Source organism: Pseudomonas sp. SD17-1 (assembly GCF_029201585.1).
GTDB lineage: Bacteria > Pseudomonadota > Gammaproteobacteria > Pseudomonadales > Pseudomonadaceae > Aquipseudomonas > Aquipseudomonas palmensis.
Genome location: NZ_CP104044.1, coordinates 3667330 through 3898015 on the forward strand (window position 1 = coordinate 3667330; position 230686 = coordinate 3898015).

The window sequence follows — 230686 nt, forward strand, 5'->3', positions numbered from 1 at the left end:
GCCCTGCAGCAACGCCCGATGGTGTCGATGGACGTGATCAAGGACCGCGGCCTGTTCCGCGAGAACGCCCTGGGGCAGATCGAGAACATCTACACCCTCAAGGTCATCAACAAGACCCAGCAGCCGCAGACCTACCGCCTGCGCCTGGTGGACGCCGAGGGCTTCGAACTGCATGGCAAGACCGAGTTCACCCTGGCGGCCAGCGAGATGAGCGATATACCGGTCTCGGTGGCGATGCTGGCCGACCGTGCGCCCAGCAGCTCCCAGGAGATCAGCTTCGAACTCATCGACACCGACCAGCCGAACGTGCGCAGCCTTGCGCGCAGCCGTTTTGTCGCGCCTTTGAACCGCTGATCACATACACTCCGCTGAGTCAGACCGCCCAGAGCCATGATGAAACGCTACGAGAAATTCGCCGACGACATTGCCGAACTGATTCGCTCCGGGGTACTCGGCCCCGGCCAGCGCGTGCCGTCGGTGCGTTACGCCAGCCAGACCCACGGGGTCAGCCCGTCCACGGTGTTCCAGGCCTACTACCTGCTGGAGCGTCGCGGGCTGATCCGGGCCCGGCCGCGCTCGGGCTACTTCGTCAACACCCACGCCCCGCGCCAGTTCAACGAGCCGCAGATCATCGAGCAGGCCAGCGAATCGACCGAGGTGGACGTCAGCGAGCTGGTGTTCTCGATCCTCGACTCGATCAAGGACCCGCAGACGGTGGCCTTCGGTTCGGCGTTCCCCAGCCCCAACCTGTTCCCGCTGCCGCGCCTGGCGCGCTCGCTGGCCAGCGCCAGCCGCGAGATGGACCCGCGCATGGTGGTCACCGACCTGTCGCCGGGCAACCCGCAACTGCGCCGCCAGATCGCCCTGCGCTACATGGTCGGCGGCTTGATGCTGCCGATGGAAGAACTGCTGATCACCAACGGTGCGCTGGAGGCGTTGAACCTGTGCCTGCAGGCGGTAACCGAGCCGGGTGACCTGGTGGCCATCGAGGCACCGGCGTTCTATGCCTGCCTGCAGATTCTGGAGCGGCTCAAGCTCAAGGCGGTGGAGATTCCGGTGCACCCGCGCGAAGGCATCGACCTGGGGGTGCTGGCGCAGACGCTGGAGCGGCATCCGGTCAAGGCCGTGTGGTGCATGACCAACTTCCAGAACCCGGTGGGCGCGAGCATGCCGGAAGACAAGAAGAAGCAGCTGGTCGAGCTGCTGAGCGTGCACCAGGTGCCGCTGATCGAAGACGACGTGTATGCCGAGCTGTACTACGCGCAGCAGGCGCCCAAGCCGGCCAAGGCATTCGACACCGAAGGGCTGGTGATGCATTGCGGCTCGTTCTCCAAGAGCCTGGCGCCGGGCTACCGGATCGGCTGGGTGGCGGCCGGGCGCTATGCGCAGAAGATCGAGCGGCTCAAGCTGATGACCTCGCTGTGTGCATCGATGCCGGCGCAGGCGGCGATTGCCGACTACCTGCAGCACGGTGGCTACGACCGCCACCTGCGGCGCCTGCGCTATGCGCTGGAAGAGCAGCAGAACGCCATGCTGGCGGCGATTGCCCGGCACTTCCCGGCGCAGACGCGGGTCAGCCACCCCAGCGGCGGGTACTTCCTGTGGCTGGAGCTGCCGGAGCAGATGGACTCGCTGAAGCTGTTCCAGATGGCATTGGCCCAGGGCATCAGCATTGCGCCGGGGCCGATCTTTTCGCCGACGCGCCGGTTTCGCAACTGCATCCGCCTCAATTACGGCAGCCCCTGGACCGAGCAGTCGGAGCAGGCGATGGAGACGCTGGGGCGGATCGTGCGGTCGTTCTGAGGGGCTGGCATGACGGTCAACGCCCCATCGCGGGTCAAGCCCGCTCCCACATGACTGCGGTGATCCTGTGGGAGCGGGCCTGACCCGCGATTGGGTCGGTGCAGCCCCTTGCCCACACCCGCACAATCGCGCACCATCCCCTCCCGCACTTGCCCACGGATGGCCCCGGATGAAACCGCTGTACCTGCTACTGGCCCTGCCCCTGCTGCCCGCCTGCAGCCTGATCGGTTTCGTCGCCAAGGAAAGCGTCGTGGGCGCCACCAGCCACTACGGCTTGAGCAGCACCACGCTGATCGCCGAACTCCCGCCCAACCACGGCGTCACCTACAACGCCAGCTACGCCCCGCTCGACCCGTACCGCTGCACCGTGGCCTCCCCCGCCACCGGCGGCATGCGCTCGCGCCCCAACCAGTACCGCACCGACCAGGCCGATGCGCACCCCGACGCGCGCACCGTCACGTTCAGGATCCCGCTGACCTACACCATCGGCAGTTGCACCCAGCAACTGGACAACATCACAGTGAGCATCAAGTCCCCCAGCGGGCGGTACAGCCTGGCGGGGGTCAAGGTATTGCCGGCACTGCCCGACGGCACTGGGCCGGTGCGCGACGCAGACCCCGAGCTGGTTGTGCGCCGCCTGTGCGGCACGGCCTACCACATCGTGCCCGGGCATGAGCGCCACGTGCTGGCCAGGGACATCGACTGCCTCGCCGCCGACAGCCAGTGGCAACCGCTGGAGCGGACCTCCAGGCACCCCGGCCCGGTCGCCAACGTCGCCTACACCCAGCTGAACAAGACCGACCTGCGCTTCGTGTACCGCCTCATCGACAAGGAGTGGCCGCTTTACCCCGAGAACTGGTCACCGGTCGGCGATGGCATGAAGCCCTGCGCTTCACAATGGAAGTGGGTTGGCGAAGCCTCCTGCAGTTATCGTGACCCGACATTTTCGACTTTCGAGATGGACGGTCGTGAATGCACTCTTTATCCAGGCTGTACAGAGTAAGCCCGAATGGATATTTACCGAATTGCAAGGCCATTACTAAACTTAGCCAGAACCAAGTCGTATTCAAGATCTTTCTTTTCAGATGCCTGAATGTCTAAAGCAATACCAGTTAAAGCACGTCTAAGTGCATCCTTACTGGAGGCATAGTCCATCCTTTTTCTTATGGGGGCCGAGTCATCTGCGTATAGAGTAAACAAAATTGCATTTCGTCTCCCCTCAACGGTTTCAAACTCAAAGTCGACGACAGCATATCGCACTTCATTCGGGGTCAGCGCGCTCAGAAAATCCTCGTAGGTTGCGGACCTATCGCCTGTTGATTCAACAACAACCTCCTTGTAATCATCTGAGATCTTGAAAACAATATACCTAAACGCTTTACTTAATTTGAGCGAATTGTAAGCATTTCGACACTCATCCGTCACTAACACACCAGTGCTTGACATGGCCATCATCCTCTTCCGATTCAATCGCGTACCACGCCAACTAACCGCGAAGTCAGGCATCACCATACAACAGCGCCTAATCAACCGACACTGGCAAAGTTATCAGGTTACATACTGCTGAAAACAGGCTGCGCCCTGCTTACCTGCCAATCACCGCGCCTCCCCCGCACGCGGCTTGTAGAACAGGAACCTGGGAGTTTCGGCGGTCTTCAAGTACGTCCTGGCCCACGCGGGATGCACATGGCGGTCATGAAAGTACATCGCGCCATCGGTGCTGTCGGTCAGTTGCTGATTCAGCGCCTTGCGCGCGATTTCCTTGGCCACGGTGTACTGCACCGGCTCTTCCACATCGTCCGAGCGCCCGTCGCACCACCACGAGAACTGGCATGTACGCTCCTTGATGCCCTGCTTGACCACCTCGCACACGGTGCCCGGAAACCCTTCGTGCCCCAGCCGGTTCATCACCACGCTGGCCACACCCTGCATGTCCGCCGCCTCACCGCCCTTGGCCTCCCAGTAGAGGGTGCGCGCCAGGCAGGTGATCGCGTCATCCAGCGCGGCCTCGCCCTTGGGGTCGACCGCCTGCACTTCGCTGCGGGTGATGGCCTGGTCGCTGGGTACGCTGGCCTCGCGCCCCTGTTCGGCAGCCTTCTGCTCCAGCACCTGGGCCTTGTCTTCGGCTACCGCCGCAGGCGGCGCCGCGGCGGCAGAGCCCGGCAGAACAGCGATCAACCACACGGCAAGACAGCAAACTGCAGCGAATGAGCGCATGACCGAGCCTTCTTGTGAGCCTCTGATAGATGCACAGTAGCTGCAACCGGCGATTTGCGCCGCCCTACCCCAGCAGCTCGCGCAGGCGGTACCACAACATGCCCAGCGCCAGCAGTGGCGAGCGCAGGGCCGGGCCGCCGGGGAAGGTCATGTGCGGCACCTTGCTGAAGATATCCAGGCCCTGGCTATGCCCGGCGTGGATCGCCTCGGCCAGCAACTTCGCCGTCCAGTGGGTGACGTTCACCCCGTGCCCCGAATAGCCCTGGGCGTAGAACACGTTGGGGTGCTGCTGCAGGCGTCCCACCTGCGGGAAGCGATTGGCGGTAATGCCGATCTTGCCGCCCCACTGAAAGTCGATGCGCACATCCGCCAGCTGCGGGAACACCTTGAGCAGCTTGGGCAGCATGTAGCCGGCGATATCCGCCGGGTCGCGCCCGGAATAATGGCAGGCCCCGCCGAACAGCAGGCGCCGGTCGGCAGTAAGGCGGTAGTAGTCCAGGCCGACCTTCTGGTCGCACAGCGCCAGGTTCTGCGGGATCAGCCCGGCGGCGCGCGGTGCCGACAGCGGCTCGGTGGTGATGATGTAGCTGCCGGCCGGCAGCACCTTGCCGCTCAGGCGTGGCTCCAGGTCGTCCAGGTGCGCATTGCACGCCAGCACCAGGCTGCCGGCCCGCACGCTGCCGCGCGCGCAGCGCACCTGCACGGTGGGGCCATGCACCAGTTCGAGCACCGTGCTGTGCTCGAACACCTGCACCCCCAGCGACGCCGCCAGGCGCGCCTCGCCCTGCACCAGGTCGAGCGGGTGCAGGTGGCCGGAGCCCATGTCCAGCAGCCCGCCGGCATACACCTTCGAGGCCACCACCTCGTGCATCTGCTGCGGCCCGTAGAGTCGGGTCTGGTGCCGATAGCCCAACGCCTCCAGGCTCTGCTGTTCAGCCTGGAACGCTGCGTACTGCGCCGGGGTATTGGCCAGCTCGCAGAAGCCCCAGCGCAGGTCGCAGTCGATGCCGTCCTCCTGCACCCGGCGGCCCACCACCTCCACCGACTCGATGCCGGCGCGTTGCAGGTAGGCCACCCCTTCCTGCCCCACGTAGCGGGCAAACCCCGACACCTCGTGGCCGATGCCGCGAATCAGTTGCCCGCCGTTGCGCCCGCTGGCACCCCAGCCGATGCGCCGCCCCTCCAGCAACACCACCGAAAGCCCGCGGCGAGCCAGTTCGATGGCGGTGTTGACCCCCGTGAAGCCACCGCCGATCACGCACACATCGGCGATCAGGTCCTGCTCCAGCGTCGGGTAGTCGGCCTGGCGTCTGGCCGTCGCTGCGTAGTACGAACGGGCGTGTTGCGCATTGCCATTCACGTTGTTCATTTGTTCGATTTCACTTTGCTCCACGAGCGGGTCATCAAACGCATGATGGCCGGCGTGGGGGTGCTTGAGATATACAGTTTGTCGAGCACCGCCTGGGGCGGATACACCTCGGGGTTGTCGACCAGGTCGGCGGCCATGTACTGGCGCGAAGCCGGCGTCGGGTTGGCGTAGCCCACCAGGGTGCTGACCTTGGCGATCACCTGCGGGTCCATCAGGTAGTTGATGAAGGCGTGCGCCTCCTTGGGGTTGGTGGCGTCGGCCGGGATCGCCAGCAGGTCGAACCACAGGTTGCTGCCCTCCTTGGGAATCGAATAGGCGATGTTCACGCCGTTATGGGCTTCCCTGGCGCGGTTGGCCGCCTGGAACACGTCGCCGGAGTAACCGAAGGCGATGCAGATGTCGCCGTTGGCCAGGTCCGTGACGTACTTGGAGGAATGGAAGTAGGTGATGTACGGGCGCAGCGCCAGCAGCTTGGCCTCGGCCTTCTTGTAGTCCTGCGGGTTTTCGCTGCGCGGGTCCAGGCCCATGTAGTTGAGCACTGCCGGGAACAGCTCGTCGGCAGAATCCATGAACGACACGCCGCACTGGCTGAGTTTTTTCAGGTTCTCGGGCTCGAACAGCACCGCCCACGAATCGATATGGTCGATGCCCAGCACCTGCTTGACCTTGTCGACGTTGTAACCGATGCCATTGGTGCCCCACAGGTAGGGCACCGAGTGGCGGTTGCCGGGGTCGTTGTCCTCCAGTTTCCTGAGCAGCACCGGGTCGAGGTTCTTCCAGTTGGGCAGTTGCGAGCGGTCCAGTTCCAGAAACGCCCCGGCCTTGATCTGGCGCGCCAGGAAGTGGTTGGACGGCACCACCACGTCGTAGCCGGTGCGCCCCGCCAGCAGCTTGCCCTCCAGGGTTTCGTTGGAGTCGAACACGTCGTAGATCACCTTGATCCCGGTCGCCCCCTGAAAGTCGGCCAGGGTGGTGGGGCCGATGTAATCGGTCCAGTTGTACACGCTGACGCTCGGCTGGGCCTGTGCGGCGGCCCCCCACAGCAACCCCAGGGCCACCGGCAACACGGATTTCAACAGACGCATATCGACACCTCTTCTGATTGTTTTATCGATGATCGGCAGGTCAGCGCATCACACGCTCAGCAGCAGGAACTCGCGCTCCCACGAACTGATCACGCGCTTGAAGTTCTCGTGCTCGGCGCGCTTGACCGCCACGTAGCCACGCACGAACTTGCTGCCCAGGTAGCGTTCGATGGTCGGGCAGTCTTCCATGTGCGCCAGCGCGTCCTCGATGGTGATCGGCAGGCGCAGGTTGCGCCGCTCATACGCACGCCCCTGCACCGGGGCGCTGGGCGCGATGCCCTCGACCATGCCCAGGTAGCCGCACAGCAGGCTGGCGGCAATCGCCAGGTACGGGTTGGCATCGGCGCCGGGCAGGCGGTTCTCAACGCGCATCGACTCGGGGCTAGAGGTGGGCACGCGCAGGCCCACGGTGCGGTTCTCTTCGCCCCACTCCACGTTCACCGGTGCCGAGGTGTCGGGCAGAAAGCGGCGGAACGAGTTGACGTTGGGCGCGAACATCGGCAACACCTTGGGGATGTACTTCTGCAGGCCGCCGATGTGCTGCAGGAACAGCTCGCTCATGCTGCCGTCGTCATTGACGAAGATCGGCTTGCCGGTGGCGCTGTCGACCACGCTCTGGTGCAGGTGCATGGCGCTGCCCGGCTCGTCGCCCACCGGCTTGGCCATGAAGGTGGCGGTGACGTTGTGCTTGAGTGCGGCCTCGCGCATGGTGCGTTTGAACACGGTGATCTGGTCGGCCAGGTCCAGGGCGTCGCCGTGGCGGAAGTTGATTTCCATCTGCGCCGGGCCGTCTTCGTGAATCAGCGTGTCCAGGTCCAGGCCCTGGGCCTCGCACCAGTCGTAGACGTCCTCGAACAGCGGGTCGAACTCGTTGGCGGCATCGATGGAGAACGACTGGCGGCCACTTTCGGCGCGGCCCGAACGGCCCAGTGGCGCCTGCAACGGCAGGTCTGGGTCTTCGCAGCGCTGGGTCAGGTAGAACTCCATCTCCGGTGCCACGATCGGTTGCCAGCCCTTGTCGGCGTACAGCTTGAGGACTTTCTTGAGCACGTTGCGCGGCGACAGCTCGATGGGGTTGCCCTGCTTGTCGAAGGTGTCGTGGATCACGATCGCGGTGGGCTCCAGCGCCCAGGGTACCGGGTAGATGGCCGTCGAGTCGGGGCGGCAGAGCATGTCGATGTCGGCCGGGTCGAGCAGGTCGTAGTAGATCTCGTCCTCGACGAAGTCGCCGGTCACGGTCTGCAGCAGCACACTTTCCGGCAGGCGCATGCCTCGCTCATGCAGGAACTTGTTGGTGGGGGCGATCTTGCCGCGGGCGATACCGGTCAGGTCGGTGACCACGCATTCCACTTCAGTGATCTTGTGTTCTTTCAGCCAGGTGGACAGCTGATCGAAGGGGGTATTCATGAGAACCTCGTTGTCGTGATGCAGGGCATGCGCAAGGGTGTGTGTGGCGCGGGCGGGCAAGGCCTGGCTTCCCCTGCGCCGCGTTGAGGTCTATCTTGGTGCCGCAGCTGCGGCTGCATCTATCCACTTTGAGCAGAAGAAAATGCACCAAAGCAGTGCATTCAGAGGTTCTCATGACAACCCCGTCGCCCTTGCGGGTACAGGCCTTCACCAGTGCCGATGTGGCCGAACAGGTACGCGCCACGCCAGGCTGGGCACAGCACTACCAGCAGATGTCACCCGGGCACTTTGCCGGGATGGTGCGCTGCCTCGACCTGCAGGGCGTGGAGGTGTACGAAGAGCGCATGAACACCCGGGTGGAGCAGAGCTTCAGCGCCCCCGGCGGTTCGCTGTCGTTCTGCTTCGACCGCAGTGACAACAGCCTGTACGTGCTCAATGGCGAAAGCCGCAACATCTGGATCACCCCCGAGAACTACCAGGAAGTGGCCGTCGTGTTCGGCCCTGCGTTCGTGCGTGAGCACGGCGTGGACGTTGCGGCGCTCGAAGGTCTGTTCATGGCACCGCTCAATTCCCAGCGCAATGCCTTGTTCAGCGGCTGGCTGAGCAGTACCCTGACGCGCCTCTCGCAGAGCGAGGACGCGCCGTGCCAGCAGGTGCTGGCCAGGCAGTTGCTGGACGATTGTCTGTACATTCTCGACACCGCCTCGGTGTGCCTGGACCGCGGCGAGCTGTGGCGGCGCACCGAGGAGCGCACCATCATGCGCAAGGTCAGCGAATGGGCGGCGGATTCGCCGGAGGAGTCATTGAACCTGCTGCAACTGGCGCAGGTGGCCGGCAGTTCGGTGCGTCAGTTGCAGCATGCGTTCAAGGCGTACACCGGCATCACGCCCAGCCACTGGCTGCGCCTGCGCCGCCTCAATGGCGCGCACCGCGAGCTGCTGACCGCGCGCGGCCACACCGTGGCGGAAGTGGCAATGCGCTGGTCGTTCTGGCACCTGGGGCGGTTTTCCAGCAGTTATCAGGCGCTGTTCAAGGAGTTGCCCAGTGAAACCCTCAAACGACGCAAGGAGACACGGTATGGCTTTTGACTGGCATGGCGGGGTGATTACCCGGGAGACACCGGTGGGCGAGGATTACCGCAACACGCAGAACGTGCGGCGGTTCATGCGTGAGCAGTGTGGCGAGGATTTCAGGTTCGACCGGCCGTTGATGGCATGGATAGTCGATGGTACGGCGCGGACGATGGGGGATGTGGTGGATGAGTGGGCCAGGCGTCGTAGTGCTTAGCTGAACCCGCGACATCCCTGCGCAAGTACCCACTGGCAGCCCAGGCTGGTATTGTGCCGCCCTGCAAACCCAACTGGATGACTGTGAGGAAATGACGTTGAACGCTGATGCGAACATGACCGGGGACCTGTTCGAAGTCGACAAGCGCCTGGGCCTCAAACCCGTGGTGGACTTCAACACCTACCTGCGCGCCGCATTCGCCGACGGCGCCTGCGCATGCAGCCGCTGCCTGGAAAACAAGGGCGACGAGAGCGGCTACGCCTTCGCCCATACCTTCGACTTCCAGGGCCAGGTCACCCATCGCCGCTTCGCCACCACCACCGCCAGCGATGTGCTGATGGTCCTGAAAAAAGCCTGGCTGTCCTACACCAAGGCCGAACTGGATGTCAGCGGCAACCTGGACCTGGACGCCATCAAGGCCTTCGTCGAGCCACAGCTGCACAAACGCCTGGTGCCACTGTTCGTCGCCAGCGGGCTGGTTGTCGAGGTCGACGGGCAACTGGTGCTGCAAGCCCAGGCAGCCGCCTGACGGCCATGCCTGGGGCGCGTCGCCGGCAGAGCCGGCAACGCGCCCTGGTGCAACCCGCGCGCGATTGCACCCCCGCCCAGGCTACACACAGGCATTGCGACACTGTAGTATTGAGAACTATTCACATTCACTGTCGAGTCGTTCCCGGTGCACACGCCTTCCTCCAAGCTCGGCTTCTTCTTCAGCGACCACCACCGCTGGCTGCTGCAACACATCCAGAAGCGCCTGCGCAACCGCGCCGACGCCGAAGACACGGCTGCCGAGGCGTTCTGCCAATTGCTGGTGGCGCGGGTTGATCCGGACAGCATCCAGCAACCGCGGGCCTTTCTGTCGACCATCGCGCGCCGGCTGATCTTCGACCGCCACCGCCGCCGCCAACTCGAAAATGCCTACCTGGAACGCCTGTCGAGCCTGCCCGAGCAGGTAGCGCCCTCCCCGGAGGAACAACTGCTGCTGGTCGAAGCGCTGGTGGCCATCGACCGAGCGCTCACCGGCCTGCCCGCGGTGGTCAAGGCAGCCTTCCTCTACAGCCAGCTCGATGGCCTGAGCTATGTGGAGATCGGGCGCAAGCTCGCGCTGTCGGAACGCACCGTCAGCCGCTACATGAAACAGGCCCTGCGCCAGTGCTACCTGGCCGAGATGGCACCATGAGCAAGGCCCGCCTCGACCCGGCCGCGGAGCAGGCCATCGACTGGATGGTGCGCCTGAGCGCCGACCGCAACGACACCCGCCTGCACGCCCGTTTCGATACCTGGCTCAACAGCGACCCGGCCCATGCCCAGGCCTGGGGCCGGCTGCAGGAGCGCCTGGGTGGCGCGTTCGGCACCGTGCGGGCGCTGGACCAGCGCCTGCCCGGCCAGGCCGGCGAAGCCCGGCGCGTGCTGATGCAGCCCGGCACCTCCCGGCGCGATGTGCTGCGCGCCATCGGCGGGCTGGGCCTGCTGGGCGGCGGGTTGTGGCTGGCGGCGCGCAGCGAGGTCGGCACCACGCTGATGGCCGACCTGCACACCGGTACCGGCGAGCGGCGCACCCTGGAACTGGAAGATGGCAGCCAGCTGAGCCTGAACGCTAGCACTGCCGTCGACCTTCAATTCGATGCCCACCAGCGCCTGGTGCTGCTGCGCCAGGGCGAACTGGTGATTGAAGTGGCACCCGACCCGCAGCGCCCCCTGCGCGTGCGCACCGCCCAGGGCGAAATCCGCGCGCTGGGCACGCGCTTTCTGGTCAGCCAGCAGCCCGACGCCACCCGCGTGGTGGTGCTGCAGCATGCGGTGCGCGCACGCCTGCACGATGGCAGCGAACTGGACCTGCAGGAAGGCCAGGCCGCCCTGCTGCACGCCCAGCGCATCGAGCGTCTGGGCCGTGACGAGCGTCACCGCGCCGACTGGCTGAACGGGCACCTGAATGTACTGGATGACCCGCTGGATGCAGTGGTCGACGCGCTGCGCCCCTACACCCGCGGCTTCGTGCGGGTCGCGCCGCAGGTGCGCAACCTGCGCGTGCAAGGGGTGTTCCCGCTCAACGATCCGCAGCGCAGCTTCGGTGCGCTGGCCGAAACACTGCCGATCGAGGTACGACACTACGGCCCGTGGTTGACCCTGATCGGCCCGAAAAGCTGAGCCCGAGAACCCTCTGAAAAGTTTTTATGAAAAACAATCGCATTTGTGTCCGGTTTTCATTTCTCATCCCACCTATCTCCTGACTGCACACACAATCAGGAGAATTCCGTGCTCAACCCTTGGTCCCGCGCCCTCCCCGTCGCCGTTGCCCTGGCCACCCTGAGCTGCGCCGTGTCTGCCCAGCAGCAGGCACTTGCGTTCAACCTGCCGGCCGGCCCGCTCGCCGCCACGCTCAATGCCATCGCCAGCCAGAGCGGCCAGATCATCTCCCTCGACCCGGCCCTGGTGCAGGGCAGACAGGCCCCGGCCGTCCGTGGGCAGATGAGCGCCGAGCAGGCCCTGCAGGCCGCACTGGCCGGCAGCGGGCTGCAACTGCTGGTGACCGGCAGCGGCCACTTCAGCGTGGTGCCGGGGGTAGACACCGCAGGCGCACTGGAGCTGGGCGCCACCAGCATCACCGAGGTGCGCAACCTGGCCACCACCGAAGGCTCGAACTCCTACGCAGCGCGGGTCACCACCATCGGCAAGGGCGAACACACGCTCAAGGAAATCCCCCAGTCGGTCAGCGTCATGACCCGCAAGCAGATGGACGACCAGGGCCTGACCAACCTCAAGGACGCCGCCAACCAGACCACCGGCCTGGTCGGCCAGCAAGGCGTGGGCAAGGGCATGATCCTGATGTCGCGCGGTTTTCAGATCGACGACTGGCAGTACGACGGCGTACCGATTCCGCGCAACACCTACTCGCTGGGCAACTGGGCGACCCAGGACCTGATCTTCTTCGACCGCATCGAGTTCCTGCGCGGTGCCTCGGGCCTGCTGCAGGGCACCGGCAGCCCGGGCGGCGCGATCAACCTGGTGCGCAAGCGCGGGCAGGACAAACCCACCGTGACCGTCACCGGCAAGGCCGGCTCCTGGGACCACTACGGCCTGCAACTGGACGCTGGCGGCCCGCTGAACCCGCAGGGCACGATCCGCGGGCGCTTCGTCGCCGACGAAGACCAGAGCCAGTCGTTCATCGACTACGAGTGGAGCAAGACCCACTCGCTGTACGGCGCGCTGGATTTCGACCTGAGCCCGGACACCACCGTGGGTGTGGGCGTGAGCTACTCGGACAACACCTCGCGGCCCATGCTGCGTGGCCTGCCGCGCTATGCCGACGGACGCCCTGTGGACGTGCCGCGCTCGACCTATACCGGCGCGCGCTGGAACCACTCCGAAATCGACGTGACCACGGTGTTTGCCGACCTCGACCACCGCTTCAACGACGACTGGAAGGTGCATGCCGCCGCCGTGTACATGAGCGAGAGCAACGACTCGCTGCACCAGCGGGTGCAAACCACCGGCCAAGGGCTGAATCCTGACGGCAGTGGTGTCCAGTATGCCAACTGGTACACCGACTTCGACTCGACCAAGGTGGGTCTGGACGCCTACGTCAACGGCCATTTCGAGACGCTGGGGCTGCAACAGGAACTCATCCTGGGTGGCAACTATTCCCAGCTCAAGACCGACGATGTGTTCGCGCGCACCTTCATCAACGGCGGCAATATCTTCGATATCGACCACGACCGCCCCAAACCCAGCTACGACAGCCTGATGCGTGACGGCGGCCGAGCCACCGCAAGCGAATATGACGTGCGCCAGAAAGGCCTGTACGGCAGTTGGCGGGTCAAGCTGGCCGAGCCGTTGACCGTAGTGCTTGGCTCGCGCGTGAGCTGGTACGACTTCCGCTACTCCTCAGTCATCACACAGGGCAACACGGTGACGGTCGCTGACCCAAGCGTCATGACCGAAACCGGTGTGGTTACCCCCTATGCCGGCATCATCTATGACCTGACCCAGGAATGGGCGGCCTACGCCAGCTACACCGACGTGTTCCAGCCGCAGAGCGAACTCGATGCCGCACAATCGGTGCTGAAGCCGATTGTCGGCAGCAACTACGAAGTGGGCCTCAAGGGCGAACTGATGGATGGCCGGGTCAACACCTCGTTCGCCGTGTTCCGCTACGACCAGAACAACCGAGCGATCACCGACGCTTCTGCGCAATGTGGCTCCGGCGATTGCTCGAAAGCGTCCGGCAAGGTGCGCAGCCAGGGTTTCGAAGCCGAAATCAGTGGCGAAGTGATGCCCGACCTGCAGCTGTTCGCCGGGTACACCTACACCACCACCACGTACATCAAAGACCCGGAGAACGAAGGCAAGGTCTTCAACCAGTGGACCCCCAAGCACATGCTGCGGGTATGGAGCGACTACCGTTTGCCGGGCGACTGGAGCCGCGTAAGCGCGGGCCTGGGCTTCAGCAGCCAGAGCCACACACTGGGTTACGAGAGTACGTTTGATGTGCCCGGTTACACGGTGTGGAATGCACGCCTGGCCTATCAGCTGACGCCTGAGGTGAGTGTGGCAGTCAACGCCAACAACCTGTTCGACAAACACTACATTGCCTCGGGCTACAACCAGCTCGGCGGCAACAACAACTACGGCGAGCCGCGCAACATGATGTTCAGCGTCAAGTACACGCCGCAGTTCTGAGGCGCCTGCTTCGCCGGCAAGGCCGGCTCCTGCACAGCCTGTAGGAGCCGGCCTTGCCGGCGAATGCCCCGACGCGGTGTCACCTGCCCAGCGCCCTGGCCATCACGATGGTGCGCTCTTCCCCCTCCACCACCTCGCGTACCACCGCATACCCCAACCGCGCATAGAACGCCTGCGCCGTCAGCGAGGACGGTACCCGCAGCGCCTGCACCCCCGACGCACCGGCCAGCTCTTCAACATGCAGCATCAAGGCCCGACCGATGCCCAGCCCCTGCCGGTCCGGCGCCACGAACACCGTGCGCACCACGTCCCCCTCCAGGCTCGCGGTACCCACCACCTGCCCGCCCAACTGCGCCACCACCACCTGCCGGCGCGCCATCAACCCCAGCAGCGCCTCGGGGGAAAAACTCTGCTCCACCCGCGCAATCACCGCCGGCGAATAATCCTGGCTGTTGCTCGTGCGCAAGGCCTCGACAATCACCCGGCTGATTGCCGGCGCATCCGTTTCCAGTGCTTGGCGCACCTGACATGTTTCGCTCATCACCGCCCCACTCCAGCCACCCTGCATTTGAGAATGAATGCTATTATCGCCTTCCTTTTTTCGACACCCGAGCCCTGTCTTGTCCGCGCCCACCCGCTACCTGCTGAGCGACTTCCATGCCCTGGGCCAGCGCTACGACGTGCACTATAGCCTGCCCGAAGGCGACGGCGGCGAGGACGATCCGTGCCTGATGCAGGGCCATATCAGCGAACATCGCCTGGCCCCCGGCTTCAGCCTGGTGAACTCCGACGTGCAGGCCTTCCACACCTACCGCGCCGATTCGCTGGACATGCCCGACCTGACCCTCGCGCTGGTACTTCAGGGTCAGGCCTCGATCACCTACACCCGCACCCAGCCCCTGCAACCAGGCGCCTGCATCACCGCGCTGTGCGGCGATGGCCGGCCGATGTCGGCACTGCACCGCGGTGGCGCGCACCTGCGCGGGCTCAACCTGTCGCTGCGCCGCCCGCAGGATGTGGGCGAAGAGGCCTTGGCCGAGCTGATCGAGGCTCGCCTGCGCGGCCACGGCTCGGCCCTGAGTTGCTGGGCCCTGCCGGCGCACCTGCTGGCGGGCATCGAAGACATGTTGTCCGGTCGCTGGCAAGGCACCCTGCAGCACCTGTTGTGCCAGGGCCTGAGCCTGCAACTGCTCAGCCACGGCCTGGCCAGTTTCGAAAGCCTGCCGGCCCCTTCGCCGGGCCTGTGCTCACGCGACCGGCTGATGCTCGAACGGGTGCGCGAGCACCTGCACCAACAGCCCGGCGACGAGCACGACCTCACCGAACTGGCGCGCCTGGCCTGCATGAGCAGCAGCTCGCTACGCAGCAAGTTCCGCGCGCTGTACGGCGAAACGGTGTTCGGCTACCTGCGCAACCGGCGCCTCGACCAGGCCCGCCAGTTGCTCGAACAGGGCTGGCAGATCCAGCAGGCCGCCCACCATGTCGGCTACCGCCACGCCAGCAATTTCGCCACCGCGTTTCGCCAGCGCTTTGGCCACGCCCCCCGCGAGACCGCCTGAAGTTCCCCACCCGACGCACGCTTTGGCAGCGCCCATAAGCAGTCTGGCATCTGCCAAACGTGGCCCCGCGAGCAACTGTGAATAATACGCAGACGATAACGATACTCTGCGGAGAACGATTCCCATGCAGCGCCGCCTTGCCCCCTCTACCCGACCGATCAGCAGCGTGCGTATCGCCCTGCTGGGCGGGGCCTTTGTCTCCCTGATGGCCAGTGCCGAGGAGTCCGCCGAAAAGCCGGTGCTGACACTGCAGGCCACCGACGTACAGGGCGAGGCGTACCGGCCGCAGACCACCGAAGGCAGCGCCAGCTACACCACCGGCGCGATGTCCACCGCCATCGGCTTGCCGATGTCGATCCGCGAAACCCCGCAGTCGGTCAGCGTGGTGACCCGCCAGCAGATCGAGGACGAGGGCCTGAGCAACACCGCGCAGATTCTCGACAGCGCGCCGGGCATTTCCCATGTGCGCAACGACAGCAATCGCCTGTCGTTCTCGGCGCGTGGTTTCACCATCGACAACTTCCAGTTCGACGGCCTGGCCTCGCCGATCAACGGCTTCTGGAACTTCGGCGCCACCGAGATGGACTCGGCCATCTATGATCGCGTCGAGATCGTGCGCGGTTCCACCGGCCTGCTGACCGGCGCCGGCAGCCCGTCGGCGGCGGTCAACTTCGTGCGCAAGCGCCCGCTGCCCGAGTTCGCCGCCAGCGGCTCGGCGGGCATCGGGCGCTGGGACGAGCGACGGGGTGATGTGGACGTGTCGGCCCCGCTGACCGAGGACGGGCGCATCGCCGCGCGGGTGGTGGCCGCCTATTCGCAGAAGGACAGCCACGTCAGCTACCTGGACTACGGCTCGCGCACCTTGTACGGCGTGGTCAGCAGCGAACTGGGCCCGCGCACCCGGCTGACCACCAGCCTGGAGTACCAGAAGAACGAAACCGACGGCATGGGCAGCGGCTTTCCGCTGTTCTACAAGGACGGCGGGCGTACCGATTTCGGCCGATCGGCGGCCAACAACACCAAGTGGGGCTACTTCGGCACCGAGTCCACCACCGCCTTCGTCGACCTCGAGCACCAGCTGGAAAACGACTGGAAGCTGCGCGCCGCCTACAGCCGCTTCGAAGGCAACTACCGCATGCGCTACCTGTACCGCGGCGGCTACCCGGACCGCGAAACCGGGCGCGGCATGTCGGCCAGCTTCCTCAAGTACGAGGGCGAACGCACCCGTGACGACTGGCACCTGACCGCCAGCGGGCCGTTCCAGCTGCTGGGCCGCAGCCACGAACTGGCGTTCGGTGCGATGAGCATCGACGACGACCTGACCATCGACCAGTTCAGGCCGCTGGGCACGGTGCCGGATACCGGCAACTTCATGGACTGGAACAGCAACCACATTGCCGAGCCCGCCTGGTCCAACGTGCGTGCCTCGGGCGATGCCACCCACACCCGGCAGAACGGCGGCTACGCGGTAACGCGCCTGTCGCTGGCCGACCCGCTGCACCTGATACTCGGCGCACGGGTCAGCAACTGGGAAATCGACCAGGACTACTACGGCAGCCTGCGCCAGTACCGCTACCGCAACGAAGTGACGCCCTACGCGGGGCTGGTGTATGACCTGAACTCGACCTACAGCCTGTACACCAGCTACACCAGCATCTTCAACCAGCAGAACGCGCGAGGGCCGGACGGCAGCATCCTCGACCCGGTGACCGGTGACAGCTACGAGGCCGGCATCAAGGCCGGCTACCTGGACGGTCGCCTGAACGCAGCGCTGGCGGTGTACCGCACCCAGCAGGAGGGTTTGGCCGAAGCGATCCCGGGGGTGAACGTGGAGGGGCGCCCCAATGAGCAGGCGTACAAGGCCGGCACCGGGGCGCGGGTCGACGGCTTCGACCTGGAGCTGGCCGGACAGCTCACCGAGCAGTGGAACCTGTCGGCCAGCTACACCCACTTCATTGCCCGCAATGCCGACGACAAGGCGATCAACACCAACCACCCGCGCACCCAGGCCAAGCTGTTCACCACCTACCGTCTGGGCGGTGTGCTGGACAAGCTGACCGTGGGCGGAGGCGCGACGTGGCGCAGTGGCGTGTCACGCAGCGACGTGGCGATGCCGGGCGGTTTCACCGACCTGGAGCAAGGCGGCTACACGCTGGTCAGCCTGATGAGCCGTTACGCCCTCAACGACCACCTGAGTGTCAGTGCGCATGTCGACAACCTGTTCGACAAGCGTTACTACGAGCAGATCGGCTTCTACAGCCAGGGCTGGTACGGCGAGCCGCGCAACCTGCGCCTGAGCGTGCGCGCCACCTTCTGACCGCATCGCGGGTCAAGCCCGCTCCCACAAGTACTGCGCCGGCCCCAGGAACATCGCAATACCTGTGGGAGCGGGCTTGACCCGCGATGGGCTGCAAGGCAGCCCCGCCTCAATCATCCCTCAACCCTGCGCTCGAATATCCAGGTGTCATGCACCCCATGCCACGGTGTATCGCGCACACCCTCCACCACCCGCACCACCTCGAACCCAAGCGCCCTGGCCAGCCCATGGCTGGCGCCGTTCACCGACGCCGCGGTCAGGCGCAGGGTGCCGAAATCCTGCGCCGCCAGCAGCGCGCCGATGCCTTCGCTCATCAACCCCTGCCCGCTGTACCCGACGTTGGCCCAGTACCCCAGCACATGCGCATGCTCGCCCGCAGGGTCCGGATACAGGCCGGCACAGCCAATCACCGCGGTCTGATCGGCCGTGAGAATGAAGTAACGTTTCTCGGCCGCCACCCGCGCGTGGTCCAGCAACGCCTGGCGCAGGTTGTTGCGCGTGTCCTGCAACGCCGGTGCGGCCTTGGCCCACGGCAAAAACGGCTGGTGCAGCACAAAGCTGTCGATCAACGCCTGGTTCACCCACGGCGCCAACGCCGCATCCGGCATCACCACCACCGTCCTGGGCGTACTCGCCACCACCTGCAACACCATGCCTGCACTCCCCTTGCTGTTCATCCTGATCCCGATGATTGTCACAAAAAATTTCACCGGTGCGACATTTTGTCTTTCATTGCCGCCTGAACAGGTTCAAAATAAAACTGTACCGTACAGTACTAAACATGAATCCACGCCCCCATGCCCGCGCAGCTGGGGTCGTGTCATGGACAAACAGGAATGAAAAACACAGATAACCCGGGGGCCCCTGCCCCTGCTTCAACTCGCCTTGCCTTTTACATCTTCGGTACCCTGCTCGGCCTCAGCGGCCTGGCCCTGGCGGTCGGCGGTGTGCGCCTGGCCACCCTCGGCGGCTCGTGGTACTACCTGCTGGCCGGCCTGGGCATGCTGCTGGCCGGTGTGCTCTATGCCCGGCGCAAGCCGCTGGGCGCCGGCCTGATGGCGCTGGTGTTCGGCGCCACCGTCATCTGGTCGCTGTGGGAAGTCGGCCTGCGCTTCTGGCCACTGGTGCCGCGCCTGGCGCCGTTCCTGGTGATCGGCCTGGTGGCGGCGGTGTTGCATCCGTACCTGGCCGGCGGCCGTCAGCGTGGCCTCAGCCATGCCTGCGCCGCCCTGTTCGGGCTGGCCCTGGTGGCCGGCGGCGCCTCGACCTTCGTGCCGCACGGGGTCATGCACGCCACCACGGAACCTGTGCTCGACACCCCGGCCACCACGGCCGGCGCCCCCCAGGACTGGCAGCACTACAGCAACGGCCCGCAGGGCACGCGCTTCACGCCGCTGGACCAGATCAACAAGGGCAACATCGACAAGCTCCAGGTGGCCTGGACCTACCGCACCGGCGAGATCGCCGAAGGCGCCTCCGAGTCGCAGAACACGCCGATCCAGATCGCCGACACGGTGTACACCTGCACCCCGTTGAGCAAGGTCATCGCGCTGGATGCCGACACCGGCAAGGAGCGCTGGACCTTCGACTCCAAGCCCGCCAACGACAAGACCTGGAACCGCTGCCGCGGCCTTGGCTACTACGAGCCGGCCAAGGTCCAGAAGCCGTTCCAGTTCGCTGACCTGGCACCCGCCCCACGCGCCACGGGTGGTGTGTGCGCCAAGCGCATCGTGCAGGTCACCATGGATGCACGGCTGATCGAGATCGACGCCGACACCGGCAAGCCGTGCGAAGACTTCGGCGACAAGGGCTCGGTCGACCTGACCCAGGGCCTGGGCCTGGTGGATGAAGGCGTGCCGTACTACGCCTACACCTCCGCGCCCACCGTGGCACGCAACCTGATCATCCTCGGCGGCTGGGTCTTCGATGGCCGCTCCACCGACGAACCGTCAGGCGTGGTGCGTGCCTTCAGCGCCGACACCGGCGAACTGGTGTGGGCGTGGGACCTGGGCAACCCGGCCATCACCAAGCTGCCACCGGAGGGCGAAACCTATACCCGCAGCACGCCGAACATGTGGTCTACCCCGGCGTTCGATGACGAACTGGGCCTGGTCTACCTGCCTACCGGCAACCAGCAGCCCGATTTCTGGGGTGGCGATCGCCCGGCGCTGACCGAGAAATACTCGTCTGCCGTGGTTGCCCTGGACATGGCCACCGGCCGCGAGCGCTGGACCTTCCAGACCGTGCACCACGACATCTGGGACTACGACGTGGCTGCCCAGCCGGCGCTGTACGACGTGCCGGACGGCAAGGGCGGCAAGATCCCCGCGCTGATCCAGCTGACCAAGCGCGGGCAGATCTTCCTGCTCGACCGTCGCACCGGCAAGCCGATTGCCGACGTGGTCGAAAAACCCGTGCCCCAGGCCCATGCCGAAGGCGACTGGGTAGCCAAGACCCAACCCTACTCGGTAGGCATGCCGGCGCTGGGCGCCGAACCGCTGACCGAACAGGACATGTGGGGCGCGACCTTCTTCGACCAGCTGATGTGCCGCATCAACTTCCGCGAACTCAACTACGAGGGTGAGTTCACCGCACCGAGCACCCGCGACACCCTGATCTACCCGGGCTACTACGGTGGCTTCAACTGGGGCGGCGCGGCCATCGACGAGCGCAACGGCTACCTGTTCCTCAACGACATCCGCATCCCGCAGGTGGTCAAGCTGGTCAAGCGTGAAAACGTCGACCTGTCGCACCTCAAGTCCGGGCACGGCGTGGGCAGTACCTACCCGATGGACGGCACGCCGTTCGTGATCGACCACAAGGCCTTCAACTCGCCACTGGGCATCCCCTGCCAGAGCCCGCCATGGGGCGTGTTCGCCGCCATCGACCTGAAAACCCGCAAGCAGGTCTGGGAACGTCCGGCCGGTACGGTGCAGGACGCGGTGATCAATGGCGTGCGTGCCAACCTGCCGATCCCGCTGGGCATGCCCACCCTGGGCGGCGGCGTGAGCACCGGTGCCGGGCTGGTGTTCTATGCCGGTACCCAGGACTACTACCTGCGGGCACTGGACATCGCCACGGGCGAGGAAGTGTGGAAGGGTCGCCTGCCGGTCGGCGGCCAGGCCACACCGATGAGCTACGTGTCGCCGCGCTCGGGCCGTCAGTACGTGGTGGTGGTGGCCGGCGGTGCGCGCCAGTCTCCAGATCGCGGGGATTACGTGATAGCGTACGCGCTCCCTGACAAAGAGTAGCGCCCATGACCCCGTTGCACCGTGCCCCGACTTCCCCTACGAGCCGAAGTGTGGAGCGCAGGCGCAACCTGCTGGTGACCGCCAGCGAGCTGTTTCTGGAGCACGGCTACGATGGCGTCAGCATGGACGCCATCGTAGCCGCGGCAGGCGGTTCCAAGGCCACCATCTACCGCTACTTCGGCAGCAAGAACGAGCTGCTGGTGGCGGTGGTGGAGTACCTGTGCGACGACTTCATCATCGACCTGCGCCAGCTGGACACCAGCACCGTGGGCCTGGCCGAGGGGCTGCGGCTGATCCTCGACCAGTTGGTGGCGGTGGTCACCAGCCCGCGGCACGTGGCGTTCTACCGCCTGGTGGTCAATGGCACGGCGCATGTGCCCGAAGTGGGCCAGACTTGGTACGAGCATGGCCCGCAGGTGTGGCATTCGCTGATTCTGCGCTTGCTCGAAGGCCAGCGCGGGCAAGGGGCAGTGGCCGCGGATGCATCGCTGTCGGAACTGCCGCACGTACTGTTCGATGCGCTGTTCTCGCACCTCACCACACGCACCGTGATGCTCGGGCAGCACTGCACGGCCGAAGCGTTCCGGCCGATGATCGATGAGCTGACCGGGTTGGTGCTCAGGCGTTTGCAGCAGGGCTGATCGTTTTGGCCCATTCGCCGGCAAGGCCGGCTCCTACAGGTCGTGCACCGTCTGTAGGAGCCGGCCTTGCCGGCGAAGCTTCAGCTCACCACGCGGTAGCACGGCTCATACGCCGCCCCACCCGGCAGCTTCATCCGATGCTGCTCCACGAACGCCTGCAACAGCTTGTCCAGTGGCTGCATGATCGCGGTATCGCCATGGATCTCGTACGGCCCATGCTCCTCGATCAGGCGAATGCCCTTGTCCTTCACGTTGCCCGCCACGATCCCGGAGAACGCACGGCGCAGGTTCGCCGCCAGCTCGTGCGCCGGCAAGTCGCGGCTCAGTTGCAGGCTGGCCATGTTGGCGTGGGTCGGGTCGAACGGGCGCTGGAAGCCCTCTTCGATCTTCAGCATCCAGTTGAAGTGGAACGCATCGTTGCGCTCGCGGCGGAACTGCTTGACCTGCCTGAGCCCCTCGGTCATCTGCCGCGCCACCTGGGCCGGGTCATCGATGATGATCTCGTACAGCGCATGGGCCGCCTCGCCCAGGGTGGCGCCGACAAAATCATGCAGCTGCTGCAGGTACGCCTCGGCGCTGCGCGGGCCGGTGAGGATCACCGGGAACGGCAGGTCGCGGTTTTCCGGGTGCATCAGGATGCCCAGCAGGTACAGGAACTCCTCGGCCGTGCCCGCGCCACCAGGGAAGATGATGATGCCGTGGCCCACGCGCACGAAGGCTTCCAGGCGCTTTTCGATGTCCGGCAGAATCACCAGCTCGTTGACGATCGGGTTCGGCGCCTCGGCGGCGATGATGCCCGGCTCGGTCAGTCCCAGGTAGCGACCGATGCTCATGCGCTGCTTGGCGTGGGCGATGGTGGCGCCCTTCATCGGCCCCTTCATCACGCCCGGCCCGCAGCCGGTGCAGATGTCCAGCTTGCGCAGGCCCAGCTCGTGGCCGACCTTCTTGGTGTACTGGTATTCCTCGGTGCTGATCGAGTGGCCGCCCCAGCACACCACCATCTTCGGCTCCACGCCCGGGCGCAGGGTGCGCGCGTTGCGCAGCAGCTGGAAGACATAGTCGGTGATGCCCTGGGAGCTTTCCAGGTCGATGCCCATGCGGTCCAGTTCGCTTTCGGTGTAGACGATGTCGCGCAGGGCGCTGAACAGCATTTCGCGGGTGCTGGCGATCATTTCGCCATCGACGAAGGCGTCGGCCGGCGCGTTCAGCAACTCAAGGCGCACGCCGCGGTCCTGCTGGTGGATACGGACTTCGAAGTCCTTGTAGGCGTCGAGAATGGTCTTGGCGTTGTCGACGTGGGCGCCGGTATTGAGGATGGCCAGGGCGCACTGGCGGAACAGGGTGTAGATGCTGCCGGAACCGGCTTCGCTCAGTTGCTGCACTTCACGTTGGGAGAGTGTCTCCAGGCTGCCTTTGGGGCTGACAGATGCGTTGATTACGTGTCTTGGGGTCATTCTGGATTCCATATGTACGACGCCAGCGAACGGCTGTGGCATCGGGGTATTAACGCCTGACGCAATGCTGCATACAGGTTTTATCAGGTGGCCGGTCGCAATGGCAAACGGTCTGCCTGAAAGAGTAGGCGCGATCCCCCGGCGATGCCTCAGATTCCGTGCGCCGCCCAGCACTGCGCCACCTGCTCGGGCTGCTGCGCCTCGACCCCGCGCAGATCCCTCGGGTAGGTGACCCCCGCCTGCTCCTCGAAGCGCGTGGCCACGAACTGCCCGTTGCTGGCGCGCAGCACCTGCCCCGTCACCTGGCACGCGTCCGACACCAGGTACACCACCCCCGGCACCACCCACTCGGGCTTGAGGTCATCCGGCTCGCCCTCCTCGCCCCACATGCGCGTGCGCGCCACCGGCGAAACCGCGTTGACCAGAATGCCGTGTGCGGCGCCCTCTTCGCTCAAGGCATTCATGATGCCCAGCTGCGCCATCTTGCCGGCCGCATAGGCCGCCAGCCCGGTTTGCGCGTAGCACGCATACATCGCCCGGTCGGAGGTCGTCAGCACCACACGCGGCGCGGCGCTGGCCTTCAGGTGCGGCCAGGCGTGCTTGCACAGCCACAAGGGCGCTTGCACGTTGATCGCCAGGGCGCGCTCGACAAAGCCTGCATCCACCTGCTCGATCGGCTGGTACCCCACCCAGCCGGCGTTGTGGATCACCCCGTCGAGGCCGCCGAACTGCTCCACAGTGCGTGCCACCAGCGCCTCACAGGCCGCTTCATCGGCCAGTTCGGCGCAGTGCCCGAGTACCTGGTGCCCCGCCGCCCGCAGGGCCTGGGCCGCCTGTTCGACCGGGCCGGGGTCGGTGCCGCAGCCGGCGCGGTCGGCGCCGCGGTCGGTAATGACCACCTGCGCGCCGCGCTCGGCCAGGGCCCTGGCGTAGGCAAGCCCCAGGCCGCGGGCGGCGCCGGTGACGAGAAAGGTGCGATGGGTGAAGTTCATGGGCGCTCTCCTGTAAAGTCGTCGAGCCTATCGAGCGCGCCGCGCAAAGTTGAATATTATCGAAGGCCGGTTCCGATACCCGTCAGATATCGCACCGCGCCAGGGACGCCGCCATGATCGAGACCCGCCTGTTACGCCAGTTCATCGTCGTTGCCGAAGAACTGCACATCCACCGCGCCGCCGAACGCCTGCACATGGCCCAGCCGCCGCTGAGCCAGGCGATTGCGCGGCTGGAACAGAAGCTCGGTTGCACGCTGCTGGTACGTCACTCGCGCGGGGTGTGCCTGACCGGCGCCGGCCAGGCCTTCGTCGAGACCGCGCGCGCCACCCTGAGCCTGCTGGACCAGGGCGCCGAACACGCCCGCGAGGTGGCCGACGGGGTCAGCGGGCACCTGCGCATCGGCAGCCTGGCACTGGCCGGCTACCCGCCGCTGCTCGAGGCCCTGCGCCGGTTTCGCACGCAGTGGCCCAAGGTGCGCCTGAGCCTGCAGCAGCAACCCTCGGCGCAACTGGCCGAGGGCGTGCTGGGTGGTGAACTGGACGTGGCCTTCATGCGCCAGTTGCCGGGGCTGAGCGAGCGCCTGCACAGCCGGCTGATCCTCGACGAGCCGCTGCTGCTGGCGGTGCCTGCCGGGCACCGACTGGCCCACGGTGGCCCGGTGCACCTGGGCGAGGCCGCAGACGAAGACTTCGTGTTCACCCCGCCGGCCCTGGGCAGCGGCTTTCACCAGCAGATGCTGAGCCTGTGCGAACGCGCCGGCTTCACCCCGCGCATCAGCCAGCAGGCGGCGCAGATGCAGACACTGGTCAGCCTGGTGGGCTGCGGGTTCGGCGTGGCCCTGGTGCCGCAGGCGGCGGCGCGGGCCAACCGCCAGGACGGCGTGCACTTCTGTGCCCTGCACGACACCCCGCCGCTGGGCCTGTACATGGTGTGCCCGGGGGAGCAGAGCACCCCGCAGGCACGCCACTTCATGGACCTGTTCGCACCCGCTACAGGGCAATCCCCAGTGCCTGGCGCAACTGCGCGGCACGCGGCTCTGCTGCCGGGCTGACCAGCGCGTAGTTGTAGGCGCCCTGCGACCAGTAGCGGGCCTGCAACTCGCCGTCCACCCGCTCGCCACTGGGCATGCGCGCATAGTGCTCGCCGGGCGAGCGCAGGAACAGGCTGACCCGCTCGCCGCTGGCATCCTGGAACAGCAGCAGCGCCGCCGGCCCCTGCTCGTTGCTGAGCAACCTCGCGCCCACCGGCGTGAAGCCATAGGCCGAGAGGTCCGGCAACTGCCCTGCCTGGGCAAAGTGCTCGCCCAGCCAGGCCTGCAATTGCCCCGGCCGCTGCACGTTCAGGTCCAATGTGCCCGACTGGGCAAACAGGCGGTGCGCCTGCACGGCATCGGCCATCGGTGCGAGGCCCGCCTGCAGGCTCGACTCGCGCGCCTGCCAGCCGCCCAGGCCACCGATGCCCAGTGCCACCAGCAGCATCGCCGCGCTGGCCCATTGGCGGCGATGGCGCTGGCGCACGGCGCGGCGCACGGCTGCCGGGTCGAGCCGCGGGTTCGCGGGCTGCTCGGCCAGCCCGGCCAGGGCGGTGCGCAGCAGGCGTGCATCGGCGCGCCAGCCCTCGACCCGCGCCGCCTGCTCGGGGTGGGCTGCCAGGTACAGTTCTACCTCGCGGCGGCGCGCCGTCTCGAGGCGTTCGTCGACATAGGCGTGCAACTCGTCTTCGGACGGGATCAGCCGGCTCATTTCAACCTCCGCAATGCCGGGGGCGGCGTATTGCCCTCGGCCAGTTCTCGCATTGCCGCACGCGCCCGCGACAGGCGCGACATCACCGTGCCGATGGGCACGTCCAGGGCCTGGGCGGCCTCCTTGTAGCTCAGACCCTCGACACTCACCAGCAGCAACAGCGCCCGTTGCTCGGTGGGCAGGCGCGCGAATGCGGCCAGGCCCGACTCGGCGAGCACGATATCCTCGGTGCTGCTGCCCACCGCCTCGTCGCGCCCGAACCACGCCAGCCAGCGGGCATGCCGGCGCTCGCGGCGCTTGGCGTCGATGAACAGCCGGTACAGGATCGCGAACAGCCAGGCGCGCAGGCTGTCATCGCCACGCTGCTGGCCGCGCCGGCTCAGGGCGCGCTCCACCGTGGCCTGCACCAGGTCGTCGGCGCTGCTGGCCTCGCGGGTCAGCCACAAGGCAAAGCGGCGCAGGCGCTGGAGCATGTCGCGCAACTGGTCGTCATCAAGATCGTTCATGGTCGGGGTTCTGGGCGGCTGGCAGTCAGTGTACGAGGCAGACGCTCGCCGCCGAAATTTATTCCCGCCGGCGTGGAATAAAACCTGGTGCGGTGCGTCGTACCGGCTCATTCACTGACCGGATCGCCGCCATGAGCACTCCGTTAAACGGTCGCGCCCGCACCCTGCGCCTGGCCGTCATCGGCCTGGGTATCGCCGCCCTGGGCGCAAGCTTTGCCTACGCTGCCGGCTGGATCGGCCCGCAGCGCCTGACCCCGCAACGCATCATCGACACCTTCGAGGCCCAGGCCGGGCACTACCCCGGCTATCGAAAGAATCACGCCAAGGGCCTGTGCGTGAGCGGCTATTTCGACAGCAGCGGCCAGGCGGCCAGCTGGTCGCGGGCCCGGGTGTTCAGCCAATCCAGAGTGCCGGTGATCGGACGTTTCGCCATCGGCGGCGCCAACCCGTTCAGCGCCGACGCCAGTGTCGCCACCCGCAGCCTGGCGCTGCAGTTCAGCAGCGACGACGGTCAGCGCTGGCGTACCGGCATGAACACCCCGCCAGTGCTGGCCGTCAGCGATGCCGCAGGGTTCTACGAACAGGTGCTGGCCTCGACGCCCGACCCGGCCACCGGCAAGCCGGACCCGGCGGCCCTGCAGGCGTTTTTCGCCAGGCATCCCGAAAGCGCCGCCTTCCGCCAGTGGGCCAGGGACTACAAGCCCTCCGACAGCTTTGCCAGCTCGGCCTTCAACAGCATCAACGCGTTTCGCCTGGTGGATGCGGCGGGCAAGGTGCAGTACGTGCGCTGGAGCCTGCAGCCGCACAGCGACTTCGCCCCGTTGCCAGCCCAGGTCGACGACAGGAACTTCCTTCAGCACGACCTGCAGCAACGCCTGGCCAAGGGCCCGCTGCGCTGGACCCTGCGCCTGACCCTGGCCGGCGCCGACGACCCGGTGGACGACCCCGCGCGCCCCTGGCCCGTCACCCGCCAGCAGGTCGATGCCGGCACCCTGGTGATCGACCACGTCAATGCGCCCGAGCAGGGCGAATGCCGTGACCTGAACTTCGACCCGCTGATACTGCCCGACGGCATCCAGGCCTCGGCCGACCCGATCCTGGCCGCCCGCTCGGCCGCCTATGCCGAATCCTTCAACCGGCGCAGCCGCGAAACCGCCCTGGGGGCCCACCCATGAACCTGCACCCGTCCACCCGCTTCCACCCGTTGGCGCGCCTGCTGCACTGGCTGATGGCCGTGTTGATCCTGGCGATGCTGTTTGTCGGCGTGAGCATGGTCGCCGACCTCTCGCCCCGCCACCCATGGCTGGTCAGCCTGCACAAGGCCATCGGCCTGGCCCTGCTGGTGCTGGTGGTGCTGCGCATCGCCACACGCCTGCGTTACGCCACCCCGCCCCTGCCCAGCGACCTGCCACGCCTGCAGCAGTGGGCCGCCAAGGCTTCGCACCTGCTGCTGTACGGGTTGATGCTGGGCATGCCGCTGATCGGCTGGGGCATGCAATCGGCCGGTGGCTACCCGCTGCCGTGGCAACTGCCGGCCATCGCGCCCCACGACCTGCGCCTGTACGCCCTGCTGCGCGCCCTGCACGGCTGGCTGGCGTACCTGCTGTTTGCCACCGTGCTGGTGCATATCGCCGCCGCACTGGTGCACGGTTTTGTCCGCCGCGATGGCGTGTTGCGCAGCATGTGGCCGGGGCGCTGAGCGCGCCGGCGCAGCAACAGGCAACCTACCTGGCAAAGGGCATAACGTTAACACGTTAACTTTTTTCGCTCGCAAGCCTGCAAAGGCTTTCGGGGCAAAAAGATAATATGTTAATTATATGCCCGCACCGCAGCAGCGGCTGCCGCCAGAACAACAACAAAAGGTAGATTGCATGTCGTTTTCCCGCCGTCCCCTGACGGCCAGCGCCGGCCTGTGCGCCGCGCTTGCGCCGTTGCTTGTGCAGGCCGATTTCATCCAGGACAGCAAGGCCAGCCTGGAGGCCCGCAACTTCTATTTCAGCCGCGACTTTCGCCAGCACGCCGCGCCCCAGAGCCAGGCGCGGGAGTGGGCCCAGGGCTTCATCCTGCGCATGGAATCGGGTTACACCGAAGGCACCCTGGGCGTTGGCCTGGATGCGCTGGGCGAGCTGGGCCTGAAGCTCGACTCCAGCAAGGCGCACCGGGGCACCGGCCTGCTGCCGTTCGGCGCCAGCCAGGAGCCGGCGCACGACTACAGCGAACTGGGCCTGACCGCCAAGCTGCGCCTGGGCAAGAGCGTGCTCAAGCTCGGCACCTTGCAGCCCACCTTGCCGGTTGCCTCGATCAACGACGTGCGCCTGCTGCCCTCGACCTACAACGGCAGCCTGCTGACCTCGCAGGACATCGACGGCCTGACCCTGAACGTGGGCCGTCTGGAAAAACAGAACCTGCGCGACTCCTCGAGCAACGACCAGATGAGCTATGCCGGTGTCCAGAGCAGCCACCTGGACCTGGCAGGCGGCACCTACGCGCTGCGCCCCAACCTGGCGCTGAGCTACTACTACGCACAGATGCACGACCTCTACCGCCAGCACTACGCCGGGCTGGTGCATGACCTGCCGCTGACCGAAGGCGTGAGCCTGCGCAGCGACCTGCGCTACTTCGACACCCGCGAACAAGGCAACGCCAACCTGCGTTCCGCTGCGCGGGTGGACGGCGGGCGCATCGACAACCGCTTCTTCAACGGCATGCTGACCCTGGGCGTGGGCGCGCACAAATTCGGCCTGGGCTACCAGAACCTCTCGGGGGACGGCGACTTCGCCTACCCGGGGCTGGACCCGTACTCGGTCAACCTGGTGACGGTGAATGTGTTCACCAAGGCCGAAACCGATGCGTGGCAGGCGCGCTACGACTACAACTTCGCCGCGCTGGGGCTGCCGGGGCTGAGCTTCATGACCCGCTATGTGAATGGCAACCATATCCAGACCGCGACGGTGAGCGGCGGCAAGGAATGGGAGCGCGATACCGACATCGCCTATGTGGTGCAGAGCGGGCCGCTGAAGAACGTGAGCGTACGATTGCGCAATGCGACGTTCCGTTCCAGTGGCGGGTTGACCAGCGATATCGACGAGAACCGCTTGATCGTGGGGTATACGCTGGCGTTGTGGTAATCGCCGAGGGGCCGCGTGGCGGCCCTTTCGCGGGGCAAGCCCGCTCCCACAGCCAAACCGCTGCCTTGCAGGACGGTGCAGACCCTGTGGGAGCAGGCTTGACCCGCGATGCGCCCAGCGCTATTTCACCTGCCCTCTTCCTAACATTCTTGGGAATGCTTATCATCTGCATCCTTTTTCCCCGGAAGTCGCCAGGATGAGCGCCCCCACCTCACCCGCCAACGCCGAAGTCGGCCAGCTCTACCAGCACCATCACCTGTGGTTGCAGCACTGGCTGCGCCGGCGCCTGAGCTGCCCGCAGCGCGCCGCCGACCTGATGCAGGACACCTTCGTGCGCATCCTCGCCTCGTCCGAGTCGCTGGAGCTGGTGCGCCTGCTGCGCGAGCCGCGCAGCTACCTGGCAACCGTGGCGCGGCGGGTGATGATCGACCATTTCCGGCGCCAGAAGCTTGAACAGGCCTACCTCCAAGCCCTGGCCGCCCAGCCGGTGTACGAGGAGATCTCGCTGGAAGAGCGCCTGCTGATTCTCGAGACCCTGCGCGAAGTTGACCGCCTGCTGGCCGGGTGCGGCGCCAAGGCGCGCCAGGCGTTCCTGATGGCCAACTGGCTGGGCATGACCTATGGCGAAATCGCCACGGCGCTGGGCGTTTCGCTCAGTTCGGTGAAGAAGTACATGTACAAGACCACCGAGCGCTGCCTGCTGCTCGCCTTCGACGAGCAGCCATGAGCAACGACCGCGAAGCGCAGCGCCAGGCGCTCAAGGAAGCCGCCCGCTGGCATGTGCAGCGCATGGCCGGCGATGCCAGCCCCGGCCTGGAACGGGCCTGGCGGGCATGGTTGGACAGTGCCCCGCAGAACGGCTGGGCCTGGGCCCGGGTCGAGCAGTTGCATGGGCAACTGGCCAGTGTGCCGGGTGGGCTGGCGTTCGATGCCTTCAAGCGTGCCGAAGCCCATGGCCTGACCCGCCGCGGCGTGGTCAAGGGGCTGCTGCTGGCGACCGGGCTGGGGCTGGGTGGCTGGGCCAGCTACCGCAGTACTCCGGCGCAGGCGTTGCTGGCGGACGTGCACAGTGGCACGGGTGAAATTCGCAGCGTCACCCTGGCCGACGGTAGCCAGTTGGTGCTCGATACGGCGTCGGCGGTGAACATCCGCTTCGACAGCCGGCAACGGCTGATTCAGCTGGTGCGCGGGCGCATCCTGCTTACCAGTGGCAAGGATGTGCAGCAGCGGCCGTTGCGGGTGCAGACCGCGCAGGGCGTGGTGCAGGCGTTGGGCACGCGCTTCAGCGTGGCGCAGCAGGCCGGGCGCAGCGAGGTCGAGGTGTTCGAGCATGCGGTGCGGGTCAGCCCCTTGCTGGGGGAGGCGCAGCGCCTGGAGAGCGGGCAGGCGTGCGGGTTCAGTGATCAGCGGGTGGATAGCCCGCAGCTGGCGTCGGCAGCCCAGGCGGCGTGGAGCCTGGGGCAACTGGTGGTGGAGAACTGGCGGCTGGGTGATCTGCTCGACGAGCTGGGGCGATACCGGCCGGGGTTGCTGACCTATGCGCCGCAGCTGGCAGAGCAGCGTGTGTCGGGCAACTTCTCGTTGACCGACAGTGATGCGGCGCTGTCGGCGCTGGCGCGCTCGTTCGATTTGCGAATCGAGCGGCATGGTCGGTACTGGGTGCGGGTGATGTAGGCGCCGGCCTTGTCTGGCCGGCTCTTGACCTGCACAGCGCAGTGTTTGATGCAGCAAAAAAAATTCCTCCCCCCGCGGTACCTTTTCTCATTCTCATCCGCCTTGTCTGAAACACCCCCTTTCGCGCATCCCTTCTGCATCCGACGAGGCCCCCATGTCACCCCGTTCCCCCCGCCTGCTCCCCGCCCACCTGCTGGCCGCCGCCATGGCCGCCAGCGTGCTGCCAGCCCCCTCGGCGATGGCCGATGAAGTCAGCAGCAGCCGCACGGCCTACAACATTCCCGCCGGTTCGCTGGCCAGCGTGCTCGGTGCCTTCGCCGCCGCCAGCAGCCTCAACCTGTCCTACGACGCCGCCCTCACCCGCGGCAAGCAGAGCCCCGGCCTGCAAGGCCAGTACGCCACCCTCGACGGCCTCAGCCGCATCCTGGCCGGCAGCGGGCTGCAAGCCTTCCCACAAGGCGACGGCAGCTACTCGCTGCGCCCGGCCCCCAGCAGCAACGGCGCCCTGGAACTGGGCGCCACCAACGTCGACGGCACCCGCACCAGCAGCACCGGCGACAGCACCGACAGCTACACCGTGCGCAGCGTCAGCATCGGCAAGGGTCAGCATTCGCTGCGCGAAACCCCGCAGTCGGTCACGGTCATCACGCGCAAGATGATGGACGAACAGAACCTCACCAGCCTCGAACAGGTGATGGAGAAAACCCCCGGCATCACCGTTCACGACTCGCCCATGGGCGGCAAGTACTTCTACTCGCGCGGCTTCATGATCGCCGGCCAGTACCAGTACGACGGCGTACCGCTGGATGTGGGCGGCAACTACGTGCAGGCCAACAGCTTCTCCAGCGACATGGCCTATTACGACCGCGTCGAGATCATGCGCGGCGCCGCCGGCATGATGAAAGGCGCCGGCAGCTCGGCCGGCGGGGTCAACTTCATTCGCAAGCGCGGCCAGGACAAGGCCGCCACCCACGTCACGCTGTCGGCCGGCACCTGGGACAACTACCGCGCCCAGGTCGACACCGGCGGCCCGCTCAACGACGCCGGCACCCTGCGCGGGCGCGCCGTGGTCGCCCAGCAGGACCGCAAGTACTTCTACGACATCGGCGAGCGCGAAGACCAGGTGGTGTACGGCGCACTGGACTACGACCTGAACGAGGACACCACCCTGGGCGTGGGCCTGGCCTACGAAAAGCTCGACGCCAAGCCCTGCTGGCAGGGCCTGCCGCGCTACAGCGACGGCAGCGACCTGAAGCTGTCGCGCTCCACCTGCCTGGGCGCGTCGTGGAACCACTGGGACAGCGAGCGAACCAGCCTGTTCGCCGACCTCACCCACCGTTTCAACGCAGACTGGGCGCTCAAGGTCGCCTCGATGTACACCCACAACGACCAGAACATGCAATACGCCATGGGCGAAGGCACCGTGCCGGTGGGCAGTACCCAGAGCGCCTCGAAGCTGTACTCCGGGCTGTTCGACTACGACCAGGACGACTACGGCTTCGACGCCAACCTGGACGGCCATTTCCAGGCCTGGGGCCTGGAGCACGAGATCATCGTCGGCGCCAACGCCAGCCGCTCCAAGGGCCGCGACCGCTACGAACTGATCAACCTGACCGAGCTGTACGGCGTTACCCAGAACCCGTTCAACCCCAACCCGCACATCCCCAAGCCGGGTGACTCGGTCTACGAGAAGGAGTCCTACCGCGGCGGGCCGATTCCGGTGACCTCCGACACCCGTCAGTTCGGCACCTACGCCACCCTGCGCCTGAAGCTGGCCGAGCCCCTCACCGCCGTACTCGGCAGCCGCGTCAGCTGGTACCGCAACAGCAGCGACAGCTACACCCGATACTGGAACTACTGGCAGCCCAACCGCAGCCAGGAAAACGGCCAGGTGACGCCGTTCGCCGCGTTGATCTACGACCTGGACGACACCTGGTCCGTTTACGCCAGCTACGCCGACATCTTCCAGCCGCAAAGCACCTACGCCAAGGCCGACGGCAGCTCGCTCAAGCCCAAGACCGGTGCCAGCTATGAGGTGGGGGTCAAGGCCGAGTGGTACCAGGGTCGCCTCAATGGCGCCTTCAACCTGTTCCGCAACACCGAGCAGGGTCGCGCCGAGGCTGACTACAGCACGGTATGCGATAGGTCGTCCGACGGTTACTGCTACACCGACAGCGGCAAGGTGCGCGCCCAGGGCTTCGAAGCCGAGCTGAGCGGTGAACTGATCGAGCGCCTGCAGGTGCTGGCCGGCTACACCTACACCCAGGTCGAATACCTCAAGCGCATCGACGACGAACGCCAGGACGCCACCTTCACCGCCAGCTACGTGCCCAGGCACATGGCGCGTGTATGGACCAACTACGACCTGGACGGCGCCCTGCAGCGCTGGAGCGTGGGCGGCGGGGTCAGCGCGCAGAGTGCCAACCACTTCGTGGACCGCAACACCAAGATGGTGCAGCCCGGCTACGCCCTGTGGAGCGCCCGCATCGGCTATCGCCTGGATGACAACTGGAGCCTGGCCCTCAACGGCAACAACCTGTTCGACAAGCACTACTACAGCAGCGTCGGCGCCGCTGGCTGGGGCAACTTCTATGGCGAGCCGCGCAACCTGATGGTGACCCTGCAAGGCGACTTCTAACCCACAGCAACAAGGCTGAAGTCAATTAAATGATTATTACTATCGTTTACAGGCTTTAGCCTTGGGGGCAGCTGCGGCACAATGGCCGCCCTGCTCCTCTGCCTTGGATAGCCATGAACACCGCCCAGCAACCCCCGCTGCTCAAAACCCCCGCCTTCGACCTGCGTCCGCTGATGGTGGTCAACATGGCCTGCACCATGGCGATGATGGCCTTCGTCGCCCTGATCGGCCCCATCGCCCGGGTGCTGGGCCTGGCAGCCTGGCAGGCGGGGGCGGCGGTCACGGTAGCCGGGGTGGTGTGGATGCTGCTGGCGCGCCCCTGGGGCCGGGCCAGCGACCGCTTCGGTCGCCGCCGGGTGCTGCTGGTGGGCACCGCGGGGTTCACCCTGGCCTATTGGGCCCTGTGCCTGTTCATCGATGGCGCGCTGCGCTACCTGCCGGCCACCTCCCTGGCCTTTGCCGCACTGGTGATCGGCCGCGGCCTGATCGGTGCGTTCTATGCCGCCCTGCCGGTCGGCTGCGCCGCGCTGATTGCCGACAACATGCAACCGCAACAGCGCGCCCGCGCCATGGCCTCGCTGGGTGCGGCGAACGCCGTGGGCCTGGTGATGGGCCCGGCACTGGCCGCGCTGCTGGCGCGCCACAGCCTGAGCCTGCCGTTCTATGCGATGTCGGTGCTGCCACTGCTGGCATTGCTGGTACTGCAGTTCAAGCTCAAGGGTCAGGAGCTGCACCTGAGGCAACCGCCCCGCCCCGTCAGCCTGACCGACCCGCGCCTGCTTCGCCCGCTCACGGTGGCCTTCGTGGCGATGCTGTGCGTGTCGCTGGCGCAGATCACCGTAGGCTTCTTTGCCCTTGACCGCCTGGGCCTGGCGCCTGCCGATGCCGCCCAAGCGGCGGGCATTGCCCTGACCATGGTGGGTGCGGCGCTGATCTTCTCGCAGGTGCTGGTGAGCAAGCTGCAATGGCCGCCGCTGCGCATGATCCGCGTGGGCGGCTGCATCAGTGCGCTGGGTTTTGCCAGCGGCGCCCTGGCCGACAGCGTGGGCATGCTGTGGGCGTGCTACTTCGTCGCTGCGGCCGGCATGGGCTGGGTGTTCCCGGCGTTCCAGGCGCTGGCGGCGAACGCGGTGGATGCCGGTGAACAGGGCGCGACCGCAGGCTCTGTGGGCGCGGCACAGGCGCTGGGCACGGTGATCGGGCCGCTGGCCGGCACCCTGATCTACGCCCTGGACCCGCGCCTGCCGTACCTGATGGCCGCCTTGCTGCTGCTGTTGATCGCCTTGTGGCCGGTGCCTGCACGCCAGTAGGCGGGTTCGGCGACGGAATGTGTTTTAATGCGTCGCCCATTATTTTTGACATCAAGGCGGCTATGGACACGGGGACACGACTCAAACTGGTACGTGAACGCACCAAGCTCTCGCAACGGGAGCTGGCCAGGCGCAGCGGCCTGACCAACTCGACGATTTCACAGATCGAGCAGAACCGCGTCAGCCCATCGGTGAGCTCGTTGAAAAAGCTGCTGGAAGGCATCCCGATGTCGTTGGCGGAGTTCTTCAGTTTCGACGAACCGCCGCGCGAAGAACGCTTCGTGTTCCGCGCCAACGAGCAGCCCGACCTGGGCAGTGGTGGCTTGCGCATGCTGCTGGTCGGCGCCAGTGTCGAAGGTCGGCAGATGCGCATGCTGCGCGAGCTGTATGCGCCGGGCGCCGACTCCGGCGAAGAGCCGATCGTGCACACCGAGGGCGAGGAATGCGGCCTGGTGACCCGTGGCACCATCGAGTTGCGGGTAGACGGCCAGGTCAGCGTGCTGAACTCCGGCGACGGCTACTACTTCCCCACCACCCTGCCCCACAGCTTCAAGAACATCGGCCAGGACGAAGCCGAGATCATCAGCGCCAACACCCCGGCGAACTTCTGATGAGCATCGCTGCAAGCGGCAAGCTGGCTCGGCCTCGCTTGCCGCTTGCCGCTTGCAACGGCCCTTCTACATCCAGCCCAGCCAGTGCCACCATGTTGCGGCGAACACCAGCATCAACCCGTACCCCACCAGCGTCACCACGATCCCGACCTTGGCAAACTGCCGCGCGTTGAAGGTTTCGGTACCCAGGCACACCATGTTCTGCGGTGCGTTGATCGGCAGGATGAACCCGTAGCTGACCACAAACCCCAGCACCATGGTCATGCCCAGGCGGCTGAAATCCCCCGGCAAGGTCTGCAGCACCGCGATCAGTATCGGCAGCAGCGCCGAGGTCAGCGCCGTGGCACTGGCAAAGCCCAGGTGGATCACGATCAGAAACGCCGCCAGAATCGAGAACACCCCCAGCGTGCCCAATTGATCCAGCCCGGTATTGGCCACCACCTGCCCGCCCAGCCATTGCCCGGCCTGGGTGGTCAACAGGGTGGTGCCCAGGCTGATGCCGACGCCGAACACGATCACCGTGCCCCACGGAATACGCGCCTGCACATCCTTCCAGGTCATCACCCCGAAGCGCGGCAGCAACAGCAGCACCAACCCGGCGTAGGTGGTCGAGGTGGTGTCGAAGTGATGCAGCTTGCCCTCGGTGGCCCAGGCCAGCAGCAACAGCAGCGACACCCCCAGCAGACGCTTCTGCGCCCCGCTCATCGGCCCCAGCGCCTGCAACTGCTCGGCTACCGCCGCCTTGCCGCCGGGAATGCTGTCGCTCTCGGGGGGCAGCATCCTGAGCACCAGCACGATCAGCACCACCGACATGATCAACGCCCACGGCGCCCCGGCGATCAGCCAGTCGATCCATGACACCCGTGCACCGAGCATCTTGTCCATGAAGCCGACCGTCAGCAGGTTCTGCGCAGCTGCGGTCTGGATGCCGATGTTCCAGATGCTGGTGCCCTGGGCCACGATGATCATGATGCCGGCGGCGATGTTGGAGCGCTTGTTCACGCCGAACGCGGCGATCACGCCCATCATGATCGGCACCACGCAGGCACTGCGCGCCGTGGCACTGGGCACCACCAGGCTGAGCAGGATGATCACCACCATCGCCCCCAGCAGAATGCGTCGGGTGCTCACGCCCACACGGTTGAGCGTGACCAGCGCGATGCGCCGGTCCAGCCCGGTGTGGGTCATCGCCGCTGCGATGAACAGGGCCCCCACCACCAGTGCCAATGCCGGGTTGGCAAAGCCCGTCAGGGCCATGCTCACGGCTGCCGACGAGCCGTAGATCACCGACGGGTCGGCAAGGGTCGGTGCGGTGCCCAGCAAAAATGCCAGCAGCGAGGTGATCATGATCGCACTGGCTTCGTACGACACCGCCTCGGTGATCCAGATCACCACCGCAAAGGCCAGGATCGCCAGCACACGGTGACCGGCCACCGGCAGGTCGGCCGGCAGCGGCAACAGCAGCACGCCGACCAGCGCGACGATGCCCAGCAGCAGGCCCACGGGCAACAGGGGTTGAGCGCCAGGCGCTGCGGGAGGATTGGCGGGGGTACTCATGGGCAGGACTTCTTTGGCAACAAAACAGGCCCCTATCATCCCCAGCGCCTGGCCGGTACGCGCTGACGCGGGTCAATACATGGCCAAGACGCCCTGACCAGAGCGCTTTGTAGGACATTCCAACAGCCTGTGGCGCGGCGACCCGTAAGCTCGAAAAAGACTGACCGGTCATTTGTAGTGAATAAAAAAAATCACTACAAAACCTATTGACGGCATTCGTTGCCCCTTGCATGATGAGGCCGTCTCCCTGATCGGGAGCGCTGGCAAAGGGTGTTCCAGACAGTTCGAGCGGTTTCGGACTGTCCGTGGAGAGGGACTGTCCAAAAGGCAGAGTGAAGAAAGCCCCTGTTGCGACGCTGCTGTAGCAGCCTTGGTAGATCGCTACATGAAGTAGCGCAGGTTTGAACTCACCAACGACGAATAGGTAATAGGGGGCTTTATGATCAACTTGAACAACCAACCCACCATCGACCAATTGGCTCAGCTGTTCGCTGCCCGCAAGGACAGCCTCGATGACCACCTGCTGTGGGTCAGTGCCACAGGTGACGTGCACATCGACAAGATGCCGCCGCACACTGTCGAAGAGGCGATCGATGCGAAGCGTGAAATGCGCGCCCGTTTCAGGATGTTCCGCCGTGGCAAGGGCTACGTCGGCAAGAAGGCAGCGGCAGACACCGCGTTTGTCGCCAAGGTGCTGGAGACCCTGCAACAGGAATGGCCCGCCATCCGCGAGCGCCAGGACGTGAAGGTGATCGACCGGCTGTGCTGAGCCAGACGAATTGAAAAAGGCGACCTTCGGGTCGCCTTTTTCATGCGTGCCTTATCGCCTCATCGCGGCTCTGGCTCGCCCCACCGTCTGCGCACATTCCCTGTGCGCCACGACAGGGCGTAACCGCAGGCATCAGGCCTGACGACGAAACCGCGGGTGCTCCATCGGCACGGCGTCGGTGGCCAACGCCCGGGCCCGGTCCACACCGCGCACCAGCGCACGGCTCATGGTTTCTCCCGGGCACGAGGGGTAGTACTCCTCGAACAGCGCCTTGCCCCGGCGCCCGTACACCCCCAGGAACATCTGCGTGGCCCCGGTGCGCGACAACCGCACCTGCACGTCGATGCTGGTGCCATCGCTGAGTTCTTCGTCATGGCTGCGGCTGTGCAGCTGAGAGTCGGCCCACGCCCAATAAGTCTCTTCCCTGATGCGCATCGCACTGCTCCTTGTTCGTTCGAACCGACAGTAAGGCATACAACCGCCAAGGGGGCTAGCGACAGCCGTCGCCCCATTGAGCGAGGTCAAGAAAGCCGCATAAAACGGCAGATTCAGCGTACCGGTCGTCTGTTTGCGAAATAGCCTACAACCCGCATGAAAAAGCCCCACACACCGCAGCACAGGCTGGATGGCGGGGCCTCTTCGGCGTCGTGGCTACTTCTTGCGCAGGCCCGGCAGAAACCGGCGGCGCTCGCTGCGCGGTGGCACCGTGGAGCGCACACGTACCGGCGCGTCTTCCAGGGTCATGTTGGCAAACCCCAGCTGGAACGCTGCTTGCCCGCAACGCACCTGGCTGTTGATGGGAAACTCGTCACCATCGTCTTCGAAATACGATTCCTTCATACCCGGCTCCCCTGCTGTGGATCACTACCGGCACGCAGATGAATGCCTAGGAAATAGTGACCTGTTGCTTTCAGAGACTAGCCGGACATTTGAAGACTGCCTGGTCACTTATTGTCGCACCCGACCAGTGGCCTATGGCTACCTGAGTTTGACCGCGGTGCCGGTAACGAACACCACCACCATGCCGCCACGGGCCGACGGCATGCTGATTTCGTAATCCAGGCCGATCACTGCATCGGCCTGCAGGCTGCGGGCGCGCTGGCGGATTTCGTCGGTGGCCTGGATGCGCGCCTCTTTCAGGGCGCTTTCCAGGGTTTGCGAACGGCCGCCGAAAAAGTCGCGAAAGCTGGTGAAGATGTCGCGTACCACGTTGATGCCCTGCACCGATTCGGCGCTGACTACATCCAGGTAGGCCGCGACTTCGCGCCCTTCGACAGTGCCAGTGGTGGTGAGGATCATTGCGTACTCCTGAGCGTTGTCGGGGCATGCCCCGACCCAAAAGAACACGATGGTAACAAACCCGCACTTTCGCCGCCCGTCACTTGCGGCCCGCCCAAGTGCGGCTATTTTCATTGGAACGTTGTTACAGCGTATTAATACTTCGGACGGAGTCGAAGCATGTCGATACCACGTTGCATGAGCGTTCTTGCATTGGGCCTGGTGCTGGCCGGGCTGGCGGGCTGCAGCAGCATCGATGCCCGCACCACACAATACGTCGGGGCGCCCCATCCTTCGCCCACCGCTGCGGCTACGGTCGAGGTACTGCGCAGCGAACCGACCCGCCCCCATGTCCGCCTGGGCGAGATCGTGGTCGATGCCAGCGTGTCCCCGCCGCCACCGATCACCGACGTGGAGCAGAAGCTGCGCGAACAGGCCGCCAGTATCGGCGGTGACGCCGTCGTGGTGGTCTACGACCGCATCCAGCCGGTTTCGGCCTATGTCAGTGGCCCGCTCTGGGACCGCGATATCCGCTCCATCGACGGACGCAAGCTCAAGGGCATCGTCATCAAGTATCAGTGACCCTGTGGTCGCCGGTGGTGCCGGCGCCAGCCTACGCGCCCATTCGCCCCCTGGGGCCCCTGCCTCGCTGGCAAGGCCGGCCCCTGCCCAGAAGCGCAACATTGAACAGGCACCACCGTCATGCAAAGGACCACCGCCACTTGTCTCGTACTGCCCTGCGCCCTGCTGTTCCTGCAGCACGCCCTGGCGGACAACGCCGAAACCGCCAACAAGAGCAACAACCCGCTCAACCTGGCACCGGGCCTGAACCTGCAGGACTACTACACCCCCTCGGTGTACGACAGCAACGTGCACACCAATGATTTTCTGGTGCGCGGCACCCTGCCGGTCGCCCCTGGCGAACTGCTGCCGGTACCGCAACTGCTGCGCGCCACCCTGCCCATCAGCACCCGACCCGACCCCCACGGCGGCTACAGCACCGGCATCGGCGACCTCAACCTGTTCGACATCTTCCTGCTCAAGACCGAAGGCGTGCAGCTGGGCATCGGCCCGCAGCTCACCGCCCCCACTGCCGAGCACGACGAGCTGGGCACCGGCAAGTGGCAGGCGGGGCTGGCGGCGGTGGCCATCGACGCCTCGCCACGCGGGCTGCTCGGTGCGCTGGTGCAGTACCAGAGCTCGTTTGCCGGCGACCATGACCGCGCCCACGTCGAAACCGCCACCCTGCAGCCCTTCATCATCCACAACCTGCCCAAGGGCTGGTACCTGCGCTCCACCGGCACCTGGACCTTCGACCTGAAGAACGACACCCACTACATCCCGCTGGGGCTGGGCGTGGGCAAGGCCTGGAAGGCCGGCAGCAACATCCTCAACGCCTTCATCGAGCCGCAGTGGACGGTGGAAAAGAAAGGTGACGGCCTGCCGCAGTTCACCGTGTTCGCCGGCCTCAACGTGACCTTCGGCAAGTAGCCAGCCCATGACCGGACCCTCCGGCAGCCAGCACCCTGTGCGTTCAATTGAAGGAGCACCACCATGCATACCCGACCTGTCCTGCGTTACCTGCCGGTGCTCGTGCTCAGTGGCGCGCCGCTGCTGGTGCAGGCCGACAACGCGCGTGACTGGCAGAACATCCCGATCGACCTGAACATGGTGTTCGGCTACTACAACCGCATCGACACCAACACCCCGATCGACACCGCCCTGCCCATCGACGGCCTGTCCCTGGATGCCGACCTCTACATCCTGCGCCTGGCGCGCTCGTTCAGCATCGACGGACGCAACAGCGCGATCCAGCTGGTGCAGCCGTACGCCGACGTGTCGGCCTCGTTCGACGATGCACGTTTCTTCAATGGCACCAAGCACAACGGCGGCATGGGCGACACCCAGATCGTGTTCGCCCACAACTTCTTCGGCGGCCCGGCGCTGACCGCCGAGGAGTTCGCCAGCTGGACCCCGGAAACCTTCATGACCGGCGCCGTATGGCTCACCGTGCCCAATGGCGACTACGCCAAGAACCGCGTCATCAACATCGGCGCCAACCGCTGGGTGGTCAAACCCGAAATCGGCTTCGGCCACCCCATCGGCCCCACCTGGCTGGAGGTCAACACCTGGGTTTCGCTGTTCGGCGACAACGACGACTACCTGGGCGACAACAAGCTGGAGCAGAAACCGCTGTATGCCGTCGAAGGCCACTACAGCTACACCATCAACCGCGGCCTGTGGGCTTCCCTCGACGCCACCTACAGCTTCGGCGGCGAAACCCGCATCAACGGCGAAAACCAGGACAACAAGCAGGCCAACACCCTGGTCGGTGCCAGCCTGGGCTTCATGCTCTCGCCGCAGTTCGGTGGCCTGATCGCCTACACCGACACCGTGTCCGAACGTACCGGCTCACCCGATGTGAACACCTGGACCTTGCGCCTGAACTACGCCTGGTAGCCATGGGAGGCCTGATGAAGCGTTCGCACCGACTCACCTGCCTGGCCCTGCTGGCCCTGTTGCCGGCCCTGGCAAAGGCTGCCGACCCGCTCGACCCCAGGGCCCTGGCCGCGCTGTCGAACATGGGCAGTTACCTGCACCGCCTGCAGGCCTTCAGCCTGAGCACCCGCAGCGAAACCGACCAGCAGCTCGACAGCGGCCCCACGGTGACCTTCACCCACCACACCCAGGTGCTCGCCCGCCAGCCCGACAAGCTGTTCGTCAGCGTCGACCAGGGCTCGGCGGCGCGCCAGTTCTTCTACGACGGCAAGCAGTTCACCCTGTATGACGGTCGTCACGGCTACTACAGCAAAGGCGCGGCGCCGGCGACCATCGAGCAACTGCTCGGACAACTGAGCGAGCGCTACGCCATCACCCTGCCGCTGGCCGACCTGTTCCGCTGGAACGCCCAGACCGCGAAACAGGTCGGCATCACCCAGGCCACGCTGATCGGCAGCGAATCCCTCGACGGCCAGGCCTGTACCCACTACGTGTTCCGCCAGCCCGACATCGACTGGCAACTGTGGCTACGCGAAGGCGCGCAGCCGTTGCCGTGCAAGCTGATGATCACCCGCCGCGACGACCCCGAGCGCCCGCGCCATAGCGTGACCTTCGACTGGGACCTGAGCACGCCCATCAACCCGGCAGCCTTCGACTTCACCCCGCCGGCCAAGGCCGTGGCGGTGCCGCTGCGCGAACCGAACGAGGGCCGCCAGCCATGACGCCACTGCGTACCTGCCTGCACCTGGGCCTGATCGCCTGCCTGCTGACACCGCTGATGGCCGACGCCTGGCAACTGCGCGGCGGCGGTGGCGGGCGTACCTTCGTGGTGCCCTATCACGCCGGGGGCGGCCACTTCGCCCCCCCGCCGCCGCATTACCAGCCGATGCCGCACCCGATGCCCCCGCATCCGCAGCCGATGCCGCCCCACCCGGCGCCGCCTCCGCATCCGCAGCCCGGCCCTGGGCCGCACCCACCGGGCCCGCCACCGCATCCACCGGGCCCGGGCCCTCACCCGCCCGGCCCCGGCCCGATGCCGCCACCACCGCCACCGCCACCGCCGCACCCGGACGACTGGTATCACCCCTGGGCCGCCGCTGCCGTGGTCGGTGCCACCACTGCCACGGCCATCGCCATCGGCACCCAGGTGGCCGAGGTACCGCCGGACTGCGTGTCGGTGGTCGCCAACGGCGTGGCCTACCAGCACTGCGGCGCCACCTGGTACCAGCCGCAATACGTCGGCAGCAACGTGCAGTTCATCGTGGTGCCTGCGCCATGGTGAACCCACCCGACCCAAAGGAATGCCCATGAGCGCCCTCACCGACATCAATGCCCTGCACGCCGCTATCGCCGCCTCGGTGCTGGGCCAGGACCAGGTGATCCGCCAGATCCTGGTGGGCCTGCTGGCCAACGGGCACGTGCTGCTCGAGAGCCTGCCGGGCCTGGCCAAGACCCGCACGGTCAAGGCCCTGGCCCGGCACCTGGATGCACGCATGAGCCGCATCCAGTTCACCCCCGACCTGCTGCCCTCCGACATCACCGGCGCCGAGGTGCTGCAACAGGTCGAGGGCCAGCACCAGGTGCGCTTCCAGCCCGGCCCGCTGTTCGGCAACCTGATCCTGGCCGACGAGATCAACCGCGCCCCGGCCAAGGTGCAGGCGGCGCTGCTCGAAGCCATGGAAGAGCGCCAGATCACCGTAGCCGGCACCAGTCACAGGCTGCCCGACCTGTTCATGGTGATCGCCACCCAGAACCCCATCGAGCAGGAAGGCACCTACCCGCTGCCCGAGGCGCAGATGGACCGCTTCCTGATGAAGGTGCTGCTGGATTACCCCGCGCCGGCCGATGAAAGCCAGGTGTTGCAACTGCTGCGCCAGGAGGAACAGCGGGCGGCGGCCAAGGCGGCCAGCGACAGCTTCAGCCTCGGCCAGGAGGTAATCTTCCAGGCCCGCCGGGAAGTGGCGGCCATTCACGTGGCCCCGGCCATCGACAGCTACCTGATCGCACTGGTCAACGCCACCCGCCACCCCGCCGACTACGACGCCGACCTGGCGCGCTGGCTGCAGCTGGGCGCCAGCCCACGCGGCGGCATCGGCCTGGACCGCTGCGCGCGCGCCGATGCCTGGTTGCAGGGCCAGGACTTCGTCTCGCCCGACAACGTGCGCGCCATGCTCCACCCGGTGCTGCGCCATCGCCTGCAACTGAGCTACGACGCGGTGGCTGACGGCGTGACCAGCAGCGAGGTACTCGACCGCCTGCTCGACAAGGTGGCCATCCCGGCCTGAGGACCGCATATGCCAGCACCGGCGCAGCAACCCGACGGGCACGTCTACGTATCGCTGGCGCAGCTGATGGCGCTGGCGTTCGATGCCCGCGGCCTGAGCTTTCTGGCGCGCCAGCCCAGGGCCAGCGTGCTGGCCGGCAGCCACGCCTCGCGCCTGCGCGGGCGCGGCCTGAACTTCGACGAGCTGCGCCGCTACCAGCCCGGCGACGACCTGCGCCATCTCGACTGCAGGGCCAGCCTGCGCACCGGCACGCCGGTGGTACGCACCTTCACCGAAGAACGCGACCGCCCGGTGCTGGTGGTGCTCGACCAGCGTATGTCGATGTTCTTCGGCTCGCAGGTCAGCTTCAAGTCGGCGCTGGCCGCGCAACTGGCCGCGCTGTGCGCGTGGATCGCGCTGGCGGCAGGCGACCGGGTCGGCGCCCTGCTGTTCGACGACACCCGCATCGAATACCTGGCGCCGCTGCGCAGCCGCAGCCGGGTCCAGGCGATCTGCGCCAGAGCCGCACAGTTCAACCAGGCGCTGTCGGCAGATGTTCCCGATGGCGATGCTGCGCACGGCCTCGACACAGTCCTGCAGCGCTGCCTGGCGCTGGCCGCGCACGACTGCCTGATCTGCTTCATCAGCGACTTCGCCGGTGCCGGCGAACGCACCCTGCATCAGTTGCGCCAGCTGCGTACCCACAACGACGTGATCGCGTTGCAGGTCTACGACCCGCTGGCCCTCGACCTGCCACGCCAGGGGCGCCTGCTGGTGACCCAGGGTCAGTTGCAGGTGGAGCTGGCGGTGGAGCGGCGTCAGGTGCACAAACCCTTGAGCGAGTTTCTCAGTGGCCGCCTGCACGACGTGGCGCAGATGCTGCGCCGCAGCCAGGTGCCGCTGCTGATGTTCAGCACCGCCCAGCCTGCCGCCGAACAGCTGCGCATGGAACTGGGCAAGCTGCGCAGGCCACCGGCATGAGCGCGCCAGTGCCCAGCGTCGACCAGCTCAAGGAGCTGGCGCTGCCGCCCGCCGTCAGCTACTGGCCACAAACCTGGGGCTGGGCGCTGCTGGCGGCATTGCTGCTGGCCGGGCTGGTGCTGTGGGCGGCGCTGCGCCTGCGCCGCTGGCAGCGCGACCGCTACCGCCGCCAAGCCCTGGCACGCCTGCGCCAGCTGGAACAGGCAATGGCAGATCAGACCCGGCGCGTGCAGGCCCTGCGCGAAGTGCCCGAGCTGCTCAAGCGCGTGGCCCTGTCGATGCCCGAGGCTCCGGCCGTGGCCCCGCTGCATGCCGCCGACTGGCAGGCATTTCTGGTGAGCCATTCAAGCACCCCGCTGCCCGCCGACTTCGCCTGGCAACTGGCGCAGCTGGCCTATGCCCCCGACAGCCGCCTGCACGAAATCGATGCGTCAGCGCTGTTGGGCTACAGCCGCGCCTGGGTGGAGCATCATCATGTGGCAGCTTGATTACCCCTGGCTGTTGCTGATGCTGGCGCTGCCCTTGCTCGGCTACCGCTACCTGCCGCCCTATCAGGAAGCCCGCAGCGCCTTGCGCGTACCGTTCTTCGAGGCCATCAGCCAGGCCACCGGGCAGCGTCCGCGCCTGCCCGGCACCCGGGCCAATCGCTGGCAGCTGCTGTTGCACTGGCTGGTGTGGGCACTGCTGTGCCTGGCCGTGGCACGCCCGGTGCTGGTCGAGCCCCCCATCGAGCACCAGGCACCGGTACGCGACCTGATGCTGGCCATCGACATCTCCCAGTCGATGCAGACCGTCGACCTCGAGAACGCCGACGGCAAACCGGTTTCGCGCATCAGCGCGGTCAAGGCGGTGGTCGCCGACTTCATCGCCAGGCGCCAGCAGGACCGTCTCGGCCTGGTAGTGTTCGGCAGCGGCGCCTACGCCCAGGCACCGCTGACCCTGGACCACGCCAGCCTGTCGATCCTGCTGCAGCAGACCGACGTCGGCATGGCCGGGCCCAACACCGCCATTGGCGACGCCATCGGCCTGAGCCTCAAGCTGCTGGAGCAGGCTCACGAGCCGCAGAAGGTGCTGATCCTGCTGACCGACGGCAACGACACCAGCAGCGCCATCACCCCCGCCCACGCCGCCCAGATCGCCGCGGCCCGCGGGGTGGTGATCCATACCATCGGCATCGGCGACCCGCAGGCCGAAGCCGAGGCCAAGGTCGACCTGCCGACCTTGCAGCAGATCGCCACCGTCACCGGCGGGCAGTTCTTCCGGGCCCAGGACCGCGATGCCCTGCAACAGGTGTACGCCACCCTCGACACGCTCACCCCGCACGCGGTGAAGACCTACAGCCACCAACCCAAGCGCGACCTGTTCTGGCTGCCGCTGGGCGCGGCCCTGTTGCTGCTGACGCTGTACCACCTGCTCGCCCTGGCGGCAGCGTGGTGGCGCAGGCGCCTGCCAGTGGAGGCGCCCGCGCATGGACATTGATCTGAACAACCTGCACTTTCTGCGCCCGCTGTGGCTGTGGCTCTGGCTGCCCGCCGTGCTGCTGGTGCTGGCCTGGCGCCGCCAGCGCGGCCAGGCGCTGAACGTGAGCATTGCCCCGCAACTGCTGGCGCACCTGCGCATGGACGGCCACGACCGGCACCGCATTCGCCCCATACACCTGCTGGCGGCCCTGCTCGCACTCGGCGCACTGGCCGCTGCCGGCCCCACCTGGGAGCAGGACCGCCCGCAGTTTCTCGACAACCGCGCGCCGTTGATCCTGGCCCTGGACCTGTCCGGCTCGATGGACGCCAGCGACCTCTCGCCCACCCGCCTGGAGGCCGCCAAGCACAAGCTGCACAGCCTGGTGCAACGCCGCCAGGGCGCAGCCACCGGGCTGATCGCCTATGCCGGCAGCGCACACCTGGTGCTGCCCCCCACCCGCGACCCGGCGCTGCTCGACAGCTTCATCCAGGCGCTGGGCAGCGACCTGATCGAACAGCCTGGCAAGAACGTTTTGGCCGTGGTGGGGCTGGCCCGCCAACTGATCGCCGCCGAGCCCGGCCCCGCCACCCTGGTGCTGCTCACCGACGGTGCCGACACCACGCAACTGGCCCCGCTGGGCAAGGCCCTGGACGCCAGCCTGCTGCAGGTACTGGTGCTGGCAGTAGGCCGCAGCGATGGCGGTCTGGTCAGGGGCGCCGACGGTCAGCCGCGCACCGACAGCAACGGCCGGCCGCAACTGGGCCGCTTCGACAAGGCCGGCCTCGAACAACTGGCCAGGGCGCTGGATGCACCACTGGGTAGCCTGACCCCCGACGATGACGACCTGGACTGGATCGAGGCCCATGCCCAGCAGCACTTCGCCAACGCCGACCCGGCCAGCCAGCAGCTGCGCTGGAAAGACGCCGGCTACTGGCTGTGCTGGCCGTTGCTGCTGATCGCCCTGTTGTGCATCCGCCGCGGCTGGAGCCTGAACTGGAGCGCGTGCCTGCTGCTGGGCCTGGTGCTGGCCCCGGACGGGGCGCGCGCCAATGCCCTGGTGGATGCATTCATGACCCCCGATCAGCAGGGTCGCTGGGCCTTCGAACACCACCACCTGCCCGCCGCGGCGGCGCACTTTCAGGACCCTTACTGGAAGGGCATTGCCGCCTACCAAGGGGCCGACTACGACCTGGCGCTGGCCAGTTTCGCGCGCCTGCACACCGCACCGGCCTATTTCTACCTGGGCAATATCTACACCCGCCGCTTCAAGTTCGACCAGGCCATCGCCGCCTATCGCCAGGCACTGGCCCTGCAACCTGGGTTTGCCGAGGCCCAGGCCAACCTCGCCCTGGCCATCGCCCTGCAGAAGGACACCGAGTCGGCGCAGCAGAACGCCCCAGAGGTGCAGGCCGACCAGGTGGCCTTCGACAAGCCGGCCGGCAAGGGCCCGAGCAAGCAGGTGCAGACCCCGCAGGCGACCTCGGACGCCCTGTGGCTGCAGAACCTCACCACCTCGCCCGCGCAGTTTCTCAAGCGCAAGTTCAGCCTGCAGGACCAGGCTGCCAGGGGGGCGCCATGAGGCTTGTCGGCCTGCTCCTGGCCTGGCTGCTGTGCAGCTGTGCGCTTGCCGCCGACCCGCAGTTGCGGGTGCAGGCGCAACTGCTGGGGGGCGACAGCGTGGTGGTGGGTGAAACCGTGCAGTTGCAGCTGGACGTGCTCACCGACACCTGGTTCACCGGCGCCCCGCAGTTGCCGACGCTGAGCGTGCCCGGCGCACTGGTCACCCCACCCGGCGACCAGGCCCAGCACCTGACCCTGAACCTGGACGGCAGCACCTGGTTCGGCATGCGCTACCTGTACCCGATCACCGTGCAGCAGGCCGGCACCCTGGACATTCCCGCACTGACCGTGACGGCCCGGCCGGGCAATGCCGCGGCCGCCCTGAGCGCCACCACGGCGGCGCTGCACCTGCGCGTGCAACTGCCGGCCGGGGTCGAGCCGGGCCAGGCGGTGCTGGTGGCCAGCGCCCTGAGCCTGACCCAGCAGGTGAACCCGGCAAGCAGAACACTCAAGGTGGGTGACAGCCTCACCCGCAGCGTGACCCTGCAGGCCCAGGGCGCGCCGAGCCTGATGCTGCCGGTGACGGCGCTGCAGGCCGTGCCGGGCCTGAGCCTCTACCTCAAGACGCCCCAGGTGCAGGCCCTCGACGATGGCCGTGGCCACGTCGTGGGCGGCCAGCGCATCGACACCGCCAGCTACCGCATCGAGCAGCCCGGCAGCTACCAGCTGCCCGCCGTGCAGGTGCACTGGTGGAGCACCACCGACCAGGCCCTGCGTATCACAACGCTGCCCGCCGTGCCCTTCACCGCCAGCGCCGGCCCTGCCTACACCCCGGTGTTCTCGGTGGCCGACGATCTGCAGCGCCTTGGCCAGCAGGGCCGCCTGCACCTGTCGCGGCACTGGCTCGGCGCCGCTTTGGTGCTCGCGGCACTGGGCCTGGCGTGGCGGGTGTGGCGTAGCCGCGGGCCGACCTGGCTGGCCCGCTGGCGGCACTGGCAGGCCCGACGCCAGGCCCGTCGCCTCGCCTCTGCCGAGCATGCATGGCAACAGGTGCCCGTTGATCTGGCCAGGCATCCGCCGCAGCTCACTGCGCTATACCTGTGGTTCAGGCGCAGCCAGGGCAGCGTGCGCCTGGCCACGGCCGACGACACCACCCTGCTGGCGCTGCTGCGACGCGGCTACGGCGCAGACGGCGCCCCCGATACGCTGCTCGCTGCGCTCAAGGCCGAACTTGCACAGCTTCATGCACGGCATTCACCGCGCCAGCCTGCCGCGCCCGCGCGCCACGGCCTGCGCCCGCTCAATCCAATGCAGAACAGGGAATCGCGATGAAATCCAGTCCGAGTGTTCGTGGGTGGCTGCTGCTGGTGTTGCTGCTGCACTGGCCATTGTCGGCCCAGGCCGATGCGCCGCTGCCCTCATGGCACCAGGGCGCCGCCAGGGCCGCCCTCGTGCAGTTCGTCGAAAGCGTCACCCGCGAGGGCGACCCGCAGTTCGTGACCCCCGCGCAACGCATCGCGGTGTTCGACAACGACGGCACCCTGTGGAGCGAACAGCCCGCCTACTTCCAGGTGCTGTTCGCCTTCGACGAGATCCGCCGCATGGCCCCCGAGCACCCCGAGTGGAAGACCACCCAGCCGTTCAAGGCGGTGCTGGAAAACGACCAGAAGGCCCTGGCCGCCGCCGGCATGGACGGCCTGCTGAAAATCATCGGCGTGACCCATACCGGGGTCAGCACCGAAGCCTTCATCGGCCATGCCCGGGCCTGGCTGGCCAAGGCCCGTCACCCCACCCACCAGCGCCCCTACACCGAGATGATCTACCAGCCCATGCACGAGCTGCTCGACTACCTGCGCAGCCAGAGCTTCAAGGTGTACATCGTTTCCGGGGGCGACACCGCGTTCATGCGCGCCTTCGCCGACGAGGTGTACGGCGTGCCGCCCGAGCAGGTGATCGGCTCCAGCTTCGTCACCGAATACCAGCTGGTCGACGGCGTGCCGGCCCTGCTGCGTACCGCCAGGATCGCGCACAACGATGACGGCCCGGGCAAGCCCGAAAGCATCGACGCGATCATCGGGCGCCGGCCGATCCTGGCCTTCGGCAACTCCGACGGCGACCTGCAGATGCTGCAATGGACCGCCGCCGGCAAGGGCCCGCGCTTCATGGGCCTGGTGCACCACACCGACGCGAAACGTGAATGGGCCTACGACCGCCAGTCGCAGGTCGGACGGCTGGACAAGGCGCTGGACGAAGCGCGCCGCCAGCAATGGACAATCGTGGACATGGCGGCCGACTGGGCCCGGGTATTCCCGTTCGAGCCTGCCTCCACCCCGCAATCGCAGTGACGCGGTAACGAGCAAAGCAGTGATGCAACCGACATGTCGCCTGCGGGCGGCTCGAATGGCGAAAGGGAGGCAAGTCAGATGACTCGCATACGCAGATGGGCACCGCAGCTCGCGCTGGTCGCGGCCACGGTGATGGGGCTCGCGACAGGGGCGGCAAGTGCCGCCGACAAGCCGAATATCCTGGTGATATTCGGCGACGACATCGGCCAGACCAATATCAGTGCCTACTCGATGGGGGTGGTCGGCTACCAGACCCCCAACATCGACCGCATTGCCAAGGAAGGCATGCTGTTCACCGACTACTACGCGGAAAACAGCTGCACCGCCGGCCGCTCCAGCTTCATCACCGGGCAGACGCCACTGCGCACCGGCCTGTCCAAGGTCGGCGCACCGGGGGCGCCGGTGGGCCTGCAGGACCGCGACATCACCATCGCCCAGGCACTCAAGTCGCTGGGCTACGCCACCGGGCAGTTCGGCAAGAACCACCTGGGCGACAAGGACGAGTACCTGCCGACCAAGCACGGCTTCGACGAGTTCTTCGGCAACCTCTATCACCTCAACGCCGAAGAAGAGCCCGAGCGCCCCTACTGGCCCAAGGATCCGAACGACCCCTACGTGAAGAACTTCAGCCCGCGCGGGGTGATCCACGCCTTCGCCGACGGCAAGATCGAGGACACCGGTTCGCTCAACAAGAAGCGCATGGAAACCATCGACGATGAAACCACCGGCGCGGCCGAGGAGTTCATCAAGAAGCAGGTGGCCGCCGACAAGCCGTTCTTCGTGTGGATGAACACCACGCGCATGCACGTGTACACCCATGTGCGCGACTCGATGAAGGGCCAGAGCGGCATGCCCGGCAACGAATACGCCGACGGCATGCTCGAGCACGATGGCGACGTGGGCAAGCTGCTCAAGACCCTCGACGACCTGAAGATCGCCGATAACACCATCGTGATCTACACCACCGACAACGGGCCCAACCAGTTCTCCTGGCCGGACGCGGCGACCACGCCGTTTCGCAGCGAGAAGGACTCCAACTGGGAAGGCGCCTTCCGCGTGCCGGCGATCATCCGCTGGCCGGGCAAGATCAAGGAAGGCACGGTGTCCAACGAGATGTTCTCGGGCCTGGACTGGTTCCCCACCCTGCTGGCGGCTGCCGGTGACACCGGCGTGAAGGACAAGCTGCTCAAGGGCTGGGCACCGACTGCCGGTGGCAAGAATTTCAAGGTGCACCTGGACGGCTACAACCAGTTGCCCTACCTCACCGGCCAGCAACCCAAGGGCGCACGTGACGAGTTCTACTACTTCAACGACGACGGCGACCTGGTGGCGATGCGCTTCGGCGACTGGAAGGCGGTGTTCTGCGAACAGCGTCGCCCCGGCGGCTTCGAAGTGTGGCAGGACCCGTTCGTGTGCCTGCGCGTGCCGAAGATCTTCAACCTGCGCATGGATCCGTATGAGCGCGCCGACGTGGTCTCTGACCAGTACAACGACTGGCTGGCAAAGAACGTCTACCTGACCGGCATCGCCACCATGAAGGCCTCGGTGTTTCTCGAAACCTTCATCGACTACCCACCCAGCCAGCACCCGGCCAGCTTCAGCGTCGACCAGGTGCGCAAGCAGGTGGACGCGAAGATCGAGGAGAAGATGAAGCAAGGCAAGCAATAGGCGGCAAGCTGCACACGGATGCCTCGTCCCTGACGGGGCATTTTGCCGACTGCGATACCCGCCAACCCGCCAATCTGCTGCTAGGCTCAAGCACTGGTTGTCCCTCCCGCGAGGGCGTATTCCCAGCACTCACCACAAGGCCCCTTGCCCTGATGCCGGTCGCCAGCCGCTCCTCCCGACACGCCAAAGCCCCCGCCGCCTGCGCTCCACCCCGCACACTGCCCCTGGCAGCGACCCTGCTGCTGGTCTCCGGCAGCGCGGCGCTGATCTATCAGGTGCTGTGGATCAAGCAGCTGTCACTGGTGGTGGGGGTGGAAGTGCATGCGATCACCACCGGCATCAGCGCATTCTTCGCCGGGCTGGCGCTGGGCGGCTGGTGGCTGGGGCGTCACGCCGATCGGCTGCGCCAGCCGCTGCGCCTGTATGCGCTGCTCGAACTGGCCGTGGCCGTGGTCGGCATCGCGGCCACCCTGGCCCTGGGCAGCAGCGCCGGGTTGTTCGCCCGCCTGCAGGGCAGCATCGGGCTGCTGGCCTGGGCGCTGCCGTTCAGCCTGGTTGCCCTGCCGGCGCTGCTGATGGGCGGCACCCTGCCGGTGCTGGTGCGTGCCGTGACCGCGCAGGGGGCAACGGCCGGACGCGCCGGCGGGCAGCTGTACGCGGCCAACACGGCCGGGGCGATTGTCGGCACCCTGCTCGCAGCCTTTGTGCTGATCCCGCTGCTGGGGGTACGCGGCAGTGCCTGTGCCGCCGCCGTGCTCAACCTGCTGGCCGGGGCCGGTGCACTGTGGCTGCTGCGCCTGACACCGGACGTCGAAGCCGACACCGTGGTAACCGCCAGCGCCCCGCGCAGCCGGGCGGCGCGCCTGGCCCTGGCCCTGTACGCGGTGGCCGGGGGCATTGCGCTGGGCTATGAGGTGATCTGGTCACAGGCCCTGGTGCAGTTCATGAGCACCCGCACCTTCGCCTTTGCGGTGATGCTGGCCACCTACCTGGCCGGGCTGATGCTGGGCAGCGCACTGATTGCCCGGCGCGTGGAGCGGCTGCGCGACCCGTGGGCCACCTTTGCCATGCTGATCGGTGCGGCGGGGCTGCTGGCGCTGCTGGAAATCGCCGGGCTGGGGCGCTGGCTGATCAGTGCGCAGACCCAGGCCGAAGCGCTGGTACTGGGCCTGGGCGGCAGCGCACTGGCGGGCATGAGTGCCCGCTTTGCGGTGGTGGCGGTGAGCGTAGTGCTGCTGCCCACCACGCTGCTGGGGGCGGCGTTCCCGGTGGCGCTGCGCCTGGCCTGCGCGCCGGGCCATGCGGGGCGCGACGTGGGCGCGGTGGTGGCGCTCAACACCCTGGGTGGGATTGCCGGGGTGATGCTGTGCGGGTTCGTGCTGGTGCCCGCGCTGGGGCTGGTGCGCAGCCTGGGGGTGCTGGCGGTGCTGGCGGCAGGGGTCGGGGTAATCGCGGTCGTGGCGGGGGCGGGCCTGGCCGCTTCGCCGGCAAGGCCGGCGCCTGCAGGTACAGGCTCAGGATCTGCTCGAACCCTGTGGGAGCGGGCTTGCCAGCGAACAGGCGCGCTCAGTCAACCCAGATTCATCGCCCTCTACGCCATTGCCCTGGCCAGCCTCCTGACCGCCCTGCTCACCCCACCCCAGCGCCTGGCCAACCTGCTGCCCGGCGCGCGCAGCGGCGAGCTGGTGTTCTATCAGGAAGGCCGTGGCGCCACGGTCGCCGTGGTCGAACAGCACAAGCCCCAGGGCAGCTTTCGTCGCCTGTACATCCAGGGCGTGTCCAACACCGGCGATGCCATGCCGTCGCTGCGCTACATGCGCCTGCAGGCCCTGCTGCCGCTGTTGATCCACAACGGCGAGCCGCGCTCGGCGCTGGTGATCGGGCTGGGCACCGGCATCACCGCCGGCGCCCTGCTGCGCTACCCGGGCCTGGAGCAACGCGTGGTGGCCGAACTGCTGCCGGCGGTGGTGCACGCCTCGACGCTGTTCCAGGGCAACTACCACGCCGCCGACGATGCGCGCCTGGACATCCGCCTGCGCGACGGGCGCCGTGAACTGCTGGCCAGCCCGCAGCCCTACGACCTGATCACCCTGGAGCCACCGCCCCCCTCGGCAGCCGGCGTGGTCAACCTGTACTCGCGTGACTTCTACCAGCTGGCCGCCAGCCGCCTCAACCCCCAGGGCCTGGTCGCCCAGTGGCTGCCGCTGCCCACCCAGAACATCGACGACAGCCGTGCCCTGGTGCGCAGCTTCATCGACGTGTTCCCGCATGCCTCGCTGTGGACCACCGAGTTCCATGAAATGCTGCTGGTCGGCTCGCTGCAGCCGGTGCGCCTGGACCTGCCGCGCATCAGCGCGCGCCTGGCGCCCCCCCCCGTGCAACGCACCCTGGCCGAGGTGGGCGTGGACTCGCCGGCCGCACTGCTGGCCACCTGGGTCACCGACCGCGCCGGCCTGGAGCGCTTTGCCGCACAGGCCCCGGCCGTCACCGACGACCAGCCACGCATCGAGTACGCCCCCTGGGTGCGCAGCGACGAGATCACCCGGGTGTTGCCGGCCCTGCTGGCGCTGGGCAGCCCGGTGCCGCTGGAAGGCGCCGATGCCCTGGCCAGCCTGCGCCTGAACGACCAGCGCCAGCGCCTGCAGCGCTTCTACCAGGTGGGCCTGAGCGCCTACCGCGGCCAGCGCGACACCTGGGCGCGACAGGTTCAGGGCGTGATGCGAGAAGATGGCAGCAACCCGTACTACCGTTGGTTCCTGGGCATGCCGTGAAGCGCGCCGCCTGATTGAAGCGCCCCTTACCCCAACAGCATGGACGTCTGCATGTCGAAAAAGCGCGCCGTTACGCCGCCCCAACAGCCCCCCGTGCGCGGCACCAGCCTGCTCTGGCCGGTGCTGGCCGGGGCGGTCCTGCTGGCCCTGCTGGGCACCTGGTTCGCCCTCGACCGTGCCCCGGCACACCTGCCGGTGGCCGCGCAGAGCACGCCACCAGCCCCGCCAGCGCCAAGCAGCCCCGCCCCGGCGCTGGTCGACGAAGCCACCTGCCAGGGTTGCCATGGCGAACAGGTTCGCCAGTGGCAAGGTTCCCATCACCAGTTGGCGATGCAGCCGGCCACCGCCCAGACCGTGCTGGGCAATTTCGCCGACGTGCAGTTCAAGAGCGACCGCGAGACCACGCGCTTCTTTCGCCAGGGCGACCGCTTCTGGGTCAACACCCCAGGCGCCGACGGCCGGCCCCAGGATTTCGAGGTGGCCTATGCCTTCGGCATCGAGCCTTTGCAGCAGTACCTGATCGACACCGGCGGCGGGCACCTGCAGGCGCTCGGGGTGGCCTGGGATACGCGCCAGCAGCAGTGGTTTCACCTGTACCCCGGCCAGGGCGTGGACTTCAAGAACCCGCTGCACTGGAGCAAGCCGCAGCAGAATGCCAACTTCATGTGCGTGGAGTGCCATACCACCGGCTTCAAGCGCAATTTCAACGCTGCCAGCGCCACCTTCGACAGCCACTGGAACAGCCTGGGCGTGGGGTGCCAGGCGTGCCACGGCCCGGCCTCCGGGCACCTGGCGTGGGCGGCGCAAAAGCCGGCCAGGCAGGTTGCCCATGCCGGCTTCCAGCAGAGCCTGGTGGAGGGTGGCAACCTGGCCGAAGTCGAAACCTGTGCCCGCTGCCATGCGCGCCGCGCGCCGCTGGGCGATGGCTTTCACAACGAGCGCCGCCTGATGGACGACTACCTGCCCAGCCGCCTGACCCGCGAGCTGTATGAGCTGGACGGCAAGATCAAGGACGAGGTGTTCGAGTACGGCGCCTTCACCCAGAGCAAGATGTTCGCCAAGGGCGTGCGCTGCAGCAATTGCCACGAGCCCCACAGCACCCAGCTCAAGGCACCGGGCGACGGGGTGTGCCTGCAGTGCCACAACCCTGCGGGCAAGACCGGCGTGGCCGGGGTCGACGGCGCCGGGCTCAAGGCCCGCGACTATACCGCCACCGAGCACCATCACCATGCCCCCGGCAGCCCCGCGGCGCAGTGCGTCAGCTGCCACATGCCCGGCAAGTTCTACATGGTCAATGACTATCGCCACGACCACGGCTTCAGCATTCCGGCACCGGCCCAGGCACTGGCGCTGGGCACGCCGGATGCCTGCCTGGGGTGTCACAAGGGCAGTGCCGGGCAGCGCGTCAGCGAGCAGTTCGCGCTGTGGTACGCCGACCGGCCCTCCGACACACCGGCCTACGCTGCCAGCCTGGACCTGCTGCGCAGCGGCAAACCCGGTGCCGCCCAGGCGCTGCTGACGCAACTGGCCAACAGCGAACTGCCGGCGATCCGCCGCGCCACCCTGCTCGCCGAACTGCCCAACTACCCGAGCGAACGTACCCTGCAGGCGGCGCGCAGCGCCCTGGGCGACAGCGCACCGCAGGTACGCGCCGCGGCGGTGGAAGCCCTGGCCGCGCTGCTGCCCCCGCAACAGCGAAGCATGCCGCTGGCCCCCTTGCTGCGTGACCCGGTGCTGGCCGTGCGCATCGCGGCCGCCTACGCCCTGCTGCCGGCACGGGCAGCCGGGCTGGGCGCGGCGCAGGCGGCGTTCGAGCAGGCGCTGGGCGAATACGAAAGCGTGCAGCTGAGCCTGCTCGAACGCGCCGAAGCCAACCTCAACCTGGCCCTGCTGTACCAGGCCAGCGGACGCACCGATGCGGTCGAGCCGTACCTGCGCAGCGCGGTGCTGCGCGACGCCGACTTCCTGCCGGCCCGTGTGGCCCTGGTGCAGTGGCTGGACAGCCATGGCCGCCAGGACGAAGCACGCACGCTGCTGGAAGACAGCCTGCGCCAGCACCCCGACTCGGCGCTGTTGCAGCAGGCCCACGGCCTGGCCCTGATTCGCCAGGGCCGTCGCGACCAAGCGCTGGTGGCGCTGCGCAAGGCCGTGCAGCTGGCCCCGCAGAACGCCGGCTACGGGTATGTGCTGGCGGTGGCCCTGCACGATCAGGGGCAGCGCGAGCCGGCAATGCAACAACTGTGGAGCAGCCTGCAACAACAACCGTTTAACCGTGATGTTCGGCTGGCCTTGATGCATTATCTGCAACAGGCCCGGCAGGTGGACACAGCCAATGCCCTGCTCGAGTCGCTGCGCCAGCTCAACCCCTACGACCCGATGCTGCAACCGCGCCCCGCCAGCGGGAGCTGAGGGCCTGCAAAAAATTTGATGAAGGCAATATCGAACTAGAATCAGGCCTGCACACTCAGATGCGCATGTGCCTTACCTACCCTGCTCAGGAGCTTGTCCAAATGGCTGCACTGCAACCTGTCACCCTCACCGCCATCCGCACCCACCAGGCCTCCCTGGTAGCCGAATGGCTGGCCGGGCTGGACGCGTCGGGTGCCACGCGCAACCTCAAGGCCGACGACCTCAAGCGCCAGACCGAAGAGTTTCTCGACCTGCTGCACGCCGGCCTGCAGAACGGCGATGCCAGCAACCTCAACGCCGGTGCCTGGGACGAGGTGCGCCTGTTCCTGGAAAAGCTCTCCCATAGCCGCGCCCTGCTCGGCCAGGACTCGCAGCAGACCGCCACCTTCATCTTCTCCCTCAAGGGCCCGCTGTTCGCCCTGCTGCAGCGCGAATACAGCGAGCAGCCGGCGCAACTGGCCAACCAGCTGCTGCAGGTGTCCGAACTGCTCGATGCCCTGGGCCTGCACACCATCCGCACCTTCCAGAAATCCCGCGAGGCGGTGATCAAGCGCCAGCAGGAAGAACTGCTGGAGCTGTCCACCCCGGTGGTCAAGCTGTGGGACGGCGTACTGGCACTGCCGATGATCGGCACCCTGGACTCGCAACGCACCCAGGTGGTGATGGAATCGCTGCTGCAGCGCATCGTCGACACCGGCTCTGAAATCGCCATCATCGACATCACCGGTGTGCCCACCGTCGATACCCTGGTGGCCCAGCACCTGCTCAAGACCGTGACCGCCATCCGCCTGATGGGCGCCGACTGCATCATCAGCGGTGTACGCCCGCAGATCGCCCAGACCATCGTGCACCTGGGCCTGGACCTGCAGGGCGTGGTGACCAAGGCCAACCTGGCCGACGCCCTGAAGCTGGCCCTGCATCGCCTGGGCCTGTCCGTCGCCAAGGCGGGCTGAAGCCATGGAGCGCATCCCGATTCTGCAAATCGGCGAATTCCTGCTGGTGACCATCCAGGTCGACATGCATGACCAGCTGGCCATGACCCTGCAGGACGACCTGTCCGAGCGCATCAGCGCGACCTCGGCCAAGGGCGTGCTGATCGACATCTCGGCGCTGGACATGGTCGACTCCTTCATCGGCCGCATGATCGGCACCATCTCCGGGGTGTCGCGCATCATGGACACGCAGACCGTGCTGGTGGGCATGCAGCCGGCCGTGGCGATCACCCTGGTCGAACTGGGCCTGACCCTGCCCGGCGTGCGTACCGCGCTCAACGCCGAGCGCGGCATGCGCCTGCTCAACAACTCGGCTGCACCGCAATGAGCGCCGAGCAAAGCGGCACCCAGCCCATCCTGCTGGAGCAGGATGTGGTACGTGCACGGCAACTGGCGCGCACCCTGGCCCAGGGCTGCGGCATGAGCCTGATCAACCTGACCAAGCTGGTCACGGCGGTCAGCGAGCTGGCCCGCAACGCCGTGGTGTATGGCGGCGGTGGCCACATGGACTGGCAGGTGGTCGAGAAGGACCATCGCAAGGGCCTGCGCCTGACCTTTCGCGACGAAGGGCCGGGCATCCCCGACATCAAGCTGGCCATGACCGATGGCTGGACCAGCGGCGGCGGCCTGGGCCTGGGCCTGACCGGGGCCAAGCGCCTGGTGGACGAGTTCGAACTGGATACCGCCCCCGGGGCCGGCACGCGCGTGACGATTCTGCGATGGGCCTGAGTATCCTGGGCAGCCTGACCCAGGTGCTGCCGATAGAAGACGAGAGCCAGGTCGGTCATGCCCGGCGCTGCGTGCAACGCCTGGCCGAACAGCAGGGTTTCGATGCCACCGACGCCGGGCGCGCCGCGCTGCTGGCCACCGAGCTTGCGAGCAACCTGCTCAAGCATGCCGGGCGCGGTGAACTGCACCTGCGGGTGCTGCCCAACAGCGGCTACAGCGGGCTGGAACTGATCGCCATCGACCGTGGTGCAGGCTTCGACCTGCACCACTGCCTGGCCGACGGGTTCTCCACCGGCGGTACCCAGGGCATCGGCCTGGGCGCGATCAAGCGCCTGGCCGATGTGTTCGATGTGTACGCCGACAGCCGTGGCGCCGCCGTGCTGGCGCGCCTGTACCCACGCAGCAGCGCGGCCTGCGACCTGCGCTGGGGCGCCAGCCAGCACAGCCTGCATCACGACCCGGCCTGTGGCGATGCCTGGTACCTGGCCTACGACGGCCAGCGCATCAGTGCCCTGGTGGTCGACGGGCTGGGCCACGGCGAGCTCGCCGAACGGGCCGCCCACGCCGGCACCCAGGCCTTTGCCCAGGCCCCGTTCGCCGACCCCGCGCAGGTGCTCGAGGCGATGCACGTCAACATGCAGGGCACCCGTGGCGGCGCCGCAGCGTTCGCCCAGTACGACAACGGCGCGCTGCGTTTCAGCGGCGTCGGCAACATCGGCGCGCACCTGCTCGCACCCGGTAGCAGTCGTGGCCTGGCCTCGCACCCGGGTATCGTCGGCGGGCAATTCCGTCGCGTGCGCCCCTTTGACTATGCTGATGTGCATGCCAACCTGCTGGTGCTCTACAGCGACGGGCTGCAATCGCGCTGGGACCTGCAGCAGTATGCTGGCCTCATGCATCAGCACCCGGCACTGATCGCCGCCGTGCTGCATCGCGACTTCTGCCGAGGCCGCGATGATGTCACCGTGCTGGTTGTTGCCCTGGAGACCCTAAGTGGCTGATTCCCCTACCCTTGCCGACACCGAGGCGCAGGCGCTGATCGCGCGGCTGCGTGAAGAGGGCGACGCCCTGCGCGCCGAACTCGAAGAAACCAACCAGGGCGTGCTGGCCCTGTATGCCGAGCTGGATATCCAGGCCGAGCAACTGCGCCAGGCCTCGGACCTCAAGAGCCGCTTCCTGTCGTACATGAGCCACGAGTTTCGCACGCCGCTGGGTTCGATCCTGAGCATCGCCCGCCTGCTCAGCGACGAGCTGGACGGCCCGCTGAGCCCCGAGCAGCACAAGCAGGTGACCTTCGTCAGCAATTCGGCGCGCGAACTGAGCGACATGGTCGACGACCTGCTCGACCTGGCCAAGATCGAGGCCGGGCGCATCACCATCTCGCCGGCCTGGTTCGACATGCTCGACCTGTTCGCGGCCCTGCGCGGCATGTTCCGGCCGATCGTCGATGCCTCGGCGGTCGACCTGATCTTCGAAGAGCCCCAGGGCCTGCCGCGCCTGTACAGCGACGACAAGAAGCTGGCGCAGATCCTGCGCAACTTCATTTCCAACGCGCTGAAATTCACCGCCCGCGGCGAAGTGCGGGTGTCGTCGCAACTGGAAGACGACGGCCAGATCCGCTTTGCGGTGCACGACACCGGCATCGGCATCCCGGGCGAGTTGCACGACACGCTGTTCGAGGACTTCGCACAGATCGACTCGCCGCTGCAGAAGCGCCTGCGTGGCACCGGCCTGGGCCTGTCGCTGTGCAAGCGCTTCGCGGCGCTGCTGGGTGGCCGGGTCGGGGTCGAGAGTACGCCCGGGGTCGGTTCGACCTTCTACGTAGTGATCCCCTTGGCGCTGGCCCAGGAGCCTGGTGATGAAGCCTGACATCCGCCTGCTGATCGTCGACGACAACATCGTCACCCGCTATGCCCTGCGCCGGCGCCTGGAATGCCATGGCTACCGCATCGACGAGGCCGGCACCGGTGGCGAGGGCCTGGAGCTGATTGCCAGCCAGACCTACGACGCGCTGATCCTGGATGTACACCTGCCGGACATGAGCGGCTTCGATATCGTGCGCATCCTGCGCGCCACCCCGGCCACCGCGTTGCTGCCGGTGATCCACGTATCGGCGGCCGCCATCGGTACCGGCGACATCATCACCGGGCTGGACGCCGGGGCCGACGCCTACCTGATCCACCCGGTCGACCCCGAGGTGTTGCTGGCCACCCTGCGCACGCTGCTGCGGGTACGCGACACCGAGCAGGCGCTGCGCGAGAGCGAGGCGCGCTTTCGCGAGATCTTCGTCAGCACCGCCGCGCCCATCGCGCTGCTGGGCACCGGGCTCAAGGTGCACGAATGCAACCAGGCGTTCGCCCAGCTGATCCAGGACAACCTGAGCCCCGACACCCTGGTCGAGTGCTTTGCCGACGACCAGCAGCCGGTGATCGACGAGCTGCTGCGCAGGCTCGGCACCCGGGACCGCTGGAAGGGCCTGCTGCACATGCGCGTCAACGGCCAGCTGCGCGAGACCCAGTGGCAGGTGTCGCCCTACCGCAGCGGCGAGTCGAGCCTGATCTTCGTCGAGGACGTGACCGAACAGCGCCACCGCGAACGCACCCAGCGCGCCGAACTGGACAGCGCGACCACCCTGCTGGCCCAGGAAGTGGCCGAGCGCGCCCGTACCGAGGCGCAGTTGCTGCAGGTGCAGAAGATGGACGCACTGGGCAAGCTTACCGGCGGCATCGCCCATGACTTCAACAACATGCTCACCGGCATCATCACCAGCCTGGAGCTGATCAAGAAACGCATCGAGCAGGGCCGCGTCGACAAGGTGCAGTCCTACGCCGACGCTGCACTGGGCGCCGCCATGGGGGCCGCCACCCTGACCCACCGCCTGCTCGCCTTTGCCCGCCAGCAACCGCTGGACCCCCGCCCGGCCGACATCAACCAGCACATCCGCTCGCTGGAGGAACTGCTGCGACGCACCATCGGCGAACACATCAGCCTGCACCTGAACCTGAGCGAGCACCTCAGCGTGGCCCTGGTAGACCCGATCCAGCTGGAGAACGCCGTGCTCAACCTGGTGATCAACGCGCGCGACGCGCTGCCCCAGGGTGGCAACATCTGGATCAGCACCTACGCGGCGCACACCCAGGACGACCTCAAGCTGGCCGATGGCGCCTACGTGGCATTGTCGGTGCGCGACGACGGCAGCGGCATCGCCCCCGAGGTGATCGGCAAGGTCTTCGACCCGTTCTTCACCACCAAGCCCATCGGCCAGGGCACCGGGCTGGGGCTGTCGACCATCTACGGCTTCGCCCGCCAGTCGGCCGGCGACGTGCAGATCCGCAGCACCGGCGGGCGCGGTACCGAAGTGACGCTGCTGCTGCCGGCCAGCCAGAGCCCGCTGTTGAGCATCACCGAACCCACACCCGACACCGTGATCAGTACCGCCGGCGAGCATGTGCTGGTGGTCGAGGACATGTCGGTGGTGCGCAGTTTCGTCTGCGAGGTGCTGACCGATGCCGGTTACCGCTGCACCCCGGCGCCGGACGTCGAAAGCGCCCTGCAGAAACTGCATGCCGACCCGAGCATCGCCCTGCTGCTCAGCGACGTGGGCCTGCCGCACATGAACGGGCGCGAGCTGGCCAATGTCGCGCGCATGCTGCGCCCGAGCCTGCCGGTGCTGTTCATGACCGGCTACGCCGAGAACGCCATCGACCGGCAGCATTTTCTCGGTGAGCGCATGGACATCGTCACCAAGCCGTTCCAGATCCACGAACTGCTGGACAAGGTTCGGCGCAGCCTCGACGCCTGAGCCGCCTCAGCCCAGGGCCCGGGCCAGAAACGGCGCGGTACGGCTGTGGGCACTGGCCGCCACCTGCTGCGGCGTGCCGCAGGCCACCAGCGTGCCGCCCTGGTCCCCCGCCCCCGGGCCGATGTCGATCACCCAGTCGCTCTGGGCCACCACGCGCATGTCGTGCTCCACCACGATCACCGTATGCCCGGCATCCACCAGGCGCCCCAGCTGCAGCATCAGCCGGTCGATATCCTGCGGATGCAGGCCGTTGGTGGGTTCGTCGAGCACATACAGGGTGGCCCCGCGGGCCATGCGCTGCAGTTCGGTGGCCAGCTTGATGCGCTGCGCCTCACCGCCCGACAGCTCGGTGGCCGGCTGGCCCAGGCGCAGGTAGCCCAGCCCGATTTCGTGCAGCACCGCCAGGGCACGCTGCACCGCCGGCTGCTGCTCGAACACCGCCAGGGCCTGGGTCACCGTCAGTTGCAGCACCTGGGCGATGTTCAGGCCCTGCCAGGTGACCGCCAGGGTCTGCGGGTTGTAGCGGGCGCCATGGCAGGTGGGGCACGGTGCGTAGACGCTGGGCATGAACAGCAGCTCGACGCTGACAAAGCCTTCGCCTTCGCAGGTTTCGCAACGGCCCTTGGCCACGTTGAACGAGAAGCGCCCGGCATCGAAGCCCTGTTCGCGGGCCGCATCGGTGGCGGCGAACAGTTTGCGCACGTGGTCGAACAGGCCGGTGTAGGTCGCAAGGTTCGAGCGCGGGGTACGGCCGATGGGCTTCTGGTCCACCTGCACCAGCCGGCGGATGTGCTCCAGGCCCGCCGTGACCTGGCCGCCGCTGGCCTGCGCCACGTCATCCTCCAGGCCCTGCTCCTGGGGCTCGCTGGGCGCAGTGGCCTGGCCCAGGTGCGCGCCCACCAGCTCCAGCAGCGCCTGGCTGACCAGGCTGGACTTGCCCGAGCCGGAAATCCCGGTGACGGCCGTGAAGCACCCAAGGGGGAAGGCCGCATCGAGGTTGTGCAGGTTGTTGCGCGTCACGCCCTCCAGGCGCAGCCAGCCGCCGGGTTCACGCGGGGTGCGCGGCACGGCGGCCTGGGCGCCGAACAGGTAGTTGCGGGTCTGCGAGGCCTCGACCTCGGCCAACCCGGCCGGGGGCCCGCTGTACAGCACCTGGCCGCCCTGCTCGCCCGCCGCCGGGCCCACGTCCACCAGCCAGTCGGCGCGGCGCATGGTGTCCAGGTCGTGCTCGACCACGAACACCGAATTGCCCGCGGCCTTGAGGCGCAGCAGGGCCTCGTACAGCGCCTCGCCATCGGCCGGGTGCAGGCCGGCCGAGGGTTCGTCCAGTACATAGATCACCCCGAACAGCTGCGAGTTGAGCTGGGTGGCCAGGCGCAGGCGCTGCAGCTCGCCCGACGACAGGGTCGGCGTGCTGCGCTCCAGGGCCAGGTAACCCAGGCCCAGGTCGATCAGGGTGGCCACCCGTTCGAGCAGGTCCTGGGCGATGCGCTGCGCGGCCAGGCGTTTTTCCAGCGAGAGGTTGGGCGTGTGGCGCACGTCCGGGCCGCCGGCATGGGCGTTGTCGCCCCTGGCCGCGCGCTGCTGGCGGGCGTCACGGGTTTGCGCGTGGGTCAGCACCGCACCCTGCTCGTCGCCATGCTCGACATAGGTGGCGCTGGCCACCGGCTTGAGCACCTCGGCCAGCTGCAGCAAGGGCAACTGCGCCAGCTCGGCAATGTCCAGCCCGGCGAAGGTCACGGTCAGGGCCTCGCGCTTGAGCCGCTTGCCCGCGCACAACGGGCAGGCGCTGGCCCGCATGAACTGGCTGACGCGCTTGCGCATCAGCGCGCTCTGCGAATGGGTGAAGGTGTGCAGCACATAGCGCCGCGCGCCGCTGAAGGTGCCCTGATAGCTGGGTTCGAGCTTGCGCTTGAGGGCGTCGCGGGTCTGGGCCGGGGTCATGCCGGCATACACCGGCACAGTGGGGGTTTCCTCGGTGAACAGGATCCAGTCGCGCTGCTCCTGGGGCAGGTCGCGCCACGGAATGTCGACGTCATAGCCCAGGGTCACGAGGATGTCGCGCTGGTTCTGGCCCTGCCACGCCAGCGGCCACGAGGCCACTGCACGCTCGCGGATGGTCAGCGACGGGTCAGGCACCATCGAGGCCTCGTCCACCTCGTAGACCCGGCCCAGGCCGTGGCACTCGGGGCATGCGCCCTGGGGCGTATTGGGCGAGAAGTCCTCGGCATACAGCATCGGCTGGCCGTCCGGGTAACTGCCGGCGCGCGAATAGAGCATGCGAATCAGGCTCGACAGCGTGGTCACGCTGCCCACCGAGGAGCGCGCGCTGGGGGTACCGCGCTGCTGTTGCAGGGCCACCGCCGGCGGCAGGCCTTCGATGGCGTCCACATCCGGCACCCCGACCTGGTCGATCAGGCGTCGCGCATAGGGCGCCACCGACTCGAAATAGCGGCGCTGGGCCTCGGCATACAGGGTCGAGAACGCCAGCGACGACTTGCCCGAGCCGGACACGCCGGTGAATACCACCAGCGCATCGCGGGGGATGTCCACATCCACGTTCTTCAGGTTGTGTTCGCGCGCGCCGCGCACCTTGACCATGCCGGCCGGGCCGGCATGGGGCGTGGTGGATCGAGGTGAATTCATGGTCGGACCTTGGTCGGCGAGGGTCTGGAATTGGAGCGGCGTGCGCGGCGGATCGTTCCACCGCCGCCCTGGGGCCTCAGCTCAGCGCGGCCCGCAGACGTTGACGCAGGCGCGAGCCGAACACGTTGATCAGCAACCCCACCATCACCAGCACCCCACCCCAGCATTGCAGGGTACTCAGGCGCTCACCCAGCAGCAACGCCGAGGAGCTCAGCCCCACCACTGGCACCAGCAGCGAAAACGGTGCGACCTTGCCCGCCGGGTAGCGCGACAGCAGGCCGCTCCACAGGCTGTAGCCGAGCATGGTGGCGATGAAGGCCAGGTACGCCAGGGCCAGGATCGAGTTCAGGCCGATGCCGCGCAGCGAGCTTTCGATCAGCGCCGGCCCTTCGAGCCACCACGACAGGGCGAAGAATGGCAACGGCGGAATCAGCGCGCCCCAGATCACCAGCGCCACCAGGTCGATGTTGCCGAAGCGGCGCGTGATGATGTTGCCCATGGCCCAGCATGCGGCGGCGCACAGGGTCAGCACCAGCGCCAAAAATGGCACGTGGCTGCCGTTCTCGCTGCCGATCAGCGCCAGGCCCCCGGCGGCCACCAGCAGCCCCAGCAGGCTGGCGGCGCGCAGCCGCTCACCGAGAAACATCGCGGCAAAGAACAGCGTGAAGAAGGCCTGCGACTGCAGCACCAGCGACGCCAGGCCCGGCGGCATGCCGTTGCCCATGGCCTCGAACAGAAAGGCGAACTGGCCCAGCGAGATGGTGGTGCCGTAGGCCAGCAACCAGCGCCACGGAAGTTGCGGGCGCTTGATGAAGAAGATCGCCGGAAACAGCACCAGCACGAAGCGCAGGCCACCCAGCAGCATGGGCGGCAGGCCGTCGAGGCCGACCTTGATCACCACGAAATTCAGGCCCCAGGCGACGATCACCACCAGCGCCAGCAACAGGTCCTTTAACGGCATTCTGCCCTCACCAATTTGTAATATTTCGAAACAGCATATCCTTATTCCCGGGTTCAGTTATACCCGTCGGCGGCGCATGCCTGTGTGACCAGGAGCTGCCCGGCAGCCCACACCACAAAAAATGCCGCGCAACCTGCAGAACCATCGTATAAATACCGGCCCGGTGTCTAACGCCCGTCCTGCCAGAGGCCAGTCTCCATGCCCCTCAAACCCTTCTGCGGTGCCAAACTCGCCCTGCTGTTCCACGACCACCTGCTGACCTACAAGCGCGACGTGAAAAGCACCATCCCCTTCCCCGGCTGCTGGGACTTTGCCGGCGGGGGGCGCGAAGGTGATGAGACCCCGGTGGAATGCGCGCTGCGCGAGCTGGACGAAGAGTTCGCCCTGCGCCTGCCCCCCGAACGCATCGAATGGCGCCGCAACTACCCCAGCCTGGCCAGACCCGGCTGGGAGTCCTGGTTTCTGGTGGGGCACATCACGCAGGGGGAAATCGATGCCATCGAATTTGGCGACGAAGGCCAGTACTGGCAGATGATGCCGATCAGCGATTACCTGAAACACGCTGAAGGTGTGTGGTATCTGCAGGATCGGCTGCGGGACTATCTGGCGCAGGCCAGTTGAACCCATTGGGTGGCGAACCACCCGGCAGGAACGGATTGCGCCGGCGCAAGGGCCGGCGCGGCGGGTACTTACATGTGGCTGTGGTCGTGCATCGAGTGCTCGCCGTGACCGTCGGTGGCGGTCAGCGAACGCACCGGGGCGTCGACCTTGATCGACTCCTTCTGGCCCTTGGCGTCTTCGACGATCAGGGTCAGCGGCACCGTGTCGCCTTCCTTCACCTGCTTGACCAGGCCCATCAGCATCACGTGGTAGCCATTGGTGTCGAGCACCACCGGCTTGCCGGCGGGCAGGTCCAGCGCCTTGACTTCACTCATGCTCATCACATCGTTGTGCATCTGCATCTGGTGCACCTGCACGGTCTTGGCCACCGGCGACTCGACGCCCACCAGCTTGCTGTCGGTGCTGGCAGTGAGGGTCATGAACGCACCGGTCGACTGCTGCTGCGGCACGCTGGCGCGCACCCAGGGCTCGCCCACGGTGGTCTGGGCAACGGCGGGCAGCGCCGCACCGAACAGGGACAGCAACGCCATCGCGCCAAGCGCGTGTTTCACGGGAGAACGCATTAACAAACCTCCATTACGGTAAGCAGGTCTTCGGTGCATTCCCTGGCATTGAGGGAGTGCGAGAGGCCAAGGCGCAGCACGCCACGCGAGTCGAACACGTAGCTGGTCGAGCTGTGGGAAATGGTATAGGTGTCGCCGGCCGGCACCTTCTCGTAGAACACGCCGAATTCCTTGGCCACTGCGGCCGTCTCTTCCAGGGTACCGGACAGCGCCACGAACGAGGGATCGAAGGCCTTGACGTAGGCGTCCAGCACTTCGGGGGTGTCGCGCTCGGGGTCCAGGCTGATGAACACCACCTGCAGGAAGTCGGCGTCGCGACCCATCAGCTTCTTGATCTGCACCGCGCGGGCCAGGGTGGTGGGGCACACCGCCGGGCATTGGGTGAAGCCGAAGAACACCATCGGCATCGAGCCCTGGAAGCTCGACAGGGTCATTACGTTGCCTTGCGGGTCCTTGAGCTTGAAGGTGCGGCCGAGGATCTTGTTGCTCAGGTCCTTGCCGTATTTGAAGTCCAGCGCGCCGGAGTTGTTGCAACCTGCCAGGGCACCGAGGCCGAGCAGGCCGAGCCCGGCGATCACCGTGCGCCGGGTCAGTAAATCGTTCATGTAACCATCCTTTTGGGAAGGTGCCGGCCCCGAGAGCGGGAGCCTTGTGCAAGGGTTTTGCGAGGCGGCATTTTGTCACGCAGGGTCGACGGGTTCCAGCGCGCAGCGCCAGATGGGTGCGGTCTGATGTCGCAGCATGGCAGTCAAGATTGTAAGGAAGATTTACCGAGCGAATAGAAATGTTATACAGTAACCATTCAATTCGCCCCCTCTGCCTGCGACCTTTCAATGACTAGCGCTACTGCCCTCCCCGCCGCCAGCAAACCGAGCCAACGCCTGCTGTCCATCGATGCCCTCAGGGGCCTGGTGATCCTGTTCATGCTGCTGGACCACGTGCGCGAAACCTTCTTCCTGCACCGCCAGGTCAGCGACCCGATGGCCATCGACAGCACCGAACCTGCGCTGTTCGTCAGCCGTACGCTGGCCCACCTGTGCGCCCCGGTGTTCGTGCTGCTGACCGGTCTGTCGGCCTGGCTGTATGGCCAGAAGCACCAGGGCCGGGGCGATGTGTCGGCCTTTCTGTTCAAGCGCGGGCTGTTTCTGGTGGTGCTGGAGTTCACCCTGGTGAACATCGCCTGGACCTTCCAGCTGCCACCCAGCGTGATCTACCTGCAGGTGATCTGGGCCATCGGCATCAGCATGATCGCCCTGGCGGCCCTGGTGTGGTTGCCGCGCCCGCTGTTGCTGGTGCTGGGCGCCGCGATCGTGGCCGGTCACAACCTGCTCGACGGCCTGCACTTTGCGCAGGGCTCTGCGCTGCACGTGCCGTGGGCGATCCTGCATGACCGCGGCTGGCTCGAGTTCTCCGACAGCCTGCGCCTGCGTACCTCGTACCCGGTGCTGCCGTGGGTCGGGGTGATCGCGCTGGGCTACGGCCTGGGGCCCTGGTTCGCCCACTCGATGCCGGCCGCCACGCGCCAGCGCCGTCTGCTGCTGGCAGGCCTGGCAACCCTGATCGGCTTTGTCGCCCTGCGCCTGCTCAACGGCTACGGCGAGGCGCCATGGACGGTTCAGGCCGATACCGCGCACACCCTGATGAGCTTCTTCAACATCACCAAGTACCCGCCCTCACTGCTGTTCCTGGCCCTGACCCTGGGGGCTGGCCTGCTGTTGCTGCTGGGCCTGGAGCGCGCCGGGCAGCGCCGGTGGATCAGCACCCTGGCGGTGTTCGGCGCCGCACCGATGTTCTTCTACCTGCTGCACCTGTATGTGCTGAAAGTGGCGTACCTGGCCTGCGTTGCACTGCTGGGCCTGAACCAGGGCAATTACTTCGGCTTCGATGGTATCTGGGCGGTGTGGCTGACCGCCGTGCTGCTGGCCGTGGCGCTGTTCCCGCCGGTGCGCTGGTTTGCCGCGTTCAAGGCCCGCCGTCGCGACATTGCCTGGCTCAAGTACCTCTGAGGCTGGCGGGGTTTTGTTTCCCTGCGGGCGGCGTGATCGACTACCATGCCGCCCGCCGGTTTCCACACGGAATCAATAGGGAATCCGAGACGCCACTGCATGGCGTCAAACGGAACTGCCCCCGCAACTGTAAGTGCCGAGCCTGCTCCTGAAATGCCACTGGGTGACCCCCGGGAAGGCCGGAGCCAGGTGACGACGCACCAGTCAGGAGACCTGCCGGCACAGCAACAATCACTAACCGGCGGGGTGTCCGGGGAGTACATCTGTGCCGCGAGCGACCCGCGCGCCGAACGGCCTTGCCCTGCCCTCGCGGCAGCGCCTGTCGATGTGTTTCCAGGTTGTACACCCCTGCCCGTGTACGGTTCGAATGGAGATCGCATCATGCAGTTGCCCCGCCTTGTCACCCTGCTCGCGGGCCTGGGTCTGTCGACCCTGGCCCAGGCCGCCCCGACCCACTACCCGCTCACGCTGCAGAACTGCGGCATGCCGCTGACCTTCCAGCATGCGCCCGACCGCGCCGTGACCATCGGCCAGGCCGGCACCGAGATGTTCTACGCACTGGGCCTGGGCGACAGGCTGGTCGGCACCTCGCTGTGGTTCAACGATGTGCTGGCGCAGTACAAGGTGCAGAACGACAAGGTCGAACGCCTGGCCGACAACGACCCCAGCTTCGAGGCGGTGATCGGCAAGCGCCCGCAACTGGTGGCGGTGCAGCTGGAGTGGATGGTCGGCCCGCAGGGCGTGGTCGGCACCCGCGAGCAGTTCCATGAGCTGAACATCCCCACCTACCTGATGCCGTCCGACTGCGAGGGCAAGGACAACCTGGTCGGCGCCGACGGCACCCGCCTGGAGCCGTTTCGCATCGACAGCATCTACAACAGCATCAGCCAGCTGGCCGAGATCTTCGACGTGCAGGCGCGTGGCGAACGGTTGAACAGCGAGCTCAAGGCACGCCTGGCCAAGGCTGCCGCCACCGTGAAAGGCAAGGATCTGAAGGACACCAGCGCCCTGTTCTGGTTCTCCAGCGCAGACCTGGACATCGACCCGTACGTGGCCGGGCGCAAGGGTATCCCCGACTACATGCTGCAGACCCTGGGCGTGCGCAACGTGGTGCAGTCCGATGAGGAATGGCCGACCGTGGGCTGGGAAACCATCGCCAAGGCCAACCCCACCTTCCTGGTGATCGCGCGCATGGACCGTCGTCGCTTCCCGGCCGATGACTATCAAAAGAAACTCGAATTCCTGCGCAGCGACCCGGTCACGCGCAACATGGACGCGGTCAGACACAACCGCATCGTGATTCTCGATGCACATGCCATGCAGGCCAGCACGCGCCTGTTCAGCGGCATGGAGACCCTGGCCTCGGCCATCAACGGCTTCGACCTGGCGCCATGACAGGCAGCGTTGTGCGCGGCCTGCTCGCGTGCCTGGCCCTGCTGCTGGCGATACTGGCAGGGGTGGCGATTGGCGAAACGCCGATCGCCCCCTCGGTGGTGCTGCAGGTGCTGGCCAACAAGCTATGGGCCGCCGGGCACCTGCTGGACCCGATCGATGAAGGCATCGTGTGGAACTACCGCCTGACCCGTGCGCTGGTGGCCGCCGCCTGCGGCGCGGGGCTGGCCACCTGCGGGGTGGTACTGCAGTCGCTGCTGCGCAACCCGCTGGCCGACCCGTACCTGCTCGGCATCTCGGCCGGCGCCTCCACCGGCGCGGTGCTGGTGGCGCTGCTGGGGCTGGGCGCGGGGGCGATCACGCTGTCGCTGGGCGCCTTCGTCGGGGCCATCGCGGCCTTCGCGCTGGTGGCGCTGCTGGCCCGTGCCAGCGGGCCGTCCAACAGCACGGGGCAGATCATCCTCGCCGGGATCGCCGGCTCGCAGCTGTTCAACGCGCTCACCGCCTTTCTGATCACCCGGTCGGCCAGTGCCGAGCAGGCGCGCGGCATCCTGTTCTGGCTGCTGGGCAACCTCAGTGGCGTGCGCTGGCCGTCGGTGTGGCTGGCGCTGCCGGTGGCGCTGGCCGGCCTTGCGGTGTGCGTATGGCATCGGCGGGCGCTGGACGCCTTCACCTTCGGCAGCGACTCGGCCGCCTCGCTGGGCATCCCGGTACGCCGCGTGCAGGTGCTGCTGATCAGCTGCGCGGCACTGGTGACGGCAGTGATGGTGTCGATCGTGGGCGCCATCGGCTTTGTCGGGCTGGTGATTCCGCATGCGATGCGGCTGCTGTTCGGTACCCCCCATGCGCGCCTGCTGCCGGCCAGCGCGCTGGGTGGCGCGCTGTTCCTGATTGCCGCCGACGTGCTCTCGCGCACCCTGATCAAGGGCCAGGTGATTCCGGTGGGGGTGATCACGGCGCTGGTCGGCGCACCGGTGTTCGCATTGATACTGATTGGCCGCAGGAGCGCCCGATGAACGCTGTCACCCACCCGCTGGATGAAGCTGCACTGCGCTGCACCGGCCTGGGTTTGAAGGTGCGCGATGCCGTGCTGCTGGACGCGGTCGACCTTGAGGTGCGCCGTGGCGAGACCCTGGGTATCGTCGGCCCCAACGGCTCGGGCAAGTCCACCCTGCTCAAGCTGCTGGCCGGGCTGCGCACGCCCACCTGCGGCGAGGTGCAGCTGGGCAGCAACGCGCTCAGGCAGCTGCCACGCCGCGAGGTGGCGCGGCGGTTGGCAGTGGTCGAGCAACAGGCCGACACCAGCGATGCGATCAATGTGTTCGATGCCGTGGCCCTGGGCCGCACGCCGTGGTTGTCGGCGTTGCGCCCCTGGTCGGCAGACGATCACGCCATCGTGCAGCAGGCCCTGGCCGACGTGGATGCCACCCACCTGGCAACACGCAGCTGGCGCAGCCTCTCCGGTGGCGAGCGCCAGCGCGTGCACATCGCCCGGGCCCTGGCGCAACGCCCGCAGCTACTGTTGCTCGACGAGCCGACCAATCACCTCGACATCCAGCACCAGCTGGGCATTCTGCGCCTGGTTCAGGCGCTGCCGGTGACCACCCTGATCGCCCTGCACGACCTCAACCAGGCCCTCACCTGCGATCGCCTGGCCGTGCTCGAGCGCGGCCGCCTGGTGGATGTCGGCCCGCCGTTGCAGGTGCTGACCCCGCAACGCCTGCAGGCCACCTTCGGGGTGCAGGCGCACTACCTGACCGACCCCTTCGACGGCGCGCAGATCCTGCGCGTTCGTTCCCCTTGACCTGAAATGGATAGCCCGCCCATGCGCCTTGCCGCCTTGCCCCTGCTGCTCGCCAGCGCCCTGCTCGCCCCTTCGGTATCGGCCGAGGTGCACGAAGTGAAAATGCTCAACCGTGGTGCGACCGGCAGCATGGTGTACGAGCCGGACTACCTGCGCATCGCCCCCGGCGATTCGGTGAAGTTCATCGCCACCCAGAGCGGGCACAATGCCGCCTCGCTGCCCGGCCTGCTGCCCGAAGGCGCCGAGGCGTTCAAGGGCAGGATCAACCAGCAAATCGAGCAGACCTTCAACGTGCCGGGCCTGTACGGCATCCAGTGCATCCCGCACCTGTCGATGGGCATGGTGATGCTGATCCAGGTCGGTGAGCCCGCCGCCACGCCACCGAGCCTGCCGAGCACCTTGCCCAGGCGTGCAGCAGATCGTCTTGCCGCCCTGCTGCAACGCGAGGCCGCACAATGATCGCACTGCGCACCCGTTCGGCCCTGCTGCTGGCATTGGCCGGGCCGGCGCCCCTGGTGCTGGCCGAATCGGCCCAGGAGCAGGCCAACGGCCTGGTCGAAGACAGCACCTGGAGCCTGCTCAACCGCAGCGTGTACGACAACCGCGAATACCGCCACGGCGCGCGCAACAGCGGCGCACGCAATGCCTACAAGCCCCGTGCCGAGCGCAACGGTTATGCCGAGGAATGGGCCTATGGCCTGATGGGCACGTTGCAGTCGGGCTTCACCCAGGGCCTGATCGGCGTGGGCGTGGATGCCCATGCCTACCTTGGCGTGCAACTGGACAGCGGCGGCGGACGCGCCGGCAAGGCGCGCCTGCTGGGGCTGGACAACCACGGCCACCCCAAGAACGAATTCAGCCGCGGCGGCGCGGCGGTCAAGCTTCGGGCCTCCTCCACCGTGCTGTCGTATGGCGAACAGCGGGTCAAGACCCCGGTGTTCAGCTCGTCCGACAGCCGCCTGCTGCCCGAAACCGCCACCGGGGTGCTGGTCACCAGCACCGAATTCGATGGGGTGAAACTGGTAGGCGGGCACTTCACCGAGAGCACCGACCGCAACGCCAGCAGCCATGACCAGGGGTTCGTGGTGAACTACTCCAACGCAGCAAAGGGCGATGCCTTCGACCTGGCCGGGGTGGTCTACAGTGCAAGCCCGAGCCTCAGCGCCAGCCTGTACACCTCGCGCTACGAAGACACCTGGAACCAGCACTACCTGGGCGGCACCTTCAGCCATGCACTGGACGCCAATCGCTCGCTCACCTTCAACCTCAACCTGTACCGCACCACCGACACCGGCAAGGCGTTGTCCGGGCAGATCGACAACACCACCTGGAGCCTGCTCTCGACCTACGCCCAGGGCCCGCACAGCTTCAGCCTGGGCTACCAGAAGGTCGATGGCGACACACCGTTCGACTATGTGACCCGTGGCGCGATCTTCATCAGCAACGCCGTGCAATTGTCGGACTTCAACGCCCCCAACGAGCAGTCGTGGCAGGCCCGCTACGACCTGGCGATGACCCCGTGGGGCCTGCCCGGGCTGGTGCTGAGTGCGGCGTATGTGCGCGGCAGCCGCATCGATGGCAGCCACGTCGACCCGCGTGGCGGCTATGCGTACCTGGGCTACGGCGAAGGCGGCAAGCACTGGGAGCGCGACCTGGAGGCGCGCTACGTGGTGCAGGGCGGCGTGGCCAAGGGCACCACCGTGTCGCTGCGGCACAACGTGCACCGGGGCAACACTGCCCAGGCCGAGCTGGATGCCGACCAGATCCGCCTGGCGGTGGAATACCCGCTCAACGGGCGCTTCTGAGGTTCAGCCGGCGGGCAGGCGACATTGCATGTGGGTGGTCTGCCACACCGGGTCGGCTTCCACATCGATGATCTCGAAGCCATGTTTTTGCCAGAAACCAATGGCGCCTGGCAGAAACGGATGGGTGTGCAGGTACAGCACCTGCACCTGGTCCTGCAGCGCCAGCTCACGCAACGCGCGGTACAACTCACCGGCCAGCCCGCTGCGGCGATAGGCCGGCAACACGAACAGGCGCACCACTTCCACCACCTTCTGTCCACGGTAGTCGAGCTGGCGGAAGCGGTGGTCGTAAGGCAGGTAGCCGATGGCCGCGACGATCTGGCCATTGCAGCGGGCCAGCAGGAAACGCCCCGCGCCGTGCAGGTAGACCTGTTCGAACTGCTGCAGGTCTGCCGGCATCCCGGTGGCGGCGAGCTTGGGGAACAGCGCGGCGCGGGCCTGCATCACGAATGCTACGGCAGCCTGCCTGTCGTCGGCGCCGGCCTGGTGCAGCGTGATCGGCTCAGGGCGCATAGCGCAGCGGCAGGCGGGTGGAGTACTTGATCTGCTCCATGGAGAAGCTGGAGCTGATGTCGGACAGGCCCGGAATGCGGATCAACTGCTTGTACACCGCGTCGTAGGCGGCCACGTCCGGCACCACCACGCGCAGCAGGTAGTCGGTGTCGCCGGCCATGCGGTACACCTCCAGCACTTCGTCGATACCGGCCACGGCGGCATGAAAGCCGGCCAGCCAGTCGGCGTTGTGCTGGGTGGTCTTGATCGAGACGAACACCACCACGCCGACATTGAGCTTCTTGCCGTCGAGCAGGGCCACGCGGCCGCGGATGATGCCGGCCTCTTCGAGCTTCTGGATGCGCCGCCAGCAGGCGGTGGTGCCCAGGCCGATCTGCTCGGCGATATCGCCCACCGCGCGGGTGCAGTCGGTTTGCAGAAGGTCGAGTATTGCCCGGTCCAGCTTGTCCATGCAGAAGCCTTTTGGTGGGGAGAGGCGTCGGGCATTTTCCATCAGGTGGGCGGGGTGTGTCACGGGGCAGGCAGCAGTGCGGTGACGGTGGCGGCCCCTTGCAGGAGCTGGCCTTGCCAGCGAAGGGGCCGGGGAACCGTCAGACACGAAACCCCGGGCCTGTAAAAACGTTACCGCATGCAAACGCCTACAGCGTCGCCACACTGCTCACGATGCGCAGCGAAAGGCCCTCATAGCCATCCAGATTGATGGTCATCTCCCCCGCTTCGCTCAGCTCGCCCTCCAGCCGTTCGTTGATCATGTCCACCACCGCGCCGGGGCTTACATCCGGCAGATGCAGGGTTTCGCTCAGTGGCTCGGCACCGAAGTTGAGTGCGGTGATCTGGATGCCCTTGCCTGCCGGCAGCTCGTGCACCATCAGCAGCAAGGCCGGGTTGGCCACCTCGGGGATCAGGATCTGCCGGCTCGCCGCAATCGCATAGGCCTGGCGCACAGCGAGCATGCGTTTCAGGCTGCTGGCAAAACTGTCGGGCTGCTGCAACTGGCTGGCCAGGCTGCCATACAGCGAACGCGCACGCGGCAGGCCTTCGGCCGAGAGCTGCGCCTCCACGTCCAGGTCGGCTAGGTCATAGGCGCCGCGATGAATCCAGCGGGTGTCGCCGTCACCCATCAGCCCCTCCACCTGCTCGGGCTCCAGCGGCAAGGCGCCGACCAGGTCCCAGCCCGACAGCGCAAACACCCCCGGCTGCATGGCGTTGTACATGGCCAGCAGCAGGTGCACCTTCTGGATCAGCGCCAGCTGCTCGGCGTCGATGCTGCCCAGGTCGCGAATGCCCAGCGCGGCAGTGATGATGCTGACCGTGGTGCACGACACTCCATTGGTCACGAACTTGAGGTTGTACGGTGCGTGCTCGCCCGCCAGGCCCTCGTACATCTCGCTGCGGATATGCTCGCGCAGGATGTTGCCGGGGAAGGTCTGGCCCTTGTACAGGTAGCTGTCGTTGGCGTGCAGGGTCCAGAAATGCACCAGCTCCAGGGTCAGTTCATCGTGGTTCTGCAGGGCATGGATCAACGAGGCGGGGTCGATCTTGAACGCATGCATCTGGTGCAGCATCAGGCGCAAAAACTCGGTGTCGCCGGTCAGCAGCGCGTGCTGGTAGGCCGGGCGCGTGACGAAGTCGTAGGACAGGTCGGCGCCGCCGTGGGACATGTTGGCGATGTCGTCCAGGGTCAGGTTCAGTTCCTGGAAGCTGAAACCGCCGGCCTTGCGGATCATGCCGCCCAGCAACTGGTTGCCGGTGACCGACAGCGGGTGGCTCTCCGACCAGGCCGGCCCTTCGGCGCGCCGCTCCACGCCGAGAAAGCCATTGGCATCCAGACGCAGGCCACGGGCGCCGAGCACGTCGATGGCGTGCAGGGCGTCGCCGATGATCAGTTGCTGCGCGGCAAAGCTTGGGTCCAGCCAGTTCAGCGATGGCTGGCCCTCCTTGAAGTAGTGCAGGTACACCCAGCGTCGCAGCTTGCCGTCGACCCCGAGTACCGGCGGCGTGGCGCTCCAGTCGGTTTCCTTGATGCCGGGTTCGAAGAAGATCACCCGCTGCAACTGGCCAACGATGTAATGGCGGGCCTTGAGCTCGTCGCACATGGCCGGCGTGAGGTTGGCCGCATCGCGCCCGGCCGGCACCTCGGGCAGTAGGCCCCAGTCGGCTTCGCGGATCTCGATCATGTGGTACAGCCCGGGATAGTCGCCGTAGGCCATCTCGGCCAGGCGAAAATCGGCGCCCTTGCCGGTGTGCGCCGGGATCGAGTCGTCGATGGTCACCGCGTTGTGCGCCGAGGCCACCTTGCTCAGGTGCACCAGCTCGGCCTCGCTGCCGTAGCGCGGGTCGATGTCGAAGCTGATGCGGTCGAAGTTGCCGTCCACGCTGGGGGTGAACTCGCGCTGGGTGATGCCGCCCGAGCGCTTCAACGGCCCGGTGTGCACGCCCTGGATGCCCAGCTCCGACAGCGCCTGCCACAGCTGCTCATGGGCCAGCGCCTGCAACACCGAACCGCCCTCCTCGACGATGATCGAGGCCGGGTACACCGTCAGCCACACCGAGGCGATGGCACTGGCGTCGCGGGCGCGGGCCTCGGCGTAAGGGTGCAGCCACATGCGCGCCTGCCCTGCATACAGCCGGGCGCGGTCGCGGGCGGCTTGCAGCATGGACTGGCCTTGCAGCCATTCGATGGTGTCCTGGCCTCGCTGGGTCATACGCTTGCTCCTTCGACGGGGGGCGTGGGGTCGTGCCCTCAAGGTGTGAGTGGGTTTGACTGCAATCGTTCGCATTTTTTGCTGCGACCAGCGGGCAGATGTCACAGAGCTCCGCCGCACGGCGCGCCTACCCCGGCCCACACGCCCTCAAACCCACCCCTCCAGCCGCAACGTCGCCCGCACCAGCCGCTGCTCCTCCTCTTCGATCTCCTTGAGGTTCGCGCAGATGCCCTGGATATGCGCAATCGCCGCCTTGCGCGCCTGTTCCGGCATTCGCCCGGTCACGGCGTTGTACAGCCGCGCATGCTGGCGGTCGATCTGGCGCTTCTGCACATCGCGGTGGTACAGGTTGTTCACCGAGGCGAACACCGAGTTCAACAGCAGGTCGGTCAGCGAGCGCAGCGTCTGCACCAGCACCGGGTTGTGCGAGGCCTCGCAGATCGCCAGGTGAAACGCATGGTCCAGGTGCGCATGCTCAGAGGCCGTCAGTGGCTGCTCATGGGCCGCCAGCAACGCCTCGTAGCTGCGCCGTATGAGCACGAAGTCCGCCTCGGTGCCGCGCAGCGCCGCCAGGCGTGCCGACTCCCCTTCCAGCAGGCTGCGCACCTCGAACAGGTCGTACAGGGTGCGCGGCTGCGAACTGAACAGGTGCATCAATGCCGAGGTGCTGCCCTGCCCCGACAACTGCGCCACATATGAGCCCTTGCCATGCGCAGTCTCGATGATGCCCTTGGCGCGCAGCAGCTTGAGCCCTTCGCGCAGGGCCGTGCGCGACACGCCGAGCTTTTCGGTCAGGCGCCGCTCCGACGGCAGCGCCTGGCCGACCTTGAGCACGCCATCGACGATCAGCCGCTCGATGCGCTCGCACACCACGTCTGCCACCTGCATTGAAAGCGCTTCGCCCATCGTCCCTCCAACTGGTATGACCAGACACCATGGGCTTTAGGACCCTTGCCAGATCAATACATAACTAACTGTATTTATTGAATATTCATGAAAAAGCCGGAAAAACCGCAGCAACAAACTGGTTCGACCAGTGATTTGAGCGATAGACACTAAGCCGTCGCCGGCCAATGATGCAAGTGAGCCGTGTTCCATCGAGCTTCCATAACAACAAGACAAGGGTCGTTAGCCTGCCCATGAACATTCTCTACGACGAACGCGTCGATGGTGCGCTGCACAGCGTCGACCGGGCCGAGTTCCTGCACACCCTGCAGAGCCGCCTGCCCGACCTGGATATCCTGCACGCCGCCGAAGACCTCAAGCCCTACGAGTGCGACGGCCTCTCGGCCTACCGCACCACGCCGATGCTGGTGGTGCTGCCGCGCCATCTGGAAGAGGTGCAGAGCGTGTTGCGCCTGTGCCACGAGCGCAAGGTGCCGGTGGTGGCACGTGGCGCCGGCACCGGTTTGTCCGGCGGCGCGCTGCCGCTGGAAAAGGGCGTGCTGCTGGTAATGGCGCGCTTCAACAAGATTCTTGAAATCGACCCGGCCGGGCGCTTTGCCCGCGTACAGCCCGGCGTACGCAACCTGGCGATTTCCCAGGCTGCCGCGCCGCATGGGCTGTACTACGCACCCGACCCCTCCTCGCAGATCGCCTGCTCGATCGGCGGCAACGTCGCCGAGAACGCCGGCGGCGTGCACTGCCTCAAGTACGGCCTGACCGTGCACAACGTGCTCAAGGTCGAGATGCTCAGCGTCGAGGGCGAACGCATGACCCTGGGCAGCGATGCCCTGGACGCCCCCGGCTTCGACCTGCTGGCGCTGTTCACAGGTTCCGAGGGCATGCTCGGCATCATCACCGAAGTCACCGTCAAGCTGCTGCCCAAGCCGCAGGTGGCCAAGGTGCTGCTGGCCGCCTTCGACTCGGTGGAAAAGGCCGGCCGCGCCGTGGGCGACATCATCGCCGCCGGCATCATCCCCGGCGGCCTGGAGATGATGGACAACCTGGCGATTCGCGCCGCCGAAGACTTCATCCACGCCGGCTACCCGGTAGAGGCCGAGGCCATCCTGCTGTGCGAACTGGACGGCGTCGAGGCCGACGTGCACGACGACTGCGAGCGCGTGCGCGTACTGCTCGAACAGGCCGGTGCCACCGAAGTGCGCCTGGCCCGCGACGAAGCCGAGCGCGTGCGCTTCTGGGCCGGGCGCAAGAACGCCTTCCCCGCCGTGGGCAGGCTGTCGCCCGACTACTACTGCATGGACGGCACCATACCCCGGCGCGAACTGCCCCACGTGCTGGGGGCCATCGCCGACCTCTCGGCCGAGTACAACCTGCGCGTGGCCAACGTGTTCCATGCCGGCGACGGCAACATGCACCCGCTGATCCTGTTCGATGCCAACACCCCCGGCGAGCTGGAACGCGCCGAGGCGTTCGGCGGCAAGATCCTCGAGCTGTGCGTGAAGGTCGGCGGCAGCATCACCGGCGAGCACGGCGTGGGCCGCGAGAAGATCAACCAGATGTGCGCCCAGTTCAACAGCGACGAGCTAAGCCTGTTCCATGCGGTAAAGGCTGCGTTCGACCCGCTGGGCCTGCTCAACCCGGGCAAGAACATCCCCACCCTGCACCGCTGCGCCGAATTCGGCGCCATGCACGTGCACCACGGCCAACTGCCCTTCCCGGACCTGGAGCGCTTCTGATGAGCACCGTACTGTTCGACCCGGCCCACGGCAGCGACCGCAGCGCCGACCTGCTGGCCCGCGTGCAGCAGGCCATCGCCGAGCGCACCCCGCTGTTCATCCGCGGCGGTGCCAGCAAGACCTTCTACGGGCGCCCCGTCGACGCCCAGCCACTGGACCTCGCCGGGCACACCGGCATCGTCTCCTACGACCCCACCGAACTGGTGATCACCGCCCGCGCCGGCACGCCCCTGCGCGAGCTGCAGGCCGCGCTGGAGCGTGGCGGGCAGATGCTTGCCTGCGAAGTGCCGTGCTTTGGCGACAACGCCACGGTCGGCGGCATGCTCGCTGCCGGCCTGTCGGGCCCGCGTCGCCCATGGGCGGGTTCGGTACGCGACTTCGTACTGGGCACGCGCATGATCAGCGGCCTGGGCACGCACCTGCGCTTTGGCGGCGAGGTGATGAAGAACGTCGCCGGCTACGACCTGTCGCGCCTGCTGGCCGGCAGCCTGGGCTGCCTGGGGGTGATCACCGAAGCCTCGTTCAAGGTGCTGCCCAAGTACCGCTGCCGGGTCAGCCTGCGCCAGGCCATGCCGCTGCAGATGGCCCTGGACAAGCTCGGCGAATGGGGCCAGCAGCCGATCCCGCTGACCGCCGCCAGCCATGACGGCAGCACCCTGTACCTGCGCCTGGAAGGCAACGAGGGTTCGGTACGCGCCGCCGCCGAACGCCTGGGCGGCGATGCGCTGGATGACAGCTACTGGGACGACCTGCGCGAACAGCGCCTGGCGTTCTTCGACGACCCGCGCCCGCTGTGGCGCCTGTCGGTGCCGGCACTGACGGCGCCGCTGGCGATCGAGGGCGAGCAGTTGATCGACTGGGGCGGCGCGCAACGCTGGCTCAAGAGCAGCGCCGATGCCGACAGCATCCGCCAGCTCGCCGCCGCCGCCAACGGGCACGCCACCTGCTTCACCCCGGGCGTGGTGGACAGCCCGTTCCAGCCGCTGGCCGCACCGATCCTGCGGTTTCACCAGACGCTCAAGCGCAACCTGGACCCTCAGGGCATCTTCAACCCCGGCCGCCAGTACGCCGACGTCTGACCCAGGAGCCACCATGCAGACCAACCTGAGCGAAGCGGCCAAGCGCCTGCCCCACGCCGACGAAGCCGAACGCATCCTGCGCAGTTGCGTGCACTGCGGCTTCTGCAATGCCACCTGCCCCACCTACCAGGAACTGGGCGACGAGCTGGACGGCCCGCGCGGACGCATCTACCTGATCAAGCAATTCCTCGAGCAGGACACCGTCAGCGAGAAGACCCAGCAGCACCTGGACCGCTGCCTGACCTGCCGCAACTGCGAAACCACCTGCCCGTCGGGGGTGGAGTACCACAAGCTGCTGGACATCGGTCGCGACGCCATCGAGGCCCGTGTACCCCGCCCGCTGGGCCAGCGCCTGCTGCGCAGCGGCCTGCGCGCCGTGGTGCCGCGCCCGGCCCTGTTCCAGGCGCTGGTGAGTACCGGCGAGCTGCTGCGCCCAGTGCTGCCCGAGGCATTCAGGACCCACCTGCCACGCAGCGTGGCACCGGCCCGGCAACGCCCCCAGGCCACCCATGCACGGCGCGTGCTGATGCTCGAAGGCTGCGTGCAGCGCAGCCTGTCGCCCAACACCAACGCCGCCACCGCGCGCGTGCTCGACCGCCTGGGCATCAGCATCACGCCGATTGCCCAGGCCGGCTGCTGCGGCGCGGTGGACTATCACCTCAACGCGCAGGACACCGGGCTTGAACGTGCGCGGCGCAACATCGACGCCTGGTGGCCAGCCGTGGAAGCCGGCGCCGAAGCCATCGTGCAGACCGCCAGCGGCTGCGGCGCCTTCGTCAAGGAATACGCCTACCTGCTGCGCGACGACCCGGCCTACGCGGCCAAGGCCGAGCGCATCAGCGCCCTGGCGCGGGACATCGTCGAAGTGATCCGCGCCGAACCGCTGGAGCGCTTCGAGGCGTGCTGCGACCAGACCCTGGCCTTCCACTGCCCGTGTACCCTGCAGCACGCACAAAAACTTGGCGGCGCAGTTGAAGCCGTACTCAAACGCCTGGGCTTCAACCTTACCGAGGTACCCGACAGCCACCTGTGCTGCGGTTCGGCCGGCACCTATTCGCTGACCCAGCCGGTGCTGTCCAGGCAACTGCGCGACAACAAGCTCGATGCGCTGGAAAGTGGCCACCCCGACGTGATCGCCACGGCCAACATCGGCTGCCAGACCCACCTCGACGGTGCCGGGCGAACCCCCGTGCGGCACTGGATCGAACTCGTTGACCAAGCCCTCAACCCAGGAGCCTGATTTCATGCAAAGCAAACCCGTAATGACCCTGAGCGACGTGCAGCAGATTCTCGCCGCCGCCCGTGCCGAGGCCCAGGCCAACCAGTGGGCCGTGAGCATTGCCGTGGTCGACGACGGCGGCCACCCGCTGGGCTTCGAGCGCCTGGACGGCTGCGCGCCGGTGAGTGCCTACATCGCCACCGAAAAGGCCCGCAGCGCGGCGCTGGGCCGACGTGAAACCAAGCTGTACGAAGACATGATCAATGGCGGGCGCACGGCGTTCCTGTCGGTGCCGGTCATCAGCGGCACGCTCGAAGGCGGCGTGCCGGTGATCGTCGACGGCCAGGTGGTCGGCGCGGTGGGTGTGTCGGGGGTCAAGTCCGAACAGGACGCCCAGGTGGCCAAGGCCGGCGTTGCCGCCGTTAAAGACTGATCAGGAGCAACCGACCATGAACGACCGTATTCAGCGTCAACGCCTGCAGGTCGCGAGCGCCCTGCAGCACTTCATCGAAACCGAGGCCCTGCCCGGCACCGGTGTGCCGGAGGCCAACTTCTGGCAAGGCTTCGACGCCCTGGTGCACGACCTGGCGCCGAAGAACCGCGCCCTGCTCGCCGAACGCGACCGCCTGCAGGCCGCGCTGGACACCTGGCACCGCGCCCACCCGGGCCCGGTGGCCGACATGCCGGCCTACCGCGCCTTCCTGAGCGAGATCGGCTACCTGGTGCCGGTGCCTGAACAGGTGGCGGTGAGCACCTCCAACGTCGACAGCGAGCTGTGCGAACAGGCCGGCCCGCAGCTGGTGGTGCCGGTGATGAACGCGCGCTATGCGCTCAACGCCGCAAACGCACGCTGGGGCTCGCTGTATGACGCGCTGTATGGCACCGATGCGATCAGCGACACCGACGGCGCCGAGGCTGGCGAGGGCTACAACCCGCGCCGTGGCCAGAAGGTCATCGCCTTCGCGCGCAAGGCCCTGGACCAGGCTGCACCGCTGGCCGGCGGCTCGCACGCCGAGGCCAAGGCCTACCGCATCGAGGACGGGCAACTGCGCGTCGACCTCATCAGCGGCCTGACCACCACACTCAAAGACCCCGCCAAGTTCGTCGGTTTCCAGGGCGATGCCGCCCAGCCGAACGCGGTGCTGCTGAAGAACAACGGCCTGCACCTGGAAATCCAGATCGACCCCACCAGCGCCATCGGCCAGACCGATGCGGCCGGGGTCAAGGACGTGCTGGTCGAAGCCGCCCTGAGCACCATCCTCGACTGCGAGGACTCGGTGGCCGCGGTGGATGCCGAAGACAAGACCCTGATCTACCGCAACCTGCTGGGCCTGATGAAAGGCGACCTGAGCGAAGCGATCAGCAAGGGCGGCAAGACCCGCGTGCGCCGCCTCAACCCGGACCGCGTCTACACCGCAGCCGATGGCGCAACACTGACCCTGCATGGCCGTTCGCTGCTGTTCGTGCGCAACGTCGGCCACCTGATGACCAACCCGGCGATTCTCGATGGCGATGGTGCCGAGATTCCCGAGGGCATCATGGACGCGGTGCTCACCGGCCTGATCGCCATCCACGACCTGCAGCGGCGCGGCAACTCGCGCAGCGGCAGCGTGTACATCGTCAAGCCGAAGATGCACGGCCCTGCCGAAGTGGCGTTTGCCGCCGAACTGTTCGGGCGTGTCGAAGACCTGCTGGCGCTGCCGCGCAACACCCTGAAGATGGGCATCATGGACGAGGAGCGGCGCACCTCGGTGAACCTCAAGGCGTGCATCGGCGCAGCGCACGAGCGGGTGGTGTTCATCAACACGGGCTTTCTCGACCGTACCGGCGACGAGATGCACAGCGCCATGGAAGCCGGCCCGATGCTGCGCAAGGGCGACATGAAGTCCACGCCGTGGATCACCGCCTACGAGCGCAACAACGTGCTGGTGGGGCTGGCCTGCGGGCTCAAGGGGCGCGCGCAGATCGGCAAGGGCATGTGGGCCATGCCCGACCTGATGGCCGACATGCTGGTGCAGAAGATCGGCCACCCCAAGGCCGGTGCCACCACCGCATGGGTGCCCTCACCCACGGCCGCCACGCTGCATGCGCTGCACTACCACCAGGTGGACGTGCAGGGGGTGCAGAGCGAATTGCAGCGCATCGACCTGGCCGGCGAGCGTGACAGCCTGCTCAACGACCTGCTGACCATTCCGGTATCGCCGCGTCCGAACTGGAGCGATGCGGAAAAACTGCAGGAGCTGGAGAACAACTGCCAGGGCATTCTCGGCTACGTGGTGCGCTGGGTGGAGCAAGGGGTCGGGTGCTCCAAGGTGCCGGACATCCACAACGTCGGCCTGATGGAAGACCGTGCGACCTTGCGTATATCCAGCCAGCACATTGCCAACTGGCTGCTGCATGGCACGGTGAGCGAGGCCAAGGTACGCGAGGTGCTCGAACGCATGGCGGTGGTGGTCGACCGGCAGAATGCCGGGGATGCGGCATACCGCCCGATGGCGCCGGACTTTGCCACCTCGATGGCGTTCCAGGCCGCCAGCGACCTGGTGTTCAAGGGGCGTGAGCAGCCGAGCGGGTATACCGAGCCGCTGCTGCATGCGTGGCGCTTGAGGTTCAAGGCGGCGAACTGACGGGCCTCTTCGCCCGCAAGGCTGGCTCCTGCAGGAACCAGCCTTGCGGGCGAAGGCCCCGGCAACTACACGATGGGCAACCCATTGTTGACCACTTCCCGCGTATACGACGCCAGCTGCTTGGCATCCATGCTGGCCACCAGGTCGGCCTCGATGGGCCGGTGCGCCACGATACTCACATCGGTGCAGCCCAGGGCGTTGTGGCGGATCCGGCGCACCGCCGGGCTGATGGTCACGGGAATGATGCCGATGCCCATTTCCTTGGCGATGCGAAATGCACCGGTCTTGAACGGCAGCACGCCCTGCCCGGTGTTGCGCGTGCCCTCGGGGAAGATCCAGAGCGATGTCTTGCTGTCGGCCACGCGGGTGGCGATGCGCCGCAGGCTGGTGATCGACGCGCGCGGGTTGCTGCGGTCGATGAACAGGCTGCCGGTCAGCCAGTACAGCTGCCCGGCCAACGGCAGCCAGCGCAACGACTGCTTGCCCACGATCACCGTGCCTGGGCGCAGCGCCTGGGCCACGACAAATGCATCGTGGTTGCTCTGGTGGTTGGCCACATAGATGTAGGAGCGGTCGGGCGCGATGGCGTCGAAACCACCAACCTCGACGCGCACGCCAAAGATCCAGTTGATGGCCCTGTAGACCTTGCAGGCCAGGTAGAGGTTGTCCTGCTTGCGCGGATTGAGCAACAGCACCAGGCACAGGAACGGAAACGTCACCACCACGAACAGCACGACCAACAGCCAACGCACACACGCAATCATTGCACTATCACCTTCCTAGGCACTTGGTCTCCTACCCGCAACATCAAGATACGGTCATCGCGGGCACACCATAACAAATGGATATATCCAAAGCACCCTGTGATAACGTCAATTCAACTTTCGTTGGGGTTGCTGCTTCTCATGCCGGTTAAAACGGCGCTAATCAATGCTGAGGCCATCTCTACCGAATGCACCGTCGACCATGCCAGGCCCCGACACTCCTGCGCGTTTGCCTCAACGGTTTTCAAGCTCGTCGAGGCCGCACATTTAAGGTAAAGGGCCGCATGTACCAGAGCCTCTTCGGCACTGATACCGGAACGGACACAGAACAGTGCTGGATACTCGGCAGATTGGCCTATCATCGTTTCCGCCGTTTCACACAGCAGAAGTCCAGGACGCTCGTCGACTATTTTTTTCATGATGAAGTCCATGTCAGAGTTTTGAACCCGTAGTTAAGCAAAGTTGCGACGGGCCCAATAGCTGCCTGTTAGGGCAGGAAAAGCTGGCCTGTATGGGTTGACTGGATTTGGCAATATCCATTTTCAATTCGTATAAAAACATGCACTTTCATGTTTAAAAATCTTGCTCATAACATTGAGTTTCATTTTTCAGCTCTCGAGTGACATTCAAGTGAGTGATTGGCGCGAAAGGTTCATTGCCGTGGTGACGGGGTGCCGCAACGAAGGCGAGCTGTTCAGCGAGCTGACCCGGCTTACCCGCGAGCTGGACTTCGAGTTCTGTTCCTATGGGCTGAAGAATCCGCTGCCGATCGCCGCCCCGCAGTTCATCCTGCGCTCCAATTACCCCAGCGCCTGGGAAGCCAGGTACGTGGCCGAGGACTATTTTTCCTGCGACCCGACGGTGGCCCACGGGCTGACCCGCACCACGCCCCTGCAGTGGGCCGCCGCGCAACAGCAGCACCAGCAGGCATTCTGGGAAGAGGCGCGGCACTACAGCCTGGACCACGGCTGGTGCCTGTCGGTGCAGGGCGACTACGGCACCATCGGCCTGCTGTCCCTGTCCCGCCCGGATGACCCGATCTCCACACTGGAACTGGACGCCAAGGAAGCCAAGCTCATCTGGCTGTCGCAACTGGCGCACAGTGCCATGACCGGCTTCTTTGCCCAGACCCACCTGCCCGAGGCCCAGAAGGCCCTGACCGCACGGGAGAAAGAAGTGCTCAAATGGACCGCCGTGGGCAAGACCTACAGCGAGATCAGCATCATCCTCACCATCGACAGCCGCACGGTGAAGTTCCACCTGGTCAACGCCATGCGCAAGCTGCAGGCCAGCAACAAGGCCGAGGCGACGGTGAAGGCAATTCTGCTGGGGATGCTTTTCTAGGCCAGGGCTGCATCAATAGCTGAAAATTCCCGACACAGCGACTAAGGTAGGCACAGATCGGTGCCCGCCCCTGGCCCGAGACAACAAGATGACGGTGAGCCGCCCCTGCGCGCGCCACGGTCGACGGGAGCCGAGCATGCAGCATACCCAGACCAGCCCGAGCGATCTTGCGGCCTTCGTCGACGATCACTTCCCCGAGCGCGGCATCCGCCCCGACCCTGTCATTGCGCAGTCCTGGTACCGCAGCGTGGTCGAGCATCGCCTCGACCCCGGCGCCGCCGGGCGTACCCATGTGCTGGGCGCCGACGCCATCCGCCAGCATCAACAGCAGCACCAGCAATACCTGGCCATCGCCAGCCAGGGCGTCAGCGGCCTGGCCAGGCGCGTGGTGCCGGCCGGGTTCGCGGTGCTGCTCAGCGACGAACACGGCATCACCCTCGACACCCGCCTGCCCGAAGCCAGCCACATCTATACCCAGGCCGGGCTGGTGGTGGGCGCGCGCTGGGACGAGTCGATTGCCGGCACCAACGGCATCGGCACCACCCTGGCCGCCGCGCAGCCGCTGATCATTCACCGCGAAGAGCACTTTCTGGCCTCCAACTTTCGCCTGAGCTGCTCGGTGGCGCCGATCTTCGACGCCCAGGGCCTGCTGCGCGGCTGCCTGAACGCCACTTGCCTGAACAGCAACGGGCCCAAGGAGGCGCAGTACCTGACTCTGCAACTGGTGATCCTGTATGCGCGGCTGATCGAGAACGCGCACTTTCGCGAGTGCTACCGCGACCGCCTCACCCTGTCGCTCAAGCCCATCGACGACATAGCCGACCTGGCCAACGAGCAGTTGCTGGCGCTGGACGACAACGGCTGCATCATCGGCGCCAACCGCGCCACCTTCGTTGCCCACCAGCGCGATGCGGCGCCGCTGCTGGGTGCGCGCATCGACAGCCTGCTGCCAACCTCGATGGATGAACTGCTGCACCTGACCCAGGGCGGTGCACGCGGCGTGCGCCTGCGCGGGCAGCAGGACGACGCCTTGCTGGATGTGGGCCTGCGCATACCGTCGCAGCGCCACCGCCCTGCCCCGGCCAGACCGCCGGTGCGCAGCAGCCACCCCGACCTGCAGCAGCTGGCCGGCGGCGATGCGCGCCTGCAACAGGCGGTGCAGCGGGTGCGCAAGGTGCTCGACAAGGACCTGCCGATACTGATCACCGGCGAGACCGGCACCGGCAAGGAGGCATTCGCCCGCGCCATCCACCAGGCCAGTGCGCGGCGCGCCGGGCCGTTCATCGCGCTCAATTGCGCGGCGATTCCCGAGACGCTGATCGAGAGCGAGCTGTTCGGCTACCGCGGCGGCAGCTTCACCGGGGCCGACAAGAAGGGCATGAAGGGCAAGCTGGAACTGGCCGCCGGCGGCACGCTGTTTCTGGACGAGATCGGCGACATGCCGGCGCACCTGCAAACCCGTTTGCTGCGGGTGCTGGCCGAGCGCGAGATCTTCCCGATCGGCGCCCAGGCGCCGGTGGCGCTGGACGTGCAGGTGGTGTCGGCGACCCACCAGGACCTGCACGGGATGATTGGCGACAAGCGCTTTCGCGAGGACCTCTACTACCGCCTGGGCGGCATGAGCCTGGCGTTGCCGGCCTTGCGCGAACGCAGTGACCGGGGCGCGTTGATCGAGCAGTTACTGGCGGCGCAGAGCAGCGGCGTGCGGTTGACCGAACAGGCCCGCCAGTGCCTGCATGCCCATGCGTGGCCGGGCAACATTCGTCAGTTGCTCAATGCATTGCGCTACGCGGTGGCGTTGGCCGAGGACGGGGTGATCGACGTGGATTGCCTGCCGGCGGAAGTGGTGCAGGTGGTGCGCGGCGAGCCGCTGCGCATCGACAGCCAGGACCCGGCCAGCGAGTTGCTGCAAAGGTTGCGGCGCCATCGCTGGAACATCAGTGCGGTGGCGGCTGAACTGGGGGTGGCGCGCTCGACGCTGTATCGGCAGATGAAGAAGTACGGGGTGGTGCAGCCCAATGATCGGTTGTGATGGCAGGGGTTGCTGTGCAACCCATCGCGGGTCGAGCCCGCTCCCACAGGCTGTGGGAGCGGGCTTGACCCGCGATGAGACCCTAACAGGCTACCTGGGCCTCAGATCTGGATGTAGACCACATGGGTATGCGTGTACTCATACAACCCATGCTTGCCATCGGCCCCACCGATCCCCGACTTGCGCGTACCGGCATGGAAGCCCTGCATGGCCTCGAAGTTCTCGCGGTTGATGTAGGTCTCGCCGAAATCCAGCGCGTTGCTGGCATGCATCGCTGCACTCAGGCTGCGCGTGTACAGCGATGAGGTCAGCCCGTATTCACTGTCGTTGGCCAGCGCAATCGCCTCGTCCAGGCTCTCCACGATCTGGATCGGCAACACCGGCCCGAAGATCTCCTTGCGCATGATCTCCATGTCGGCCGAGCAGCCGGCCAGCACCGTCGGCTGGTAGTGGAAGCCCTGCCCGCGATCGGCCACCGCGCCCCCGGTCACCAGCTGCGCGCCCTGACCGGTGGCGGTGCGCACCATCTGCCCGACCTTGTCCAGGGCGGCCTGGTTGATCAGCGGGCCCATGTCCAGGTCCGCCTCGGCCAGCGGGTCACCATAACGGGTGGCGGCCATGGCGCTGGCCAGTTTGTCGGTGAACTCATCCGCCACCTCGCGCTGCACGTACACCCGCTCGGCGCAGTTGCACACCTGCCCGGTGTTGATCACCCGCGACGCGGTGATCGACTTGACCGCCAGCTCCAGGTCCGCATCAGCCAGCACGATGGCCGGCGCCTTGCCGCCCAGCTCCAGGTTGAGCTTGGTGATGTTCGGCGCCGCCGCGGCCATGATCCGCGAGCCGGTGCCCACGCTGCCGGTGAAGCTGATCAGGTCGATGCCGGCGTGGCTGGTCAGGCGCTGGCCCACGGTCGCCCCGGTACCGCACACCACGTTGAACACGCCGCTGGGCAGGTCGGTCTCGGCCACCAGGCGGGCGAACTCGAAGCAGTTGATCGGTGTTTCTTCGCTGGGCTTGATCACGATGGTGTTGCCCGTGAGCAGGGCCGGCGCCATCTTGCGGGCGATCAGAAAGAACGGGAAGTTCCACGGCAGAATCCCGGCCACCACACCCAGCGGCTTGCGCAGCAGAAAGATGCTTTCACCGGCGCGGTCGCTGGTGAGCACCTCGCCTTCCAGGCGTCGCGCCCACTCGGCCATGTAGTCCAGGTAGTCGGCGGTGAAGTTGACTTCGACCAGGGCCAGGCCGAGCACCTTGCCCTGCTCGGCGGTGATGATGCGCGCCAGGCGCTCGGCGTTGTCGCGCACCTTGCTGGCGATCTTGCGCAGGTAGCCGGCGCGCTCGATGGCCGGGCGCGTGGCCCAGCCCTTCTGGGCCTTGCGCGCGGCGGCAATGGCCTGCTCCACCTGCGCGTCACTGGCCTGGGGCACGCGCCCCAGCAGTTGTCCATTGGCCGGGTTGTGCACCTCGATCTGCGCGTCGCTGTCGACGAACGCATTGGCGATGTAGTTCTGGTAGATGACGTCACTCATGGGTCAATGGCTCCTTTTCAATGGGATGACTTGGCGCTGAACTGCTTCCAGGTATCGCCTTCCTGATGAAGGTCGTGGGCGCGCTTGATCAGGTACTGGTGGATCTGGTCGACCTGCTCGGGGGTGAAGGCGTCGGCGAACGACGGCATGCCATCCGGCACGCGGCCACCGAAGAGGATGCCGAGGAACATCTGGTGTTTTTCCGGGGTGAGCTTGCGCAGGTCGGGCAGCACGCCGCCGCTGACCGCGTGGATACCGTGACACTGCGAGCAGTAACCGTCGTACAGCTTGGCGCCCGCCTCGATCGAAGCGGTGTCGTTGCTCAACGCGGGTGGTTTGGGGGTGTCCGGGCGTGGCGCCGGCTCTTGCAGCTTGGCGGTGCCGCCCAGCTTGTAGGTCAGCACCTGGGCGTACGGCTGCACGCCGGCCCGCAGCGACAGGGCCCCGGCAAAGGTGGAGAACGCGCCGCCCCAGCCGGCCATGAAGGTCACGTACTGCTCGCCATCAACGCTGTAGGTGACGGGCGCGGCCATCACGCCGCTGGCAGCCGGTTGCTCCCAGAGTTTTTCGCCGGTGTCGGCGGCATAGGCGATCACCCGCCCGTCGGCGCTGCCCTCGAACACCAGGTTGCCCGCGGTACTCAAGGTGCCGCCGTTGAAGATGGTCACGTAGGGCACTTCCCAGGCGGCCTGCTGCTTGACCGGGTCCCAGGCGATCAGCTTGCCCGACCAGCTCTTGGCCATCTCCAGCAGGCCTTCGGCGCCTTCGGGCATCATCCCGGTGCGCAGGCCCAGCTGGTACATGCTCTTGAACGGGTTGCGCTTGGGCGCCTCGGGGATGTGCTCGTAGTAGGCCGACATGATGTGCGCCGGGATGTACACCAGCCCGGTGTCGGGGTTGTACGACATCGGCTGCCAGTCATGCGCGCCCCAGAACGCCGGGGTCACCAGGTTGCGCTTGCCGTTCTTCCAGTAGGCGGCGTTCTCTTCGTCCAGGATCGGCCGCCCGGTCTTCATGTCCATGCCCTTGGTCCAGCTCTGCGGCACGATGCCCTTGGCCGACAGCAGCTCGCCGGTGGCGCGGTCGATCACATAGAAGAAGCCGTTTTTCGGCGCCTGCATCAGCACCTTGCGCGGCTTGCCGTCGATGGGCAGCTCGGCCAGGATCATGTGCTGGGTGGCGGTGTAGTCCCAGGCATCGCCCGGGGTGGTCTGGTAGTGCCACACGTATTCGCCGGTGTCGGCATTGACCGCCACGATGGACGACAGGAACAGGTTGTCGCCCTTGGCCTGGCTACGCCATTTGGGGTCCCACAGCGAGCCGTTGCCCACGCCGATGTACAGCAGGTTCAGCTCCGGGTCGTAAGCGAACGAGTCCCAGGCGGTGCCGCCACCGCCCTGCTCCACATAGGCATCGCCGAACCAGGTCTTGGCGGCGATCTCCATGCCCTTGCCCTCGGGCGGCAGCTTGGGGTCGCCCGGCACGGTGTAGAAGCGCCACGCCTCCTTGCCGGTTTCGGCGTCGTAGGCGGTGACATAGCCCCGCACGCCGAACTCGGCGCCGCCGTTGCCGATCACCACCTTGCCGTTGACCACCCGAGGGGCGCCGGTGATGGTGTAGCTGCGCTTGTGGTCGGCGCGGGTGTCGACCGACCAGGCGCGCTGGCCGGTCTTGGCGTCGATGGCCTCCAGGCGCCCGTCGAGCACGCCCACGTAGACCTTGCCCTTCCACACCGCCACGCCACGGTTGACCGCGTCGCAACAGGCTTCGCCGGCGCGGTGGCGGTCCGATTGCGGGTCGTACTTCCAGATCAGCCTGCCGTCGCGCGCATCCAGCGCGTACACCACCGAGAACGGCCCGGTGGTGTACATCACCCCGTCGACCACGATGGGGGTGGCTTCCACGCCACGATCCAGGTCCAGCTTGTAGCTCCAGGCCAGGCCCAGCTGGCCGACGTTCTGGTCGCTGATCTGCTTGAGCGGGCTGTAGCGCTGTTCGTCGTAGGTGCGCCCGGTGCTCATCCAGTTACCGGGCTCCTTGTCGGCGGCGATGATGCGCGCGCCATCGACGTTGGCCGGGATGTCCGCAGCCAGCGCCGGTGTACCCGCCAGGCTCAGCAGCACGGCAACGGCAAGGGATTTGAGGGGAAGCGAGGCGAGGCCAGTCTGTCTCATGGGAGTGTCCTGTTCTTATTAGTGGCGCAGTCTTCGCGCTGCGCCATCAGCTCATCGCAACCGCCATGCCAGCTGTGACATGAACCGCCAAAACCGCTCTGGCACGCGGCTTTGCGCGCGCCGCACCGATGCCGCCCGCGCTGCAATCAACGCTACAGGTGTTGCATCACCCGCTACACAGGGCGCACACCTGTAGCGCAGTGTCGGCCAGGCGCACGCCACATTCACAAATCGAATGGCAGGGATTTCAACATTTAATTTGTGGATAGCTAAAGATGGTCATAACGTAGCGGTGCAATCCCTGAACGGGGCCGCCCGCCGCAGGCTGGCCCGGGGGACACAACAACAAACATCGAGACTGTCCATGTCCAGAACCACTTACTTCGCCCCCCACGGCGGGCACCCGGCTCAGACCGAGCTGCTGACAGACCGTGCCATGTTCACCGAAGCCTACGCGGTGATCCCCAAGGGCGTGATGCGTGACATCGTCACCAGCCACCTGCCCTTCTGGGACAAGATGCGCATGTGGGTCATCGCCCGCCCGCTGTCGGGTTTCGCCGAGACCTTCTCGCAGTACATCGTCGAAGTTGCCCCTGAAGGCGGCAGCGAGCGCCCGGAGCAGGACAAGAACGCCGAGGCGGTTCTGTTCGTGGTCGAAGGTGAAGTCGACATCACCCTGCAAGGCAAGCCGTACACCCTCAAGCCAGGCGGCTACGCATTCATTCCGCCGGGCGCCGACTGGAGCCTGCGCAACAACAGCGCGGCCAACGTGACCTTCCACTGGATCCGCAAGCACTACCAGGAAGTCGAAGGCCTGGCGCACCCGGAAGCGTTCGTCACCAACGAACAGGACGTTACCCCGATCCCGATGCCGGGCACCGATGGCGCCTGGGTCACCACCCGCTTCGTCGACATGGCCGACATGCGCCACGACATGCACGTCAACATCGTGACCTTCCAGCCGGGCGGCACCATCCCGTTCGCGGAAACCCACGTGATGGAGCACGGCCTGTACGTGCTGGAAGGCAAGGCGGTGTACCGCCTGAACCAGGACTGGGTCGAAGTGGAAGCCGGCGACTTCATGTGGCTGCGCGCCTTCTGCCCGCAGGCCTGCTACTCGGGTGGCCCTGGCCCGTTCCGCTACCTGCTGTACAAGGATGTGAACCGCAACGTGAACCTGACGCTGAACCCAAAGCGTTAAGCAGGTAGCGATGCAGAAAGCCCGCCGTGACTGGCGGGCTTTTTTGTGGGGAAGTGACCCGCAGGCTCACACCGCCTGTGCTTCGAGCAGGCCGGTCAACACGCCCGCCAGCGCTCGTACCATCGGGTCGGCCGTCTGGCGATGCAGAATCAGAATCTCGTAGCTGTCGATCACCGGCAGGCCATCCGCCTCGCCGAGCACCCGGTGCTCGGCGGTGACGGCGCGTGGCGGCAGCAGGCTGATGCCCATGCCGTCGGCCACGGCGGCCTGAATGCCGCTGAGGCTGGAGCTGGTGAACGCGATGCGCCAGCGCCGGCCCAGGCTCTCTACTGCGCTGATGATTTCGTCGCGGTACAGCCCGCGTGGCGGAAAGGTCACCAGCGGGATCGGGTCCAGCGCCAGGGCCGGGTTGTGCGCGCTGTCGATCCAGCGCAATTGCTCCGGCCAGCTGGCCACCCCTTCGCGACCGTTGCGCCGCTGCTTGAGCAGCACCAGGTCGAGCTCGCCGTTGTCGTAGCTCTGGCTGAGGTCGCGGCACAGGCCGCTGGTGACTTCGAGCTTGACCTGCGGGTGCCTGCGGTTGAACGCCGACAGTGCGTTGGTGGTGCGCCCGCCAACGAAGTCTTCGGGTACGCCCAGGCGCAGGGTCACGCCGACCGTGGCGCCGGCCAGGGCTTCGAGCATCTGGTCGTTGAGGGCGAGCATGTGGCGGGCATAGCCGAGCAGGGTCTGGCCGGCGTCGGTGGGCAGCACCTCGCGATTGCCGCGCTCGAGCAGGCGGTGACCGACCATCTCCTCGAGGCGCCGGACCTTCTGGCTGATGGTCGACTGGGTGGAATGCAGGCGCGTGGCCGCTGTGGTGAAACTGCCGCAGTCGGCCACCACCACGATGGCGCGCAGCAGGTCGAGGTCGAACAGAGACCTGTTGGGTTTGAGGCTGAGGCTCATGGCGGGATTCAGGTTTTGAATGGGTAGGCGGTTTTCTAGCATGTGCCGGGGGGTTGGGCAAATGCGCGAACCTGCAGGAGCCGGCCTAGCCGGCCAAAGGGTTGGGTTACCCCAGCAGGTTCGGCACAGACGAAATCAGCAGCGAGACACCCGAGGCAGTCAGCAAGCCCAGCACGATGCGGCGAAACTGCAGGTCGCTGATGCCGATGTACAGGCGCGTACCAAGGAAGGTCGGAATCAGCATGGCCGGCGCGACGATGGCGAAGAACGGCAGCATGTCCACCGTAACGATGCCGGTGCCCAGATAGGTGAGCATGGTCACGAACAGCATCGACAGGTTGAAGTTCTGGATGATCGAGCGCTGCAGGTCGCGCTCGTAGCCCTTGAGGGTGCACCACAGCGTCGGGACCGTGCCGGTGAAACCGCCAAGCCCACCCATAACGCCACCGATCACACCGATGACGCCATCGACCAGCCGGCCGGCCAGCGGGATTCTCGGCAATCTGCCGGCCAGCAGCATGACCGGGCACCAAGTCACCAGCAGGGCCCCGAGCAAGGTCTTGAACCAGTGCATGTCCAGGTTGGGCAACAGCGCAACACCCAGAGGAATGCCGGCCAGGCCACCGAGGATGAAGGGCAGCAGGCGTTGCAGGCTCAAGCCCCGGCGCACCGAGAACGCGGCCACCACCTGCCCGGTGAGGCCGCCGAACACCGCCAGGGTGGCGGCCAGCTTCGGGTCGAGCACCCAGGCCCAGAACGACATCGCGACCATGCTGAAGGCAAAGCCCGAAAGCCCCTGGACGAACCCCGCAACAACGGCCCCGAGAGCGACCACCAGGTAGATCGTGAGCATCTGCAAGACATCCGGGGTGACTGTGAACGAGTTAGCGATGATGCCATCGCGCAGGGGGGGCCTGTCCAGCATGTCAGCCCCCACTGCAACATCGTCACACCGCCAGCAGCACGCCCCACAACGGCAACGCTGCGGCCAGCCAAACCATTGCACGCGGCCAGTACGGCAACAGCATCGCCACCCCGAACCCGGCCAGTGAAATACCGCCAAACCAGGCTACCGGCCCCATCGCCCAGCCCCAGGCCACGCCACTGACCCACAGGCTGATGGCCAGCGCCGACCAGCCCGCCGACCGCAGGGCCACCCTCAACCAGGGTGCAGGTGCCCTGCCCCACACCTGCTTGTAGTGCCGCTCCAGCCCCAGGCACAACGCCAACATGCCCACATAGGCAAACACCACCACGCCGATCATCAGCATGTCATTGCCCCTCCACCGCTACCGTCGCACGCTTGCGCGCAGGTTTTTCTTCACGCGGCGCCACGCAGCGCCATGCCGCATACGCCAGCAACCCACCCAGCACCACGCTGGTGGCCTCCAGCACGCGGTGCGCCGGGTCGTGCTGCGCGGTCAACGCGCCCAGCACCGGCAGGCCGATGCACAGTACCGCGGTCAGCCCCAGCTGCTCGGCCCAGGCGCGCTGCGCCGGACGCAAACCGGCATGCAGCAGCGACAGCAACCACACCGCGAAGAACGCCTTGACCTCCCAGTTGGCCCGCTGCGCCAGCTCCACCGGCAGCAGGCGGTTGGCCCACAGCAAGCCTGCGCAGGCCAGCATCAGGCCGGCGACGAACGCCACGTTGAAGCTCTCGGCCACCTTGTACCAACGCTGCGCCGACACCGAGGCACTGGCGTACTTGCGCCGGCGCTTGACGCAGAACAGCACCAGCCCGGTGCCGATCATCGCGGTGCTGACCAACGCACACACGAAGTACAGCCAGCGCATCGGATAGCCGCCGAACTGCGCGAAGTGCAGCCCCGCCATCACCCGCTGGGTGAGCACGGCAGGCCGCATGTCGGGCACATCGCGCAGCAGCTCGCCGCTGACGCCGTCGAACACCATGGCCTGCCCCTTGCTCAGGGCGATGCGATACCCCAGGGTCGGGCGCACCTCGATCCGCGCGGCCGCCGTACCGGGGTTGGAGATACCGATGCTGCTGATGGCGCCCAGCCGCTCTTGCGCGCTGGCCAGTACCGGGGCCAGGTCGACCAGCGCGGCTGGCTGCTTGAGCGCCGCGCGCGGCGTGGGCAGACGCTGCTCGCCCTGGGCCTTGTAGTACGCCTGGTTGTCACCCTCGAACAGCGCATCCACCGCCGCCGGCATGTAGATCAGCAAAAAGATCACCAGCCCGGTGTAGGTGATCATCAGGTGAAACGGCAACAGCAGCACCGCGCTGGCGTTGTGAAAATCCAGCCACGAGCGCTGGCCCTTGCCGGGGCGGAAGGTGAAGAACTCCTTGAAGATCTTCTTGTGGATCACGATGCCGCTGACCAGCCCCACCAGCATCACGATCGCCAGGGCGCCGACCACGAAGATGCCCCAGTTGCGCGGCAGGTTCAGGGTGAAGTGAAAGCGGAAGAAGAAGCTGCCGCCGGCCGTTTCGCGCACCTCGATCGGCTCGCCGGTATGCGGGTCGAGCGCGGTGCCGCCACCGCGTCGACGCTCGCCGGACGCTACCTGCAAACCGGGCGAACGTGCATCCGGCAGGCTGATGTTCCAGTTGCTGGCGCCCGGTGCATGCTGGGTCAGGTAGGCCAGCCCGCGTTGCGCGGCCTGCAACTGGGTGAGGTCGTGGCTGCGCACCTCGGGGCGCATCCAGTTGTCGATTTCGCTGTCGAACACCGCCAGCGTACCGGTGGCGAATATCGCGAACAGAAGCCAGCCGAAGATCAGGCCGGCCCAGGTGTGCAGCCACGCCATGGATTGGGTGAAGGTATTTTTCATCTCACAGGCTCCACAACTGCGGCCAGAAGCCGACCGCCGCCAACGGCACTGCCAGCGCCGCCGGCCACCACGCACGCAGGGCATCGCGACTGGCGAAGGCCCACAGGAACGCGCAGGTGTAGAACGCAAAGGACGGCAGGCTGGCCACGATCACCGCATCCACCGCAGGCATTGGCAGCACACGGGCCAGAAAAGCCGTGGCCGCATAGCTGAATGCATAGCCGCCCAGCAAGGCGGCTACCGCGCGCGACACAATCAACAACCAGACCGGTCGGGTGTTGCTCATCAGGTTTCTCCTTGTGCTGCCGCTGGCAGGCGCAGGTTCACGCGCAGGCCCGGCTTGAGGTTCTGTGCCCATACCTGGCCGCCCTGCAACTGCACCCGGCAACGGGCGATCGTCAGGCCCAGGCCGAAGCCGTCGCCGCCCGGGCGTGCGGCGTCGAGTCGGGTAAAAGGTTGGAAGATGGTCTCCAGCGCAGCCTCGGCCACGCCGGGGCCCTGGTCGTCGATCCACAGGTGCCAGCAATCGCCATCGCGCCGGCCGCCCAGGCGCACCTGCCCGTTGGCAGGCGAATGGCGGATGGCATTGCGCACGATGTTTTCCATCGCCTGGGCCAGGCCGTTGAGGTGGCCGCGCACCAGGCAGTCTTCGGTGAGCGCCATGGGCAGTTGCCCCTCGCGCCAGCCGGACTCGAAACAGGCGTTCTCGCGTACCACCTCCCACAGGGTCTGCACCTCGACCGTGTCCAGCGCCAGTTGCGGGCGCTCGGTGCCGAGCCACACCAGCTCCAGGGTGTCGTCGACCAGCTGGCGCATGCACTGCACCTCGCGGGTCAGGCGCTCGCGCAACACGTCATCGTCGGGCTCGTTTTCGGCGGCCATGTGCAGGCGCGTCAACGGCGTGCGCAACTCGTGGGACAGGTCGGCGAGCAGGCGCTGCTGCAGCGACACGGTCTTTTCGAGGCGCTCGGCCATGTGGTCGAAGGCCCGCCCCAGATCGCCCAGTTCGTCGCTACGCCGGGAAATCGCCGGGTCGACCCGGGTGTCCAGGCGGTCGGCACGCAGGGCATTGGCCTGGGCGCGCAGGTGCGCCAGCGGGCCGATCAGCACGCGATACAGCAGAAAACCCGCCAGCAGTGCCAACAGCGCCGGCAGCAGCCCGTGGATCAGCAGTTGCACCAGCAGCGGACGCATCGACGGCATGAAGCGCTCGGGCAACTGGATCACCAGCCTGCCGGCCTGGGGCGCCTCGGGGAACGGCACGCTGATCGCCGGCAGCTCGGGGGAGCGCTTGCTCATGGGCCAGTCGAGCTCGCGCATGAACGTCACGTACTTCTGCTGCTCATCGGTCAGCGTCTGGCTGCTCAACGAGCGCAGGTCGCTGCCCAGCACCAGCGCCCAGCCCGGCTCGCGGATCTTCAGGTCGGCCAGCCACCGGTCGACGCCTGGCGTACCGCCGCTGCGCCACGCCGCGTGGGCCTCCACGGCGTAGCCCTTGAGCACCTGGCGCGCCTCCTCGCTCAGGTGATAGCTCCTGCGCTCCAGGTGCGCACCGCCCGAGCGGCTGAACCAGATGATCGACAGGCACAGCACCACCAGCAGCGCGCACAGTTTCCACAGCAGCGAGTGACGTCCGGGCAAGCTCATGCCGGCACCTGTGTCAGCACGTAGCCCTTGCCCCATACCGTGGCCAGGCGGCCGGCATAGCCGATGGCGGCCAGCTTGCGGCGCACGTGGCTGACGTGCATGTCCAGCACGCGGTCCTGCTGGGAGAACGGCCTGTGCAGCACCTGCTGGTAGAGGAACGGCTTGCTCAGCACTTCCTCGGGGTGCGCCAGCAGCACTTGCATCAGGCGGTACTCGATGGGGGTGAAGCTGGCCACCGCGGCGCCCAGCTGCATGTCCTGGCGCATGTCCTTACGCAGCGCCGCCGGCTCGCCCTGCGCGCCTTCCGGCGCGGCCCGCTCATAGGCAACCCGGCGCAGCACCGCATCGATGCGCACGTCCATCTCGTTCATGCTGAACGGCTTGGGCAGGTAGTCGTCGGCGCCCTGGCTGAAGCCGACGATGCGGTCCTGCTCGGCACCCAGTGCCGACATCAGGATCACCGGCACCATGAACCGCTCGCGCAGTTCACCCAGCAGTTGCAGGCCGTCGCGACCGGGCAGGAGGATGTCCATGAGGATCAGGTCGAAGGCCGTCCAGGCCTGCAGGTCGGTGCTGTCGTCCACGCCATGACAGACGCTCACATCGAAACCGCGGCGACGCAGGTGCTGTTCCAGATGGGCCGCCAGCAGCGGATCGTCCTCGACGGCCAGAATCTTCGTGGCAGGTTGTGCTGATAGATAACTCACGCTTCACCTTGGGTAGTACGGGTGTAGAGGGCCTGAAAACACAAAAAAGCCGCCCCGGGCCGATCGATGCGCGATCGACCCGGGGCAGCCTGTAGGCAATGGCGGCTCAGAACGAGATGTTCAGTGCCGCGAACAGCGCCCGGCCCGGCTGGTTGTAGGTGTTGGCGCCCGAACTGCTGGCGTTGCCACCCCGGTGGATCTGCTTGTCGAACACGTTGTTCACGCCAAAGCGCACGTCGTAGTTCTTGGTGATCTTGTAGCCGGTGCTCACATCGACCAGGCCGTAGGCTTCGACGTCCTGCTGGGCATCCAGGTCGTAGTTCTGCTGGGTGCGGTAGTTGTAGGTCGGCGACTTCTGCTTGCCGAAGTAGGTACCGGCGACCTGGAACGACAGCTTGTCGGTGGCACGCCAGTCCAGGGTGCTGTTGACCGTGTACTTGGGAATCACGCTCAGCGGCTCGCCGGTGTCGCGGTTGTCGTTGTTGAGCATCAGGGTGAGGTTGGTGTTCCAGTCCAGCGACGGGGTCAGCTCGACGAAGAAGTTGCCTTCCACCCCTTCCACCAATGCCTTGTCGGCGTTTTCCCAATGGGTCACGCGGCGACCGCTGTTGATGTCGTAGATCACGTCGGTGCCACCGATGATCTTGTTCTTGTAGTCGTTGCGAAAGTACGTCGCGCTGGTGCGCCAGGTGCCACGGTCGTAGAGCAGGCCGATTTCCTTGTTGACGCTGGTTTCGGGGTCGAGGTTGGGGTTGCCCTGCAGGTAGCAGCCACCGTTGTTGGTCTGCTGGGTGCTGCAACCGTTGCCCCGGCTGTAGAGCAGGTAGTTGGGGTTGGCCTGGTACAGGTTCGGGGTCTTGTAGGCCCGTGCGATACCGCCCTTGACGGTGAGGTCGTCGGTGAGCTTGTGCGCCACGTTCAGGCTCGGGCTGTAGTTGTCGCCGAACTCTTCGTGGTGGTCCAGGCGCAGGCCCGGGGTGATGGTGGTGTCGCCGATCACGATGTTGTCTTCGGCGAACAGGGCGAAGCTCTTGGCCGACATCTTCGAGTCGCTGCGATCGAAGCCTGCGATTTCATTGCCGGCACCACCGCTGGGGTCGAAGCTTTGCGGGCGCAGCGAGCCCTTGTCGTTGAGCACTTCGTACAGGTACTCGCCACCCAGGGTCAGCACATGTTCGCTGCTGTCGAGGCTGAACGGCAGGTTCACTTCGCTGGACAGGCGCGTGTTGCGCAGGCGCGACATGTCGGCACCGGTGTCGTTGATCGAGCCTTCCGGGCCACCGGCCAGACCTTCGTTGAGGCGCCAGTTGCGCACGTATTCATACGACAGCGACGACTTGGTCGAGCCCCACTGGAAGTCGCCCAGGTGCGTGAGGTCGTAGGTGCTGCGTTGCATCACGTTGGTTTCGTGGCCGTACAGGCTGGAGATGCGCTCCACGTCACCGCCGCCGTTGCTGTTCATGGTGTCGCCGGCGTAGATGTTGCCCTGGCGGCTGTAGCCGCTGCCCAGCTCCAGGCGGTGTTCATCGTTCAGGCGCCAGCTGAGCAGGCCGTTGATGTCCTTGTTGCGCACGCCTTCGCGGCCGGCCACCAGCGCGCTGTTGGCGCTCTTGGCGTTGATGTCCAGGTCATCGGCGTCGGTCTTGGCCAGGCCGCCATACACACGGAACGCCAGGTCGTCGGTGAGGCCGCCGCTGAGGCTGAAGTTGGTGCGCTTGCTGGCGCCTTCGGCGTGGTCTTCGGGCAGCGTGGTGAACAGGCTGACGTTGCCCTGCAGCTCCTGGGTGGGGCGCTTGGTGATGATGTTGACCACCCCGCCCATGGCGCCGGAGCCATAGCGTGCAGCAGCCGGGCCGCGCAGGATCTCGATGCGCTCCACCGCCTCGGCCGGTACCCAGTTGGTTTCGCCGCGGGTGTCGCGGTCGCCGTTCCAGCCGTAGCGCACTGCGTTGCGGGCGCTGGAGGGCTTGCCGTCGATCAGGATCAGGGTGTTTTCCGGGCCCATGCCGCGCAGGTCGATCTGGCGGTTGTTGCCGCGCGCGCCGCTGGCGCTGTTGCCGGTGAGGTTGACCCCCGGTTCGCGACGGATGATGTCGGACAGGTCGTTGGCGGGCGGGTGACGCTTGATGTCCTCGGCGGTGATAATCGAAGAGCCCAGTGCCTGCTTGGCTTCCTGCTCGGCGGTGACCATGGTGTTCTGGATCACCAGGGTGTTCTCGCCGTTCTGCTCGTCATCGGCCTGGGCCGAGGTGGCAATCAGGGCCGGCGATGACAGCGCGACAAAGGCCCAGGCCAGGCTGTTGGGGGTACTTCTGGACTGCATTTCACGTCTCCGTCACATCAAGCACAAGGGCAGCCTGCACGGCAGGGCTGCCACAAAGAGACGCCAAATATAATGATTCTCAAATGTGTTTAAATCTTATTTACGAAATTTACATATGGTTCCGCCTGGGCTGATAACCAATCTGTCTAATTTAATAAACAAACCATCAGTCATCACCCGCGAAAAAACGGAAAAATCGGCAATTTTGCGTTTTATCTGCGAGCACCCCGCCTCAAAGTGGAAATATTAATTGACACTTGTCTGTCAATTTTCTTATGGTCCTTGCCTCCTGTATGCCATCACTGCGCCACCCCTGCCGAGCACCGCCCAACGATGCCCACCCGCGATCCAGAGCGGGCCGTTGCTGCTCGACACCGTGAAATCAAGGACCTGATCATGTTGCTGCGTCGCCTGCGAATTCAATGGAAGATCACCTTGCTGGCGGGCCTGTGCCTGCTGGCCGTCGTGGTGGTGCTGATGGTGGCGACACGGGTGCAGTCCTCGCGCAGCGCCACGCTGGTGAGCAGCGCCAGCACCCAGATGCTCGACCAGAACGCGCGCCTGCGCCTGCACACCTACGCGCAGCTGCAGGCGGCGCAGATCCAGCGCTACTTCCAGAGCGCCTACCTGTACGGCAACGGTTTTGCAGACCTGGTGATGTACCTTCGCGCCCAGGGCAATGGCGACCTGCGCCAGGCCCTGACCCGCGAAACCGAACGGGCGCTGGGCAACAACCCCGAACTGCTCGGGCTGTACCTGGTGTTCCTGCCCGATGCGCTGGACGGCAAGGACGCGGCCTTCGTCAACCAGGCCGGCGCGGGCAGCAACGAGGCCGGACGGTTCTCGTTGTACTGGTCGCAGCCCAGCCCCGGCACCCTGGAGCGCGAGGCGATGCCTGAATCGATGCTCGCCGACACCAGCGTCTCGGCCAATGGCTCGGTCTCCAATCGCTGGCTGACCTGCACTCTGGAGAGCGGTGACACCTGCATGGTGGAGCCCTACTTCGACACCGTGGGCGACCGCACCCCGCTGACCACCAGCATCTCCATCCCTCTCAAGCACAACGGCAAGCTGATCGGCGTGCTGGGTGTGGACATCAGCCTGGACAACCTGCAGCTGCTGAGCCTGGAGGGACGCAAGGACCTGTTCGACGGCAACGGGCAGGTGAGCATCGTCAGCGCGACCGGCCTGCTGGCCGGGCACAGCGAGGACAGCGGCCAGTTGAGCAAGCACTTCGAGCAGGTGTTCGGCACCGACTCCAGGGCCCTGGCCGAACAGATGCGTGCCGGCAAGGCGGCCGAATTCAACGACAACGGCCTGCTGCAGGTGAGCCAGTCGTTCGCCCCGGTGCCCGGTGCCCAGCCGTGGAGCGTGCTGCTGGAGGTGCCCGAGCAGGTGCTGCGTGCGCCGGCCGTGGCACTCAACAATCGCCTGGACACCTACAATGCCAGCGCCAACCTCAGCAGCCTGTTGATGGCACTGGTGGCCGCGGTGGTGGGGTTGCTGGTGATCTGGCTGACCGCGCGCGGCGTGACCCGCCCGATACTGGACGTGGCGGCGATGCTCAAGGACATCGCCAGTGGCGAGGGCGACCTGACCCGGCGCCTGGAGCATGCGGGCAAGGACGAGCTGGGTGAGCTGGCGGGCTGGTTCAACCGGTTTCTCGACAAGCTGCAGCCGGTGATTGCCGACGTGAAGGCCTCGGTGCACGACGCACGCGGCACCGCCGACCAGTCGGCGGCACTGGCCAGCCAGACCAGCGCCGGCATGCATCAGCAGTACCGCGAGGTGGACCAGGTGGCGACGGCGTCGCACGAGATGAGCGCGACTGCGCAGGATGTGGCGCGCAACGCCGCGCAGGCTGCCGAGGCTGCGCGCGGCGCCGACCATGCCAGCCGCGAAGGCCTGGAGCTTATTGGCGACACCACCCGCGCCATCGAACAACTGGCCGGCGAGATGACCACCAGCATGCAGGAGGTGGAACACCTGGCCACGCGCAGCGAGCAGATCGGCTCGGTGCTGGACGTGATCCGTTCGATTGCCGGGCAGACCAACCTGCTGGCATTGAATGCCGCCATCGAGGCAGCGCGGGCGGGGGAAGCCGGGCGTGGCTTTGCGGTGGTGGCCGATGAAGTGCGCAACCTGGCCAAGCGCACCCAGGACTCGGTGGACGAGATTCGCGTCGATATAGAAGGGTTGCAGCAAGGCACCCGCGAGGTGGTGGAGGCCATGCACAACAGCCACCGCCAGGCGCAGGACAGCGCGGCGCGTGTGGAGCAGGCATTGCCGGCCCTGCAGCGCATTGGCGATGCGGTGGCGGTGATCACCGACATGAACCTGCAGATCGCTTCGGCGGCGGAGGAACAGAGTGCCGTGGCCGAGGAAGTGAACCGCAACGTGGCGAGCATTCGCGACGTGACCGAATCGTTGTCCGGGCAAGCCGAGGAATCGGCGCAGATCAGCCAGACACTCAACCGGCTGGCCAATCATCAGCAGGGGCTGATGGCGATGTTCAGGGTGTGATGGGGTTGGCGAGGCGCAACGGTTTAGGCATGAATACGGTCGGCGGCGCGCCATAACGAAAAAAATACTAACTCTTTGGATTCAAATAGAAGATTTTTTCTATAAAAACCAAACAAACCGAACAACAGTCAAAAATTTTCTCCGTCATCGTCGGTAGGCTACCTACCTGCCCTTCACGTGCACAAAAAGACGATGACCATGCCAGAACTACCGCTGTACCTCGACTACGCCGCCACTACTCCGGTCGATGACCGGGTGATCGAAGCCATGCTGGCCTGCCTCGGCCGCCAGGGCAATTTCGGCAACCCCGCCTCCACTGGCCACGGCTATGGCCAGGCCGCCCGACAGGCCGTGGACCACGCGCGCCAGCAAGTGGCCGACCGGGTTGGCGCTACCGCAGACGCCCTTGTATGGACCTCGGGCGCCACCGAGTCCAACAACCTGGCCCTCAAAGGCATTGCCCAGGGCCAGCCTGGGCGCCGTCACCTGATCACCAGTTGCCTGGAGCACAAGGCGGTGATCGACACCGCCCATGAACTGGAGCGCCAGGGCCACACGGTCACCTGGCTCAAGCCCGATGCACAGGGGCTGATCCAGCCCGAGGCCGTGCAGGCGGCCTTGCGCGAGGACACCGCACTGGTGTCGTTGATGTGGGTGAACAACGAACTCGGCACCCTCACCGACATTGCCCGCATCGGCGACATCGTGCGCGAACACGGCGCACTGCTGCACGTGGACGCGGCGCAGGCGGTGGGCAAGGTGGCCATCGACCTGGGCACGCTGGCGGTCGACCTGATGTCGTTTTCGGCGCACAAGGTCTATGGGCCCAAAGGCATCGGTGCGCTCTACGTCGGCCCGCGTGCGCGCCCCGTGCTGCAGGCGCAGATGCATGGCGGCGGGCACGAGGGCGGTATGCGCTCGGGTACGCTGGCCACGCATCAGATTGTGGGCATGGGCGCGGCGTTTGAGCTGGCGGACGTGCAAGGTGATGCGCAAAGCATGCGCATCGAGCAACTGAGCCAGCGCCTGCGTGAAGGCTTGCTGGCCCTGCCGGGCGTGACCCTGAATGGGTGCGCGCAGCAGCGCATCCCGCACACCTTGAACCTGTGCATCAGCCGCAGCGGGTTCAACAGCGCGCAGGTGGCCGGCAGCCTGGCGCTGTCGTCGACCTCCGCGTGCAGCTCGGCCACCCAGGCCCCTTCGCATGTACTGCTGGCACTGGGGCTGGATGCCGGCCAGGCGCTGAGCAGTGTGCGGGTGAGCGTGGGGCGGTATACCGAGATGGCGGATGTGGAGCGGGCGATCGAGGTGTTCAGGGCTGCGCTGCAGGCGCCGGCAGGGTTCTGGTAAAGCGGCTGCAGGAGCCGGCCTTGCCGGCGATGGTGCGTACAGCACCCCTGGCCCGGCATGGCCGGGCATCGCCAGCAAGGCTGGCTCCTACACCCTTGCCACGGCTTACTCGGCTTGCACGTAAGCCGCCGGTTTGTCGGCCACCCGATTGCGCTTCACGAAATAGGCCACCACCACCAGCACCGTGGTGGCCGCGATGAACCACAGTTGCAGGCGCGATGCCGGGTCGATGGCCTGGCTGCCGATCACGGCGAGCAGCGCAAGCAGTGCCACGACGTTGGCATAAGGGAAGAACCAGGCGCGGAAGGCCTTGGGGTCGACCGGTTCGTGACGGGTTTTCAGGCGCATGGCCAGGTGGGCAATGATGATGAAGATCCACACGATCATCACGAAGGTGCCGCTGCTCTTGGCCAGGGTCATGAACAGGTCGCCGCCGCTGAGAAAGTGCACGGTCAGAATCGTCAGGCAGATGCACAGGCTGAGCAGCAAGGCATTGAGCGGCACGCCCTTGGCCGTGGTGTGCGAGAACAGCTTGGGCGCATGCCCACGCTGGCTCAGGGAGAACAGCATGCGCGAGTTGGAGAACATGAACGAGTTCATCACCGACATGAACGAGACGAACAGCACGATCTTCATCGCCACCGCCGCGCCGCCGAACCCGGCCAGGGTGAACAGCGACACATAGGGCGACGCCAGGTTGGCCTTGTCGGTCCACGGCAGGCACAGGATCAGGATCGACACCGAGCCCACGTAGAACAGCATCACGCGCAGGATCACGCTCTTGATCGCGCGGATCACGTTGCGGCGCGGGTTCTCGGACTCGCCAGCCGCCACGGCGGCGATTTCACTGCCGCCCAGCGAGAAGATCACCACGATCACCCCCGCCATCACCGGCGACAGGCCATTGGGCATGAAGCCGTCGTGCGCGGTCAGGTTCACCAGGCCAGGGGACGGGATGTCGCTGTGCAGGCCGAGCAGTATCGACACGCCCAGCAGCATGAAGATGAGGATGGTGGCGACCTTCAGCGCGGCCAGCCAGTACTCCACTTCGGCGAACGACTTCACCGAGTAGGCGTTGCTCGCCATCAGGGTCACCAGCATGATGAACGCGCCCGCCCAGATCGGCAGCCAGGGCAGAAAATCATGCAGGATGGCGCCCAGCAGCACGGCCTCCAGGGTGATCGTCATCATCGACTTGAACCAGTACAGCCAGCCGACGGTAAAGCCGGCCCACTCGCCCAGGTACATGTTGGCGTAGGTGGAGAACGACCCCGCATCGGGGGTGCGGCAGGCCATCTCGCCAAGCATGAACATCACCAGGGTGACCACGATGCCGCCGATGAAATACGACAGGATCGCGGCGGGGCCGGCCGACGCGATCAGCGAGCCGGAGCCCATGAAAAGCCCGGCCCCGATCACGCCCCCCAGCGCGATCATGGTGATGTGACGTTGCTTCAGGCTCTGCTTGAGACTGTTGGATTGCATTTCCTTTACCTCTCTTATTATTGGGAGAAGACGGCAACGTTCTGCAGCGAGATGACGCGTCACGCTTGCAGAAGGCCGCTCCTCACGCAGGCATCGTCATGTGCCTGCGCCGCACGCTTCAGCCTTTTTCAGGCAATGGCTATCAGGGTGGCACCTTGGACGGCAAGGCCGGCCACCTCAAGCGATTTCTGCGCACAACATCCTGCATTTTTTTCCTGAGGGGCTGCAGCAGGTTTGTGGTAGGCGGCGAGCGAGTGGGCCCTGACGGTCATGTGCCGGCAGGGCTCGCAACTATCGGATAAATAAAACTTTATTCACCCGGTTATTACTTGATAACTTCACCTGCCGTGAAGCGGTTGATAACGTTTTAAGTCTCGCGCCCTAAGTAGTACGACTCTCGACCCGGCTCCCCTTCTTTGGTATTCCCCCACCGCGGCTTGCTTGACACACAAGTACCGCCCTCGCAATGCTTGCCCCCAGCAAAACCCCACGATGAATAACAACAATAACAATTGAACAAGGAGTTCGCCGATGCTTGGCTACTATGCGCAATACAGTAGTGTGTACATCACCACCCTGATGATCGTGACCACGCTGTTCTTCGCCCTGCCGATCTTCATTGCGCCACTCACCTGGGCGCGCCTGATGCAATGGACCATCCCGGAACATACCCACCTGGCCATCTATTTCGGCCGCTGCCTGGGCGCGTTCATTCTGGTGGTTGAAGTGGCCATGTTGCGCTCGGCCACCACCGGCACCAGTTTCAGTTATGCCTTCGACATACTCTTCGTGGTATTCACCCTGATGTTTGTGGTGCATGTCTATGGCGCGATAAAACGTATTCAGCCTATTACCGAAACACTGGAAATCGGCTTCTGGATGATTCTGTTCGTATTGAACATGCTGTTCTACCCCACCACCAGCATTACCCTTTAATACCTGACCCAGCCACTTGAAGGCTGACGCCACCGCGGCGTCGGCCTCTGTGTGCCTGCCCGTCGCCTGTCAACTTTTATTCAGGAATTGAAGATGCTCGATACCGAGGAAGCCCGTTCGCACGCCGCCTTGATGGATCTGGTGCGTCAACTGCTGGAGCAGGCGACCGGTGTCGAGGCCCACACCCTGTACAACGATGCGCCCTTCCACGAGATCGGCCTCACGTCGCTGGCCATCCTGAATTTCAACGAGCTGATCCAGCCCCTCTTCGCCGACCTGAACAAGACCCTGCTGTTCGACTGCCGCTGCATCCGCGACGTTGCCACGCACCTGCTGCGCGAGCATCCGCAGGCCAGCGCCAGCTACCTGCAGGGCCGCCCGCCCAGCCCGCCCCCACCGGCCGCAGGCGTCGAGGCCTGGCCCTCGATTGCCCCCCTGGCGTCGTGCAACGAGGAGCCCGCTGGCGATATCGCCATTGTCGGCCTGCATGGCCGCTTCCCCGGTGCCGACGACCTGGATGCGCTGTGGCGCAACCTGCTGGCGGGTGTCGACTCGGTGAGCGAGATACCCGCCGAGCGCTGGCCGCTGGACGGTTTTTTCGCCGCGGGCACCGACGCCCGCAGCAGCGGCCTGAGCTATGCCAAATGGGGCGGTTTTCTACCCGATATCGATCGGTTCGATGCGCAGTTCTTCGCCATCGCCCCGCGTGAAGCCGCCTGCCTCGACCCGCAGGAGCGGCTGTTTCTCGAATGCGCCTGGCATGCCCTGGAAGACAGCGGCCACCTGGGCGAGCGCGGCCAGTTGCTGCGCGGCGCCCAGGGTGCGCTGGATGTCGGCGTGTTCGTCGGGATCACCAGCAACACCTACCCCCTGCTCGGCCCTGCCCTGTGGCAGGCCGGGCAACCGGCGATCCCCAGTGGCCTGCCGTGGTCGGTGGCCAACCGGGTATCGTTCGCCCTGGACTTGTGCGGGCCGAGCCTGGCCATCGACACCGCCTGCTCGTCATCGCTCACGGCATTGCACAGCGCCATCGACAGCCTGCGCAAGGGCGAGTGCCGGGCAGCGCTGGTGGGTGCGGTCAACCTCTACACCCACCCCGCCAAGTACGTGCAGTTGTGCCAGCAGCACATGCTCTCGCCCACCGGACGTTGCCATGCGTTCGGCAGCGAGGCGGACGGTTTCGTGCCCGGTGAAGGGGTTGCGGCCGTGGTGCTCAAGCCGCTCGAGGTGGCCCGGCGCGACGGCGACCGGATACTGGCAGTGATCAAGGGCAGTGCGATCAACCACAGCGGGCGCACCAACGGCTACACCGTGCCCAGCGCCGGTGCCCAGGCCGCGCTGATCGAGCGGGCGCTGGCCGATGCCAGGGTACCGGCCGCCAGCATCAGCTACATCGAAGCCCACGGCACCGGCACGCGCCTGGGCGACCCCATCGAGTTGCAAGGGCTCAGGCAGGCACTGGGCGGGCAACACTCGGCGACCTGCCATGTCGGCTCGATCAAGGCCAATTTCGGCCACCTGGAAGCGGCCGCCGGCATGGCCGGGCTGAGCAAGGTGGTGCTGCAGTTGCAGCACCGGCGCCTGGCGCCGTCGCTGCATGCCAGGGTGCTGAACCCCGACGCCGGGCTTGAGCACAGCCACCTGCAGATCGTGCGTGACACGCGTGATTGGACCAGCGACAACGGCCCGCGCCGCGCCGGCATCAGCTCGTTCGGCGCTGGCGGCGCCAATGCCCATGTGATTGTCGAACAGGCCCCCGAACCCACACCGTCGAGCGCCAGCACGGGCCCGGCGGTGTACCCGCTGTCGGCGCGCAGCCAAGCGCAAGTGCGCGAACAGGCCGCCGCCCTGCTGGCCTGGTTGCAACGCCACCCCGACGCATCGGCCAACCAGCTCGCCTACACCCTGCAATGCTGCCGCCCGGCGTTCGACCATCGCTTCGCGCTGGTAGCTGCCGACTTGACGCAGTTGCAGGCTGGCCTGGAGCGCTTCGTGCAATCGATGCCGGGGGGCTATCAGGGCCGGCTGCTGCCCGGCACACCAACGCGAGAGCTGAGCGCCAGCGCCCCCGATGAACTGGCAGCGGCCTGGGTAGACGGCACGCTCGCCCGCTGGGGCCGCTTCTGGCCGCAGCCGCCCAGCCCACTGGCCGCGCCGCTCTACCCTTTTGCCAGGGACCGCTACTGGGTGCCGCGTGTGGCGTCGGCCGCGCCCCACGCCAGCACCCAGCTGCACCTGGATGCCGGCCAGTTCTTTCTGCGCGACCATGTGGTGCAGGGCCAGCCGGTGCTGCCCGCCGCCGCCTACATCGACTTGTGCTGCAACCAGGCGCGCCGCCACGGCCTGGACCTGCCGCTGACCCTGCACAAGCTGACCTGGGCCAGCCCGATCCGTGTCGAGCCCGGCCAGCAGCGCAGCATCGAATGCCGCAGCGAACGCACCCACGACGGTGTGCGCCTGGCGTTCCAGCCGCTGCCGGCCAGTGACCCCACCCCCAGTTTTCGTGGCGAGTGCCGCGCCGTGCAGGTGCCCGCCGACAGCCTGCCAAGCCTGGCGCAGGTGCGCAGCGAGTGCACCCGGCCGCTGGCCCTCGACGCGCTGTACCCCACCCTCGAGCGCCTGGGCATCGCCTACGGCCCCACCCTGCGCTGCATTGCCGGCGCGTGGCTGGGCGAGCAACAGGCGCTTACCGAACTGCACTGGCGCCCCGAGCAGCGCCAGGGCGAACCGCTGAGCACGCTGGACCCGGCGTTGCTCGATGCGGTGCTGCAAAGCGCCTTCGTCACCGCCGCCCAGGGCAATGCACAGATCGACACCACCTTCGTGCCCTACGCCTGCCAGGCCCTGCACGGCTACCGGCCCTTGACCGAGCGCTGCTTCGTGCACGTGCGCCCGCGGGCTGCCCAGGGCAGCCAGATGCGCCTGTACGACTTCCGGGTGTTCGATGCAGACGGCCAGGTGCTGATGGACATCGAGGCCTTTGCCTTTCGCGAGTACCGCGTCGACCCCGAGCATGCCGTGCATCTGCTCGAACCCTACTGGCAGCACCAGCCCGCCGCCCCGGCCGCGCCCGGGCCGATGCCCACCACACTGCTGCTGTGCGACGACCCGCAAGCCTTCGCCCAGTTACCCGCGCAACTGCGTGACGCCGCCTGGCGACTGGTACCCGCGCAGCAGTTCCACTACACCTCACCACGCACCGTCGAGGCCGACCTGGGCGATGCGCGCCACATCGACCTGTTGCTGCGCCTGCTGACCAGCCAGCAGCAGGTACCCGCACGCCTGCTGATCGACCTGCGCAGCACCGGCAGCCAGGACGCCGGCCTGGGCGAAGGGCTGGACGCCGCCCTGGCCACCGCTGACCTGCTGCGCCACCTGTGCCAGGGCCAGAGCACCCCCGCGCTGCATACCCGGATCGTGCTGCACCCCGGCCCTGTCAGTGCCCTTGAAGGGCTGCTGCGCTCGGTGGTGCAGGAGATCCCCAGCCTGAGCGCCAGCCTGATCGAAACCAGCCACCAGCCCGGCAGCGCAGAGCGTGAAGCGCTGGCGCACGAACTGCTTGCGGCTGAGCAGCCCGGTGTCAACCGGGTATCGCTGTGCGAAGGGCAACGCCACGTGGCGAGCCTGCGCTTTGTCACCCCGGGTGCCGGCACAGCGCCGGCGCAACTGAGCGCCGGCGATGTGCTGGTGATCAGCGGCGGGCTGGGGGCCGTCGGCCGTGCACTGGGTGAAGCGCTGGCGAGCCTCGGTGGCCTGCGCCTGGCCGTGCTGGGCCGTCGCGCCCTCGATGCAGACGCTGCCCGATGGCTGCAGCGCCTCACGCACCTGGGCGCCGACGATGCCGCCTACTGGCAGGCCGACTGCGCCGATGCCGACTCGTTGCACGCCGCCCTTGCCAGCATTCGCCAGCGCTACGGCGCCTGCCACGGGGTGATTCACTGTGCCGGGGTTCTGCAGGACGGGTTCTTCCTGCGGCAACCTGCCCAGGAGCGCGCCAGCGTACTCCAGGGCAAGACCCTGGCCGCCCGCCATCTGGATGCAGCCACCGCCGATGACCCGCTGAAACTGTTCATGGTGTGCTCGTCGCTGGCCGGGGTGTACGGCAATGTCGGGCAGAGCGCCTACGCGCTGGCCAACGCCTGGCTCGACCGCTTCGTGCAGGCCCGCCAGCAGCGCTGTGCCAGCGGCCAGCGCCAGGGCCGCTCGCTGTCGATTGCCTGGCCACTGTGGCAGACCGACAACGGCATGCAGGCCCCGGCGCCGGTGCGCCAATGGCTGGCTCGCCATGGCCTGGCCCTGTTGCCGAGCGATCAGGGGGTGGCCACGTTCCTGCGCTGCCTCGCCTTGGCGCAAGCGGTGTTGATCCCGGTGTGCGGCAAGCGCGACGCGGTTGCACGGTTGTTCGGCATCGAGGCGCCGCCTGCCCCGCCCGTGCAGGTCGCGCCGCAGGCGGCCAGCGACGCGCCCTGCCTGCTCGACTACCTCACCCGTCAACTGGCCGAGGTGACGGCCACGCCGCTGGACAAGGTCGACCCCGACACCTCGCTGGAGGTATTCGGCCTGGACTCGATCCTGGTGATGGAACTCAACGGCCGGCTTGAACAGCACTTCCCCACCCTGTCGAAGACCGTGCTGTTCGAAGTGCGCAGCCTGCGCGAGCTGGCCGCCCTGCTCGGCAACGAGCACCCGGCCGAAGTCGCCCGGCTGGCACCGGGCCCCGTGGTGGTCGAGCCGCCAGCACCCGCGCTGTCGGTGGTCACGCAGGGCACTGCCGACACCCAACGCCAGGACATCGCGATCATCGGCCTGGCCGGGCGCTACCCCGGCGCACGCGATGCCCAGGCGCTGTGGCAGCACCTGGCGGCCGGCGATGACCTGATCAGCGAAGTGACCTCGCGCTGGGAGCAACCGGGCGGCGACGACCAGCTGTATGCGCGCTGGGGCGGCCTGGTGGATGATTTCGACTGCTTCGACCCGCTGTTCTTCGGCATCTCGCCGCGCGACGCCGAGCGCATGGACCCGCAGGAGCGCCTGTTTCTGCAAACCGCCTGGCATGCCGTGGAAGACGCCGGCTACACCCCGCAGAGCCTGTGCGGGCCGCGCCAGCCGGGCGTGGAGCGACGCCGCGTGGGGGTGGTCGCGGGGGTGATGTACGGCGAGTACCAGTTCTATGGTGCGTCGAGCTGGCCCGCGCGGCCGGCGACCCTGACCAACTCCTCGTATGCCTCGATCGCCAACCGCGTGTCGTTCTGCCTGGACCTTGAAGGCCCCTCGTTCGCCGTCGACAGCATGTGTTCGTCGTCGCTCACCAGCCTGCACCTGGCCTGCGACCTGATTCGCAGCGGCAGTTGCGAGCTGGCCCTGGCCGGCGGGGTGAACCTGTCGCTGCACCCGTACAAGTACCGCATGCTGTGCGAGCTGAACTTCGCCTCCACCCAGGGCCAGTGCCGCAGCTTCGGCGCCGGCGGCGACGGCTACGTGCCGGGTGAAGGCGTGGGCGTGGTGCTGCTCAAGCCGCTGGCCCAGGCCCTGCGCGACGGCGACCACGTGTACGGGGTGATCCGTGGCAGCGAGCTCAACCATGGCGGGCGCACCTCGGGCTATACCGTGCCCAACGCCGAATCGCAGGCCCAGGTGATCGGCCGCGCCCTGCAGCGCTCGGGCCTGCCCGCCGCCAGGCTGGGCTATATCGAGGCCCACGGCACCGGCACCAGCCTGGGCGACCCGATCGAGATCCGTGGCCTGGGCAAGGCCCTGGCCGCCCAGGTACCCAGCGAGTGGCGCTGCCCCATCGGCTCGATCAAGGCCAATATCGGCCACCTGGAATCGGCCGCCGGCATGGCCGCGTTGACCAAGGTGCTGCTGCAGTTCAAGCACCGGCAACTGGCGCCGTCCATCCATGCCCAGCCGCTGAACCCGAACATCGATTTCAGCAACACGCCCTTCGTGGTGCAGCAGCGCCTGGCCGACTGGCCGGACCCTGCGGATGGCCTGCCACGGGTGGCCGCCATCAGTTCGTTCGGGGCCGGCGGCGCCAATGCCCATGTGCTGATCGAGGACGCCCCGCTGCAAGCGCCACCCGCGCCCACCGGCCCCCAGGCCTTTGTATTCAGCGCGCACAGCGCCGGGCAACTGCGCAGCTACCTGCAGCGCTTTGTCGACTGCCTGGAGCATGAACACGCCCTGGCACCGCAGCACCCCGAGCACTACCTGGGCCTGCGCTGCTTCACCACGCGGGACGTCGCCAGCACCCTGCTGCACGGGCGCCAGGCGTTCGAGCAAGCACGGTTGGCCGTGGTGGCCGACGACTTCGACGCGCTGCGCCGGCAGTTGAGCGAATGGTTGATGAGCCCGCCGGGCGACGAAGCACGGGTGCTGCTCAGTGGCCCGGCCCCTGCGCCCGAGTGTGCGGCGCTGGCCCGCACCTGGCTCGATGCGCACCTGCCCGCGACGCCGCCAGCGGCGACCCAGGCGTGGCGAAAGGTGCCGCTGCCCGGCTATGAATTCTTGCGTCGTCGCTACTGGATCAGTACGCCGCCCACGGTGAGCAGCCCACCGCTGCCGGCGCCACCGCACGCTGCGCCCGCGGTGACGCCACAAGACATTCTCGACCGCCTGGCCCGCCGGGAAATCAGCCAGCAACAGGCCCGCGACCTGCTGCGTTCGATGCTCTGAATTCGCCTGTTTCCACCTTCAAGGGAGTGATGCAATGCAGCAGCCGACTATCGCCATCATCGGCGCCGGGGCCAGTGGCCTGGGCGTGGCAAAGGCCCTCGGCGAAGTGGGCCTGGCCTTCGAGATCATCGAGGCCACCGCGCGTTTCGGCGGCAACTGGCAGCCCGACGGCCCGGCCTCGAAAATGTATGAAGCGGTGCACCTGATCAGCTCCAAGCGCAACACCCAGTTCGCCGACTTCCCGATGCCCGAGCACTACCCGGACTACCCGCGGCACACCCAGGTGTTCGACTACCTGACGCAACTGGCCGAGCATTGCCAGCTGCAGCAGCACACCCGCTTCAACACCCGCGTCACCCACATGGACAAGACCGCCGACGGCTGGCTGCTGAGCTTCGACGACGGGCGCCAGGCCCGCTACGAGGCGGTGGTGGTATGCAACGGCCTGCTCGGCACGCCCAAGGTGCCGCAGTACCCCGGCACCTTCAGCGGGCAGGCCCTGCATGCCAGCGCGTACCGCAGCTCGGCACAGTTTCGCGGCAAGCGCGTGCTGGTGGTGGGTGGCGGCAACTCCGGTTGCGACATTGCCGTGGATGCCGCGCAAACCGCCAGCCTGGCGCTGCACTCGACCCGGCGCGGCTACCACTACATGCCAAAGTTCATCGATGGCCAGCCGACCCAGGAATGGCTGATGGACCAGGCGCCGAAATTTGCCGACGAGGACGAATACTGGGCGCACGTGGAGCGCAGCTTCAAGTTCGCCGGCTACGACGGGCGCGACTATGGCCTGCCCGCACCGGACCACGGCATTCGCGAATGCCACCCCATTCTCAACTCGCAGATTCTCTACTACATCGGCCATGGCGATGTGCAGGCCAAGCCCGATATCAGCCATTTCGACGGCCAGCAGGTGCACTTTTGCGACGCCAGCGTGGCCACCATCGACCTGATCGTATGGGCCACCGGGTACGGCATCGACCTGCCGTTTCTGCCGCTGCAGACCTTCGACTGGCAGCGCGATTTCGACTCGCTGTTTTTGCGGATGCTGCCGGCCGAGCACGACGACCTGGTGTTCGTCGGCTACCTCAACACGCCGTCGGGCATCGGCAACCTGGCCAACATGACCGGGCGCTTCGTGGCCGCCTACCTGCAGGCCCGTGCCCTGCGCAGCCCGGCCTGGCACACCGTGCAGCAGATCAAGCGTCAGCCGCAGCTGCTCGACCTGGGCCAGCAGCGCTTCATGCAGACCCAGCGCCACGCCCACGAAGTGGACCTGTGGAAGTTCATCCGGGCCGTGAACTTTCTGACCGCGCGGCTGCAGCCCTCGCCACCCTTGGCGCGTAGCGCCTGACCATCGACGACACGCCGGGGAACCGACCATGAACCAACCGACCCACCTGCCCCTGACGGGCGACCCGGACGCCGGCGCGCTGAGTGCGCGCCAGGCGCTGCTGCTGCTCGACAGCCTGGATGCCGGCGCCGCGCCGCCGCTGGAGCAGCGCCTGCTGGAGGACCTGCGCGATCTGCTGCTGGGCGTGCTGAAGATAGACCCGGCGGACTTTTCGCCCACGCGTGCATTGATGGACTATGGCCTGGACTCCATCGCCTCCACCGAAATCGGCACGCTGTTCACCCAGCGCTTCGGCATCAGCGTGCCACCGACGGTGTTCTTCGAGTTCCAGAACCTGCAGAGTTTCTGCGGCTACCTGCTGGCCAACCATCACGGGCAGTTGCTGGAGCATTACGGCGACAGTGCGCCCTTGCCCGCCCCCGCACCGGTTGTGGCTGCGGCGCCACCGATGGCGCAGGTGGTTGCGCCCGTGGCTGCCGGCGCAGTGGCCACACCCGCTACGCAAGGCCCCTTGAGCATCGAGGCGCTGTGGCAACGCTATGAGCACCTCGCCCCCGCTGCCCCGGCGGTGGTCCAGGGCACGCGAGTGAGCAACGAGTACGAGCCCAGCCAGGCCCTGCTCGACGAACAGTTCAGCCTGTGCCAGCAGGCCACGCGGGTGCAGATCCACCGACCCGGCGCGCCGCGCCTGGAATGCGCGACCTATGGCAGCGGCACGCCGGTGCTGATGCTGGGCGGGCTGGTGATGCAGTACGACGTGATGTGGCGCCTGCAACTGCAGGCGCTGGGGCGCGGGCACCGGTTGATCATGCTGCACCTGCCCGGCTGCGGCGAGGCCGAGCTGCCGCCTGCGTTCGACATTGCGCACCTGGTGGCCGATATCGTGGTGCTGCTGGATCAGCTGGGTATCGACCAGCCGCTGCCGGTGATCGGCTATTCGTTCGGCGGCGTGCTGGCCCAGGCCTTTGCCCTGGCCCACCCGCACCGCTGCGCAGGGCTGTGCATCAGCGTCAGTTCGCCGTTCAGCGAAGGCGCGTCGAACTTCCCGGTACTGATGGGCGAGCTGCAGAAAAGCCCGCGCTTCATGACCCTCAACCGCGGCTGGAACATGGCAGCGCTGCCGGCCTACCAGCAGGTGATCGGCGACTTCGACCTGCGCCCGCAGTTGGGCAACCTGCACTGCCCGTGCAGGATCATCTGCGCCAGCGACGATGCCTATCAGCCGCCGGCCTACTCGGCGCTGATCGCCAACGCCGTGCCGCATGCCGAACTGATCGAGGTGCAGGGCGCCGGGCACCTGCTGGGCTTTACCCATCACCAACGCTACAACCAGTTGCTGCTGGAGTTCCTGCACAACCTGCCAACCCCCGAAGGCCCGGCCCGGCGCCCCGTGCCCCCGGTGTTTCAGCCGGCCACCGCGCACACCCTGCAAACGCTGGAAGACTACGTGCGCCAGGGCGAACAGGGCCACTGCGCGATCCTGTCGGCGCCCGCCGCGCAGACCGCCCTGCTGCTCAATCACCTGGCCAAGCGCGGCAAGCGCGAGCCTGCCGATTACCGCAGCTACTTCATGACTTCGCTGGAGGAAGCCCTGGATGCGGCCCTGCGCCTGGCCCGCCACCATGCACGCAACCGCACCCCCGACGGCCAGGGCGAACTGCTGCTGATCGACGACAGCGGCTACTGGGCGCGCTACTTCAACCCGCTGCAGCGCGCCGATGCCAGTGCGCTGGTACCTGGCATCCGGGTGGTGGCGAGCCTTGCCCAGGCGCTGGCCTACCAGCGCCAGCATGGGCCCGAGCAACTGGCGGCGGTGGCCTGCATCCAGGCCGCCGACGCCAACGCCGAGGCCTGCGATGCCTGGCTGCGCGAGCTGGCCGGCAGCGGCATTCTCAGCCTGGTGGTGGAGCCTGCCCGGCAGGCCGGGCACTGGCCGTTGCTGGCGTTGTGCGAAAGCCCCGACCTGATCGTGCTGGGCGAGGGCCTGAGCGGGTTCCAGGCGCCGCTGGGCGCCTGCCTGGTACATGAACGGGTGAAGAACCCGTGGCTGATGACGCCCAACGAAAGCTATGTGCGCCATGTGATGAGCAACTTCGGCCTGCCGTTCAAGCTGGCCTTCGAACACCTGATGGCGCAGTTCGCCGCCGGGCTGAGCGTGGATGAACAACGCGAACTGCGCCGCATCGCCAGCAGCAGCGAAGCGACCTACCAGGCGCACCTGTGCTACGGCAACCGCGGGTACGCGAAGATCGCCCGCATGCACGGCTTCGATGGGCGCTTCCACGAGGCTCGCGGGGTGCGCTCACGGCTGATGAACGATGGCGAACCCTCGCGGGAAATCATCGACTGCTTCGTCAACGTGGGCACCTGCCCGCGCGGCCTCAACCCGCTGGATGTGATCGAGCAGGTCGCGCGCCAGCACGACACCCGGCGCGACTACTGGGGCGAGCTGCAAGGCCTGCTGCAGCACAACACCGGCCTGCCGATGGCGCTGCCGGCCTCCAGCAACGTCACCGCCGTGGAGGCCGCGCTGACCCTCGGCCTGCTGGCGGCCAGGGGCGAACGTCACAAACTGCTGTGCTTGAGCGGCGGGCTGGGGTTCTCGATGCTCAGCGCCGCGGCCTCGCACACGCTGGGCTTCGATATCTTCCGCGCGCCGTTCGAGCCACTGCATGCGCATACCGTGTTCATCGACCCGCTGGCCGAAGACGCCGAGGCGCGGTTGCAGGGCCACCTGCTGAGCGGCGAAATCGCCCTGGTGTGGTTCGAGACGATCCAGGTCGATGCCAATGCCTCGCGCCCGGTGCCGCCCCACCTGATCGCGATGATCGAGCGCCATCGCGACGCTGGCGGCTACCTGGTGGGCATCGACGAAACCCAGACCAACCTGATGACCGGGCGCTTTCTGCACAGCCAGGCACAGGTGCCGCAGCCGGATATCGTGGCACTGGGCAGCGCACTGTGCGACAGCCTGCTGCCGATGGGCGTGGTGCTGTGCAGCGAGGCCGTGACCCAGGCTGGCGCCCAGCGACAACCGCAGCGCGTGGCCGACCTGCAGGGGCGCGGCATCAGCCAGCTGAGCGCGCACCTGGCGCTGAACTGCCTGCAGGCACTGGAGCGCGAGGGTGCGCTGGCCCATGCGCGAACGCAGGGGGAGTACTTCCACCAGCGCCTGCTGGAGCTGCAACGGGCGTTCCCGCTGATTCGCGCAGTGCGCGCCGAGGGCCTGCTGCTGACGGTGGAGCTGGAGCTGGCCGGCACCCCGGCGTTTGTCGAGCGCAGCTTCGGCTACCTGCTGTGGGGCAGCCTGCTGCGCGACCCCGAAGGCGGGGTGGCGGCAGCCGTGTGCCCGATCCACAACCACTGCCTGCGCTACCTGCCGCCGCTGAACATCGACCGCGACAGCATCGACCTGATGGTCGCCAACCTGCGCCGGGCCCTGGCCCGGGGCGTGGACGGCGTGCTGCAGGACTGCGCCGAACACAACCGGCACCTGGGCGATACGCGCACTGCGCAGTTTCTGTCGAGCCTCACCCACCCTAAAAAAAAAGGACCCAACCTGTGACTGAGCACACTCGCGTCAACTCGCCAAGCCACGCCGTACCGGGTGTGGCCGCCATTCGCCCGCTGACCGGGCCAGGCCCCAGGGTGTGCATCGTCGGCGCCGGGGTCGGCGGCCTGTCGATGGCCCGCGCGCTCAAGCGCAAGCACATCGCCTTCGACTGCTTCGACAAGCGCGACCGCATCGGCGGTATCTGGGCCTTCGACCACACGGGCGAGCACACCTCGGTGTGGCACAGCATGAACATGAACACGCCCAAGGGCCTGTACCAGTTCAGCGACTTCCCCATGCCGTCGCATTACCCGGACTTCCCCTCGCACCGCCAGGTGCATGCGTACCTGGACAGCTTCGTCGAGCACTTCGCGCTGCGCGACAGCATTCACCTGGAGTGCCCGGTGCAGCACACCGAGCGCCTGGCCGACGGCACCTGGCGGGTGACCCTGGGCTCGGGCGAAGTACGCCACTACGACGCGCTGGTGGTCGCCAACGGGCACCACAACACGCCCAACCTGCCGGACTACGCAGCCACTGCCCGGATCGACAGCATCCACTCCAAGCACTATCGCTATCGCCACCCCTACCAGGACAAGACCGTGATGGTGGTGGGCGTGGGCAACAGCGGCGCGCAGATTGCCGTGGACGTGAGCCACGATGCACGCATGACCTACCTGTCGCTGCGCCGTGGGGTGTACGTGCTGCCGCACTACCTGTTCGGCATTCGCGTGGACAAGGTGATGGGCCCACTCAACGACTGGTGGGTGAAGAAGCTTCTGCCCTACCCGCTGACCGGGCTGATGTTCACCGGCCTGTACAAGCTGCTGATCGCCAAGCGCAAGCAACTGGGCATGCCCAAGCCCGACCACCTGATGATGTCGAGCCTGCCGACGCTGTCGGAGAACTTCGCCAACCGCGTGGGCGACGGCAAGCTCAAGGTGGTGCCGCAGGTGCAGCGCATCGAAGGCAACACCGTGCACTTCGTGGATGGCAGCAGCCTGGAAGTGGACGCGGTGATCTACGCCACGGGCTATCACACCGACTTCCCGTTCTTGCCCCAGAGCCTGTTGCAGATCGAGGAAAACCGCATTCCGCTGTACCAGCGGATCTTTTTGCCCGAGGTGCCGAACCTTGCCTTCATCGGCGTGTTCCAGGCCGTGACCTGGGGCTTTCTGGACATGATGGAGCGCCAGGCCGAGGTGGCCGCCGACTACTTTGCCGGTGCGTACCAGCGCCCCGGTGCCGAGGCCGAGCGCGCGCACATTGCCGCCGAGCGCAAGGTGATCGAGCGCGAGTTCCTGGCCACCCCACGCAACAACTACGAGATGCACGGCCCCACCTACCTGCACTACCTGGCCAAGGAGCTGCGCCAGGGTCGCGAGCGGGCCCAGGCCGGCAATCGCCAGAGCCCGTTGCTGAGCATCGCCCACACCTATGATGCCAGCAGCGCCGCACACCACGTCCAAGAGCGGGAGCCGGTCTCATGCCCGTCGTGACGCCGGTCGCCGTGGTCGGCATGAGCGCTCGCCTGCCGGGGGCGCCAGACCTGCGCGCGTTCTGGCAGCTGTTGCGCGAAGGCCGCGATGCGGTCGGCCAGGTGCCGGCCGAGCGCTGGAACTGGCGCGACCACGACAGCACGCTGAACCCCGGGGAAGAGACCACCTACTGCCAGCGCGGCGGCTTCATGCCCTGGGTCGACCGCTTCGACGGGCGCTTCTTCGGCATTCTGCCCCGCGAAGCGCAAGGCATGGACCCGCAGCAACGGCTGTTCTTGCAGGCGGCCTGGGCGGCGCTGGAAGATGCCGGCTACGCGCCAGGCCAGTTGGCCAAACGGCGGGTGGGGGTGTTCGTGGGCGTGGGCCATGCCGACTACCCCACGCTGATGCGCCGCGACGGCGTGCCCTGTGATGCCTGGCGCGGCACCGGCATTGCGCTGACGGCCATCGCCAACCGGGTGTCGTACTGCCTGGACCTGCACGGCCCCAGCGAGGCCATCGACACCGCCTGCTCCAGCTCGCTGGTGGCACTGCACCGTGCCCGGCAGGCACTGCAGGACGGTGAATGCGAGCTGGCGATCGTGGGCGGGGTCAACCTGCTGCTGGGGCCGGAGCTGTTCATCGCCTTCGGCAAGGCCGGCATGCTCAGCCATGCCGGACATTGCCAGACCTTCGCCGCCAGTGCCGACGGCTATGTGCGCGGCGAAGGGGTGGCCGCGCTGGTGCTTGCGCCGCTGGCGGCAGCCCAGGCCAATGGCGACTTCATCTACGGCCAGGTGTGCGCCAGCGCGCAGAACCACGGCGGCCGTGCCCACAGCTTTACCGCGCCCAACCCCAAGGCGCAGACCGAGGTGATCACCCGGGCCTGGCAGCAGAGCGGCCATTGCCCCAGCCAGGCGCGGATGATCGAGACCCACGGCACCGGCACGCCGCTGGGTGACCCGATTGAAATCAACGCGCTGAAAAACGCCCTGCCCACGACCGAGGCCGGCACGCCCATCGCCCTGGGCGCGCTCAAGAGCCAGATCGGCCACCTGGAAGCCGCGGCCGGCATTGCCTCGGTGATCAAGAGCCTGCTGTGCCTGCAGCATCGCCAGGTGGTGGGCAACCTGCACCATGACGCGCTCAACCCGCAGATCGAGCTGGCGGGCAGCCCGTTCTATCTGCCCGATGCCCCGCACTCCATGGGCGAACAGGATGCACCGCTGCTGGCCGGGGTGAGTGCGTTCGGGTTTGGCGGGGTGAATGCGCATGTGGTGCTCAAGGCTGCCGACAGGGGGAGCGAGAGCCCTGGCGTGCCCGACGGCCAGCCGTATCTGGTGCTGCTGTCGGCCAAGGATGAAGACGGCCTGCGCGCCCGTGCGCGGCAGTTGCTGGCGACCTTTGGCGAGCCCTTGCCCGATGCCGGCGGCGCGCTGCGCCAGGCGCTGGACGAACGTCTGCGCGACCTGCTGGGGCTGATGCCAGGCAACGGTGTGGCCACCCGGCTTGCCGAGCTGAAGATGGACGCCGAGGATTTTGTAGGTTGCCTGGAGCAGGCGCTGGACGCTCTGCAACTGGACGTACCCATCGATGCATGGCGCGGTGCGGTAAGCCTTGAAGAGGTGGTGGAGCGGCTGGTGGGCGAAGCGGCGGTGCAGCCTGAAGAGGCGGCACGGCTGGAGAGCTTGAATGCGTTGCCGGGCGACCTGTCGGCCAGCCTTGCGGCCATCGCCCGCAGCCTGCAGGAGGGGCGCGATGCGATGGTGCGACGGCTGGCGGTGGTGGTCGATAGTCGCGAGGCGTTGTTCGAACAGCTGCGGGCGTATCTGGGGTCGTCTGATTGCCCCTCGGATACCCGGTGGCACAGCGCTGATGGGCTGACCGCCAAACCGGCGCCGGAGGCAGGCAGTGGCCGGGCCGACCGTGCACTGCTCGAGCACTGGGCCGCACATTGGGTGGCCGGCAAAGTGCCGAGCCCGGGCTGGGCCACGCTGTATGGCGACGAGCCGCGACCACACAAGTATCCCTTGCCGGCCTACCCTTGGCGGCTGGAGCGGGTGTGGTACAGCGCAGCCGTCGCAGCACCTGCGCCGGCCACGCCGGCACAGGCGTGGCTCGACTGCTGGGCGCCTGGCGCGGCGCTGCCGGGTTCATGCATGGCGCTGGCCGCCCTGGTGGACCATGTGGCCCAGCCAAGCAGCGTGCTGCACTGGCACGATGTGTGTTTTGGCCCGCCGGTTGCCCTTGCGGCAAGCGACACGCTGCACTTTACCCGCGCCCCACGGCATTGGCAGGTGAGTGTGCACGGGCAGGTGCTGCTGCAGGTCGAGACCGCGGCTGCGGTTGCTGCCGCGCCGGTATTGCAGGCGCTGCCCGTCACGGCAGAGGGTGTGCAGGCGACACTGCCCCAGGGCCTGGACGGCTACCGGCTGTGGGCTGCGCTGTTGACCCACCTGAGCACGGCGGCGGGCACCAGCCTGCCCTATCGCATTCGCACGCTGACGCTTGATCCCCAGGCGTTGCGAGACGCGCGGCAGCTGATTGTCGAGCGCCAGGACATGACCTTCGATGTGGCCCTGTGCACGGCCGATGGCCGCTGCGCACTGCGCCTGGAGGGCATGCAGATGCGCGCCTTCGACCTTGTGCGCCAGCAGGTGAGCGCATGAAGGCGTGGTTGTTCCAGGGCCAGGGCAGCCAGCGCAAGGGCATGGGCGCGGCGTTGTTCGCGCGTTTTCCGGCGCTGGTGGCCGAAGCCGATGCGGTGCTGGGTTACTCGATCGAGCGTCTGTGCCTGGAAGACCCCGAGCAGCAGTTGAACCTCACCACCTTCACCCAGCCGGCCATCTATGTGGTGTCGTGGCTTGGCTACCTGGCGGCACGTGAGGATGGCGCCGTTGCCAGCGTTGCGGCCGGGCACAGCGTGGGTGAGTACGCGGCGCTGACCGCTGCCGGCGCGCTGGACTTCAGCCTGGGCCTGCGCATCGTCATCGAGCGGGCGCGGTTGATGGCCCAGGTGCAGGGCGGCGGGCTGGTGGCGGTGCTGGGCCACGATCGACAGCGGGTGCAGGCACTGCTGGACGAACGGCCGGATGCAGGCCTGGCCATCGCCAATATCAACAGCCCCACACAGATCATCGTAGGGGGCACGCTGGCAGCCCTTGAACAGTTGCTGGAGCACTGCACAGCGCGGGGGATTCGGGCCATTGCGCTGAAGGTGAGCGGGCCCTTTCATACCGCGCACATGGCCGCTGTGGAGCAACCGTTTCGGGACTTTCTGCAACGCATGAGCGGAGCGTTTCGCGAACCGGCATTCCCGGTGATCGCCAACGTGCACGCGCGCCCGCATACCCGCGACGGGCTGGTGGAGGCACTGTCCACACACCTGACCCACCCGGTGCAATGGCAGCAGGTGATCGAGCGGATGCTGGCCGAGGGCGTCGAGGATTTTGTCGAGATCGGCCAGCCTGCGATTCTGGGTGGGATGCTCAAGGCTATTCGTGAGCAGCCTGCCATTGAGCGGTCGAATGCCCCTACGCGCCCTGTGCTGGTGATTGCGCCTGACGCCCCCGCGCTGCTGAGCGAACTGGCGCGCCACGGGGCCATGGGGCTGATCGACAGTCACGGCCTGGACCAAAAACAGTTGAAGGCCCGTGTGCTGCGCCTGAGTGCCGAGCCGCAGGTGGGCGGCCGTTTCGGTATCCGCCTGCATGGCCGCGCAGATTCAGCACTGATTGATTGGCTGGCGGACCAGACACTGGCCTGCATCGAGGTGCCGGCCCACTGGCAGCCCCTGCGTGAGCGCTGCCCTGGGGTGCGTTGGCAGGTGCGGGTCGAGTGCATCGATGAGCTGGAGGCTGACGCCTATGCGCTGGTGATTGCTGCCGATACACACCTGCCCCTGCTGCTGGCAGCGCTGGCCCGGCGCAAGCCTTGCGGGCCGAAGATCGGCGCCAGCGGCCTGATCGGCAGCCCTGCCAGCGCCCAGGCGATGTTCGATATGGGGGTGGATTTCGTGGTGTGCGGCAGCGTGTTTCTGCTGGGCAGCGAGGCCGGCCTGCCCGTCGAGCGTCAGCAGCAGCTTGCCGGCATGACACAGGCCGAGCATCGCCCGTTGACGGACTGGCGCTACCCCGAGTTCGCCAGCCGCACGCCCGGCTATGTGCTCGACAGCTTACGCAACGAACAGGCCGAGGCGTTGCAGGCCTTCTACCTCAGCGACAGCGGCGGCGACCAGGCCGCGCTGCGCGACCGCCTTGGCGACGCTGCCAACCCCGCGACCCAAGCCACCTGCGCACGCCGCGCACTGCAGGCCCACATGCTCGCCGGCCTCAACCAATGGCAACAGCCGGGCGATGCCTCGCTATGGCTGTTCAATCGCTGGCGCCAGCGCTGCCGGCCCGAGCTGCCCATTCCCATGCCCACGGAGCAATTGCTCAACCTGCTCTGCCCTCCCCTCTGCCCTTCAAGGACAACGCCATGACCCTGGTCGAGACGCTGCAAACGCGCATCAGCGAATTCATCTGCTGTGAAATGGACCTGCCGCCCGAGGACATCGACCTGGATACGCCCCTGGGTGCGTTCGGGCTGGGCTCGCTGGCGGGCATGAAACTGATCGGCAGCCTGGAGCAGCAGTTTGGCTTGCGCCTGTCGCCGACCCTGGTGTTCGAGCACCCGACCATCGCCGAATTGGCCCTCGCCATCGCGGCGATTGCCGCCCGTGGGGAGGCCGCGCATGTTTGACAAGAGCTGCCTGAGCCCACAGGAACTGGCCAGTGCCACCGGCCTGCTGGCGGTGCACGATAGCCTGGCGCTGCGCGCCTGGGTGCACCCGCACAAGGTGCTGTTCACCCTGCTCGACGACCAGGGGGAAGAACAGCAGCAGGTCAGCTACCAGCAGTTGCTGGGGCGGGCCAGCGCCATCGCCCGCCAGTTGCAGGCCGTGAGTGAGCCGGGTGATCGCGTGGCGCTGTTCTTCCCGCAGGGCCTGGACTTTATCGCAAGCTTTCTGGCCTGCCTGATCGCCGACCGCATCGCCGTCCCCGTCAACCTGCCGAACCGGCGCCGGGTGGAGCGTTGCCTGAGCATTCTGCATGACAGCGGCAGCCGCCTGCTGCTGGTGGCCGCAAGCGAACAGGCAATGCTGCAGCAGGCATTTGCCGGCACCCCGGCGGCGGCGCTGGCGATGCTGAGCCCTACCGACGATTGCGACGCACCGCTGGCGTTCGCCCGGCCTGCGGAGCGTGACCCACAGCGCGTCGCCTTCTTGCAGTACACCTCCGGCTCCACCTCGGCGCCCAAGGGCGTGAGGGTGAGCCACGCCAACATCACCGCCAACCTGCGCATGATGCGCGACAGCTGGGCGCTGGACCACACCAGCGACTTCGTCACCTGGCAGCCGCACCACCATGACATGGGCCTGATACTCGGGCAGCTGCTGCCCATCGTGCTGGGCAACCACACGGTGATCATGGCGCCGGCGACCTTCGTGCGTCAGCCGCTGATCTGGTTGCAGGCCATTGCGCGGTACAAGGCGCGGTTGGCCGGGGGGCCGAACTTTGCCTACAACCTGGCGGTGGAGCGTTACGACGCCGAACGCCTGCAGGGCCTGGACCTGTCCCACTGGACCCACGCCCTCAACGGCGCCGACGTGGTACGCCCGGCAAGCCTTGCGCGCTTTGCGCAGCAGTATGCGGGGCATGGCTTCAGGGCCAGCGCGTTTGTGCCGTGCTATGGGCTGGCGGAGGCAACGCTGTTCGTGAGCGGCGGGCCGCAGGGGCGGCCGGTGTGCTCGGTGGTGGTGCCCGTGGATGCGGGGGCATCGCAGGAGCTGGTGGGGTGTGGCGAGCCTTCGTGGGAGGTGGAAATCGCAATCGTCGACCCGGCCAGCCGACAGCGCTGCACGCCTGGGCACATCGGCGAAATCTGGCTACGCGGGCCGAGCATTGCACAGGGCTATTGGCAGAACCCGGCGGCGACCGAGGCGGGTTTCAAAGCGCGGATCGACGATGGCAGCCCCCTGGATTACCTGCGCACCGGCGACCTGGGTTTTGTCGGCCCCGACGACCGCCAGCTGTACGTGTGTGGCCGGCTCAAGGACCTGATCATCTGCGAGGGCCGCAACCTGCACCCCGAAGACATCGAGTACACCGTGATCGAAGCCCTGGACGAGGTGCGCCCGCAGAGTTGCGCGGTGTTCAGCCACGACAACGAGCAGCAGCGCCAGACCCTGGTGGCGGCCATCGAACTGAACCGCGAGATCAAGCGCTGGCTGCAGGACAACCCGCGTCAGCTCAAGGCGGTGGTACGCAGCGCGGTGGTGGACCAGCACGGCATCACCCTCAACCGCATCGTGTTCGTGCAGCCCACCAGCATGCACAAGACCACCAGCGGCAAGATCCAGCGCGCGAAGATGCGCCAGCTGTACCTGGCGAGCGAGCTGGACCTGTTCGATGAGACCCGCTGAGCCGCTGGTGCAGTGGCTGGCAGACGCCGAAGCGCCGGTCAGCCTGGTCTGCTTTCACTGCGCGGGCGGCAGCGCGCAGAGCTTCTTTGCGTGGAAGCAGGCGGCGGCTGGGGTGTGCGAGTTGTACGCCGTGGAACTGCCGGGGCGCAGCCGGCGCTTGCGCGAGCCGTTCGCCCGCTCGGTAACGGAGGTGGCCGCGGCGTTTGCCGAGCAGTGCCAGGCGTTGCCCGACAAGCCGCTGGTGCTGTTCGGGCACAGCCTGGGCGCCCTGCTCGCCTACGAGACTGCGCGGGTGTTGCTGGCGCAGGGGGTGCGCAAGCCCGTGCACCTGCTGGTGTCTTCTCGCCAGAGCCCGGACTGGCTGCCCGTGTGCGCTGGCCTGCCAGCACTCAATGACCAGGCCTTGCGCGATTACCTGGCGAACCTTGCCGGCACGCCACGGGAGGTGCTAGCGAACCAGGCGATGATGGACCTGGCGGTGCCGATACTGCAGGCCGACCTGGAGTTGATTCTGGGGTATCGCCACACGCATGTGCGCGGCCTGGACATCCCGGTGGATGCGTTTGGCGGTATGGGTGACGAGCAGGTGCGCTTTGAATCGCTGGGTTGTTGGCAGCGCGTGACCGAGGGTGGTTTCAGCTTGCGCATGATCGAGGGCGGGCACTTTGCGGTGATGCAGCAGCCGCAGGTGGTGATGGCGCGGGTGCGGGTGATCGGTGACGACCTTGCCGCGGCCGAGGGGCAGCATCGGCGCCCTTCGCCCGCTGCTGTGCGGGGTGGCTAGTCGGTGAGCATGGCGTGAGCCACGTCCTCGACCAGGGCTTTTGACATGCCGCTGAGGCAGTGCGCGGCCCAGATCAGCGAGGCGTCCTGCTGGGTGCCGGCTTGCAGGGTGAGCTTGTACACGCAGCTCATCAGCGCGGCGGCTTGTTCCAGCGCGAACTGCGCATTGTGACCGGGTTGCACGCGGAACAGCCGGTCGGCGTTGGAGGCTGCTTCGCCTTCGCCGAAGGTGCCGACGCCGATGGTTTTGACCGCGTTTGTGGCGGGTGCAATCGAATCCTTGTCCATCCAAAATGCTCCTGCAGCGTTGCCAATTTCAGGAGGTGTGGGGGCTCTACAGGCGCCGCATAACCTTGTAGGAGCTGGCCTTGCCAGCGAATGCAGACACCGCCGTAGCCGAATGCACACCACAAAACCCTGTAGGAGCGGGCTTGACCCGCGAACGACCGCAACGCGGTCGCATAGCACCCAAGCCCCCTACTACCTCATCAGTGAACAGCCTGAACCCGACTCAACGCCACCTCCACCAACCCCCGCGCGTGCTCTATCTCATGCACGGCCGCCAGGCTGAGCATCTGCTGGGGGACTTGGGAATGAAGTAGCACCGCGTGCTGCGACACGGTCTGTGCGCAGAGCAGGTATTCGGAGAGTTGAATGAGGATGTCTTCGAGGGTCTGGGGGGTGTGGTGGGGTGGGTCTGGGACGATTTTTAGCATGACGATCTCCTTGCTTTATGGAGCCGCCAAACACCCTGCTGTCAAACAAGAAGGTGGCAGCTATACGCGGGTTGACAGACCGAGAAAGCAAGGAACCCGGCGCACACGAGTGTGCCCCACGTACAGCCGCCATAAAGCGAGCACATGCGGATTGCTTGATATCGATCTGTCAAAACCGGTCGTTGGATTGACAACGACGTGGGGAGACTAGAGCGGTATGAAGGCGCCCGCAATGGCTGGAAAGCGGCGGAAGTATGAATGGGAAATGGACTACACGGAATAAGGAATGTCTGAAATTTTCGGAGAAACTGCACGTTTAGTCTTGTATCAGAAGGCTACTCAGACAGTAAGGTGGCAGCTGTACTTGGGTTGACAGACCGAGAGCATTGAAACTCGGCGCACGTTGATGTGCCCCACGTACAGCCACCATAAAGATGCACCTACGCTAGACGTCGAAGACGATTTGGCAAAAACGGACGCTTAATTGGCTGCGACGAAGGGAGCGTAGTAGAGCGACGGACGCGGCGCCATGACGAGCGTGCAGCCAAACTGCGATTCGGAAAGTGACTACAGGAAAGTTGGAAAACTTGAGGTTCGGATGTGACGGATTGTAAATTTGCGAGAGAACAGCGATTCAGCCAGAGCTCTAGTTCGCTGGCTGATAAGCCAAGATCGCCTTCGCCAGCCGCATCTCGTCCTCAATGGTAATCGTGCGCGTGGGCTGCAGTGCTATGAAGGCGGCTTGTAGCTCTACGCCCAGAATGGTGCCGTCGCTAGCCACGTAGGCAGCAGCATCATTACGGGCGTCCACGATTTTTTTATCCTGGTTTTTGCTGCTATTTCGGCTGCTGGCTTCCGCGTCCTCGGTCAGGGTCACGGGAAACAGCGTCACGGCCAGAGATGAGGTAACGATTACTCCGAGGAACGTGGGTTCTACGGCGCGGCCATCCCCGGCTTGTGCGGATGGGATGGCGGAAAAACTGAGCACAATTGCCGCTAAAAGTTTGCGCACCTACTCGCTTCCTGCGTTAGACCGATCGGGCAAAAACGCAATGTACGCGCATTCGGGCGAAGTATCGACTGAGGGAACATCAGACGGACAACATTGGACCAATCGGGGAGTTAACACATACCAGCAGTCGATCAAGTAGGTGGTGGCGGTACGCGGGTTGACAGACCGAGGACTCTAGAACTCGGCGCACACGAGTGTGCCCCACGTACAGCCGCCATAAAGGGTGCACGTGCGCCAAGAGTCAGGGACGGCCTGTCAAAGCCGGTCGTTGATGAGCAACAACGCGGAGGAGACTAGAGCGCTGACAGGGCCGGCGCAATGGCTGGCGTGCGGCGGGAGTATGATTGGGAAAGAGACGACAGGGAATAGGGAAAGGCTGAGGTTTGGATGTAACGGATTGCAAATCCGTTGTGAGAAAGGCGCTTTAGCCAGGACTTTAGTTCGCTGATTGATAGGCCAGGATCGCCTTCGCCAGTTGCATCTCGTCCTCAGTAGTTACCGTGCTTGCGGGCCGCAGCGCTGACAAGGCAGCTGCAGCTCCACACCCAGAATGGCGCCGTCGCTTGCCACGTAGGCCGCCGCGTCATTGCGGGCGTCTACGATTTTTCTATCCTGGTTTTTGCTGCTATTTCGGCTGCTGGCTTCCGCGTCCTCGGTCAGGGTCACGGGAAACAGCGTCACGGCCAGAGAAGACGTAACGATTACTCCGAGGAACGTGGGTTCTACGGCGCGTCCATCCCAGGCTTGGGCGGATAGGATGGCGGAAAAACTGAACACAATTGCCGCTAGTAAATGGCGCACCTACTCGCTCCATCCGTTGGACCGATCACCCAAAGCAAAATATACAAGCCATTGGACGTATATTTCTCGAACAATTTGACCATCCGGAAAAGAGCGATACCATCGTGCCCAGTAAGTTTTTAGTCTTCGCAAATTCAATATTAACCGGGTCAAAATGACAAAGCTCTTACGCATGTATAGTGCGTTCGGCTGACTCAGTCATATCTTTATCAAATGTACAATCGGCCGCTTGATCAGGTGCTAGAGTGCTGCATCCTGCGCAGCTCGGCTCTCCACATTATCTCGACTTTCGGCAACCCGCCGACATACTAAGTCATACACGATTTTAGCGATCTTGTTGGCCAGTAAAGGCGGTACTGCATTACCCACTTGGTGGTACTGCTGGGTTCGATTCCCTTCGAAATAGTAGTTATCCGGAAATGTCTGAAGTCGCGCGGCTTCGCGAACAGTCAGGCTACGACATTGCGCTGGGTCGTAATGAATAAAGTAGTGCCCATCTTTTGAGATATGGCTGGTGATAGTAGTTGCCGGTAACTCGGCAAGCTGTACCCTGAAGCGGTCACTAAACTTACCACTTTCCCAATTTTTGTGAGCGGGAGCAAGACCAGGAAGTGAGAATTGTTGATGGCCTTTGGGCGAATATTTATTATGCTCAGCAAACGTACTTGCAAAAGCGTATCGCCGAAGATCCGACTGCATATGACTACGGGCATCATGACTCATCCAATATTTGATATTGGGGTCCTGATACCAAGCATCTAGCGATTGGATACCGGTACTACCTTCACCTTGCTGCTTTAGAACTCGCTCACTACCTGAGCTGTTTGGCGCGTCAAAAAGTGCATTTCGAGTAGCTCGCAGCGGCTCAATAAGTTCTCCATCTTCGAGTTCTGCGCAACGCAGCAAATCATCCACTTCATCGGCAACGGTTCGATACCATTCTTCCCGAGAATCCGACCGCCGTGACAGTTTGCTTCTAAGTTTTGGCAGCCCACCAATAGCTTGCCTAACCGACACGGGGTCTGCTGTATCCAAGAGCTCATGAGCCGGAACATTACCCTGCTCATCGATTGCTATTCCCAAAAGAATTACACGATGACGAGCTTGTGGAATTCCGTACTTTTCAGCTTCGATGATAAAAGACTTTGGATTAACTCCGTCTATACCATCTGAAGAGCTGAACGATTCCTCGGAGACCAAAGAGCAAATCTTGTATTTCTGCCCACCTTCTACCCCATCCAATGCTTTGGTAGGATCAACCAAGTCATTCAAGATCTGAGAAAAAATCCCCTTACCCCCGACCTTGGAAGACAAGATCCCTTTAACGTTTTCCATGACAAATACAGTGGGGCAATAATCCTTGATGATGCGAAGATAATCTTTGTAAAGAAAATGACGATGATCATTCTCAGGGACGTAACCCTGCTTGGCTTGGTTTCTGGCTCTACCAACGATCGAGTACGCTTGGCATGGAGGGCCACCAATCAGGACCCACGGGCGCCCATCCTTAATCAATCTGGCTTTGATGAGTTCATTCAGCTCCTCATCACCCTCTATCGAACCCAAGGTTATCTGCCTTGCCTCCTCCTCGGCCCGGTTCCAGAATTCTGCTGTTTTTGGACTACTGGGCGTTGGTGCCTCTCCATTGCAGTACCGATAATAATCCTGCAGACCGTCTCGGTACTCGCGCTTGAGCAAACGGTAGAAAGCACGGAGTCTGAGCGTTCTTCTGGCGACAGGATCCATTTCGGCAGAAACGATGATATCGAAGTGCTTGCCATCACCGGAGGATGAAAAACCCTCACCCATCCCACCAGGACCTGCGAAAAGGTCAACGATCTGGATAGCGTCCTCAACTGGAACAGCTGGCTCGGCGATCGCCTTCGGGGGAAAAAGTAGGTTCTGGTATTGGGTCATGGGCATCATTTTTCAGGAATCAGGAATGGCAAGAGCGCTGGCAACCTAGCCGCTATACTTTATCAAGATTAGGGCAGTAGCGCAGCTGCAGCCTCGCTAGCTACGATCCTTACGCTCTGTTAGGTGGGCAACATCCCAGCCACAAGCACCTTCCCGACGGAAAACACAGTTTCAAACTATAGTTTGTCACTAAACGCAACTGAACCTTTATTGATCTGTACACATTGAGTGGGAGGAACGACAATTTCCAAGGGCGCTCGGGAGCGCTAGCGCAGCTTCGATAGGCACCATCCTTCCGCGAGAACAGGCGCATCCAAAGGGTGATTCATGGACATAGTCAGTAAAGAAGTCAGATCTCGCATGATGGCCAACATTCGAGGCAGTAATACAAATCCAGAAATGAAGGTCCGAAAAATTCTACACAGACACGGCTTCAGGTATCGATTGCACCAACGAACGCTTCCAGGTCGCCCCGATGTGGTTTTACCTCGTTACCGGCTCTGCATATTCATCCATGGCTGTTTCTGGCACAGGCACCCTGGGTGCAGGTATGCGACAACCCCAAGTTCTCGCGAAGAATTCTGGCGCTCCAAGTTCGAGCAGAACATGAAACGAGATAATAAAAACAGGAACGAGCTGTTACAACTGGGCTGGCGCGTCTTCGAAATTTGGGAATGCGGAACACGCAAACCTGAAGCAGAGATGAACTGGCTCCTAGAGGCTGTACCGGACTTTAATCAGCACTACATTTCTTGGCCAACTTTATCTGCCGCCCTCTCCATCTGAACCCAATGTCCCGGACACCAAGCATGGAGGCGGGCTTGCCCAAACCTCCTTATTCACTACACAAACAAGCGAATACCAAAATCGCTACCTAAATACAATTAAAAAGAAGCACGAGGCTAGAGAAGCACTTATAATAACTGAATCGCCCCTGGTTTCCTAGACACTCTCCAAGCTCAGAAAATAGCGTTTCTCATACTCTACTGGCGCCAGCTGCATAGCACTGCTGTATCGGCGTTTAGGATTATAGAACATCTCGATGTAATCGAAAATATCACTTCGGGCTTCGTCACGCGTTCCGTAGATCTTTCGTCGGATTCGCTCCCGCTTCAAAAGCTGGAAAAAGCTCTCGGCTACGGCGTTGTCATGGCAGTTTCGCCGACTCATACTGCTAATCACGTTGTTGGCCTTCAAGAAGCTTTGCCAATCTGAGCTACTGAATTGACTGCCTTGGTCTGAATGAATCATCACTTGCTGCTGTGGCTTGCGGCGCCACACGGCCATCAGCATGGCGTCGATCGCCAGGTCGCTGCACATCCTGGGCTTCATTGACCAACCAATCACTTGGCGGAAAAACAGATCCAGCACTACCACCAGGTACAGCCATCCTTCATAGGTGCGGATGTAAGTGATGTCTGTCACCCAGACCTTGTTCGGCTCACAGACCTTGAACTGCCGCGCAAGGTGGTTAGGCGAGGCGACGGTTGGCTTTCCGCCATAAAACCCTGGACACCGTCGATACCCGTTTGTGAACGCAGTCCCTTTGCCTGCATCAAACGACCGACTAGATTCCGCCCACAGATCTCTCCTAGCTCTCGCAGGTCATCGTGAATCTTGCGATAGCCATACACGCCTCCGCTTTCTAACCAGGCCTGCTTGATCAAGCCAAGCAGACGTTGATCTTCTTTTGCTCGGGCAGATTGAGGCTCGGCCAACCAAGCGTAGTAGCCGCTGGGGTGCACCTTGAGGGTTTGGCGAAGGCGACGCACTGGGTAATCCGTCGAGTGCTTCTTGATGAAGGCGTACTTCAGCCGCACTCCTTGGCGAAGTACGCGGCGGCCTTCTTTAAGATGTCTCGCTCTTCCGTCACGCGCTTGAGTTCAGCGCGTAATTTGCGCAGTTCGGCTTGCTGATCATCGTCTTGCTGACGCTGCTCTTGGGGCTTGCTGTAGACCTTGATCCAGGCGTAAAGGCTGTGCACGGACATGCCCAGACGCTAGGCGACATCGGCGACAGGTTTGCCTTTTTCGGTCACTTGCTTGACCGCTTCGATCTTGAATTCTTCGGGGTAACGCTGACGACTCATGGCACCTCCTATCTGGACCTCATTATAAGGCTTGGAGGTGTCTAGGAAACCAGGGGCGATTCAGCTGGCTATGACCAGCGGCATATCTCGTGACCGCATCAGTGGCTCGAATCAGCAAAAATTCAGCTGCTTTTGATATAGATGGAAGAGCCCTACTGTCATCGCAACTCAGGTATTCCGCTCGCTGGAGATGAGAAATCTGCCGATTTGATTTTTGTCCAAGTGTCCACCCGCTTAGCTACTTCTGAAATTTGCTGACCTGGAGCAACCCTATTGAACTCCGCGTTCACGATCACGGCCCAACTCCACAGCAGTTCGCGCAACCCACCAGAAATCCCTTGCCTAATCCAAATCTGCTCGAGATCCAGTCTATCACCAAGTCTGTCCGCCACCACAGACACTACATAGGTGGCTACGTTCACCCATCCTTGACGGAAGACCTCCTTTGCGTCCTTCGTTTTGATCATGCTTTCGATCGCCTTAAAGAGAATGACCTTGGCAATCATTGCACGATACCAAGGAGCATCGAGCGGACTGGGAACTACTTCCGGAACCTTGTCTAACGCTTCCATAAACAAGACAAAATTCTTTTCCCCACCCCTGGCCACTACATCCGGCTTACAGCGCCACGCTTCGTGATACTTTGCGATGTCGTTCTTGGTCAACTTGCGCTTCGGCGGAACCGTCTCTTGCAGCTTTCGACGCTTCGCTGGAGTATTGCCATCTCTCAGCAGCATGACATTGTAGGCACCTGCGGCTCGTTCGTAGAACCACCGTGTGGCACCATCAGGGCACCAAGTCTCGTTTGCAAGCTTCTCAAGCTGAACATGGAACGGCCGATTCGCAGACAGATCAGAGATTTTCACGGCATTCTGACTGTTCGCATAACGCGAGACGTTACAGATTAGTCGCTCGCGCGCTTCATCCTGCGAGCCCTTAAGGATTATGATTTTTGCTGGGACCATGACGTGACTTAAATCAATAGTCCTGTCATCGCGAGATGCGAAGTAGATGGACGAGGTCGTCTGCCCACCATTGACAATCTGCAATCCCTTCAGAAAAGAGAGCCCCAGATTGCCGTCATCGGCTCGCTCGAATACCGCTTCGTCACAAACAAGGACGAGGCCGTTGTTGAAGGCGAGAAAGTGCTCCGGCTCCTTACGGAGCGTTTCGACGATACCTTTATTCACCGACTTTTTGTTGCCAAGAAAAGTTCGCACATTGGCTTCTAGCAACCGCGGGCCGAAGCGCAAGTAAAGCTCACGAATGAGCTGACCCGGAATTGCTGTCAGCGCATATTCATAGTCGGCATCGGGATCAGGTACATGGACGCAGGGAAGTGGGCGCCCGATTGACTGGACAAAGCTTAGAGCCAGCTCATCCCGAGGCTTTCCATCAGTGTGACGGAACAGTCTCTCCATATCCATGGACTCAATAGCCACGATCTTGTCATGGACCTCCTTGTTGGAAAATCGCTTGCTCTTAGTCTTACCGTCGGTAATTACGAACACTCTAAGCCGGTCAATGTCACTCCAGCGAGATCTAATCGTCGTGACTAAATCCCGGACCGAATGAGTCGGATCAATCTTTGCGTCGAGGTTCCCGCTCGCCGCACGAAACAGAAAGCGAACTCCCTCACTGGCGGAGGCTGTTGCATCCGAGTCTGAGAGTTCTTGAAGATGCTCAGTGCCAAAGTAGTGACTGACAAACAGGTCGAGGGCAGCTTCATCCGCGCTCAACGCATAGCCAGTGATACGCAACTTCGCGTTGCCCACCTTTCCGTTCCAGTGGCAGACCACAGACTCTTCGCAAATCCCTGCCTCCGCAAGATGTTCCATTATCTTCTCAGCAAAGACGAGCTCCTCTGAAGGGAACAGCCCTTCACCGGCCTCAACTCGCTCGACAATCGTCGCATGTAGATCTGAACGGAAGTTGCGGTGAAACTCTTCAAGGCTCATGTCAGTCCAGTCCAAATTCTTTGATCAGTTCAGGCAGTCCGATAGAAGGGACTTCGAGGGCGTTAAGGTCGAGCACGTAGGCCGCCGAGCGGATGGCGGCTGGTAGCGCGGCTCGAGTGAGGCGCGGCATATCGCCTTCCGCACGGATGACTTTTGCGTCCTTTAATGTGAACGTACGGCCATAGAGCACCGCATGTTCGTCAAGGTACCCCATCACCATTAGTAACGCCTCGAACCCGCGCTGTACTCCGGCCAGCACAAACCTTTCGCGGAGCTCTGACACTAGGTCTGCGAGCGAGACTCCATCAGTATTTTCTTCAAAGCAAAAACCACAGAGGAAGATAGGTACCTTATCACTATCCAGTTGCTCGATACTGTTGATACGAGCGAGGAAACTGCCGGTTCGAACGGTGCTCTTTACCTCTATCGCACCACCACGAATATGGAAGTCCTGTGCTGCCTGCAAAGGTCCCTTCCAGCAGTTGAGAGCTCCCACCCCAAGAGGAGTATTTGCAAGTAGTTTCAGTAACCACAGCTCGCCGAAAAGACCAATTTGCGCATCAGACGAAAGCGGGCGGTGCGCTCGAGCCATAAATGCCTGCCACTCTCTAACGCGCTCAAGGAAGACATCCATCATGTCTGGACTCGCGTTCTCACTTGCTGACTCCAGCGCTCTCAGGACATCAACAACCATGACTGCGAAGATATCCGGCGACCCTTCAGGCTGCCTCACTAGAGCGACGGCCGTCTTTCCGGCAAACGCGAGCTGACCTTCTATGCTCGAAACATCGAACCCCCTACCCTCAGGAAGCCTTGTCGGATCGACCGACCACGATCCGGGAAAGGAGACAATCAGCGCTTCACGACCAAGGGGAAAGTGGCATCCCGCCTCGACGGAGAGAGCGCCAATTTTCGTAAGGTGGACGAATCGCCAATCTTCCGATGCTTCCTGGCGAGCGAGCGCTCGCCACGCCCGTGCGAGTCCCTCTTCAGTCCACCCAGTCATTGAGACCCTTCCATAACACGCTATTGGCGATGTACCTCGAGTTGGAGACACGTCTCTCGGAGGTGCTTGACGGAAAACTGATTGCCCAAGCGACGACAGGATCACCATCCTTCAGTTCATCGACACCAGCATTCACTGGATCAAGCAAATATAGCATCAACAGGCCACGGTCACGGCGAGGAGGGATGCCCGCTTCGACGACGCCTTCTCCGAGAACTCGACGGATCTGGGGCCCTCTAGGTTCTGACGGAGGTTCTTTTCCTTCGTTGCGATCAGTATCATTTCGCCAGGTCTTCTGACTGAGCTCTAAGGCAGCCTTCCACTCCGCTTCCGTCAGATCAATGGCCTGATCTCGGGGAGATATAAGGGTCTTGATAGAGTATCGATCCCCATGTTCGGTCGTTCGATGCCGTTGTAGCATGTTGACTAAACAACCGCCGACTATACGGTGCTTATCGTCCGGGCCGCTATCCTTTCCGATCAGCGCGACCGTCCAGCTTGTCAACTCACGCCCCTTGTTCATCTCCTCAATGAAGTCAGCGATCAAAGGACTCATAATCCTGAAGCTGGCTTGGTGCGTCTTATAGTCCCGAAGGAAAGATATTATGCTCAGAGCTGGTACATCGCGCCAAAGGTGACCGTTCCATTTTTGGCCATCTGGAACAAAGAGCTGGAGGTTTAGGTCTTTTGATGGCCCAAGTTCGACGATGAAACGATCAGCGGCTTTGAAGTTTGCAGTGATATCATCTTTACGATTTGGAAATACGATAGTTTGCAAAAGATCGCCGGAGTAGGTCAGTTGCATAGCCCGAGCGTTTCTCATCTTGGCTGGCGACGTCACCGTCAGCACAGAGTGCGACTTCACGCGAAGCCCGAACTGCTTGGGTGTAGCTCCGGCCGCAACCATGTTGTCGAACTCTTGACGCAACTCTTCGGCGGCATCCGCGATATGGCCGAACCACTCCACCATTTCCTGAGACGTATAGAGACGACAGACATCGAGATAACCGTCTCGGTAGCCAAACCAGCGTCCCATCTGCATGAGGGTGTCGTACATGCGTGCAGTTCGCAGGAAGTAGCTCGTGCAAAGACCTTCGAGCGTTAAACCACGGGCAAGCTTGTCCCCGCCGATGGCAATAACCTTAAGACCGGTACCATCATTCTCGGCATAATCGAGCGCATCCTTAGCACTGCCGTTGATCTCGCGCACGCGAATGTCGGACAGCACATCGGGTAGGACGCCACGAATATCTGCCCACGAGAAATCCTCCAATACTTCACCCTCGACTAGTGCACAGCGGACCCGCTGCGTATTTGGCAGGAAGACCTCTTCATATTCTTTGCACATAAAAAACTCAAGCTCCGCAAGCTCGATGCCTCGGGTATAGCGTCCCTTGAGAGCCCGCACATAATCTGTGACTTGAGTAACGACTGCGTTCTGTACCGAAGTGAAGCGGGTCACATGGATGAGCATCGAGGAATGCTTGCCGCCCTGTCCCCGCAGCTTCCTCACAGAACAGGCATAGACAAAGGAACGGATCGCTTCTGCCAGTGAATCTGGCACGCGATCCTCTCCCTTCCACAGGGGTCGATAGCCGTTTTTGTGCCGTGGTGTCATCCAAGTTTGAAACTCGTCTTCCGACAGGGGGCGCACCATGGGTAGATCTTCAGGTGTACTGGAAACTGATCCGAATACGCGACCGGGCCCAACATAGTTCGATGGTGCCGCAAGACTAGTGATGAAAGCTGAAGGAAATAGGTCTGGCCCGTGCTCCTTTGTCTCCCCGCGGTCATGAATGAAAATGTTTGCGAAGGGTGTCGCCGTATAGCCGACATAGGCCTTCCTCGAGAAGTGGTGGAGGATAGAGCGGATCAATCTATTGATGGTCTTGGGCTCATGCTCAAGATCCGGGGCTCCGGACTCATCCACGATGTCTTCGCCAGTGTCGACCGATCCATGATCGGACTCGTCGTCAATCACCAGGAGAGGGAGATTAGTGACGAGCCTGCGGTCGCTTTCAGGCTCTACGTGATTGGCGACACGATTACGGATCCAGTGCAGCAGGAGCTCAAGGACTGTCTTGTTCTTTTTGACCACAAAAAGCCATGGCCGCTGTTCCGGGCTTACATTCATCCTCGATGCGATAACCGTGTTGAAATCGCCCTTGTCGCTTCGATTGGTTGCAGCGTTTGGACGAACAGACAAATCCTTGTCGATCAACCCCACCCCGACGGCGGGGAGCTCATCAGCGTCAGCAATGGTGGCAAAACCCAGAAACCCTTCGTCGAGGCGGATCTGCGTCTGGGCTCTCAGATTGTTGTGTAGACCGGCCAACACGATGATGATCTTGTAACCTGCGTCGGCAGCCTTACAGATCAATCCCGTGTAGTTGCCGGTCTTTCCCGACTGAACGTGGCCCACGACCATCCCACGACGATCCCAAGCGCCCTCCCGAGTAGGGTCCTCGAGTTGTGAGAGGACTTCATCCGTGGCGAGGTCAAGGGCATCAAGGGCCGTCCAAGGAATGCGCGCTTCCATGTATTCGGAGTAGCGCTTCCAGTAAGTCCAGTCCTTCTTCCTTTCCGCCTCGAGCCAAGCGACATGGTCCTCGCCACTCGAAAGAGTAGCGTTCTTGCCCACGGTGCGGCTTGATCGACGGATCAATTCATCGACGAGCGCGTCACGATCAATAAGGGCAAAGTCCTCTTCCATCATGATCGCGAGCTTGGTCAGCACCTTTTCGATCATCTCCGGATTAACTGGAGTCTGAGCGCGCTCTTCAGCGAGGCGGAGCATGTTCTGCGACATGGATAGGATTGAATCAAAAGCTTTCGGGCTCGAAATAATCATTACGTATCTTTCACTCCAAGAGCTGCAATCAGATCAAGGTGCTGGTCGAATGGGGGCGTGCGACCTAGCCTTTCACGCGCTTCGGCAGGATTGAGTCCGCGAAACTTCACAAGCGCTTCAAACAATGAGGACAGCGTTTCCATCACTTCATCGTCAGGCGCTCCGGCGAAACCTGTTCTTGGCGTCTCCTTGTCCTCCGCCGTATCAAGCCAAATGCGCTGAACGGGAACTGTCTCTTCAATAAGCCTTAGAAGAGCAAGGATATCGGCCTTAAGCTCACCAGCGCGATTCAGGACTGAGGCGACAAGATCATGATCACGCGCAATTCGGTAGGATGTACCGCTTCCCGAGCGTCGCACCTGCCAGATCTCTGCTACAGCACCGGTGCGCGCTCCCGATACTTGCGTAATGTGCCCCCTATGGGCAAAAACTCTTCTAGCTATATCGCGGGTTTCCGATGCCAAACGACTAAGCTGAGAGCGCAACCTTACCGGTGGACTGGCCTTCGATTTCAGGACATTAATCTTCCAATCGGCGTCCGCAGTATTCGGTATATCGAGTCGAATACGGGCAAGCCTGTGAGCTTCGTCGCGTGTCCATGGCCTTCCCCCCTCACCTAGGCCCAGCCAGCCACCAGCGAGTAAAAGGCGCTTATTACGGTAAACGTAGAAGCCCTCCTGTTGCGTCCACCCCCCGGGTCCCGCTGCGGCTTCCTGCTCGGTGGACTTGAGCATGTCGCGATGAGGAAGGACATGACATTGAACTGTGACACCCGTGGTGTGCAGGACGCGATATTCTGGGCTCTCTAATGCCTTACTAGGGTGCCCCATCAGATACGGATCCCAAGGCTTAACCCTTATTCCGTTTAGGATGAGCCTTAACGTCGGCTGATTGCCCTCGATGAGACGATGAAAGGTCATCGCAAGATGCGCGTCTATTCGATCCGCGATTTCGATCATGTCTGTCGCATCGAATCCATCGGTCACAATCCGATCGAGCTTTTCCCATAGAACGACGGTGCCGTGCTCTATAAGTTCGAGTGGAGCAAACATCCGCTCTGACCCCGGAGCAGGCCCTTCGAAGATCGGCCATTCGGCGCCCGAAGCTTGGCCAATAAGATCCAGATCCCAGCGTAAACATACTAAAGGTCCACCGTTTTTCCGACTAGCGACGGTCAATCGCCGAGCCTGCGAGAAACTCGCGGTCTTTAAGCCCAGCCCGAAGCGCCCGAGATCAGTAACAGCGCGTTCAGCTCTCGGATCACGCGCACCGAGCCGCATAGCTGCCTCCAGAGCAAAATCATCCATACCGTCGCCGTCGTCAACGATCCTTACCCAGCTCTCCGAACCGGCCCACTCGAGTTGAACAGCGACCTCTCTCGAATTCGCCGCGATGGAGTTGTCAACAAGATCGGCAAGCGCAGTAGATAACGAATATCCGAGTCCACGAAGCGACTCGAGCATCGAACTGGCATGAGGAGGAGCATTTCTGACTCCCACGCTAGATAATCCCCATTAATTTTTTCAAGCGGGCTTTACGTGCTGGAAGTGACAGCCTCTGAATTGCCTTGGTCTCGATCTGACGAATGCGTTCACGTGTCAAATTGTAATACGTCCCTATTTCTTCGAGAGTCATTTCCTTGTCTAATCCTATTCCGAAGCGCATTTTAATCACAGCGGCTTCGCGGGAATCCAGCTCAGCCAATGCATCTCCTACAATCTTTACAGTTTCTGCATCGCTGAATATATCTTCATGCTCTTGCACCGGTAAGAGCTCATCCCAATCCTCGATGCTCTCGAAATATTCAGCATTACGGGGAATTCTGCGAAACTCGCGCACTTGATCAGTTGACCACCCTAGTTCAACGGCAAGTTTATTGTCCGAAACAAGATTGTCAGTTTGAACATCGAGCTTGGCTAACGCCCGATCAAGCATCATCAAATTTTGATACCGATGCGCAGGCACCCGAATCGACCTACCTTCATCTGCTCGCCACCTCATTAATGCCTGTTGCATCCAGAACGTGCAATAGATGACGAACCTATCTCCCCGCTTTAAGTCAAAACGTCTAGTCGATCGCTGCAACCCTGTGAACACGACTTGAAAAACGTCCTCAGGGTCTTCCCCCTTGCCCACGTTCCTAGCCGCGAAACGCCTCGCAAAGGGAAGATGCTCATGGATAAGACGCGCAGTGGCTGCTTCATAAAGCGAAATTAGCCGGTTCAACTGAATAGAGTGCTCGATGCTCTCTTTTTGTTGTGCCAAGGAGCAAACCATTTCTTTGTGGAACACCAGAGAAATATCGAGCGCATCGAGCGCTTCCAATGCTTCTCTTCGCCGTTTACCTTCCATCGCTCGACCACTAGCTAGCCAAAACCTAAGGGTCTCAACGGCGGCCATGATTTCATCCATCTCGGTATGGCTCAAACGCGAGGGAGTGATAATATTCAACGAGACAGAATCAGGACTTCGGCGCCCGTCGCGAATGCTGTCGAAAGCTTCGAGGATCACTGCGACGGCGGCATCAGAGGCAAGAATCCCCAGTTGAAGCTCCCTCTTCGCCTTCGCTATTGGCTCTACAAGCTGCTGTTCGTAAGATTTGTCCATGCGAAATTTTTGCGTCCCAGGAAGCAGTACTTTACGTGTAAGCAAAGCTTCAACTGCTTCGGCTAGATCGCCGGAAGAAACATCTGATCTGGTGTCCCATTGCACAAGATCTTGCTCGTCAGAACGGTCGATAGGGGCGAAGCCTGCGGCTTCCAAGTTACGCTGGAGATTGATGCGCAGCTCCTCGAAGGAGACATTACCCTCAGAAACGTTTACTAGCCGGTCGACGTCATCATAAGAGCACCATCCCTTCATAAGAGTCTCTTCCGCCCAAGCAATACATATCTCCGGATCAATCGACAATCGTGTACCAGTCTGAAGGACTGCACGTTTTACCGATTTTCGGCCGCGGTTACGGACCTTCAGAAAGTCATTGTCCGAACCAGGATCTGCAGTTACTGGGGTCTTGCCACCGATACCATCGCCGGTAATCTGTGCACTTGAAAGGTCGAGTTCCCAGTCCATGCCCCTATCATCCAAAACCAAAGGCTCTGAACCGATGATCGCAACGAACGACCCAGAAGCCGATTCGCTATTGGATCGGGCGAAGAACTCTTCTGGTGCTTCCTCGGTCTCAAAATTGAAAAGATCATCTAGTTCGCTACTAGCGCTTTCCAATTTTGAATCTTGACGCGCACTTGGGCAGTCGTCAAACATGGTCACCCTATCCTGATTGACCGTCCCAACCGTTTCATATTCTGATGCATGGGTAACCTGCAATGCTTCCGTTGCAGGGCACGCTTTCAAATCACTTGGAGCAGACGAAGCCTCATCAGAAATTCCACCACCATTCAATCGACCAAAAACGCCTGAGGCCTCTCGTAGCAAAGTAATGCATTCAAGGCATCCACCTCTTTCAGCGTAGACTATGCCCCCTCGACCCTTGGAGTCCAGCAGCCCTGGATTTGCTCCAGCAGCCAAAAGAAGCCGTATAACGCCCTTCTTCCTTCGCGCGGCAGCAAGCATCAGGGCCGTAGCACCTCCACTGTCGCGGGCATCGAGATTGTCACCTCGTGCGATATGAAATTTGACAGCAATCTCTACGCCTGTAATCGCCGCCATACGGAGTAAGGGATTAAGTTTCACCACGGCGTTACCAACATGCCCATGCATTTGCGTGCTGAAAAACTTCCGCAACAATGACTCGAGACATGAGCTTGCTGCATAATTTTTCCCACGGGCGACTCCTTGTCCATGCCCCAGCTCTCTAACGGCTTGCAAATCATGATACCCATCAAGGGTGACATAAAGATGCGCCTATCTGTACAGTGTTAGCAATGTGGTGTAAATCTACCAGAAGCTACTTCCGGTACTATGTCACAAGAGCTTGCAGTAGAACATCCTGCTCAGGGTACCCACTTGCCATCACCACGTAAAGGAAGGGCGGGCCACTGGAGCTAGGGTCTCAAATGCATGTATTTCTAAGGCGGACAGAGCATACGGCTTCTACAGTAAAAAACAAACTAACCGCACAAAAGCTACACGCAAGAAAAAGCCCAATCTTTTCAGATTGGGCTAAGTCATTAAACATATGGTCGGGACGGAGTGATTCGAACACTCGACCCCTTGCACCCCATGCAAGTGCGCTACCGGGCTGCGCTACGCCCCGACTGGGCTTGAAGCATGTTCCCCTTGTTGCTGAGAACGATGAAGAATTTACCTTAACCTTTTGAATTATGGAAGCTTTTTTTCCAAAATTCCTGAAACGGCTTCGGTCACTTCTTCAACACCACCAGCACATCCTCCAATTCGACAATCATCTGCCGAATCATCTGTTTGTACTGGGTCGTGTCATCCTTGGCTTCATCCCCCGACAGGCGCAACCGCGCACCGCCGATGGTGAAGCCCTGGTCATACAACAGCGCCCGGATCTGCCGGATCATCAGCACGTCCTGGCGCTGATAATACCGGCGGTTACCGCGGCGCTTCACCGGGTTAAGCTGGGGAAACTCCTGCTCCCAGTAACGGAGCACGTGCGGTTTTACCGCACAAAGCTCGCTCACTTCACCAATGGTGAAGTAGCGTTTGCCTGGAATCGGCGGAAGCTCGTCGTTATGACTTGGTTCCAGCATAGGCCTCAACTCGGGCTTTCAACTTCTGCCCTGGACGAAAGGTGACGACTCGACGCGCCGTGATCGGGATCTCTTCACCCGTTTTCGGGTTGCGGCCCGGCCGCTGGCGCTTGTCACGCAAGTCAAAGTTGCCGAAACCCGACAATTTGACCTGCTCGTTGTCTTCAAGAGCGTGCCTGATCTCTTCAAAAAACAGCTCGACCAATTCCTTGGCCTCGCGCTTGTTCAGGCCCAGCTCCTCGTACAGCCGTTCGGCCATCTCAGCTTTCGTCAGAGCACCCATACGCTATTTCCTTAACGTGGTGTTCAACCTTTGTTCAAGCGAGGTGAGAATGTTTTGCGTGGTGGCGTTCACCTCATCGTCGTTAAGAGTGCGCGATGGATGCTGCCAGGTCAAGCCGACGGCCAGGCTTTTTCTATCAGGATCAATACCTTTACCCTGATACACATCAAACAGCCTGAGGTCGGTGAGCCACTCGCCCGCGTTTTCACGGATTACATCCAGCACCGCGCTGGCCGCCACATCACGCCCTGCGATCAACGCCAGGTCACGGCGTACTTCGGGGAAGCGCGACAGTTCGTGGAACTTCGGCAGGCGCCCTTCCACTACATCCGCCAGCACCAGCTCGAACACATACACGGTGCGATCCAGGCCCAGGGTCTTGACCAGCTCGGGGTGCAAGGCGCCCAGGTAGCCGACTTCGACGCCGTCACGCTCGATGCGCGCGGTCTGGCCTGGGTGCAGCGCCGGGTGTTTGCCGGGCACGAAGGTGAAGTCGTCGAGCGAACCGGAGAAGCCCAGTACCGCTTCAACGTCGGCCTTCACATCGAAGAAGTCGATGGTGTCGCGGCCGTTGGCCCAGCCTTCCGGCAGGCGGCTCCCGCAGACCACACCAGCCAGCATCGGCTGTTGCTTGAGGTCGCCCAGCTGGCCGACGAAGCGCTGGCCGCTCTCGAACAGGCGCACGCGGTCTTGCTGGCGGTTGAGGTTGTGCTGCAGTGCCTTGACCAGGCCCGGCCACAGGCTGACACGCATGGCCGCCATGTCGCTGGAAATCGGGTTGGCCAGCAGCAGCGGCTCTACGCCAGGGTTGAACAGCTCGAACTGCTTGGGGTCGATGAAGCTGTAGGTGATCGCTTCCTGGTAGCCACGGGCAACCAGCAGGCGACGCAGCGCAGGCAGTTCGCCACGCACTTCAGACCTGGCCTGCGGGGCCAGGCGCGCTTGCGGGTAACGGACCGGCAGGCGGTTGTAGCCGTACAGACGGGCCAGCTCTTCGATCAGGTCCACTTCCAGGCTGATGTCGAAGCGATGGCTGGGCACTTCGACCTGCCACTGCCCGGCCTCACCGCTGGTTTTCAGGCCCAGGCCGTTGAGCAGTTGCTCGACTTCGGCGCTGTCCATCTCCATGCCCAGCATCTGGGTGATGCGCTCGGCACGCAGGGTGACGGGGGCGATGTTGGGCAGGTGCTCTGGGCTGACGGTCTCGATGATCGGGCCGGCTTCGCCGCCTACGATATCCAGCAGCAGGCCAGTGGCGCGCTCCATGGCTTCGCGGGCCAGTTGCGAGTCGACGCCACGCTCGTAGCGGTGCGAGGCATCGGTGTGCAGGCCGTAGGAGCGGGCCTTGCCAGCCACCGAGATCGGCTCGAAGAAGGCGCTTTCAAGGAAGATATCCTTGGTGGTGGCCGCAACGCCGCTGTGCTCGCCACCCATCACGCCGGCAATGGCCAGGGCGCGATCGTGGTCGGCGATGACCAGCGTGTCGGCACGCAGGGCAACTTCCTGGCCATCGAGCAGGACGAGCTTCTCGCCCTCCTCGGCCATGCGCACCCGGATGCCACCGTTGATTTCAGCCAGGTCGAAGGCGTGCAGCGGCTGGCCCAGCTCGATCATCACGTAGTTGGTGATGTCGACGGCAGCATCGATGCTGCGCACGTCACTGCGGCGCAGACGCTCGACCATCCACAGCGGGGTCGGGCGTGACAGGTCGACGTTGCGGATAACGCGGCCCAGGTAACGCGGGCACGCGGCCGGCGCCAGCACGTCTACCGGGCGCACGTCGTCGATGCCTGGCGCAATGGCCGGCACGGTCGGGCGGGTGACCGGGGCGCCGTACAGGGCGCCGACTTCACGGGCGAGGCCGGCCAGGGACAGGCAGTCGCCGCGGTTCGGGGTCAGGTCGACCTCGATGCTGGCATCGTCCAGGTCCAGATACACGCGGATGTCCTGGCCAACCGGGGCGTCTGCCGCCAGTTCCAGCAGGCCGTCGTTCTCTTCGCTGATCTGCAGCTCGGCGGCCGAGCACAGCATGCCGTTGGACTCGACGCCACGCAGCTTGGCCTTCTTGATCTTGAAGTCGCCTGGCAGTTCGGCGCCGATCATGGCGAACGGGATCTTCAGGCCAGGGCGCACATTCGGCGCGCCGCACACTACCTGGAAGGTCTCGCTGCCATTGCTGACCTGGCACACACGCAGCTTGTCGGCGTCGGGGTGCTGCTCGGTGCTCAGCACCTCGCCCACCACGATGCCGCTGAATTGACCGGCGGCCGGGGTTACGCTGTCGACCTCAAGACCGGCCATGGACAGACGTGCCACCAGCTCGTCACGGGATACCTGCGGGTTGACCCAACCGCGCAGCCACTTTTCACTGAATTTCATCCTGCTCTCCTAAAGATTCGTTACGGGTGCGCGACCTAGCGAAATTGCGCAAGGAACCGCAAGTCGTTGTCGAAGAACAGGCGCAAATCGTTGACGCCGTAACGCAGCATGGCCAGGCGCTCGGCCCCCATGCCAAATGCGAAGCCCGAGAACTCTTCGGGGTCGATACCAGACATGCGCAGCACGTTCGGGTGCACCATGCCGCAGCCCATGACTTCGAGCCAACCGGTCTGCTTGCACACACGGCAGCCCTTGCCGCTGCACATCACGCACTGGATATCGACTTCAGCCGAAGGCTCGGTGAAGGGGAAGAACGACGGACGGAAACGTACCGCCAGCTCTTTTTCGAAGAACACGCGCAGGAATTCTTCGATGGTGCCTTTGAGGTCGGCAAAATTGATGTCGCGATCGATCAGCAGGCCTTCGACCTGGTGAAACATCGGCGAGTGGGTAATGTCCGAGTCGTTGCGGTACACGCGACCCGGGCAGACAATGCGAATCGGCGGCTGAGTGGACTCCATGGTCCGCACTTGCACCGGCGAGGTGTGGGTGCGCAGCAGCATGTTGGCATTGAAGTAGAAGGTGTCATGCATTGCCCGGGCCGGGTGGTGGCCGGGAATGTTGAGCGCTTCGAAGTTGTGGTAGTCGTCTTCGACTTCCGGGCCTTCGGCGATGCCGTAGCCGATATGGGTGAAGAACTGCTCGATGCGTTCGAGGGTACGGGTGACAGGGTGCAAACCACCGGAGGTCTGGCCACGGCCAGGCAAGGTGACGTCAATGCATTCGGCAGCCAGGCGAGCGCTGAGCTCGGCTTCTTCATAGGCGGCCTTGCGGGCGTTGAGCACCTCGGTCACGCGTTCCTTGGCTTCGTTGATCAGCGCGCCGACTTTGGGCCGCTCTTCAGCCGGCAGGTTGCCCAGGGTCTTCATCACCTGAGTCAGTTCGCCTTTCTTGCCAAGGAATTGAACCCGGATCTGCTCCAGGGCATTGATGTCTTCAGCGCGCTCCACAGCCTCGAGGGCTTGGGAGACCAACGCATCCAGGTTTTCCATGTACAGACTCCAGATACAAAATAGGGGAAGAGCTTACAGGCTCTTCCCCTATCTATGACGTTTAACATCCGCCGCCGACATCGACGGCGAATGATTGTCGTGGGTACTTAAGCCAGAACGGCTTTAGCCTTTTCGACAATCGCAGCAAACGCCGCTTTTTCGTTCACTGCCAGATCAGCCAGAACTTTGCGGTCGATTTCGATCGACGCTTTTTTCAGGCCAGCGATCAGGCGGCTGTAGGACAGACCGTTGACGCGAGCACCAGCGTTGATACGAGCGATCCACAGAGCGCGGAACTGACGTTTTTTCTGGCGACGGTCGCGGTAGGCGTATTGGCCTGCCTTGATGACCGCTTGCTTGGCAACACGGAATACGCGCGAGCGAGCGCCGTAGTAACCTTTAGCCAGTTTCAGAATTTTCTTGTGACGCTTACGAGCGATGACGCCACGCTTTACACGAGCCATGAGTAATTTCCTCTATCTATAACCAAAAATTAACGAAGGCGCAGCATGCGCTCGACTTTTGCAACGTCCGACGCGTGCAGCAGGCTGCTACCGCGAAGTTGACGCTTACGCTTGGTCGACATTTTGGTCAGGATGTGGCTCTTGAAAGCGTGTTTGTGCTTGATGCCGTTAGCCGTTTTCAAGAAACGCTTGGCTGCACCGCTTTTGGTTTTCATTTTTGGCATGTTCGGATACTCCGCATTCAGTTGATAAACATAACCGCAAGGCCTGCCGTGCCCTGGTGGTTATTTCTTTTTCTTGGGGGCGATGACCATCAAAAGCTGGCGTCCTTCCATCTTAGGATGCTGTTCGACGGTCCCGTATTCGGCAAGATCAGCTTCGATCCGCTTCAACAGTTCCATACCCAGCTCCTGGTGGGCCATCTCACGACCACGGAATCTCAGAGAGATTTTGGTCTTGTCCCCATCAGTAAGGAAACGTACCAGGTTGCGTAGTTTTACCTGGTAATCCCCTTCCTCCGTCCCTGGACGAAACTTGATTTCTTTGATCTGGATGATCTTCTGGTTCTTCTTCGCCGCAGCCTGCTGCTTTTTCTTCTCGAACAGGCTTTTGCCGTAGTCGAGGACTTTGCAGACAGGCGGAACGGCGTCAGCAGAAATTTCTACCAGGTCCAGTTTCGCTTCTTCAGCGATACGAAGCGCTTCTTCAATCGAGACGATGCCCAACTGCTCGCCGTCAGCGCCAATTAACCGAACCTCACGTGCCGAGATATTCTCGTTGATCGGGGCTTTCGGTGCAGCTCGTTTATCTTGTCTCATATCACGCTTAATAGTAATTACTCCGAATCTTGGCGACCACGCCGGGAAACCGCTTGCGCGAGCAGGTCCGCAAATTGGGCGACGGGCATGGAGCCCAGGTCAGCACCTTCGCGGGTACGCACAGCGACAGTTTGCGTTTCGACTTCCCGATCCCCGATAACCAGGAGATAGGGAACCTTGAGCAAGGTATGCTCGCGGATTTTAAAGCCGATTTTCTCATTTCTCAAGTCGGACTTGGCACGGAAGCCGCTTTCGGCCAGAGTTTTTTCCACTTTCTGGGCGAAATCCGCTTGTTTGTCGGTGATATTCATGATCACCGCCTGCGTAGGCGCCAGCCAGGCTGGGAATGCACCTTCGTAGTGCTCGATGAGAATTCCGACGAAACGCTCGAACGAGCCGAGGATGGCACGGTGCAGCATTACTGGATGCTTGCGGCCGTTGTCTTCGGAGACGTATTCGGCGCCCAGACGGATCGGCAGGTTGAAGTCGAGCTGCAGGGTACCACACTGCCACACACGGCCAAGGCAATCCTTCAGCGAGAATTCGATTTTCGGGCCGTAGAACGCCCCTTCACCCGGCTGCAGGTCGTACGGCAGGCCGGCGCTGTCGAGCGCGGCGGCCAGTGCGCCTTCGGCACGGTCCCACAGGTCGTCGGAACCCACGCGCTTTTCAGGGCGCGTCGAGAGCTTGAGCTCGATGTCCTTGAAGCCGAAGTCCTTGTACACGTCCAGGGTCAGCTTGATGAACGCGGCGGACTCGGACTGCATCTGTTCTTCGGTGCAGAAGATGTGCGCATCGTCCTGCACGAAGCCGCGCACACGCATGATGCCGTGCAGGGCGCCCGAAGGCTCGTTGCGATGGCAAGCGCCGAACTCGGCCAGACGCAGCGGCAGCTCGCGGTAGCTCTTCAGGCCCTGGTTGAACACCTGTACGTGGCACGGGCAGTTCATCGGCTTGATGGCGTAGTCGCGGTTCTCGGACTGGGTGGTGAACATGTTGTCACCGTAGTTGGCCCAGTGCCCGGACTTCTCCCACAGCGTGCGGTCGACCACTTGCGGGGTCTTGATTTCCAGGTATCCGTTGTCTCGCTGCACCTTGCGCATGTACTGCTCGAGCACCTGGTACAGGGTCCAGCCATTGGGGTGCCAGAACACCATGCCCGGCGCTTCTTCCTGGAGGTGGAACAGGTTCAGGCGCTTGCCGATCTTGCGGTGGTCGCGTTTCTCGGCCTCTTCGATGCGCTGGATGTAGGCGGCCAGCTGCTTCTTGTCAGCCCAGGCCGTGCCGTACACACGTTGCAGTTGCTCGTTCTTGGCGTCGCCGCGCCAGTAGGCACCGGACAGCTTGGTCAGCTTGAACGACTTGAGAAAGCGCGTATTGGGCACGTGCGGGCCGCGGCACATGTCGACGTATTCTTCATGGAAGTACAGGCCCATGGCCTGTTCGTTCGGCATGTCTTCGACCAGGCGCAGCTTGTAGTCTTCGCCACGGGCCTTGAACAGCTCGATCACCTCGGCGCGCGGGGTGACCTTCTTGATGACGTCGTAGTCCTTCTCGATCAGCTGCTGCATGCGCTGCTCGATCGCCGCCAGGTCTTCCGGGGTGAAGGGACGCTCATACGCGATGTCGTAGTAGAAGCCCTCGTCGATGACCGGGCCGATCACCATCTTGGCGGTCGGGTACAGCTGCTTGACGGCATGACCGACCAGGTGAGCGCAGGAGTGACGGATGATCTCCAGCCCCTCTTCGTCCTTGGGCGTGATGATTTGCAGGCTGGCGTCCTGCTCGATCAGGTCGCACGCGTCGACCAGCTTGCCGTCGACCTTGCCGGCCACGGTGGCCTTGGCCAGGCCTGCACCAATGGATGCGGCGACCTCGGCTACGGTTACGGCCTTGTCGAACGAACGTTGACTGCCATCGGGAAGAGTAATAGTGGGCATGGCGCCTCCTCTCCTAGTGGTGACCCCTACCAAAGGTCACGTGGGTTGGGATGAGCCAGTACGCGATTCGACCCTGTCTTTGCAATGCAAAGCCTGCCTCACAGTGGCAGAAGCCCAAGGGCCTGCCAGGGTACGAACCAGAGTGACTGGATACATATATATAGAAAGATTTGAGCGGCAAGACGAATCGGCCAAATCCTGAGCCAGGCATGCTAGCACAAAGCTTTCGGCGCGTAGGGCCATGGGCCGGGGATATGCAGAAATATTCTGAAATTAGACCGATGCGGTGAACTTGAGCGGTTTTTTTCCGCTCAGAGATTAGGAAGCGACCTACTCTAGATACACCCGACCTAATAAAGGAGTGACCGGTATGCGACTTCATTCTCTTCTGGCCTTGGCGGCCACTGGTGCCCTGCTGCTGCCGCTTGGCGCCAACGCAGGCACTGTTCCACCAGGCTACCTGACGTCCTGCGTGGCCACCGCCTCTGCCCAGCCGGGCATGACGAAACAATCCGCCGAAAAGCACTGCAGCTGCAGCGTGAATGTGATCGAAAAAAACTTTTCGGACGCAGAGATCAAAGAGCTCAACAGCACTGACGGCGTAGACCAGAAGCTCATAGACAAGGCAACCCAGCTGGTTACGAAGGCCTGCAAGCCCCAGAAATAAGGGCGCAGGCCATACAAAACTCAGTTAATTTGCGCCAGATCAGCATTCGGCACACGTAAAAGTCACCACAAGCGCAAAATTAGACTATGATGCCTCTGTGCACCTTGTTGGCCTCGGCGACACCGCACTACTGAAAAACATCATGTTTCCTGGAGATACACCCATGTCCAATCGCCAAACCGGCACCGTCAAATGGTTCAACGATGAAAAAGGCTTCGGCTTCATCACTCCACAAGGTGGCGGCGACGACCTGTTCGTACACTTCAAGGCCATCGAGTCTGACGGCTTCAAGAGCCTGAAAGAAGGCCAGACCGTCTCCTTCGTTGCCGAAAAAGGCCAGAAGGGCATGCAGGCTGCACAAGTTCGTCCAGAGTAAGTTCTGACGAATTAAAAAAACCCGTCCTTGGACGGGTTTTTTTGTGCCTGCCGTTTATGCAACGGCAGGCCCGGGGCGGAATCAGCCGCAATTGACCCGGGTGACCACGCCCTTGTCGTCGGCGTTGAGGTTCAAGCGCTCGGAACGGTACTCCAGGGTGATCATGTCGGTCGGCTTGAGCACGCGGGCGATCTGCGCCCCGCTCGCCTTGCGCGCCTGCTCCAGCAGCTCGGGGGTTGCCGGCTTGCCGACGGTGAATGCGGCGTTGCTGGCATCGCAGCGACCATCGAGGTTCGGTGCTGCCGCTACCTCTGGCGCCTTGGACGATGAGCCATCGGTACTGCAACCTGCCAGAACCACGGCTGCCAACAGGCTCGCCAATGTTGCACGCGTGCGGAACATGAATCCTCCTTTCAAATACTGGAATGCTGTCTGATACGACAGTTTTAAGCACTTTTGGTTGCAAAAACGTCCCAGTCTGCCTGAGACGTGCTCGTCAGGGAAACCTCAATCGTGACCGGATTTTGCCTGAGCGCAGCGGTTCAGTAGATATCGATGTAGTCGCTGGCGGGCTTGGGCCAGTTGCTGGCCAGCACGTTGTACACCTGCATGACCCAGCGTTCGTCGTCGGCGGCAACAGGGCCCACGCAGCCCGAGCCGGCGGCCCAGGTCTCGAGGCGAAACAGCAGGCCATCGAGCTCGCGCCCGCCGGTAATCTGCGACAGGTAGGCAATGCCGCCGCGGGTGACGCGCAACTGGTTGTGGATTCGGTCGTTGCCTTCGGCCAGCAGCTGGCGCACCTGCTGGGGGGTGAGCTGCTCGGGGGTGTTCAAGTCGATCTGCACGGGGTGTCCTCGGGCGTGCGCGGTGGCTGTGGGGTGCAGGGTACATCAGGCGGACTCTGTACGCCCTCTTCGCTGGCAAGCCAGCTCCACGGCTACCGCGCCGACCCAAGTGCCAACGAAGAATCGGTACAGACGTCACGAATAGGCGAACCCAACCACCATTTAGTTTGCCTAGCCCCGCTGCTTATGCATAAGTAGCAGTGCCGGCCCTGTTGCAACATGTTTAACTTGTACCAGTTGGCGGAGCGCAATCATGCCCCCGCTGTAGACGCCAGGGCCCGGCATCTGCACCAAACAGCACGCGTATTTTCGATCGAGACCCCCATGAATAGCCCCACCCTGGACACCAACATCAAGGTCACATGGCCTGACGGCCATCGTTCCTACAGCCCCGGCACCACCGAAGAGCTGTTCATCATCGCCGCCGACCTGCTGCTTCAAGACCTCGGCCACGAAGCTGCCCGCACCTTCGTCGACCAGGTGTTCGAACGCCACTGGCCCGCGACCGAACACCAGCCCACACCCATTACTGCAATCGAGCAAGACGCTCGCTGAGCAGATCGAAAAAGCCCTGGGCATCGCCGCTCTCGATCCACATCACATTGGCCGGTAGCTCGAGCGTGCCGTACCAGTCCGCAATGGTCTGACCAAAGGTCGGGCCTTCGCGGCTATCCACGCTCATGTGAATCTGCCGGCCACTGAACAGCTCGGGCTTGAGCAAGTAGGCAATCACGCTGGCATCGTGCACCGGCCCACCCGGCAGGCCGTAGTGCGCCATGTCCCCCTTGACGTAAGCATCCAGAATATCGCCCACCAGCTTGCTGGCGTGGTTGTTCAACCCGCGAATCTGCTTCAGGCGCGCCTCGCTGGTGAGTACCTTGTGGGTCACGTCCAGCGGCAGGTAGGTGAGCTTGACCCCGCTGCGCAACACGACCTCTGCCGCCTGTGGGTCGGCGTACAGGTTGAACTCGGCCACCGGGGTGATATTGCCGCCATTGAAGTGGGCACCGCCCATCACCACCACTTCCTTGATGCCCTTGACGATCTGCGGGGCCTGAATCAGCGCCAGTGCCAGGTTGGTCTGCGGGCCGAGCATGGCAAGGGTGATGCTGCTGGGTTCAGCGCCACCGAGGGTGTCGATCAGGTACTGCACCGCGCTGCCCTGGGCCAGGCCCTTTTTCGGCTCGCGCACCGCCACGCCAGGCAAGCCCTCCTCGCCATGGATGTTCTCGGCATAGATCGGCGTGCGCACCAGCGGCGTGGGCGCGCCGGCGTACACCGGCACCTCTTCGCGCCCCGCCCACTCCCGGGCCAGCCGTGCGTTGCGCGAGGTCTTGTCGAGTCGCACATTACCGGCCACGGTGGTAATGGCGCGCACCTTCAGTTCCTCTGGCGACGCCAGGGCGAACAACAACGCCACCACGTCATCCGCGCCGGGGTCGGTATCGATGATCAGGTCGCGGGGCGCGGCCAGCACGGCAGCACTCGACAGGGCAGACATAAGCAATACACCTCGCAGCAAACGTTTGGCGTTATGGACACGTTCAGGCATCGGGCACTCCTTGTGCTCAGGGGACAACAGTCAAAAGGTCACGCCCGCCACCAGCGCGATGTTGGTATAGGGCTGGCATTCGCCGGTGCGCACGATGGCCCTGGCCTGCGCACCGAGCTGCTTGAACGCCGCATGGCTCATCAAATGGCGCGCGCCCAGCTCGCCGCGGGCATGCAGCAGCTCGATGCCTGCCAGGGCCGGCGGCCTGTGTTGCAGGGTCTCGTCGGCCAGCACGTGGCTTTCGACCTGCATTTCGGCCAGCACCGTGTGCAAGGTACTGATGAAATCCGGTATGCCGGGCGTCAGTGCAAGGTCGATCAGCTCGACACCGGCAGGCACGGGCAGGCCGGCATCGCCGATCAGCACCACATCGCCATGCCCCAGCGACGCGATCAGGCGCGACAGGGCGATATTGAGCAACGGGGTCTTCTTCATGGCGTGCTCCCCTGCAGTTCGCTCAGATACGGAATGGAGGGCTGGGCACCGGCGCGGGTGACCGAAATGGCGGCGGCCTGCTGGCCGAAGGCAATGGCCTCGCGCTCCGACCTGCCAGCGGCCAACGCAGCGGCAAAGCCACCGACGAAGGTATCCCCGGCCGCCGTGGTGTCCAGTGGCTGCACCCGCGTCGCCGGAAAATGCGCAAAACCCTGGCCATCGGCGAACAGAGCGCCTTGCGCGCCCAGGGTGACGATCACCTTGCCCACCCCCAGCGCCAGCAGTCGGCTGGCGGCTGCCTGCGCCTCCTGCAGCGAAGCCACCGGCAGCCCGGTCAGGGCGCTGGCCTCGCTCTCGTTGGGGATCAGGTAGTCGATGTTGGCAAACCAGTCAGCCGGCAGCGGCCCGGTGGCCGGTGCCGGGTTGAGGATCACGGTCTTGCCCAGCGCCCGGCCACGGGCCAGGGTGTGTGCCACGGTGGCCTGCGGTACTTCGAGCTGGCAGATGATCACATCGGCAGCCTGCAGCAGGCGGTCCAGGCGCTGTACCGATGCCGGCAGCAAGTGCCCGTTGCCACCGGCCACGATGACGATGGCGTTCTGGCTGCTGGCATCCACCACGATCAGTGCCACACCACTGGAAACACCCGCCGCCGTGTCCACGCCCTGGCAATCGATGCCCTCGTCGAGCAGCGCCTGACGCAACTGCGCACCGTAGGCGTCCTCCCCCACACAGCCGATCATCGCCACCGCTGCCCCCAACCGCGCAGCTGCTACCGCCTGGTTGGCGCCCTTGCCGCCCGGCACGGTGCCGAACCACTCGCCGGCCAGGGTTTCCCCCGCCTGCGGCAGGCGCTCGGCGCGGGTCACCAGGTCCATGTTCAGGCTGCCTACCACCACTACATTCGCTTGCATGGCATGTCGGTCCTAGCGGTAATCATTGAAGAGGTCGGGACGCGGCCCGGTGGACTCGCGCAGCACGATGCTCGGTGCGACGATGCGCTGCTCTACCCCACTGCGCTGCGGCTCACCGATACGCCGCAGCAACAGTTCGGACGCCATCTCGCCCAGCTCACGGATCGACTGCCCTACCGTGGTCAGCGCAGGGTAGACGTACTGGCTCATCTGGATATCGTCGAAACCGATCACCGACAGTTCGCTCGGCACGCAGATGTTGCGCTCGGCCGCGGCACGCAGCACGCCCATGCCGATCATGTCGTTGGCCGCGAAGATCGCGGTCGGGCGGTCGTGGCCCAGCAGTTGCGCTGCGGCGCCATAGCCGCCCAGGCTGGTGAAGTCGCTGTCCACCACGCGGCCCTCGCGCAGGGGCACCCCGGCCTGGGCCAGTGCCCGGTGAAAGCCGGCCAGGCGCATCTTGGCCACGCTGGTGTGTGCCGGGCCGTTGATGCAGGCGATGTCCTGGTGCCCCAGCTCCAGCAGGTGCCGGGTGGCCAGGTAGGCCCCCTGCTCGTGGTCGATGCGCACCAGGTCGGCGTCGACGCCCGCCAGCGCGCGGTCGACGATCACCATGGGCGTGCGCACGCTGGCCAGGCTGTCGAGCAGATCGGCCTCCTCGCCCACCGAGGCCACGATCAGACCGTCGATGCGTTTCTCCAGCAGCACGCGCAGGTAGCTGCGCTGCTTGCGCGGGTCGTCGTCGGAGTTGCACAGGATCACGCAGTAGCCATTGCGCTCGCAGCCATCCTCGATGCCCCGCGCCAGTTCGGCGAAATACGGGTTGACGCTGTTGGGCACCAGCAGGCCGATGGTGGCCGTGCAGCGCGCCTTGAGCGAGCGCGCCACCGCACTGGGCACGTAGTCCAGCTCGGCAATCGCCGCTTCTACCTTGCGCCGCACCGGTTCGCTCACCGGGCGGGTCTTGTTCAGCACGTGGGAAACGGTGGTATAGGAAATACCCGCCAGCGCCGCTACATCTTTGATGGTTGCCATTGTTCAGGTCCGCCGGCGCGCGCGCCGGCTGCGGTAAGTGTCGAGAACCACGGCGATCACGATGACCGCCCCGGTGATGATGCGTTTGGTCGGCTCGCTGGCGCCGATCTGCGCCAGCCCTGCGGCCAGCACCGAAATGATCAGCACACCGAAGAAGGTGCTGATGACCGAACCGCGACCGCCCATCAGGCTGGTGCCGCCGATCACCACGGCGGCAATCACCTGCAGCTCCAGCCCGGAGCCGGCATTGGGGTCGGCGGCCTCCAGCCGCGAGATCTGGAACAGCGCCGCCAGGCCGGCCAGCAGGCCCATCAGCGAGAACACCAGAATCTTGTACGGGCGCGGATCGATGCCGGCCAGGCGCACGGCCTCTTCGTTGGTGCCGATGCCGATCAGGTAACGGCCGAACACGGTGCGGGTCAGTACCAGTTGCGCCACCACGATCACCAGCAAGGCGATGATGAAGGCCGGCGAAATGCCGAAGGCCACCGGCTCCGACAGCCAGGCAAAGGCATCACCGATGTACGCGGTGCGCGAGTCGGTGAGCTGGTAGGCCACGCCACGCGCCATTTCCAGCACACCCAGCGAGACGATGAACGAAGGGATGCGCCAGGCCACGGTGATCGAGCCGGTAAGGGTCCCGGCCAGTGCCGCGCACCCCATGCCGAGCAGTGCCGCCGGCAGCACGCTCCAGCCCCAGCCCAGAATCGCCACGCTGACCGCCGACGCGGCCAGGGCCAGTACCGAGCCCACCGACAGGTCGATGCCGCCGATGATCAGCACGAAGGTCATGCCCACCGCCAGCACCATCAGGTCGGGGATCTGGTTGGCCAGGGTGCTGAAGGTGCCGTACGACAGAAAGTGGCTGCTCAGCAACGAGAACAGCACCACCATCGCCAGCAGCGCACCGGCCAGGCCCAGGTAGGTCCCCAGGCCGAGGTAGGTACCGCTGCGCCGGGCCGGTGGGCCAGGCGGTGTGTCTATCGGGGAGGTGTTCATGCGGGGTTCCTGGGCACTGCGTCTTGCAGCAGCGCGTCACGTTTCTGATAGCCGGCAAAGGCAGCGGCCAGTAGCTGGTCCTGGCTCCAGTGCTCACGCTCGAAGGTTTCAATCAGGCGCCCTGCCGAAAGCACGCCGATGCGATCGCAGATCAGCATCAGTTCGCGCAGGTCGCTGGACACCACCACCAGCGCCTTGCCCTGGCGGGTCAGCTCGGCGAGCAGCCCATAGATGTCGAACTTGGCGCCCACATCGATACCGCGCGTGGGCTCGTCGAACAGCAGCACGGCGCAGTCGCGCTCCAGCCAGCGGCCGATCACCACCTTCTGCTGGTTGCCACCCGACAGCTCGCCCACCGTTTGTGCGGGCCCGGCGCTGCGGATGCGCATGGCCTGGATCTGGCGCTCGGCCAGGGCACGCTCGGCAGCACCATCCACCAGGCCCGCGCGTGAGATCGCCGGCATGTTGCCCAACGCCAGGTTGGCACTGACCGACTGCGACAACAGCAGGCCTTCGCCCTTGCGGTCTTCGGTAATCAGGGCCACGCCGTGGCGCACTGCAGCCATGGGCGAGTCGATGTGCACCGGGCGCAGCGGGCTGCCCAGCTCGATGCTGCCACTGTCGGCCGTGTCGGCACCGAAGATCAGGCGCAGCAGCTCGGTACGCCCGGCACCGATAAGCCCGGAGATGCCGAAGATTTCGCCGCTGCGCACCTCGAACGAGACGTCCTGCACCTTGTCGCCCCGGCCCAGGCCGCTGACACGCAGTACCGGCTCGCCGATCGTGCGGCGCCCCAGGTCGATATGCTCGCCCAGCTCGCGCCCCACCATCAGGTTGACCAGTTGCTCGCTGCTGTAGCGCTGCATCGGTTCCACGCACACCAGCTTGCCGTCGCGCAGCACGGCAATGCGCTGGGCGATGCGCTTGAGCTCTTCGAGGCGGTGGGAAATGTAGATGATCGACACACCCCGTTGCTGCAGGCGCTCGATCTGGCGGAACAGCAGCTCCACCTCGCGTGCGGTGAGCATCGCGGTGGGCTCGTCGAGAATCAGCACATGGCAGTCGCCGATCAGGTTGCGGGCGATCTCCACCATCTGCTGATGGCCGATACCCAGCTCGCCGACCAGCGTATCGGGGTCGATCGCTTCGAGCCCCACCTGCGCCATTGCCGCGGTCGCCAGTTGGCGCAGGCGCGTGCGATTGACCCAGCCGGCGCGGCTGGGCAGGTTGTGCAGAAACAGGTTCTCGGCCACGCTCAGGGTCGGCAGCAGGTTGAGCTCCTGCATCACCATGCGCACGCCCAGGCGCTCGGCCGCGGTGCGGCTGGCGGGCTGATACACCTGGCCCTGGTAGAACATCTGCCCGGTGGTGGGGGTTTCGAGCCCGCCGATGATCTTCGACAGGGTGCTCTTGCCCGCACCGTTCTCGCCAGTCAGGGCCAGCACTTCGCCGCGCAGCAGGGACAGTTCGATATCGCCCAGCACGGGCTGGGCGTAGGTCTTGCCGATTGCACTGACCGACAACACGACATCCGCAGTCGCCGACATAAGGTGTTCTCCTAGCGCCCGCCCCACGGCAGGCACCGTCAGCGGGCTAGGGCTGCTTGACCAGCTCGACCGGGGTCTGGATGACGTTGTCGGCATCCACGTCCGGCTTCTCGCCGCGCAGCATCTTCAGGGCCGCCTCGATACCGAACACCGCCTGCTTGGCGGCGTATTGATCGGCCGTGGCCAGCACACGACCGTCGCGCAGCATCGGCTGGATCGCCTTGATGTTGTCGTAGCCCACCACCTGCACCGCACCGACCTTGCCTGCCGCGCGCACCGCCGACACCGCGCCGAGCGCCATGCTGTCGTTGCCGGCCAGCAGCGCCTTGAGGTCGGGGTATTCGTTGAGCATGGCCGAGGCCACGGCATTGCCCTTGTCGATCTCCCAGTTGCCCGATTGCACCGAGACGATCTTGATCTTGGCTGCCTCCATGGCGTCCTTGAAACCGGCGGTACGCTGCTGGGCGTTGGTGGTGGTCGGCACGCCCTCGATGATGCCGACCTGATCGCCCACGCTCAGGCGGGTGGCCAGGTACTCGCCCACCAGGCGCGCGCCCTTGCGGTTGTCGGGGCCCACGAAGGGCACGCTGAGGTTCTTGCTCTTGAGTACATCCGGGTCGAGGCGGTTGTCGATGTTGACCACGGTGATCCCCGCGTCCATGGCCTTCTTGACCACTGGCACCAGGGCCTTGGAATCGGCCGGGGCAATCACCAGCGCGTTGACGCCGGAGACGATCATCTGCTCGACGATGCGGATCTGGTTGCTGGTATCGGACTCGTCCTTTATGCCATTGGATACCAGGTCGAACTCGCCTGCGTGGTCTCTCTGGTAGGCCTTGGCGCCGTCTTCCATGGTGAGGAAGAACTCGTTGGCCAGCGACTTCATCACCAGGGCCACCTTGGGCTTGGCGGTGTCGGCATGGGCGTGGCTGAAGGGTACGGCGGTGGCGAGGGTGGCCAGCATGGCAACGGCCAGCAGGCGTCCAGCGAAGGGCAGCGTCATGGGTTCACTCCGAATCTTATGATTTTTGTCGGGTCGCAAACGTTTGCGGTTAACAACTATGGAAACGCTACCGGGTTTTGTCAAATCTGCCGACCGCCCTTCATGGCCCCAATAGTGCCGGGAATTATCCTTAAAATCTTCGGAAAACCGAACATCCGGCACCGCAATAATTCGGGTTTCCGAAAGCAGTGCCGGGCAGCACGGGGCATAAGCCCAAATAAATTTCTTATAAATCAATGAATTGACGTCAACGCTCAGTTAATTGGGCAACTGGTACGCTTTCTGCTGAACTTGTGTGGGCAACACAGCAATTTCACTCATAAGGAACAATAACGATGAAAGCTGCGCTTCACTCCTTCGCTCCGGCCGCCCTGGCCCTGTTCATGTTCTTCCCTGCTGGCGCCTACGCCAAGGAAGCCGAAACCCAACAGAAACTCGCCAACGTGGTTATCCTCGCCACCGGCGGCACCATTGCCGGTGCTGGTGCCAGCGCCGCCAACAGCGCTACCTATCAAGCCGCCAAGGTGGGCGTCGACAAGCTGATTGCCGGTGTTCCGGAGCTGGCCAACCTGGCCAACGTACGCGGCGAGCAGGTGATGCAGATCGCCTCCGAAAGCATCACCAACGAAAACCTGCTGCAACTGGGCAAGCGCGTAGCCGAGCTGGCCGACAGCAAGGACGTGGACGGCATCGTGATCACCCACGGTACCGACACCCTCGAAGAGACCGCCTACTTCCTCAACCTGGTGGAAAAGACCGACAAGCCGATCGTGGTCGTGGGCTCCATGCGCCCCGGTACCGCAATGTCGGCTGACGGCATGCTCAACCTGTACAACGCCGTGGCCGTGGCCAGCGACAAGCAATCGCGCGGCAAGGGCGTGCTGGTGACCATGAACGACGAGATCCAGTCCGGTCGCGACGTGAGCAAGTCGATCAACATCAAGACCGAAGCGTTCAAGAGCGCCTGGGGCCCGATGGGCATGGTCGTGGAAGGCAAGTCGTACTGGTTCCGCCTGCCGGCCAAGCGCCACACGATGGATTCGGAATTCGACATCAAGACCATCAGCAGCCTGCCTGCCGTGGACATCGCCTACAGCTACGGCAACGTCAGCGACACCGCCTACAAGGCCCTGGCGCAAAATGGCGCCAAGGCCATCATCCATGCCGGTACCGGCAACGGTTCGGTGTCTTCGCGCGTAGTGCCGGCCCTGCAGGAACTGCGCAAGAACGGCGTGCAGATCATCCGTTCGTCCCACGTCAACCAGGGCGGGTTCGTGCTGCGCAACGCCGAGCAGCCTGACGACAAGAACGACTGGGTAGTGGCGCACGACCTGAACCCGCAAAAAGCACGCATCCTGGCCATGGTCGCCCTGACCAAGACCCAGGACAGCAAAGAGCTGCAGCGCATCTTCTGGGAATACTGAGTGCAGTAGCCCGGCAGGCCGCCCTTCCTACAGCAGGGCGGCCTAACCTCTTGTAACCTCGCCACTTTTATTTTGCCCACGGTGCAGCAAAGCCTGCGCCGTGTGGTCACATGGGTTCTTTGAGCGACACGCAGTTGCGAAAAGCCTTACAGTAAAATACTGTATGCGCATACAGCAAAAAAAAGGAACCTGTACCTGTGGCCACCTCCTCTGCCGCCAAGCCCGTCAGCAGCTACGAGCAACTGGGCATCCGCATTCAGAAAATCATCAACTCGCCAACCGCGCAGAAGTCCCGCGCGGCGCTGATCTTTCGCCTGGAGCACGAGTCGCCTGCCGACTGGGAGACCCTGCTCGAGGAAATCGCCGAAAACGACAACGTCACCCTGGCCTACCGGGATGACGGCGGCGTGCAGATTTTCTGGGTTGTGCCCAAGGAAGACTGAAGCCGTCGCCAGGCGCTGCCCGCCCACCCTGCTCCGACTTGTCGCCCTTCTGGGCGATGGTGTTATCCGTAGAATCTGGAAGTAATGATGTTCAAGAATCTTGCAGCTGCAGTGATGCTGCTGATGTTGTTGTGTGGCCAGGTGTTTGCTGAAACGCGTATCGGCACCTGGAACCTGGAACACCTGAGCGACCGCCCCAACAAGGACTTCAAGGCCATTGCCAAGGTCGCCAAAAATGTGGATTTTCTGGCTGTGCAGGAGCTGATGAGCGAAGCGGCCCTGGACAAGCTGGCCAGGGAACTCAGCCGCCAGAGCGGCGAGCCCTGGAGCCACATGGCCTCCGATGCGGTAGGCAGGTCTTCGTACAAGGAAATGTATGGTTTCGTGTGGAAGGACAGCAAGGTCGCCTATGAAGACGGTGCGGTGTCCTACCTGGACCGCAAGAAGATCTTCGAGCGCGAGCCCTACTCCGCGCGCTTCAAGTCACTCACCGACAATGCCTATTTCGTGGTGGCCACGGTGCATATCGTGTACGGGAAAAAGCCGTCTGACCGGGTCGCGGAAATCGATGCGCTGTCGAGCTACTGGACCTGGCTGAAGGAAGTCTACCCCGGCAACAATCACATCCTGCTGATGGGCGACTTCAACATGCCGCCCACTTCGCCTGCCTGGAAGTCGCTCAATGCCGCCGCCAGACCACTGGTGGTCGCAGGCGCCAGCACGCTGTCCACAACCGACGGCAAATTCGCCAACCTTTACGACAATATCTTCGTCAGCCATTCCTCGCCGCTGAAGGTCAACAGCGTGGGCGTGTACGACTACCCGAAACACCTGGGCATGACTCACCAGCAAGGCCGGGCGAACATCTCCGATCACGCGCCGATATTCCTGCGTGCAGAGCTGGGGCAAGGCAAGGGCACGGCCACGACCGCCGCTTCACCGGCAAGACCCGCCGCACCCGCCAAAACCAAGGCTGCAACTGTGGCCGACGCCACCGGGCAAGTGCGCGGCAACCGGGCCAAGAAGCGCTACCACCGCCCGGACTGCCCGTCGTACAACAGCATTGCCGAAAAGAATCGGGTCGAGTTCAGCAGCGAATCTGCCGCCCAGGCAGAGGGCTACAGCATCGCCGGCAACTGCCAGAAGGCCGGCTGAGGGGATAACGGTGCAGCCTTGACGCCAAGGCTGCACCTGAAGGTCACTTGACCAGCTGGAACTGACTGGCGCCCTGCAACTCCAGACGCGGCACGCCCTTGTACTGCTCGATACGCCCTATCACGCACACCGTGCGCCCCTCCAGCGGCTGCGCCAGCAACGAGGCGAACGCCGGGCGATGCTCGCCCCATACCACCAGCCCCAACCGTCGCTTGCTGGGGAAGCTGGCACCCAGGTCGATCCAGGTCGGCTGGCCCCTGGACGACGGTTTGTAGGTCACCTTCATGATCGGGCCCAGCACCGCAGCGCTCTGCCCGATATGGTCGGCGGCCTGACGCCAGTCCAGCGGGTTGTCGCAGGTGGCGCCCTGCAAGGTGGCGGGTGACGCCGGCGCCGCCACTGCCTGGCTGACCACGGCCGAGCCTGCAACCGACTCGGTGCCCTTGAACGCAAACACCACGATCAGAACCCCGATCAGCGCAGTGAATGACATGATCGTGTACTTCATGACCGAAACCTCCTTGTTGAGCCCTTTGATCCGGCTGCCCTGCGCCTGCGCCAACTGCTGCACGCTGGCGCTCTGGCGCGTGCTCGACAGCAGGTCGTGGGCTTTTTTTCGCTCGGCATCGAGCAGTACGCTGATATCCCGAGCGCAACGCTGCGGGTGATCCCTGACGTCGCGGTTGGCAAAGCGCAGCACCCGCCAGCCCTGGGAAGTGAGTGCAGACTGTCGCCGCTGCCAGTCGATGAACTCGGGGTGCGACATGCCGGTACCCGTACCGCTTTTGTCATAGCCATCGATTTCGATGGCGATGCGCACGTCTCCCTCTTCATTGATGACAAGGTCGCAGTAGCGTTGCTTGCCGTCATTGTCCTTGAAGGGGTATTGCGCACTCAGTGACTCGTAACGGATGCCCGCCACGAGGCTGAGCACGTTGCTGGCGAACAATCGTTCGTAGTCACTGCCGAACCGCGCCGCATTGGCCTTCAACCACTCGTCCTGGGTCATGTCCTGTCGTCTGCGCTGGAAAGTCGGGCCGGTGCAAAAGCACCCACTCTCGACCGATGCAGTCAAAAAGCCATAACGCAGCCGAGCCGCCGATTCTGGCCGACTCTGTAGGAAAAGTCGATTTTCAGGTGGGATAAGGCGGTGGTCATTCGGGCAACTTCGCCGGCAAGGCCGGCCCGTGCAGGGGGTGACCGGTGGCGCTCAACATGGCTTCGCCCAGTGCTGGTTTGCCCGACGCCTTCAACCCCTGGGCGGCGCCCTGGATATCCCGCGCCTCCTTGTTCTGGCCCAGCTTGAACTTGCCGACCAGACGGGTGATCTCGATCTCGAGCCCGACGATGGCCTTGAGCATGTCGCGGATGTAGTCCTTCGGCGCGTCGGACATCTTCCACGGCACGGGCTGGGATGCTTCGTGGGTGCGCGTGAGCAGGGCCACCAGGCCACGCACGTAGTGCTCGTCATCGTGCAAGGTCACGCGGCCATGGGCGTGCACCACCTGATAGTTCCAGGTGGGCACCTGTTTGTGGGTCTCGTGCTTGCTGGGGTACCAGTTGGGCGAGATGTAGGCATCGGCGCCGCGAAAGATCACCAGCACTTCATCGCCATCCTTGAGTTCACGCCACAGCGGGTTGGCCCGCGATACGTGAGCATGCAGCACCCCCTGTGTGCCCTCCTGCGGCTTGAAGTGGAACGGCAGATGGTTGGCATCCAGCCCACCCTCGCCGTGGCTGACCAATACTCCCAGCGGGTTCTGCATGATCAGTTGATGCAGCACCTCGGGGCGCGACTCGTTGAAAGACTGCGGTACGTACATGATTTGCATCCATCCGGCACAGGGCGATGGCAAATTGTGTGGCGCAACTGGCCCATGGTATAGATCCACTATCGAACAAAATGACTGGACCAGAAAACATGGCGCGCAAAGCCAACGTGGTGGATATTCCTTCGCTGGGCACGCTGGACCGCAGCAGCGGCCAACTGGGGCGCCAACTGGCCCAGGCGCTGCGTGCGGCGATCCGGCGCGGCGACCTCAAGCCCGGCGAGGCGCTGCCCTCGACCCGCATGCTGGCCAGATCGCTGATGATCGCGCGGGGCACGGCCATCGAGGCGTTCGAGCAACTGACGGCCGAGGGGTTTCTGGAGTCCCGCGGCCGTGCCGGCACGCGGGTCGCGCACAGCCTTGAAGAGCCACCTGCCGCGCACACGACAGGTGTGGCGCGGCCCGCCGCCAGCTCGGCACGCATCGAACGCTTTGCACAACTTGCCCGCCGCTTCGGCGAGGTACCCCAGGTACCGTTCGCCGTCTCGGTACCGCTGGGCAAGGCCGCGCCGGATGATATCTGGCGGCGCCTTGGCAACCGGGTGCGCGCCCGCGGCCCGGGTGCCCCTGCCGGCTATGGCGACCCGCTGGGGGAAATCGAGCTGCGCGAGGCGGTGGTGGACTATGTGCGCAAATCCCGCTCGGTACGCTGCGAGGCCAGCCAGGTGATCATCACCTCCGGCACCCAGCAGGGCCTGTACCTGGCCTGCCAGGTGCTGCTGGACATCGGCGACTTCGCCTGGGTCGAAGACCCGGCCTACCGCGGTATCACCGCCATTCTAGAAAGCGCCGGGCACAGCGGGCAGATGGTGCGCGTGCCGGTGGACGCCGAGGGCATGGACGTGGAACACGCCGTCGCTACCTGCCCCCACGCCCGCGCCGCCTTCGTCACCTCTTCGCACCAGTACCCGCTGGGCATGCCGATGAGCATGACCCGGCGCGAGGCACTGCTGAGCTGGGCCAGAACCCACAATGCATGGGTGATCGAGGACGACTACGACGGCGAGTTGCGCTATGCAGGGCACCCGTTCCCCTCGTTGCAGGGGCTGGACCCTGAACGGGTGATCTACCTGGGCACCTTCAGCAAGATCCTGTTCCCGTCACTGCGCCTGGGCTATGCGATCGTGCCGCCGGACCTGGTAGACGCCTTCTGCGGTGCCCGCGTGCTGATGGACCGTCATCCGGCCAACGCCGACCAGCAGGTACTGGCGGCCTTCATCAACGAAGGCCATCTGGACCGGCACATCCGCCGCATCCGCGGTGTGTACGCCACCATCCATCGCCAGGTGAACGAAGCGGTGGCGCGCTGGCTGGAGCCTGAGCTGGCCTGGCTGCAACCGACCGACCAGGGCATGCACCTGGTGCTGTGGCTGGCAGCCGGCATCGACGACAGGCAGGTAGCGGACCAGGCCGCAGAGGCCGGGGTGGTGGTGCGCGCGGTATCCCCCATGTATGCGGGGCCGCACGGCAGGCCCGGGCTGGTGCTCGGCCTGGGTGGGTTCAGTGGCGAAGCCATCGATGCGGCGATGCAGCGCCTGGCACGGGTGATCGAAAGCGCCAGCGTTCAGGCCAGCGCCTGCAGGTAGGCGCTGGCCTGTTGATAGCGCTGCAGGCGCGCGATGTCTTCGGGGCCGGGCATGGCGATGCGCGAAAGGTCGCTGTTGTCGGCAAGGTCGGCAAGCTTTACCACCCGTGCCAGCGGGTCGCTGCCCAGCCGCGCGACGAAGGCCTCGTAGCTTTCGTCATCGCGCCGGCTCAGCGCCTGCACCGCCGCCAGTATCTTCAGGGCGAAGCCTTCGCGGGCCAGGTCCGACAAGCTCATGCTGGTATCTTCGAGCACGTCGTGCAGCACCGCGACGATGCGCTGTTCGGTGGTCTGCACCCTCAGCATCACCCGCAACGGGTGCAGGATATACGCAGTGCCGCCCTTGTCCTGCTGCCCTTCATGGGCCCTGGCGGCAACCGCAATGGCTCGCTCCAGTGTGGACATAAGCCCCCTCCTCTAACCCTCGCGCCGTCGCAGGCGCGCCATGCTGCAGGCATCGGTGAACACACCGTCACGTAAAGCATAGTCGCGCAAATGCCCTTCCACCTCGAAGCCGTGGCGCCGGTACAGCGCCAGTGCCGGCTGGTTATCGGCGTAAACAGTGAGTTCGACGCGCTGCAGGCCCATCCAGTTGTCCGCCACCTCAAGCACCGCCGACAACAGCCGTGTGCCCACCCCCTGCCCTTGCCAGGCCGGGGCGACGCCCATGCCGATGCCGCCGCAGTGGCCGCGACGTACACGTATGAACTGCTCGAGCGTACAGCTGCCGATCACCTCGCCTTGATGTAAGGCCACCAGAAACACCATTCGTTCGTTGTCGGTGGCGATGCGTTTGCGCCACAGGTCGGCGCTCTGATACGGCATCTGCAGCACCTGCCGCGCCACCTGCGGGTGGTTGTACAGGGCCGTGAGCCCCTCGACGTGCTGTTCGGTACAACGTTGAAGGGTAATGGCGAAGGGCGAATCACTCATGACGGCTCATCCTTGAAGACAAGCCGTGAGTGTAAGAGGCGCCGCCGCGTGCTGGCTAGCGCTCGGCGCCGTGCTGGATGACCACCGAATCGGTACCCAGGCGCGCCATCACATCGTTCTTGCTGGCCAGGGCCTCCTCTTTGGTCGGGTAAGGGCCCAGGAGTACCACCGGCTTGCCGTCGCGGTACACCACCGAGGATGGAATCTGTTTTTCGATCAGGCGCGCGGTCATGTCGCTGAGGGCGCCCATGTTCGGGCCCTGGATGATCTCGACGTCCCAGCCTTCGGGCGCGGGCTGGTCGGCCAGCGCATCGGCGCGGCGCTGCAGGTCGGCACCACCGCAGATTTCGCGGATGCGCAGGTCGCCGCCGGTTTCGTCGATGATGATCTGGTAGTCGTCGCCCTGCTTGATGGCCACGTAGCTGCGGTAAGGCTGGAACACACCGGCCGCGTCCTTGCCACGGAACTGGCCGCAGATATCGCCCTGCTTGTTGAATCGCACGTTGGCGAACTTGGCCGTCTTCGGGTTATCCAGATGCTCGGCAACCTGCTTGTGTACCCGTTCGGCATCGTTGTCACAGCCGGCCAGGGCCAGCACTGCCATTACCACCGCCACTTTGCGCACGCGTCTATCTCCAGGTTTCAAGCGGCGGATTTTAGCATCTGTGCAAGGCCGGGGGTTACAATCGCCCGGCCTTGAACTTCCATAGGGCCTTCCATGCGCCAGGTACTGCTGATTATCGACGTACAACCCTCGTTCAACCCGCCGCAATGGCTGGTAGACGGCATAGCATCACTGATCGGCCGCATGCCGTCGGTGGCGAGCGTGGAGCGCCATGATGAATCGGTGACCCCGTTTCAACGTCAGCTGGGCTGGCAACCGGCGGCGCACGACCAGAGCCTGGTGGCGGCAGATCGTATCTTCATCAAGCATGGCTACGCCCCGACGGCCGAGATGCTGGATTACCTCAGGCAATTGAACCCCGAGCGCGTGCTGGTGTGCGGCATACAGACCGACACCTGCGTGCTGGCGGCGGGGTTCGCGCTGTTTGATGCGGGGCTGCAGCCGACCCTGATCAGCGACCTCACGGTAGGGTCGTCGCTGGATCGGTCGGGGCAGTTGGGGGTGAGCCTGTGGCGGCATCATTTCGGGCACGTGGTGAGCACGCAACAGTTGCGGTGAAGGCTTCGCCGGCATTGGCGGCGAAGCGGCCAGCACAAGCGATCCCTCATTCGCGGATGCAATCCACCGTATACACGTCCCCCACCTCATGCTGCAGCCCGTGCACATCGGCCACAAACCCGGGGAACCCACGGTCGAACGCCCGTGCAAAGCTCAGGTAGTCGATGATCGAGCGCGTCGACTCGGTAAACCGCTCCCCGGGCATGATCAACGGAATCCCGGGCGGGTACGGCACCAGCATCACCGCCGCCACCCGCCCGATCAGGCGCTCGATCGGCACCGCCTCGACCTCGCCGCGCACCAGCTTGTCATACGCATCCCCCGGCTTCATCACCACCTCGGGCAAACGCGTGTACAAGCGCTTGAGCTGCTTGGCCGTGGCGTTGGCGCGGTAGCATTCGTGCAACTGCTCGCACAGGTCGCGCAGGCCCATGCCGTGGTAGCGCAACGGGTCCAGCTGCGCCACGCACGGCAGGCTCTGCAGCAGCGCGGTATTGGCGTCGTAGTTGCGCTTGAACTCCAGCAGTTCGGTGAGCAAGGTGCTCCACTTGCCCTTGGTGATCCCCATCGAGAACAGCACCAGAAACGAATACAGGCCGGTCTTCTCCACCACCAGCCCGCGCTCCCACAGGAACTTGCTGACCACTGCCGCAGGAATACCATGCTCGCCCAGGCTGCCGCCCGCATCCAGCCCCGGCATCACCAGCGTGACCTTGATCGGGTCGAGCAGCACATAGTCTTCGCTCACATCGCCAAAGCCGTGCCATTCGGCCTGGGGTTGCAGCAGCCAGTCCTCGGTCGCCACGCGGTGAATGCCACCCACCTGCGGCGGTTGCCAGATACTGAACCACCAGTCGTCGTCGGCCAGGTGCTCGCGCAGGTTGGCCAGCGCACGCCGAAAGCTCAGCGCCTCGTCGAACATTTCCTGCAGCAGCGAGCGCCCAGCCGGGCCTTCCATCATCGCCGACGACACGTCCAGCGAGGCCAGGATGCTGTACTGGGGCGAGGTGGAGATATGCATCATGAACGCCTCGTTGAATCGATCACGGTCGAGCTGGCGTGCACCGCCGTCCTGCACGTGGATCATCGAGGCCTGGCTGAACGCGGCCAGCAGCTTGTGGGTGGAATGGGTGCTGAACACCAACGGGCTGTCGGCACTGCGCGAAGTACCCATGGCGTATCGCCCGGCAAAGAATTCGTGAAACGCCGCGTAGGCGTACCAGGCCTCGTCGAAATGCAGCACCTCGACACTGTTGCCCAACACCTGCTTGATCATCTCGGCGTTGTAGCACAGCCCGTCATAGGTGGAGTTGGTCACCACCGCCATCTTCACCCGCGGCTCGCGCCCTGCGGCCAGCGGGTTGGCCTCGATCTTGGCCTGGATCGCCTCGCGGCTGAACTCGCTCAGCGGGATGGGGCCGATGATGCCCAGTTCGTTGCGCTCCGGACACAGGTACAGGGGGATTGCGCCGGTCATGATGATTGCGTGCAGCACCGACTTGTGACAGTTGCGATCCACCAGCACCAGGTCGTCACGCCCGACCATCGAGTGCCAGACGATCTTGTTGGCGGTGGAGGTGCCGTTGATCACGAAGAAGGTGTGGTCGGCGCCGAAGTTGCGCGCCGCACGCGCTTCGGCCGCCGCCAGGGGGCCGGTATGGTCGAGCAGCGAACCCAGCTCCGGCACCGACACCGACAGGTCCGAACGCAGGGTGTTCTCGCCGAAGAACTGGTGAAACGCCTGGCCCACCGGGCTCTTGCGATACGCCACGCCACCGCCATGGCCCGGCGTGTGCCAGGAGTAGTTCGATTGCGCGGTGTGCTGCACCAGGGCCTTGAAGAACGGCGGCAGCAGGCCGTCCAGGTAGTTGTGCGCCGCCCGCGCCACTTGTCGGGCCAGAAACGGCACGGTGTCTTCGAACAGGTAAAGGATGCCGCGCAACTGGTTCAGTTCGCTCATGGCGTCGGCCGGGGCGTTCTCCAGGGTCACCTGCTCGCCCAGTGCGAAGATCGGCAAGTGCGGTGCGCGCACACGCGCCAGGCGTATCAGCTCGACCATGTTCTGCAGCAGGTGGGTGTTTTCCCCCGCGCCTTCGGCCGCAATCAGCATGCAGGCCAGGCCGTGGTGGGTGGCCGCTACCAGGCGGCCCTCGGCGTAGTCCACCGCCGGCAGAATGGTAAAGCCGTCCTGGGCCAGTTCCTGGGCAATGCCGCGCACGCGATCACCGGCCACACTGTCGGCCTTGATATCGCGGTGCACGATGAGTATCGGAAACTTGAGGTCCTTGTACATGGGCGCCGGCACCTTCTGAGCGACAGGCCGTGAGGCCGTTCATTTCAGGGTAGAAGGTCGGCGCCAGGTACGCGGCGGGATTTGCTTCAGCGGGCCTCGAGCAGTTGCTGCCACAAGGCCGGGCCACCGGTGGATTTTGCCACTGCTTCAAGGCGCGCCATGTGCGCTTGCAGCTCTGCCTCGGTGGCCGGGATGATGCGCCCCGGCTGACGCCCCACCAGCCGACGGATCTCGCTGCCCTGGCTGGACTGGCCTTCGCCCTCGCTGTCGCTGCCGGCCAGTGACAGGCTGGTCTGGCCGCCGGTCATGGCCAGGAACACGTCCGCCAGCAACTCGGAGTCGAGCAACGCGCCGTGCAGTTCGCGGCCGGAGTTGTCTACGCCATAGCGTTTGCACAAGGCATCGAGGCTGTTGCGCTGGCCGGGGTGACGCTCGCGGGCCATCAGCAGGGTGTCGAGCACCTCGCAGTGCTGTGCGATATCGGCGCGATCGTGCTGGCCGAGCATGGCGAATTCGTTGTTGATGAAACCAACGTCGAACGCCGCGTTGTGGATGATCAGCCGCGCGCCCTTGATGTACTCGAAGAACTCGTCGGCGATTTCGGCGAAACGCGGCTTGCCCACCAGGAATTCGTCGGTGATGCCGTGCACCCCGATCGCGCCCTCGTCGCTTTCGCGGTCGGGCTGCAGGTACACGTGGAAATTGCGTCCGGTCATGCGCCGGCCGACCAGCTCGATACAGCCGATCTCGATGATGCGGTGACCATCGGCCACCGGCATACCGGTGGTTTCGGTGTCGAGCACTACCGACCTGTTGTTCTGCATCTCCACGTCGGTCATCTCCTGCCGCGTACTGCCTGAATATTGAAAGCGGCGAATTTTACCTCACCCGGGGCAGGATGTGGCGAATTCGCTAAAGGGAGGGTTCAGCGTTGCTTGCGCAGATCGTCGACGCCACGGTTGGCCAACTGGTCGGCACGCTCGTTGCCGGCGTGGCCGACGTGCCCGCGCACCCACTGCCATTTCACGTTGTGGCGGTTGACCTGTTCGTCGAGCTGCTGCCACAGGTCGGCGTTCTTGACCGGCTCCTTGGCGGCGGTCTTCCAGCCACGCTTCTTCCAGTTGACCATCCACTCGGTGATGCCTTTCATCACGTACTGCGAGTCGGTCACCAGCAGTACATCACACTGGCGCTTGAGCGCCTCGAGGCCCTTGATGGCGGCCATCAGTTCCATGCGGTTGTTGGTGGTTTCGCGCTCGCCGCCCCACAGCTCCTTTTCGACGCCCTTGCAGACCAGCAGCGCGCCCCAGCCGCCCAGGCCAGGATTGCCCTTGCAGGCACCATCGGTGTAGATCTCGACGCTTTCGACGCTTTCGCTCATGTACAGCCTTTACTCATCATTGAAGGTGCGGCCCTCGGGGTGAGGCGTGCGCCGGTTGACCTTGGCCATCGGCAACGGCAGCAGCTTGCCCATCGGCTCGCGGCGCACCTGGCGCAGCGGGCGCAGGCCCACCACCATCTTGCGCGCCACCAGCACGTACACACCGCCACCGGATATCTGCCAGCGCCCGGCAGCACGCTCCCAGCCAGACAACCGTGCCTGCCAGGCCGGCGAGGCAAGCGGCGGACGATAGCACCCGAAGCGGCGTTTCTCCAGCGCGAAGCCCAGCAGGTTGAGCCAGTCGCCCACCCGCGACGGCGAGATGCAGCGCGCTTTGCGCAACGCATCATGGGCAAACACCCGGCGCAGGCCCCAGGTGCTCCAGGGGTTGATCCCGACGATCAGCAGGTGCCCGCCAGGGCGCACGCTGCTGGCCGCCTCGCGCAGCAGGCCGTGGGGCGAGAGGCTGAAGTCCAGCCCGTGCTGCAGCACCACCACGTCGGCGGCGTGCTCGCTCAGGGGCCAGGCCTGTTCTTCGCACACGATCTCGACGCCCGGCAGCGGCGCCCCCAGGCGCACGTTGCGTTGCACCTGCGGGGCATTGGGCGGTGCCTCGGCGCAAGGGCCGTAATGCACCAGGTAGCCACCGAAGAAGCGCCCCAGCTCCTCTTCGAGCAGGCGCTGCTCCCCGGCGAGCAGCTGCTGGCCCAGCGGGCCGGCGAACCACTCGCGCGCCTGGCTGATCAGCTCGAGCCACTGCGGGTCGGCCTGGGCAAAGGCTTGATCGGTCATTGCTGTCTCCCTTGGAAGGTTCTCGACAACGCACATAGCTACTAAGATGCACCCATGTCCACCGTTTGGCGAATCGCACGATGATACAGATACAGGCCCTGCCCGCTTTCAGTGATAACTACATCTGGTTGTTACAAGATGCCGTGAACCAGCGCTGTGCGGTGGTCGACCCGGGCGATGCCGCCCCCGTGCTGGCCTGGCTGCAGGCGCATGCCGACTGGCAACTGACCGACATTCTGATCACCCATCACCACCACGACCATGTGGGCGGCGTTGAGCAGCTCAAGGCGCACACCGGCGCCCGCGTCAGCGGCCCGGCCAACGAACGCATACCCGCCCGCGACCAGGCCCTGAACGACAATGACCGCCTCGAGGTACTGGGGCTTGAGTTCCAGGTGTTCGCCGTATCCGGCCACACCCTGGGGCACATCGCCTATTACTGTGCCCAGCCGCAGTTGCCGATGCTGTTCTGTGGCGACACGCTGTTCGCCGCCGGCTGCGGGCGCCTGTTCGAGGGCACGCCGGAGCAGATGCACCACTCGCTGGAGCGCCTGGCAGCGCTGCCGGCGGCCACCCAGGTGTATTGCGCCCACGAATACACCCTGAGCAACCTGCGCTTTGCCTGTGCGGTCGAGCCGCAGAACCCGCACGTTATCCAACGCTTCGAAGACGTTACCGCACTGCGCGCGCAAGATCGCATCACTTTGCCCTCCACCATCGCGCTGGAGAAGCTGACCAACCCGTTTTTGCGGGTAGCAGAAACATCCGTTAAACAAAAAATAGACGAACGGGTGGGCCGCATAACCCCTACGCCCAGTGCTGTTTTTGCAGGGTTGCGGGCCTGGAAAGACACGTTCTAAACAGGCGCTGTGAAGGTCGGAAAATTCTCAAAGGTTGACCGATGGGGGGTGCCTTTCTAGAATCGCCCGACATTTTTGCCCGGAACTTTCCCCCAGCCAATGTCGTCCCCTAGCCGCAGAACCTTCAATTCCGTTGCCCTGACGCGCCTGGCCCAAGCCAGTGCGCTGGCCCTGGCCGCCACCCTCGTGGGCTGCCAGAGCACGCGCCAGGTCGATGAATCCGATAGCGTTCGCGCGCACAACTTCCAGGCGCGGATCAAGCAGAAACCGATCTTCGTGCATGACAAGAAGCCGGTCGAGCCAGCCGTGGCCCAGGACGTCTGGGAACGCATGCGCCAGGGCTTCCAGTTGCAGGACGGCATTGCGGTGAACCCGCGCATCGAGCAGCAGCGCCTGTGGTTCGCCAGCAACCCTTCGTTCCTGGAAGGCGCCGGCGACCGCGGCAGCCTGTACATCCACTACATCGTCGAGCGTCTTGAAGAGCGCGACATGCCGCTGGAGCTGGCCCTGCTGCCAGCAATCGAAAGTGCCTACAACCCGATGGCCTATTCCCGCGCCCACGCGGTGGGCCTGTGGCAGTTCATCCCGTCCACCGGGCGCTACTTCAACCTGCGCCAGACGCGCTTCTACGATGGCCGTCGCGACATCACCGCCTCGACCAACGCGGCGCTGGACTACCTGACCCGCCTGCACGACATGTTCAACGGCGACTGGCTGCTGGCCCTGGCGGCCTACAACGCCGGTGAAGGCACGGTCAGCCGCGCCATCGAGCGCAACGAGAAGCTCGGCCTGCCAACCGACTACTGGAACCTGCCGCTGCCCAAGGAAACCCGCGACTACGTGCCAAAGCTGCTGGCCCTGTCGCAGGTGGTGCTGACCCCGCAGGCGTATGGCGTGAACCTCAACCCGATTGCCAACGAACCCTACTTCGAAGCCGTGGCGATCAAGGACCGGCTCGACCTGTCGCGGGTCGCCGCACTGGCCGAGATCGACGAAGACGAGCTGTTCCAGCTCAACCCGGCCTTCAAGAAACGCATGACCGTGGACGGCCCGCAGCAATTGCTGGTGCCCACCGCCAAGGCGCAACTGCTGACCACCAGCCTGTCGAACATGAAGCCCGAAGAGCTGCTCAGCCTGCAGCCGAAAAAGGCGGTATTCGAGGCAGCCCTGGCCGAAGCCTCGACGCCGGTGCGCAACAGCCGCTACCGGGTCAAGCGTGGCGACAACCTGGGCAGCATCGCCCGGGCCAACAAGGTCAGCGTCAAGGACCTGCAGCGCTGGAACAAGCTGCGCGGCAACAACCTCAAGGTCGGCCAGACCCTGGTGATGCAAGGTGCGCAGCCTGCCAGCGGGGCCGGCAACCAGAAGAAGCCTACCCAGTACAAGGTGCGCAAAGGCGATTCGCTGTACATGGTGGCCAAGCGTTTCAACGTTGAAATGCAGCACCTCAAGCGTTGGAATCCGCGCAGCGGCCACGCCCTCAAGCCCGGCCAGACCCTCACCGTCTACCTGCCGCACTGAGACCCGGGCCAGGCCTGCCTGGCCGCGGCCCCGGCGATCTCCGGGGCTGCTCTTTTTCCTGCCGATACAAGCTGTTACTGTAGCCGGAATAAAGCCCAAGCCCGGATCGGATCGCCGACTTGATACGTCCCCTCCTGTTGCTGTCATTCAGCCTGGCCTTGAGCTTTCCCGCGGGCGCGACCATCAGCGAAAGTCACGGTTACGCCCAGTTCGGCACGCTCAAGTACCCAGCCAAATTCACCCATTTCGATTGGGTAAACCCGCAAGCGCCCAAAGGCGGCACCTTGCGCGCCATGGCATTCGGCACGTTCGATACCCTCAACCCCTATACCTTCAAGGGCTCAAGCCCGGTCACCACGCCCAACTTCCTGCAGTACGGGGTGAACGAGCTGAACGAGACCCTGATGGTGGGCACCGGCCAGCGCGACCCCTCCGGCGATGAAGCCACCTCCAGCTACGGGCTGATCGCCCGTTCGGTGGAGTACAGCGAAGACCGCAGCTGGGTGGTGTTCAACCTGCGTCCCGAGGCACGCTTTCACGATGGCCGGCCGATCACCGCCGCCGACGTGGCGTTCTCCTACCGCACCCTGCTCAAGGAAGGCCACCCGCTCTACCGCACCAACCTGCAGGAAGTGCAGCGAGTCGACATCCTCAACCCCAAGCGCATCCGCTTCGTGTTCAAGCGTGCCGGCAACCCGCTGCTGATCTTGCGCCTGGGCGAAATGCCGGTGCTGCCCCAGCATTACTGGAAAGGCCGCGATTTCAAGGCCACTACCTTTGAACCGCCACTGGGCAGCGGCCCGTACCGCATCACCCAGGTACAGCCAGGTCGAAGCCTGGTGTTCGAGCGGGTCAAGGACTACTGGGGCAAGGACCTGGCAGTCAACCGCGGCAAGTACAACTTCGACCGCGTCGAGTTCGAGTTCTACCGCGACAGCGATGTGGCCTTCGAGGCATTCAAGGCGGGTGAATTCGATGTCTACATCGAGCACCAGGCCAAGAACTGGGCCACCGGCTACAACTTCCCCGCTGTGCGTCGTGGCCAGGTGATCCAGGCGCAGATCGCCCACCAGATCCCGACCCAGACCCAGGGGTTGTTCATGAACAGCCGGCGCGCCGCCTTCAGCGACGACCGCGTGCGCCAGGCGCTGGGCCTGATGCTGGACTTCGAATGGACCAACCGCACCCTGTTCAGCAGCGCCTACAAGCGCGCCAGCAGCTACTACCCCAACAGCGAGTTCAGCGCCACCGGCCTGCCGGTGGGCAAGGAGTGGCTGCTGCTGGCGCCGTACCGCGACCAACTGCCTGCCGCCCTGTTCACCCAGCCCTACAGCGTGGGCAAGACCAACGGGCGCGGTATCGACCGCGATACCCTGCGCCAGGCCCTCAGCCTGCTCGGCCAGGCAGGCTGGAAGCTCAGCGGCCAGCGCCTGCTCAACAGCAACGGGCAGCCGCTGAAGCTGGAAATTCTGCTGGTGAACCCGAACCTGGAGCGGATCCTGCAACCTTATGTCGAAAATCTTGCCAGCATCGGTATCGACGCGCGCTTGCGCACGGTAGACCGGGCCCAGTACAAACAACGGCTGGACCAATTTGATTTCGACATGATTCTGATGACCCTGAACCAGACCCTGAGCCCGGGCCTTGAGCAGTGGCTGTATTTTCATTCCAGCCAGGCCGCCACCAAAGGCAGCAAGAATTACGCGGGTGTGAAGAGCCCGGTGGTCGACCACCTGCTAGAGTCCCTGCTCAATGCACAGAGCCGCGACGACCAGGTGGCTGCGGCGCGCGCCCTCGATCGAGTGCTGCTATGGCAGCACTACATGGTTCCCAACTGGTATCTCGACTATCACCGCCTGGCCTACCGCAACCGGTTTGCCTTTGTCGCCACGCCGCCCTACACCCTGGGGCTGAACAGCTGGTGGCTCAAGCCCACGGAGAACGCCCAATGATGCCATTGCCGTGCCTGCGCCTGATCGCAGGCGGCCTGCTGCTGGCCAGCCTGAGCCTTCAGGCCCTGGCCGCCCCGCAACATGCAGTGACCCTCTACGACGAAGCGCCCAAGTACCCGGCCAACTTCAAGCATTTCGACTATGTGAACCCCGACGCGCCCAAGGGCGGCACCTTTCGCGTCAACGGCTCCGGCAGCTTCGACAGCCTCAACCCCTTCATCAACAAGGGCGTGCCGGCCGACAACATCGATCTGGTATACGACACCCTGGCGCGCAACAGCCTCGATGAGCCATTCACCGAATACGGGCTGCTGGCCAGGCAGATCGAAAAAGCCCCCGACAACAGCTGGGTGCGCTTCTACCTGCGCCCCGAGGCGCGCTTTCAGGATGGCCATCCGGTTCGTGCCGAAGACGTCGTGTTCACCTTCAACACCCTGGTCACCAGCGGCGCACCGCTTTACCGCGCCTACTATGCCGACGTCGACGAAGTGATCGCCGAAGACCCGCTGCGTGTGCTGTTCAAGTTCAAGCACAAGGGCAACCGTGAACTGCCGCTGATCCTCGGCCAGTTGCCGGTGCTGCCCAAGCACTGGTGGGCCAACCGCGACTTCACCAAAGGCAACCTGGAGATCCCCCTGGGCAGCGGGCCGTACAAGGTCGCCGAGGTCAAGGCCGGGCGCTCGGTCCGCTACGTGCGCGACCCCGACTACTGGGGCAAGGACCTGCCGATCAACCGCGGCTTCTACAATTTCGACACCATTCGCGTCGACTACTACCGCGACAACACCGTGGCGCTCGAGGCGCTCAAGGCCGGCCAGTTCGACTACTGGCTGGAGGTCAGCGCCAAGAACTGGGCCACCGCCTACAACATCCCGGCAGTTCGCCAGAACCGCCTGATCCGCGAAGAGATCGCCAACGGCAACCCGACCGGCATGCAGGGCTTCGTGTTCAACCTGCGCCGCCCGATCTTCCAGGACGTGCGCGTGCGTGAGGCACTGAGCCTGCTGCTGGACTTCGAGTGGACCAACAAGCAGCTGTTCAATGGCGCCTACACCCGCACCACCAGCTACTTCGAAAACTCCGACATGGCGGCCAGCGGCCTGCCGGATGCGGCCGAACTGAAACTGCTGGAACCGCTGCGCGGGCAGATCCCCGACAAGGTGTTCACCGAAGCGTTCAAGAACCCGGTCACCGATGGCAGCGGCATGATCCGCGAGCAGCAACGCCAGGCCTACAAGCTGCTGCAGGAAGCCGGCTGGCGCATCCAGGACGACAAGATGGTGGATGCCCAGGGCAAGCCGGTGGTGATCGAGTTTCTGCTCGCCCAGACCGAGTTCGAGCGCATCCTGCTGCCCTACAAGCGCAACCTGGCCGACCTGGGCATCGAGCTGAACATTCGCCGGGTGGACGTATCGGAATACATCAACCGCCTGCGCTCGCGCGACTTCGACATGATCGTGGGCGGCTTCCCGCAATCCAACTCGCCGGGCAACGAGCAACGCGAGTTCTGGCAGAGCGCCAGCGCCGACAAGCCCGGCAGCCGCAATTTCATGGGCCTCAAGGACCCGGCCGTGGACACCCTGGTGGACGGCCTGATCAATGCCGACTCGCGCCAGAGCCTGATCGAACACACCCGTGCCCTGGACCGCGTGCTGCAATGGGGCTACTACGTGGTGCCCAACTGGCACATCAAGACCTGGCGCGTGGCGTACTGGAACCATATCGGCCACCCGGCCACGCCGCCCAAGTACGACATCGGCATCAACACCTGGTGGATCAAGCCGGACGTGAAACCGGTGGTGCCGGGGGCCGCAGACGCCGCCCCAGCCGATGCTGCCCCAGCGGGCGAGGCACCTTGACATGCTGGCCTATATCTTTCGCCGCCTGTTGCTGATCATCCCCACCCTGCTGGGTATCCTGATCATCAACTTCGTGATCATCCAGGCCGCGCCCGGCGGCCCGGTGGAACAGATGATCGCCAAGCTCGAGGGCTTCGACGGCGCCACCAGCCGCATCGCCGGTGGCGGTTCGGAAGTATCCGTGGCCGGCTCCAACTACCGTGGCGCCCAGGGCCTGGACCCTGCCCTGGTCAAGGAAATCGAGCGCATGTACGGCTTCGACAAGCCGGCGCCGGAACGCCTGTGGATCATGATCAAGAACTACGCCCGGCTGGATTTCGGCGACAGCTTCTTCCGCGACGCCAAGGTCATCGACCTGATTGCCGAGAAGATGCCGGTGTCGATCTCGCTGGGGCTGTGGAGCACGCTGATCATGTACCTGGTGTCGATCCCCCTGGGCATCGCCAAGGCTACCCGGCACGGCAGCCACTTCGACGTGTGGACCAGCTCGGCCATCATCGTCGGCTATGCGATCCCGGCATTCCTGTTCGCCATCCTGCTGATCGTGCTGTTTGCCGGCGGCAGCTACCTGGACTGGTTCCCCTTGCGCGGGCTCACCTCGAACAACTTCGATGAACTGAGCACCACGGGCAAGATCCTCGATTACTTCTGGCACCTGACCCTGCCGGTGACCGCGCTGGTGATCGGCAACTTCGCCACCATGACCCTGCTGACCAAGAACAGCTTCCTCGACGAGATCAACAAGCAGTATGTGATCACCGCCAAGGCCAAGGGCCTGAGCCCCAACCGGGTGCTTTACGGGCACGTGTTTCGCAACGCGATGCTGCTGGTGATCGCGGGCTTCCCCTCGGCATTCATCGGCATCTTCTTCACCGGCTCGCTGCTGGTGGAGGTGATCTTCTCCCTCGACGGCCTGGGCCTGATGAGCTTCGAGGCGGCCATCAACCGCGACTACCCGGTGGTGTTCGGCACGCTGTTCATCTTCACCCTGCTGGGCCTGGTGGTGAAGCTGATCGGTGACCTGACCTACACCCTTGTCGATCCGCGTATCGACTTCGACAGCCGGGAGCACTGAGATGACCCTATCCCCTCTCAACCGCCGCCGCTTCGAACGCTTCAAGGCCAACCGCCGAGGCTGGTGGTCGCTGTGGCTGTTCCTGATCCTGTTCGGGCTGAGCCTGGGCGCCGAGCTGATCGCCAACGACAAGCCGCTGGCGGTGCGTTACGACGGCGAATGGTACTTCCCCGCCCTCAAGCGCTACCCCGAGACCACCTTCGGCGGCGAGTTCCCGCTGGAGGCCAACTACAAGAGCCCGTACATCCGCGAGTTGCTGGCAGCCAAGGACAGCTGGGTGCTGTGGGCACCGATCCCGTTCAGCTACCAGAGCATCAACTACGACCTGAAGGTGCCCGCCCCGGCCCCGCCCTCGGCGCAGAACCTGCTGGGCACCGACGACCAGGGCCGCGACGTGCTGGCGCGGGTGATCTACGGTTTTCGCATCTCGGTGCTGTTCGCCCTGACGCTGACGGTGTTCAGCTCCATCATCGGGGTGATCGCAGGCGCCCTGCAGGGCTTCTATGGCGGCTGGGTCGACCTGGCCGGGCAGCGCTTTCTGGAGATCTGGTCGGGGTTGCCGGTGCTGTACCTGCTGATCATCCTGGCCAGTTTCGTGCAGCCCAACTTCTGGTGGCTGCTGGGCATCATGCTGCTGTTCTCGTGGATGAGCCTGGTGGACGTGGTGCGCGCCGAGTTCCTGCGCGGGCGCAACCTGGAATACGTGCGCGCGGCGCGGGCGCTGGGCATGCAGAACGGCGCGATCATGTACCGGCACATCCTGCCCAACGCGATGGTCTCGACCATGACCTTTTTGCCGTTCATCCTGACCGGCGCCATCGGCACCCTCACGGCGCTGGACTTTCTCGGCTTCGGCCTGCCACCGGGCGCGCCGTCGCTGGGCGAACTGGTAGCCCAGGGCAAGTCCAACCTGCAGGCGCCGTGGCTGGGCATGAGCGCCTTCGCGGTACTGGCACTGATGCTCAGCCTGCTGGTGTTCATCGGCGAGTCCGCCCGCGATGCCTTCGACCCGAGGAAATGAGATGAGCAACGACACCTTGATCGAAGTGCGCGACCTGTCGGTGGAGTTCGTCACCGGGGCGCAGCAGCAACGCGTGGTCGAAGGCATCAGCTTCGACATCCGTCGTGGCGAGACATTGGCACTGGTGGGCGAAAGCGGCTCGGGCAAGTCGGTGACCGCGCACTCCATCCTGCGCCTGCTGCCCTACCCGCTGGCCCGCCACCCCAGCGGCAGCATCACCTACGAAGGCCAGGACCTGCTCAAGCTGGAAGAAAAACAGATGCGGCGCATTCGCGGCAACCGCATCGCGATGATCTTCCAGGAGCCGATGACCTCGCTCAACCCGCTGCACAACATCGAGAAGCAGATCAACGAGATTCTCATGCTGCACAAGGGCCTGCGCGGGAAGGCGGCCACCGAGCGCACCCTGGAGCTGCTGGAACTGGTGGGCATTCCCGACCCGGTCAAGCGCCTCAAGGCCCTGCCCCACGAGCTGTCGGGCGGTCAACGCCAGCGGGTGATGATCGCCATGGCCCTGGCCAACGAGCCGGAGCTGCTGATCGCCGACGAACCGACCACCGCGCTGGACGTCACCGTGCAGCTGAAAATCCTCGAATTGCTGAAGGACCTGCAGGCGCGCCTGGGCATGGCGCTGCTACTGATCAGTCACGATTTGAACCTGGTGAAAAGAATTGCCCACCGCGTATGTGTCATGCAGCGCGGTTGCATCGTCGAACAGGCGTCGTGTGACGAATTGTTCCGTGCCCCGCAGCATCCGTACACGCAAATGCTGCTCGGTGCCGAGCCCAGCGGCAAGCCTGCCGACAACCCGGTGGGCCCGCCGCTGCTCGAGGTCGAGGACCTGCGCGTGTGGTTCCCGATCAAGAAGGGCCTGCTGCGCAAGACCGTGGACCACGTCAAGGCGGTGGACGGCATCAACTTCAGCCTGCCCCAGGGCCAGACCCTGGGCATCGTGGGCGAGAGTGGTTCCGGCAAGTCTACCCTGGGCCTGGCGATCCTGCGGTTGATCGGCAGCCAGGGCGCGATACGCTTTGAAGGCCAGGCGCTGGACGGCCTGACCCAGCAACAGGTGCGGCCGTTGCGCCGCCAGATGCAGGTGGTGTTCCAGGACCCCTTCGGCAGCCTGAGCCCGCGCATGAGCGTGAGCGATATCGTCGGAGAGGGCCTGCGCATTCATCGGATTGGCACGGAGGCAGAGCAGGAACAGGCGATCATGGAGGCGCTAGAGGAAGTAGGACTGGATCCGCAAACCCGGCACCGCTACCCTCACGAGTTCTCCGGTGGCCAGCGACAACGTATTGCCATTGCCCGGGCACTGGTATTGAAACCGGCGCTGATACTGCTGGACGAGCCCACTTCGGCGCTCGACCGGACCGTTCAGCGCCAGGTGGTGGAACTGCTGCGTACGCTGCAGACCAAGTACAACCTGACCTACTTGTTCATCAGCCATGACCTGGCGGTGGTCAAGGCGCTCAGCCACCAGTTGATGGTGGTCAAGCAGGGCAAGGTGGTGGAACAAGGTCCGGCTACGGGTATTTTCAGCGCCCCGCAACATCCCTATACACAGCAGCTGCTGGAAGCCGCCTTTTTGGCCCCCACAGCTGTCGATTAACCTGAAGAGGAACAACACATGGGTTTTCTCGCCGGTAAGCGCGTACTGATCGTCGGTGTCGCAAGCAAACTGTCCATCGCATCCGGCATCGCTGCCGCCATGCATCGCGAGGGTGCAGAACTTGCCTTCACCTACCAGAACGAAAAGCTCAAGGGCCGCGTCGAAGAGTTCGCCGCTGGCTGGGGCTCCAGCCCTGAGCTGTGCTTCCCCTGTGACGTTGCCAGCGATGAAGAAATCGCCAAGGTCTTCGAAGAACTGAGCAAGAAGTGGGACGGCCTGGACTGCATCGTGCACTCCGTAGGCTTCGCGCCGGGCGACCAGCTCGACGGCGACTTCACCCAGGCCACCACCCGTGATGGCTTCCGCATTGCCCACGACATCAGCGCCTACAGCTTCGTGGCCCTGGCCAAGGCCGGTCGCGACATGATGAAGGGCCGCAATGGCAGCCTGCTGACCCTGTCGTACCTGGGCGCCGAGCGCACCATGCCCAACTACAACGTGATGGGCATGGCCAAGGCCAGCCTGGAAGCCGGCGTGCGCTACCTGGCGCGCAGCCTGGGCCCGGAAGGCACTCGTGTGAACGCCGTTTCGGCCGGCCCGATCCGTACCCTGGCAGCCTCGGGTATCAAGAACTTCCGCAAGATGCTGGACGCCAACGAAGCGCAGACCCCGCTGCGTCGCAACGTCACCATCGACGAAGTCGGCAACGCCGGCGCGTTCCTCTGCTCGGACCTGGCGTCGGGCGTGAGCGGTGAAATCATGTACGTGGACGGTGGCTTCAACACTACCGCCATGGGCGACCTTACCGAGTAAGGTTGGCAGGATGGGAAAAGGCCGCTGATGCGGCCTTTTCTTTTGTCCGGGATCCGGCCATTCGCCGGCAAGGCCGGCTCCTGAAGAGGTTGCGATCCCTGTAGGAGCCGGCCTTGCCGGCGAACGCCCCCGTACAACCAACACAAAAACAGAAAGGGCCGCATCAGCGGCCCTTTCCGTTTACAGCAGCATCACTCAGTAACGGGTGATGTCCGCCTTCTCTTCCAACTGCTTGCGGTACGCAGCGAAGTCCTGCTGGCCAGCACGCGACGCCAGGAAGCGACGGTAGGCCGCCTTCTCTTCGTCACTTGCCGCAGCACCTTCGTTGACGCCGTTCAGGCGCAGGACCACAAAGCTGCCGTCGTTCAAGGTGACGCTACCGAAGGTCGGCTTGTCCTTGGCTTGCGGCTTGCTCATGCGGAACACCGCCTGCAGCTCGGCCGGGTCGATGGCCTCCTGGTTGCGTGTGACCGCTTCCTGGACCTTCCAGCTCTGACCTTCCTGGCTGGCTGCCAGTTCGACCTTGCCGTCGCGCAGGCCGGCGATCAGCGCCTCGCCCTTGGCCTTGGCCGCCGCACTGGCGTGCTCCCTGGCCAGGTGCTTGCGAATGCTGTCGCTCACCACTTCCAGCGGCAGTTGCTCAGGCTTGCGGTGCTCCTTGACACGGATGACCACGACCGTCTCCGGGTCCAGCTCGATGGCGGTGCTGTTGGCACCCTCTTCCAGCACTTCCGGGCTGAACGCCGCCTGGATCACCGCACGGTTGGCCGTGATGCCATCGCCACCTTCACGGCCGAACGGCGCCGAAGTGTTCAGCTTCAGGCCAAGCTCCTGGGCCGGCTGGGCCAGGTCGGAGGCTTCGAACGCCGAGTCCTCCAGCTGCTTGGTCACTTCGACGAAGCGCTGTTCGACCTGCTGGGTCTTGAGCTCGCGGGTCAGCTTGTCTTTCAGGCTGGCGAAGGTCGGCACTTCAGGTGCCTGCACATCCAGCAGCTTGATCAGGTGCCAACCGAAGTCGGTACGCACCGGCGCCGATACCTGGCCCTTGTTCAGCGCATACAGCGCCTCTTCGAAGGCCGGGTCGTAGACGCCCTGGCCGGCATAGCCCAGGTCACCACCCGTGGCGGCAGAGCCCGGGTCCTGGGAGAACTCCTTGGCCAGCTTGGCAAAGTCTTCGCCTTTGTCCAGACGCTGCTTGATCTCTTCGATGCGGGCCTTGGCCTGGGCATCGTCAAGCTTGTCGTTGACTTCGATGAGGATGTGCGCGGCATGACGCTGCTCGGCCAGGTTGGCGATTTCCTTCTGGTACAGCGCCTGGAGCGCCTCGTCGTCGACCTTGACCTGGTCGAAGAACGCGGCCTTCTTCAGCTCAATGTAGTCGATGACCACCTGATCGGGGCTCATGAACTCCTTGGCGTGCTCGTCGTAGTGCGCCTTGATCTCTTCGTCGGTGACCTTGACCGCGGCCGGGTCGGCCTTGAAGGTCAGCGAAGCGAAATCACGGGTCTGCTTCTCCAGGCGGGCAAATGCCTCGACCTGCGAATCGGTAACAAAACCGCTGCCGGCCAGGCCAGCACGCAGTTGGCCGATCAGCATTTCCTGCGCCAGCATGTCGCGGAACTGCAGGCGACCGTAGCCCAGCTGACGAATCACCTGGTCGAAACGCTCGGGGCTGAACTTGCCGTCAACCTGGAACTCCGGCGTTTGCAGGATGACCTGGTCAAGCGCGGCTTCGGAGAAGCTGAACTTGGCATCCTTGGCGCCCTGGAGCAGCAGCTTGCGCTCGATGAGGCCCTTGAGTGCTGCTTCACGCAGCATTTTTTCATCCAGCAGGGAGGCGTCGAAATCCTTGCCCAGCTGTTGCATCAGTTGCCGACGTTGCATGTCGACAGCCTGGCTCAGCTCATTCTGGCTGATGGTGTCGCCATTGACCTTGGCAGCGTCCTGGCTATGGGTGGTGGCCTGGAAGATGGCATCGAAGCCGGTCAGCGCCATCAAGGCCACGATGACACCGATGATGGTCTTGGCAATCCAACCTTGTGAATTGTCCCTGATATTTTGAAGCATGCGTCCCCCAGAAACGGCCGTACTAAATAAACAACCGCGGAGCGTGGGTAGAGTCCTGATAGAAGAAAGGCGCATCCGAGGATGCGCCTTCTCGTAACTGGCGAAGCACACGGGAATCTGTTTTTGCGATTCCCCGTGCTGCGCTACCAGGCCAGGCGAAACCCGACCCGGTTAGGCGAAGCCTGAAAGAGACGCCTTAGTTGACGGCTTCTTTCAGTGCTTTGCCGGCCTTGAAGCCTGGCTTCTTGGCAGCAGGAATTTCCAGAGTCTTGCCGGTTTGCGGGTTGCGACCGGTACGGGCAGGACGATCGGTTACCGAGAAGGTACCGAAACCGACCAGCACCACGGAATCACCGGCTTTCAGGGCGCCGGTGACGGATTCGATGACTGCGTCCAGCGCACGGCCGGCAGCAGCTTTCGGGATATCAGCAGATGCGGCAATAGCGTCAATCAGTTCCGACTTGTTCACTCTAAGTCCCCTTATCTCTATTTGAGTTTGTTTCTAAGTATGTAATGAAAAGCAAAACGATTGCCGGGTGGCCCACCGACAAGTGGGCGCCGCTTTATAACAAGGGCCCGAATTAACGTCGTGGAGGCCCCCCAGCCAAATACGTACTAATGGGTACTGATTCGTTCCTTGGAATCGCTGTCGCGCTTTTCATCCTTGGCGACAATCTCGGGAGCCACATCTGGCAAGGGCTCCGGGGCGTATTGCAGCGCAATTTGGAGGACTTCGTCAATCCATTTGACAGGTTTAATCTGAAGATCCTGTTTAATATTGTCAGGAATTTCCTTCAGGTCGCGCACATTCTCTTCTGGAATGATCACGGTCTTGATCCCGCCGCGGTGTGCTGCCAGCAGTTTTTCCTTCAAACCGCCAATGGCCAGCACCTGGCCACGCAGGGTGATTTCCCCGGTCATGGCCACATCGGCGCGCACCGGAATCCCGGTCAGGGCCGACACCAGTGCAGTGCACATGCCGATGCCAGCGCTCGGGCCGTCCTTGGGGGTAGCCCCTTCCGGCATGTGAATGTGGGTGTCGCGCTTCTCGTGGAAGTCGGCCGGGATCCCCAGGCTGCGTGCACGGCTGCGCACCACGGTCTGCGCGGCAGTGATCGACTCGACCATCACATCGCCCAGCGAACCGGTCTTGATCAGTTGACCCTTGCCCGGAATCACCGCGGCCTCGATGGTCAGCAGCTCGCCGCCCACCTGGGTCCACGCCAGGCCGGTTACCTGCCCTACCTGGTCCTGCTGCTCGGCCAGGCCGTAGCGGAACTTGCGAACGCCCAGGTAATGCTCGAGGTTGTCACCATCGACCTTGACGGCCACCTGCTTGAGCCCGGCATGTTCCTTGACGACCTTGCGGCAGATCTTGGCGATCTGGCGCTCCAGGCCCCGCACACCGGCTTCGCGAGTGTAGTAGCGGATGATGTCGCGGATGGCGGCAGTGTCGATCTCCAGCTCGCCCTTCTTCAGGCCGTTGGCCTTGATCTGCTTGGGCGAGAGGTACTTGACCGCAATGTTGATCTTCTCGTCTTCGGTGTACCCCGGCAGACGAATCACTTCCATCCGGTCGAGCAGCGCCGGCGGGATATTCATCGAGTTGGAGGTGCACAGGAACATCACGTCCGACAGGTCGTAATCGACCTCCAGATAGTGATCGTTGAAGTTGTGGTTCTGCTCGGGGTCGAGCACTTCGAGCAGTGCCGAGGCCGGGTCGCCACGCATGTCGCTGCCCATCTTGTCGATTTCATCGAGCAGGAACAACGGGTTGCGCACACCCACCTTGGTCATCTTCTGGATCAGGCGACCTGGCATCGAACCGATGTAGGTACGGCGGTGACCGCGAATTTCTGCCTCGTCACGCACGCCACCCAGGGCCATGCGCACGAACTTGCGATTGGTGGCGCTGGCAATGGATTCGGCCAGGGAGGTCTTGCCCACACCCGGCGGGCCGACCAGGCACAGTACCGGGCCGCGGATCTTCTTCACGCGCTTTTGCACGGCGAGGTATTCGAGGATGCGTTCCTTGACCTCGTCCAGGCCATAGTGGTCGGCATCCAGGATCTCTTCGGCCTTGGCCAGGTCAAGGCGCACCTTGCTCTGCGCCTTCCACGGCACCTGCACCAGCCAGTCGAGGTACGAGCGCACCACGGTGGCTTCAGCCGACATCGGCGACATCTGCTTGAGCTTGTTCAGCTCGGCCTGGGCCTTGGCGTAGGCATCCTTGGGCAGGCCGGCAGCGTCGAGGCGCTTTTTCAGCTCTTCGACTTCGTTGTGGCCTTCGTCGCTGTCGCCGAGCTCTTTCTGAATGGCCTTCATCTGCTCATTCAGGTAGTACTCGCGCTGGCTGCGCTCCATCTGCTTCTTGACCCGACCACGGATGCGCTTCTCGACCTGCAACAGGTCGATTTCGGCATCCAGCAAGGCCAGGACGTGCTCGACCCGGGCGCCCAGGTCGATGATTTCGAGAATTTCCTGCTTCTGCTCGATCTTCAGGGCCATGTGGGCGGCCATGGTGTCGACCAGGCGGCCCGGCTCGTCGATGCTGTTGAGCGACGAGAGGACTTCAGCGGGGACCTTCTTGCCCAGCTGCACATACTGTTCGAATTGCGACAGCAGGCTGCGCACGAAGACTTCGGACTCGCGATCGGCGGCCTCGACTTCGTCGATCAGCGCCACATCGGCGCGAATATGCCCGTCGACTTCGACAAAGCGCTCAACCGCACCGCGCTGCTCGCCCTCGACCAGCACCTTGACGGTGCCATCGGGCAGTTTGAGCAGTTGCAGTACGGTTGCGATGGTGCCGACACGGTACAGGGCATCTTCACCTGGATCGTCATCAGCTGGATTCTTCTGGGCCAGCAGGAGGATCTGCTTCTCGCCCGTCATCGCGGCCTCGAGGGCCTCGATGGACTTTTCACGCCCCACGAACAGCGGGATGACCATGTGCGGGTAAACGACGACATCGCGCAATGGCAAAAGAGGCAAGTCGAGGGTTGTCTTCATGATTTCGCCTCTACAGCGGCCTTATGGCCGTAATCCGATGGAAATTTGAGCATGGACTTAATGTGGGGGCAGGCCCGCAAAAAAACAAGCTCTGCGACAGGAAAAGCAAAGGGGCCCGTAGGCCCCTTGCTGGTTTGCTGCCGTCACCCGACTCAGGCGTCGGGTGCAGCCTTGGCTTGCGGCTCGCTGTTCTCGTAGATCAACAGCGGCTTGGACGAGCCATCAATGACGCTCTCGTCGATCACCACCTTGCTGACATCCTTCTGCGAAGGAATCTCGTACATGGTGTCGAGCAGGATGCCTTCGAGAATCGAACGCAGGCCACGGGCACCGGTCTTGCGCTCCAGTGCCTTGCGGGCCACCGACTTGAGCGCATCGCTGCGGAACTCCAGGTCGACGCCTTCCATCTCGAACAGCTTGCCGTATTGCTTGGTCAAGGCGTTCTTCGGCTCGGTGAGGATCTGCATCAGTGCAGCCTCGTCGAGCTCGTCGAGGGTTGCCAGTACCGGCAGACGACCGACGAACTCGGGAATCAGGCCAAACTTGACCAGATCGTCCGGCTCGACTTCACGCAGCGACTCGCCAACCTTCTTGCCTTCTTCCTTGCTGCGAACTTCCGCACCAAAGCCGATGCCACCGCGGGTGGAACGGTTCTGGATGACCTTTTCGAGGCCCGAGAACGCACCGCCGCAAATGAACAGGATGTTGCGCGTATCGACCTGCAGGAACTCCTGCTGCGGGTGCTTGCGGCCACCTTGCGGTGGTACCGAGGCAACCGTGCCCTCGATCAGCTTGAGCAATGCCTGCTGCACGCCTTCGCCCGAAACGTCACGGGTGATGGACGGGTTGTCCGACTTGCGCGAGATCTTGTCGATTTCGTCGATGTAGACAATGCCCATCTGGGCCTTTTCCACGTCGTAGTCGCACTTCTGCAGCAGTTTCTGAATGATGTTCTCGACATCTTCACCGACATAACCCGCTTCGGTCAGCGTGGTGGCATCGGCAATGGTGAACGGCACATTCAACAGACGCGCGAGGGTTTCGGCGAGCAGGGTCTTACCCGAGCCCGTCGGTCCGATCAGCAGGATGTTGCTCTTGCCGAGCTCGACATCGTCGTTCTTCTTGTCACGTTGGTTCAGGCGCTTGTAGTGGTTGTACACCGCTACGGCCAAGACTTTTTTCGCGCGCTCCTGACCAATGACGTACTGGTCCAGGATGCCGCTGATTTCTTTCGGCGAAGGCAATTTATGCGCGCTGCTCTCGGCCTGGGCTTCCTGCACCTCCTCACGGATGATGTCGTTGCACAGGTCGACGCACTCGTCGCAGATAAAGACCGAGGGGCCGGCAATCAACTTGCGTACTTCATGCTGGCTTTTGCCGCAGAAGGAGCAATAGAGCAATTTGCCGTTGTCCTCGCCGTTACGGGTGTCAGTCATTCGATCGATCCAATCCGGTAGGCTTGCAACACAAGATGAAGGCAATTGCGGGCTTTTTCAAGTCCACAGGTGGCGGGAAGGCCCGGCCACCCGTTTGGCTGCCTATCAAACAGGCCGCTTGTGGAGCACCGAGTCGATCAGGCCGTATTCGGCAGCACGCTCGGCGCTCATGAAGTTGTCGCGGTTGGTGTCACGCTCGATGGTTTCGAGGTCCTGCCCGGTGTGATGGGCCAGCAGCTCGTTCAGACGCGAACGGATCTGCAGGATTTCCTTGGCGTGGATCTCGATATCCGAGGCCTGACCCTGGAAGCCACCCAGCGGCTGGTGAATCATCACCCGCGAGTTCGGCAGGCAGAAACGCTTGCCATGGGCACCGGCAGCCAGCAGGAACGCGCCCATGGAGCACGCCTGGCCGATGCAGGTGGTGGAAACGTCGGGCTTGATGAACTGCATGGTGTCGTAGATCGACATGCCTGCTGTCACCGAACCACCCGGCGAGTTGATGTAGAGATGGATGTCCTTGTCCGGGTTTTCCGCTTCAAGGAACAGCAATTGCGCTGCGATCAGGTTGGCCATGTAGTCCTCTACCGGGCCGACCAGAAAGATCACCCGCTCCTTCAACAGGCGCGAGTAGATGTCATAGGCGCGTTCGCCACGAGCGGATTGCTCGATAACCATCGGGACCAGGCCGCCTGCGGCCTGGATGTCAGAGCTCTGCTGATAATAAGAATTGCGGGACATGTCCTGCACTCACTCCCAAATAGTCATGTCTTGAATACGCACAAGCCAGCTCGAAGGCTGGCTTGTGGTGTTTTCCTACAAGAGAAGGAAATCAGTCAGCGGCAGGTGCCTGCACCGGCTTGACAGCTTCTTCGTAAGAGACCGATTTGTCGGTCACAGTCGCTTTCTGCAGAACAGTATCCACAACTTGTTCTTCCAGCACAACCGAACGGACTTCGTTCAGCTGCTGGTCGTTCTTGTAGTACCAGGCCACGACTTGCTCAGGCTCCTGGTAGGCCGAGGCCATTTCCTGGATCATTTCGCGAACGCGGTCTTCGTCTGGCTTGAGGTCGAACTGCTTGACCACTTCGGCGACGATCAGGCCCAGCACGACGCGGCGCTTGGCTTGCTCTTCGAACAGCTCGGCCGGCAGTTGCTCAGGCTTGATGTTGCCACCGAACTGCTGAACGGCCTGCACGCGCAGACGGTTCACTTCGTTTTCCAGCAGGGCCTTTGGCACTTCGATCGGGTTGGCAGCCAGCAGGCCGTCCATTACCTGGTTCTTGACCTTGGTCTTGATGGCCTGGCGCAGTTCACGCTCCATGTTCTTGCGAACTTCGGTGCGGAAGCCTTCGATGCCGGTTTCCTTGATGCCGAACTGGGCGAAGAACTCTTCGGTCAGCTCAGGCAGTTTTGGCTCGGAAACGCTGTTGACGGTAACGGTGAACTCGGCGGCTTTGCCAGCCAGGTCCAGGTTCTGATAGTCCTCGGGGAAGGTCAGGTTCAGAACGCGCTCTTCACCGGCCTTGGCGCCGACCAGACCTTCTTCGAAGCCTGGGATCATGCGGCCGGAACCCAGCACCAGCTGGGTGCCCTGGGCCGAACCACCGGCGAACACTTCACCGTCGACCTTGCCGACGAAATCGATGTTCAGCTGGTCTTCGTTCTGGGCAGCACGATCGGTCGCTTCAAAGCGAACGTTCTGCTTGCGCAGCACTTCCAGCATGTTGTCCAGGTCGGCGTCAGCCACTTCGGCGCTCAGGCGCTCGACGTTGATCGACTCGAAACCGGCAACGGTGAACTCAGGGAACACTTCGAAGACGGCAACGTATTCCAGGTCCTTGCCCGCTTCGAGCGACTTCGGCTCGATCGACGGCGAACCGGCCGGGTTCAGCTTCTGCTCGACCACGGCTTCGTAGAAGGAGGACTGGATCACATCGCCTACTGCTTCCTGGCGAGCGTCAGCACCGAAACGGCGCTTGATTTCGCTCATTGGAACTTTGCCTGGACGGAAGCCAGCGATCTTGGCCTTTTGGGCGGTCTGCTGCAGACGCTTGTTGACCTGGCTCTCGATACGCTCAGCCGGCACGGTGACGCTCATGCGGCGCTCGAGAGCGGAAGTATTTTCAACAGAAACTTGCATGGATATTCCTCGTTGCACAGACGTTAGCCGGCGATACCGACTCCAGAATCAAGGGCAAGCATTCTAGTGACTCAAACACCAGAAGTCACCCCGTTCAAATCAAGGAGAACAGGCCGCGGCACATTTGAATTTCGCACAACTGCCCCGAAGCCTCTTGCCCGGGCGCCGGAACCCGCCGTTGAAGGCGTTGCGGCCTGACCGGCGGGCATCCCGATGCCCAGTGGAGGCTATGGAACAGAAACTTTTCAACACACTACCGCGCCTCAGGGCGCAGCATCTTCAATTTCGTTGAACTCGCAGTATTCCTGCCAGCTCAGGCCCAATGCCTCGGCCACTTCGCGGTGCACTTCAAGACGCATCTCGCGCAGTTGTTCGGGCGACTCGGCAATCAACTCCAGGGTCAACTCCCAGGATTGAAGGCCACGCTCCTGCGCCTGGTCATCGAACGCCCACTGGATCTGCTGCTGTTGCTCGTGGGCATTGAGCCCGGCTATCTCTTCGAGCAACTGCGGGTTTGCCTGGGCAAACCGCTCTAGCGCGACCGCCTGGCGTGATTCTTTTGCAATCATGGTGCATTCCTTCCTGCGGCCGATAACCCGGCCACTGCTTCAACCGCCTGAAATCTATCAGCTTTGGCTTATTTGTCACTAGCCAGGGTGACATCGGCGACAGGTGAACAGCAGAATGCCGCGCACCTTAACATCTGGCCCTGTGCCACCCAAGCGCTGCAGCAAATCAACAAACGGCCGCCCGGTTTCTGCCAGACTCACCGGCGTCTTCTTTTCGGATACCTGCATGAATCACGAATTGTTCTGGGTCCTTGGCCTGCTGTTCAGCGCCGTCGCGCTGTTTGTCATCAATCGCCCGCGCATGGACGTGGTGGCGCTGCTGGTGATCGTCGCCCTTCCCCTGCTCGGCATCCTGAGCGTGCAGGAAGCCCTGGCCGGCTTCAGCGACCCCAACGTGGTGCTGATTGCCGCGCTGTTCGTGATCGGCGAAGGGCTGGTGCGCACCGGTATCGCCTACCGCATCGGCGAGTGGATGGCCGAACGCGCCGGCAACAGCGAAACTCGCCTGATCGTGCTGCTGATGGTGTCGGTGGCAGGCCTGGGCTCGGTGATGAGTTCGACCGGCGTGGTGGCGATCTTCATCCCGGTAGTGCTGAGCATCGCCGCACGCATGAAGGTGTCGCCCAGCCGCCTGATGATGCCACTGGCCTTCGCCGGGCTGATCAGCGGCATGCTCAGCCTGGTGGCCACGCCCCCCAACGTGGTGGTGCACAGCGAGCTGGTACGCCACGGGGAAACCGGTTTCAGCTTTTTCAGCTTCACCCCTTTCGGCCTGGTGATCCTGGTGCTGGGGGTGGGCTACATGCTGCTGACGCGCAACTGGCTGGGCAGCGCGACGCGCAAGGACGGCAGCACCGAAACCCGCCGCACCCTGCTCGACCTGATCATCGACTACAAGCTGGCCGGGCGTGAACGACGCCTGCGGGTCAGGCCCCATTCGCCGCTGATCGGCCACAGCCTGAGCGAGCTGAAGCTGCGCACCGAGCACGGTGCCAACGTGGTCGGCATCGAGCGCCAGCACAAGTTCAGCACCCGCGTGATCAGCCCCGACTCCAGTACCCTGGTGCACGAAGGCGACGTGCTGCTGCTTGACCTGTTCTCGCCCAAGGACGACCTGCGCAGCCTGTGCCAGACCATGCGCCTGGAGCCTCTGCACTTCAAGGCCGCCTACTTCATCGACCAGTCGCGCGAAGTGGGCATGGCCGAAGTGGCGCTGCCACCGGGCTCGCAGTTGATCGGCAAGAACCTGCTGGAGCTGACGTTCCGCAGCCGCTGGGGGCTGAACGTGGTGGGCCTGCGTCGCGACCAGGCGGCCATCGACGAGCAACTGGTGGAAGAAAAGCTCAAGCTGGGCGACACCCTGCTGGTGATCGGCACCTGGAAGGCGATTCGCCAGCTGCAGACGCAACCGCGGGACTTTCTGGTGCTGAGCCTGCCGGCGGAAGTGGACAACGTGGCCCCGGCCCTGAATCAGGCGCCTTATGCGCTGATCAGCCTGGCGGTGATGGTGGGCCTGATGATCAGTGGCCTGGTGCCCAACGTGATCGCCGCGCTGATCGGCTGCCTGCTGATGGGCGCCAGCCGCTGCATCGACATGGAGAGCGCCTACCGGGCGATCCACTGGCAGAGCCTGATACTGATCGTGGGCATGCTGCCCTTTGCCCTGGCGTTGCAGAAAACCGGAGGCATCGCCCTGGCGGTTGACGGCCTGGTGGGCGTGCTGGGCGGTGCCGGGCCCTACGTGATCCTCGCCACGCTGTTTGCGATCACGGCGCTGATCGGGCTGTTCATTTCCAACACCGCAACAGCGGTACTGATGGCGCCGGTTGCGATCACCACCGCACAGCAACTGGGCGCATCGCCCTACCCGTTCGCCATGATCGTGGCGCTGGCCGCATCCGCCGCATTCATGACGCCGGTGTCGTCGCCGGTGAACACCCTGGTGCTGGGGCCGGGGCAGTATCGCTTCGCCGACTTTGTGAAGGTGGGGGTACCGTTCACGATCCTGGTGATGATTGTGAGCGTGCTGATGGTGCCGTGGATTTTTGCTCTGTAGACGGCGATGCTGCCTTCGCCGGCCATGCCGGCTCCTGCAGGAGCCGGTTTGGCGGCCACAACTCACTAACAATAACAATTATCATTTGAGAAATAATCTCGTTATACTCCGCAACCTCATCAGCCCTGCACCGATCGCACTCGATGGAATCCAGCCCACACGCCCCTGCCAGCGCCCATGCGTACCTGCAGACGCTGTACACCGATCACCATCGCTGGCTACGCCAATGGCTGCGCAACCGAATGGGTTGCCCGGAGTCGGCGGCTGACCTGGCCCAGGACACGTTCCTGAGCATCCTGGCCTCCAAGGACCTGTTCAGCATCCGCGAGCCGCGCTCGTTCCTGTCCACCGTGGCGCGGCGCCTGATGGCGAACGTACACCGGCGCCGACTGGTGGAGCAGGCCTATCTCGAAGCCCTGGCCAACCTGCCCGAAGCCGTGGAGCCCTCGCCCGAGGTGCGCACCCTGGCCCTTGAAGCCCTGACCCTGCTGGACAGGCTGCTCGACGAACTGCCGGCCAAGGTCCGCGAAGCGTTTCTGCTGTCGCACCTGCAGGGTCTGAAAATCGCCGAGATCGCCGAGCGCCTGCAAGTCAGCACTCGCTCGGTGAAGCTGTACCTGGTGCGCGCCAACCAGCACTGTTTTTTTGCGCAACTGCCATGAGCACACCGCAACCGGCCTTCAAGCCCCGCACCACCCGTGAGGCTGCCCACTGGCTGACCCTGTGGATGGACGGCGACCTGCCGCCCGAGCAGGCCCAGGCCTTTGCACGCTGGCGCGCCGCCGACCCGGACAACGAACGCGCCTGGCTGCATATAGAAAGCCTGCGCGGTCGCCTGGCCGGGCTGGAGCCCACCGCCGGCTACCGCAGCCTCAGTCACGGCGGCAGCAGTCGTCGGAGGGTGGTCAAGGCATTGCTGCTGCTTGCCCTGGCCGGCGGCACCGGCGGCCTGGCCTACCGCGAGCCCTGGCGCAGCGGTGCGGGCCTGGCCTACCACAATGGCGCCAGCGCCCCTCGACACATTACCCTGGCCGATGGCAGCCAGCTGACCCTGGATGCCGACAGCACGGTGGAGGTGGACTTCACCCCCACCCAGCGCACCCTGCACCTGCGCAGTGGGCGGCTGCTGATCAGTACCGGGCATGATGACGCGCAGCGCCCCTTCAGCGTGAAGACCGCCCAGGGCAGCGTCCTCGCGCTGGGCACCCGGTTCGTGGTGCAGGTGCAGCCCGAGCGCACCGATGTGCAACTGTTCGAAGGCGCGCTGAAACTCAGCCCGCTGCACACCACGCCACAGCGGCTCAGTGCCGGTGAGCGCACACGCTTTACTGCCATGCGCATCGACGACAGCACCCGGGTGGGCCGCGAGCCTTCATGGGGCGTAGGTGCACTGGAGGCCGACGACATGCGCCTGGGGCACTTCATTGCCGAACTGTCGCGCTATCGCCCCGGCCTGTTGCGCTGCACCAGTGAAGTGGCCGACCTGCGCATCTCGGGGGTCTACCCGCTGGCCGACAGCGATGCGGTACTCGACGCGCTGACCCAGTCGCTGCCGGTCAGCATCAACCGGCGCTCACGCTACTGGGTCACGGTCAGCGCCCGCTGAGGGAACTGGCCATTCAGCACGCCAGCTCGATGCCCACCGCGTGGCCGGGCCCCGCCGTTACACTGACCTGAGCCCCGAACACCGTCTCGATGGTATGTGCATTCAGTACCTGTGCGGGCGTCCCGCTGGCGCACAACCGGCCCTTTTCCATCAGCCACAGCCGGTCGCAGTAGCGCGCCGCCAGGTTGAGATCATGCAGCACGCACACCACCGCGATATGTGGCACGCGGGCCAGCCGGCGCAACAGGCGCATCAGATTCTGCTGCTGGCCGATATCCAGCGCGCTGGTGGGCTCGTCGAGCAGCAGCAGGCGCGGCGCCTGGCCCTCGGTGGGGCCCGCAGGGCTGATGGCCAACTGGTTCAGCGCGCGGGCGATGGTCACCCGCTGCAACTCGCCGCCCGACAGCGACAGCACGCCGCGGTCGAGCAGATGAGTGATGTCCATGGCCTCGACGATGCCGGCGCACGGCAACCCCGCATGCCCCTGGCCCAGCTGGATGAATTCGCCGACCTGCCAGTCGAACGCACTGTCCATGTGCTGGGTGACCAGGGCACGGTTGCGCGCCAGCTGGCGCGGTGAATAGGCGCTCAACGGCTGATCGAGCAGCCGCACTTCGCCGCAGTCGGGCGTGATATAGCCGGAGATCAGCGACAACAATGTGCTTTTGCCTGCGCCGTTGGGGCCGATCAGCCCCAGTAGCTGGCCGCCCTGTATGGCCTCGGTGACCGGGCTGAGGGCAAATGGCCGATGCAGGCCGACAGCGAGAAGATCGAGCATTCAGAACTCCCGGACCTTGCGGCCCAGCAACAACCAGAGAAAGTACGGCCCGCCGATCACGCTGGTGACCAGGCCGACCGGAATCTCGGCAGGGCTGACCAGGCTGCGCGCCAGGGTGTCGGCAAGCAGCAGCAGAATCGCCCCGCACAGCATCGAGGCCGGAATCAGCAGACGGTGGCCCGGCCCGAAGTACAGGCGCAGGCAGTGCGGCACCAGCAGGCCGATGAAGCCGATGATGCCAGTGAGTGCGACGCACAGGCCCACGCCCAGCGAGGAGGCCAGCACAATGCGATTTTTCAGGCGCTCGGCATTGAGCCCCGCCGCATGGGCAGACACCTCACCCAACTGGAACAGGTCCAGGTCGGCGGCGCTGCGCACCAGCACCAGCAAGGTCAACGGCAACACCACCAGCGCTACGCTCAGGGTCGACCACTCGGCACTGCCCAGGCTGCCCATGCCCCACAGGCTCAATTGGCGCAACTGTTCTTCGCTGGCCATGAAGGTCAGCATGCCGCCCACCGCGCCGGTCAGGGTATTGATCACCAGGCCGGCCAACAGCAGGGTGATGGTCGATTCACGACCTTTGTAGCCGCGCCCGATGCGGAAGATCACCAGCGTTACCAGCAACGCCCCGACAAACCCGGCCAGAAACTGCCCATACAGCTCCAGGCCGGCAAAACGCCCATTGAACAGCACGATCCAGATCGACACCGCCAACCCCGCACCGCTGGCCTGGCCCAGCAGCGTGGGGTCGGCCAGCGGGTTGCGAAACAGCCCCTGCATGGCGGTGCCGCCTGCTGCCAGGGTCGAGCCCACCAGCACCGCCAGCAGCAGCCGCGGCAGGCGTACCTCGCTCCACACTTGCCATTCCAGCGGCGCGGGCAGATGGCCCAGCAGGATGCGCGGCGACAGGCCGATGCTGCCCACCAGCGAGCACAGCGCCAGCAAGGCGCACAGGCCGGCCAGCATCAGCAACAGCGTGGGCAATGAGCGGGTGTGCGAGCGCGTCATGGGAACAGCGCCCCGGCATCACGGCGCAGTTGCAGCATGGCCGCCACGGTGCGCGGGCCCAGGTTGAGCAGCGCCTGATCGTCCACCTGCACCAGGCGCCGGTGCTGACCGGCCGGGGTCAGCGCCAGGCCGCCGAGCTTCCACAGGTTGTCCTCGCCGCCCAGGGCCTGCAACCCGGCGCGGCTGATGATCACGAAATCCGGTGCAAGCGACACCATCGCTTCGGCCGCCACCTGCTTGTAGGCACTGAACGGCGCGCAGTTCTCGATGCCCGCCTGCTCCAGTGCGGCATGGGCTTCGGTGCCGCGCCCCATGATCAGCGGGATCATGCCCGCTCGATTGAAGATGAACAGCGCCCTGGGGCCCTTGAGCGGCGCCAGTGCAGCCAGCTCGGCGGCCAGACGCTGCTGCTCTGCAACCAGCGGCTGGCTCAGGGCTTCACGGTCGAAGGCCTTGGCCACCTGTTCTATCTTGCGCGGGATATCGGCGATGCGCTTGCCCCTGGGCACTTCGATGACCTCGACGCCCACGGTATCCAGCTGGCGCAGCACCACGGCCGGACGCGCCGCATCGCTGAGCACCACCCGCCGCGGATGCAGGCTCAGGATGCCTTCGGACGACAACTGGCGCAGATAGCCCACCGACGGCAGGCGAGCCACTTCGGGTGGGTAGTGACTGGAATCGTCACGCCCCACCAACCGCGAAGTGGCCTGCAACTGCGCGGCAATCTCGGCCAGGTCGTTGCCGATGACCAATGTGTCGGCCTGATCGGCATGCACGGGCGCTGTACCTATTAAAAGAAGCAGGCACACACTCAGCAGCCGAGCGCTCATTGCCCCGCCTCCAACCGATCGAGCAACTCGCGCCAGGCTGGCTGTTCGGGCTGCCCGGCAGGGCGACGCCCGAACAGTTGCACGATCAGGCGCTGCTCGGCATCGAAGATCTCCAGGCTGTTGACCCCGCCTACGGCATTGGGTTTGTACACGCGCCAGGCTTCGGCTTCGACGGTGTCACGTATGCCGAAACGGGTTGGTGCGGCGTCACCATCACCCGGCATGTCGAACACCAGGCTGTCGCCCTGCCGCGTGGCGCCGTCGAGCTTGCCGGTGTAGATCTGCGTGGAGCCGGGGCTATAGATGAAGACCATCAGTTCCAGCCCGCTGTCGGCCAGTTGCCCGAGCAGCGCCGCAGTGCCCGCGCTGCCGATACGCCGGGCAAACTGCGGGGCCACGCCCTGGTTGCCCTGATAGCGGGTCAGGCCATGGCGCTTGAGCAGCGCGAAGTGGTCATGCACATCCCCCATCGCTGCCCAGTCGTCGACCAACCCGGCGACCTGTACATCAGTTTTGACCAGCGCCTCGCGCGGTGTGAAGTGCGGGTGCTCCAGGCTGCCCTGGGCATACAGCTCGGCCCACGCCTGCAGGTTCGAGCCGGGTAGCGACGCCAAGCGCAACAGCGGCGCGGCATGCCGGTCGAACACCCGCAGCTCGAAATCACCAGCGGCCTGGCCACGGGTGAGGCACAGCCAGTGCCAGGCGCGCAGGTTCAGGCGCAGGTCCAGGCCATCTTCGCCAAGCACCAGACCGACCTGGGCAACATCGTCCGACCGTGGGAAGCGCCCCACCTGGTCGAGGAATGCATGACTGGCCTGGGTCATGACCCTCAGCGGGCCAAGGTGATACAGCCGGGCCGCCACTTCGGCGGCAGGCAGGGCGAGGCTGAGGCAGTCATGCCCAAGGCGTTGGCGGAGGTCGCTGGCAGTAATAGCAGGCATGTGGGGATTCCTTGTGAGCAGAAAAGGTTCAGTGAAGGGGTGGCTGCAAGGGTGCGTCGCAGCTGGCAGCCGCCGGGGCAAGCGCAACGCCGTCGCCGTCCTGGCTGGGCAACAGCCACACGAAGTCGGCATCCTGCACGGCTGGGGCCTGGCCCTCCTCCCCCAGCACCAGCACCTTCAAACCGGGATCGCGCGCGCCATGCCTGAGGTACTGGGGCGCGCCCTGGGACTTGAGGGTGTGCAGCACACCGGCGAACAACAGGCGCGGGGCCGGCGCGGCGTCGAGCACCTGGGCCATGCGCCGGTCGCGACCGTGCTGAATGGCGAGCATGGCGTTCAGTCGCGGCAGGTCGATCTCGCCACAGTGCATCTGCACGATGCGCTGACGCTGCACCTCGGCGATTGCCGCTTGCGGAAACAGGCTGGCCGCATCCGCGGGCGCGTCGGCTGCCACCTGCTTGCGTTCGCGGGAAGACAGGTTGCCGGCCAGCACCGGTGCCGGGGCCTGCATCAGTGCCTGCATCAACGGGCCGTATTGCTCCCAGCTCCAGCGCTCATCCCACTGCATGATCTTGCGCAGACGCGCCAGCCGCACGCGGTTGCCTGCGCCCAGCCACGCCTGCACATCGCCAACCGGGCGCTGCTGATCGCTATCGAGCATCTCGAGCACCACGGCGCCTTGCTGGCGCCGCTCGGCCAGGCCGGTGGCCAGCCACTGCTCGATCAGGTGATGAGCCACGTTGTCGTGGGTCTCCCCCACCATCACCGTGGGGGCTTGCGCCAGTACGTCGAGCAATTGCCCGGCATCGATCTGCTGGCCGCTGCGCACATCAACGATCGCGCCCCAGCCGGGGATGTTGGCTTCGACACGGGCATAGGCGGTCTGGGCCGGCGGCGCATTGACCGTGGCGCAGCCGACGAGCAGGGCAAGGCACGCCCCAAGCAGGCAGTTCGTGTACATGAGAGGGTCCTGTGGGGTCAGTATTCGAACGTGACCCCGAACGAGGTGGTACGCCCACGCCCGGTACCGCGGTCCAGTGAGGCGGACATGATCGAGTCCACCGAGGCGTTGTAGCTGTAGGTCTTGTTCTCCACGTTCTCGACGTTGAAGAACAGGCTGACGTTCTGCTGCACCTGCCAGCTGCCGTAAAGGTCCCAGATCACGCCGGTAGACTGTGTCTTCCTGGTTTCGTACCAGTCCCAGCTTTCTTCGGCAGGGCCGGAGTACTCGCCGCGGGCGCCGAGCACCACGCGCTCGTCGAACCAGCGCGTGCCCAGGTCGAGGGTCCAGTAGCGGTCGGGCTGGCTGTTGATGTCTTCGAGTTCGATGCCCGAGGTGGTCGGCGCCTTGGTGGTGGCGCGGGTCCAGGAGAGGTTGGCGTAGACGAAGCCTGCGTCGTAGCGGCCCTCGATCTCGTAACCGCTCATGCGCACCTGCTCGGGCCAGTTGACCCAGTTGGCCTTGGCCGAGTATTCGCCGTCGTCATCGACGATGTCGAACGACTGCGGGGTGATATAGCCGTCGAACTTGCTGATGAAGCGGTTGACCTTGAGCTGGGCGTAGTCGTTGTTGCTGAACAGCCCGGCGCGACTGAGATTGAAGCCGAACTCGTAGTTGGTGGAGCGCTCCTGGCGCAGGTACGGGTTGGCCCCTACGCCGTCGGCATCGCTGGCGTCGGCGGTCATCGGCACCTTCTCGAAGAACATCTCCTGCACCCGCGGTGCACGCGAGGTGCGCGACCAGCTGGTATAGAGCTGCATCCAGTCATAGGGCTTTACGGCAAAGCCGATACGCGGGTTGAAGCTGTGCTCGCGGCGGGTGATGTCCACATCGCCCCCGCCGATACCCGCGCACTCGCGCAAAATCGAGCACTTGGGCACGTGGCCGCTGACCTTGTAGCCGTCGTAGTGCATGCCCAGGGTCATGGCATAGATGTCATAGTCCAGCTCCAGGGTACTGAACAGGCTTTCGGTCTGCTGCTTGCCTTCGGGGTTGGCCCCGCGTTTTTCCGGCGTGTCGGCAACGAAGTCGTCGGTGTAGTAGCGCATGCCGTTGCTCCAGCTCGCTTCCACCGGGCCGAGGTTGAAACGGCTGAGGTTGGTGAAGTCGAAACCGTGGGCATCGTCGTGGGTCTTGCGGCCGATGAAGGTGGATTCCTCCACCGGCGGGTAATCGAGCTGGGTCTTGTTCTGGTAGGCGTTGACCGTCAGGTTCACCCATTCGTTGTAGGGCGTGTAGGCGTACTTGGCGCGGTAGGTTTCGTTGCGCAGTTCCCATGGGTAGTTGTGGTAGAACTCGTTGCGGTACTGCACGCCGCTGAGGTCCAGGCGGTGCAGGTCGTTGGGCTGCAGGCGCACCTTGAGCAGGCCCGAGCGCGGGCTCTGCTTGGTGGTGTCGTAGTGGTTTTCCTGGCCGGAGCTGGTCTTGTATTCGCCGGTTTGCGAACTGCTGGCGGCGGCGACGATGCCGTACACGCCCTCGCTATCCTCGGGACGGGTTCGTGCGCCGGCGGCGAGCATGCGCGTGTTGCCGTAACCGTTGTTGCCGGTGCGGTAGGTGCTGCGCACACCCACGCGGTGGTCGGGCTTGACGATGTCGTCGATATCGAAGGTGCGGAAGTTGGCGGTGCCCCCCAGGGTATTGGCCCCTTCGGCGCCGTCCACCGCGCCGCGCTGCACATCGACACCGGCCAGCAGGTTGGGGTCGACGAAGGCCATCGGCCCGCCCGAACCGTGACCGGCGTTGTTGCGGAAGGTCTGGGTCACGCCGTCGATCATGGTGTTGACCCGCCCCAGGCCCGACAGCCCGCGGATGTTCACCGAAACCCCGGGCTGGCTGCGTGAATGCAGGGTGTAGGTACCGGGCATGGAACGCACCAGGCTGTTGAGGTCCTGGCGTTCGGCGTGCACTTCGCGGCTGCTGCGGATCACGCCCGGGCGCTCGCCCAGTGCGTTGACCAGCGTGGGGCCCACCTCCAGCGCGCTGCGGCTCTGTTCATCGGCGCGCAGCACGAAGCTCTTGTCCTTGAGCTGCACGATGCGCAGCCCGGTACCCATCAGCAGCAGGTCGAAGGCTTCCTTGCGGTTGTACTCGCCATCCAGGCCCTGGGTCTGGCGCTTGTCGGTCAGCTCCGGGGAAAAGGTCAGCATCACGCCGGTGGCGCCCGCCAACTGATTGAGTGCGGGCGCCAGCGGGCCTGCCGCAATCTGGTAATGCTTGCGTACAGCTGCGTGCTGAGCGGTGGGCGCCTCCATGGGCGCCGCCATTGCAACGCTGGCACCACTGACGGCAAGCGCCAGCACAGTAAGCGCGCCCTGCGCCGCCTTGAAAACACGGTGCCTGTCGGGCTGCTGGCCTGGATTTACGGTCGGCGCGATGCGTTTCACGTGAAGCTCCCTGGAACGTTGCAATGGTCTTGCAATAGAGGTCACGTGAGGCAGGCAAAAAGGGAAATGAAAATCAGTATTATTTTTAAAATCATTCATCAGCATGCGCGCGGATAAATGTTGGAACAGTTCTGCCCGTGGTGTTCACGCGCCTACGGCGCAAAGGACGCTATGCTTGCAGGGCCTTCCGTTGACGAACGGTGCCACAGCACCCGCACACGGAACGGCCGACTCGAGTGGCAGGGAGGCCGTGATAAAGGAACCGCACATGGAAAAATACCGATTGGCCGCTGCGCAGCTCGACGAGAGCCTCAGCAGAATTCGCGAACAACGCGATCACCTCCTCGCACTGGGGGAGGCGGAGCAAGCCGCTCCACTCACCAGAATCCTCAACATCGTTCGACTGGAGCTTGAGCTGTCACCGGTAGGTGGGCCCAAGGCGACCAGGCATTGACGCGAGGGCACTGAAACGCGAAAGCCACCTTGATAGGTGGCTTTTCTGTTCTATAGAGTGGCGCGTCGCTTGATAGCCCTACTCCCCTGGACCCTGCCCCATGACTGATCGCCAGATTATCGTCCCCGACGAGATGAAATTGCTTTGCGAGCGTGCTGGTTATGCCCCCGCGGTAAAGGTGGGCAGAACCCTGTACTGCGCCGGGCAGGTGGGTCGAACGCCGGAGCTGGAGGTGATTGAAGACCCGGAGCAGCAGTTTCTGGCGGCCTGGGAAAACCTTCGCCTCGTGCTCGCGGCGGGCGGTTGCGGGTTTGACGACGTGGTCGAAATGACGACCTATCACATCGACATGCAACGCCATATGCCGCTGTTCAGGAGCGTGAAGGACAAGGTCTTTCCAAGGGGCACCTGTGCATGGACCTGCATAGGCGTCAGCGAACTCGCCCGACCAGGGTTGCTGGTGGAGATCAAGTGCATTGCGGTGCAGCGGTAGGTGTTCAGTGCCGAGCAGAACGATGCAGGGACACATTCGAGCAAGTTCATGAACAGAAAAAAACTCAGCAAAGCAGCAATCGGGCTAGGAGGCCTGATAGCAATCGGTGTTTTCATGGTCGTTCGATTGCAAGACTTTGATCTCGGCGAACGCCCCGCCCACACAATTCGATTCAGTCATCTCAGTGATCAACTAGAGGGCACGCTCCTCCTGCCTAACGGGAAACAGTCCCCTCCCGTCGCATTGATTGTTCACGGGGATGGCGCGCAGAACAGTTGGTCAGACGACGGTTATGCGCCCCTGGTGAATCACTTGCTGGATCAAGGTATTGCCGTATTCTCGTGGGACAAGCCGGGCGTGGGTGCCAGCCAGGGCAACTGGCTAGCGCAGGTCATGGACGACCGCGCAGCAGAAGCAGCAGCTGCACTGAAGCGGCTGAGGAGCGAGCCCGCCCTCGCTGACAGCCCGATGGGATTCCTAGGATTTTCACAGGCAGGCTGGGTGGTGCCGCAAGCGAGCAAATGGGCGCATGCAGATTTTGCGGTGTTGGTAGGGCCTGCAATCAACTGGCGCGACCAAGGGCTTTACTACATGCGTCAAAGACTCTTGGCACAACAGGTACCACCGAGTGAGATCAATGACGCAGAACGTCATGAGGCCTCCCTGTTTGATACCCGATTCACGCCAAAGGAAGCCGTCAGGCTGTGCGACTCCTCCTGCACACGACATGATTTCGAGCGGCGTAATTCCCAGGCGGATGCCCGGCAAGCGATTTCAAGCATGCACACGCCGGTGATGATTCTGATGGGTGAAACGGACAGGAACGTCAGCCCGGACGAGAGCTTGGCCGTCTGGTCTGAACGGCTCCCCAAGCAAACACATAGATGTATTCGCAAAATCCCGTCTGCGACGCATGGCCTGCTCCGCAGCACATGGTTCGATTATCAACTGACCAGCCAGTGGCCATGGTATTCCAAAGCCGTTTTCCTTATGTACGGGCGCGACGCGTATGCACCGAACGCATTGTCGTCCATATCTTCGTGGGTGCTCGATCGCAAGTGCGGATAGGCTGAGTTAAGCATGCAGTGCCCACGAACGCAGTGAAGCGCTGAAATGTCGAGCCCGGAAACGAAAAAAGGCAGCCATCAAGGCTGCCTTTCTCGTTTGCTCATTTCCAAAGTGTTCCCAAACGACTCCATTTTCAGAGCTTTCCGGGAAAACGCCTTTAGAAACAGACGCTTAGATGGTGCGGACGAAGAGACTCGAACTCTTACAGCTTGCGCCGCTGGAACCTAAATCATGAGGGTCTACATTTAGCTCTTTAAATTCAACAGGTTACGACGCCCGCACTAGTCAATCCTGTTCAAATAGTCCCGCTCTGTGTCACATCACACCGCGTGTGCAGCACAATCCTGTCACACCACCATCTCCCGCGTTCTGCCGACTGATTCCGTCCGTCTATATAGCTACCCACAGGTGGGCTTGCCGCTACCCTGTATCACCTGTGCGCCGCCGGGATTATCCTGCGGATAGTCGCCAAACAAGCCCAGCGCCCAGGCCTCTTCGTGCTCTATCAGCGCCCAAAGCCGCGCCGCCTCGACAAGCTCAGCATTTCGCCCATCTCCTCGATGGACACCTCAGCCCGCTGATAGCAGTCGTAGGCCATCTGCCTGAGCACGGCAACTCGCGCCTCTGGATCTGTGATCAGTGGCTCGCGGTCATCGAGTGCGGTTACCCAGGCTGGAGGGTATGGGAGTGGCATGGCCGATACTGTATGTAAAACCAGTATCGTATAGCCCGTCATGGCCTCAGGCAATCACCGGTCAGCGGTGCGTTCTCGTGCCGTCCATGATCGATTCCCACGCTAGCCCAGCTATTCGGCTTCGCTCAAGCGCTGCTGCGCAGCTGCCCGCCATTCGGTCAGCGTCTTCAAGCAATCCCCCGAGCACCACGACGGCAGAGGCTCCTGTCTGGCGCTGCTGGGCAGCGTTGGCATTGCAGGTGGCTGAATGCCCTGCGCGCAGCCGGCTGATTTCCCCGCGCAGCCCACCAGCAGCAGCGCGAGCCGCCGCCAGTTCAAACTGTTTCCTCGCATTGCTCTCCTCCTCATCCACCACCGCCTGCCGGCGAAGCTCTTCTTTTCTGGCCACCTGCTCAGCCAGGGCCCAAGCCTGTTTGTCCCCGGCATCGCGCGCAGCCCAACTGCCCCGCCACTCGGTGTCCATCGTCGTACGCCCATGCTCATAGGCACCCCAGTACGACACCAGCACTAGGGCGAGACACACCGCCGCGCCGGCGGTGCGCCACCCGATCACGCCAACACCTTCAGTGCCCGCTCGTATAGAGCCACCCGATCAGCCTGGCCATTGAGGCCGCCGTTGATCTTGCGAGTGATAGCCTCGAACTTTCCGGCGTCCGCCAGCTCGTTCAGTCGGTTCTGCGACCACCACCACGCGGCCGACTGGCAGGCAAATTCAGGCTGCTCCAGAAGCTTAGGCTTATCGACCAGGGGCAGGCCCAGCTCGTCAGCGGCGGCGCGGTAGTTCGACCGGCCGGTGAGCTGGATCAGCCCGCGGCCTCGGTACCGCCAACCATCGCCCGATGACTCGGGGCCGTTCGCCATGCGATCGGCATATACCTTGTTCGCGATCTTCTCAGGCTGCCGGGCATAGGCGGCGCTCGACAGCGCGGTGAACCGGGTGGGCCAGGTCCGCGCCAGTGCATCGGCGCTGTAGTTCAAGTTCTCCACCAGGCTACGCAGGTGGCCTGTTCGTGACCGACTTGGGCAAGGAACGCCGCGGTGCGCAGCCGGCTGTTGATCTTGAAGCGAGCCATTGCCCGGTTTAGAGCAGGCAAAAAAATGCCCGCTACCGGGCGGGCACTGGGAAGGATCTGCAGCAACTGCCGCTCGGTGATCGGCATAGGCACTCCTTTTAGGTAAACTCTTCGCCGCCATAGCAGGCAGCTGACCAACACAACAGGTAAGTTATGAGTAATCCGAACATCCAGTATCGCCCTGACATTGATGGATTGAGGGCTATTGCAGTCCTTGCAGTAGTTGTGTTCCATGCATTCCCAAGCGCCCTTCCAGGCGGATTCGTCGGCGTGGACTTCTTCTTTGTAATCTCCGGCTACTTGATCGGAGGCATTCTTCTCAAAAGCATTGCGAACGGTACGTTCAGCTTTTCCGATTTCTATGCTCGGCGGGTGAAGCGGATCTTCCCGGCCCTGCTCACGGTTCTAGCATCCTGCTACGTTTTCGGTTGGTTCGGCCTATTCGCAGACGAATTTGAGCAACTGGGCAAGCACATCGCAGGCGGCGCTGCATTCGTCTCCAACATCGTCCTGCTGAATGAAAGTGGATATTTTGATAACTCAGCAGAAACAAAACCACTCTTGCATCTGTGGTCGCTTGGGGTGGAAGAGCAATTCTATTTTCTGTGGCCCATCATACTTTGGGCTGCGTGGAAGCTCCGCGCCAACATACTGGCTGTATCGGTACTTCTGTTTGCCGTATCGTTCACTCTGAACATCAGCATGATAAAAGGTGATCCAGTAACAATCTTCTATTCGCCGCACACGCGATTTTGGGAGATCATCGCAGGCGCGATCCTAGCTTACCTCTCGATATTCAGGAACCTGCAGCCTAGATTCTATGCGGCAAACCTTCTATCCCTGGCGGGAACCGCTCTTGTGGCATATGGGATAGCGACTATCAGCAAAGAAAATAGCTTCCCTGGATGGTTTGCGTTGATACCAGTAGCTGCTGCGATCTTCCTAATATCCGCCGGCCCTAACGCGTTTTTCAACAAGCATGTACTCGCCAGCAGACCAATGGTTTGGGTTGGACTGATAAGCTTCCCTCTCTACCTATGGCATTGGCCTCTGTTGTCACTACTAAGGGTGGTAGAGGGCGGAACTCCATCTATCGAGCTACGTCTAATCGCAGTTGTGACGGCAGTCATTTTGGCAGCAACAACCTTCTACTTTATCGAGAAGCCGTTAAGATCAAAGACGAATTGGACATTCAAGACCCATGCATTGACCGCTGCCATGGCCGTTACGTTATGCATTGGGTTATCCACATTTTATTATTCTGGCATCCCAAACAGAAGCACAGTAAAAACATACAAAGACATCAACTCTCAGTTTGTTGGGCCGCACTGGGAGTTCTCAAAAAACAGAACATGCCTAAATAGATATGATTTCAGAGAGGCCACCACCTATGACTGGTGGTTCTGCGTAACAAACAAGGACGCACCCCCTACTATAATTATAATGGGAAATAGCTTTGCTAATCATATTTATCCCGGATTGGAAAGCTTGGCTGAATTCAAGAATGAGACAATCTTATCGATTGGCGCATGCGATCCTACACTAGCTGACACCCAACCGTCAGACTCGCCAAAAACAGGTAGGCCATGCGCAGGATTCCGGCCACTCCATCAGATGGAGTACATAAAGAAAATAATCAGCGAAAGCCCAAACCTAAAGTACGTATTAATTAGTGGCTTGTCCGGATCTCCAACTGAGCAATACATATCATCTATAAAGGAAAAGGTCTCATACATTGAGCGCAGCGGCGCTAAGGCTATCATTTTCTTTCCGCACATCGTTTTGCCTTACGACATAAAAGGATGCTTCTCGCGCCCATTCACGGCACCAAAAAATGAGTGCACCAAACCAGCTTCCGACTTGCAGCGACTTAAATCTTCATTCAGCCAGCTAGTGGTAGAGGTAAAAGCCAGCAACCCAATGACTATGTTCTATGATCAGAATGAATTTTTCTGCGACGCAGAGCGTTGTAACTTCATTGTGGACGGAATGCCAGTATTCAGGGATGAATACAACCACTACTCAGAATATGCAAGCAAGAAACTGGCTGAGCATTTTGCATTGTGGGCGAAAAAGAATGCACCAGAAATAATCCAGTAAGCCGGTGGCCCGCCCCTAGTCAAAACCTTTGGGCGGGCGTTTTCAGGAGTTTACGAAAAGCCGTTATACATTGGAATGTATCTGGTTTGCCCTCCAACACTGACAGGCATTGCCCCCCAAAGCGTTACGAGAGTAGTTCCCGAAAAAGGATTCAGGAAACCACCATTCCCAATAATTAATCCAGCCCCGGAGCAGACAAGAGCGCCAGAATAATTAAAAAAATTATTTCTCGACACGACTCCTGACGAGAAATTAGTTATTGAAACACGCCCTTCGAATGAGCATCCGCTCATATTTAAATTTGACAGAGCGAGAGAGGTAGAAGATTGGCGTATAACATATTCAGTACCGGGCGCAGCCTCAAGCGATATACCAGTAAAAGAATGGATGGCGCCGCCGACCGTCTGCGTCACAAGAATGCCATCTTGACCCGCCGCCACACCCGAACCGGCCAATCCTGATATTCTCCAATACCGATACCCCGAAGAGTGCATTACTCTATTCCAAGCCCCGACAGCGAAATTGTCATCCGCGTATACAAAGTTGCAATTCGAAAAACTGTACGCATAGCTCTGTGGCAGGGTCGTCGCGCTGTCCAAATTCACCCTATTCTCCATGGCTAACACCTACGTCGCGATCATCTCAGCTTGACCCTAAATTAAGCAAAAAACGGAACTCGAGACGAAAAAAAGGCCGAATGATCGGCCTTTTCCTAAAATTGGTGCGGGTCTTGGGAAAATTAGATCTCCCCTGGCGGCCTATTGGAGCTAGCCACAACCTGAAATTCGAATGCCTGGCCAGTCCTTTCAGACCCCGCAGTAACCGCCTCGCACCAGTTCAGCATTGTCATAATCGTCATAGCAACCCCCAGGTCAAATACAGCAATGAATGGAGCGATCGGCAGGTACAGCGTTACCAGATCTGCTAGGACGGCCAAGACTTCGGTTATCTTCAGGTCGCAGTTCACTATGAACCCAACGCTGTAGGCATGCGACACAAGTTGCACGCCAATACCCCGCATCCTACTCAACGACCGAATCTTCTTCAACTCATATTGCCACCATGCCGCATCCGGCCACAGAGGGCGGTGCATGCATAGCGATAACTGTCGACTAGTGCGCGACATTCATCTGGCCAGAGGCCGACTTCCTGATCAGTGCGACATCGACGTAGTAGTTGGAAAAATCATTCGACCTGGCATCGGTCCGCAGGGACGCGCTCAAAACAACATCGTTTTCCCTCTTCAGCTTCTCCAAGGTGTTGAAGAACTGATGCTCATGGACCAGCAACAACAGAACGCAATCTGCACCTTCGGAAAGCCTCTGCTTCACTTCTTCGGCGCTGAACGCTAAAGCAACGCTGCGCTGGTAAGAGTCAGCAAGATCACGCGTGGCTGCAATATCCAGATTTAGAACACCGTCAGCTCGACGAAGGTTGGCTACCCGCGACTGGGTCAGTACATGGCCACATGCCTGCAAAAACAACGATTCATACCACTCCACAGCGCTCTCCTTGAAATAAGCGCGACACCAATACCCCACTTCAACGAATCACGCCACCCCGGCGAGGCTGGTGGCTGCCCGGAGATCACCATGAGCACATTCGCAGTCTTCGGCATGACCGCCGACGTAGCGCTGGCTGAAGGCCAGTAAGATCAACAAGACGACCAGGCCGAGCGGGAAAGCCGGCGCCCCCCCTGGAGCTGACCCTTGCTGAGTGGAATGAGGCCGTGGAGCAGCGCACCGCAGCGATCATGGCCAGCGAGAAGGTCAAGCAGCTGAGTCATCTTTTCGATGCGCCGCAGTACGCCCAGCAGTTCATGGAGCTTGCAAGAAAGACAGGCCAGTGCCGCGATCTACGCATCAGGGCAAAGTGTGAAATCACCGACGCCAAAGGTAAGCCAGTGATTAATCAGAAGACCAAGATGCCAAAGATTGGGTGGGTTGACTATCTGCCTGACATAGCCCGACAAGTCGCTTAACTTTCGCAAAAGCCCGACGCACCTCGCCGCCCCTGAAGACCTGCAACACGAGCCGTTAGTCGACGAGGACGAAGAAATTGATAGCTTTTTCGGAGAGTAAGAAAACCGGGTGGCGGCGCTACGACCCGGAACAACCTTCAAATCAAGACAGTGCGAATTTCAGCAGCACGATCAAAATCTTCAGATCTAGCCTGATAGTGATCTCAATTTGCATAAGAAGCTCCAATAGCTGGGCGAAGGTAAGAGCAGCGCAACGGCAAACCGTTATGAAGCTCACGTAACCGCCTATTCGGCGGACTTCACGCAACCACCTATTCGGTGGAATCCCCAATGCGGAGCGCCCCGCAAAGTTGACTTTGACTTTCCCAGGGAGGCTCAGGCTTCACGCACTTTATGCACTTTCAGTGATTCCGTAAAGCCATCACTTACAGTAGCCAATGAACGAGGTATTCCCATGCCCACAGAAAACCTATACAGCAACACCGAACAGATGTTCAGCGTGCCGCGCAGCCTCCTTGAGGAAGCGTGCAATGGACTTCGAATCACCCAAGACCGAGCGCGGAAGGAGTTGCGCGCCCTTCTGGCCCAGCCGGCCGACCAGCACCAGGGCGATCCCGACCGAGCATTGAAAGACGCCCTGTTCGCCTGCCTGGCGGCCGGTGGTGATGATCGCGAGTACGGCGGCGTGGCGACTGCTGGCGACCGGCAAGGGTGGATTCGGTTCACGACTGTGGGGGCCGGCGCACAGCACCAAGGCGAGCCGGTGGCTTTTTATCGGGAATTTGTGGATGGTCGCGAGTACTGCGAAAAGCCCTTCACGAACGACTGGACACCGCTCTACACCCACGTCGACTCTGGCGAGGTTGAGCGGCTGCGGGAACAAGTAGAGACCCTTCGCCTGTGACCAACGACTACTTGCTAGAAACCGAGCGGTTGCGCGCCCACCTGGCCGAAACCGAAACGGATCGCAAGCGGCTGCCAGCTCGAGAAAGGCAGCCGGTTGAGCGCGATGGGCGGGGGGATCTCCGAGGTCATCTTGAGGCAATGTGCAAACTTTGGCCGGAAGACATATCTGATGATGGCTCGGGTCGGATGGGGTTCAAGCCTGAGGTCATAGAGGTCGTGACAAAAGCCCGCGCCGCCCTCGAACGCAAGCCATAGCAGGAGAACATTTGTACTCCAACCGACGAACCGCCATCGACGGCCGAGATTTGCGGGAACAAATACTGTTTATTTGAACAGTACTATCGCTTCCTCATCGTTCCAATGCGCGTGCGCGGCGTGCCGCGCAGCAAGAAAGAGATCAACAGCGTCGTGCCGATCCGCGGAGACGTGCACCTGTGCGTCGATGCGTTCTCACCCATGGGCCGGCCTTCCAGCTCTGCGTCGATCCTGAAGATTCACCCGGGCGAGCCGCTTCTGCCGCCGCTGTATGAGGCGGTGATGACCGGCATGTCGACCATGGGCGCCACGTTCACTGGCATCGAGTTCATCGACGGCGTGGCCTACGCGCAAAGCTGGTGGGTCCGCGTTCCGTAGCAACACCCCTACCCCTCTCCCCTCTATTCACTGCCGCGATATGGCGGCCAAGGATCTGCCGTGGGCAAAACAATCATCCTGACCGGGAAAGCGGTCGTGAACTTCCGCAAGGTAATGGAGAACGTGCCGGACGAAGAGGTTCAGGACCTGGTGAGCATGAGTGACACCAGGGAGGACCAGATCACTGAGGACGACCTGCTCGACATCGAGTGGATTCATGACGACGTGGCCATCGAGGTGAAGGAATGAGCAGGCGGAAAACACACTTCACCTTCGGCGGATCAGGCGCGCCACAAGACGACGGCGACGACTACGTTTTCTGCGGCACCAACCTGATCGAGGGCGATTTCACTACGAAGGAAGGCTTGGTCACCTGCAAGCGTTGCGTCAGAGCGCTGGCCGCTCACCATGAGGCGCACCGGAAGGGCATGGAGAGCCGCAAGGCAGAGCATTACGACGAGGTGTGGGCTCTCGCCAAAAGCCTTGGCTGGATGAACGTCACGGACGCTCTGCGCTACGCCGGCCCCGCCGGAGACTATTACAAGCAGATGCGCGAGGTTCAGCCATGACCCGCCTCGCCCTCTGCCTCCTGCTGCTGGCCACCCTGGCCGGCTGCGAACCCATGACGCCAGAACAGCTCGCCCAGCGCCGGGCGGCCAGGCCAGACACCCATGTAGAGGTGATGCACGACGATTACCGGCAGGTCACCTGCTGGAAGTACGGCGGCAGCAATGGCGGGATCTCCTGCCTGCCGGACTGGATGCTGCACAGGTCGGACCTAGCCCACAACGAGCGCCAGCTCTCCCTGCACGAAACACAACCCGAACCTACACCCGCACTGGCGCCTAGGCGCTGGATTGATGAGAGGTATCAGCTGTGAGCAAGCCCGATTGGAAGGACGCCCCGCAATGGGCGGGATGGTTGGCCAGGGACAGCTTCGGCGAGTGGTATTGGTTCCAGGCGCTTCCTGACTGCCGACGAGTTCTGTGGCTCACGAACTATGACACCGAGCACACCCTGGCTGGCAAAAGTGCCCCTGGCGGGGACTGGAAGGACTCTCTGGAGAAGCGACCATGACCGACCTGATCGAAGTGAAGACGGCCGACCTGGTCGGCGAGGCGCTGGGTTGGGCAATCGAACAAATCGAAGGACCACTGCCGAAGCCGGCCGGCCAGCTGCAGTTGGCATTTTGCGCCGACTCATTCGCTACCGATGTCGTAGAGCGCCTCATCGAAAAGTACTGCGTCTGGATTGACCGTGGTGCCCATGTACCGTGGGTGGCGAGCATCAAGTTGGACCCGTTCGAGCGGGAGGGTGGGGGTACGCGGGAGCATGCTGCTTGCAGAGCAATCGTCGCCAACAGGATAGGTCGCACAGTCCAGGTGCCCAAGGAGCTGATGCGATGATCGCCCTCGCCCATATGGCCTACCTGATCTACAGGGGGCCGCGATGAGCGAAGTCAGTCTGTACCAAGGCGAGAGTCTGGAGGTGATGAAGTCGATCCCGGATGCCAGCGTCGACATGGTGCTGGCTGACCTGCCATACGGGACTACGCAATGCGCGTGGGACGTGGTGATCCCTTTCGCCCCCCCTGTGGGAGCAGTACTTGAGATTCGCCAAGCCCGAGGCGGCCATCGTTCTTTGCGCAGCTCAGCCGTTCAGCTCGCTGGTGGTCGCCAGCAACCCGCGGGACTACCGCTACGAGTGGATTTGGGAAAAAGGCAACGCAACCGGATTTCTCAACGCCAAGAAGCAGCCACTGCGGGCCCATGAAAGCGCCCAGGTCTTCTACCGGCGACAGCCTGTGTACAACCCACAGATGATCAGCGGCCACGAGCGGCGCACTGCCAAGCGCAAGACGGTCAACTCGGAGTGCTACGGCAAGGCCCTGGCGCTCACCGAGTACGACTCCACGGACCGGTACCCGCGTTCGGTCCAATTCTTCTCGAGCGACAAGCAGACGGCTAACTTCCATCCGACACAGAAGCCCGTCAGCTGGATGCGGTTCCTGATCGCCACCTACACCAACCCTGGTCAAGTCGTGTTCGACAACACAATGGGCAGCGGCACGACCGGCATCGCCTGCATCCAGCTGGGCCGGCGCTTCATCGGCATCGAGCAGGACGAGGCGCACTTCGGTACCGCCCAACAGTGCATTGCCGAGGCCATAACCATTCGCGACACCCCAGCGGCGCAGATCGACCTGTTCGAAGCACGCGCCTACCCCCTCCCCCTACAACTCAAGCCCGCCGACATGCGCGGGCGAGGATTCCCTATGTCCGCAATCAACCGATTCCATGAGGTCGCCAACGATGCGTTGGTGATGATCAGTAATCACCTGGCGCCCGAAGCCAAACTGACCCTGGCGATATACACGCCCGGCGAGCCAGAGCAAGACATCGTCCTGAAGGGCCCTGGCGTCGATGCCGACGAGGTCGTGAACACCCTGCGCCGGCGCTGGGGCCTGAGCCTCGATGGCGACAACGGCTACAAGAGCGGCTTGTGCGACGTAATCGTGGGCGCCCTTTTCGTGGGCAAACAGAACAACAACCAGCCGCCGGCGGACCACTGGGCCAATCGGTTCTGGGATATCGGTCGGGCCGAAGGCCAGCAGCGCGACGACCTGGTGAACGCCCTTGAGCACCTAGTTGCCGTGACCACACCTGACGCCAATGGCCAGATCGGCGCCGAGGAAGAACACCTGGCCGCCCTCGAACATGCACGCGAAATGATTCAGCTGCACCGCGGCTGACCACCAACCAGCCGCCACCGGCGGCGTGGAGACCATCCATGAACCTGCGACTGATTTCAGTCACCCAGGCGGCCGAGATGCTGGGAATCGGTCGCTCAACTGCCTATCGCCTCGCGAAGGACGGAAAAATCCCATGCGTGCGGGGCTTCGGGCCGCTGCGCGTTCACTATCAAAAGCTCGTTGAGATGATCGAGGCTGGCATCCCTGGTACCCTCGCCGCCGCGGGCGTCGTATCCGAGGAGAGGATATGCCGTACAAACGAGGAAAGGTGTGGTGGATCAGCTACACCGCGTCAGATGGAACGTACGTTAGACGCTCTTCTGGCACCGAGGACCATGCCGCAGCCAAGGCTTTAGAGCAGGAACAGCGGAGCCAGGCGTGGCGGGAAAAGGAAATGGGGGTCGATCGCCAGCGGACGTTTGAGGAAGTGATGGTTGAGTACCTGAACCATGCGGCCAGACGCAGCGCAGCTTCGAAACCACCCAGCACCGGGTGAAAGCGCTTCGCACGTTCTTCGCCGGCCGAATCATGAACGACTTGGCCGGTAAGGACATTCGGGAGTACTCATCCCTTCGGATCAAGGCCGGGAAGTCGCCGGCCACCATCAACCGGGAGCTGGCCGCGCTGTCTGTGGCAATCAACTGGGGCATCACTGAACTGGAATGGGGTCTTCCCAACCCGGTGAAGGGGCGAACGATGCGGGAGCCAGAAGGCCGGGTGCGCTGGATTACCAGGTCGGAGGTTGACGCCCTGTGCCGCGTGGCAAGATCGCAGCGCCATGGAGATGTGCTGGACGACTTCATCCGCCTGGCGGTAAACACCGGCTGCCGCAAAGAAGAGATGCTCGGGCTTGAATGGCGACGGGTGGACATGGCCAACCGGCTGATTTTCCTAGAGGGGGAAAGAACGAAGGCCAAGAAACGCCGCAGCATCCCGCTGAACGAGGCCGCTATGGCGGTGATGCGCAGCAGGATGGCCGATCGGGCCGAGCACTGCCCGTCTTCACCCTGGGTGTTCTCGCGTCGCAATGGGGAAAGGGTCGCTGACCCGTCTACCGGGTTCGATTCAGCAACAAAGAAGGCAGGCATTGCCGACTTCACCATCCACGACCTGCGGCATACATGCGCAGCCTGGCTGGTGATAGCTGGGGTACCGATGATGGAGATAAGGGATTTGCTGGGGCATTCGTCGGTGCAGATGACCGAGAAATATGCGCACCTCGCACCGGCCAGGGTGCGAGATGCGGTCAGTGTGCTCGACAAGCCAATGTCACAATCTCGCTACACTGATAATCCAGCGGGTCGAGCGGAGGGCGCTCTAAAGCTGGTAAGTACTTGATTTACAAAGTGGTGCGGACGAAGAGACTCGAACTCTTACAGCTTGCGCCGCTGGAACCTAAATCCAGTGTGTCTACCAATTTCACCACGTCCGCGTGAAGCTTTTAAAGCAAAGGCGCCGGATTTTCATCGGGCGCCTTTTAGAATATGGGGTGGACGATGGGGATCGAACCCACGACAACAGGAGTCACAATCCTGTGCTCTACCAACTGAGCTACGCCCACCATATTGCTTTACTGCTTTTACTTGTGCCAGCTGCCTGTATTGGCGCACCCGGCAGGACTCGAACCTGCGACCATCCGCTTAGAAGGCGGATGCTCTATCCAGCTGAGCTACGGGCGCATATTTAATCTGCTTTCTGTTAGGATTACAAATTAACTTTTAGTCATACCGAACAAGCTATCAAAACCACTCATTCTGCCTGACCTTGCTAACCAGTGCTAGGCTCTGCCCGACAAGTGCGATGAATGTTATAGACGAGCGGCAAAGTCGTCAACACCTTTTTGAAAAAAATTCATTTTATTTAAGGGGTTAGGGGAATTGCCAGACCAAGCGCCTTTGCCCTGCGCCCCGGTCATGCGAGAATGCGCGCTCTTTTTATTCCCTCTCGATGGTTAATCACGCGTCATGACTGCACAACTTATCGACGGCAAGGCGATCGCCGCCAGCCTGCGCCAGCAGATCGCCCAACGTGTCGCGCAACGTCGCGAGCAAGGCCTGCGCACCCCCGGCCTGGCAGTGATCCTGGTAGGCAGCGACCCCGCCTCCCAAGTCTATGTTTCGCACAAGCGTAAAGACTGTGAAGAGGTCGGCTTCAACTCCCAGGCCTATGACCTGCCCAGCGACACCACCCAGCAGGCGCTGACCGACCTGATCGACCGCCTAAATGAAGACGCCGACATCGACGGCATCCTGCTGCAGCTGCCACTGCCGGCGCACCTGGATGCCTCGCTGCTGCTCGAGCGCATTCGCCCCGACAAGGACGTGGACGGTTTCCACCCTTATAACGTAGGCCGCCTGGCCCAGCGCATCCCGCTGCTGCGCCCGTGCACCCCCAAAGGCATCATGACCCTGCTGCACAGCACCGGTCAGGACCTGTACGGCATGAATGCGGTGGTAGTGGGCGCCTCGAACATCGTCGGCCGCCCCATGGCCATGGAGCTGCTGCTGGCCGGCTGCACCGTGACCGTGACCCACCGCTTCACCAAGGACCTGGCCGGCCACGTCGGCCGCGCCGACCTGGTGGTGGTGGCTGCCGGCAAGCCGGGGCTGGTCAAGGGTGAATGGATCAAGGAAGGCGCCATCGTCATCGACGTGGGCATCAACCGCCAGGAAGACGGCAAGCTGGTGGGCGACGTGGTCTACGAGACCGCCCTGCCCCGCGCCGGCTGGATCACTCCGGTGCCAGGCGGCGTCGGGCCGATGACCCGGGCGTGCCTGCTGGAGAACACCTTGTATGCGGCCGAAGAGCTGCACGGTTGACCCCGCTGGATTTAAGTTCCAGCGGCGCTAGCCACTAAAGGAACGGCACCTGAGAAGGTGCCGTTTTTTTTGGCCTGGAACAAACGCACGCTCGTCAGCAAAGGCCGTCAGGTTGACGAACGGTCATGACAATGGTCAGATGCGGCCCAGTTTCAGGTGCCTGCTGCCGCCGTGCAGCAGGTGAAACGGGAAGCCGGTGCGTCTTGCATGACTAGTCCGGCGCTGCCCCCGCAACGGTAAGCGAGTGAAGCATCCAACAGGCCACTGTGCGCAACGCATGGGAAGGCGGATGACTTCGAGCCTCGCAAGCCCGGAGACCGGCCTGCAAACCCACGACTGTTGAAAGGATGCGTTCAGTCATTTTGGCAAACCTGCGGTGGGCGGGCACGAGCCGGTATTCTGGCGCGCGTTCGCCGGAACCCTCCTGTGCGCTTCCCGAAAAATCCTTTTTCGAGAAGTAGATGAAGACACGTCGTTTTACCCTGATCGGTTGCCTGATCGGCAGCCCGGCCCTGGCGGCCAGCGAACCCCTGACCCTCGACCAGCAGATCGTTTCCGCACCCTCGGTGGAGTCCACCACGGTGGCCGAGATGGCGCGCTATGGCAGCAAGGTGGAGGTCGTGGACCGCGAGCAGATCGAGCGCGCCGGCCCCAGCGCCGACATCACCCGCGTGCTGCAGATGTTCGTGCCCGGCCTGTACGTGGCGCCCAAGCAGGGGCCGTTCGACTATGGCACCTATTCGCTGCTGGGCGGGCGCAACGACGACACGCTGATCATGCTCGACGGGGTGCGCCTGAACAACCGTCTCTACGGCGGCATCTATATAGACACCCTGCCCGCCGCCGCCATCGAGCGCATCGAGGTACTCAAGGGCGGCCAGAGCCTGCTGTTCGGCACCCAGGCCGTGGCCGGGGTCATCAACATCGTCACCCGTTCGGCCCATAGCCGCGACCCCTCGGGCCAGGTCAACCTGGGCGTCGACAGCTTCATGGGGCGCAACGGCGATGCCCGTATCGAGCGCATCTTCAGCAACGGCCTGGGCGACCTGGGGCTGTTGGCCTACGTCAGCCACAACGTGTCCGAGGGCTACCAGCCCTACCACAGCAGCCAGATCACCTCGACGGTCAGCGACAAGAAGCGCAGCTACGAGGTCAACACCTTCGGCGCCAAGGCCGCACAAAGCCTGGGCGATGACAGCCGCCTGGAGCTGTTCTACCAGTACAGCGCCGCCAACCTGGACTTCCTGCGCCCGGACGCCAACCGCCGTACCAACAACGACCGCGTGCAGCAGATCGCCACGGCCACTTTCGAGCAGCGCCTGAACCCCGACTTCAGCTACTTCGTCAAAGGCCACATGAACGATTGGGATACGCGCTACACCCGCATCTACAACAACACCGACGGCAGCACCCGCACCCTCAACCACGACGACTACTGGGGCTTCAGCGACTGGGGCATGCAGGCCGAAGGCAAGGCCGTGCTCCCCGGCGAGCACACCCTGGTGTTCGGTACCGACAACCAGTGGTTCAAGGGCAAGGACGACGTGCTCAAGATCGATAACAACCAGGCCGAGGCCCATGCGCTGTATGTGCAGCTGCGCCCTGTCATCGACGCCCTGCCTGACTGGCACCCCAGCATCGGCGTGCGCCGCGAGCACCTGAGCGGCGGTGACAGTGCCACGGTGGGCATGCTCACCTCGCTCTACGACCTGACCGACCAGCTCAAGCTGCGCGGCCAGTTCGGCACCGCCTACAAGCTGCCCAACGCCGAGCAACTGTACGTCAACGAGCCGGGCGACGAGATGGGCAACCCCAACCTCAAGCCGGAGAAGAGCCGCAATGCCGAACTGGGCCTGGACTACACCGGCCTGATCCAGGGCCAGCCTTACAGCCTGAGCGGTACGCTGTTCACCCGGCGCATCGAGGACCTGATCACCATCGTGGATGCACAATGGGTGAACGGCGATGGCGAGATCCAGGTGCGCGGCGTCGAGGTCAACGGGCAGTTCCAGCTCAGTGACCGCTGGCAGCTGGCGGCAGACATGACGCGCAACCTGAGCGAGTCGCGCAACGGCGCCACCCTCAACAACATTCCCGGGTTCTTTGCACGCAGCCGGCTGGGGTACGAGTCGGGTGACCGGATGTGGGGCGCAGGCGCGGCGGTGCGCTACATCGGCACGGTGAAAAGCCCGCGGGATGTGGACTACGGGCATTACACCGTGGTGGACGCCGATGCCTACCGCTACCTGGACGGCGCCCGCCAGCATCGCCTGAGCCTGCTGCTGGAGAACCTGCTGGACCGCGACTACACCACCAGCATGGACAGCGGCGCGCGCAAGGTGCAGAACCTGGGAAGACCGTTCACCAGCGAAGTGCGTTACACCTACAGCTTCTAGAAGCAGCGCGGGTCAAGCCCGCTCCCACAGGCTCATCCGTCACCTGTGGGAGCGGGCTTGACCCGCGAAAGCCGCACCACGGACTCAAGGACAAGCCCATGCCCATCCCCAGCAAACCCGAGTGGTCGCACATTCCCGCCCACGCCCGCCACGTGATGCTGTGCACCGGCCCGCGCTGCACCCAGCGCGGCGCGCAGCAGGTGTGGAAAGTGGTGCGCAACGAACTGCTCGCCGCCCAGCGCATGGAAACCGCCGACGGCGTGCTGCTGACCCGTACCCACTGCCAGTTCCCGTGCAACCTCGGCCCGGTCGCCACCGTCTACCCCGAGCGCTGCTGGTACCGCATCGCCAGCGCCGACGATGCCCGCCGCCTGGTGCGCGAGCACCTGGTCGCAGGTACCCCGGTCAGCGCACTGCTGCTAAATGGTGATACCCCATGACGCGCCTGCTCTGCCTGCTGTTGTGCCTGCTCGGCACCACGGCCCACGCCCAGACCTACCGTAACTGCGGCCAGGACTGGACCCTGCCGCACGCCCCGCCGCAGCGCATCCTGGCGCTCAACCAGCATGCCGCCGACCTGCTGCTGGCCCTGCAGGTCGGCCCGTCGCTGGTTGCGGTGAGCTACATCGATGACGACCCCGAGGCGCTGGCCTCCCGGCGCTACCGCGGCGTGCCCCTGCTGTCGCGGCTGTATCCCTCGCCGGAGGTGTTCTATGCCCAGCGCTACGACCTGGTGGTCGGCGGTTTCGCCAGCGCCTTTCGCGATGGCGTGGGCGCCCGTACCCACCTGACCCGCAATGGCATCGGCAGCTACCTGCTGGAGAACGCCTGCGACCCGCGCCCGGCCTCCGGTTTCGCGGCCATCGAAGACGACCTGCGCAGCCTGGGCAAGCTGCTGCAGCGCGAACCCCAGGCCGCTCGGCTGATCGCGCAGCAACGAGCAGACCTGGACCGCGCCCGCCAGCTCGCCGCGCAGCATTCCCCGCTTTCGGTGTTCTACCTGGACAGCGAGCACCAGGGCCTCGACAGCGAGGGCAGCCGCGGCTTCATCACCCAACTGATCCAGGTTGCCGGTGGGCGCAACCTGTTCGCCGACGTCGACCTGCACCGCGTGACCGTCGACCCCGAAACCCTGCTGCAACGCGACCCGGACGTGATCATCCTGGCCGACGCCGTCTGGTCGCCGGCCCGGCGCAAGCGCGAGTACCTGCACAACCACCCGGCCCTTTCGAAGTTGCGTGCAGTGCGCGAGGGCCGGCTGATCGACCTGCCCTTCACGCACCTGGTGGCAGGCGAACACAGCGCCCGTGCTGCCGTCGCGCTGGCCAACCAGTTGCGTGACATGGCCGAGCACCTGCCCTGAACCGGCACAGCCGATAACGCTGCAATACCCCGCTTTTCAGCTTTCCCCGCTGAGCGCCCCGCGCGCTTCAGCCGGGATTGCAGCGCCACTGCATCGACAATAGACGCACTGCCAACCCCGGATGCGTGCCTCGATGCAAACCACCAATACAGTCTTGATGATCCGCCCCGCGCGGTTCGCCTTCAACCCGGACACCGCACTCAACAACCGCTTCCAGCAGCCTGCACTGGACCCCGACCAGGCACAGCATAAAGCGCTGGAAGAGTTCGACGGCTATGTGGACACCCTGCGCCAGCATGGCGTCGAGGTGCTGGTGGTGCAGGACACGCCGGCCCCGCACACACCTGACTCGATCTTCCCCAACAACTGGTGGAGCAGCCACGCCGACGGCAGCCTGGTGCTCTACCCGATGGAGGGCCACAACCGCCGGCTGGAACGCGACAAGGGCGTGCTGCAGGTGCTCGCCGACCGTTTCAGCATTCACAACACCATCGACCTGAGCCCGCTGGAGCAACAGAGCATGTTCCTGGAAGGCACCGGCAGCATGGTGCTCGACCGCGAACACCGCATCAGCTACGCCTGCCACTCCGGGCGCACCCACACCGAAGCACTGCGCCAGTTCGCCGACAGGCTCGACTACCGCCTGTGCCTGTTTCACGCCGTCGACCGGCACCGGGCGCCCATCTACCACTGCAACGTGATGATGAGCGTGGGCCGCGGGCTGTCGGTGGTGTGCCTCAAGGCACTGCCCGATGCCGACGAGCGCCGTACCCTGGAACACAGCCTGCGTGCCACCGGCAAGGACATCCTGGCCCTGGACTTCGACCAGCTCGAAGGCTTCGCCGGCAACATGCTCGAAGTGCACGACAAGCAAGGCCAGCCGCTGCTGGTGATGTCGCGCAGTGCCTGGCGCTCGCTGCACCCCGAGCAGCGCCGCCAGGTCGAGCGGCACACCCACCCGGTGGTGGTGAACATCGACAACATCGAACGCATCGGCGGCGGCAGCGCGCGCTGCATGCTCGCCGAAGTGCACCTGCCGGTGCGCAATTGACCGACCACAAGAAGGAGCTCCCCATGACCCGTTACATCGACGTCAACGACCTCAGCCAACTGGTCGCCCGCAAGGGCCTCACCACCTGCCTGGAAGAAATGGCCGAGTACATCCGCCAGGACTACCTGCGCTGGCACGACTTCGAAAAGTGCGCGCGCCTGGCCAACCACTCGCCAGACGGGGTGATCGAGCTGATGCCGGCCTCCGACGCCAACCTCTACGCCTTCAAGTACGTCAACGGCCACCCGAAGAACACCCAGCGCGGCATGCTCACCGTGATGGCGTTCGGTGCGCTGGGCGATGTCGACACCGGCGCGCCATTGCTGCTCAGCGAAATGACCCTGACCACCGCGATCCGCACCGCCGCCACCTCGGCCCTGGCCGCACGCTACCTGGCGCGCCCCGACAGCCGCAGCATGGCGCTGATCGGCAACGGTTCGCAGAGCGAGTTCCAGGCCATCGCCTTCCACGCGCTGGTAGGCATCGAAGAAATCCGCCTGTACGACCTGGACCCACAAGCCACGGCCAAACTGGCCGCGAACCTTCGCGCCTTCCCGGCGATCAAGGTGGTACTGGCCAGCTCCGTGGCCGATGCGGTACGCGGCGCCGACATCGTCACCACGGTCACCGCCGACAAGGCCTACGCCACCATCCTGACCGCCGACATGATCGAGCCGGGCATGCACCTGAACGCGGTGGGTGGCGACTGCCCGGGCAAGACCGAGCTGCACCGCGACATCGTCGACGCCGCACGGGTGATCGTCGAGTACGAACCGCAGAGCCGCATCGAGGGCGAGATCCAGCAGATGCCAGCCGACTCGCCGATCACCGAGTTCTGGCAAGTGGTCAACGGCCAGGTGCTCGGCCGCGAGAACGACACCCAGGTCACCCTGTTCGACTCGGTGGGCTTTGCCATCGAAGACTACTCGGCCCTGCGCTATGTGCTGGATGTGGCCAAGGCCCTGGATATCGGCCATGAAATAGACCTGGTGCCGACCCTGGAAAACCCCAAGGACCTGTTTGCACGGCTGCTGCCCAAGGTTCAGGCGGTGTACAAGAAACGCGCCTAGACCGGGCCTGCACGTCAATCCAGGCGGCCGTGCACCTTGCACGGCCGTACACAGCAAGCTGCCCCGAAGCCAAAACAGGAGGTCATGCAGCCGATTCGGCTGACACCAAATCGCCAACAGCAGAATCCGGCAGCCAGCGCCGGCCCAAACGACACAAAAAAAATGCTGCCTTCACGCATTCTGACGCCCAGACCGAAGAGTCACACACAGACCAAGGCTCAGGCCAACGAAGCGTTCACTGCCCTACATCAACTACAAGACACAGGGATACCTTTATGACCTCGCTGCGAAAGCTGCTCAGCGTGCTGCTCCTGCCCATGTGCGCGAGCACAGTCCAGGCCCAGGAATGGAAAGAAATCCGTTTCGGCGTGTTCCCCGAATACCCGCCCTTCGAATCCGTCGCCCCCGATGGCAGCCTGCAAGGTCTCGACATCGAGCTGGGCAATGCCATCTGTGAAAAGCTGCAGGTCAAGTGCACCTGGGTGCACAACGAATTCGACGGCATGATCCCGGCCCTGCGTGCACGCAAGTTCGACGCAATCATGTCGTCCATGGCGGTGACGCCGGCCCGTCAGAAGCAGATCGAGTTTTCCGATCGCCTGTTCCTCAGCCCCACCTCGGTGATCGTGCGCAAGGGCGCCGACTTCGGCGACACCCCCGAATCGCTCGAGGGCAAGACCGTTGGCGTGTTGCAAGGCTCGCTGCAAGAGGCCTACGCCCGCGCCAAGCTGGCGCCGCTGGGCGCCCGGGTCAAAGCCTACCAGGCCCAGAACCAGAACTATGCCGACCTCATGAACGGGCGCCTGGACGCCACCCTCACCGATAAGCTCGAAGCGCAGCTGAACTTCCTCAACACCCCCGAAGGCGCGAACTTCGAGAGCGGCCCGGCAATCAAGGACCCCACCCTGCCCCTGGATATCGCCATGGGCCTGCGCAAGAACGACGCCGAGCTCAAGGCGCTGATCGACAAGGGCATCGCCGCGGTGCTGGCCGATGGCACCTTCGCCAGGATCCAGCAGAAGTACGTCGGCGACCTCGATATCTACAACGAGTAATCGCCTGCAGAGCCCGGGCCTGCACGGCCCGGTGCGCTGTCGCACCCGCCTTTGGTCCTACCGAGAGTTTTCCCGTGAACGACTTCCTCACCTCCACCGGCTTGCAGGCCCTGAGCCTGCAGGGCTTCGGCCCGCTGTTGCTGCAAGGAACCTGGATGACCCTGCAACTGGCTTTTCTGTCACTGGGCCTGAGCCTGCTGCTGGGCCTGATCGGCGCCAGCGCCAAGCTGTCCTCGCTACGCCTGCTGCGCATTCCCGCCACCCTCTACACCACGCTGATTCGCAGCGTGCCCGACCTGGTGCTGATCCTGCTGATCTTCTACACCCTGCAGCTGTGGCTCAACGACCTGACCGAGCTGCTTGGTTGGGATTACGTCGAGATCAACCCGTTCATGGCCGGCGTGATCACCCTGGGCTTCATCTATGGCGCCTACTTCACCGAGAACTTTCGCGCAGCGATCCTCAGCGTGCCCCATGGCCAGCTGGAAGCGGCTACCGCCTACGGGCTGAGCCGCGTGCAGCGCTTCCAGCTGGTGCTGTTCCCGCAACTGATGCGCTTCGCCCTGCCGGGGCTGGGCAACAACTGGCTGGTGCTGCTCAAGTCCACCGCGCTGGTGTCGATCATCGGCCTCTCCGACCTGGTAAAGGCTGCGCAGAACGCCGGCAAGACCACCAATGAGCCGTTGTACTTTCTGCTGTTCGCGGGGCTGGTCTACCTGCTTATCACCACCCTTTCCAATCGCCTGTTCAAGGTGCTGGAACGGCGCTACAACACCGGCATCAAGGGGTTGGCATCATGATCGAACTTCTTCAGGAATACGGCCGGGCCTACCTGTACAGTGATGGCGCGGGCATGTCGGGGCTGGCCATGACGCTGTGGCTGTTCATCGTGACCATGGTGCTGGGTCTGGTGCTGTCGTTGCCACTGGCGCTGGCGCGGGTGTCGCGCAAGCGCTGGCTGCGCTGGCCGGTAGAGCTGTACACCTTCGTGTTTCGCGGCACCCCGCTGTATATCCAGTTGTTGATCTGCTACACCGGGCTGTACGGGCTGGAGGTGGTGCGTGACAACGCGCTGCTCGACCAGTTCTTGCGCAATGCGCTCAACTGCACGCTGCTGGCCTTTGTGCTCAACACCTGTGCCTACACCGTGGAGATCTTCGCCGGGGCCATTCGCAACATCCCCCATGGCGAGATCGAGGCCGCCCAGGCCTACGGCCTGCATGGCTGGCGCCTGAACCTGTTCGTGGTGCTGCCGGCAGCCCTGCGCCGTGCGCTGCCGGTGTACAGCAACGAGCTGATCCTGATGCTGCATGCCACCTCGCTGGCGTTCACCGCCACCGTCGCCGACGTCCTCAAAGTGGCCCGCGACGCCAACGCCGCGACCTTTCTGACGTTCCAGGCCTTCGGCATCGCGGCCATTCTGTACATGCTGCTGTCCTTCGCGCTGGTCGGGCTGTTTCGCCTGGCCGAACGCCGCTGGATGCGTTTCCTTGTTCCTGCCCGAGGCTGACCCATGACCCTTTGCGCACACCCCCTGCCGGCCCATGGCCAGGCCCTGTACGAACCCCCCACCGCCCCGCGCGTCAGCAGCGCCGCCATCAAACTGAGCGTGGATGCCCTGCACAAGAGCTATGGCGATCACCAGGTACTCAAGGGCGTCTCGCTGCAGGCGCGCAAGGGCGACGTGATCAGCCTGATCGGTGCCAGCGGCTCGGGCAAGAGCACCATGCTGCGGTGCATCAACTTTCTCGAACAGCCGGACTCGGGCGTAATCACCCTCGACGACCAGAGCATCGAGATGCACCAGGGCCGCGCCGGCACCCGCGCGCCGAACCCGGCCCAGCTGCAGAACCTGCGCACGCGCCTGGCCATGGTGTTCCAGCACTTCAACCTGTGGAGCCACATGACCGTGCTGGAGAACATCTGCCTGGCGCCGCGCCGCGTGCTTGGGGTGAGCCCGCGCGAGGCCGAGGCCCGCGCCCGCGCCTACCTGGACAAGGTCGGCTTGCCAGGGCGCGCGGCCGATCAGTACCCGGCATTCCTGTCTGGCGGGCAACAGCAGCGCGTGGCCATTGCGCGGGCGCTGGCGATGGAACCGGAGATCATCCTGTTCGACGAACCGACCTCGGCACTGGACCCGGAACTGGTTGGTGAAGTGCTCAAGGTGATACAGACGCTGGCCGAGGAAGGCCGTACCATGCTGATGGTCACCCACGAGATGGGTTTTGCCCGCCAGGTGTCGAGCCAGGTACTGTTCCTGCACCAGGGCCGGGTCGAGGAACAGGGCGGCCCGCAGATGCTCGACCAGCCGCAGAGCGAACGCCTGCAGCAATTTCTTTCCAACCGTTTGAAGTGAACCGACGCCACCATGGACACCAAGGCCAACCGCTTGCATGACACGCCGCCTCTGGATCGGATCGACGAGGCGATCATCGACGTACTGCGCCACAACGGGCGCATCA

Annotated in this window: 203 protein-coding genes, 5 tRNA genes, 3 pseudogenes and 2 riboswitches (2 of these 213 running past the window's edge); of the genes and pseudogenes, 117 read left to right on the plus strand and 94 right to left on the minus strand. The window is 64.1% G+C overall.

From position 1 onward, the window contains the following. From ccoG to N0B28_RS16615, 3 genes are all read left to right on the plus strand, one after another. Positions 1–354, plus strand: partial view of a cytochrome c oxidase accessory protein CcoG gene (gene ccoG, locus N0B28_RS16605; RefSeq protein ID WP_043860893.1) — the final stretch only. 1059 nt of this gene lie to the left of the window's left edge; only the last 354 of its 1413 coding nucleotides appear in the window; its start codon lies beyond the left edge, outside the window; the stop codon is at positions 352–354. Positions 355–393: 39 nt separating this feature from the next. Continuing rightward, a complete protein-coding gene (gene mapR / locus N0B28_RS16610) occupies positions 394–1803 on the plus strand; it encodes a GntR family transcriptional regulator MpaR (protein ID WP_043860894.1) in 1410 nt (469 codons plus the stop codon). Positions 1804–1972: 169 nt separating this feature from the next. Continuing rightward, entirely contained in the window at positions 1973–2806 is an 834-nt protein-coding gene (locus N0B28_RS16615; RefSeq protein WP_210013940.1) for a hypothetical protein, read from the plus strand. 14 nt (positions 2807–2820) lie between these two features. Here N0B28_RS16615 and N0B28_RS16620 read toward each other — a convergent pair whose 3' ends face one another. The 5 genes from N0B28_RS16620 to N0B28_RS16640 form a co-directional block, all read right to left on the minus strand. Beyond that, positions 2821–3249 (minus strand): actin depolymerization factor/cofilin-like domain-containing protein, encoded by a 429-nt coding sequence (locus N0B28_RS16620; protein ID WP_210013939.1) that lies wholly within the window; start codon positions 3247–3249, stop codon positions 2821–2823. 150 nt (positions 3250–3399) lie between these two features. Then, on the minus strand, positions 3400–4020 hold the full coding sequence (locus tag N0B28_RS16625; protein ID WP_058541232.1) for a cell wall hydrolase: 621 nt from the start codon (positions 4018–4020) through the stop codon (positions 3400–3402). Positions 4021–4084: 64 nt separating this feature from the next. Continuing rightward, positions 4085–5389: an FAD-binding oxidoreductase gene (locus N0B28_RS16630; protein WP_078480749.1), complete on the minus strand. Its 1305-nt coding sequence runs from the start codon at positions 5387–5389 to the stop codon at positions 4085–4087. Then, the gene (locus tag N0B28_RS16635; protein ID WP_043860898.1) at positions 5386–6474 is read right to left on the minus strand and encodes a polyamine ABC transporter substrate-binding protein; all 1089 of its coding nucleotides are present in this window, start codon (positions 6472–6474) and stop codon (positions 5386–5388) included. Before N0B28_RS16635 ends, N0B28_RS16630 begins: the two co-directional genes overlap by 4 nt. A 48-nt stretch (positions 6475–6522) precedes the next feature. Next, on the minus strand, positions 6523–7881 hold the full coding sequence (locus tag N0B28_RS16640) for a glutamine synthetase family protein (RefSeq protein WP_043860899.1): 1359 nt from the start codon (positions 7879–7881) through the stop codon (positions 6523–6525). A gap of 173 nt (positions 7882–8054) precedes the next feature. Here N0B28_RS16640 and N0B28_RS16645 point away from each other — a divergent pair, with 173 nt between their 5' ends. The 6 genes from N0B28_RS16645 (at position 8055) to N0B28_RS16670 (ending at position 13848) form a co-directional block, all read left to right on the plus strand. After that, on the plus strand, positions 8055–8969 hold the full coding sequence (locus N0B28_RS16645; RefSeq protein WP_054915122.1) for a helix-turn-helix domain-containing protein: 915 nt from the start codon (positions 8055–8057) through the stop codon (positions 8967–8969). Further along, the gene (locus N0B28_RS16650; RefSeq protein ID WP_116054828.1) at positions 8959–9168 is read left to right on the plus strand and encodes a DUF6434 domain-containing protein; all 210 of its coding nucleotides are present in this window, start codon (positions 8959–8961) and stop codon (positions 9166–9168) included. The genes N0B28_RS16645 and N0B28_RS16650 overlap by 11 nt, the downstream gene beginning before the upstream one ends. A gap of 97 nt (positions 9169–9265) precedes the next feature. Continuing rightward, positions 9266–9697, plus strand: coding sequence for a hypothetical protein (locus N0B28_RS16655; RefSeq protein WP_173925090.1), 432 nt, complete (start codon positions 9266–9268; stop codon positions 9695–9697). 147 nt (positions 9698–9844) lie between these two features. Beyond that, positions 9845–10348, plus strand: a complete 504-nt coding sequence (locus tag N0B28_RS16660) for a sigma-70 family RNA polymerase sigma factor (protein WP_043860903.1) — start codon at positions 9845–9847, stop codon at positions 10346–10348. Beyond that, positions 10345–11316, plus strand: coding sequence for a FecR family protein (locus N0B28_RS16665; protein WP_054915125.1), 972 nt, complete (start codon positions 10345–10347; stop codon positions 11314–11316). Before N0B28_RS16660 ends, N0B28_RS16665 begins: the two co-directional genes overlap by 4 nt. A 108-nt stretch (positions 11317–11424) precedes the next feature. Then, entirely contained in the window at positions 11425–13848 is a 2424-nt protein-coding gene (locus N0B28_RS16670; protein ID WP_275727587.1) for a TonB-dependent receptor, read from the plus strand. Positions 13849–13927: 79 nt separating this feature from the next. Here the strand turns inward: N0B28_RS16670 and N0B28_RS16675 are convergent, their stop codons facing one another. Further along, a complete protein-coding gene (locus N0B28_RS16675; protein WP_254998854.1) occupies positions 13928–14389 on the minus strand; it encodes a GNAT family N-acetyltransferase in 462 nt (153 codons plus the stop codon). 79 nt (positions 14390–14468) lie between these two features. On the opposite strand from N0B28_RS16675, the gene N0B28_RS16680 reads away from it, so the two are divergent. Further along, positions 14469–15407 (plus strand): helix-turn-helix transcriptional regulator, encoded by a 939-nt coding sequence (locus N0B28_RS16680; protein WP_275727593.1) that lies wholly within the window; start codon positions 14469–14471, stop codon positions 15405–15407. Positions 15408–15531: 124 nt separating this feature from the next. After that, a complete protein-coding gene (locus tag N0B28_RS16685) occupies positions 15532–17724 on the plus strand; it encodes a TonB-dependent siderophore receptor (protein WP_116054834.1) in 2193 nt (730 codons plus the stop codon). A 113-nt stretch (positions 17725–17837) separates the two neighbouring features. On the opposite strand, the gene N0B28_RS16690 is transcribed toward N0B28_RS16685, so the two are convergent. Further along, the gene (locus N0B28_RS16690; protein WP_078480739.1) at positions 17838–18401 is read right to left on the minus strand and encodes a GNAT family N-acetyltransferase; all 564 of its coding nucleotides are present in this window, start codon (positions 18399–18401) and stop codon (positions 17838–17840) included. A gap of 159 nt (positions 18402–18560) precedes the next feature. Between N0B28_RS16690 and N0B28_RS16695 the strand changes: the two genes are divergently transcribed. Continuing rightward, the gene (locus N0B28_RS16695) at positions 18561–20975 is read left to right on the plus strand and encodes a membrane-bound PQQ-dependent dehydrogenase, glucose/quinate/shikimate family (protein WP_196932446.1); all 2415 of its coding nucleotides are present in this window, start codon (positions 18561–18563) and stop codon (positions 20973–20975) included. Between the two features lie 5 nt (positions 20976–20980). Then, positions 20981–21616: a TetR/AcrR family transcriptional regulator gene (locus tag N0B28_RS16700; RefSeq protein ID WP_081315165.1), complete on the plus strand. Its 636-nt coding sequence runs from the start codon at positions 20981–20983 to the stop codon at positions 21614–21616. Between the two features lie 80 nt (positions 21617–21696). On the opposite strand, the gene ppnN is transcribed toward N0B28_RS16700, so the two are convergent. Next, a complete protein-coding gene (gene ppnN, locus N0B28_RS16705) occupies positions 21697–23070 on the minus strand; it encodes a nucleotide 5'-monophosphate nucleosidase PpnN (RefSeq protein WP_043860910.1) in 1374 nt (457 codons plus the stop codon). A 149-nt stretch (positions 23071–23219) separates the two neighbouring features. Beyond that, positions 23220–24062: an SDR family oxidoreductase gene (locus N0B28_RS16710; protein ID WP_058541240.1), complete on the minus strand. Its 843-nt coding sequence runs from the start codon at positions 24060–24062 to the stop codon at positions 23220–23222. 113 nt (positions 24063–24175) lie between these two features. Here N0B28_RS16710 and N0B28_RS16715 point away from each other — a divergent pair, with 113 nt between their 5' ends. Further along, on the plus strand, positions 24176–25114 hold the full coding sequence (locus N0B28_RS16715; protein ID WP_236177089.1) for a LysR substrate-binding domain-containing protein: 939 nt from the start codon (positions 24176–24178) through the stop codon (positions 25112–25114). On the opposite strand, the gene N0B28_RS16720 is transcribed toward N0B28_RS16715, so the two are convergent. Next, positions 25053–25805: an anti-sigma factor gene (locus N0B28_RS16720; RefSeq protein ID WP_088515176.1), complete on the minus strand. Its 753-nt coding sequence runs from the start codon at positions 25803–25805 to the stop codon at positions 25053–25055. The two genes, N0B28_RS16715 and N0B28_RS16720, sit on opposite strands and share 62 nt — an antisense overlap. Continuing rightward, the gene (locus N0B28_RS16725; RefSeq protein WP_043860914.1) at positions 25802–26311 is read right to left on the minus strand and encodes a sigma-70 family RNA polymerase sigma factor; all 510 of its coding nucleotides are present in this window, start codon (positions 26309–26311) and stop codon (positions 25802–25804) included. Before N0B28_RS16725 ends, N0B28_RS16720 begins: the two co-directional genes overlap by 4 nt. Before the next feature lie 131 nt (positions 26312–26442). On the opposite strand from N0B28_RS16725, the gene N0B28_RS16730 reads away from it, so the two are divergent. The 8 genes from N0B28_RS16730 to N0B28_RS16765 all read left to right on the plus strand — a co-directional run bounded on the left by N0B28_RS16730 (position 26443) and on the right by N0B28_RS16765 (position 35672). Beyond that, positions 26443–27486 (plus strand): catalase family peroxidase, encoded by a 1044-nt coding sequence (locus tag N0B28_RS16730; RefSeq protein WP_275727607.1) that lies wholly within the window; start codon positions 26443–26445, stop codon positions 27484–27486. Continuing rightward, positions 27483–28010 carry a cytochrome b gene (locus tag N0B28_RS16735; RefSeq protein ID WP_043860916.1) on the plus strand — a complete coding sequence of 176 codons (528 nt, stop codon included), beginning with the start codon at positions 27483–27485 and terminating at the stop codon, positions 28008–28010. Before N0B28_RS16730 ends, N0B28_RS16735 begins: the two co-directional genes overlap by 4 nt. A gap of 172 nt (positions 28011–28182) precedes the next feature. Then, positions 28183–29439, plus strand: coding sequence for an OprD family porin (locus tag N0B28_RS16740; protein WP_275727612.1), 1257 nt, complete (start codon positions 28183–28185; stop codon positions 29437–29439). 196 nt (positions 29440–29635) lie between these two features. Continuing rightward, a complete protein-coding gene (locus N0B28_RS16745) occupies positions 29636–30166 on the plus strand; it encodes a sigma-70 family RNA polymerase sigma factor (protein ID WP_043860918.1) in 531 nt (176 codons plus the stop codon). Further along, a complete protein-coding gene (locus tag N0B28_RS16750) occupies positions 30163–31113 on the plus strand; it encodes a FecR domain-containing protein (RefSeq protein WP_043860919.1) in 951 nt (316 codons plus the stop codon). Before N0B28_RS16745 ends, N0B28_RS16750 begins: the two co-directional genes overlap by 4 nt. Positions 31114–31318: 205 nt before the next feature. Then, a complete protein-coding gene (locus N0B28_RS16755; RefSeq protein WP_275732071.1) occupies positions 31319–33751 on the plus strand; it encodes a TonB-dependent siderophore receptor in 2433 nt (810 codons plus the stop codon). Positions 33752–33864: 113 nt separating this feature from the next. Beyond that, on the plus strand, positions 33865–35061 hold the full coding sequence (locus tag N0B28_RS16760) for an MFS transporter (RefSeq protein WP_058541248.1): 1197 nt from the start codon (positions 33865–33867) through the stop codon (positions 35059–35061). Positions 35062–35123: 62 nt separating this feature from the next. Beyond that, the gene (locus N0B28_RS16765; protein WP_043859772.1) at positions 35124–35672 is read left to right on the plus strand and encodes a cupin domain-containing protein; all 549 of its coding nucleotides are present in this window, start codon (positions 35124–35126) and stop codon (positions 35670–35672) included. A 66-nt stretch (positions 35673–35738) separates the two neighbouring features. On the opposite strand, the gene N0B28_RS16770 is transcribed toward N0B28_RS16765, so the two are convergent. Next, positions 35739–37229, minus strand: coding sequence for a DASS family sodium-coupled anion symporter (locus tag N0B28_RS16770; RefSeq protein WP_054915142.1), 1491 nt, complete (start codon positions 37227–37229; stop codon positions 35739–35741). Between the two features lie 439 nt (positions 37230–37668). Between N0B28_RS16770 and N0B28_RS16775 the strand changes: the two genes are divergently transcribed. Next, positions 37669–37998 carry a hypothetical protein gene (locus tag N0B28_RS16775; RefSeq protein WP_043859774.1) on the plus strand — a complete coding sequence of 110 codons (330 nt, stop codon included), beginning with the start codon at positions 37669–37671 and terminating at the stop codon, positions 37996–37998. 132 nt (positions 37999–38130) lie between these two features. Here the strand turns inward: N0B28_RS16775 and N0B28_RS16780 are convergent, their stop codons facing one another. The 3 genes from N0B28_RS16780 to N0B28_RS16790 all read right to left on the minus strand — a co-directional run bounded on the left by N0B28_RS16780 (position 38131) and on the right by N0B28_RS16790 (position 39297). After that, positions 38131–38433 carry a hypothetical protein gene (locus tag N0B28_RS16780; RefSeq protein ID WP_043859775.1) on the minus strand — a complete coding sequence of 101 codons (303 nt, stop codon included), beginning with the start codon at positions 38431–38433 and terminating at the stop codon, positions 38131–38133. A gap of 216 nt (positions 38434–38649) precedes the next feature. Further along, positions 38650–38838 carry a hypothetical protein gene (locus tag N0B28_RS16785; RefSeq protein WP_043859776.1) on the minus strand — a complete coding sequence of 63 codons (189 nt, stop codon included), beginning with the start codon at positions 38836–38838 and terminating at the stop codon, positions 38650–38652. 138 nt (positions 38839–38976) lie between these two features. Continuing rightward, complete coding sequence (locus tag N0B28_RS16790; protein ID WP_043859777.1) at positions 38977–39297, minus strand: YbjQ family protein; 321 nt, start codon at positions 39295–39297, stop codon at positions 38977–38979. A 159-nt stretch (positions 39298–39456) separates the two neighbouring features. Between N0B28_RS16790 and N0B28_RS16795 the strand changes: the two genes are divergently transcribed. From N0B28_RS16795 to N0B28_RS16895, 21 genes are all read left to right on the plus strand, one after another. Next, positions 39457–39858 (plus strand): hypothetical protein, encoded by a 402-nt coding sequence (locus N0B28_RS16795; RefSeq protein WP_043859778.1) that lies wholly within the window; start codon positions 39457–39459, stop codon positions 39856–39858. Between the two features lie 120 nt (positions 39859–39978). Continuing rightward, positions 39979–40767 (plus strand): hypothetical protein, encoded by a 789-nt coding sequence (locus tag N0B28_RS16800; RefSeq protein WP_058541250.1) that lies wholly within the window; start codon positions 39979–39981, stop codon positions 40765–40767. A 63-nt stretch (positions 40768–40830) separates the two neighbouring features. Next, positions 40831–41736: a transporter gene (locus N0B28_RS16805; RefSeq protein ID WP_043859780.1), complete on the plus strand. Its 906-nt coding sequence runs from the start codon at positions 40831–40833 to the stop codon at positions 41734–41736. 14 nt (positions 41737–41750) lie between these two features. Continuing rightward, a complete protein-coding gene (locus N0B28_RS16810; protein ID WP_123752698.1) occupies positions 41751–42497 on the plus strand; it encodes a DUF2092 domain-containing protein in 747 nt (248 codons plus the stop codon). Continuing rightward, positions 42494–43057 (plus strand): hypothetical protein, encoded by a 564-nt coding sequence (locus N0B28_RS16815; protein ID WP_173925055.1) that lies wholly within the window; start codon positions 42494–42496, stop codon positions 43055–43057. The genes N0B28_RS16810 and N0B28_RS16815 overlap by 4 nt, the downstream gene beginning before the upstream one ends. Positions 43058–43082: 25 nt before the next feature. After that, a complete protein-coding gene (locus N0B28_RS16820) occupies positions 43083–44060 on the plus strand; it encodes a MoxR family ATPase (RefSeq protein WP_043859761.1) in 978 nt (325 codons plus the stop codon). A 9-nt stretch (positions 44061–44069) separates the two neighbouring features. Beyond that, positions 44070–45020, plus strand: a complete 951-nt coding sequence (locus N0B28_RS16825; protein WP_275727629.1) for a DUF58 domain-containing protein — start codon at positions 44070–44072, stop codon at positions 45018–45020. Next, positions 45017–45508: a DUF4381 domain-containing protein gene (locus N0B28_RS16830; protein WP_058541252.1), complete on the plus strand. Its 492-nt coding sequence runs from the start codon at positions 45017–45019 to the stop codon at positions 45506–45508. The genes N0B28_RS16825 and N0B28_RS16830 overlap by 4 nt, the downstream gene beginning before the upstream one ends. Then, positions 45495–46499 carry a VWA domain-containing protein gene (locus tag N0B28_RS16835; protein ID WP_275727632.1) on the plus strand — a complete coding sequence of 335 codons (1005 nt, stop codon included), beginning with the start codon at positions 45495–45497 and terminating at the stop codon, positions 46497–46499. The genes N0B28_RS16830 and N0B28_RS16835 overlap by 14 nt, the downstream gene beginning before the upstream one ends. Then, entirely contained in the window at positions 46489–48060 is a 1572-nt protein-coding gene (locus tag N0B28_RS16840; protein WP_275727634.1) for a VWA domain-containing protein, read from the plus strand. Before N0B28_RS16835 ends, N0B28_RS16840 begins: the two co-directional genes overlap by 11 nt. After that, on the plus strand, positions 48057–49373 hold the full coding sequence (locus tag N0B28_RS16845) for a hypothetical protein (protein WP_275727638.1): 1317 nt from the start codon (positions 48057–48059) through the stop codon (positions 49371–49373). Before N0B28_RS16840 ends, N0B28_RS16845 begins: the two co-directional genes overlap by 4 nt. Next, on the plus strand, positions 49370–50386 hold the full coding sequence (locus tag N0B28_RS16850; protein ID WP_116054882.1) for an HAD family hydrolase: 1017 nt from the start codon (positions 49370–49372) through the stop codon (positions 50384–50386). Before N0B28_RS16845 ends, N0B28_RS16850 begins: the two co-directional genes overlap by 4 nt. A 78-nt stretch (positions 50387–50464) precedes the next feature. Next, positions 50465–52054 carry an arylsulfatase gene (locus N0B28_RS16855; RefSeq protein ID WP_043859768.1) on the plus strand — a complete coding sequence of 530 codons (1590 nt, stop codon included), beginning with the start codon at positions 50465–50467 and terminating at the stop codon, positions 52052–52054. A 152-nt stretch (positions 52055–52206) separates the two neighbouring features. After that, positions 52207–54825, plus strand: a complete 2619-nt coding sequence (locus N0B28_RS16860; RefSeq protein ID WP_275727643.1) for a fused MFS/spermidine synthase — start codon at positions 52207–52209, stop codon at positions 54823–54825. 51 nt (positions 54826–54876) lie between these two features. Then, positions 54877–57234, plus strand: a complete 2358-nt coding sequence (locus tag N0B28_RS16865; RefSeq protein WP_274096720.1) for a cytochrome c3 family protein — start codon at positions 54877–54879, stop codon at positions 57232–57234. Positions 57235–57335: 101 nt separating this feature from the next. Further along, positions 57336–58187: an STAS domain-containing protein gene (locus N0B28_RS16870; protein ID WP_054915144.1), complete on the plus strand. Its 852-nt coding sequence runs from the start codon at positions 57336–57338 to the stop codon at positions 58185–58187. A gap of 4 nt (positions 58188–58191) precedes the next feature. After that, positions 58192–58554, plus strand: coding sequence for an STAS domain-containing protein (locus N0B28_RS16875; RefSeq protein ID WP_043861203.1), 363 nt, complete (start codon positions 58192–58194; stop codon positions 58552–58554). After that, a complete protein-coding gene (locus tag N0B28_RS16880; protein ID WP_043861202.1) occupies positions 58551–58955 on the plus strand; it encodes an anti-sigma regulatory factor in 405 nt (134 codons plus the stop codon). Before N0B28_RS16875 ends, N0B28_RS16880 begins: the two co-directional genes overlap by 4 nt. Next, entirely contained in the window at positions 58946–59956 is a 1011-nt protein-coding gene (locus N0B28_RS16885; RefSeq protein ID WP_275727655.1) for an ATP-binding protein, read from the plus strand. Before N0B28_RS16880 ends, N0B28_RS16885 begins: the two co-directional genes overlap by 10 nt. Further along, entirely contained in the window at positions 59949–60824 is an 876-nt protein-coding gene (locus N0B28_RS16890) for an ATP-binding protein (protein ID WP_043861201.1), read from the plus strand. The genes N0B28_RS16885 and N0B28_RS16890 overlap by 8 nt, the downstream gene beginning before the upstream one ends. Then, the gene (locus N0B28_RS16895) at positions 60814–62757 is read left to right on the plus strand and encodes a response regulator (RefSeq protein WP_054915145.1); all 1944 of its coding nucleotides are present in this window, start codon (positions 60814–60816) and stop codon (positions 62755–62757) included. The genes N0B28_RS16890 and N0B28_RS16895 overlap by 11 nt, the downstream gene beginning before the upstream one ends. 6 nt (positions 62758–62763) lie before the next feature. Here the strand turns inward: N0B28_RS16895 and N0B28_RS16900 are convergent, their stop codons facing one another. Continuing rightward, the gene (locus N0B28_RS16900; protein WP_275727658.1) at positions 62764–65403 is read right to left on the minus strand and encodes an excinuclease ABC subunit UvrA; all 2640 of its coding nucleotides are present in this window, start codon (positions 65401–65403) and stop codon (positions 62764–62766) included. Between the two features lie 76 nt (positions 65404–65479). Further along, positions 65480–66364, minus strand: coding sequence for an EamA family transporter (locus N0B28_RS16905; protein ID WP_054915147.1), 885 nt, complete (start codon positions 66362–66364; stop codon positions 65480–65482). A 198-nt stretch (positions 66365–66562) separates the two neighbouring features. Here N0B28_RS16905 and N0B28_RS16910 point away from each other — a divergent pair, with 198 nt between their 5' ends. Beyond that, positions 66563–66985, plus strand: coding sequence for an NUDIX hydrolase (locus N0B28_RS16910; protein ID WP_043861197.1), 423 nt, complete (start codon positions 66563–66565; stop codon positions 66983–66985). Positions 66986–67053: 68 nt separating this feature from the next. On the opposite strand, the gene N0B28_RS16915 is transcribed toward N0B28_RS16910, so the two are convergent. Further along, the gene (locus N0B28_RS16915) at positions 67054–67548 is read right to left on the minus strand and encodes a copper chaperone PCu(A)C (protein WP_043861196.1); all 495 of its coding nucleotides are present in this window, start codon (positions 67546–67548) and stop codon (positions 67054–67056) included. Further along, positions 67548–68153 carry an SCO family protein gene (locus N0B28_RS16920; protein WP_054915148.1) on the minus strand — a complete coding sequence of 202 codons (606 nt, stop codon included), beginning with the start codon at positions 68151–68153 and terminating at the stop codon, positions 67548–67550. Before N0B28_RS16920 ends, N0B28_RS16915 begins: the two co-directional genes overlap by 1 nt. A gap of 228 nt (positions 68154–68381) precedes the next feature. On the opposite strand from N0B28_RS16920, the gene N0B28_RS16925 reads away from it, so the two are divergent. The 6 genes from N0B28_RS16925 (at position 68382) to N0B28_RS16950 (ending at position 74555) form a co-directional block, all read left to right on the plus strand. Next, positions 68382–69554, plus strand: coding sequence for a DUF1624 domain-containing protein (locus N0B28_RS16925; protein ID WP_275727664.1), 1173 nt, complete (start codon positions 68382–68384; stop codon positions 69552–69554). A gap of 39 nt (positions 69555–69593) precedes the next feature. After that, positions 69594–69790: riboswitch (cobalamin riboswitch) on the plus strand. Positions 69791–69935: 145 nt separating this feature from the next. Continuing rightward, positions 69936–70949 carry an ABC transporter substrate-binding protein gene (locus N0B28_RS16930; protein WP_043861193.1) on the plus strand — a complete coding sequence of 338 codons (1014 nt, stop codon included), beginning with the start codon at positions 69936–69938 and terminating at the stop codon, positions 70947–70949. Continuing rightward, entirely contained in the window at positions 70946–71962 is a 1017-nt protein-coding gene (locus N0B28_RS16935; protein WP_078481752.1) for an iron ABC transporter permease, read from the plus strand. The genes N0B28_RS16930 and N0B28_RS16935 overlap by 4 nt, the downstream gene beginning before the upstream one ends. After that, positions 71959–72750 carry an ABC transporter ATP-binding protein gene (locus N0B28_RS16940; protein WP_058541264.1) on the plus strand — a complete coding sequence of 264 codons (792 nt, stop codon included), beginning with the start codon at positions 71959–71961 and terminating at the stop codon, positions 72748–72750. Before N0B28_RS16935 ends, N0B28_RS16940 begins: the two co-directional genes overlap by 4 nt. Positions 72751–72771: 21 nt before the next feature. Then, complete coding sequence (locus tag N0B28_RS16945) at positions 72772–73209, plus strand: pseudoazurin (protein WP_058541265.1); 438 nt, start codon at positions 72772–72774, stop codon at positions 73207–73209. Then, a complete protein-coding gene (locus N0B28_RS16950) occupies positions 73206–74555 on the plus strand; it encodes an OprD family porin (protein WP_275727669.1) in 1350 nt (449 codons plus the stop codon). Before N0B28_RS16945 ends, N0B28_RS16950 begins: the two co-directional genes overlap by 4 nt. A 3-nt stretch (positions 74556–74558) precedes the next feature. Here N0B28_RS16950 and N0B28_RS16955 read toward each other — a convergent pair whose 3' ends face one another. The 4 genes from N0B28_RS16955 to glcC form a co-directional block, all read right to left on the minus strand. Then, on the minus strand, positions 74559–75068 hold the full coding sequence (locus N0B28_RS16955) for a GNAT family N-acetyltransferase (RefSeq protein ID WP_043861188.1): 510 nt from the start codon (positions 75066–75068) through the stop codon (positions 74559–74561). Beyond that, positions 75058–75519: an Lrp/AsnC family transcriptional regulator gene (locus N0B28_RS16960; protein ID WP_043861187.1), complete on the minus strand. Its 462-nt coding sequence runs from the start codon at positions 75517–75519 to the stop codon at positions 75058–75060. Before N0B28_RS16960 ends, N0B28_RS16955 begins: the two co-directional genes overlap by 11 nt. A 187-nt stretch (positions 75520–75706) precedes the next feature. Next, positions 75707–77773: a maltose alpha-D-glucosyltransferase gene (gene treS / locus N0B28_RS16965; RefSeq protein WP_043861177.1), complete on the minus strand. Its 2067-nt coding sequence runs from the start codon at positions 77771–77773 to the stop codon at positions 75707–75709. Between the two features lie 147 nt (positions 77774–77920). Then, positions 77921–78679: a transcriptional regulator GlcC gene (gene glcC, locus N0B28_RS16970; RefSeq protein WP_043861171.1), complete on the minus strand. Its 759-nt coding sequence runs from the start codon at positions 78677–78679 to the stop codon at positions 77921–77923. Positions 78680–78912: 233 nt separating this feature from the next. Here glcC and glcD point away from each other — a divergent pair, with 233 nt between their 5' ends. From glcD to N0B28_RS16995, 5 genes are read left to right on the plus strand one after another with little or no spacing between them, the layout of a single operon-like run. Next, positions 78913–80412: a glycolate oxidase subunit GlcD gene (glcD, locus tag N0B28_RS16975; RefSeq protein ID WP_043861170.1), complete on the plus strand. Its 1500-nt coding sequence runs from the start codon at positions 78913–78915 to the stop codon at positions 80410–80412. Then, positions 80412–81491, plus strand: coding sequence for a glycolate oxidase subunit GlcE (glcE, locus tag N0B28_RS16980; RefSeq protein WP_054915154.1), 1080 nt, complete (start codon positions 80412–80414; stop codon positions 81489–81491). The genes glcD and glcE overlap by 1 nt, the downstream gene beginning before the upstream one ends. Before the next feature lie 13 nt (positions 81492–81504). Beyond that, positions 81505–82731, plus strand: a complete 1227-nt coding sequence (gene glcF / locus N0B28_RS16985; protein ID WP_043861168.1) for a glycolate oxidase subunit GlcF — start codon at positions 81505–81507, stop codon at positions 82729–82731. 4 nt (positions 82732–82735) lie between these two features. Beyond that, positions 82736–83143, plus strand: a complete 408-nt coding sequence (locus N0B28_RS16990) for a heme-binding protein (RefSeq protein WP_043861167.1) — start codon at positions 82736–82738, stop codon at positions 83141–83143. A gap of 16 nt (positions 83144–83159) precedes the next feature. Then, positions 83160–85337, plus strand: a complete 2178-nt coding sequence (locus N0B28_RS16995; RefSeq protein ID WP_275727679.1) for a malate synthase G — start codon at positions 83160–83162, stop codon at positions 85335–85337. Positions 85338–85402: 65 nt separating this feature from the next. On the opposite strand, the gene N0B28_RS17000 is transcribed toward N0B28_RS16995, so the two are convergent. Both N0B28_RS17000 and N0B28_RS17005 read right to left on the minus strand, forming a co-directional pair. Then, positions 85403–86101: a lysophospholipid acyltransferase family protein gene (locus N0B28_RS17000; protein WP_168186853.1), complete on the minus strand. Its 699-nt coding sequence runs from the start codon at positions 86099–86101 to the stop codon at positions 85403–85405. A gap of 113 nt (positions 86102–86214) precedes the next feature. Further along, positions 86215–86520: a DUF3077 domain-containing protein gene (locus N0B28_RS17005; RefSeq protein ID WP_078481746.1), complete on the minus strand. Its 306-nt coding sequence runs from the start codon at positions 86518–86520 to the stop codon at positions 86215–86217. A 211-nt stretch (positions 86521–86731) separates the two neighbouring features. Here N0B28_RS17005 and N0B28_RS17010 point away from each other — a divergent pair, with 211 nt between their 5' ends. Both N0B28_RS17010 and N0B28_RS17015 read left to right on the plus strand, forming a co-directional pair. After that, positions 86732–87445 (plus strand): LuxR family transcriptional regulator, encoded by a 714-nt coding sequence (locus tag N0B28_RS17010; RefSeq protein WP_058541272.1) that lies wholly within the window; start codon positions 86732–86734, stop codon positions 87443–87445. Positions 87446–87581: 136 nt separating this feature from the next. Continuing rightward, on the plus strand, positions 87582–89477 hold the full coding sequence (locus N0B28_RS17015) for a sigma-54-dependent Fis family transcriptional regulator (protein WP_275727685.1): 1896 nt from the start codon (positions 87582–87584) through the stop codon (positions 89475–89477). Between the two features lie 101 nt (positions 89478–89578). Here N0B28_RS17015 and aldA read toward each other — a convergent pair whose 3' ends face one another. Then, positions 89579–91012, minus strand: coding sequence for an aldehyde dehydrogenase (aldA, locus tag N0B28_RS17020; protein WP_058541274.1), 1434 nt, complete (start codon positions 91010–91012; stop codon positions 89579–89581). 17 nt (positions 91013–91029) lie between these two features. Further along, positions 91030–93186 (minus strand): PQQ-dependent dehydrogenase, methanol/ethanol family, encoded by a 2157-nt coding sequence (locus N0B28_RS17025; protein WP_054915158.1) that lies wholly within the window; start codon positions 93184–93186, stop codon positions 91030–91032. Between the two features lie 364 nt (positions 93187–93550). On the opposite strand from N0B28_RS17025, the gene N0B28_RS17030 reads away from it, so the two are divergent. Next, the gene (locus N0B28_RS17030) at positions 93551–94387 is read left to right on the plus strand and encodes a bifunctional allantoicase/(S)-ureidoglycine aminohydrolase (RefSeq protein WP_043861160.1); all 837 of its coding nucleotides are present in this window, start codon (positions 93551–93553) and stop codon (positions 94385–94387) included. 66 nt (positions 94388–94453) lie between these two features. On the opposite strand, the gene N0B28_RS17035 is transcribed toward N0B28_RS17030, so the two are convergent. The 8 genes from N0B28_RS17035 to N0B28_RS17070 all read right to left on the minus strand — a co-directional run bounded on the left by N0B28_RS17035 (position 94454) and on the right by N0B28_RS17070 (position 102808). Beyond that, the gene (locus N0B28_RS17035) at positions 94454–95335 is read right to left on the minus strand and encodes a LysR substrate-binding domain-containing protein (RefSeq protein WP_275727690.1); all 882 of its coding nucleotides are present in this window, start codon (positions 95333–95335) and stop codon (positions 94454–94456) included. A 106-nt stretch (positions 95336–95441) separates the two neighbouring features. After that, complete coding sequence (locus N0B28_RS17040) at positions 95442–96260, minus strand: sulfite exporter TauE/SafE family protein (protein WP_231390634.1); 819 nt, start codon at positions 96258–96260, stop codon at positions 95442–95444. Between the two features lie 22 nt (positions 96261–96282). Continuing rightward, positions 96283–96606, minus strand: a complete 324-nt coding sequence (locus N0B28_RS17045) for a DUF3325 domain-containing protein (protein WP_054915159.1) — start codon at positions 96604–96606, stop codon at positions 96283–96285. A 1-nt stretch (position 96607) separates the two neighbouring features. Then, positions 96608–98131: a PepSY-associated TM helix domain-containing protein gene (locus tag N0B28_RS17050; protein ID WP_054915160.1), complete on the minus strand. Its 1524-nt coding sequence runs from the start codon at positions 98129–98131 to the stop codon at positions 96608–96610. Position 98132: 1 nt separating this feature from the next. Then, positions 98133–98417: a hypothetical protein gene (locus N0B28_RS17055; RefSeq protein ID WP_054915161.1), complete on the minus strand. Its 285-nt coding sequence runs from the start codon at positions 98415–98417 to the stop codon at positions 98133–98135. Beyond that, positions 98417–99778 (minus strand): sensor histidine kinase, encoded by a 1362-nt coding sequence (locus N0B28_RS17060; RefSeq protein WP_054915162.1) that lies wholly within the window; start codon positions 99776–99778, stop codon positions 98417–98419. Before N0B28_RS17060 ends, N0B28_RS17055 begins: the two co-directional genes overlap by 1 nt. Then, on the minus strand, positions 99775–100485 hold the full coding sequence (locus tag N0B28_RS17065; RefSeq protein WP_104572668.1) for a response regulator transcription factor: 711 nt from the start codon (positions 100483–100485) through the stop codon (positions 99775–99777). Before N0B28_RS17065 ends, N0B28_RS17060 begins: the two co-directional genes overlap by 4 nt. Positions 100486–100591: 106 nt before the next feature. After that, positions 100592–102808 (minus strand): TonB-dependent siderophore receptor, encoded by a 2217-nt coding sequence (locus N0B28_RS17070; protein ID WP_275727703.1) that lies wholly within the window; start codon positions 102806–102808, stop codon positions 100592–100594. A gap of 396 nt (positions 102809–103204) precedes the next feature. Here N0B28_RS17070 and N0B28_RS17075 point away from each other — a divergent pair, with 396 nt between their 5' ends. Both N0B28_RS17075 and N0B28_RS17080 read left to right on the plus strand, forming a co-directional pair. Next, positions 103205–105331, plus strand: coding sequence for a methyl-accepting chemotaxis protein (locus N0B28_RS17075; protein WP_275727706.1), 2127 nt, complete (start codon positions 103205–103207; stop codon positions 105329–105331). 198 nt (positions 105332–105529) lie between these two features. Next, entirely contained in the window at positions 105530–106681 is a 1152-nt protein-coding gene (locus N0B28_RS17080; RefSeq protein WP_275727707.1) for an aminotransferase class V-fold PLP-dependent enzyme, read from the plus strand. 105 nt (positions 106682–106786) lie between these two features. Here the strand turns inward: N0B28_RS17080 and N0B28_RS17085 are convergent, their stop codons facing one another. Beyond that, positions 106787–108166 carry an amino acid permease gene (locus tag N0B28_RS17085; RefSeq protein WP_043861150.1) on the minus strand — a complete coding sequence of 460 codons (1380 nt, stop codon included), beginning with the start codon at positions 108164–108166 and terminating at the stop codon, positions 106787–106789. A 531-nt stretch (positions 108167–108697) separates the two neighbouring features. Here N0B28_RS17085 and N0B28_RS17090 point away from each other — a divergent pair. The 10 genes from N0B28_RS17090 to N0B28_RS17135 all read left to right on the plus strand — a co-directional run bounded on the left by N0B28_RS17090 (position 108698) and on the right by N0B28_RS17135 (position 129409). Then, positions 108698–109102 carry a hypothetical protein gene (locus N0B28_RS17090; protein ID WP_043861149.1) on the plus strand — a complete coding sequence of 135 codons (405 nt, stop codon included), beginning with the start codon at positions 108698–108700 and terminating at the stop codon, positions 109100–109102. A gap of 93 nt (positions 109103–109195) precedes the next feature. Further along, entirely contained in the window at positions 109196–115777 is a 6582-nt protein-coding gene (locus N0B28_RS17095) for an SDR family NAD(P)-dependent oxidoreductase (protein WP_275727710.1), read from the plus strand. A 34-nt stretch (positions 115778–115811) separates the two neighbouring features. Continuing rightward, positions 115812–117128, plus strand: a complete 1317-nt coding sequence (locus N0B28_RS17100; protein ID WP_054915169.1) for an NAD(P)-binding domain-containing protein — start codon at positions 115812–115814, stop codon at positions 117126–117128. Between the two features lie 28 nt (positions 117129–117156). Continuing rightward, positions 117157–120693 (plus strand): alpha/beta fold hydrolase, encoded by a 3537-nt coding sequence (locus N0B28_RS17105; protein WP_275727712.1) that lies wholly within the window; start codon positions 117157–117159, stop codon positions 120691–120693. Beyond that, complete coding sequence (locus N0B28_RS17110) at positions 120690–122180, plus strand: NAD(P)-binding domain-containing protein (RefSeq protein WP_275727714.1); 1491 nt, start codon at positions 120690–120692, stop codon at positions 122178–122180. Before N0B28_RS17105 ends, N0B28_RS17110 begins: the two co-directional genes overlap by 4 nt. Further along, positions 122168–124828: a beta-ketoacyl synthase N-terminal-like domain-containing protein gene (locus N0B28_RS17115; RefSeq protein WP_275727717.1), complete on the plus strand. Its 2661-nt coding sequence runs from the start codon at positions 122168–122170 to the stop codon at positions 124826–124828. Before N0B28_RS17110 ends, N0B28_RS17115 begins: the two co-directional genes overlap by 13 nt. Further along, entirely contained in the window at positions 124825–126642 is a 1818-nt protein-coding gene (locus N0B28_RS17120; RefSeq protein WP_275727719.1) for an acyltransferase domain-containing protein, read from the plus strand. Before N0B28_RS17115 ends, N0B28_RS17120 begins: the two co-directional genes overlap by 4 nt. Beyond that, entirely contained in the window at positions 126639–126902 is a 264-nt protein-coding gene (locus tag N0B28_RS17125) for an acyl carrier protein (RefSeq protein ID WP_043860793.1), read from the plus strand. The genes N0B28_RS17120 and N0B28_RS17125 overlap by 4 nt, the downstream gene beginning before the upstream one ends. Then, complete coding sequence (locus N0B28_RS17130; protein ID WP_275727724.1) at positions 126895–128625, plus strand: fatty acyl-AMP ligase; 1731 nt, start codon at positions 126895–126897, stop codon at positions 128623–128625. The genes N0B28_RS17125 and N0B28_RS17130 overlap by 8 nt, the downstream gene beginning before the upstream one ends. Then, the gene (locus N0B28_RS17135) at positions 128612–129409 is read left to right on the plus strand and encodes an alpha/beta fold hydrolase (RefSeq protein WP_275727726.1); all 798 of its coding nucleotides are present in this window, start codon (positions 128612–128614) and stop codon (positions 129407–129409) included. Before N0B28_RS17130 ends, N0B28_RS17135 begins: the two co-directional genes overlap by 14 nt. On the opposite strand, the gene N0B28_RS17140 is transcribed toward N0B28_RS17135, so the two are convergent. From N0B28_RS17140 to N0B28_RS17160, 5 genes are all read right to left on the minus strand, one after another. After that, a complete protein-coding gene (locus tag N0B28_RS17140) occupies positions 129406–129696 on the minus strand; it encodes a DUF3077 domain-containing protein (protein WP_052504224.1) in 291 nt (96 codons plus the stop codon). The two genes, N0B28_RS17135 and N0B28_RS17140, sit on opposite strands and share 4 nt — an antisense overlap. A gap of 200 nt (positions 129697–129896) precedes the next feature. Then, positions 129897–130124: a hypothetical protein gene (locus tag N0B28_RS17145; protein WP_275727729.1), complete on the minus strand. Its 228-nt coding sequence runs from the start codon at positions 130122–130124 to the stop codon at positions 129897–129899. A 646-nt stretch (positions 130125–130770) separates the two neighbouring features. Next, on the minus strand, positions 130771–131136 hold the full coding sequence (locus tag N0B28_RS17150) for a DUF2388 domain-containing protein (RefSeq protein WP_104572679.1): 366 nt from the start codon (positions 131134–131136) through the stop codon (positions 130771–130773). 495 nt (positions 131137–131631) lie between these two features. Next, positions 131632–131937, minus strand: coding sequence for a DUF2388 domain-containing protein (locus tag N0B28_RS17155; protein WP_275727734.1), 306 nt, complete (start codon positions 131935–131937; stop codon positions 131632–131634). A gap of 240 nt (positions 131938–132177) precedes the next feature. Further along, positions 132178–133854, minus strand: a complete 1677-nt coding sequence (locus N0B28_RS17160; protein WP_275727737.1) for a DNA cytosine methyltransferase — start codon at positions 133852–133854, stop codon at positions 132178–132180. A gap of 327 nt (positions 133855–134181) precedes the next feature. Here N0B28_RS17160 and N0B28_RS17165 point away from each other — a divergent pair, with 327 nt between their 5' ends. Continuing rightward, entirely contained in the window at positions 134182–134640 is a 459-nt protein-coding gene (locus N0B28_RS17165) for a very short patch repair endonuclease (protein WP_275727739.1), read from the plus strand. Positions 134641–134796: 156 nt separating this feature from the next. Here N0B28_RS17165 and N0B28_RS17170 read toward each other — a convergent pair. The 15 genes and pseudogenes from N0B28_RS17170 to thrS form a co-directional block, all read right to left on the minus strand. Continuing rightward, positions 134797–135943 (minus strand): annotated as a pseudogene (locus N0B28_RS17170) (IS3 family transposase). 158 nt (positions 135944–136101) lie between these two features. Continuing rightward, the gene (locus N0B28_RS17175; protein WP_275727742.1) at positions 136102–137901 is read right to left on the minus strand and encodes an AIPR family protein; all 1800 of its coding nucleotides are present in this window, start codon (positions 137899–137901) and stop codon (positions 136102–136104) included. Position 137902: 1 nt separating this feature from the next. Further along, positions 137903–138907 carry a PD-(D/E)XK motif protein gene (locus N0B28_RS17180; protein WP_275727745.1) on the minus strand — a complete coding sequence of 335 codons (1005 nt, stop codon included), beginning with the start codon at positions 138905–138907 and terminating at the stop codon, positions 137903–137905. Next, positions 138891–141758: a Z1 domain-containing protein gene (locus N0B28_RS17185; RefSeq protein WP_275727748.1), complete on the minus strand. Its 2868-nt coding sequence runs from the start codon at positions 141756–141758 to the stop codon at positions 138891–138893. Before N0B28_RS17185 ends, N0B28_RS17180 begins: the two co-directional genes overlap by 17 nt. Further along, a complete protein-coding gene (locus tag N0B28_RS17190; protein WP_275727750.1) occupies positions 141758–143221 on the minus strand; it encodes an ATP-binding protein in 1464 nt (487 codons plus the stop codon). The genes N0B28_RS17185 and N0B28_RS17190 overlap by 1 nt, the downstream gene beginning before the upstream one ends. A 37-nt stretch (positions 143222–143258) precedes the next feature. Further along, the gene (locus N0B28_RS17195) at positions 143259–145451 is read right to left on the minus strand and encodes a sigma-70 family RNA polymerase sigma factor (protein WP_275727752.1); all 2193 of its coding nucleotides are present in this window, start codon (positions 145449–145451) and stop codon (positions 143259–143261) included. A 446-nt stretch (positions 145452–145897) separates the two neighbouring features. Next, a tRNA-Pro gene (locus tag N0B28_RS17200) sits at positions 145898–145974 on the minus strand. Between the two features lie 106 nt (positions 145975–146080). After that, entirely contained in the window at positions 146081–146437 is a 357-nt protein-coding gene (locus tag N0B28_RS17205) for a MerR family transcriptional regulator (RefSeq protein ID WP_043860798.1), read from the minus strand. After that, positions 146418–146720 (minus strand): integration host factor subunit alpha, encoded by a 303-nt coding sequence (gene ihfA / locus N0B28_RS17210; protein WP_002553164.1) that lies wholly within the window; start codon positions 146718–146720, stop codon positions 146418–146420. Before ihfA ends, N0B28_RS17205 begins: the two co-directional genes overlap by 20 nt. Positions 146721–146723: 3 nt before the next feature. Then, positions 146724–149099, minus strand: a complete 2376-nt coding sequence (pheT, locus tag N0B28_RS17215) for a phenylalanine--tRNA ligase subunit beta (protein WP_058541295.1) — start codon at positions 149097–149099, stop codon at positions 146724–146726. Positions 149100–149134: 35 nt separating this feature from the next. Next, entirely contained in the window at positions 149135–150151 is a 1017-nt protein-coding gene (gene pheS, locus N0B28_RS17220) for a phenylalanine--tRNA ligase subunit alpha (RefSeq protein WP_054915262.1), read from the minus strand. A gap of 107 nt (positions 150152–150258) precedes the next feature. Beyond that, positions 150259–150615 (minus strand): 50S ribosomal protein L20, encoded by a 357-nt coding sequence (gene rplT / locus N0B28_RS17225; protein ID WP_043860801.1) that lies wholly within the window; start codon positions 150613–150615, stop codon positions 150259–150261. 29 nt (positions 150616–150644) lie between these two features. Then, positions 150645–150839, minus strand: a complete 195-nt coding sequence (gene rpmI, locus N0B28_RS17230; protein WP_027620572.1) for a 50S ribosomal protein L35 — start codon at positions 150837–150839, stop codon at positions 150645–150647. Positions 150840–150899: 60 nt separating this feature from the next. Beyond that, positions 150900–151451 (minus strand): translation initiation factor IF-3, encoded by a 552-nt coding sequence (gene infC, locus N0B28_RS17235; protein WP_173925091.1) that lies wholly within the window; start codon positions 151449–151451, stop codon positions 150900–150902. Further along, positions 151451–153373, minus strand: coding sequence for a threonine--tRNA ligase (gene thrS / locus N0B28_RS17240; RefSeq protein WP_043860803.1), 1923 nt, complete (start codon positions 153371–153373; stop codon positions 151451–151453). The genes infC and thrS overlap by 1 nt, the downstream gene beginning before the upstream one ends. A gap of 370 nt (positions 153374–153743) precedes the next feature. On the opposite strand from thrS, the gene N0B28_RS17245 reads away from it, so the two are divergent. Beyond that, positions 153744–154040 carry a hypothetical protein gene (locus N0B28_RS17245; RefSeq protein WP_043860804.1) on the plus strand — a complete coding sequence of 99 codons (297 nt, stop codon included), beginning with the start codon at positions 153744–153746 and terminating at the stop codon, positions 154038–154040. Between the two features lie 163 nt (positions 154041–154203). Next, complete coding sequence (locus tag N0B28_RS17250) at positions 154204–154416, plus strand: cold-shock protein (protein ID WP_003179963.1); 213 nt, start codon at positions 154204–154206, stop codon at positions 154414–154416. An 81-nt stretch (positions 154417–154497) separates the two neighbouring features. Here the strand turns inward: N0B28_RS17250 and N0B28_RS17255 are convergent, their stop codons facing one another. Both N0B28_RS17255 and N0B28_RS17260 read right to left on the minus strand, forming a co-directional pair. Continuing rightward, positions 154498–154818 (minus strand): I78 family peptidase inhibitor, encoded by a 321-nt coding sequence (locus tag N0B28_RS17255; RefSeq protein WP_043860805.1) that lies wholly within the window; start codon positions 154816–154818, stop codon positions 154498–154500. A gap of 140 nt (positions 154819–154958) precedes the next feature. Further along, entirely contained in the window at positions 154959–155261 is a 303-nt protein-coding gene (locus N0B28_RS17260) for a hypothetical protein (protein ID WP_054915264.1), read from the minus strand. Between the two features lie 324 nt (positions 155262–155585). On the opposite strand from N0B28_RS17260, the gene N0B28_RS17265 reads away from it, so the two are divergent. Further along, the gene (locus N0B28_RS17265; RefSeq protein WP_043860807.1) at positions 155586–155816 is read left to right on the plus strand and encodes a hypothetical protein; all 231 of its coding nucleotides are present in this window, start codon (positions 155586–155588) and stop codon (positions 155814–155816) included. Here the strand turns inward: N0B28_RS17265 and N0B28_RS17270 are convergent. Genes N0B28_RS17270 through N0B28_RS17300 form a run of 7 tightly spaced genes read right to left on the minus strand, consistent with a single transcriptional unit; the run spans position 155788 to position 162746 of the window. Continuing rightward, positions 155788–156813, minus strand: coding sequence for a nucleoside hydrolase (locus N0B28_RS17270; RefSeq protein WP_275727761.1), 1026 nt, complete (start codon positions 156811–156813; stop codon positions 155788–155790). The genes N0B28_RS17265 and N0B28_RS17270 overlap by 29 nt on opposite strands. 30 nt (positions 156814–156843) lie before the next feature. Beyond that, complete coding sequence (gene rbsD / locus N0B28_RS17275) at positions 156844–157248, minus strand: D-ribose pyranase (protein ID WP_043860809.1); 405 nt, start codon at positions 157246–157248, stop codon at positions 156844–156846. Beyond that, positions 157245–158162, minus strand: a complete 918-nt coding sequence (rbsK, locus tag N0B28_RS17280; protein WP_054915266.1) for a ribokinase — start codon at positions 158160–158162, stop codon at positions 157245–157247. Before rbsK ends, rbsD begins: the two co-directional genes overlap by 4 nt. Positions 158163–158174: 12 nt before the next feature. Further along, on the minus strand, positions 158175–159197 hold the full coding sequence (locus N0B28_RS17285; RefSeq protein ID WP_043860811.1) for a LacI family DNA-binding transcriptional regulator: 1023 nt from the start codon (positions 159195–159197) through the stop codon (positions 158175–158177). 3 nt (positions 159198–159200) lie between these two features. Next, the gene (locus N0B28_RS17290; RefSeq protein ID WP_054915267.1) at positions 159201–160196 is read right to left on the minus strand and encodes an ABC transporter permease; all 996 of its coding nucleotides are present in this window, start codon (positions 160194–160196) and stop codon (positions 159201–159203) included. Further along, the gene (locus tag N0B28_RS17295; RefSeq protein ID WP_275727768.1) at positions 160193–161743 is read right to left on the minus strand and encodes a sugar ABC transporter ATP-binding protein; all 1551 of its coding nucleotides are present in this window, start codon (positions 161741–161743) and stop codon (positions 160193–160195) included. The genes N0B28_RS17290 and N0B28_RS17295 overlap by 4 nt, the downstream gene beginning before the upstream one ends. Positions 161744–161789: 46 nt before the next feature. After that, positions 161790–162746, minus strand: coding sequence for a sugar ABC transporter substrate-binding protein (locus N0B28_RS17300; protein ID WP_043860814.1), 957 nt, complete (start codon positions 162744–162746; stop codon positions 161790–161792). Between the two features lie 335 nt (positions 162747–163081). Between N0B28_RS17300 and N0B28_RS17305 the strand changes: the two genes are divergently transcribed. From N0B28_RS17305 to N0B28_RS17315, 3 genes are all read left to right on the plus strand, one after another. Further along, complete coding sequence (locus N0B28_RS17305) at positions 163082–164170, plus strand: asparaginase (protein ID WP_043860815.1); 1089 nt, start codon at positions 163082–163084, stop codon at positions 164168–164170. Positions 164171–164367: 197 nt separating this feature from the next. Continuing rightward, positions 164368–164613, plus strand: coding sequence for a DUF1654 domain-containing protein (locus tag N0B28_RS17310; RefSeq protein ID WP_043860816.1), 246 nt, complete (start codon positions 164368–164370; stop codon positions 164611–164613). An 87-nt stretch (positions 164614–164700) separates the two neighbouring features. Next, positions 164701–165768 (plus strand): endonuclease/exonuclease/phosphatase family protein, encoded by a 1068-nt coding sequence (locus tag N0B28_RS17315; RefSeq protein WP_054915269.1) that lies wholly within the window; start codon positions 164701–164703, stop codon positions 165766–165768. Positions 165769–165811: 43 nt separating this feature from the next. On the opposite strand, the gene N0B28_RS17320 is transcribed toward N0B28_RS17315, so the two are convergent. Beyond that, positions 165812–166777, minus strand: coding sequence for a DUF559 domain-containing protein (locus N0B28_RS17320; protein ID WP_078479643.1), 966 nt, complete (start codon positions 166775–166777; stop codon positions 165812–165814). Between the two features lie 145 nt (positions 166778–166922). Next, entirely contained in the window at positions 166923–167591 is a 669-nt protein-coding gene (locus N0B28_RS17325; RefSeq protein ID WP_054915271.1) for an FMN-binding negative transcriptional regulator, read from the minus strand. A 98-nt stretch (positions 167592–167689) separates the two neighbouring features. Here N0B28_RS17325 and N0B28_RS17330 point away from each other — a divergent pair, with 98 nt between their 5' ends. Then, positions 167690–169183: a PLP-dependent aminotransferase family protein gene (locus N0B28_RS17330; RefSeq protein ID WP_043860820.1), complete on the plus strand. Its 1494-nt coding sequence runs from the start codon at positions 167690–167692 to the stop codon at positions 169181–169183. On the opposite strand, the gene N0B28_RS17335 is transcribed toward N0B28_RS17330, so the two are convergent. From N0B28_RS17335 to N0B28_RS17345, 3 genes are read right to left on the minus strand one after another with little or no spacing between them, the layout of a single operon-like run. Beyond that, positions 169162–169587 carry an HD domain-containing protein gene (locus tag N0B28_RS17335; protein ID WP_043860821.1) on the minus strand — a complete coding sequence of 142 codons (426 nt, stop codon included), beginning with the start codon at positions 169585–169587 and terminating at the stop codon, positions 169162–169164. The genes N0B28_RS17330 and N0B28_RS17335 overlap by 22 nt on opposite strands. Before the next feature lie 12 nt (positions 169588–169599). Then, the gene (locus N0B28_RS17340) at positions 169600–170115 is read right to left on the minus strand and encodes a GNAT family N-acetyltransferase (RefSeq protein WP_043860822.1); all 516 of its coding nucleotides are present in this window, start codon (positions 170113–170115) and stop codon (positions 169600–169602) included. 55 nt (positions 170116–170170) lie between these two features. Then, positions 170171–170740: an SPOR domain-containing protein gene (locus N0B28_RS17345; protein ID WP_054915273.1), complete on the minus strand. Its 570-nt coding sequence runs from the start codon at positions 170738–170740 to the stop codon at positions 170171–170173. A gap of 93 nt (positions 170741–170833) precedes the next feature. On the opposite strand from N0B28_RS17345, the gene N0B28_RS17350 reads away from it, so the two are divergent. Next, entirely contained in the window at positions 170834–171298 is a 465-nt protein-coding gene (locus tag N0B28_RS17350) for a cysteine hydrolase family protein (RefSeq protein WP_043859730.1), read from the plus strand. A gap of 46 nt (positions 171299–171344) precedes the next feature. On the opposite strand, the gene N0B28_RS17355 is transcribed toward N0B28_RS17350, so the two are convergent. The 4 genes from N0B28_RS17355 to N0B28_RS17370 all read right to left on the minus strand — a co-directional run bounded on the left by N0B28_RS17355 (position 171345) and on the right by N0B28_RS17370 (position 175764). Beyond that, complete coding sequence (locus N0B28_RS17355) at positions 171345–173591, minus strand: Orn/Lys/Arg decarboxylase N-terminal domain-containing protein (RefSeq protein ID WP_054915275.1); 2247 nt, start codon at positions 173589–173591, stop codon at positions 171345–171347. Between the two features lie 86 nt (positions 173592–173677). Continuing rightward, complete coding sequence (gene dnaQ, locus N0B28_RS17360; RefSeq protein WP_229589435.1) at positions 173678–174430, minus strand: DNA polymerase III subunit epsilon; 753 nt, start codon at positions 174428–174430, stop codon at positions 173678–173680. Positions 174431–174516: 86 nt separating this feature from the next. After that, positions 174517–174972: a ribonuclease HI gene (rnhA, locus tag N0B28_RS17365; protein ID WP_043859728.1), complete on the minus strand. Its 456-nt coding sequence runs from the start codon at positions 174970–174972 to the stop codon at positions 174517–174519. Between the two features lie 9 nt (positions 174973–174981). Further along, on the minus strand, positions 174982–175764 hold the full coding sequence (locus tag N0B28_RS17370) for a methyltransferase domain-containing protein (RefSeq protein WP_043859727.1): 783 nt from the start codon (positions 175762–175764) through the stop codon (positions 174982–174984). Between the two features lie 80 nt (positions 175765–175844). On the opposite strand from N0B28_RS17370, the gene gloB reads away from it, so the two are divergent. The 8 genes from gloB to fabI all read left to right on the plus strand — a co-directional run bounded on the left by gloB (position 175845) and on the right by fabI (position 186477). Further along, positions 175845–176624: a hydroxyacylglutathione hydrolase gene (gloB, locus tag N0B28_RS17375; RefSeq protein WP_275727781.1), complete on the plus strand. Its 780-nt coding sequence runs from the start codon at positions 175845–175847 to the stop codon at positions 176622–176624. 99 nt (positions 176625–176723) lie between these two features. Beyond that, positions 176724–178145, plus strand: a complete 1422-nt coding sequence (locus tag N0B28_RS17380) for a LysM peptidoglycan-binding domain-containing protein (protein WP_275727783.1) — start codon at positions 176724–176726, stop codon at positions 178143–178145. A gap of 119 nt (positions 178146–178264) precedes the next feature. Beyond that, positions 178265–180097 carry an extracellular solute-binding protein gene (locus tag N0B28_RS17385; RefSeq protein WP_210015099.1) on the plus strand — a complete coding sequence of 611 codons (1833 nt, stop codon included), beginning with the start codon at positions 178265–178267 and terminating at the stop codon, positions 180095–180097. Further along, positions 180094–181956 carry an extracellular solute-binding protein gene (locus N0B28_RS17390; protein WP_088515226.1) on the plus strand — a complete coding sequence of 621 codons (1863 nt, stop codon included), beginning with the start codon at positions 180094–180096 and terminating at the stop codon, positions 181954–181956. The genes N0B28_RS17385 and N0B28_RS17390 overlap by 4 nt, the downstream gene beginning before the upstream one ends. Position 181957: 1 nt before the next feature. Continuing rightward, on the plus strand, positions 181958–183031 hold the full coding sequence (locus N0B28_RS17395; protein ID WP_043864486.1) for a microcin C ABC transporter permease YejB: 1074 nt from the start codon (positions 181958–181960) through the stop codon (positions 183029–183031). Between the two features lies 1 nt (position 183032). Further along, complete coding sequence (locus N0B28_RS17400; protein ID WP_043864487.1) at positions 183033–184052, plus strand: ABC transporter permease; 1020 nt, start codon at positions 183033–183035, stop codon at positions 184050–184052. Position 184053: 1 nt separating this feature from the next. Then, positions 184054–185664 (plus strand): ABC transporter ATP-binding protein, encoded by a 1611-nt coding sequence (locus N0B28_RS17405; RefSeq protein ID WP_043864488.1) that lies wholly within the window; start codon positions 184054–184056, stop codon positions 185662–185664. An 18-nt stretch (positions 185665–185682) separates the two neighbouring features. Further along, on the plus strand, positions 185683–186477 hold the full coding sequence (fabI, locus tag N0B28_RS17410) for an enoyl-ACP reductase FabI (protein WP_043864489.1): 795 nt from the start codon (positions 185683–185685) through the stop codon (positions 186475–186477). A gap of 195 nt (positions 186478–186672) precedes the next feature. On the opposite strand, the gene N0B28_RS17415 is transcribed toward fabI, so the two are convergent. The 7 genes from N0B28_RS17415 to N0B28_RS17445 form a co-directional block, all read right to left on the minus strand. Continuing rightward, positions 186673–188544, minus strand: a complete 1872-nt coding sequence (locus N0B28_RS17415) for a SurA N-terminal domain-containing protein (protein WP_054915281.1) — start codon at positions 188542–188544, stop codon at positions 186673–186675. 196 nt (positions 188545–188740) lie between these two features. Continuing rightward, entirely contained in the window at positions 188741–189013 is a 273-nt protein-coding gene (locus N0B28_RS17420) for an HU family DNA-binding protein (RefSeq protein ID WP_003183171.1), read from the minus strand. A gap of 146 nt (positions 189014–189159) precedes the next feature. Next, the gene (gene lon, locus N0B28_RS17425) at positions 189160–191556 is read right to left on the minus strand and encodes an endopeptidase La (protein ID WP_043864491.1); all 2397 of its coding nucleotides are present in this window, start codon (positions 191554–191556) and stop codon (positions 189160–189162) included. Between the two features lie 152 nt (positions 191557–191708). After that, complete coding sequence (clpX, locus tag N0B28_RS17430; RefSeq protein WP_043864492.1) at positions 191709–192992, minus strand: ATP-dependent Clp protease ATP-binding subunit ClpX; 1284 nt, start codon at positions 192990–192992, stop codon at positions 191709–191711. A gap of 105 nt (positions 192993–193097) precedes the next feature. Then, positions 193098–193733: an ATP-dependent Clp endopeptidase proteolytic subunit ClpP gene (gene clpP, locus N0B28_RS17435; RefSeq protein ID WP_043864493.1), complete on the minus strand. Its 636-nt coding sequence runs from the start codon at positions 193731–193733 to the stop codon at positions 193098–193100. Between the two features lie 91 nt (positions 193734–193824). Next, a complete protein-coding gene (gene tig, locus N0B28_RS17440) occupies positions 193825–195135 on the minus strand; it encodes a trigger factor (protein ID WP_043864494.1) in 1311 nt (436 codons plus the stop codon). Positions 195136–195398: 263 nt separating this feature from the next. Then, entirely contained in the window at positions 195399–195704 is a 306-nt protein-coding gene (locus tag N0B28_RS17445) for a DUF6388 family protein (protein WP_043864495.1), read from the minus strand. Between the two features lie 226 nt (positions 195705–195930). On the opposite strand from N0B28_RS17445, the gene N0B28_RS17450 reads away from it, so the two are divergent. From N0B28_RS17450 to N0B28_RS17460, 3 genes are all read left to right on the plus strand, one after another. Next, positions 195931–197760 (plus strand): SLC13 family permease, encoded by a 1830-nt coding sequence (locus N0B28_RS17450; RefSeq protein ID WP_058541306.1) that lies wholly within the window; start codon positions 195931–195933, stop codon positions 197758–197760. Between the two features lie 143 nt (positions 197761–197903). Further along, positions 197904–198422, plus strand: coding sequence for a sigma-70 family RNA polymerase sigma factor (locus N0B28_RS17455; RefSeq protein WP_043864497.1), 519 nt, complete (start codon positions 197904–197906; stop codon positions 198420–198422). Further along, entirely contained in the window at positions 198419–199366 is a 948-nt protein-coding gene (locus tag N0B28_RS17460) for a FecR domain-containing protein (RefSeq protein WP_058541307.1), read from the plus strand. Before N0B28_RS17455 ends, N0B28_RS17460 begins: the two co-directional genes overlap by 4 nt. A 13-nt stretch (positions 199367–199379) precedes the next feature. Here the strand turns inward: N0B28_RS17460 and N0B28_RS17465 are convergent, their stop codons facing one another. The 6 genes from N0B28_RS17465 to N0B28_RS17490 are packed head-to-tail and all read right to left on the minus strand — an operon-like array spanning position 199380 to position 206316. After that, positions 199380–200144 (minus strand): ATP-binding cassette domain-containing protein, encoded by a 765-nt coding sequence (locus N0B28_RS17465; RefSeq protein ID WP_058541308.1) that lies wholly within the window; start codon positions 200142–200144, stop codon positions 199380–199382. Next, positions 200145–201155 carry an iron ABC transporter permease gene (locus N0B28_RS17470; protein WP_054915286.1) on the minus strand — a complete coding sequence of 337 codons (1011 nt, stop codon included), beginning with the start codon at positions 201153–201155 and terminating at the stop codon, positions 200145–200147. Then, positions 201152–201934, minus strand: coding sequence for an ABC transporter substrate-binding protein (locus tag N0B28_RS17475; protein WP_058541309.1), 783 nt, complete (start codon positions 201932–201934; stop codon positions 201152–201154). The genes N0B28_RS17470 and N0B28_RS17475 overlap by 4 nt, the downstream gene beginning before the upstream one ends. A 50-nt stretch (positions 201935–201984) precedes the next feature. Continuing rightward, positions 201985–202929, minus strand: coding sequence for a ChuX/HutX family heme-like substrate-binding protein (locus N0B28_RS17480; protein ID WP_058541310.1), 945 nt, complete (start codon positions 202927–202929; stop codon positions 201985–201987). Between the two features lie 28 nt (positions 202930–202957). Beyond that, the gene (locus N0B28_RS17485) at positions 202958–203890 is read right to left on the minus strand and encodes a ChaN family lipoprotein (protein ID WP_058541311.1); all 933 of its coding nucleotides are present in this window, start codon (positions 203888–203890) and stop codon (positions 202958–202960) included. A 17-nt stretch (positions 203891–203907) separates the two neighbouring features. Beyond that, complete coding sequence (locus N0B28_RS17490; protein ID WP_201023449.1) at positions 203908–206316, minus strand: TonB-dependent receptor; 2409 nt, start codon at positions 206314–206316, stop codon at positions 203908–203910. Positions 206317–206584: 268 nt separating this feature from the next. Here N0B28_RS17490 and N0B28_RS17495 point away from each other — a divergent pair, with 268 nt between their 5' ends. From N0B28_RS17495 to N0B28_RS17505, 3 genes are all read left to right on the plus strand, one after another. After that, entirely contained in the window at positions 206585–206770 is a 186-nt protein-coding gene (locus N0B28_RS17495) for a hypothetical protein (RefSeq protein ID WP_054915290.1), read from the plus strand. Between the two features lie 100 nt (positions 206771–206870). Beyond that, entirely contained in the window at positions 206871–207263 is a 393-nt protein-coding gene (locus tag N0B28_RS17500) for a RidA family protein (RefSeq protein WP_058541313.1), read from the plus strand. Continuing rightward, positions 207264–208331, plus strand: a complete 1068-nt coding sequence (locus tag N0B28_RS17505) for an alpha/beta hydrolase (protein WP_196932488.1) — start codon at positions 207264–207266, stop codon at positions 208329–208331. It begins immediately after the preceding gene. Between the two features lie 176 nt (positions 208332–208507). Here N0B28_RS17505 and N0B28_RS17510 read toward each other — a convergent pair. The 3 genes and pseudogenes from N0B28_RS17510 to N0B28_RS17520 form a co-directional block, all read right to left on the minus strand. Next, positions 208508–208611 (minus strand) — tRNA-OTHER (locus tag N0B28_RS17510). 475 nt (positions 208612–209086) lie between these two features. Further along, a complete protein-coding gene (locus N0B28_RS17515; RefSeq protein ID WP_078479631.1) occupies positions 209087–209578 on the minus strand; it encodes a DUF2514 family protein in 492 nt (163 codons plus the stop codon). After that, positions 209575–210185, minus strand: a pseudogene (locus N0B28_RS17520) (glycoside hydrolase family 19 protein). The gene N0B28_RS17515 and the pseudogene N0B28_RS17520 overlap by 4 nt, the downstream one beginning before the upstream one ends. 66 nt (positions 210186–210251) lie before the next feature. Here N0B28_RS17520 and N0B28_RS17525 point away from each other — a divergent pair. Further along, a complete protein-coding gene (locus N0B28_RS17525; RefSeq protein WP_078479629.1) occupies positions 210252–212198 on the plus strand; it encodes an acyltransferase family protein in 1947 nt (648 codons plus the stop codon). Positions 212199–213310: 1112 nt separating this feature from the next. On the opposite strand, the gene N0B28_RS17530 is transcribed toward N0B28_RS17525, so the two are convergent. Further along, positions 213311–213700 carry a hypothetical protein gene (locus N0B28_RS17530; RefSeq protein ID WP_078479627.1) on the minus strand — a complete coding sequence of 130 codons (390 nt, stop codon included), beginning with the start codon at positions 213698–213700 and terminating at the stop codon, positions 213311–213313. A 227-nt stretch (positions 213701–213927) separates the two neighbouring features. On the opposite strand from N0B28_RS17530, the gene N0B28_RS17535 reads away from it, so the two are divergent. The 11 genes and pseudogenes from N0B28_RS17535 (at position 213928) to N0B28_RS17585 (ending at position 219808) form a co-directional block, all read left to right on the plus strand. Further along, positions 213928–214179 carry a hypothetical protein gene (locus tag N0B28_RS17535; protein WP_196932489.1) on the plus strand — a complete coding sequence of 84 codons (252 nt, stop codon included), beginning with the start codon at positions 213928–213930 and terminating at the stop codon, positions 214177–214179. 454 nt (positions 214180–214633) lie between these two features. After that, complete coding sequence (locus tag N0B28_RS17540) at positions 214634–215083, plus strand: hypothetical protein (RefSeq protein WP_078479626.1); 450 nt, start codon at positions 214634–214636, stop codon at positions 215081–215083. A gap of 377 nt (positions 215084–215460) precedes the next feature. Further along, positions 215461–215718 (plus strand): hypothetical protein, encoded by a 258-nt coding sequence (locus N0B28_RS17545; RefSeq protein ID WP_148071510.1) that lies wholly within the window; start codon positions 215461–215463, stop codon positions 215716–215718. A gap of 96 nt (positions 215719–215814) precedes the next feature. Next, positions 215815–215967 carry a hypothetical protein gene (locus N0B28_RS17550; RefSeq protein ID WP_160328361.1) on the plus strand — a complete coding sequence of 51 codons (153 nt, stop codon included), beginning with the start codon at positions 215815–215817 and terminating at the stop codon, positions 215965–215967. Continuing rightward, on the plus strand, positions 215964–216287 hold the full coding sequence (locus N0B28_RS17555; protein WP_058540508.1) for a hypothetical protein: 324 nt from the start codon (positions 215964–215966) through the stop codon (positions 216285–216287). Before N0B28_RS17550 ends, N0B28_RS17555 begins: the two co-directional genes overlap by 4 nt. Next, positions 216284–216598 carry a hypothetical protein gene (locus N0B28_RS17560; RefSeq protein ID WP_078479624.1) on the plus strand — a complete coding sequence of 105 codons (315 nt, stop codon included), beginning with the start codon at positions 216284–216286 and terminating at the stop codon, positions 216596–216598. Before N0B28_RS17555 ends, N0B28_RS17560 begins: the two co-directional genes overlap by 4 nt. Before the next feature lie 193 nt (positions 216599–216791). Beyond that, positions 216792–217124 (plus strand): hypothetical protein, encoded by a 333-nt coding sequence (locus N0B28_RS17565; protein ID WP_078479622.1) that lies wholly within the window; start codon positions 216792–216794, stop codon positions 217122–217124. A gap of 263 nt (positions 217125–217387) precedes the next feature. Then, positions 217388–217807 (plus strand): annotated as a pseudogene (locus tag N0B28_RS17570) (DNA methyltransferase); the annotation flags it as partial. 186 nt (positions 217808–217993) lie between these two features. Beyond that, on the plus strand, positions 217994–218470 hold the full coding sequence (locus N0B28_RS17575) for a hypothetical protein (protein ID WP_078479718.1): 477 nt from the start codon (positions 217994–217996) through the stop codon (positions 218468–218470). A 38-nt stretch (positions 218471–218508) separates the two neighbouring features. Then, entirely contained in the window at positions 218509–218826 is a 318-nt protein-coding gene (locus tag N0B28_RS17580; RefSeq protein WP_078479621.1) for a helix-turn-helix domain-containing protein, read from the plus strand. 172 nt (positions 218827–218998) lie between these two features. Then, on the plus strand, positions 218999–219808 hold the full coding sequence (locus N0B28_RS17585; RefSeq protein ID WP_231390635.1) for a site-specific integrase: 810 nt from the start codon (positions 218999–219001) through the stop codon (positions 219806–219808). 9 nt (positions 219809–219817) lie between these two features. On the opposite strand, the gene N0B28_RS17590 is transcribed toward N0B28_RS17585, so the two are convergent. The 3 genes from N0B28_RS17590 to N0B28_RS17600 form a co-directional block, all read right to left on the minus strand. Further along, positions 219818–219902 (minus strand) — tRNA-Leu (locus N0B28_RS17590). Positions 219903–219955: 53 nt separating this feature from the next. Then, positions 219956–220031, minus strand: a tRNA-His gene (locus tag N0B28_RS17595). Between the two features lie 41 nt (positions 220032–220072). Next, positions 220073–220149: transfer RNA gene (locus N0B28_RS17600), tRNA-Arg, on the minus strand. A gap of 285 nt (positions 220150–220434) precedes the next feature. Between N0B28_RS17600 and folD the strand changes: the two genes are divergently transcribed. The 11 genes from folD to N0B28_RS17655 all read left to right on the plus strand — a co-directional run. Continuing rightward, positions 220435–221289, plus strand: a complete 855-nt coding sequence (gene folD, locus N0B28_RS17605) for a bifunctional methylenetetrahydrofolate dehydrogenase/methenyltetrahydrofolate cyclohydrolase FolD (RefSeq protein WP_054915292.1) — start codon at positions 220435–220437, stop codon at positions 221287–221289. A 137-nt stretch (positions 221290–221426) separates the two neighbouring features. Next, positions 221427–221630: riboswitch (cobalamin riboswitch) on the plus strand. 120 nt (positions 221631–221750) lie between these two features. Continuing rightward, on the plus strand, positions 221751–223685 hold the full coding sequence (locus N0B28_RS17610) for a TonB-dependent receptor (RefSeq protein ID WP_275727834.1): 1935 nt from the start codon (positions 221751–221753) through the stop codon (positions 223683–223685). A 98-nt stretch (positions 223686–223783) separates the two neighbouring features. Beyond that, on the plus strand, positions 223784–224125 hold the full coding sequence (locus N0B28_RS17615) for a (2Fe-2S) ferredoxin domain-containing protein (RefSeq protein WP_043864507.1): 342 nt from the start codon (positions 223784–223786) through the stop codon (positions 224123–224125). Further along, the gene (locus N0B28_RS17620) at positions 224122–225048 is read left to right on the plus strand and encodes an ABC transporter substrate-binding protein (RefSeq protein WP_054915294.1); all 927 of its coding nucleotides are present in this window, start codon (positions 224122–224124) and stop codon (positions 225046–225048) included. Before N0B28_RS17615 ends, N0B28_RS17620 begins: the two co-directional genes overlap by 4 nt. A gap of 133 nt (positions 225049–225181) precedes the next feature. Beyond that, the gene (locus N0B28_RS17625; protein ID WP_043864655.1) at positions 225182–226099 is read left to right on the plus strand and encodes an arginine deiminase-related protein; all 918 of its coding nucleotides are present in this window, start codon (positions 225182–225184) and stop codon (positions 226097–226099) included. Between the two features lie 23 nt (positions 226100–226122). Next, complete coding sequence (locus N0B28_RS17630) at positions 226123–227169, plus strand: ornithine cyclodeaminase (protein WP_123752355.1); 1047 nt, start codon at positions 226123–226125, stop codon at positions 227167–227169. A gap of 275 nt (positions 227170–227444) precedes the next feature. Then, positions 227445–228224 carry an ABC transporter substrate-binding protein gene (locus N0B28_RS17635; RefSeq protein ID WP_275727842.1) on the plus strand — a complete coding sequence of 260 codons (780 nt, stop codon included), beginning with the start codon at positions 227445–227447 and terminating at the stop codon, positions 228222–228224. Between the two features lie 155 nt (positions 228225–228379). Beyond that, positions 228380–229024 carry an ABC transporter permease subunit gene (locus tag N0B28_RS17640; protein WP_229589447.1) on the plus strand — a complete coding sequence of 215 codons (645 nt, stop codon included), beginning with the start codon at positions 228380–228382 and terminating at the stop codon, positions 229022–229024. Beyond that, a complete protein-coding gene (locus tag N0B28_RS17645) occupies positions 229021–229734 on the plus strand; it encodes an ABC transporter permease (RefSeq protein ID WP_043864512.1) in 714 nt (237 codons plus the stop codon). Before N0B28_RS17640 ends, N0B28_RS17645 begins: the two co-directional genes overlap by 4 nt. 3 nt (positions 229735–229737) lie before the next feature. Then, on the plus strand, positions 229738–230580 hold the full coding sequence (locus N0B28_RS17650) for an ATP-binding cassette domain-containing protein (protein ID WP_236176619.1): 843 nt from the start codon (positions 229738–229740) through the stop codon (positions 230578–230580). Positions 230581–230592: 12 nt separating this feature from the next. After that, positions 230593–230686 carry the beginning of an Lrp/AsnC family transcriptional regulator gene (locus N0B28_RS17655; protein WP_043864513.1) on the plus strand. 401 nt of this gene lie beyond the right edge of the window, so only the first 94 of its 495 coding nucleotides appear in the window; its start codon is at positions 230593–230595; the stop codon falls past the right edge of the window.

Coding starts and splice junctions, on each gene's coding strand:
- mapR (WP_043860894.1), top strand. CDS start 394: ATGAAACGCTACGAGAAATTCGCCGACGACATTGCCGAACTGATTCGC.
- N0B28_RS16615 (WP_210013940.1), top strand. CDS start 1,973: ATGAAACCGCTGTACCTGCTACTGGCCCTGCCCCTGCTGCCCGCCTGC.
- N0B28_RS16620 (WP_210013939.1), bottom strand. CDS start 3,249: ATGTCAAGCACTGGTGTGTTAGTGACGGATGAGTGTCGAAATGCTTAC.
- N0B28_RS16625 (WP_058541232.1), bottom strand. CDS start 4,020: ATGCGCTCATTCGCTGCAGTTTGCTGTCTTGCCGTGTGGTTGATCGCT.
- N0B28_RS16630 (WP_078480749.1), bottom strand. CDS start 5,389: ATGAACAACGTGAATGGCAATGCGCAACACGCCCGTTCGTACTACGCA.
- N0B28_RS16635 (WP_043860898.1), bottom strand. CDS start 6,474: ATGCGTCTGTTGAAATCCGTGTTGCCGGTGGCCCTGGGGTTGCTGTGG.
- N0B28_RS16640 (WP_043860899.1), bottom strand. CDS start 7,881: ATGAATACCCCCTTCGATCAGCTGTCCACCTGGCTGAAAGAACACAAG.
- N0B28_RS16645 (WP_054915122.1), top strand. CDS start 8,055: ATGACAACCCCGTCGCCCTTGCGGGTACAGGCCTTCACCAGTGCCGAT.
- N0B28_RS16650 (WP_116054828.1), top strand. CDS start 8,959: ATGGCTTTTGACTGGCATGGCGGGGTGATTACCCGGGAGACACCGGTG.
- N0B28_RS16665 (WP_054915125.1), top strand. CDS start 10,345: ATGAGCAAGGCCCGCCTCGACCCGGCCGCGGAGCAGGCCATCGACTGG.
- N0B28_RS16675 (WP_254998854.1), bottom strand. CDS start 14,389: ATGAGCGAAACATGTCAGGTGCGCCAAGCACTGGAAACGGATGCGCCG.
- N0B28_RS16685 (WP_116054834.1), top strand. CDS start 15,532: ATGCAGCGCCGCCTTGCCCCCTCTACCCGACCGATCAGCAGCGTGCGT.
- N0B28_RS16690 (WP_078480739.1), bottom strand. CDS start 18,401: ATGAACAGCAAGGGGAGTGCAGGCATGGTGTTGCAGGTGGTGGCGAGT.
- N0B28_RS16695 (WP_196932446.1), top strand. CDS start 18,561: ATGAAAAACACAGATAACCCGGGGGCCCCTGCCCCTGCTTCAACTCGC.
- N0B28_RS16700 (WP_081315165.1), top strand. CDS start 20,981: ATGACCCCGTTGCACCGTGCCCCGACTTCCCCTACGAGCCGAAGTGTG.
- ppnN (WP_043860910.1), bottom strand. CDS start 23,070: ATGACCCCAAGACACGTAATCAACGCATCTGTCAGCCCCAAAGGCAGC.
- N0B28_RS16710 (WP_058541240.1), bottom strand. CDS start 24,062: ATGAACTTCACCCATCGCACCTTTCTCGTCACCGGCGCCGCCCGCGGC.
- N0B28_RS16715 (WP_236177089.1), top strand. CDS start 24,176: ATGATCGAGACCCGCCTGTTACGCCAGTTCATCGTCGTTGCCGAAGAA.
- N0B28_RS16720 (WP_088515176.1), bottom strand. CDS start 25,805: ATGAGCCGGCTGATCCCGTCCGAAGACGAGTTGCACGCCTATGTCGAC.
- N0B28_RS16725 (WP_043860914.1), bottom strand. CDS start 26,311: ATGAACGATCTTGATGACGACCAGTTGCGCGACATGCTCCAGCGCCTG.
- N0B28_RS16730 (WP_275727607.1), top strand. CDS start 26,443: ATGAGCACTCCGTTAAACGGTCGCGCCCGCACCCTGCGCCTGGCCGTC.
- N0B28_RS16735 (WP_043860916.1), top strand. CDS start 27,483: ATGAACCTGCACCCGTCCACCCGCTTCCACCCGTTGGCGCGCCTGCTG.
- N0B28_RS16740 (WP_275727612.1), top strand. CDS start 28,183: ATGTCGTTTTCCCGCCGTCCCCTGACGGCCAGCGCCGGCCTGTGCGCC.
- N0B28_RS16745 (WP_043860918.1), top strand. CDS start 29,636: ATGAGCGCCCCCACCTCACCCGCCAACGCCGAAGTCGGCCAGCTCTAC.
- N0B28_RS16750 (WP_043860919.1), top strand. CDS start 30,163: ATGAGCAACGACCGCGAAGCGCAGCGCCAGGCGCTCAAGGAAGCCGCC.
- N0B28_RS16755 (WP_275732071.1), top strand. CDS start 31,319: ATGGCCGCCAGCGTGCTGCCAGCCCCCTCGGCGATGGCCGATGAAGTC.
- N0B28_RS16760 (WP_058541248.1), top strand. CDS start 33,865: ATGAACACCGCCCAGCAACCCCCGCTGCTCAAAACCCCCGCCTTCGAC.
- N0B28_RS16765 (WP_043859772.1), top strand. CDS start 35,124: ATGGACACGGGGACACGACTCAAACTGGTACGTGAACGCACCAAGCTC.
- N0B28_RS16770 (WP_054915142.1), bottom strand. CDS start 37,229: ATGAGTACCCCCGCCAATCCTCCCGCAGCGCCTGGCGCTCAACCCCTG.
- N0B28_RS16775 (WP_043859774.1), top strand. CDS start 37,669: ATGATCAACTTGAACAACCAACCCACCATCGACCAATTGGCTCAGCTG.
- N0B28_RS16780 (WP_043859775.1), bottom strand. CDS start 38,433: ATGCGCATCAGGGAAGAGACTTATTGGGCGTGGGCCGACTCTCAGCTG.
- N0B28_RS16785 (WP_043859776.1), bottom strand. CDS start 38,838: ATGAAGGAATCGTATTTCGAAGACGATGGTGACGAGTTTCCCATCAAC.
- N0B28_RS16790 (WP_043859777.1), bottom strand. CDS start 39,297: ATGATCCTCACCACCACTGGCACTGTCGAAGGGCGCGAAGTCGCGGCC.
- N0B28_RS16795 (WP_043859778.1), top strand. CDS start 39,457: ATGTCGATACCACGTTGCATGAGCGTTCTTGCATTGGGCCTGGTGCTG.
- N0B28_RS16800 (WP_058541250.1), top strand. CDS start 39,979: ATGCAAAGGACCACCGCCACTTGTCTCGTACTGCCCTGCGCCCTGCTG.
- N0B28_RS16805 (WP_043859780.1), top strand. CDS start 40,831: ATGCATACCCGACCTGTCCTGCGTTACCTGCCGGTGCTCGTGCTCAGT.
- N0B28_RS16810 (WP_123752698.1), top strand. CDS start 41,751: ATGAAGCGTTCGCACCGACTCACCTGCCTGGCCCTGCTGGCCCTGTTG.
- N0B28_RS16815 (WP_173925055.1), top strand. CDS start 42,494: ATGACGCCACTGCGTACCTGCCTGCACCTGGGCCTGATCGCCTGCCTG.
- N0B28_RS16820 (WP_043859761.1), top strand. CDS start 43,083: ATGAGCGCCCTCACCGACATCAATGCCCTGCACGCCGCTATCGCCGCC.
- N0B28_RS16825 (WP_275727629.1), top strand. CDS start 44,070: ATGCCAGCACCGGCGCAGCAACCCGACGGGCACGTCTACGTATCGCTG.
- N0B28_RS16830 (WP_058541252.1), top strand. CDS start 45,017: ATGAGCGCGCCAGTGCCCAGCGTCGACCAGCTCAAGGAGCTGGCGCTG.
- N0B28_RS16835 (WP_275727632.1), top strand. CDS start 45,495: ATGTGGCAGCTTGATTACCCCTGGCTGTTGCTGATGCTGGCGCTGCCC.
- N0B28_RS16840 (WP_275727634.1), top strand. CDS start 46,489: ATGGACATTGATCTGAACAACCTGCACTTTCTGCGCCCGCTGTGGCTG.
- N0B28_RS16845 (WP_275727638.1), top strand. CDS start 48,057: ATGAGGCTTGTCGGCCTGCTCCTGGCCTGGCTGCTGTGCAGCTGTGCG.
- N0B28_RS16850 (WP_116054882.1), top strand. CDS start 49,370: ATGAAATCCAGTCCGAGTGTTCGTGGGTGGCTGCTGCTGGTGTTGCTG.
- N0B28_RS16855 (WP_043859768.1), top strand. CDS start 50,465: ATGACTCGCATACGCAGATGGGCACCGCAGCTCGCGCTGGTCGCGGCC.
- N0B28_RS16860 (WP_275727643.1), top strand. CDS start 52,207: ATGCCGGTCGCCAGCCGCTCCTCCCGACACGCCAAAGCCCCCGCCGCC.
- N0B28_RS16865 (WP_274096720.1), top strand. CDS start 54,877: ATGTCGAAAAAGCGCGCCGTTACGCCGCCCCAACAGCCCCCCGTGCGC.
- N0B28_RS16870 (WP_054915144.1), top strand. CDS start 57,336: ATGGCTGCACTGCAACCTGTCACCCTCACCGCCATCCGCACCCACCAG.
- N0B28_RS16875 (WP_043861203.1), top strand. CDS start 58,192: ATGGAGCGCATCCCGATTCTGCAAATCGGCGAATTCCTGCTGGTGACC.
- N0B28_RS16880 (WP_043861202.1), top strand. CDS start 58,551: ATGAGCGCCGAGCAAAGCGGCACCCAGCCCATCCTGCTGGAGCAGGAT.
- N0B28_RS16885 (WP_275727655.1), top strand. CDS start 58,946: ATGGGCCTGAGTATCCTGGGCAGCCTGACCCAGGTGCTGCCGATAGAA.
- N0B28_RS16895 (WP_054915145.1), top strand. CDS start 60,814: ATGAAGCCTGACATCCGCCTGCTGATCGTCGACGACAACATCGTCACC.
- N0B28_RS16900 (WP_275727658.1), bottom strand. CDS start 65,403: ATGAATTCACCTCGATCCACCACGCCCCATGCCGGCCCGGCCGGCATG.
- N0B28_RS16905 (WP_054915147.1), bottom strand. CDS start 66,364: ATGCCGTTAAAGGACCTGTTGCTGGCGCTGGTGGTGATCGTCGCCTGG.
- N0B28_RS16910 (WP_043861197.1), top strand. CDS start 66,563: ATGCCCCTCAAACCCTTCTGCGGTGCCAAACTCGCCCTGCTGTTCCAC.
- N0B28_RS16915 (WP_043861196.1), bottom strand. CDS start 67,548: ATGCGTTCTCCCGTGAAACACGCGCTTGGCGCGATGGCGTTGCTGTCC.
- N0B28_RS16920 (WP_054915148.1), bottom strand. CDS start 68,153: ATGAACGATTTACTGACCCGGCGCACGGTGATCGCCGGGCTCGGCCTG.
- N0B28_RS16925 (WP_275727664.1), top strand. CDS start 68,382: ATGACTAGCGCTACTGCCCTCCCCGCCGCCAGCAAACCGAGCCAACGC.
- N0B28_RS16930 (WP_043861193.1), top strand. CDS start 69,936: ATGCAGTTGCCCCGCCTTGTCACCCTGCTCGCGGGCCTGGGTCTGTCG.
- N0B28_RS16935 (WP_078481752.1), top strand. CDS start 70,946: ATGACAGGCAGCGTTGTGCGCGGCCTGCTCGCGTGCCTGGCCCTGCTG.
- N0B28_RS16940 (WP_058541264.1), top strand. CDS start 71,959: ATGAACGCTGTCACCCACCCGCTGGATGAAGCTGCACTGCGCTGCACC.
- N0B28_RS16945 (WP_058541265.1), top strand. CDS start 72,772: ATGCGCCTTGCCGCCTTGCCCCTGCTGCTCGCCAGCGCCCTGCTCGCC.
- N0B28_RS16950 (WP_275727669.1), top strand. CDS start 73,206: ATGATCGCACTGCGCACCCGTTCGGCCCTGCTGCTGGCATTGGCCGGG.
- N0B28_RS16955 (WP_043861188.1), bottom strand. CDS start 75,068: ATGCGCCCTGAGCCGATCACGCTGCACCAGGCCGGCGCCGACGACAGG.
- N0B28_RS16960 (WP_043861187.1), bottom strand. CDS start 75,519: ATGGACAAGCTGGACCGGGCAATACTCGACCTTCTGCAAACCGACTGC.
- treS (WP_043861177.1), bottom strand. CDS start 77,773: ATGACCCAGCGAGGCCAGGACACCATCGAATGGCTGCAAGGCCAGTCC.
- glcC (WP_043861171.1), bottom strand. CDS start 78,679: ATGGGCGAAGCGCTTTCAATGCAGGTGGCAGACGTGGTGTGCGAGCGC.
- glcD (WP_043861170.1), top strand. CDS start 78,913: ATGAACATTCTCTACGACGAACGCGTCGATGGTGCGCTGCACAGCGTC.
- glcE (WP_054915154.1), top strand. CDS start 80,412: ATGAGCACCGTACTGTTCGACCCGGCCCACGGCAGCGACCGCAGCGCC.
- glcF (WP_043861168.1), top strand. CDS start 81,505: ATGCAGACCAACCTGAGCGAAGCGGCCAAGCGCCTGCCCCACGCCGAC.
- N0B28_RS16990 (WP_043861167.1), top strand. CDS start 82,736: ATGCAAAGCAAACCCGTAATGACCCTGAGCGACGTGCAGCAGATTCTC.
- N0B28_RS16995 (WP_275727679.1), top strand. CDS start 83,160: ATGAACGACCGTATTCAGCGTCAACGCCTGCAGGTCGCGAGCGCCCTG.
- N0B28_RS17000 (WP_168186853.1), bottom strand. CDS start 86,101: ATGATTGCGTGTGTGCGTTGGCTGTTGGTCGTGCTGTTCGTGGTGGTG.
- N0B28_RS17005 (WP_078481746.1), bottom strand. CDS start 86,520: ATGAAAAAAATAGTCGACGAGCGTCCTGGACTTCTGCTGTGTGAAACG.
- N0B28_RS17015 (WP_275727685.1), top strand. CDS start 87,582: ATGCAGCATACCCAGACCAGCCCGAGCGATCTTGCGGCCTTCGTCGAC.
- aldA (WP_058541274.1), bottom strand. CDS start 91,012: ATGAGTGACGTCATCTACCAGAACTACATCGCCAATGCGTTCGTCGAC.
- N0B28_RS17025 (WP_054915158.1), bottom strand. CDS start 93,186: ATGAGACAGACTGGCCTCGCCTCGCTTCCCCTCAAATCCCTTGCCGTT.
- N0B28_RS17030 (WP_043861160.1), top strand. CDS start 93,551: ATGTCCAGAACCACTTACTTCGCCCCCCACGGCGGGCACCCGGCTCAG.
- N0B28_RS17035 (WP_275727690.1), bottom strand. CDS start 95,335: ATGAGCCTCAGCCTCAAACCCAACAGGTCTCTGTTCGACCTCGACCTG.
- N0B28_RS17040 (WP_231390634.1), bottom strand. CDS start 96,260: ATGCTGGACAGGCCCCCCCTGCGCGATGGCATCATCGCTAACTCGTTC.
- N0B28_RS17045 (WP_054915159.1), bottom strand. CDS start 96,606: ATGCTGATGATCGGCGTGGTGGTGTTTGCCTATGTGGGCATGTTGGCG.
- N0B28_RS17050 (WP_054915160.1), bottom strand. CDS start 98,131: ATGAAAAATACCTTCACCCAATCCATGGCGTGGCTGCACACCTGGGCC.
- N0B28_RS17055 (WP_054915161.1), bottom strand. CDS start 98,417: ATGAGCAACACCCGACCGGTCTGGTTGTTGATTGTGTCGCGCGCGGTA.
- N0B28_RS17060 (WP_054915162.1), bottom strand. CDS start 99,778: ATGAGCTTGCCCGGACGTCACTCGCTGCTGTGGAAACTGTGCGCGCTG.
- N0B28_RS17070 (WP_275727703.1), bottom strand. CDS start 102,808: ATGCAGTCCAGAAGTACCCCCAACAGCCTGGCCTGGGCCTTTGTCGCG.
- N0B28_RS17075 (WP_275727706.1), top strand. CDS start 103,205: ATGTTGCTGCGTCGCCTGCGAATTCAATGGAAGATCACCTTGCTGGCG.
- N0B28_RS17080 (WP_275727707.1), top strand. CDS start 105,530: ATGCCAGAACTACCGCTGTACCTCGACTACGCCGCCACTACTCCGGTC.
- N0B28_RS17085 (WP_043861150.1), bottom strand. CDS start 108,166: ATGCAATCCAACAGTCTCAAGCAGAGCCTGAAGCAACGTCACATCACC.
- N0B28_RS17090 (WP_043861149.1), top strand. CDS start 108,698: ATGCTTGGCTACTATGCGCAATACAGTAGTGTGTACATCACCACCCTG.
- N0B28_RS17095 (WP_275727710.1), top strand. CDS start 109,196: ATGCTCGATACCGAGGAAGCCCGTTCGCACGCCGCCTTGATGGATCTG.
- N0B28_RS17100 (WP_054915169.1), top strand. CDS start 115,812: ATGCAGCAGCCGACTATCGCCATCATCGGCGCCGGGGCCAGTGGCCTG.
- N0B28_RS17105 (WP_275727712.1), top strand. CDS start 117,157: ATGAACCAACCGACCCACCTGCCCCTGACGGGCGACCCGGACGCCGGC.
- N0B28_RS17115 (WP_275727717.1), top strand. CDS start 122,168: ATGCCCGTCGTGACGCCGGTCGCCGTGGTCGGCATGAGCGCTCGCCTG.
- N0B28_RS17120 (WP_275727719.1), top strand. CDS start 124,825: ATGAAGGCGTGGTTGTTCCAGGGCCAGGGCAGCCAGCGCAAGGGCATG.
- N0B28_RS17125 (WP_043860793.1), top strand. CDS start 126,639: ATGACCCTGGTCGAGACGCTGCAAACGCGCATCAGCGAATTCATCTGC.
- N0B28_RS17130 (WP_275727724.1), top strand. CDS start 126,895: ATGTTTGACAAGAGCTGCCTGAGCCCACAGGAACTGGCCAGTGCCACC.
- N0B28_RS17135 (WP_275727726.1), top strand. CDS start 128,612: ATGAGACCCGCTGAGCCGCTGGTGCAGTGGCTGGCAGACGCCGAAGCG.
- N0B28_RS17140 (WP_052504224.1), bottom strand. CDS start 129,696: ATGGACAAGGATTCGATTGCACCCGCCACAAACGCGGTCAAAACCATC.
- N0B28_RS17145 (WP_275727729.1), bottom strand. CDS start 130,124: ATGCTAAAAATCGTCCCAGACCCACCCCACCACACCCCCCAGACCCTC.
- N0B28_RS17160 (WP_275727737.1), bottom strand. CDS start 133,854: ATGACCCAATACCAGAACCTACTTTTTCCCCCGAAGGCGATCGCCGAG.
- N0B28_RS17165 (WP_275727739.1), top strand. CDS start 134,182: ATGGACATAGTCAGTAAAGAAGTCAGATCTCGCATGATGGCCAACATT.
- N0B28_RS17175 (WP_275727742.1), bottom strand. CDS start 137,901: ATGAGCCTTGAAGAGTTTCACCGCAACTTCCGTTCAGATCTACATGCG.
- N0B28_RS17180 (WP_275727745.1), bottom strand. CDS start 138,907: ATGACTGGGTGGACTGAAGAGGGACTCGCACGGGCGTGGCGAGCGCTC.
- N0B28_RS17185 (WP_275727748.1), bottom strand. CDS start 141,758: ATGATTATTTCGAGCCCGAAAGCTTTTGATTCAATCCTATCCATGTCG.
- N0B28_RS17190 (WP_275727750.1), bottom strand. CDS start 143,221: ATGCTCGAGTCGCTTCGTGGACTCGGATATTCGTTATCTACTGCGCTT.
- N0B28_RS17205 (WP_043860798.1), bottom strand. CDS start 146,437: ATGCTGGAACCAAGTCATAACGACGAGCTTCCGCCGATTCCAGGCAAA.
- ihfA (WP_002553164.1), bottom strand. CDS start 146,720: ATGGGTGCTCTGACGAAAGCTGAGATGGCCGAACGGCTGTACGAGGAG.
- pheT (WP_058541295.1), bottom strand. CDS start 149,099: ATGAAATTCAGTGAAAAGTGGCTGCGCGGTTGGGTCAACCCGCAGGTA.
- pheS (WP_054915262.1), bottom strand. CDS start 150,151: ATGGAAAACCTGGATGCGTTGGTCTCCCAAGCCCTCGAGGCTGTGGAG.
- rplT (WP_043860801.1), bottom strand. CDS start 150,615: ATGGCTCGTGTAAAGCGTGGCGTCATCGCTCGTAAGCGTCACAAGAAA.
- rpmI (WP_027620572.1), bottom strand. CDS start 150,839: ATGCCAAAAATGAAAACCAAAAGCGGTGCAGCCAAGCGTTTCTTGAAA.
- thrS (WP_043860803.1), bottom strand. CDS start 153,373: ATGCCCACTATTACTCTTCCCGATGGCAGTCAACGTTCGTTCGACAAG.
- N0B28_RS17245 (WP_043860804.1), top strand. CDS start 153,744: ATGCGACTTCATTCTCTTCTGGCCTTGGCGGCCACTGGTGCCCTGCTG.
- N0B28_RS17250 (WP_003179963.1), top strand. CDS start 154,204: ATGTCCAATCGCCAAACCGGCACCGTCAAATGGTTCAACGATGAAAAA.
- N0B28_RS17255 (WP_043860805.1), bottom strand. CDS start 154,818: ATGTTCCGCACGCGTGCAACATTGGCGAGCCTGTTGGCAGCCGTGGTT.
- N0B28_RS17265 (WP_043860807.1), top strand. CDS start 155,586: ATGAATAGCCCCACCCTGGACACCAACATCAAGGTCACATGGCCTGAC.
- N0B28_RS17270 (WP_275727761.1), bottom strand. CDS start 156,813: ATGCCTGAACGTGTCCATAACGCCAAACGTTTGCTGCGAGGTGTATTG.
- rbsD (WP_043860809.1), bottom strand. CDS start 157,248: ATGAAGAAGACCCCGTTGCTCAATATCGCCCTGTCGCGCCTGATCGCG.
- rbsK (WP_054915266.1), bottom strand. CDS start 158,162: ATGCAAGCGAATGTAGTGGTGGTAGGCAGCCTGAACATGGACCTGGTG.
- N0B28_RS17285 (WP_043860811.1), bottom strand. CDS start 159,197: ATGGCAACCATCAAAGATGTAGCGGCGCTGGCGGGTATTTCCTATACC.
- N0B28_RS17290 (WP_054915267.1), bottom strand. CDS start 160,196: ATGAACACCTCCCCGATAGACACACCGCCTGGCCCACCGGCCCGGCGC.
- N0B28_RS17295 (WP_275727768.1), bottom strand. CDS start 161,743: ATGTCGGCGACTGCGGATGTCGTGTTGTCGGTCAGTGCAATCGGCAAG.
- N0B28_RS17300 (WP_043860814.1), bottom strand. CDS start 162,746: ATGACGCTGCCCTTCGCTGGACGCCTGCTGGCCGTTGCCATGCTGGCC.
- N0B28_RS17305 (WP_043860815.1), top strand. CDS start 163,082: ATGAAAGCTGCGCTTCACTCCTTCGCTCCGGCCGCCCTGGCCCTGTTC.
- N0B28_RS17315 (WP_054915269.1), top strand. CDS start 164,701: ATGTTCAAGAATCTTGCAGCTGCAGTGATGCTGCTGATGTTGTTGTGT.
- N0B28_RS17320 (WP_078479643.1), bottom strand. CDS start 166,777: ATGACCCAGGACGAGTGGTTGAAGGCCAATGCGGCGCGGTTCGGCAGT.
- N0B28_RS17325 (WP_054915271.1), bottom strand. CDS start 167,591: ATGTACGTACCGCAGTCTTTCAACGAGTCGCGCCCCGAGGTGCTGCAT.
- N0B28_RS17330 (WP_043860820.1), top strand. CDS start 167,690: ATGGCGCGCAAAGCCAACGTGGTGGATATTCCTTCGCTGGGCACGCTG.
- N0B28_RS17335 (WP_043860821.1), bottom strand. CDS start 169,587: ATGTCCACACTGGAGCGAGCCATTGCGGTTGCCGCCAGGGCCCATGAA.
- N0B28_RS17340 (WP_043860822.1), bottom strand. CDS start 170,115: ATGAGTGATTCGCCCTTCGCCATTACCCTTCAACGTTGTACCGAACAG.
- N0B28_RS17350 (WP_043859730.1), top strand. CDS start 170,834: ATGCGCCAGGTACTGCTGATTATCGACGTACAACCCTCGTTCAACCCG.
- N0B28_RS17355 (WP_054915275.1), bottom strand. CDS start 173,591: ATGTACAAGGACCTCAAGTTTCCGATACTCATCGTGCACCGCGATATC.
- dnaQ (WP_229589435.1), bottom strand. CDS start 174,430: ATGACCGACGTGGAGATGCAGAACAACAGGTCGGTAGTGCTCGACACC.
- rnhA (WP_043859728.1), bottom strand. CDS start 174,972: ATGAGCGAAAGCGTCGAAAGCGTCGAGATCTACACCGATGGTGCCTGC.
- N0B28_RS17370 (WP_043859727.1), bottom strand. CDS start 175,764: ATGACCGATCAAGCCTTTGCCCAGGCCGACCCGCAGTGGCTCGAGCTG.
- gloB (WP_275727781.1), top strand. CDS start 175,845: ATGATACAGATACAGGCCCTGCCCGCTTTCAGTGATAACTACATCTGG.
- N0B28_RS17380 (WP_275727783.1), top strand. CDS start 176,724: ATGTCGTCCCCTAGCCGCAGAACCTTCAATTCCGTTGCCCTGACGCGC.
- N0B28_RS17390 (WP_088515226.1), top strand. CDS start 180,094: ATGATGCCATTGCCGTGCCTGCGCCTGATCGCAGGCGGCCTGCTGCTG.
- N0B28_RS17395 (WP_043864486.1), top strand. CDS start 181,958: ATGCTGGCCTATATCTTTCGCCGCCTGTTGCTGATCATCCCCACCCTG.
- N0B28_RS17400 (WP_043864487.1), top strand. CDS start 183,033: ATGACCCTATCCCCTCTCAACCGCCGCCGCTTCGAACGCTTCAAGGCC.
- N0B28_RS17405 (WP_043864488.1), top strand. CDS start 184,054: ATGAGCAACGACACCTTGATCGAAGTGCGCGACCTGTCGGTGGAGTTC.
- fabI (WP_043864489.1), top strand. CDS start 185,683: ATGGGTTTTCTCGCCGGTAAGCGCGTACTGATCGTCGGTGTCGCAAGC.
- N0B28_RS17415 (WP_054915281.1), bottom strand. CDS start 188,544: ATGCTTCAAAATATCAGGGACAATTCACAAGGTTGGATTGCCAAGACC.
- lon (WP_043864491.1), bottom strand. CDS start 191,556: ATGAAGACAACCCTCGACTTGCCTCTTTTGCCATTGCGCGATGTCGTC.
- clpX (WP_043864492.1), bottom strand. CDS start 192,992: ATGACTGACACCCGTAACGGCGAGGACAACGGCAAATTGCTCTATTGC.
- clpP (WP_043864493.1), bottom strand. CDS start 193,733: ATGTCCCGCAATTCTTATTATCAGCAGAGCTCTGACATCCAGGCCGCA.
- tig (WP_043864494.1), bottom strand. CDS start 195,135: ATGCAAGTTTCTGTTGAAAATACTTCCGCTCTCGAGCGCCGCATGAGC.
- N0B28_RS17445 (WP_043864495.1), bottom strand. CDS start 195,704: ATGATTGCAAAAGAATCACGCCAGGCGGTCGCGCTAGAGCGGTTTGCC.
- N0B28_RS17450 (WP_058541306.1), top strand. CDS start 195,931: ATGAATCACGAATTGTTCTGGGTCCTTGGCCTGCTGTTCAGCGCCGTC.
- N0B28_RS17455 (WP_043864497.1), top strand. CDS start 197,904: ATGGAATCCAGCCCACACGCCCCTGCCAGCGCCCATGCGTACCTGCAG.
- N0B28_RS17460 (WP_058541307.1), top strand. CDS start 198,419: ATGAGCACACCGCAACCGGCCTTCAAGCCCCGCACCACCCGTGAGGCT.
- N0B28_RS17465 (WP_058541308.1), bottom strand. CDS start 200,144: ATGCTCGATCTTCTCGCTGTCGGCCTGCATCGGCCATTTGCCCTCAGC.
- N0B28_RS17470 (WP_054915286.1), bottom strand. CDS start 201,155: ATGACGCGCTCGCACACCCGCTCATTGCCCACGCTGTTGCTGATGCTG.
- N0B28_RS17480 (WP_058541310.1), bottom strand. CDS start 202,929: ATGCCTGCTATTACTGCCAGCGACCTCCGCCAACGCCTTGGGCATGAC.
- N0B28_RS17485 (WP_058541311.1), bottom strand. CDS start 203,890: ATGTACACGAACTGCCTGCTTGGGGCGTGCCTTGCCCTGCTCGTCGGC.
- N0B28_RS17495 (WP_054915290.1), top strand. CDS start 206,585: ATGGAAAAATACCGATTGGCCGCTGCGCAGCTCGACGAGAGCCTCAGC.
- N0B28_RS17500 (WP_058541313.1), top strand. CDS start 206,871: ATGACTGATCGCCAGATTATCGTCCCCGACGAGATGAAATTGCTTTGC.
- N0B28_RS17525 (WP_078479629.1), top strand. CDS start 210,252: ATGAGTAATCCGAACATCCAGTATCGCCCTGACATTGATGGATTGAGG.
- N0B28_RS17540 (WP_078479626.1), top strand. CDS start 214,634: ATGCCCACAGAAAACCTATACAGCAACACCGAACAGATGTTCAGCGTG.
- N0B28_RS17555 (WP_058540508.1), top strand. CDS start 215,964: ATGAGCAGGCGGAAAACACACTTCACCTTCGGCGGATCAGGCGCGCCA.
- N0B28_RS17560 (WP_078479624.1), top strand. CDS start 216,284: ATGACCCGCCTCGCCCTCTGCCTCCTGCTGCTGGCCACCCTGGCCGGC.
- N0B28_RS17565 (WP_078479622.1), top strand. CDS start 216,792: ATGACCGACCTGATCGAAGTGAAGACGGCCGACCTGGTCGGCGAGGCG.
- N0B28_RS17575 (WP_078479718.1), top strand. CDS start 217,994: ATGTCCGCAATCAACCGATTCCATGAGGTCGCCAACGATGCGTTGGTG.
- N0B28_RS17580 (WP_078479621.1), top strand. CDS start 218,509: ATGAACCTGCGACTGATTTCAGTCACCCAGGCGGCCGAGATGCTGGGA.
- N0B28_RS17585 (WP_231390635.1), top strand. CDS start 218,999: ATGAACGACTTGGCCGGTAAGGACATTCGGGAGTACTCATCCCTTCGG.
- folD (WP_054915292.1), top strand. CDS start 220,435: ATGACTGCACAACTTATCGACGGCAAGGCGATCGCCGCCAGCCTGCGC.
- N0B28_RS17610 (WP_275727834.1), top strand. CDS start 221,751: ATGAAGACACGTCGTTTTACCCTGATCGGTTGCCTGATCGGCAGCCCG.
- N0B28_RS17615 (WP_043864507.1), top strand. CDS start 223,784: ATGCCCATCCCCAGCAAACCCGAGTGGTCGCACATTCCCGCCCACGCC.
- N0B28_RS17620 (WP_054915294.1), top strand. CDS start 224,122: ATGACGCGCCTGCTCTGCCTGCTGTTGTGCCTGCTCGGCACCACGGCC.
- N0B28_RS17625 (WP_043864655.1), top strand. CDS start 225,182: ATGCAAACCACCAATACAGTCTTGATGATCCGCCCCGCGCGGTTCGCC.
- N0B28_RS17630 (WP_123752355.1), top strand. CDS start 226,123: ATGACCCGTTACATCGACGTCAACGACCTCAGCCAACTGGTCGCCCGC.
- N0B28_RS17635 (WP_275727842.1), top strand. CDS start 227,445: ATGACCTCGCTGCGAAAGCTGCTCAGCGTGCTGCTCCTGCCCATGTGC.
- N0B28_RS17640 (WP_229589447.1), top strand. CDS start 228,380: ATGACCCTGCAACTGGCTTTTCTGTCACTGGGCCTGAGCCTGCTGCTG.
- N0B28_RS17645 (WP_043864512.1), top strand. CDS start 229,021: ATGATCGAACTTCTTCAGGAATACGGCCGGGCCTACCTGTACAGTGAT.
- N0B28_RS17650 (WP_236176619.1), top strand. CDS start 229,738: ATGACCCTTTGCGCACACCCCCTGCCGGCCCATGGCCAGGCCCTGTAC.